The organism is Actinopolyspora mortivallis, from assembly GCF_003001495.1.
Classification (GTDB): Bacteria; Actinomycetota; Actinomycetes; order Mycobacteriales; family Pseudonocardiaceae; genus Actinopolyspora; species Actinopolyspora mortivallis_A.
Genome location: NZ_PVSR01000002.1, coordinates 1 through 230686, shown reverse-complemented (window position 1 = coordinate 230686; position 230686 = coordinate 1). Strand labels below are relative to the sequence as shown.

General features: G+C 68.6%; 198 protein-coding genes, 3 tRNA genes, 1 other RNA gene, 6 pseudogenes and 1 CRISPR repeat array (1 of these 209 cut by a window edge). Of the genes and pseudogenes, 137 read left to right on the top strand and 71 right to left on the bottom strand.

Annotated features, from left to right (window positions below):
* Together CEP50_RS03500 and CEP50_RS03495 are read left to right on the top strand one after the other, a co-directional pair.
* A protein-coding gene (locus CEP50_RS03500) for an L-fucose/L-arabinose isomerase family protein (RefSeq protein ID WP_106112452.1) crosses the window boundary here: on the top strand, positions 1 to 1131 show its 3' portion. The gene continues 285 nt to the left of window position 1, outside the view; the window shows 1131 of its 1416 coding nt (coding positions 286-1416); the start codon falls outside the window, past its left edge; the stop codon is at positions 1129 to 1131.
* Between the two features lie 45 nt (positions 1132 to 1176).
* Positions 1177 to 2667 (top strand): FGGY-family carbohydrate kinase, encoded by a 1491-nt coding sequence (locus CEP50_RS03495; RefSeq protein WP_106112451.1) that lies wholly within the window; start codon positions 1177 to 1179, stop codon positions 2665 to 2667.
* Positions 2668 to 2688: 21 nt separating this feature from the next.
* On the opposite strand, the gene CEP50_RS03490 is transcribed toward CEP50_RS03495, so the two are convergent.
* Positions 2689 to 3621, bottom strand: coding sequence for a DNA recombination protein RmuC (locus CEP50_RS03490; RefSeq protein WP_106112527.1), 933 nt, complete (start codon positions 3619 to 3621; stop codon positions 2689 to 2691).
* A gap of 186 nt (positions 3622 to 3807) precedes the next feature.
* Between CEP50_RS03490 and CEP50_RS03485 the strand changes: the two genes are divergently transcribed.
* The 3 genes from CEP50_RS03485 (at position 3808) to CEP50_RS03475 (ending at position 9423) form a co-directional block, all read left to right on the top strand.
* Positions 3808 to 4986, top strand: a complete 1179-nt coding sequence (locus CEP50_RS03485; protein WP_106112526.1) for an exonuclease SbcCD subunit D — start codon at positions 3808 to 3810, stop codon at positions 4984 to 4986.
* Positions 4983 to 7940, top strand: coding sequence for an AAA family ATPase (locus CEP50_RS03480; RefSeq protein ID WP_106112450.1), 2958 nt, complete (start codon positions 4983 to 4985; stop codon positions 7938 to 7940). Before CEP50_RS03485 ends, CEP50_RS03480 begins: the two co-directional genes overlap by 4 nt.
* A 136-nt stretch (positions 7941 to 8076) precedes the next feature.
* Positions 8077 to 9423 carry a DUF2252 domain-containing protein gene (locus CEP50_RS03475; RefSeq protein ID WP_106112449.1) on the top strand — a complete coding sequence of 449 codons (1347 nt, stop codon included), beginning with the start codon at positions 8077 to 8079 and terminating at the stop codon, positions 9421 to 9423.
* Between the two features lie 44 nt (positions 9424 to 9467).
* Here the strand turns inward: CEP50_RS03475 and CEP50_RS03470 are convergent, their stop codons facing one another.
* The 3 genes from CEP50_RS03470 to CEP50_RS03460 form a co-directional block, all read right to left on the bottom strand.
* Entirely contained in the window at positions 9468 to 9965 is a 498-nt protein-coding gene (locus CEP50_RS03470; protein ID WP_106112448.1) for a methylated-DNA--[protein]-cysteine S-methyltransferase, read from the bottom strand.
* Positions 9962 to 11488 carry an AlkA N-terminal domain-containing protein gene (locus CEP50_RS03465; protein WP_181188190.1) on the bottom strand — a complete coding sequence of 509 codons (1527 nt, stop codon included), beginning with the start codon at positions 11486 to 11488 and terminating at the stop codon, positions 9962 to 9964. Before CEP50_RS03465 ends, CEP50_RS03470 begins: the two co-directional genes overlap by 4 nt.
* Positions 11489 to 11633: 145 nt before the next feature.
* Positions 11634 to 11978, bottom strand: a complete 345-nt coding sequence (locus CEP50_RS03460; protein WP_106112446.1) for a hypothetical protein — start codon at positions 11976 to 11978, stop codon at positions 11634 to 11636.
* A gap of 294 nt (positions 11979 to 12272) precedes the next feature.
* Here CEP50_RS03460 and CEP50_RS20030 point away from each other — a divergent pair, with 294 nt between their 5' ends.
* The 13 genes from CEP50_RS20030 to CEP50_RS03395 all read left to right on the top strand — a co-directional run bounded on the left by CEP50_RS20030 (position 12273) and on the right by CEP50_RS03395 (position 29356).
* Positions 12273 to 12425 carry a hypothetical protein gene (locus CEP50_RS20030; RefSeq protein ID WP_181188189.1) on the top strand — a complete coding sequence of 51 codons (153 nt, stop codon included), beginning with the start codon at positions 12273 to 12275 and terminating at the stop codon, positions 12423 to 12425.
* A gap of 93 nt (positions 12426 to 12518) precedes the next feature.
* A complete protein-coding gene (gene ychF, locus CEP50_RS03455) occupies positions 12519 to 13598 on the top strand; it encodes a redox-regulated ATPase YchF (protein WP_106112445.1) in 1080 nt (359 codons plus the stop codon).
* A 1075-nt stretch (positions 13599 to 14673) separates the two neighbouring features.
* On the top strand, positions 14674 to 14946 hold the full coding sequence (locus CEP50_RS03450; RefSeq protein WP_106112444.1) for a hypothetical protein: 273 nt from the start codon (positions 14674 to 14676) through the stop codon (positions 14944 to 14946).
* A gap of 543 nt (positions 14947 to 15489) precedes the next feature.
* The gene (locus tag CEP50_RS03445) at positions 15490 to 16248 is read left to right on the top strand and encodes a hypothetical protein (RefSeq protein ID WP_106112443.1); all 759 of its coding nucleotides are present in this window, start codon (positions 15490 to 15492) and stop codon (positions 16246 to 16248) included.
* Between the two features lie 1454 nt (positions 16249 to 17702).
* Positions 17703 to 19124, top strand: coding sequence for a family 2B encapsulin nanocompartment shell protein (locus CEP50_RS03435; RefSeq protein WP_219905298.1), 1422 nt, complete (start codon positions 17703 to 17705; stop codon positions 19122 to 19124).
* Between the two features lie 3 nt (positions 19125 to 19127).
* Complete coding sequence (locus tag CEP50_RS03430) at positions 19128 to 21473, top strand: family 2 encapsulin nanocompartment cargo protein terpene cyclase (protein WP_106112442.1); 2346 nt, start codon at positions 19128 to 19130, stop codon at positions 21471 to 21473.
* Positions 21474 to 21523: 50 nt separating this feature from the next.
* Positions 21524 to 22936, top strand: coding sequence for a family 2B encapsulin nanocompartment shell protein (locus CEP50_RS03425; protein WP_106112441.1), 1413 nt, complete (start codon positions 21524 to 21526; stop codon positions 22934 to 22936).
* 13 nt (positions 22937 to 22949) lie between these two features.
* Positions 22950 to 23993 carry a family 2 encapsulin nanocompartment cargo protein polyprenyl transferase gene (locus CEP50_RS03420; protein WP_106112440.1) on the top strand — a complete coding sequence of 348 codons (1044 nt, stop codon included), beginning with the start codon at positions 22950 to 22952 and terminating at the stop codon, positions 23991 to 23993.
* A 161-nt stretch (positions 23994 to 24154) separates the two neighbouring features.
* Entirely contained in the window at positions 24155 to 24595 is a 441-nt protein-coding gene (locus CEP50_RS03415; protein WP_106112439.1) for a hypothetical protein, read from the top strand.
* A 173-nt stretch (positions 24596 to 24768) separates the two neighbouring features.
* Positions 24769 to 25635, top strand: coding sequence for an AraC family transcriptional regulator (locus CEP50_RS03410; RefSeq protein WP_106112438.1), 867 nt, complete (start codon positions 24769 to 24771; stop codon positions 25633 to 25635).
* Positions 25636 to 25788: 153 nt separating this feature from the next.
* Positions 25789 to 26292 carry a 2Fe-2S iron-sulfur cluster-binding protein gene (locus tag CEP50_RS03405; protein ID WP_106112437.1) on the top strand — a complete coding sequence of 168 codons (504 nt, stop codon included), beginning with the start codon at positions 25789 to 25791 and terminating at the stop codon, positions 26290 to 26292.
* Positions 26289 to 27281, top strand: coding sequence for an FAD binding domain-containing protein (locus tag CEP50_RS03400; RefSeq protein WP_106112436.1), 993 nt, complete (start codon positions 26289 to 26291; stop codon positions 27279 to 27281). Before CEP50_RS03405 ends, CEP50_RS03400 begins: the two co-directional genes overlap by 4 nt.
* Complete coding sequence (locus tag CEP50_RS03395; RefSeq protein ID WP_106112435.1) at positions 27278 to 29356, top strand: xanthine dehydrogenase family protein molybdopterin-binding subunit; 2079 nt, start codon at positions 27278 to 27280, stop codon at positions 29354 to 29356. Before CEP50_RS03400 ends, CEP50_RS03395 begins: the two co-directional genes overlap by 4 nt.
* Positions 29357 to 29434: 78 nt before the next feature.
* On the opposite strand, the gene CEP50_RS03390 is transcribed toward CEP50_RS03395, so the two are convergent.
* The 5 genes from CEP50_RS03390 to CEP50_RS03370 all read right to left on the bottom strand — a co-directional run bounded on the left by CEP50_RS03390 (position 29435) and on the right by CEP50_RS03370 (position 32229).
* Positions 29435 to 29701, bottom strand: coding sequence for a hypothetical protein (locus CEP50_RS03390; RefSeq protein ID WP_106112434.1), 267 nt, complete (start codon positions 29699 to 29701; stop codon positions 29435 to 29437).
* A 107-nt stretch (positions 29702 to 29808) separates the two neighbouring features.
* Positions 29809 to 30111, bottom strand: coding sequence for a hypothetical protein (locus tag CEP50_RS03385; RefSeq protein WP_146134729.1), 303 nt, complete (start codon positions 30109 to 30111; stop codon positions 29809 to 29811).
* A 385-nt stretch (positions 30112 to 30496) separates the two neighbouring features.
* Positions 30497 to 30829 carry a hypothetical protein gene (locus tag CEP50_RS03380; RefSeq protein ID WP_106112432.1) on the bottom strand — a complete coding sequence of 111 codons (333 nt, stop codon included), beginning with the start codon at positions 30827 to 30829 and terminating at the stop codon, positions 30497 to 30499.
* Complete coding sequence (locus CEP50_RS03375) at positions 30813 to 31052, bottom strand: DUF397 domain-containing protein (protein WP_106112431.1); 240 nt, start codon at positions 31050 to 31052, stop codon at positions 30813 to 30815. Before CEP50_RS03375 ends, CEP50_RS03380 begins: the two co-directional genes overlap by 17 nt.
* Positions 31053 to 31338: 286 nt before the next feature.
* Positions 31339 to 32229, bottom strand: a complete 891-nt coding sequence (locus CEP50_RS03370) for a helix-turn-helix domain-containing protein (RefSeq protein WP_106112430.1) — start codon at positions 32227 to 32229, stop codon at positions 31339 to 31341.
* Between the two features lie 228 nt (positions 32230 to 32457).
* On the opposite strand from CEP50_RS03370, the gene CEP50_RS03365 reads away from it, so the two are divergent.
* Positions 32458 to 33297 (top strand): SAM-dependent methyltransferase, encoded by an 840-nt coding sequence (locus CEP50_RS03365; protein WP_106112429.1) that lies wholly within the window; start codon positions 32458 to 32460, stop codon positions 33295 to 33297.
* Between the two features lie 56 nt (positions 33298 to 33353).
* Here CEP50_RS03365 and CEP50_RS03360 read toward each other — a convergent pair whose 3' ends face one another.
* The gene (locus CEP50_RS03360) at positions 33354 to 34547 is read right to left on the bottom strand and encodes an 8-amino-7-oxononanoate synthase (RefSeq protein WP_106112428.1); all 1194 of its coding nucleotides are present in this window, start codon (positions 34545 to 34547) and stop codon (positions 33354 to 33356) included.
* 121 nt (positions 34548 to 34668) lie between these two features.
* Here CEP50_RS03360 and CEP50_RS03355 point away from each other — a divergent pair, with 121 nt between their 5' ends.
* From CEP50_RS03355 to CEP50_RS03330, 6 genes are all read left to right on the top strand, one after another.
* A complete protein-coding gene (locus tag CEP50_RS03355) occupies positions 34669 to 35982 on the top strand; it encodes an adenosylmethionine--8-amino-7-oxononanoate transaminase (protein WP_106112427.1) in 1314 nt (437 codons plus the stop codon).
* A gap of 3 nt (positions 35983 to 35985) precedes the next feature.
* On the top strand, positions 35986 to 36684 hold the full coding sequence (gene bioD / locus CEP50_RS03350; protein ID WP_106112426.1) for a dethiobiotin synthase: 699 nt from the start codon (positions 35986 to 35988) through the stop codon (positions 36682 to 36684).
* 80 nt (positions 36685 to 36764) lie between these two features.
* Positions 36765 to 37733 (top strand): FAD-dependent oxidoreductase, encoded by a 969-nt coding sequence (locus CEP50_RS03345; RefSeq protein WP_181188188.1) that lies wholly within the window; start codon positions 36765 to 36767, stop codon positions 37731 to 37733.
* Between the two features lie 224 nt (positions 37734 to 37957).
* Positions 37958 to 39016: a thiamine ABC transporter substrate-binding protein gene (locus tag CEP50_RS03340; RefSeq protein ID WP_106112425.1), complete on the top strand. Its 1059-nt coding sequence runs from the start codon at positions 37958 to 37960 to the stop codon at positions 39014 to 39016.
* The gene (locus tag CEP50_RS03335; protein ID WP_181188187.1) at positions 39013 to 40662 is read left to right on the top strand and encodes an ABC transporter permease; all 1650 of its coding nucleotides are present in this window, start codon (positions 39013 to 39015) and stop codon (positions 40660 to 40662) included. Before CEP50_RS03340 ends, CEP50_RS03335 begins: the two co-directional genes overlap by 4 nt.
* Entirely contained in the window at positions 40662 to 41822 is a 1161-nt protein-coding gene (locus tag CEP50_RS03330) for an ABC transporter ATP-binding protein (RefSeq protein WP_106112424.1), read from the top strand. Before CEP50_RS03335 ends, CEP50_RS03330 begins: the two co-directional genes overlap by 1 nt.
* Here the strand turns inward: CEP50_RS03330 and CEP50_RS03325 are convergent.
* The 4 genes from CEP50_RS03325 to CEP50_RS03310 all read right to left on the bottom strand — a co-directional run bounded on the left by CEP50_RS03325 (position 41746) and on the right by CEP50_RS03310 (position 45346).
* Entirely contained in the window at positions 41746 to 42300 is a 555-nt protein-coding gene (locus tag CEP50_RS03325) for a DinB family protein (RefSeq protein WP_106112423.1), read from the bottom strand. The genes CEP50_RS03330 and CEP50_RS03325 overlap by 77 nt on opposite strands.
* Before the next feature lie 117 nt (positions 42301 to 42417).
* A complete protein-coding gene (locus CEP50_RS03320) occupies positions 42418 to 43278 on the bottom strand; it encodes an ABC transporter permease (protein ID WP_106112422.1) in 861 nt (286 codons plus the stop codon).
* On the bottom strand, positions 43275 to 44252 hold the full coding sequence (locus tag CEP50_RS03315) for an ABC transporter ATP-binding protein (RefSeq protein ID WP_106112421.1): 978 nt from the start codon (positions 44250 to 44252) through the stop codon (positions 43275 to 43277). Before CEP50_RS03315 ends, CEP50_RS03320 begins: the two co-directional genes overlap by 4 nt.
* On the bottom strand, positions 44252 to 45346 hold the full coding sequence (locus CEP50_RS03310; protein WP_106112420.1) for a LolA family protein: 1095 nt from the start codon (positions 45344 to 45346) through the stop codon (positions 44252 to 44254). Before CEP50_RS03310 ends, CEP50_RS03315 begins: the two co-directional genes overlap by 1 nt.
* A gap of 261 nt (positions 45347 to 45607) precedes the next feature.
* On the opposite strand from CEP50_RS03310, the gene CEP50_RS03305 reads away from it, so the two are divergent.
* From CEP50_RS03305 to dapC, 11 genes are all read left to right on the top strand, one after another.
* Entirely contained in the window at positions 45608 to 46315 is a 708-nt protein-coding gene (locus CEP50_RS03305; protein ID WP_106112419.1) for a response regulator transcription factor, read from the top strand.
* Positions 46312 to 47703 carry a sensor histidine kinase gene (locus CEP50_RS03300; protein WP_258174785.1) on the top strand — a complete coding sequence of 464 codons (1392 nt, stop codon included), beginning with the start codon at positions 46312 to 46314 and terminating at the stop codon, positions 47701 to 47703. Before CEP50_RS03305 ends, CEP50_RS03300 begins: the two co-directional genes overlap by 4 nt.
* Before the next feature lie 51 nt (positions 47704 to 47754).
* Positions 47755 to 48567: a (deoxy)nucleoside triphosphate pyrophosphohydrolase gene (locus tag CEP50_RS20280; RefSeq protein WP_219905297.1), complete on the top strand. Its 813-nt coding sequence runs from the start codon at positions 47755 to 47757 to the stop codon at positions 48565 to 48567.
* A gap of 163 nt (positions 48568 to 48730) precedes the next feature.
* Complete coding sequence (locus CEP50_RS03290) at positions 48731 to 49036, top strand: YciI family protein (RefSeq protein ID WP_019853204.1); 306 nt, start codon at positions 48731 to 48733, stop codon at positions 49034 to 49036.
* 533 nt (positions 49037 to 49569) lie between these two features.
* Entirely contained in the window at positions 49570 to 51477 is a 1908-nt protein-coding gene (gene typA, locus CEP50_RS03285; RefSeq protein ID WP_106112417.1) for a translational GTPase TypA, read from the top strand.
* A gap of 135 nt (positions 51478 to 51612) precedes the next feature.
* Positions 51613 to 53361: an ABC transporter family substrate-binding protein gene (locus CEP50_RS03280; protein ID WP_106112416.1), complete on the top strand. Its 1749-nt coding sequence runs from the start codon at positions 51613 to 51615 to the stop codon at positions 53359 to 53361.
* 109 nt (positions 53362 to 53470) lie between these two features.
* Complete coding sequence (locus CEP50_RS03275) at positions 53471 to 54682, top strand: threonine synthase (protein WP_181188186.1); 1212 nt, start codon at positions 53471 to 53473, stop codon at positions 54680 to 54682.
* A gap of 92 nt (positions 54683 to 54774) precedes the next feature.
* Positions 54775 to 55677, top strand: a complete 903-nt coding sequence (gene mshB / locus CEP50_RS03270) for an N-acetyl-1-D-myo-inositol-2-amino-2-deoxy-alpha-D-glucopyranoside deacetylase (protein ID WP_106112414.1) — start codon at positions 54775 to 54777, stop codon at positions 55675 to 55677.
* Positions 55674 to 56054 (top strand): hypothetical protein, encoded by a 381-nt coding sequence (locus CEP50_RS20025; protein WP_106112413.1) that lies wholly within the window; start codon positions 55674 to 55676, stop codon positions 56052 to 56054. The genes mshB and CEP50_RS20025 overlap by 4 nt, the downstream gene beginning before the upstream one ends.
* A 405-nt stretch (positions 56055 to 56459) precedes the next feature.
* Positions 56460 to 56780, top strand: coding sequence for a ferredoxin (fdxA, locus tag CEP50_RS03260; RefSeq protein WP_019853211.1), 321 nt, complete (start codon positions 56460 to 56462; stop codon positions 56778 to 56780).
* A gap of 68 nt (positions 56781 to 56848) precedes the next feature.
* Positions 56849 to 57925 carry a succinyldiaminopimelate transaminase gene (gene dapC, locus CEP50_RS03255; protein ID WP_106112521.1) on the top strand — a complete coding sequence of 359 codons (1077 nt, stop codon included), beginning with the start codon at positions 56849 to 56851 and terminating at the stop codon, positions 57923 to 57925.
* A 69-nt stretch (positions 57926 to 57994) separates the two neighbouring features.
* Here dapC and CEP50_RS03250 read toward each other — a convergent pair whose 3' ends face one another.
* Complete coding sequence (locus CEP50_RS03250; protein WP_106112412.1) at positions 57995 to 59005, bottom strand: CHAD domain-containing protein; 1011 nt, start codon at positions 59003 to 59005, stop codon at positions 57995 to 57997.
* Positions 59006 to 59128: 123 nt separating this feature from the next.
* Entirely contained in the window at positions 59129 to 60118 is a 990-nt protein-coding gene (dapD, locus tag CEP50_RS03245) for a 2,3,4,5-tetrahydropyridine-2,6-dicarboxylate N-succinyltransferase (protein ID WP_106112411.1), read from the bottom strand.
* A 70-nt stretch (positions 60119 to 60188) separates the two neighbouring features.
* Between dapD and dapE the strand changes: the two genes are divergently transcribed.
* Positions 60189 to 61298 carry a succinyl-diaminopimelate desuccinylase gene (gene dapE, locus CEP50_RS03240; RefSeq protein ID WP_106112410.1) on the top strand — a complete coding sequence of 370 codons (1110 nt, stop codon included), beginning with the start codon at positions 60189 to 60191 and terminating at the stop codon, positions 61296 to 61298.
* Positions 61299 to 61375: 77 nt separating this feature from the next.
* Here the strand turns inward: dapE and CEP50_RS03235 are convergent, their stop codons facing one another.
* Positions 61376 to 62326 (bottom strand): slipin family protein, encoded by a 951-nt coding sequence (locus CEP50_RS03235; protein ID WP_106112409.1) that lies wholly within the window; start codon positions 62324 to 62326, stop codon positions 61376 to 61378.
* A gap of 209 nt (positions 62327 to 62535) precedes the next feature.
* Here CEP50_RS03235 and CEP50_RS03230 point away from each other — a divergent pair, with 209 nt between their 5' ends.
* From CEP50_RS03230 to folP, 3 genes are all read left to right on the top strand, one after another.
* A complete protein-coding gene (locus CEP50_RS03230) occupies positions 62536 to 63363 on the top strand; it encodes an LOG family protein (protein ID WP_181188185.1) in 828 nt (275 codons plus the stop codon).
* A gap of 153 nt (positions 63364 to 63516) precedes the next feature.
* Positions 63517 to 64086 carry an LOG family protein gene (locus tag CEP50_RS03225; protein WP_106112408.1) on the top strand — a complete coding sequence of 190 codons (570 nt, stop codon included), beginning with the start codon at positions 63517 to 63519 and terminating at the stop codon, positions 64084 to 64086.
* 44 nt (positions 64087 to 64130) lie between these two features.
* On the top strand, positions 64131 to 65000 hold the full coding sequence (gene folP, locus CEP50_RS03220) for a dihydropteroate synthase (protein WP_106112407.1): 870 nt from the start codon (positions 64131 to 64133) through the stop codon (positions 64998 to 65000).
* Positions 65001 to 65010: 10 nt separating this feature from the next.
* Here the strand turns inward: folP and CEP50_RS03215 are convergent, their stop codons facing one another.
* Both CEP50_RS03215 and CEP50_RS03210 read right to left on the bottom strand, forming a co-directional pair.
* Positions 65011 to 65376 (bottom strand): hypothetical protein, encoded by a 366-nt coding sequence (locus CEP50_RS03215; RefSeq protein ID WP_258174780.1) that lies wholly within the window; start codon positions 65374 to 65376, stop codon positions 65011 to 65013.
* A gap of 2 nt (positions 65377 to 65378) precedes the next feature.
* Complete coding sequence (locus CEP50_RS03210; RefSeq protein WP_106112405.1) at positions 65379 to 67109, bottom strand: hypothetical protein; 1731 nt, start codon at positions 67107 to 67109, stop codon at positions 65379 to 65381.
* Between the two features lie 231 nt (positions 67110 to 67340).
* Between CEP50_RS03210 and CEP50_RS03205 the strand changes: the two genes are divergently transcribed.
* The 4 genes from CEP50_RS03205 to CEP50_RS03190 all read left to right on the top strand — a co-directional run bounded on the left by CEP50_RS03205 (position 67341) and on the right by CEP50_RS03190 (position 69272).
* Positions 67341 to 67673, top strand: a complete 333-nt coding sequence (locus CEP50_RS03205) for a PadR family transcriptional regulator (protein WP_026448824.1) — start codon at positions 67341 to 67343, stop codon at positions 67671 to 67673.
* Positions 67674 to 67796: 123 nt separating this feature from the next.
* Positions 67797 to 68159, top strand: a complete 363-nt coding sequence (locus tag CEP50_RS03200; RefSeq protein ID WP_106112404.1) for a DivIVA domain-containing protein — start codon at positions 67797 to 67799, stop codon at positions 68157 to 68159.
* Positions 68143 to 68706, top strand: a complete 564-nt coding sequence (locus CEP50_RS03195) for an SRPBCC family protein (protein ID WP_106112403.1) — start codon at positions 68143 to 68145, stop codon at positions 68704 to 68706. Before CEP50_RS03200 ends, CEP50_RS03195 begins: the two co-directional genes overlap by 17 nt.
* Positions 68703 to 69272: a DNA-3-methyladenine glycosylase I gene (locus tag CEP50_RS03190; protein ID WP_106112402.1), complete on the top strand. Its 570-nt coding sequence runs from the start codon at positions 68703 to 68705 to the stop codon at positions 69270 to 69272. Before CEP50_RS03195 ends, CEP50_RS03190 begins: the two co-directional genes overlap by 4 nt.
* A 24-nt stretch (positions 69273 to 69296) precedes the next feature.
* Here CEP50_RS03190 and CEP50_RS03185 read toward each other — a convergent pair whose 3' ends face one another.
* The gene (locus tag CEP50_RS03185; protein ID WP_019853226.1) at positions 69297 to 70085 is read right to left on the bottom strand and encodes an enoyl-CoA hydratase-related protein; all 789 of its coding nucleotides are present in this window, start codon (positions 70083 to 70085) and stop codon (positions 69297 to 69299) included.
* A gap of 441 nt (positions 70086 to 70526) precedes the next feature.
* Here CEP50_RS03185 and CEP50_RS03180 point away from each other — a divergent pair, with 441 nt between their 5' ends.
* Entirely contained in the window at positions 70527 to 70694 is a 168-nt protein-coding gene (locus CEP50_RS03180) for a DUF3117 domain-containing protein (protein WP_019853228.1), read from the top strand.
* A gap of 210 nt (positions 70695 to 70904) precedes the next feature.
* The gene (locus CEP50_RS03175; RefSeq protein WP_106112401.1) at positions 70905 to 72470 is read left to right on the top strand and encodes a leucyl aminopeptidase; all 1566 of its coding nucleotides are present in this window, start codon (positions 70905 to 70907) and stop codon (positions 72468 to 72470) included.
* A 60-nt stretch (positions 72471 to 72530) separates the two neighbouring features.
* On the opposite strand, the gene CEP50_RS03170 is transcribed toward CEP50_RS03175, so the two are convergent.
* From CEP50_RS03170 to sigE, 4 genes are all read right to left on the bottom strand, one after another.
* Positions 72531 to 72926, bottom strand: a complete 396-nt coding sequence (locus CEP50_RS03170; protein ID WP_106112400.1) for a sec-independent translocase — start codon at positions 72924 to 72926, stop codon at positions 72531 to 72533.
* Between the two features lie 87 nt (positions 72927 to 73013).
* Positions 73014 to 74621: a S1C family serine protease gene (locus tag CEP50_RS03165; RefSeq protein WP_106112399.1), complete on the bottom strand. Its 1608-nt coding sequence runs from the start codon at positions 74619 to 74621 to the stop codon at positions 73014 to 73016.
* A gap of 196 nt (positions 74622 to 74817) precedes the next feature.
* Positions 74818 to 75531: an anti-sigma factor family protein gene (locus CEP50_RS20730; RefSeq protein WP_308729357.1), complete on the bottom strand. Its 714-nt coding sequence runs from the start codon at positions 75529 to 75531 to the stop codon at positions 74818 to 74820.
* Positions 75528 to 76304 (bottom strand): RNA polymerase sigma factor SigE, encoded by a 777-nt coding sequence (gene sigE / locus CEP50_RS03155; RefSeq protein ID WP_374957081.1) that lies wholly within the window; start codon positions 76302 to 76304, stop codon positions 75528 to 75530. The genes CEP50_RS20730 and sigE overlap by 4 nt, the downstream gene beginning before the upstream one ends.
* A gap of 327 nt (positions 76305 to 76631) precedes the next feature.
* Between sigE and CEP50_RS03150 the strand changes: the two genes are divergently transcribed.
* Entirely contained in the window at positions 76632 to 77201 is a 570-nt protein-coding gene (locus tag CEP50_RS03150; protein ID WP_106112396.1) for an O-methyltransferase, read from the top strand.
* Between the two features lie 4 nt (positions 77202 to 77205).
* Here the strand turns inward: CEP50_RS03150 and CEP50_RS03145 are convergent, their stop codons facing one another.
* Positions 77206 to 78345 (bottom strand): Mrp/NBP35 family ATP-binding protein, encoded by a 1140-nt coding sequence (locus CEP50_RS03145; RefSeq protein ID WP_106112395.1) that lies wholly within the window; start codon positions 78343 to 78345, stop codon positions 77206 to 77208.
* Between the two features lie 407 nt (positions 78346 to 78752).
* On the opposite strand from CEP50_RS03145, the gene CEP50_RS03140 reads away from it, so the two are divergent.
* From CEP50_RS03140 to CEP50_RS03100, 9 genes are all read left to right on the top strand, one after another.
* Positions 78753 to 79709 carry an HpcH/HpaI aldolase/citrate lyase family protein gene (locus tag CEP50_RS03140; protein ID WP_106112519.1) on the top strand — a complete coding sequence of 319 codons (957 nt, stop codon included), beginning with the start codon at positions 78753 to 78755 and terminating at the stop codon, positions 79707 to 79709.
* A 187-nt stretch (positions 79710 to 79896) separates the two neighbouring features.
* Entirely contained in the window at positions 79897 to 80364 is a 468-nt protein-coding gene (locus CEP50_RS03135; RefSeq protein WP_106112394.1) for a hypothetical protein, read from the top strand.
* A 344-nt stretch (positions 80365 to 80708) separates the two neighbouring features.
* Positions 80709 to 81800, top strand: coding sequence for a phosphate ABC transporter substrate-binding protein PstS (gene pstS / locus CEP50_RS03130; RefSeq protein ID WP_106112393.1), 1092 nt, complete (start codon positions 80709 to 80711; stop codon positions 81798 to 81800).
* Positions 81801 to 81921: 121 nt separating this feature from the next.
* The gene (gene pstC / locus CEP50_RS03125) at positions 81922 to 82869 is read left to right on the top strand and encodes a phosphate ABC transporter permease subunit PstC (protein WP_181188184.1); all 948 of its coding nucleotides are present in this window, start codon (positions 81922 to 81924) and stop codon (positions 82867 to 82869) included.
* On the top strand, positions 82869 to 83960 hold the full coding sequence (pstA, locus tag CEP50_RS03120; RefSeq protein ID WP_181188183.1) for a phosphate ABC transporter permease PstA: 1092 nt from the start codon (positions 82869 to 82871) through the stop codon (positions 83958 to 83960). Before pstC ends, pstA begins: the two co-directional genes overlap by 1 nt.
* Positions 83961 to 83987: 27 nt before the next feature.
* On the top strand, positions 83988 to 84767 hold the full coding sequence (gene pstB / locus CEP50_RS03115) for a phosphate ABC transporter ATP-binding protein PstB (RefSeq protein ID WP_106112391.1): 780 nt from the start codon (positions 83988 to 83990) through the stop codon (positions 84765 to 84767).
* Positions 84768 to 84900: 133 nt separating this feature from the next.
* Positions 84901 to 88359: a patatin-like protein gene (locus CEP50_RS03110; RefSeq protein ID WP_258174777.1), complete on the top strand. Its 3459-nt coding sequence runs from the start codon at positions 84901 to 84903 to the stop codon at positions 88357 to 88359.
* Positions 88360 to 88443: 84 nt separating this feature from the next.
* The gene (locus CEP50_RS03105) at positions 88444 to 89505 is read left to right on the top strand and encodes a CPBP family intramembrane glutamic endopeptidase (protein ID WP_258174774.1); all 1062 of its coding nucleotides are present in this window, start codon (positions 88444 to 88446) and stop codon (positions 89503 to 89505) included.
* A 196-nt stretch (positions 89506 to 89701) separates the two neighbouring features.
* Positions 89702 to 90226 carry a general stress protein gene (locus CEP50_RS03100; RefSeq protein ID WP_106112388.1) on the top strand — a complete coding sequence of 175 codons (525 nt, stop codon included), beginning with the start codon at positions 89702 to 89704 and terminating at the stop codon, positions 90224 to 90226.
* A 73-nt stretch (positions 90227 to 90299) separates the two neighbouring features.
* Here CEP50_RS03100 and CEP50_RS03095 read toward each other — a convergent pair whose 3' ends face one another.
* From CEP50_RS03095 to CEP50_RS03085, 3 genes are all read right to left on the bottom strand, one after another.
* Positions 90300 to 90791: a CAP domain-containing protein gene (locus CEP50_RS03095; protein WP_106112387.1), complete on the bottom strand. Its 492-nt coding sequence runs from the start codon at positions 90789 to 90791 to the stop codon at positions 90300 to 90302.
* Between the two features lie 657 nt (positions 90792 to 91448).
* A complete protein-coding gene (gene corA / locus CEP50_RS03090; protein ID WP_106112386.1) occupies positions 91449 to 92537 on the bottom strand; it encodes a magnesium/cobalt transporter CorA in 1089 nt (362 codons plus the stop codon).
* Positions 92538 to 93033: 496 nt separating this feature from the next.
* Positions 93034 to 93456, bottom strand: coding sequence for an NUDIX domain-containing protein (locus CEP50_RS03085; RefSeq protein ID WP_181188182.1), 423 nt, complete (start codon positions 93454 to 93456; stop codon positions 93034 to 93036).
* A 146-nt stretch (positions 93457 to 93602) separates the two neighbouring features.
* Between CEP50_RS03085 and CEP50_RS20020 the strand changes: the two genes are divergently transcribed.
* From CEP50_RS20020 to CEP50_RS03065, 5 genes are all read left to right on the top strand, one after another.
* Entirely contained in the window at positions 93603 to 93764 is a 162-nt protein-coding gene (locus tag CEP50_RS20020; RefSeq protein ID WP_019853250.1) for a hypothetical protein, read from the top strand.
* Between the two features lie 157 nt (positions 93765 to 93921).
* Complete coding sequence (locus CEP50_RS03080) at positions 93922 to 94491, top strand: PH domain-containing protein (protein WP_019853251.1); 570 nt, start codon at positions 93922 to 93924, stop codon at positions 94489 to 94491.
* 61 nt (positions 94492 to 94552) lie between these two features.
* Entirely contained in the window at positions 94553 to 95422 is an 870-nt protein-coding gene (locus CEP50_RS03075; RefSeq protein ID WP_258174770.1) for a PHP domain-containing protein, read from the top strand.
* A gap of 80 nt (positions 95423 to 95502) precedes the next feature.
* On the top strand, positions 95503 to 96336 hold the full coding sequence (locus CEP50_RS03070; RefSeq protein ID WP_258174768.1) for a RecB family exonuclease: 834 nt from the start codon (positions 95503 to 95505) through the stop codon (positions 96334 to 96336).
* A gap of 36 nt (positions 96337 to 96372) precedes the next feature.
* Entirely contained in the window at positions 96373 to 96792 is a 420-nt protein-coding gene (locus tag CEP50_RS03065; RefSeq protein ID WP_258174766.1) for a hypothetical protein, read from the top strand.
* A 49-nt stretch (positions 96793 to 96841) separates the two neighbouring features.
* On the opposite strand, the gene CEP50_RS03060 is transcribed toward CEP50_RS03065, so the two are convergent.
* Together CEP50_RS03060 and CEP50_RS03055 are read right to left on the bottom strand one after the other, a co-directional pair.
* Entirely contained in the window at positions 96842 to 98056 is a 1215-nt protein-coding gene (locus CEP50_RS03060; RefSeq protein ID WP_258174764.1) for an Rv3212 family protein, read from the bottom strand.
* A 113-nt stretch (positions 98057 to 98169) separates the two neighbouring features.
* Complete coding sequence (locus CEP50_RS03055) at positions 98170 to 99816, bottom strand: DEAD/DEAH box helicase (protein ID WP_106112381.1); 1647 nt, start codon at positions 99814 to 99816, stop codon at positions 98170 to 98172.
* Positions 99817 to 100530: 714 nt separating this feature from the next.
* Between CEP50_RS03055 and CEP50_RS03050 the strand changes: the two genes are divergently transcribed.
* Together CEP50_RS03050 and CEP50_RS03045 are read left to right on the top strand one after the other, a co-directional pair.
* Positions 100531 to 101247: a ferritin-like fold-containing protein gene (locus CEP50_RS03050; protein ID WP_106112380.1), complete on the top strand. Its 717-nt coding sequence runs from the start codon at positions 100531 to 100533 to the stop codon at positions 101245 to 101247.
* Positions 101248 to 101371: 124 nt separating this feature from the next.
* Positions 101372 to 101599: a DUF3107 domain-containing protein gene (locus CEP50_RS03045; protein WP_106112379.1), complete on the top strand. Its 228-nt coding sequence runs from the start codon at positions 101372 to 101374 to the stop codon at positions 101597 to 101599.
* A 147-nt stretch (positions 101600 to 101746) separates the two neighbouring features.
* On the opposite strand, the gene CEP50_RS03040 is transcribed toward CEP50_RS03045, so the two are convergent.
* The gene (locus CEP50_RS03040) at positions 101747 to 102097 is read right to left on the bottom strand and encodes a DUF4873 domain-containing protein (RefSeq protein ID WP_106112378.1); all 351 of its coding nucleotides are present in this window, start codon (positions 102095 to 102097) and stop codon (positions 101747 to 101749) included.
* Positions 102098 to 102278: 181 nt separating this feature from the next.
* Positions 102279 to 103013 carry a TetR/AcrR family transcriptional regulator gene (locus tag CEP50_RS03035; protein ID WP_019853261.1) on the bottom strand — a complete coding sequence of 245 codons (735 nt, stop codon included), beginning with the start codon at positions 103011 to 103013 and terminating at the stop codon, positions 102279 to 102281.
* 74 nt (positions 103014 to 103087) lie between these two features.
* Between CEP50_RS03035 and CEP50_RS03030 the strand changes: the two genes are divergently transcribed.
* From CEP50_RS03030 to CEP50_RS03020, 3 genes are all read left to right on the top strand, one after another.
* The gene (locus CEP50_RS03030; RefSeq protein ID WP_106112377.1) at positions 103088 to 103987 is read left to right on the top strand and encodes an AurF N-oxygenase family protein; all 900 of its coding nucleotides are present in this window, start codon (positions 103088 to 103090) and stop codon (positions 103985 to 103987) included.
* Positions 103984 to 104922, top strand: a complete 939-nt coding sequence (locus CEP50_RS03025; RefSeq protein WP_106112376.1) for an alpha/beta fold hydrolase — start codon at positions 103984 to 103986, stop codon at positions 104920 to 104922. Before CEP50_RS03030 ends, CEP50_RS03025 begins: the two co-directional genes overlap by 4 nt.
* A gap of 207 nt (positions 104923 to 105129) precedes the next feature.
* Complete coding sequence (locus CEP50_RS03020) at positions 105130 to 105489, top strand: hypothetical protein (RefSeq protein ID WP_019853264.1); 360 nt, start codon at positions 105130 to 105132, stop codon at positions 105487 to 105489.
* Between the two features lie 192 nt (positions 105490 to 105681).
* Here the strand turns inward: CEP50_RS03020 and CEP50_RS03015 are convergent, their stop codons facing one another.
* Positions 105682 to 106317, bottom strand: coding sequence for a TetR/AcrR family transcriptional regulator (locus CEP50_RS03015; protein ID WP_106112375.1), 636 nt, complete (start codon positions 106315 to 106317; stop codon positions 105682 to 105684).
* Between the two features lie 300 nt (positions 106318 to 106617).
* Here CEP50_RS03015 and CEP50_RS03010 point away from each other — a divergent pair, with 300 nt between their 5' ends.
* From CEP50_RS03010 to CEP50_RS02995, 4 genes are all read left to right on the top strand, one after another.
* Positions 106618 to 107595 carry a DUF3152 domain-containing protein gene (locus CEP50_RS03010; RefSeq protein ID WP_106112374.1) on the top strand — a complete coding sequence of 326 codons (978 nt, stop codon included), beginning with the start codon at positions 106618 to 106620 and terminating at the stop codon, positions 107593 to 107595.
* A gap of 176 nt (positions 107596 to 107771) precedes the next feature.
* A complete protein-coding gene (gene moeZ / locus CEP50_RS03005; RefSeq protein ID WP_106112373.1) occupies positions 107772 to 108974 on the top strand; it encodes an adenylyltransferase/sulfurtransferase MoeZ in 1203 nt (400 codons plus the stop codon).
* A 163-nt stretch (positions 108975 to 109137) separates the two neighbouring features.
* Positions 109138 to 109944 carry a TIGR02569 family protein gene (locus CEP50_RS03000; protein WP_106112516.1) on the top strand — a complete coding sequence of 269 codons (807 nt, stop codon included), beginning with the start codon at positions 109138 to 109140 and terminating at the stop codon, positions 109942 to 109944.
* A 122-nt stretch (positions 109945 to 110066) separates the two neighbouring features.
* Positions 110067 to 110891 (top strand): uroporphyrinogen-III synthase, encoded by an 825-nt coding sequence (locus CEP50_RS02995; protein ID WP_106112372.1) that lies wholly within the window; start codon positions 110067 to 110069, stop codon positions 110889 to 110891.
* A gap of 28 nt (positions 110892 to 110919) precedes the next feature.
* Here CEP50_RS02995 and CEP50_RS02990 read toward each other — a convergent pair whose 3' ends face one another.
* Positions 110920 to 111213, bottom strand: a complete 294-nt coding sequence (locus tag CEP50_RS02990) for an MGMT family protein (RefSeq protein WP_106112515.1) — start codon at positions 111211 to 111213, stop codon at positions 110920 to 110922.
* A gap of 91 nt (positions 111214 to 111304) precedes the next feature.
* Between CEP50_RS02990 and CEP50_RS02985 the strand changes: the two genes are divergently transcribed.
* From CEP50_RS02985 to CEP50_RS02975, 3 genes are all read left to right on the top strand, one after another.
* Entirely contained in the window at positions 111305 to 114523 is a 3219-nt protein-coding gene (locus CEP50_RS02985) for an ATP-dependent helicase (RefSeq protein ID WP_106112371.1), read from the top strand.
* Positions 114520 to 117795, top strand: coding sequence for an ATP-dependent helicase (locus CEP50_RS02980; protein ID WP_106112370.1), 3276 nt, complete (start codon positions 114520 to 114522; stop codon positions 117793 to 117795). The genes CEP50_RS02985 and CEP50_RS02980 overlap by 4 nt, the downstream gene beginning before the upstream one ends.
* A gap of 149 nt (positions 117796 to 117944) precedes the next feature.
* Complete coding sequence (locus CEP50_RS02975) at positions 117945 to 118559, top strand: hypothetical protein (protein ID WP_106112369.1); 615 nt, start codon at positions 117945 to 117947, stop codon at positions 118557 to 118559.
* Between the two features lie 81 nt (positions 118560 to 118640).
* Here CEP50_RS02975 and CEP50_RS02970 read toward each other — a convergent pair whose 3' ends face one another.
* A complete protein-coding gene (locus CEP50_RS02970; RefSeq protein ID WP_106112368.1) occupies positions 118641 to 119210 on the bottom strand; it encodes a hypothetical protein in 570 nt (189 codons plus the stop codon).
* 385 nt (positions 119211 to 119595) lie between these two features.
* Between CEP50_RS02970 and CEP50_RS02965 the strand changes: the two genes are divergently transcribed.
* The 9 genes from CEP50_RS02965 to CEP50_RS02925 all read left to right on the top strand — a co-directional run bounded on the left by CEP50_RS02965 (position 119596) and on the right by CEP50_RS02925 (position 129524).
* Positions 119596 to 120582: a potassium channel family protein gene (locus tag CEP50_RS02965; RefSeq protein WP_374957084.1), complete on the top strand. Its 987-nt coding sequence runs from the start codon at positions 119596 to 119598 to the stop codon at positions 120580 to 120582.
* Between the two features lie 213 nt (positions 120583 to 120795).
* A complete protein-coding gene (locus tag CEP50_RS02960) occupies positions 120796 to 121050 on the top strand; it encodes a hypothetical protein (protein WP_106112513.1) in 255 nt (84 codons plus the stop codon).
* Between the two features lie 88 nt (positions 121051 to 121138).
* Positions 121139 to 121588, top strand: coding sequence for a hypothetical protein (locus CEP50_RS02955; RefSeq protein WP_106112367.1), 450 nt, complete (start codon positions 121139 to 121141; stop codon positions 121586 to 121588).
* A gap of 110 nt (positions 121589 to 121698) precedes the next feature.
* A complete protein-coding gene (locus CEP50_RS02950) occupies positions 121699 to 123021 on the top strand; it encodes a M16 family metallopeptidase (protein WP_106112512.1) in 1323 nt (440 codons plus the stop codon).
* Complete coding sequence (locus CEP50_RS02945; protein ID WP_106112366.1) at positions 123018 to 124385, top strand: M16 family metallopeptidase; 1368 nt, start codon at positions 123018 to 123020, stop codon at positions 124383 to 124385. Before CEP50_RS02950 ends, CEP50_RS02945 begins: the two co-directional genes overlap by 4 nt.
* Entirely contained in the window at positions 124382 to 125323 is a 942-nt protein-coding gene (gene nudC / locus CEP50_RS02940; RefSeq protein WP_181188181.1) for an NAD(+) diphosphatase, read from the top strand. The genes CEP50_RS02945 and nudC overlap by 4 nt, the downstream gene beginning before the upstream one ends.
* A gap of 82 nt (positions 125324 to 125405) precedes the next feature.
* A complete protein-coding gene (locus CEP50_RS02935; RefSeq protein ID WP_106112365.1) occupies positions 125406 to 127487 on the top strand; it encodes an ATP-dependent DNA helicase UvrD2 in 2082 nt (693 codons plus the stop codon).
* Between the two features lie 464 nt (positions 127488 to 127951).
* Positions 127952 to 128323, top strand: coding sequence for a WhiB family transcriptional regulator (locus CEP50_RS02930; protein ID WP_106112364.1), 372 nt, complete (start codon positions 127952 to 127954; stop codon positions 128321 to 128323).
* A gap of 334 nt (positions 128324 to 128657) precedes the next feature.
* Complete coding sequence (locus CEP50_RS02925) at positions 128658 to 129524, top strand: class I SAM-dependent methyltransferase (protein ID WP_106112363.1); 867 nt, start codon at positions 128658 to 128660, stop codon at positions 129522 to 129524.
* Between the two features lie 53 nt (positions 129525 to 129577).
* Here CEP50_RS02925 and CEP50_RS02920 read toward each other — a convergent pair whose 3' ends face one another.
* Both CEP50_RS02920 and CEP50_RS20015 read right to left on the bottom strand, forming a co-directional pair.
* Complete coding sequence (locus tag CEP50_RS02920) at positions 129578 to 130888, bottom strand: ABC1 kinase family protein (RefSeq protein ID WP_106112362.1); 1311 nt, start codon at positions 130886 to 130888, stop codon at positions 129578 to 129580.
* 253 nt (positions 130889 to 131141) lie between these two features.
* Positions 131142 to 131306, bottom strand: a complete 165-nt coding sequence (locus tag CEP50_RS20015; protein ID WP_169509039.1) for a DUF5679 domain-containing protein — start codon at positions 131304 to 131306, stop codon at positions 131142 to 131144.
* A 272-nt stretch (positions 131307 to 131578) separates the two neighbouring features.
* On the opposite strand from CEP50_RS20015, the gene CEP50_RS02910 reads away from it, so the two are divergent.
* On the top strand, positions 131579 to 132115 hold the full coding sequence (locus CEP50_RS02910; protein ID WP_181188180.1) for a M48 family metallopeptidase: 537 nt from the start codon (positions 131579 to 131581) through the stop codon (positions 132113 to 132115).
* A gap of 176 nt (positions 132116 to 132291) precedes the next feature.
* Here CEP50_RS02910 and CEP50_RS02905 read toward each other — a convergent pair whose 3' ends face one another.
* Complete coding sequence (locus CEP50_RS02905; RefSeq protein WP_106112510.1) at positions 132292 to 133764, bottom strand: zinc-dependent metalloprotease; 1473 nt, start codon at positions 133762 to 133764, stop codon at positions 132292 to 132294.
* Between the two features lie 317 nt (positions 133765 to 134081).
* Between CEP50_RS02905 and CEP50_RS02900 the strand changes: the two genes are divergently transcribed.
* Positions 134082 to 135107 carry a YlbL family protein gene (locus tag CEP50_RS02900; protein ID WP_106112359.1) on the top strand — a complete coding sequence of 342 codons (1026 nt, stop codon included), beginning with the start codon at positions 134082 to 134084 and terminating at the stop codon, positions 135105 to 135107.
* Between the two features lie 83 nt (positions 135108 to 135190).
* Here the strand turns inward: CEP50_RS02900 and CEP50_RS02895 are convergent, their stop codons facing one another.
* Positions 135191 to 135760: a PPA1309 family protein gene (locus CEP50_RS02895; RefSeq protein WP_106112358.1), complete on the bottom strand. Its 570-nt coding sequence runs from the start codon at positions 135758 to 135760 to the stop codon at positions 135191 to 135193.
* Positions 135761 to 135980: 220 nt separating this feature from the next.
* On the opposite strand from CEP50_RS02895, the gene CEP50_RS02890 reads away from it, so the two are divergent.
* From CEP50_RS02890 to CEP50_RS02880, 3 genes are all read left to right on the top strand, one after another.
* On the top strand, positions 135981 to 138932 hold the full coding sequence (locus CEP50_RS02890; protein ID WP_106112357.1) for a UPF0182 family protein: 2952 nt from the start codon (positions 135981 to 135983) through the stop codon (positions 138930 to 138932).
* 110 nt (positions 138933 to 139042) lie between these two features.
* A tRNA-Met gene (locus CEP50_RS02885) sits at positions 139043 to 139119 on the top strand.
* 198 nt (positions 139120 to 139317) lie between these two features.
* Positions 139318 to 139394, top strand: a tRNA-Met gene (locus CEP50_RS02880).
* A 156-nt stretch (positions 139395 to 139550) separates the two neighbouring features.
* Here the strand turns inward: CEP50_RS02880 and CEP50_RS02875 are convergent.
* Positions 139551 to 139763: a hypothetical protein gene (locus CEP50_RS02875; protein ID WP_106112356.1), complete on the bottom strand. Its 213-nt coding sequence runs from the start codon at positions 139761 to 139763 to the stop codon at positions 139551 to 139553.
* A 414-nt stretch (positions 139764 to 140177) separates the two neighbouring features.
* On the opposite strand from CEP50_RS02875, the gene CEP50_RS02870 reads away from it, so the two are divergent.
* The 6 genes from CEP50_RS02870 to ssrA all read left to right on the top strand — a co-directional run bounded on the left by CEP50_RS02870 (position 140178) and on the right by ssrA (position 144723).
* The gene (locus CEP50_RS02870) at positions 140178 to 140618 is read left to right on the top strand and encodes a helix-turn-helix transcriptional regulator (protein ID WP_019853293.1); all 441 of its coding nucleotides are present in this window, start codon (positions 140178 to 140180) and stop codon (positions 140616 to 140618) included.
* Between the two features lie 66 nt (positions 140619 to 140684).
* A complete protein-coding gene (gene prfB / locus CEP50_RS02865) occupies positions 140685 to 141803 on the top strand; it encodes a peptide chain release factor 2 (RefSeq protein WP_106112355.1) in 1119 nt (372 codons plus the stop codon).
* A 114-nt stretch (positions 141804 to 141917) separates the two neighbouring features.
* Positions 141918 to 142607: a cell division ATP-binding protein FtsE gene (gene ftsE / locus CEP50_RS02860; RefSeq protein ID WP_019853295.1), complete on the top strand. Its 690-nt coding sequence runs from the start codon at positions 141918 to 141920 to the stop codon at positions 142605 to 142607.
* Between the two features lie 80 nt (positions 142608 to 142687).
* A complete protein-coding gene (ftsX, locus tag CEP50_RS02855) occupies positions 142688 to 143590 on the top strand; it encodes a permease-like cell division protein FtsX (RefSeq protein ID WP_106112354.1) in 903 nt (300 codons plus the stop codon).
* 118 nt (positions 143591 to 143708) lie between these two features.
* A complete protein-coding gene (gene smpB, locus CEP50_RS02850) occupies positions 143709 to 144185 on the top strand; it encodes an SsrA-binding protein SmpB (RefSeq protein ID WP_106112509.1) in 477 nt (158 codons plus the stop codon).
* Positions 144186 to 144351: 166 nt separating this feature from the next.
* Positions 144352 to 144723: a transfer-messenger RNA gene (gene ssrA, locus CEP50_RS02845) on the top strand.
* Between the two features lie 460 nt (positions 144724 to 145183).
* Here the strand turns inward: ssrA and CEP50_RS20455 are convergent.
* Together CEP50_RS20455 and CEP50_RS20830 are read right to left on the bottom strand one after the other, a co-directional pair.
* The gene (locus tag CEP50_RS20455; RefSeq protein WP_374957080.1) at positions 145184 to 145825 is read right to left on the bottom strand and encodes a recombinase family protein; all 642 of its coding nucleotides are present in this window, start codon (positions 145823 to 145825) and stop codon (positions 145184 to 145186) included.
* Positions 145826 to 146166: 341 nt separating this feature from the next.
* Positions 146167 to 146217, bottom strand: a pseudogene (locus CEP50_RS20830) (hypothetical protein); the annotation flags it as partial.
* Between the two features lie 1006 nt (positions 146218 to 147223).
* Here CEP50_RS20830 and CEP50_RS20825 point away from each other — a divergent pair.
* Positions 147224 to 148023: pseudogene (locus tag CEP50_RS20825) on the top strand (IS5 family transposase).
* A 101-nt stretch (positions 148024 to 148124) separates the two neighbouring features.
* Positions 148125 to 148828: a CRISPR direct-repeat array (repeat unit 29 nt; unit sequence CGGAGCACCTCCACGTGCGTGGAGAGCAC).
* An 18-nt stretch (positions 148829 to 148846) separates the two neighbouring features.
* On the opposite strand, the gene cas2e reads toward CEP50_RS20825, so the two are convergent.
* The 8 genes from cas2e to cas3 form a co-directional block, all read right to left on the bottom strand.
* Positions 148847 to 149170, bottom strand: a complete 324-nt coding sequence (cas2e, locus tag CEP50_RS02825; RefSeq protein ID WP_106112351.1) for a type I-E CRISPR-associated endoribonuclease Cas2e — start codon at positions 149168 to 149170, stop codon at positions 148847 to 148849.
* A gap of 2 nt (positions 149171 to 149172) precedes the next feature.
* Positions 149173 to 150153 (bottom strand): type I-E CRISPR-associated endonuclease Cas1e, encoded by a 981-nt coding sequence (gene cas1e, locus CEP50_RS02820; protein WP_106112350.1) that lies wholly within the window; start codon positions 150151 to 150153, stop codon positions 149173 to 149175.
* Positions 150154 to 150162: 9 nt separating this feature from the next.
* Positions 150163 to 150819 (bottom strand): type I-E CRISPR-associated protein Cas6/Cse3/CasE, encoded by a 657-nt coding sequence (gene cas6e, locus CEP50_RS02815; protein WP_106112349.1) that lies wholly within the window; start codon positions 150817 to 150819, stop codon positions 150163 to 150165.
* Position 150820: 1 nt separating this feature from the next.
* Positions 150821 to 151570 carry a type I-E CRISPR-associated protein Cas5/CasD gene (gene cas5e, locus CEP50_RS02810; protein ID WP_106112348.1) on the bottom strand — a complete coding sequence of 250 codons (750 nt, stop codon included), beginning with the start codon at positions 151568 to 151570 and terminating at the stop codon, positions 150821 to 150823.
* Positions 151567 to 152748, bottom strand: a complete 1182-nt coding sequence (gene cas7e / locus CEP50_RS02805) for a type I-E CRISPR-associated protein Cas7/Cse4/CasC (RefSeq protein WP_106112347.1) — start codon at positions 152746 to 152748, stop codon at positions 151567 to 151569. The genes cas5e and cas7e overlap by 4 nt, the downstream gene beginning before the upstream one ends.
* Complete coding sequence (casB, locus tag CEP50_RS02800; RefSeq protein WP_106112346.1) at positions 152745 to 153434, bottom strand: type I-E CRISPR-associated protein Cse2/CasB; 690 nt, start codon at positions 153432 to 153434, stop codon at positions 152745 to 152747. Before casB ends, cas7e begins: the two co-directional genes overlap by 4 nt.
* Positions 153427 to 155031 (bottom strand): type I-E CRISPR-associated protein Cse1/CasA, encoded by a 1605-nt coding sequence (gene casA / locus CEP50_RS02795; RefSeq protein WP_106112345.1) that lies wholly within the window; start codon positions 155029 to 155031, stop codon positions 153427 to 153429. The genes casB and casA overlap by 8 nt, the downstream gene beginning before the upstream one ends.
* A 463-nt stretch (positions 155032 to 155494) precedes the next feature.
* Positions 155495 to 158242, bottom strand: coding sequence for a CRISPR-associated helicase Cas3' (gene cas3, locus CEP50_RS02790; RefSeq protein ID WP_219905291.1), 2748 nt, complete (start codon positions 158240 to 158242; stop codon positions 155495 to 155497).
* 883 nt (positions 158243 to 159125) lie between these two features.
* Between cas3 and cas2 the strand changes: the two are divergent.
* From cas2 to CEP50_RS02740, 9 genes and pseudogenes are all read left to right on the top strand, one after another.
* Positions 159126 to 159333 (top strand): annotated as a pseudogene (gene cas2 / locus CEP50_RS20820) (CRISPR-associated endonuclease Cas2); the annotation flags it as partial.
* Between the two features lie 1632 nt (positions 159334 to 160965).
* Entirely contained in the window at positions 160966 to 161913 is a 948-nt protein-coding gene (locus CEP50_RS02775; protein ID WP_106112507.1) for a DUF5996 family protein, read from the top strand.
* Positions 161914 to 162093: 180 nt separating this feature from the next.
* Entirely contained in the window at positions 162094 to 163110 is a 1017-nt protein-coding gene (locus CEP50_RS02770; RefSeq protein WP_106112343.1) for a cation diffusion facilitator family transporter, read from the top strand.
* Positions 163111 to 163334: 224 nt separating this feature from the next.
* The gene (gene nhaA / locus CEP50_RS02765) at positions 163335 to 164597 is read left to right on the top strand and encodes a Na+/H+ antiporter NhaA (protein ID WP_106112342.1); all 1263 of its coding nucleotides are present in this window, start codon (positions 163335 to 163337) and stop codon (positions 164595 to 164597) included.
* 100 nt (positions 164598 to 164697) lie between these two features.
* Positions 164698 to 165804, top strand: a complete 1107-nt coding sequence (locus CEP50_RS02760; RefSeq protein ID WP_106112506.1) for an acyltransferase family protein — start codon at positions 164698 to 164700, stop codon at positions 165802 to 165804.
* Between the two features lie 52 nt (positions 165805 to 165856).
* The gene (locus tag CEP50_RS02755) at positions 165857 to 166702 is read left to right on the top strand and encodes a GNAT family N-acetyltransferase (RefSeq protein ID WP_106112341.1); all 846 of its coding nucleotides are present in this window, start codon (positions 165857 to 165859) and stop codon (positions 166700 to 166702) included.
* A 133-nt stretch (positions 166703 to 166835) separates the two neighbouring features.
* A complete protein-coding gene (locus CEP50_RS02750) occupies positions 166836 to 168119 on the top strand; it encodes an MFS transporter (RefSeq protein ID WP_106112340.1) in 1284 nt (427 codons plus the stop codon).
* A 75-nt stretch (positions 168120 to 168194) separates the two neighbouring features.
* Entirely contained in the window at positions 168195 to 168428 is a 234-nt protein-coding gene (locus tag CEP50_RS02745; RefSeq protein WP_106112505.1) for a DUF6158 family protein, read from the top strand.
* A gap of 233 nt (positions 168429 to 168661) precedes the next feature.
* A tRNA-Ala gene (locus CEP50_RS02740) sits at positions 168662 to 168734 on the top strand.
* Here the strand turns inward: CEP50_RS02740 and CEP50_RS02735 are convergent.
* Positions 168700 to 169047: a hypothetical protein gene (locus CEP50_RS02735; RefSeq protein ID WP_219905289.1), complete on the bottom strand. Its 348-nt coding sequence runs from the start codon at positions 169045 to 169047 to the stop codon at positions 168700 to 168702. The genes CEP50_RS02740 and CEP50_RS02735 overlap by 35 nt on opposite strands.
* Before the next feature lie 407 nt (positions 169048 to 169454).
* Here CEP50_RS02735 and CEP50_RS20815 point away from each other — a divergent pair.
* Both CEP50_RS20815 and CEP50_RS20450 read left to right on the top strand, forming a co-directional pair.
* Positions 169455 to 169676: pseudogene (locus CEP50_RS20815) on the top strand (PrgI family protein); the annotation flags it as partial.
* An 811-nt stretch (positions 169677 to 170487) separates the two neighbouring features.
* Positions 170488 to 171849, top strand: a pseudogene (locus CEP50_RS20450) (VirB4 family type IV secretion system protein); the annotation flags it as partial.
* A gap of 267 nt (positions 171850 to 172116) precedes the next feature.
* Here CEP50_RS20450 and CEP50_RS02720 read toward each other — a convergent pair.
* Entirely contained in the window at positions 172117 to 172713 is a 597-nt protein-coding gene (locus CEP50_RS02720) for a CGNR zinc finger domain-containing protein (protein ID WP_106112339.1), read from the bottom strand.
* Between the two features lie 96 nt (positions 172714 to 172809).
* Here CEP50_RS02720 and CEP50_RS02715 point away from each other — a divergent pair, with 96 nt between their 5' ends.
* A complete protein-coding gene (locus CEP50_RS02715; RefSeq protein WP_106112338.1) occupies positions 172810 to 173679 on the top strand; it encodes an alpha/beta fold hydrolase in 870 nt (289 codons plus the stop codon).
* A gap of 956 nt (positions 173680 to 174635) precedes the next feature.
* Positions 174636 to 175802 (top strand): MFS transporter, encoded by a 1167-nt coding sequence (locus CEP50_RS02710; RefSeq protein WP_219905287.1) that lies wholly within the window; start codon positions 174636 to 174638, stop codon positions 175800 to 175802.
* Between the two features lie 333 nt (positions 175803 to 176135).
* On the opposite strand, the gene CEP50_RS02705 is transcribed toward CEP50_RS02710, so the two are convergent.
* From CEP50_RS02705 to CEP50_RS02690, 4 genes are all read right to left on the bottom strand, one after another.
* The gene (locus CEP50_RS02705) at positions 176136 to 177134 is read right to left on the bottom strand and encodes a hypothetical protein (protein ID WP_106112337.1); all 999 of its coding nucleotides are present in this window, start codon (positions 177132 to 177134) and stop codon (positions 176136 to 176138) included.
* Between the two features lie 525 nt (positions 177135 to 177659).
* Positions 177660 to 178124 (bottom strand): DUF2637 domain-containing protein, encoded by a 465-nt coding sequence (locus CEP50_RS02700; protein WP_219905286.1) that lies wholly within the window; start codon positions 178122 to 178124, stop codon positions 177660 to 177662.
* 51 nt (positions 178125 to 178175) lie between these two features.
* Positions 178176 to 178550, bottom strand: a complete 375-nt coding sequence (locus tag CEP50_RS02695; RefSeq protein ID WP_374957083.1) for a helix-turn-helix domain containing protein — start codon at positions 178548 to 178550, stop codon at positions 178176 to 178178.
* A gap of 277 nt (positions 178551 to 178827) precedes the next feature.
* The gene (locus tag CEP50_RS02690; protein WP_106112335.1) at positions 178828 to 179358 is read right to left on the bottom strand and encodes a GMC oxidoreductase; all 531 of its coding nucleotides are present in this window, start codon (positions 179356 to 179358) and stop codon (positions 178828 to 178830) included.
* 139 nt (positions 179359 to 179497) lie between these two features.
* On the opposite strand from CEP50_RS02690, the pseudogene CEP50_RS02685 reads away from it, so the two are divergent.
* A pseudogene (locus CEP50_RS02685) lies at positions 179498 to 180070 on the top strand (MBL fold metallo-hydrolase); the annotation flags it as partial.
* A 117-nt stretch (positions 180071 to 180187) separates the two neighbouring features.
* Positions 180188 to 181561: a flavin monoamine oxidase family protein gene (locus tag CEP50_RS02680; RefSeq protein ID WP_106112334.1), complete on the top strand. Its 1374-nt coding sequence runs from the start codon at positions 180188 to 180190 to the stop codon at positions 181559 to 181561.
* 54 nt (positions 181562 to 181615) lie between these two features.
* Here CEP50_RS02680 and CEP50_RS02675 read toward each other — a convergent pair whose 3' ends face one another.
* Positions 181616 to 181906: a helix-turn-helix transcriptional regulator gene (locus tag CEP50_RS02675; RefSeq protein WP_106112333.1), complete on the bottom strand. Its 291-nt coding sequence runs from the start codon at positions 181904 to 181906 to the stop codon at positions 181616 to 181618.
* A gap of 16 nt (positions 181907 to 181922) precedes the next feature.
* Positions 181923 to 182468: an XRE family transcriptional regulator gene (locus CEP50_RS02670; protein WP_181188178.1), complete on the bottom strand. Its 546-nt coding sequence runs from the start codon at positions 182466 to 182468 to the stop codon at positions 181923 to 181925.
* 88 nt (positions 182469 to 182556) lie between these two features.
* Between CEP50_RS02670 and CEP50_RS02665 the strand changes: the two genes are divergently transcribed.
* The 4 genes from CEP50_RS02665 (at position 182557) to CEP50_RS02650 (ending at position 186638) form a co-directional block, all read left to right on the top strand.
* Entirely contained in the window at positions 182557 to 184080 is a 1524-nt protein-coding gene (locus CEP50_RS02665; protein WP_106112331.1) for an L-lactate permease, read from the top strand.
* Positions 184081 to 184325: 245 nt separating this feature from the next.
* Positions 184326 to 185330 carry a fatty acid desaturase family protein gene (locus CEP50_RS02660; protein WP_146134728.1) on the top strand — a complete coding sequence of 335 codons (1005 nt, stop codon included), beginning with the start codon at positions 184326 to 184328 and terminating at the stop codon, positions 185328 to 185330.
* Positions 185308 to 186027: a B3/B4 domain-containing protein gene (locus CEP50_RS02655; protein ID WP_374957082.1), complete on the top strand. Its 720-nt coding sequence runs from the start codon at positions 185308 to 185310 to the stop codon at positions 186025 to 186027. Before CEP50_RS02660 ends, CEP50_RS02655 begins: the two co-directional genes overlap by 23 nt.
* Positions 186024 to 186638 carry a LysE/ArgO family amino acid transporter gene (locus tag CEP50_RS02650; RefSeq protein ID WP_106112328.1) on the top strand — a complete coding sequence of 205 codons (615 nt, stop codon included), beginning with the start codon at positions 186024 to 186026 and terminating at the stop codon, positions 186636 to 186638. The genes CEP50_RS02655 and CEP50_RS02650 overlap by 4 nt, the downstream gene beginning before the upstream one ends.
* A gap of 121 nt (positions 186639 to 186759) precedes the next feature.
* Here the strand turns inward: CEP50_RS02650 and dapA are convergent, their stop codons facing one another.
* Positions 186760 to 187617: a 4-hydroxy-tetrahydrodipicolinate synthase gene (dapA, locus tag CEP50_RS02645; protein ID WP_106112503.1), complete on the bottom strand. Its 858-nt coding sequence runs from the start codon at positions 187615 to 187617 to the stop codon at positions 186760 to 186762.
* A 164-nt stretch (positions 187618 to 187781) separates the two neighbouring features.
* Entirely contained in the window at positions 187782 to 189941 is a 2160-nt protein-coding gene (locus CEP50_RS02640) for a HelD family protein (RefSeq protein ID WP_106112327.1), read from the bottom strand.
* A gap of 217 nt (positions 189942 to 190158) precedes the next feature.
* Here CEP50_RS02640 and CEP50_RS02635 point away from each other — a divergent pair, with 217 nt between their 5' ends.
* The 5 genes from CEP50_RS02635 to CEP50_RS02615 all read left to right on the top strand — a co-directional run bounded on the left by CEP50_RS02635 (position 190159) and on the right by CEP50_RS02615 (position 194758).
* Positions 190159 to 190428 (top strand): metal-sensitive transcriptional regulator, encoded by a 270-nt coding sequence (locus tag CEP50_RS02635; RefSeq protein ID WP_106112502.1) that lies wholly within the window; start codon positions 190159 to 190161, stop codon positions 190426 to 190428.
* Positions 190429 to 190648: 220 nt separating this feature from the next.
* The gene (locus tag CEP50_RS02630) at positions 190649 to 192076 is read left to right on the top strand and encodes an MBL fold metallo-hydrolase (protein WP_106112326.1); all 1428 of its coding nucleotides are present in this window, start codon (positions 190649 to 190651) and stop codon (positions 192074 to 192076) included.
* Between the two features lie 38 nt (positions 192077 to 192114).
* Positions 192115 to 192711, top strand: coding sequence for a rhodanese-like domain-containing protein (locus CEP50_RS02625; protein ID WP_106112325.1), 597 nt, complete (start codon positions 192115 to 192117; stop codon positions 192709 to 192711).
* A 78-nt stretch (positions 192712 to 192789) separates the two neighbouring features.
* On the top strand, positions 192790 to 193572 hold the full coding sequence (locus CEP50_RS02620; RefSeq protein ID WP_106112501.1) for a sulfite exporter TauE/SafE family protein: 783 nt from the start codon (positions 192790 to 192792) through the stop codon (positions 193570 to 193572).
* A 307-nt stretch (positions 193573 to 193879) separates the two neighbouring features.
* Positions 193880 to 194758, top strand: a complete 879-nt coding sequence (locus CEP50_RS02615) for an alpha/beta fold hydrolase (RefSeq protein ID WP_258174736.1) — start codon at positions 193880 to 193882, stop codon at positions 194756 to 194758.
* A 41-nt stretch (positions 194759 to 194799) separates the two neighbouring features.
* Here CEP50_RS02615 and CEP50_RS02610 read toward each other — a convergent pair whose 3' ends face one another.
* Positions 194800 to 195558, bottom strand: coding sequence for an AfsR/SARP family transcriptional regulator (locus CEP50_RS02610; RefSeq protein WP_106112323.1), 759 nt, complete (start codon positions 195556 to 195558; stop codon positions 194800 to 194802).
* Between the two features lie 499 nt (positions 195559 to 196057).
* Positions 196058 to 196831, bottom strand: coding sequence for a HisA/HisF-related TIM barrel protein (locus CEP50_RS02605; protein WP_106112322.1), 774 nt, complete (start codon positions 196829 to 196831; stop codon positions 196058 to 196060).
* 326 nt (positions 196832 to 197157) lie between these two features.
* Here CEP50_RS02605 and CEP50_RS02600 point away from each other — a divergent pair, with 326 nt between their 5' ends.
* From CEP50_RS02600 to CEP50_RS02555, 10 genes are all read left to right on the top strand, one after another.
* Positions 197158 to 197682 carry an alcohol dehydrogenase catalytic domain-containing protein gene (locus CEP50_RS02600; RefSeq protein ID WP_106112321.1) on the top strand — a complete coding sequence of 175 codons (525 nt, stop codon included), beginning with the start codon at positions 197158 to 197160 and terminating at the stop codon, positions 197680 to 197682.
* 569 nt (positions 197683 to 198251) lie between these two features.
* On the top strand, positions 198252 to 209123 hold the full coding sequence (locus tag CEP50_RS02595; protein WP_106112320.1) for a LamG-like jellyroll fold domain-containing protein: 10872 nt from the start codon (positions 198252 to 198254) through the stop codon (positions 209121 to 209123).
* Positions 209124 to 209141: 18 nt separating this feature from the next.
* On the top strand, positions 209142 to 209711 hold the full coding sequence (locus tag CEP50_RS02590) for an SMI1/KNR4 family protein (protein ID WP_146134727.1): 570 nt from the start codon (positions 209142 to 209144) through the stop codon (positions 209709 to 209711).
* A gap of 474 nt (positions 209712 to 210185) precedes the next feature.
* A complete protein-coding gene (locus CEP50_RS19755) occupies positions 210186 to 210377 on the top strand; it encodes a hypothetical protein (protein ID WP_146134726.1) in 192 nt (63 codons plus the stop codon).
* Positions 210378 to 210555: 178 nt separating this feature from the next.
* Positions 210556 to 211041: a hypothetical protein gene (locus CEP50_RS02585; protein WP_146134725.1), complete on the top strand. Its 486-nt coding sequence runs from the start codon at positions 210556 to 210558 to the stop codon at positions 211039 to 211041.
* A 536-nt stretch (positions 211042 to 211577) separates the two neighbouring features.
* Complete coding sequence (locus CEP50_RS02575) at positions 211578 to 212159, top strand: SMI1/KNR4 family protein (RefSeq protein WP_181188176.1); 582 nt, start codon at positions 211578 to 211580, stop codon at positions 212157 to 212159.
* A gap of 760 nt (positions 212160 to 212919) precedes the next feature.
* Positions 212920 to 213333 carry a hypothetical protein gene (locus tag CEP50_RS02570; RefSeq protein WP_146134724.1) on the top strand — a complete coding sequence of 138 codons (414 nt, stop codon included), beginning with the start codon at positions 212920 to 212922 and terminating at the stop codon, positions 213331 to 213333.
* Positions 213334 to 213630: 297 nt separating this feature from the next.
* Positions 213631 to 214167 (top strand): hypothetical protein, encoded by a 537-nt coding sequence (locus CEP50_RS19750; RefSeq protein WP_146134723.1) that lies wholly within the window; start codon positions 213631 to 213633, stop codon positions 214165 to 214167.
* 44 nt (positions 214168 to 214211) lie between these two features.
* A complete protein-coding gene (locus CEP50_RS02565; RefSeq protein ID WP_181188175.1) occupies positions 214212 to 214847 on the top strand; it encodes an SMI1/KNR4 family protein in 636 nt (211 codons plus the stop codon).
* A 288-nt stretch (positions 214848 to 215135) separates the two neighbouring features.
* Entirely contained in the window at positions 215136 to 216188 is a 1053-nt protein-coding gene (locus CEP50_RS02555; RefSeq protein WP_106112312.1) for an NAD(P)H-dependent flavin oxidoreductase, read from the top strand.
* 48 nt (positions 216189 to 216236) lie between these two features.
* Here CEP50_RS02555 and CEP50_RS02550 read toward each other — a convergent pair whose 3' ends face one another.
* Together CEP50_RS02550 and CEP50_RS02545 are read right to left on the bottom strand one after the other, a co-directional pair.
* Positions 216237 to 216425, bottom strand: a complete 189-nt coding sequence (locus CEP50_RS02550) for a DUF397 domain-containing protein (protein ID WP_106112311.1) — start codon at positions 216423 to 216425, stop codon at positions 216237 to 216239.
* Positions 216422 to 217351: a helix-turn-helix domain-containing protein gene (locus CEP50_RS02545; RefSeq protein ID WP_219905283.1), complete on the bottom strand. Its 930-nt coding sequence runs from the start codon at positions 217349 to 217351 to the stop codon at positions 216422 to 216424. The genes CEP50_RS02550 and CEP50_RS02545 overlap by 4 nt, the downstream gene beginning before the upstream one ends.
* Before the next feature lie 65 nt (positions 217352 to 217416).
* Between CEP50_RS02545 and CEP50_RS02540 the strand changes: the two genes are divergently transcribed.
* Genes CEP50_RS02540 through CEP50_RS02530 form a run of 3 tightly spaced genes read left to right on the top strand, consistent with a single transcriptional unit; the run spans position 217417 to position 218304 of the window.
* Positions 217417 to 217677, top strand: a complete 261-nt coding sequence (locus CEP50_RS02540) for a zinc finger protein (protein WP_106112309.1) — start codon at positions 217417 to 217419, stop codon at positions 217675 to 217677.
* A complete protein-coding gene (locus CEP50_RS02535) occupies positions 217667 to 217927 on the top strand; it encodes a hypothetical protein (RefSeq protein ID WP_106112308.1) in 261 nt (86 codons plus the stop codon). Before CEP50_RS02540 ends, CEP50_RS02535 begins: the two co-directional genes overlap by 11 nt.
* Positions 217924 to 218304: a hypothetical protein gene (locus CEP50_RS02530; RefSeq protein WP_146134722.1), complete on the top strand. Its 381-nt coding sequence runs from the start codon at positions 217924 to 217926 to the stop codon at positions 218302 to 218304. Before CEP50_RS02535 ends, CEP50_RS02530 begins: the two co-directional genes overlap by 4 nt.
* Before the next feature lie 82 nt (positions 218305 to 218386).
* On the opposite strand, the gene CEP50_RS02525 is transcribed toward CEP50_RS02530, so the two are convergent.
* Positions 218387 to 219679 carry an MFS transporter gene (locus CEP50_RS02525; RefSeq protein WP_106112306.1) on the bottom strand — a complete coding sequence of 431 codons (1293 nt, stop codon included), beginning with the start codon at positions 219677 to 219679 and terminating at the stop codon, positions 218387 to 218389.
* Positions 219680 to 219914: 235 nt separating this feature from the next.
* Between CEP50_RS02525 and CEP50_RS02520 the strand changes: the two genes are divergently transcribed.
* Together CEP50_RS02520 and CEP50_RS02515 are read left to right on the top strand one after the other, a co-directional pair.
* Complete coding sequence (locus tag CEP50_RS02520) at positions 219915 to 220808, top strand: LysR family transcriptional regulator (protein ID WP_258174733.1); 894 nt, start codon at positions 219915 to 219917, stop codon at positions 220806 to 220808.
* Between the two features lie 56 nt (positions 220809 to 220864).
* Complete coding sequence (locus CEP50_RS02515; protein ID WP_181188174.1) at positions 220865 to 221119, top strand: hypothetical protein; 255 nt, start codon at positions 220865 to 220867, stop codon at positions 221117 to 221119.
* A gap of 174 nt (positions 221120 to 221293) precedes the next feature.
* Here CEP50_RS02515 and CEP50_RS02510 read toward each other — a convergent pair whose 3' ends face one another.
* The 3 genes from CEP50_RS02510 to CEP50_RS02500 all read right to left on the bottom strand — a co-directional run bounded on the left by CEP50_RS02510 (position 221294) and on the right by CEP50_RS02500 (position 224684).
* Positions 221294 to 221647, bottom strand: a complete 354-nt coding sequence (locus CEP50_RS02510; protein WP_106112304.1) for a hypothetical protein — start codon at positions 221645 to 221647, stop codon at positions 221294 to 221296.
* A 136-nt stretch (positions 221648 to 221783) separates the two neighbouring features.
* Positions 221784 to 222443, bottom strand: coding sequence for a hypothetical protein (locus CEP50_RS02505; protein ID WP_106112303.1), 660 nt, complete (start codon positions 222441 to 222443; stop codon positions 221784 to 221786).
* A gap of 48 nt (positions 222444 to 222491) precedes the next feature.
* Entirely contained in the window at positions 222492 to 224684 is a 2193-nt protein-coding gene (locus CEP50_RS02500) for a glycoside hydrolase domain-containing protein (protein ID WP_106112302.1), read from the bottom strand.
* 752 nt (positions 224685 to 225436) lie between these two features.
* On the opposite strand from CEP50_RS02500, the gene CEP50_RS02495 reads away from it, so the two are divergent.
* Entirely contained in the window at positions 225437 to 225892 is a 456-nt protein-coding gene (locus tag CEP50_RS02495) for a hypothetical protein (protein WP_106112301.1), read from the top strand.
* Between the two features lie 22 nt (positions 225893 to 225914).
* Here the strand turns inward: CEP50_RS02495 and CEP50_RS02490 are convergent, their stop codons facing one another.
* The 3 genes from CEP50_RS02490 to CEP50_RS02480 all read right to left on the bottom strand — a co-directional run bounded on the left by CEP50_RS02490 (position 225915) and on the right by CEP50_RS02480 (position 228890).
* Complete coding sequence (locus CEP50_RS02490) at positions 225915 to 227282, bottom strand: GNAT family N-acetyltransferase (protein ID WP_106112300.1); 1368 nt, start codon at positions 227280 to 227282, stop codon at positions 225915 to 225917.
* Between the two features lie 169 nt (positions 227283 to 227451).
* Positions 227452 to 227661 (bottom strand): DUF2188 domain-containing protein, encoded by a 210-nt coding sequence (locus tag CEP50_RS02485; protein WP_019853356.1) that lies wholly within the window; start codon positions 227659 to 227661, stop codon positions 227452 to 227454.
* Between the two features lie 236 nt (positions 227662 to 227897).
* Positions 227898 to 228890: an aldo/keto reductase gene (locus tag CEP50_RS02480; protein WP_106112299.1), complete on the bottom strand. Its 993-nt coding sequence runs from the start codon at positions 228888 to 228890 to the stop codon at positions 227898 to 227900.
* Positions 228891 to 229110: 220 nt separating this feature from the next.
* Between CEP50_RS02480 and CEP50_RS02475 the strand changes: the two genes are divergently transcribed.
* From CEP50_RS02475 to CEP50_RS02465, 3 genes are all read left to right on the top strand, one after another.
* Positions 229111 to 229293, top strand: coding sequence for a hypothetical protein (locus CEP50_RS02475; protein ID WP_019853358.1), 183 nt, complete (start codon positions 229111 to 229113; stop codon positions 229291 to 229293).
* Between the two features lie 128 nt (positions 229294 to 229421).
* Positions 229422 to 229766, top strand: coding sequence for a thioesterase (locus CEP50_RS02470; protein ID WP_106112500.1), 345 nt, complete (start codon positions 229422 to 229424; stop codon positions 229764 to 229766).
* A gap of 52 nt (positions 229767 to 229818) precedes the next feature.
* Positions 229819 to 230613 (top strand): hypothetical protein, encoded by a 795-nt coding sequence (locus CEP50_RS02465; RefSeq protein ID WP_106112297.1) that lies wholly within the window; start codon positions 229819 to 229821, stop codon positions 230611 to 230613.
* Positions 230614 to 230686: the final 73 nt, after the last annotated feature.

Below are 230686 nucleotides of genomic sequence, written 5' to 3'. Positions count from 1 at the left end.
CTGGTGGCCAGCACCGACCCCACCGAACCGGGCCTGGTGGGGATGCTGGCGGCCGGAGGGGCGCTCGACCAGGTGGGACGTGGGCACCACCGACTCTGGGGTGAACCGGGCGACGCGGAGCTGGCGGCCGACATCGGGGCGCTGGCCACCGCCGCCTCGGCCGTGGCGGGACTGCGGGGATGCACGTTCGGCCGTTTCGGTGGCCGCCCCATGGGCATGAACACGGCGGTGGCCAACACCGACCAGTGGCAGCGGCTGTTCGGGGTGGACGTGGAGGAGATCGACCAGTACGAGCTGGTGCTGCGGGCGCGGCACGCCGAGCAGGGGGAGGTGGACACGGCGCGTGAGTGGCTGGAGCGCCACGCGGGCGCGGTCCACTACGACGGGGACAAGCTCACCCCGGAACTGCTCGAACGTCAGATCCGCTCCTACCTGGCGGTGCGGGAGATCATCGCCGAGCGGGGCCTGGACTTCTCGGGGATCAAGGCCCAGCCGGAGCTGACCGAGAACTTCGCCACCATGGACGTCACCGAGGCCCTGCTCAACGACCCCTACGACTGGAACGGGCCGAAGCGTCCGCACGTCTGCGCCACCGAGGCCGACATGGACGGGGCGCTGACCATGAAACTGTTCGGACACGTCTCCGGCACGCCGGTGCTGTTCGCCGACGTGCGGCACTACCATCCCGAGCGTGACCTCTGGGACCTGTGCAACTCGGGCCAGCACGCCACCTGGTTCGCGGCGCGCAGCGACGACCCCGCCGTGAACCTGGCCAAGGTCGAGCTGTTCCCCGAGGTGTTCTTCTTCCCCGCGGGCGGAGCCTCGGTGCGGCACGTGGCCGCCCCCGGCACGATGACCCTGGGCAGGCTCACCCGCAGCGACGGGAACTACCGGATGCAGTTGGTGCTCGGCGAGTTCGTGGAGCCGGACGCGGAGACCACCGAGGAACTGATGCGGCTGTCCACACCGGAGTGGCCGCACGCCTTCGCCAGACTCGACGTCACGGCCGAGACCTTCCTGTCCCGGTTCGGGGCGAACCACATCCACGCGGTTCCCGGTGACCACCGGGCGGAGCTGCGGGCGGTGGCCGAACAGCTCGACATCGAACTGGAGGAGTGGACCCGTGGGTGAGCGCCGAGCGGGCCACGCACTGACCGCCAGGGACGGAGAACGCGGATGGCCGACGTGACGCTGCTGGGCATCGACATCGGCACCTCCGGCTCGAAGGGGGTGCTGACCACCGCCACCGGCAAGGTGCTCGCCCGGGCCGAGCGCGGGCACGCCACGCGGTACCCCCGGCCGGGGTGGGTGGAGCACGACCCGGAGGAGATCTGGTGGAACGACTTCACCGGCCTGGTCGGCGAGCTGCTGACCGCCGCCGAGGGGCGGACCCTGGCCGGGCTCGGCCTCAGCGGTATCGGACCGGTGCTGGTGCCCGCCGACGAGCGGGGTTCTCCGCTGCGTCCGGCGATCCTGTACGGGGTCGACACCAGGGCCACCGCCGAGATCGCCGAGCTGGAGGAGGAGCTCGGCGCTACGGAGATCCTGCGGCACGGGGGCTCCGCGCTGAGCAGCCAGGCGGTCGGGCCGAAGATCCGTTGGCTGGCCAAGCACGAACCCGAGGTGTACCGGAACACGTCCACACTGCTGATGTGCGGTTCCTACCTGGTGCACCGGCTCACCGGCCACTACGTGCTCGACCACCATTCGGCCAGCCAGTGTGATCCGATCTACGACCTGCGTGGCCGCCGTTGGTTTCCCGAGTGGGCCGAACGGGTGGCCCCCGGGATCGAGCTGCCCGAACTCGCCTGGCCCACCGAGGTGGTGGGACACGTCGGTCGGCAGGCGGCGGCCGAGACCGGGTTGCCCGAGGGGTTGCCGGTCACGGCGGGAACCGTGGACGCCTGGGCCGAGGCAGCCAGCGTCGGCGTGCGGGAGCCGGGTGATCTGATGCTGATGTACGGCACCACGATGTTCTTCGTGCAGGTGGTGCGCGAGCCGCTGGCCCACCCGGCACTGTGGAGCACCCGGGGTGCCTACCCGGACACCTACACGCTGGCGGCCGGAATGGCCACCTCGGGGGCGGTGACCGACTGGATGCGGGGACTGTTCGGCGGCGAGTTCGGTGAACTGCTGCGGGCCGCCGCCGAGGTTCCGCCGGGAAGCCGGGGGCTGTTGCTGCTGCCCTACTTCGCGGGGGAACGCACACCGGTGTTCGACCCGGACGCGCGGGGGACGGTGTGTGGGTTGACCACCGCGCACGGACGTGGCGAGTTGTACCGGGCCGCGTTGGAGGGCATCGCCTACGGGGTGCGGCACAACCTCGAGGTCATGGCCGACTCCGGGGCAGCGGCCGAACGACTGGTCGCGGTGGGCGGCGGCACCACCGGTGGGCTGTGGACCCGCATCGTCTCCGACGTGACCGGCAGGCCGCAGTCGATCCCCGCGGAGACGGTCGGGGCCTGCTACGGCGACGCCCTGCTGGCCGGGGTGGCCACGAACACGGCGGTGGACCCGCGGAACTGGAACCCGGTGGTCGACACGGTCGAACCCGACGAGGCTGCCACCGCCCGCTACGCCGAGTTCTACCGGCACTACCGGAAGCTGTACGAGAACACGATGGACACCGCGCACTTCCTGGCCGAGCAGCAGCGCCGCGTCGGGTGACGGCGGGAGCGGACCGAGATCCTAGTTGCCTTCGGCTCCGTCGACCGCGATGGACTCCGTGTCCCGCTTCACCCGGTCGGTCTCGGTCGCGTCGGAGAGTTCCACCAGCGGCTGGACCGCCCCGCGGAAGTTCTCCAGCGCGTCCAGTTCCCTGCGCCGCGCCGAGACGAAGCGTTGCAGGTGTGTGCTGGACAGGTTGACGGCCTCCACCGCCGAACCGGCCGCCCGTTGGGCGCGCACCGCCTGGGCACGGACCTGCTCGATGTCCTCGCTCAGGGCGTGTTCCGTGGCGGCGAACACGGCGGCCGAGGCGATCACGGCGAAACCGGTGGGTCCACAGAGGAAGATCCTCCGTTCCAGCAGCCACGACAGCAGGTTCGGATCCGTGTCCAGGGCCGCCACCACGGCCGCGTCGGAGGGCACGAACATGACCGTCCCGTACACGGCGTCGGCCCACCGCCGGTAGTCCTTGCTGGCCAGTTCGTTCGCCCGGGCACGGATGTTCTTGGCGTGCACCCGCAACGCCTCGTTGCGCTCCTCGGGGTCGTCGGTTTCCACCGCCTCGGTCCACACCGCCAGGCTGGCTTTCGCGTCCACCGGAACACGGCGGCCTCCGCCCACCGTGAGCACCAGGTCGGGACGTGCGGCCCCTCCACCGGCTATGTCGGTCTGCTGGGTGAAGTGGATGCCCTCCCGCAGACCCAGGGCGGTGGCGGTGCGCACCAGCGCCTGTTCGCCGAGTTCGCCGCGTCCCTGCGTCGAGGAGAACGTGATCTCGTAGCGGCGCAGGGCCTCCTGGTGCTGGGCGCTGCGGGAACGTTCGGCCTCCAGCATCCGGAGGGCGTCGTCGGCGCGGCGCGCGTTGTCGGTGTAGAGCCGCCACAGCATCGCCAGCGCCCCGGCCAGCACCAGCACGGCCACGCCGAGCACGACTCCGAGAAATCCCGTTCCCACGAGCACTCCTTCCGGCTTTCGCCGATGGTGGTTGTCGATCCTTCCGCCCGATTCTCGGTGTCGAGAACGTTTCGGGACGGTGTTCCGTCGATCGTGCCCGACGGTTTCGCCCTGTGGGGTGAGTTCCGCGGGGTGCGTTCCACCGGGGTCTCCGGACTGCCGGGATCGGTCGATAACGTTTCCGCCATGCGCCTGCTGCACACCTCCGACTGGCACATCGGCCGGACCTTCCACGGGCACGACCTGCTGGAGGAGCAGTGGCGGGTGCTTTCCGAGGTGGCCGAGCTGGTCCGTTCCGAAGGGGTGGACGTGGTCGTGGTCGCCGGGGACCTCTACGATCGCTCGGTGCCCTCCGGCGAGGCGGTCCAGCTGTGCGTGGACGTGCTGGAGCGCATCCGGAAAGCGGGGGCGCGGCTGGTGGTCACCCCGGGAAACCACGACTCGCCGCAGCGTGTCGGGGCGTTCGCCGAGTTCGCCGCGGCGGGCGGGCTGCACCTGCACACCAGGACCTCGCGGCTGCACGAGCCCACGGTGCTCACCGACGAGCACGGGCCGGTGGCCTTCTACGGGCTGCCCTACCTGGAACCGGATCCGGCGCGGCAGGTGCTGCGCGGCACCCCGGCCCCCGGCGCTACCGAGGAGGACATAGCACGGGGGCACGAGGCCGTGCTGCGGGAGGCGATGAACCGGGTGCGCGGCGAGCTGGCCACCCGCCCGGGCACGAGGTCGGTGGTGCTGGCCCACGCGTTCGTCTCCGGGGCGGAGAGCAGTGACTCGGAACGCGACATCACCGTGGGCGGGGTGGATCGGGTTCCCGCCCACGTGTTCGAGGGGGTGGACTACGTGGCCCTGGGGCACCTGCACGGCCCGCAGCGCGTGTCCGAACGGGTGCGTTACTCGGGCAGTCCACTGGCCTACTCGTTCTCCGAGGCACGGCAACGCAAGTCGGTGTGGCTGGTCGACCTGGACGAACAAGGGCTGGGGGCGGTGCGCCGCCACGAGCTTCCCGTGCCCCGGGAACTGGCCACCCTGGAGGGAGAGTTGGACAACCTGCTCCAGGACCGGCAGTACGAGCCGTTCGTGGACTGCTACGTCTCCGCCGTGGTCACCGACGAGTCCCGGCCGTTGGACGGGATGCGCAGACTGCGGAGGCGCTTCCCCTACGCGGTGCACATGGAGTGGCGCCCCGCGGAGGGAAGGGCCCGGGCGCCGCTGCGCTACTCGGAGGCGGTGCGCGGACGGGACGAACGGCGGATCGTGCGGGACTTCGTGACCAACTGCCGGGGGACGGAACCGTCCGAGTCGGAGTGCGCACTGCTGGACCGCGCCCTGGACGAGGTGGGGGCCTCGGAGGTGCGGCGGTGAGACTGCACCGGCTGGAGCTGTCGGCCTTCGGCCCGTTCCGGGACCGGCAGGTGGTCGACTTCGACGAACTCGGCGCGGACGGGCTGTTCCTGCTGCACGGGGACACCGGCGCGGGCAAGACCACCGTGCTGGACGCGATCGTGTTCGCCCTCTACGGCGAGGTCCCCGGGGCGCGCAACCAGGCCAAGGCGCTGCGCTGCGACACGGCCGAGCCCGGGGCGCGGACCTGGGTGGCTCTGGAGCTGAGCGTGCGGGGACACCGGCTGCGGCTGGAACGCAACCCCGAGTACCGCAGGCTGAAGAAGGACGGCTCCGGCCACACCGACGTGCAGCACAGTGTCTCACTGTCCTGGCTGTCCCAGCCCCCCGAGGGGGAACCCCGGGAGGGGTTGACCCGCGCGCGGGAGGTGGGCCAGACCGTGCGGCGCCTGCTGGGGATGAGCGCCGAACAGTTCTGCCACGTGGCCCTGCTGCCCCAGGGCGACTTCGCCAGGTTCCTGCGGGCCGACGCCGGGCAGCGCGCCGACCTGCTGGAGCAGCTGTTCGGTACGGGCCGCTACTCCGAGGTGGAACGCTGGTTCAAGGAGACCCGGCAGCTGCGTGGTGGGGAGCTGGAACGTGTCCGGGCCGAGGCCGACCGGCTGGTGGCGCGGATCACCCAGGTGGCGGGCGGGGAACCGGACGTCGGTGAGGACCGGGTGCGGTGGCTGGACGACCTCGAGAAGGACCTCGTCCGACGCGGGGAGAACGCCCGCGCCGAGCACCGGCGGCTGGACCGGGAGCGGGAGCGGGCCGAGCGGACCCTGACGGCACGGCGGGAACTCGCGGACAAGGTGGACAGAGTCCGCAGGGCCACCGCCGAGCTCACCGAACTCTCCGGACAGGAGGAGACCGTCCGGCGGTGCGAGGCCGAACTCGACGCGGCCCGCCGTGCTGTGGCGGTGGTCAACGCCGACCGGGAGTGGGAGACTGGTCTCCGGCGTCTGCGGGAGTGCGAACGACTGCTGCGCCAGGCCCGCACCGAGTGCCCCGACGTCGACGCCACGCGGGAGGCCGAGCCCGCGGAGACGCTGCGCGCACGGGCCGTGGAGCTGCGGGAGGAGGCGGCCGTGCTCGCCGAGCGGGAGGCCGAGGCCGAACAGCAGCACCACGACCAGCGCCGGGTCGCCGAGCTGGAGGAGGAGATCGCCGCCGACTCCGCCGCGGACGCGGAACTGGCCGAGCGCCAGCGCCAGCTGCCCGAGGAGATCGAACGGGCCCGTGCCCGCTCGCAGGAGGCGGAACAGGCCCCGCAAAGGCTGGAGACGCTCACCGCGCGGTGTGCTGAGCTGGAGGAAGCACTGCGGGTGGCGCGGGAGCTTCCCGAGGCGGACGCGCGGTGCGCCGAGGCCCGGCTGCGGGCCCAGCGGGCTGTGGACGAGCACCAGACCGCGCGGCAACACCTCCAGGACGTGCGGGAACGCCGACTCGCCGGTATGGCGGCCGAGCTGGCCGGGGACCTGTGCGAGGGCACGGCCTGTCCCGTGTGCGGGGCCACCCGACACCCGGATCCGGCCGACCCGGCGGAGCAGTCGGTCGGGGCCGAGGACGAGCGGCGGGCCCGCGAGGCCGAGGCGCTCGCCCAGCGCCGCCGCGACGAGGAACGCGCGGCGCTGGAGGAGGCCGAGCGGGAGTGCGCGCGGCTGCGTGAACAGCTGGCCGACAGGACGGAGGCCCCGCTGCGCGAGGAGTACGAGCGGGCCAGCGCCGAACGGGCCGAACTGGAGGAGTTGGTCGAGCAGCGCCACACCCGCGCCGAACGTCTCGCGGAGCTGGAGGCCGACGTCGAGCGGGTGAACGGCGACCGCGTCGAACTCGCCAACCGGATCAGCGCCAACCGGTCCGCGCGGGACTCGCTGCTCGCCACGATCGAACAACGGCGACAACGGTTGCGGGCGGCGCGGGGCGAGTTCGACACGGTCGCGGCGCGGCGGAACAGCCTGATCGACCGGGCCGAACACCTCGACCGGGTCGCCACGGCCGGCGACGAGCACGAGCGGGCCCTGGAGTGGGAGGCCGAACAGCGGCGGGCCCGCGAGCGGGTGGCCGTCGAGAACGGCTTCGCCACCGCCGAGGAGGCCCTGGGGGCGGCACGCGAGCAGCGGCGGATCGACGAGGTGGACGAGTGGCTGGCGAGGGTGCGGCGCCGGGAGGCCGCGGCCAGGGCCACGTTGGACGAACTCGCCGGGGTGGACCCCGAGGCCGAGGTGGACGTGGAGGGGGCCGCCGCGGAGGCCGAACGGGCGCGGCTGCGGGCCGAGGAGGCGGGCACCGTGGCCGCCGACCTGGAACGCCGCGCCGCCGAGATCGCCGAGCTCGGTGGTGAACTGCGCCGGGTCCACGCCCGGCTCGAACCGGTCGAGGCGGAGTTCGCCGAGCTGGACGCGTTGACCGACGTGGTCAACGGGCAGGGGCAGAACGCGCGCCGCATGACCCTGCGTTCCTACGTGCTCGCGGCCCGGTTGGAGCAGGTCGCCGAGGCGGCCACCGTGCGACTGCGGCACATGAGCGACGGTCGTTACTCCTTCGAGCACTCCGACGAGCAGGGCCCGCACGGCAAGCGGGGCGGGCTGGACCTGCGGGTGCGCGACGACTACTCGGGGCGCAGCCGCTCGACGAGGACCCTCTCCGGGGGAGAGACCTTCCTGGCCTCGTTGTCCCTGGCGCTGGGACTGGCGGACGTGGTCGGTGCCGAGGCCGGGGGAGCGATGTTGGACACGTTGTTCATCGACGAGGGTTTCGGAACCCTCGACGGGGATACACTCGATCTGGTGATGGACGCGTTGGACGAACTCCGCGCCGGGGGCCGGGTGGTGGGCCTGGTCTCGCACGTGGACGAGCTGCGGCAGCGCATCCCGGTGCGGCTGCGGGTGCGCAAGTCCCGCAGCGGTTCGTCGTTGGGGATCGAGTCCTGAGCACGGTCGGTCGGCAGCCGGAAGGCCCCGTGCACGCGGCAGCGCCCCGGTTTCCCGCCCGTGCCGCGGTGAACGCCGCTCGCGCACAGGAAACGAACGACGCGGACCCCGGTGGTGGGGTCGGAAAGGTCGAGACATGTCCGAGCTGTCCGCCATGCTGGAGATCCACGATCCGGACGCCCGTCGTCGGCGCATCGTCGACACCCTCGTCGAGACGTTCTCGGATCTGATGCGGAACAAACCGGCGGCCTTCCGCACCAAGTTCCGCAAGATGGCGGCTTCCCCCTTCGCCTTCTACCGGGGAACGGCGTGCCTGTTCTACTCCGACGTGGCCCGGATGAGCGACCCGTGGGCGGACGAACGCACCGGGCGGGTGTGGATCCAGGGCGACCTGCACGCGGAGAACTTCGGCACCTACATGGACGGCGAAGGCGTGCTCGTCTTCGACGTCAACGACTTCGACGAGGCCTACCTGGGCCACTTCACCTGGGACCTGCAACGCTTCGCCGCCAGTCTCGCGCTGATCGGCTGGAGCAAGGCGCTGCCGGACGACGACATCGAGAGCTTCGTCACCGGGGCCACGCGTTCCTACATCGACCAGGTGCGTCGTTTCGTCGAGGGCGGCAACGACGCGGCGTTCTCCCTGAACCTGCGCACCACCGACGGCCCGATCCGCGAGGTGCTGCGGCAGGCGCGGCTGCGCAGCAGGTCGGGCCTGCTGGACCGGGAGACCGAGACCGAGGGGTTCGACCGCCGTTTCCGCGACGGCCCCGGCGTGCGCAGGCTCCCCGAGCAGGAGTACGAACGCGTCCTCGACGCCTACCGGCGCTATCTCACCACCATCCCGCAGGACAAGAAGATGAGCGAGATCGCCTACGGGGTCAAGGACATCGTGGGCCGCAGCGGTTTCGGGATCGGCAGTGCCGGGCTGCCCGCCTACAGCCTGCTGCTGGAGGGCGAGAACGAGGCGCTGGAGAACGACCTGATCCTGTCCATGAAGCAGGCCAACGTGGCCGCCCCCGCCGCCGTGGTCCCCGACGAGCGGATCCGGCAGTACTTCCGACACCACGGTGAGCGCACCGCCCTGTCCCAACGGGCGTTGCAGGCCCATGCCGACGCGCTGCTCGGCTACACCGACATCGACGGGGTGGGCTACGTGGTCTCCGAGGTCTCGCCCTACGTCTCCGACCTGGACTGGAGCGAGCTGACCGAGCCGGACGAGATCCGGCCCGTGGTGGACTACCTGGGGCGGGCCGTGGCCAAGATCCACTGTGTCTCCGACTCCGACTCCGACCAGACCCTGGTTCCGTTCCAGACCGAGAACGCGATCCTGAAGGTGCTGGACGGCCGCGAGGACGAGTTCGCCGAGTGGCTGTGCCGGTTCGCGATGGAGTACGCCGACGTGGTGCGCGACGACTACCGGCTGTTCGTGGACGCCTTCCGGCACGGCGAGATCGGCAACGTCTCCGCCACGCGCGCGTGAGTCGAAGGCCCCGTGCGTCCCGTGGTGGGCACGCACGGGGCGGGTCAGCGTCGTTCGTGGTCGAGCAGCCGTGCCTTGAGGTCGGTTCCCCAGCGGAAGCCGCCGAGCGAACCGTCCCCGCGCAGCACCCGGTGGCAGGGCACGAACAGGGCGGCGGCGTTGTTCGCGCAGGCCGCGGCGGCGGCCCGGGCGGCTCGGGGACTGCCGGCCAGTTCCGCGTAGCGCCCGTAGGTGACGGTGCTGCCCGCCGGGACGCGGCGCAGGATCTCCCAGGCGTGCTGGCGGAACGCTCCGGAGCGCTGGCGCACGGGAATCCCGTCGACCGCCTCCGGATCTCCCGCGTGGTAGCGGATCACGGCGCTGCTCACCTCGCCGAGGTCGGTGCTCCGCCGGAGCTCGGTGGGACGCAGCGGCGCCGCGACCAGCGGGAGCAGTTCCTCCACCCCGGCGGTCCAGCCGGAGGCCAGTACGGCTCCCTGGTGGTCGACGAGGACGGTGAACGGGCCGAAGTCGGTGTCGTGGGTGGTCCAGTGGGCGATCATGTCGTTTTCCCTTCGCGAGGACGGTGTTCGTCGGATGGGGTCGCGGTGTCCGGGCGGGGGGCGTCCGGTGCGCTCGTCTCCGTGGATTCGGCGATCCCGCGCAGGTGTTCGGCGGCGTAGGAGCGCCACGGGGACCAGGCGTGGGCGTGCCGCTCCAGGCGGTCCGCCTCCGTCGGCAGCCCCGACCGCCTCGCCCCGCGCAGCACCGCGTCGGTGAGGACGAGGGTGTCGGGTTCCCCGAGCACCCGGGTACTGATCCGTTCGGCCGTGCGGGCGGTGAGGCCGGGAACGCTCCGCAGCTCGGCACGCAGTTCCGTGCCCTCACGCCCTGGATGGAGGCGCAGCTGTCCCTCGGCGAGCCGTTCGGCCAGCTCGCGCACCGGCTCGTCCGCTGCCGTGGGGAACAGGTGGGCCGCCTGCTCGACCAGCTGCCGGGGGGTGGGGAACAGCCGGGCCGTGCCGCCCTCCGCCGTGGCCACCGTTTCGCCGAGTTCGGCGGCCCACCAGCCCGCCCGCAGCCGGGCCTGCCGGGGGGACAGTTGTTGACGCAGTACCGCGCGCAGCGCTGTTTCCGCCCCGTCGACGCTGCCCAGCATCCGTGTTCCGGGGGCGCCCGCCACGGCCTCCGCCAGGAACGGGTCGCGGCCGAGGGTCTCGTCCACGGCCACCGGATCGCAGTCCAGGTCCAGCAGACGTCGTAGCCTGTTCACCGCGCTGCCGAGGTCCCGCAGGTCGGTCAGGTGCAGCGTGGCGGCGACGTGAGCGGGGGCCGGGGTCAGTTCGACGGTGCCGGTGCCGTGGGGCAGCCGCAGGGTGCGGCCGTAGTGGCCGGTCGAGCCCCACTCCACTCCGGGCACGGCTCGTGCGGTGAGCCGCCGCAGTGTCCCGGGGCCGTCGAAGGGCACGCGTGCGGGCAGCCGCAGCCGCAGCGTTCCGGCGGGAAGACCCGCAGTGGAGGGGCGTCTCGTCGCGCGGCGCAGCTCGGTGGGCGTGGCGGCGAAGACCTCGCGGACGGTGTCGTTGAACTGCCGCAGGCTGGCGAAACCGGCGGCGTGGGCGATGTCGCCGAAGGCGAGTCCGGTCCGTTCGATCAACAGCCGCGCGGTGTGGGCCCGGTGCGCGCGGGCCAGGGCGAGCGGCCCTGCCCCCAGCTCCTCGGTGAGCACCCGGTTGAGGTGTCTGGGGGAGTAGCCGAGTCGGGCGGCGAGTCCCCCCACCCCTTCCCGGTCCACGGTGCCGTCGTCGATCAGGCGCACGGCCCTGCCGGCCAGGTCGGCCCGCAGGTTCCACTCGGGCGAGCCGGGTACGGCGTCGGGCAGGCAGCGCTTGCAGGCCCGGTATCCGGCCTGCTGGGCGGCTGCCGTGGTGGGGAAGAACGCGATGTTGTCGGTTTTGGGGGTGCGCGCCGGGCACGAGGGGAGGCAGTAGATGCCGGTGCTGCGCACGGCGGTGACGAAGCAGCCGTCGAACCGGGGGTCGCGGGAGGCGACGGCCCGGTACGCCTGTTCGGTGGTGACCAGCACGTCTCCGATCCTCCCACTGCCGGTGGGGGAGCACTGGCGGAAATCGGACACGGTGGTGCCGGGGTGGGACCGTCCTCGGGGCGGGACCGAGGACGGCGTGCTTCACGAATGGGTGGTCGGTGGTCGCGGGGTCGTTCTCACCGGATCAGCACAGGATGATCCGGTCCAGATAGGGGCTGATTCCTCGGGAGACGTTCTTGCGTGTCTGACCCGGGCGAATGGAGAAGCACCTGCTGTCGGCGCCCCGGGCCATGATGAGTTTGATCCGGTAGTAGCGCTTGCACTCGTTGGTGACCCAGACCGTGGTGTACACCTTTCCCTTGTCCTGGCGGTCCGTGATGCACTTGGGGGCGGTGGTCTCCTTCGCGGAGACGGCCGTTTCGGCGGAGTGCGCGGACGGTGCGGCCGTGGCAGCGGGGAGGGCACCCAGCGCTGTGATCCCGGAGAGGGCGAGCGCGGCCAGCGCGGCGGAGAAACGGGGAGTGGACACGGGAACCTCCTGGAATGCTCGGGTGATCGTGATGCGCCGACGGATTCCCGTCGGGTGGAGCGGAACTTCCGGGATGATTCTGTTCCGTTCTTTCCTCCGTGGGGAGAGTGATTTCCGGAAATCACCCGAAGGGGAATGACCGGAATTGCTTTCGCGGGAAAACACTGTCCGCGCGGGTGAATCAGCGGCGACTCGCTTGACGGGGGCGAAAACGCCGTCCCCGGCGGGGTTCGGGAGTTCTTCCGGGGCCGCGCCGGACTGCGAACCGGGCCGGAAGGTCGTACCGTTTCGACCATGACGAGGGGGATGTACGTCAGACGCGTGGTGGGGGCCGCCGCGGCGGCCGTGGCGCTGCTGCTCGGTGCGGCCTGCGACGACACCGGCGGCGGGGGCGAGCAGCAGGAGCAGGAACAGGAGGACGGCGAGCAGGACGACGGGGGCTACTGAGCTCCGCCGGGGTTCCGCGTGTGACCGACGGTCACCGGTGTTGGCCCGACCGTCTGACCGTGATCGTGGGCGGGCTCCTAGACTTGGGCAGCTGTGAGCCTCACTCTCGGAATCGTCGGCCTGCCCAACGTGGGCAAGTCCACCCTGTTCAACGCGCTGACCCGCAACGAAGCCGTCGCGGCGAACTACCCGTTCGCCACCATCGAACCCAACGTCGGTGTGGTCCCGCTGCCGGACCAGCGGTTGGACAAGCTCGCCGAGATGTTCGAGTCCGCCCGCACCGTGCCGGCCACGGTCTCGTTCGTGGACATCGCCGGCATCGTGCAGGGGGCCTCGGAGGGGCAGGGGCTGGGCAACCAGTTCCTGGCCAACATCCGGGAGGCGGACGCGATCTGCCAGGTCATCCGCGTGTTCGACGACTCGAACGTGGTTCACGTCGACGGGCAGGTGAACCCGTCCAGTGACATCGAGACGATCAACACCGAGCTGATCCTCGCCGACCTGCAAACCCTGGAGAAGGCGCTGCCCCGGTTGGAGAAGGAGGCGCGCACCAAGAAGGAGCGCAGGCCCGCCGTGGAGGCCGTGCAGGCGGCCAAGGAGGTCCTGGAGGAGGGGCGCACCCTGTTCTCCGCCGGCAAGGGGCGGGAGGTTCCCGAGCTGGCCGAGCTGAACCTGCTGACCACCAAGCCCTTCCTGTACGTGTTCAACTGCGACGAGGGCGTGCTCGCGGACAAGGACCGGCTCGCCGAACTGCGCGAGCTGGTCGCCCCGGGCGACGCGGTGTTCCTGGACGCCAAGGTCGAGTCGGAGCTGGTGGAGCTCGACGAGGAGTCGGCCCGGGAGCTGCTGGAGTCGGTGGGTCAGGAGGAGCCGGGGCTGAATGCCCTGGCCAGGGCCGGTTTCCACACCCTCGGTTTGCAGACCTTCCTCACCGCCGGGCCGAAGGAGGCCCGTGCCTGGACGATCCGGCAGGGCGCGACCGCGCCGGAGGCGGCCGGGGCCATCCACACCGACTTCCAGCGCGGCTTCATCAAGGCCGAGATCATCTCGTACGAGGAGCTGGTGGAGGCGGGCTCGATGAACGCCGCCCGCTCGGCGGGCAAGGTCCGCCTCGAAGGCAAGGAGTACGTGATGCAGGACGGCGACGTGGTCGAGTTCCGCTTCAATGTGTAGCGGGTGACATACCACCACGTCGCTGACCTGGCAAACAGGCAGGTCAGGAGGGGTCCGACTCTTCGGGGTCGGGCTCCTTGGTGCTCCTGTGGGACGACTTCATGGGGCATCTATATCCTCCTCTTATTCGAACACAGGTGCCGTGTTCTACTGACTTGAACTCGTCGACTCGACCAGGGGACTTGGTTTGCCCCGCCGTCGTACAGCTCCCTCTCACAGCGTTCTGGCCCGTCCCGCGAAGGGCAGCCTGACCGGAAGACGGCTCCGCTCGGTTACGGAATGCTGGCGACGGTCTGTGTCTACATGGGGGTCCTGTCCATGGTGGACGAACCTGTATCCGAGGAGTCCGCGAGCGCGACCACCTCGGCTCCGGACACCTTCACCCCTGATCAGGCGGACAGCGACACCAGGGCACGCCCCGTCCCCGGCGTCTACAGCAAGGATGAGCAGGACGGCTACGTCCCCACGTATTTCGACGGCGAGGGTGGCATTGCCGGCGTGCCGGTGACAGAGGAACAGCGTCAGGCGGTCATCGAAGAGGCCATACGGCGCGGGATGAGTGCGAAGAGGGCCTACGCCTTGGCGTACGGCGATGGATGTTCCGAGCCGCCCACCAAGACGAAGGAGATGGGAAAGAGGGCGAAGAGAGTCCCTGAATTCAGCGCTGCTGGGGAAGCGCGCCCCTTGTATCGAGAGGTCGCCCCAAACATGCGGCACGACGACGATCGCGTGGCCGATGGGGAGACGGCGAAGATGAGAGGGCACACCCACAACGCGCCGGCCGGGCCGAAGACAACGGGGGCGAAGGCGGGCATATTGGGGATACGCGCTCAGCGCAGGGCGACGACGTGGAGGCGGAGACGCTCAAGGACGAGGGCGACGAGAGGAAGTTCTACGATTTCGTCCCGGGCACATAGGGGAGAAGCTCCCCGAGCCGGTCCGGGAGAGCATTCGGCACCTGCTTCCGTTCCGGTCGTTCCTCTCGAACATCAGCCACCCCGGGACCGCGCCCGGATTCACGGTCTCGCCTCCGGGCAAGATGACCGACACAGTCACGGTTACGGGACGATCTCAGGTGAGCGCGAGCGCAGAAGTCACGGTCCAAGTCGAGATGCCCACAGAGCCAGTGAAGGGCAACTCGCACAGCACCGTCGCCGTCACCGTGAAGGCCCCTCGGAACGATGAGGTGCCCCGTCCCCGGACGTCGACACCCGTGGAAGACGCTGACGACGTGCCGCATGTCGCGGTGAGCGAGACGGTTGATGCCGTTCTTTCCTCCGAGGGCCAGGATGCCTCGGAGGACGAGGACGACGGCGAAAATCGGGCGAGCAAACCTTCATCACTATGAGAGAACCCTCCTCCCCGGCCTCCTCTGGCGGCGGCTCGGGGAGGAGGCGTCCGCCAGTCGGGGACAGGCCATCCCAAGCGCTCGTCCTGGCTGGGAGACACTCAAACAACTCCTGCACCGCCTGAATTCCTGCACCGCCTGCGCGGCAATGTGGTGGAGAGGTGGCCGGGCCGACCGTATGGCGATCGAGCACCGCCAGGGCTTCGCGCAGTGGGGTCGGGCGGCTGGGGTGCAGCTCCGGAACGTCAAGTCGGCCTGGAAAGGCATGATGCGTAAGGCCTGCGTAGAGTCTGCGTAGGGCCGTCTCCCCGACCGGCGGTGCTCCTTTCAGATGAATCGCCGGATCAACTGGCTGCGTATGCCGCCCGGTTAGGTCACCCTGAGGGAAGTCAGGCATCCGCGTGCACCGTTCATCCCGGCTCCCCGTATCCGTGTCAACGCGCATCCGCTGCGTGGTGACGTTCCCTCACGCCGGCCGCCGTCGGTTGTGGTCGGCACTACCGACCATCCCCCTTCTCCGCTCTCTCTCAGGGAGGAAGCATCATGGCCACTATCACCGTTTCCGCGGCCAGAGGCCGCCGTCGTCTCGCGCTGTTCGCCGCGGCCCTGCTGACCGGGACCGGCGCCGCGTCGCTGGCGCTGGCCACCCCGGCCCAGGCCGCCGTGTGTACCGTCAACGGTGTCCCGCAAACCGACGTCAACGGCACCGTCAACGGTACCTCCGGAAACGACACCATCACCTGCGTGTTCCTGTCCGCAGGGGAAACCATCAACGGCCTCGCCGGCAACGACGAAATCAGAGTTCTCCAGTCCTATGGCGGCACGGTGGAAGGCGGCGACGGCGACGACACTGTCACTGTCGGAAGCCCCCCGCTTCCGGGCTGGACGGGCGTGGTCCGGGGCGGCCCCGGCAACGACTACCTCTACTCAGCGTATGGACTGGATGGCTTTACGCCCCTCGGGCCGGCGCGCCTCGAAGGCGGTGACGGTGACGACATCATCACCACCCCCGAGGCCATACGCGGTGGCAAGGTCCTGGGTGGTGGCGGCGACGACACCGTCAACGTGGACGAGATCCAGGACAGGGCCTCGGATGTGAGTGGAGGGGAGGGCAGTGACACCGTGCGCGTCCTTCGGCTCTCCGCGGGGACGGTGCACGGCGACGCCGGAGACGACCTCGTCGAGGGCATATCCCCGGGCGCGGCGGTGACCGTCAGAGACGGTGGCTTCGTCCATGGGGGCGCCGGAACCGACACCTGCCGTACCAGCCCCACCAGGGCGAACGACTGCGAAAACCACTGACTCACCGGCTGGGTGGACGCCCCGGACATGGCCCACGGCCGGGGACCCGGAACCGGGGCCGTGCGATCCAGCCCGGCCCGACAGGTACAGCGCGACCGCGGCGGCTCTGAATCGAAGCGCCCCGACCGCCCGAGACGGTGGAATCGAACGAGTCGGGGCCGATTGAGGGACGGACGGACACTTCCCGCGTCTCAGCCGATGGGTTTGGTGAGTTGCTGGATGTAGTGCCGAATGTGAGGCGGCATCTTCTCCAGTAGAGCATCCAGAGGAACGAGACGGAGTGCCTGACCCTCGCCGAGGGTCAGGTCACTCTCCTCATGTCTTCCACGTGATCCTCCGGTCAGTGAGGGGCGGCGCCCGGCGGTCCCACCGTGGCGCCGTGGTCATGCCTGGGGACGCTGTGCCGGGCGTCCGAGCTGCCAGACCTCCAAGCCCGCCGCGAGCCATGCTGCCGAGTCGACGGCGTTGCGCACAACGTGTAGGCCGCGCAGCCGGGATCCGGCGGGACACGTTGGACTCCCCGTGTCAGGGACCCCGTCCGAGTCCTCTCACCTCCGCTGGGGGGCACGAGCCTCGCCGGATCGACCGGAGTCAGTGACCGCGTTCGGTCCCGCTGTCGTCGCGTGCGGCCAAGGACGTGGGCGCGCGGTGGCGGGGTGGAAAGCCCGGCCGCCACGATGCTCGCGCCCGCGAGCAGAACCTCCCCCGACGAGGTGGCCGATTGCCCAGGGGTGCCGAGACTCCGTACAACGCGGCGAGCACGCCGACCGAGCCGTACCCGAATCCCCGCTCGCGCAGGAACAGAGCGAGGCGAGCGGTCCCGTTCCCTCCGGCAGGCGTCCGACGACATTGCTCGACAGCAGCCTTTTGACGGAGGACTCTCGGAACAGGTCGACGTAGGGACGCACTCGGTCTTCCTCCTGACCCGGTCAAGTGCCGGGAAAGTTCCAGAGATTCGACGTGGAATGGTTTTCCGGTGTCTTTCCGTTTTCCCGTCGTGCGGAATGATCCCGACTCTTTTCGCGCTCACTGTGAAACTGATGATCCGGGCGAGCGGGGCCGACGAACTCGCTGCCCGCTCGCACGAAGAGACGAGTCGTCCCGTGAGGTCTCACGCGACGGCGCTTCCGCTGGCGGGCGAGAGCGGGTACCGCTCTGTCGACACGAGACGGAATGTGACTTCCGACACGACAGTGGCATGTTGTGGTGCTCCTTCCGCGCCAGTCACTGTCCGAACACGACTTGTGCTACTCCACATTGGTCAATTAGCTTGTCCGACCGGGTGACGGTTGATCACCTGATCGGTCGATCAACCATGGTCGCCCTCCGAGCTGATCACGATCACGTTCGAGGCCGTACTGGGGCGAGTTCACTGGGGCGAGTTCCAAACGCGGGTGACCGACTGGTCTGACTGCGCGGGCAGGAATGTGTGACACGCGGCGAATTGGTGGTGTGTGGTGACGAGTACGGAGTCGGTTCCCGGTCCGCTGAACGGTGACGAGCAGTCGCCGTTGAGCCTGGGCACGGCGGCGGCGCGGAATCTGTCGACGACGACGAAGACCCCGCCGCAGATGCAGTCGATCACCTCGCGGTGGTTGCTGCGCCTGCTGCCGTGGGTGCAGGCCTCGGGCGGGGCCTACCGGGTGAACCGACGGTTGACCTACCAGCTGGGCGACGGGCTGGTGACGTTCTCCAACACCGGTGCGACGGTGCGGGTGATCCCCGGCGAGCTGCGGGAGCTGCCCGCACTGCGCGGCTTCGACGACACCACGGTGCTGGAGGGTCTGGCCGAGCGTTTCGTGCAGCGCGAGTACGCGGCGGGCGAGGTGATCGTCGAGGAGGGCAGCCCGTCCGAGGAGATCGTGCTCATCGCGCACGGCAAGGTGAACAAACTGGGCACCGGCCCCTACGGGGACCAAGCGGTACTGGGAGTGCTGGCCGGAGGGCAGCATTTCGGCGGCCACGTGCTGGCCGAGGACGGCGGCACCTGGGAGTTCACCGCCAAGGCCGTGACGCCGTGCACGGTGTTGACCCTGCCGCGTCAGTCCGCCCGCGAGGTGGTGGACCGCTCCGAGACGCTGCGTGCCCACCTGGAGCGGGTCCAGGCCGCACAGCGGGGCGCGCACAACGACGACGGCGAGGCCGCCGTCTCCGTGGCCTCCGGCCACGCCGGTGAACCGGAACTGCCGGGCACGTTCGTCGACTACGAGCTCAAGCCCCGCGAGTACGAGCTCAGCGTGGCCCAGACGGTGCTGCGGGTGCACACCCGGGTCGCCGACCTGTACAACGAGCCGATGGACCAGGTGGAGCAGCAGCTGCGGCTGACCATCCAGGAACTGCGCGAGGAGCAGGAGAAGGAGCTGGTCACCAACCGCGAGTTCGGGCTGCTGCACAACGCCGACCTGCGCCAGCGCATCCACACCCGCACCGGTCCGCCCACCCCGGACGACATGGACGAGCTGCTGTCGCTGGTCTGGAAGGACCCCGGTTTCTTCCTGGCCCACCCGAGGGCCATCGCCGCGTTCGGTCGCGAGTGCAGCCGTCGCGGCTTGTACCCGTCCAGCGTGGAGATCGGTGGACACCACGTGCCCGCCTGGCGCGGTGTGCCGCTGTTCCCCTGCAACAAGCTGCCGATGAGCAGCCAGCGCACCACCTCGATCATGCTGATGCGTACCGGTGAGGCCAACCAGGGCGTGGTCGGGCTGCACCAGACCGGGCTGCCCGACGAGTACGAGCCGGGCCTGTCGGTGCGGTTCATGGGCATCAACGAGAAGGCGTTGATCTCGTACCTGGTGTCCACCTACTACTCCGCCGCGGTGCTCGTGCCGGACGCGCTGGCGGTGCTGGACGACGTCGAGACCGGCAGGGAAGACTGACCCGTGGCCGGCCAACCGTTCGAGCTTCCGGAGTTCTACCTGCCCTGGCCCGCCCGGCTGAACTCGCATCTGCAGCGGACGCGCGAGCACTCCACGGAGTGGGCCCGTCGGATGGAGATGGTCACCCCGGGAGGGGTGCCGGGCAGCAGCGGGGAGTTCGCCTGGGACGAGTCCACCTTCGACTCGGCCGACTACCCGCTGCTGTGCGCCTACACCCACCCGGACGCCACCGCGACCGACCTGGACCTGATCACCGACTGGTACGTGTGGGTGTTCTACTTCGACGACCACTTCCTGGAGCACTACAAACACACCGGCGACCTCGCCGGGGCCCGGCGGTACCTGGCCGGGCTGTCGGCGTTCATGCCGACCGGGCCGAGCGAGCACGTCCCGGAGCCGAGGAACCCGGTGGAGTGGGGACTGGTCGACCTGTGGTCCCGCACGGCCCCGAGCATGTCGGCCGACTGGCAGCGCAGGTTCGCCGAGGCCACCCGCAACCTGCTCGAGGACTGCGTGTGGGAGCTGACCAACATCACCCAGGGGCAGGTGCCCAACCCGGTCGACTACGTCGAGATGCGCCGCAAGGTCGGCGGGGCACCCTGGTCGGCCGGGCTCGTCGAACTCGCCGCCCGGGCCGAGATCCCGGCGCGGATCGCCGCGAGCCGACCGATGCGGGTGCTCACCGACACCTTCGCCGACGGGGTGCACCTGCGCAACGACCTGTTCTCCTACCAACGCGAGACCCAGCAGGAGGGTGAGCTCAACAACGGGGTGCTGGTCATGGAGACCTTCTTCTCCACCAGCACGCAGCAGGCCGCCGAACTGACCAACGATCTGCTGACCTCCCGTCTGGAGCAGTTCGACAACACGGCCCTGACCGAGGTGCCCGCGCTGTGCGACGAGCACGGCCTCGACCCGGACGAACGGGCCAGGGTGCTGGCCTACGTCAAGGGGTTGCAGGACTGGCAGGCCGGTGGCCACGAGTGGCACACCCAGTCCAGTCGGTACATGAACGAGCACGTCACCGCGACGTCCGGCGCCCCCGTCCTGCACGGCCCCACCGGCCTGGGGACCTCGGCGGCCCGGGCGTTCTCCCGGCTGCGTCCCGGCCTCCGGCGCCGGACGCGGCAGCAGTCCCACCGGCCGTTCCAGGAGGTGGGGCACCTGACGCTGCCGGAGTTCTTCATGCCCTATCCCGTGCGGATGAGCCCGCACGTGGACACCGCCCGCGAGCACGGTGTCGACTGGGCACGGCGGATGGGCATGTTCGACTCCGTGCCCGGGGTGGAACTCGGCGGGGTGTGGGACGAGCGCCGGTTCGTCGGTTTCGACTTCGCCCACTGCGCGGCGATGATCCACGCCGACGCGAACCCGGAGGCACTCGACCTCTCCTCGGACTGGCTGGCCTGGGGCACCTACGGCGACGACTACTTCCCCGCCGTGTTCGGTGCCTCCCGCGACCTCGCGGCGGCCAAGGTCTGCAACGACCGGCTGTCGGCGTTCATGCCCCTGCACGGGGAGTCCACTCCGGAGGCGACCAACCCGATCGAACGGGGCCTGGCCGACCTGTGGCGACGCACCGCCGGGCCCATGGGCACCGAGGCGCGGCGCCAGTTCCGCACCGCCGTGGAGGAGATGACCGCCAGCTGGCTGTGGGAACTGGCCAACCAGATCCAGCACCGGGTGCCGGACCCGGTCGACTATCTGGAGATGCGGCGCAAGACGTTCGGCTCGGACATGACGATGAGCCTGTCCCGGCTGGCCCATCTCGACACGGTGCCCGCCGAGGTGTACCGCAGCACGGTGGTCCGGGAGATGGAAACCGCCGCGCAGGACTACGCGTGCCTGACCAACGACCTGTTCTCCTACCAGAAGGAGATCCAGTTCGAGGGCGAGGTCCACAACCTCGTGCTGGTCACCCAGTACTTCCTCGACGTCGACCGGTGGCGGGCCCGCGACGTCGTGGCGGAGGTGATGACCGCCCGGATGCGGCAGTTCCGACAGATCCTCAGCGAGCGCCTGCCCCGGATGTTCGACGAGTTCGGTCTCGACGACTCCGCCCGCCGGGTGCTCCTCGACCACGCCGAGTCCCTCAAGGACTGGATGTCGGGGATCCTGGAGTGGCACCGCAAGTGCGTGCGCTACACCGAGGCCGAACTGCGACGCCACCACACACCGTGGGCCGCCGGGGCGGGAACACCACCCTCCCCGTCCGCTCTCGGGGCCGCGCTGCCGGAGGGAGCGCTCACGCCGCGCCGGCGCCTGGCCGGACCCACCGGCCTGGGTACGGCGGCCCGGATCGCCGCGCCGACGGAGGCCACGGGCCGTGGCCCGCGCGGGACCGGGTGAACCGGCGGCGGCTGCCTCCTTTCCGACCCCACACGCGACGAGTGAGACACATGACCGAGATCGCACCGAACGCGGCGGCCACCCCGGAACCCGACGGCCGGGACCGGCTCAGCCTGGACACGGCCGCGGCCCGCAACCTGGCCACCACCACGAAAACCCCACCGCAGATGCGCTCGATCAGTCCACGGTGGCTGCTGCGCATGCTGCCGTGGGTCGAGACCACCAGCGGCTCCTACCGGGTCAACCGACGGTTGACCTACCAGCTCGGCGACGGACGCCTGACGTTCTCCAACACCGGCGACCGGGTTCGCGTGCTGCCCCCGGAGTTGCGCGAGATCCCGTGTCTGTGGGAGCTCGACGACGAGACGGTGCTCGCGGCGCTGGCCGAACGGTTCACCCAGCACCACTACGCCCCGGGCGAGAACATCACCACCGTGGGCGCGCCCTCCGAGGAGCTGGTGCTGCTGGCCCACGGCAAGGTCAACACCCGCATCCCCGGCCCCTACGGGGAAGAAACCTCGCGGGACGTGCTCGCCGACGGGGACTACCTCGGTGAACACGTCCTCACCGGCGGACGGGACACCTGGCCCGTCACGGCCACCGCGCTGACGCCGTGCATCGTGCTGACCCTACCCCGCGGCGCCGTGGAGGAGCTCACCGAGCGCTCCGAGGTGCTGCGCACCCACCTCGACCGGGTGCGCGAACACACCCCACCCGCGCACAACAAGCACGGCGAAGCAGCCATGTGGCTGGCCTCCGGCCACGACGGCGAACCCGAGCTTCCCGGCACGTTCGCCGACTACGAGCTCACCCCCCGCGAGTACGAGCTCAGCGTGGCCCAGACGGTGCTGCGGGTGCACACCCGGGTCAGTGACCTGTACAACCAGCCGATGAACCAGCTCGACCAACAGCTGCGGCTCACGGTCGAGGAACTGCGGGAGCGGCAGGAGGCGGACCTGGTCACCAACCGCGAGTTCGGGCTGCTGCACAACGCCGACCTGCGCCAGCGCATCCAGACCACCGGCGGTCCGCCCACCCCGGGTGATCTCGACGAGCTGCTGTCCCGGCGCCGCAAGTCCGAGTTCTTCCTCGCCCACCCCCGGACCATCGCCGCGTTCGGCCGCGAGTGCAGCCGCAGGGGCGTCTACCCGGACAGCGTCGAGGTGCACGGCACCCGCATGACCGCCTGGCGCGGCGTTCCCCTGCTGCCCTGCGACAAGATCCCCGTCAGCGACACCGGAACCAGCTCGGTGCTGGTGCTGCGCACCGGGGAGAAGCACCAGGGGGTGGTCGGGTTGCACCAGACCGGCATCCCCGACGAGTACGCCCCCGCTCTCAACGTGCGGTTCATGGGCGTCAACAGCCAGGCCGTCACGTCGTACCTGGTCAGCGCGTACTACTCCGCTGCCGTGCTCACTCCCGACGCGCTCGGCGTGTTGGAGAACGTCGAGATCGCCCGGTGAAAGGAACGCTCCCATGGCCACCCCCGAGGTGTTCCCGCAAGCCGCCCCGGCCCGGCGGGCCTACCAGGCCCTGAACGAGGCGCGCGACCGGGTCGACCCGGCGCTGCGCTCGGCCGTCGACGCGCTGCCCGAGGACATGCGCCACATCGCCCGGTACCAGTTCGGCTGGATCGACGAACACGGTGGGGTCAGCGAGACCTCCGGCGGCAAGGCACTGCGCCCCGCCCTGGTTCTGCTGGCCGCCGAGGCCGTCGGTGGCACCGCCGAGCAGGCCCTGCCCGCGGCGGTCGCCGTCGAACTCGTGCACAACTTCTCGCTGATCCACGACGACGTCATCGACACCGACGCCACCCGCCGCCACCGCCCCACGGCCTGGAGCGTGTTCGGGGCCAGCGCGGCGATCCTGGCCGGTGACTCCCTGCTCTCGCTGGCCTCCGGAGTGATCGCCGACAGTGAGCACCCGGCCGCCCTGTCCGGCATCCGCCTGCTCAACACCACCGTTCAGGAACTCGTGCAGGGGCAGGTCACGGATCTGGCCTTCGAGCAGCGCGATGACGTCGACGTCGCCGAGTGCCAACGCATGGCCGAGGCCAAGACCGCCGCGCTGCTGGCGAGCGCCTGTGAACTCGGGGCCCGGTTCGCCGGCGCCGACCCACGGCGAACCGAACACCTGCGCCGCTTCGGCCACGACCTCGGGCTGGCCTTCCAGCACGTCGACGACCTGCTCGGCATCTGGGGCGACCCCGACACCACCGGCAAGCCCGCCTACTCCGACCTGTACGCCCGCAAGAAGACCCTGCCCGTGGTGTTCGCGCTGAACTCGGAGACCCCCGCAGGGCGGCGACTCGCCGCGCACTACCACCACCCCCCGAACGCGGAAACCGACCTGACCGCCACCGCCGAGCTCGTCGACAACGCGGGAGGGCGCGCCTGGAGTCACACCCAGGCCGACCGGCTGCTCACCAGCGCCCTGGACCATCTCGACGCGGCCGGCCCCACCGCCCGGGCCGAGGAACTGACCGCACTCGCCCACCTCGTCACCCAGCGTGACCACTAGGCCTCCCCGGCCGGAGGCGAGGGCCGGAGCCGGGGGAGTCGGTCGGGTGGGGTGGTGGCGGGGAACAAGGGGCGCGTTCGGACGGGCACTCCCGCCCACATCGTGCCGGAATCGTGCGAATCGCCCCACGATATCCGAAGTGGTCGATACGGTCGGCCCGTATGTTGTTCGCCCTTCTGGTGTACTCGCCCCTGGTGACGGTGGCCGCTCTGCTGTTCGTGCTGATCCGTCTCGCGGTCTCGCGCGCGGAACTGCTGCGGCGGCCCGCCGCGCTGTGCTCGTACGTGGCCGTGCTCCTCGGCGGCGCCGCCCACCTGGTGTTCACCCGGGGGCTCACCCACATTCCCATCATGTACGGCATTTCGAAGTGCAGGGAGTCCCGTCCGGAGTGGATGAGCGAGCAGGTTCGGATACTGCGGTACGACCCGCGAACCTTCCCTCCGGAAGCCAACTGCGTCTGGGACAACGGAACGACCTCGGACCTGGTTCCGGCCTACGTCACGCCGACCGTGTACGCGCTCCTACTGCCCGCCGTGGGGTGCGCGCTCGTGGCGCTGTACTTCCGACTGCGGCGGAGCACTGTTCACGGTTCCCGCCGCTGACACTCTGCTGACCCTTCGTGCCGTCTTCTCCGTCTCACCGCCGCCAGCCTTGCCAATTTTAGGCAAAATTGGCCGCCCCTGTCGTGCGGGCCGCCCCCCGACCGAAACGGGCACGAACTGTCGGGCGGACGTGGTGGCGAAACCCTAGTTTCGGGTGCGGAAGGGAGGCCACCGTGCTCGACCGGCTCAACGAGGCCATGGACCACCTCGAACGGCACATCGCCGCCGAGGTCGACATCGACGTGCTGGCCAGGATCGCCCGCACCTCACCACACCACTTCCGCCGGATGTTCTCCGCGCTGGCCGGGATGCCGCTGTCGGAGTACGTGCGCAGGCGCAGGCTGACCCTGGCAGCCGGTGAGGTGCTGGCCGGGCGGCGCGGCCTGCTCGACATCGCCGTCACCTACGGCTACGGATCCAACGAGGCCTTCGCGCGGGCCTTCCGCGCGATGCACGGTGTCGGCCCGGCCGAGGCACGACGGTCCGGAACGGCGCTGACCTCCCAACCACGGATGACGTTTCACCTCACCGTCGAAGGGAGCACACCGATGGAGTACCGGATCGTCGACAAGCCGGAGTTCCGGCTGCTCGGCTACCGCACCGAGGTGCCGATCGTGCACGAGGGGCACAACCAGGCCATCGCCGAGTTCGTCGCGAGTGTCGGTGTCGAACGGCTGGCACGGCTGAAGCCGCTGTCGGACCAGGAACCGCGCGGCGTCGTCTCCGCTGTGGAACCGCTCGACGCCTCGTCCCGCGCCGAGGGCAGCCTGGTCGACTACATGCAGGGGGTGGTGTCCTCGGCTCCCGCCCCCGAAGGGGTGACGGAGCGCGTCGTGCCCGCCGGGAAGTGGGCCGTGTTCCACACGGTGGGCCGAGCCCCCGAGGCCGCGCAGTATCTGTGGCGGGACGTGTTCACCCAGTGGTTCCCGTCCAACCCCTACCGCAGCGTCGCCGGACCGGAGATCCTGCGCACGGAGTTCTCCGCGGACGAGACCGACACCTCCTGCGAACTCTGGCTGCCCGTGGAGCACGACGCCTAGCGCAGCACCGGCGCGGCTCCTCGACCTCACGCGGGTTCCGGGGAGCCGCGTAGGGTCGCCCGAATTCGTGGTGGTGGGCGTCACGGCGGTCTCCGTAGGATGATCACCGGACGCTTGCTTACCCACCACGAAGCGAGGAAAGGCGCCCGTCGAATGGACGCGGAGATAGCACTGCGGGTGGACGGGCAGCGGCGAACGCTGTCGGTGGACACCCGAACCACCCTGTTGGACGCACTGCGCGAGAGACTGGGGGTGATCTCGCCGAAGAAGGGCTGCGACCACGGCCAGTGCGGTGCCTGCACCGTGCTGCTCGACGGCCGTCGGGTCACCAGCTGCCTGACGCTGGCCGTCGCCCACGACGAGGCGGAGGTGACCACGGCCGAAGGACTGGCCGAAGGGGACCGTCCGCACCCGGTGCAGCAGGCCTTCCTGGAGCACGACGGATTCCAGTGCGGTTACTGCACGCCGGGGCAGGTCTGCTCGGCGGTCGGGATGCTCGACGAGGTCAAGGCCGGCTGGCCCAGCCACGTCACGGAGAACCTCGAGGAGGAACCCGACCTCGACGAGGAGGAGATCCGGGAACGGATGAGCGGCAACCTCTGCCGCTGCGGCGCCTACACCAACATCGTCTCAGCCATCCGAGAGGCCGCGGAGTGAAACCCTTCGACTACGAACGTGCGGACGACACCGACGGTGCGATCGCCACCGTCAGCGACGACCCCACAGCGACGTACCTCGGCGGCGGGACCAACCTCGTCGACCACATGAAACTGGGGGTGGCCGAGCCCGGCAAGCTCGTCGACATCACCAAGCTGCCCTACGACTTCGTCGAGACACTGCCGGACGGTCGGGTCTCCGTCGGCGCCACCGTCCGCAACAGCGAACTGGCCGCCTCCCACGTGATCCGGCAGAGCTATCCGATGCTGGCCCAGGCCCTGCTGGCCGGGGCCTCCGGGCAGCTGCGCAACCTGGCCACCACCGGCGGCAACCTGGTGCAGCGCACCCGCTGCGCCTACTTCCAGGACCCCGGCACGCCGTGCAACAAACGCGAACCCGGATCCGGCTGCTCCGCCCTGGAGGGCTGGAACCGCCACCACGCGATCCTCGGTGCCTCCGAGCACTGCGTGGCCACCCACCCCTCCGACATGGCGGTCGCACTGGCCGCGCTCGACGCCACCGTGGTGGTGCGCGGCAGCGAGGGGCAACGCCGGATCCCGGTCACCGAGCTGCACCGGCTTCCCGGTGACGAGCCCGAACGCGACACCGTGCTCGAACACGGCGAGCTGATCACCTCCGTGGAACTGCCCGCGCCCTCGGACAGCGCCCGTTCCGCCTACCGCAAGGTCCGGGAACGGGCCTCCTACGCCTTCGCCCTGGTCTCCGTGGCCGCGGTCGTGGAGGTGGACGAGGGCACCGTCCGCGACGCCCGCATCGCCCTGGGCGGGGTGGCGCACAAACCCTGGCGGGCCGAGGCCGCCGAGCGGGAACTGCGCGGAGCCCCCGCCACCGAGGAGAACTTCCGGCGGGCGGCCGAGGCGGAACTGGAGCAGGCCGAGGCCCTGCGGGACAACGCCTTCAAGATCCCCATGACCCGCAACACCCTGTGCGCGGTGCTGCGCGAGCTCACCAGGGAGGACAGAGCATGACCGACGTGCTGACCGAGGACCCCGGGCGGGCCCCACAGCGCCTCGACGGTCCGGACAAGGTGGCGGGAACGGCGCGCTACGCCTTCGAACAACCCGTGGACGGCCCGCGCTATCTGCACCTGGTGCAGGCCGGGATAGCCCGGGGACGCGTGACCGGCACCGACACCAGCGCGGCGGAGGCACTGCCCGGGGTGCACACCGTGCTGACCCACGAGAACGCGGAGAAAGTGAACGCGGGCGGGGAACTCGCCGTGTTGCAGTCCCCGGAGGTCGCCTTCCGCGGCCAGGTGATCGGGGCGGTGCTGGCCGAGACCCCGGAGATCGCGGCCCACGCGGCCGGTCTCGTGGAGGTCACCTACGAACGCCACCCCCACGAGGCCACGTTCGGCGCCGACGACCACCGGGCCCAGTCGCCGGACACCTCCTCCCCGATGGTCACCGAGGACCTGGACCAGGGGGACGTGGACGCGGCGCTGGAGGCCGCCGAGTACACGGTGGACGTCACCTACGCCACCCCTCCGGAACACAACAACCCGATGGAGCCGCACGCCACCGTGGCGGTGTGGGAGCAGGGGGAACTCACCCTCTACGACTCCAACCAGGGGCCGTACGTGGTGCGGGACGTGCTGGCCCCGATCTTCGGTCTCGACCCGGAACGGGTGCACGTGGTCTCACCCCACGTGGGTGGGGGTTTCGGTTCCAAGGGGATGCCCCACGCGCACGTGGTGGCCACGGTCATGGCCGCGCGGCTGACCCCCGGCAGGCCGGTCAAGTGCGCGCTGACCCGGGCACAGATGTTCCCGCTGGTGGGCTACCGCCCGCCGGGCTTCCAGCGGATCAGGCTGGGGGCCGACGCCACGGGGCGCCTGGTCGCCACCGAGCACTCCGCGCTCGAACAGAGCTCGCGGCTGGCGGAGTACGCCGAGCAGAGCGCCGGGGCCTCCCGCGACATGTACGTCTCGCCGAACCGCCGGATCACCAACCGGGTGGTGGCGCTGGACGTGCCCGTGCCCACCTGGATGCGGGCTCCGGGGGAGGCCGGCGGGATGTACGCGCTGGAGAGCGCGGTGGACGAGATGGCCCAGGCCTGCGGCATGGACCCGATCGAGTTCCGCGTGCACAACGAGCCCGACACCGCCCCCACCTCGGGGCGGCCGTTCTCCAGCCGCAATCTGGTCACCTGCCTGCGCCGGGGGGCCGAGCGGTTCGGCTGGGCCGAGCGCGACCCCAGGCCGGGGGTCCGGCGTGAGGGCGACTGGCTGGTCGGAACCGGGGTGGCCGCGGCGAGCTTCCCCAGTTTCACCATCCCCGGTTCGGTGGCCACCGTCGGCTACGCCGACGGGTACTACCGGGTGGAGATCGCGGCCTCCGACATCGGCACCGGGGCCCGCACCGCGTTGACCCAGATCGCGGCCGAGGCCCTGGAGGTCCCGCTGTCGGCCGTGCGGCTGCACCTGGGCAGCACCGCCCAGCCCAAGGCCAGCCTCGCCGGGGGCTCCTCGGGGACGGCCTCGTGGGGGACGGCGATCGTCCAGGCGGCGCGGGCCTTCCGCGCCGAACACGGCGAGCATCCCCCGGAGGGGGCCGAGACCACCACGAAGTCCGAGCCCGACCCGGAGGCGGGCACGTACGCGATGAACGCCTACGGCGCCCAGTTCGCCGAGGTCCGGGTGCACGCCGACACCGGCGAGGTGCGGGTGCCGCGCCTGCTCGGCGTCTTCGCCGCCGGGCGCGTCGTCAACGCCCGGACCGCTCGTTCGCAGTTCGCGGGCGGGATGACCATGGGGCTGTCCATGGCCCTGCACGAGCACGGCGTGGTCGACGAGCGGTTCGGCCACGTGGTCAACAACGACTTCGCCGGCTACCACATAGCCGCCCACGCGGACGTGGGGTCGGTGGAGGTGGACTGGATCGACGAGCACGATCCGCACGTCAACCCGATGGGGACCAAGGGCATCGGCGAGGTGGGCATCGTCGGTGTGGCCGCCGCCATCGGCAACGCCGCCCACCACGCCACCGGCGTCCGGGTCCGTGAGCTGCCGCTCACCCCGGAGAAGTTCCTGACCGGCAGGTGAGCGGTGGGCGGGGGCCACCGGGGTGGGCCCACCCCGGTGGCCCCCGTCGTACGCCTGTGTGGCCGGGACCGGAAGCGGTCAGCGTTTTCTCGGCCGGGAGTCCCGGGAGACGGGTTTGTTCCCCCAGGTGCGGTACCAGCGCCAGTTGATCGTGGCGTCGACCAGCAGCACCACCACGCCCAGGGCCACCAGCCCCAACCCCACCGGCAGCGAGACCTCCAGGGTGGTGAACACCGCCACCAGCAACAGCGGGATCACCATGATCCAGCAGAAGGGGTCGATGCTGCCGAAGAACGAGGGGTTGGGGCGGGAACTCCCCTGGTCACGCGCCACCGGGATGCTCACTTTCCGTCGATGCCTGGTCCGGGAGGGATTATCGGGCACGCGGTGGCCTCCCGACGTGCGGGGTTGGCTCCGGCGGTCCCGGAAGTCCCGGACACGGGCGCCGTCCCTTACCGGCGGTCGTGGGAGGAGCGGGAAGTCCTTCCGCGGAACGTGGTGCCGTCCGGGAAACCGAACACCCAGTTCTCGGGGCCGAACCGCCAGCGCCGTGGTGTGAGCCGCCAGTGCGGGGAGACCGTCTGTGCTCGGGACATCTCCGTCATCCGGCGGAGCGCGGTGAACCCCGCCGCCCAGAGCACGAGGAAGCAGGGCAGGGCCACGCTCAGGGGAACGTCGAACTGGTTCAGCGCCGCCACCGCCAGGTTCGGTGCCGCCAACGCGGTGACGAACAGCGTCCTGCGTCGCCGGGACATCGCACTCCATCCCGGGGCGAGTGTCGGTCTGTCGGGCCGAGGTCCGTGCTCACGGTGGGAGTGCTCCGGGCCCGCGTGCTCGGGAGGGCGCTCTTCCGCCATGTGTCCGCCTTCTCGTGGGAGTCGGTGCGGACAACGGTAGTCGGGCACGGGCCCGTGATCAGTGACCTCGCTCACCGTGCGGGCGTTCGCCGGGAACGGGAACCCGGGGGACGGGTGCCGTACCGGGGTGGACGGCGTGGTGGGGAGAGAACTGACGGGTCGTGGGAGGCGGCCCGATCGTCACCGGCTCCCACGCCGCGAGGGGCCGTCCGTGGTGCCCCGGGCGCGGAAACGGCGGTACCCGTCCCACCGGGTCGGGAGGTAGAGTGACGGTCGGCCCCGCTCAGCTTCCCGCGGCGACCAACAGTGATCCGGGAGTGTGGTCGTCGGGGAGTGCGAGCAGGCGGTCGATCACCTCGTAGACGGTGCCGCTGGTTCGCCACCGGATCGTGCTCGGCCGGTAGATGTTCTCCTCCGAGCTGGGCATCCTGGTGGCGACCACGTGGTCCTCCGACTCCAGCTGGATCACGTCGATGACGTTGTCGTGCCCGCGGACTCCGACGATCGCCTCGGGTTCTCCCGCGGCGTCGGAGGACTGTACGAACTGGAAACCACGCGCGACGAGCCGCAGTAAGCGCGCCTCGTAGCCACCTTCGGCGTCACCGGAGGAAGTCATCGAACTCACCGTCCTTGGCTCCTGCCACGAACGCGGCCATCTCGGCGCGGGTGTAGAGGAGGGCGGGGCCCTGGGGGTCACGTGAGTTGCGTACGGCGACCTCGCCCTCGTCGAGGGCGGCGACCTCCACGCAGTTGCCGATCGCTCCGCTGTGCCTGCTCCTGCGCCACTGCGCGTCGGACAGCAGCGCCGCCGAGGTGCTGGTGCGAAGTTCTCCGTGCATAAGGCCACCTTTCCGGTCTCTGTGCATGTGCACGTGCATGTGATCTTGCCAAGGGGGTGGGGTGTTGACAATGCACGTGCACGTGCATCTGCACAAATCCACCCGATCGTGCGAGTTTGTTTCCTTATCGTTCGTTCGGCGTTCACGCAGCGAGGTGATCGCGCCGTCACGAACCATCCACGACCGGGGGAAGAAGAAGTTTCCGAGCACGCCGCGTTCCGAGTCGGGACGCTCGTACCGACTCCCGGGGCTCCGGAGCGGGAGACGACCGATCCCGGCGGGGAACTCACCCGATGCTCTCCCGCACCTCCCGCAGCATCCTCCGGGAGTTCTCCGGCGTCTCCGCGTCCACGGTCAACCGGTCGAAGACCCTGCCGTACTTCTCGATCTCGGTCGGTTTGTCCAGGTGCAACGCCCCGGCCAGGTGTTCCACGTACACCAGGTTCGGCAGCTCCGGCTCGGCGAAGCGCAGCATGGTGAACGAGCCCTCCGCCGCGTACCCGCTGAGCCGGTAGGGCACCACCTGCAGGATGATCGTGGAACGTTTGGTCATCTCCAGCAGGTGGTCGAGCTGCGCCCGCATCACCTCCAGCCCTCCGATCGGCCTGTGCAGCACGGACTCGTCGATGACCGCCCAGAGTCGGGGCGCGTCCGGGGTGTTGAGCAGTTTCTGCCGTCGCATCCGCAGCGCCACCCGCCGGTGCACCTGTTCGTCGGCGAGTTCGGGCCTGCCGCGACTGGCGATGGCCCTGGCGTAGTCCTCGGTCTGTAACAGCCCCGGAACGAACTGGAGCTCGAAGGTCTGGATCCGGGAGGCGGACTCCTCCAGACCCACGTAGTCCTGGAACCAGTCGGGCATGAGATCGCTGTAGCGGTTCCACCAGCCGGGTTGGTTGGACTCGCGTACCATGTCCAGGAAGGGCTGCTGGTGCTGTGGCTCGACACCATAGCGATTCAACAAGTCGACCACGTCGCGTTCCTTGACGCTGACCTTGGCCAGCTCGATACGGCTGATCTTCGACTCGGAACCGCGTATGGACTCGGCGGCCTCGGCCCTGGTGATGTCGGCCGCCTCCCGCAGACGACGCAACTGGGTTCCGAGCACGATCCTGCGCGCGGTCGGTTTCGGGCCCTCCTCGACCCCGTCGTGCTGGTCGCCGGAATCGACAGTGCTCATCCTCGTTCTCGTCCCCTCGATGTGGACAGCCGGGCCGTGTGCTCACGGAGCGGACCCGGCGGCCCCGTACGTGTCCGGTGTTCGTCTCCCGCGTTCGGCCGATCCGAATCCCGCTGAACGGTTTCGTGAGGTTACCTCCCTGTGCTTGTATTTACCGAACGAGTCCGTCCTCCCACGGCGCGTGCTCGATTCTTCCGCAGAAGTCCGCCGGGATCACGTGAGGTTGTGATGACCGAAGTCAGCCACTTGCAGGAAAGCGCCACCCCGATCCACCTCGACACGAACAAGGCGAGCGTCGCCAGGGTCTACGACGCCTTCCTGGGCGGCAAGGACAACTACGAGATCGACAGGCAGGTGTTCGAGGACGTCAAACGTGTCGCTCCGGAGGCGGCCGACCTCGCCTGGGACAACCGCGAGTTCCTCATCCGTGTCACCCGCTTCGTGGCGGGACAGACCGGGGTGCGGCAGTTCCTGGACTGCGGATCCGGATTACCGACGGCGGAGAACACCCACCAGGTGGCCCAGCGGATCGCCCCGGATTCCACGGTGGTCTACGTGGACAACGATCCGGTGGTGCTGGCCCACGGGCGCGCCTTGTTGGAGGAGAACGAGCAGACCCACTTCAGCGCGGCCGACATCTTCGACCCCCGTGAACTGCTCTCCGACCCGGTGGTCAACCGCTATCTGGACTTCTCCGAACCGATCGCGTTCTTCCAGCTCGGCACCCTGCACCACCACGTGGAGGGGGCGGACCCCGCCGAGATCATGGAGGAGTTCGTGCGGGCGCTGCCCTCCGGCTCCCTGGTGGCCGTGAGTCACTTCTTCGACCCGGAGGACGACGGCTACTACAGCGAGCTGGCCCGCCGCATGGAGCAGGTCTTCCTGCACAGTCCCATGGGCTCCGGAGCCTTCCGCACCCGGGCGCAGATCGAGGCCATGTTCCCCGGACTGGAGATGATCGACCCGGGCGTGGTGCTGTGCTGCGACTGGTGGCCCGACGGTCCCCGGCTGCGCAAGCAGCCCGAGGTCTCGAACTGCATCGTCGGAGGGGTGGGACGCAAACCCTGAGCACACCGGGACTCTCCGCGAGCGGGGGCGCGGGCCGTCGACCTCGCGGGGTGGACTCACCCGCCCGACAGGGCTGCGAAGTCCGGTGCCGTCTCGGCGATCACGTGTGCCACCCGCCGAACCTCGTCGTCCTCCAGGTCCGCCCGTGCCGTCAGTCGCAGCCGGGAGTCCGCGTCGGGAACCGACGGGGGACGGAAGCAGCCCACCCGCACCCCGCGTTCGAGACACCGGCCCGCCCAGGCGACCGCTGCCTCCGGGGCACCGACGGGAACCCCCAGCACCGCGGCCCCCGGTTCTCCGACGCCGATCCCGTGGTCGAGCAGTTCCTCACGCAGCTGCCGCGTCACGGCCCGCACCCGTGCGGGCAGGTGTGACTGTCCGCGCAGCAACCGGATCCCGGCCAGGGCCGCCGCCGCGGCGGCGGGAGCCAACGCCGTGTCGAAGACGAAGGGACGAGCCGTCTGGGCGATGTGCTCGACGACCCGACGCGGCCCCAGCACGGCTCCCCCCTGCGCCCCCAGCGCTTTGGACAGGGTCACGGTGGCCACGGCGTCGGCGGGTGCCCCCATCCCGAACGCGGAGAACGCCCCGGCCCCCTCACCCAGCACGCCGAGCCCGTGGGCGTCGTCGACCAGCAACCCGCTGCCGTGCTCACGGCAGACCGTCAGCAGCCGGTCCAGCGCGGCCACGTCACCGTCCACGGAGAACACCGACTCGGTCAGCACCACCGCCGGGCGTGGGCTCTCCCGCAGCACGGCGCGCACCGCCTCCGGGTCGGAGTGCGCGACCACCCGCACCTCGGCCCGGCAGAGCCGGCAGCCGTCGATGAGGGAGGCGTGGTTGTTCCGGTCGGAGACGATCAGGGAACTCTCGTCGGTCAGTGCCGTGACCAGAGCCAGGTTGGCGGCGTAGCCGGAGGAGAACACCAGAGCGGCCTCCGTGCCGTACCAGGCCGCCAGCTCCTCCTCCAGGGTGGCGTGCAGCTCGGTGGTGCCGGTGACCAGCCGGGAGCCGGTGGAACCCGCTCCCCAGGTCCGCACCGCCTCGGCAGCTGCCTCGGTGACGGCCGGGTGCCGGGACAGTCCGAGGTAGTCGTTGCCGGCCAGGTCGAGCACGTCCTCAGTGGCCGCACGCGGCCGCAGGACCCGGTGCAGTCCGTTCTGTCGTCGCAGGCTGTCCCGGTGTTCGACCCAGTCGAAGACGGTCTCCGGACGCGGGGGGCTGGGGGCGGGTGGTTTCTCCGGCGTCATGGATCCATGCTGAGTGGATCCACCCGCGCGGCGGCAGTGTTCGACACGCACAACCGCACCGGCCTCGTTTTGTCCGCGCCGCGACTGTGGCCGTGAACCGGCAGGGGAGGATCATCCCGACGTGTTCTCCCTCGACGCCCCCCTGACCCCGCGCGAACTGTCCCAACTGGACCGTGAGCGGGTCTGGCATCCCTACACCACCTCCCCCACCGACTCCGAACACCCGGTGGTCGACTCGGCCGAGGGGGTCCGGCTGCGGTTGGCCGAACCGGTGCACGGGGTCGACGAGCTCATCGACGGCATGTCCTCGTGGTGGGCCGCCATTCACGGCTACGCCCACCCCGAACTGGACGCGGCCGCCCACGCGCAGGTGGACCGGATGAGCCACGTGATGTTCGGCGGACTCACCCACGAGAACGCCGTGCGACTGGCCGCGACGCTCACCGAGATAACCCCGGAGTCGCTGGACCACGTGTTCCTGGCCGACTCGGGCTCGGTCTCGGTGGAGGTCGCGCTCAAGATGTGCCTGCAGTACTGGCGCGGGCTCGGCAGACCCGAGAAACGGCGGGTGCTCACCTGGCGTGGTGGCTACCACGGCGACACCTGGCACCCGATGAGCGTGTGCGACCCGGAGGGCGGTATGCACCACCTGTGGCGGGGCGCGCTGCCCGAGCAGGTGTTCGCCGAGGCACCGCCGGCGGGCTTCTCCGCCGAGGCCGACGCGGACTACCTGGAACACCTGGAAGGGCTGCTGCGACGGCACTCCGGGGAACTGGCCGCGATCATCGTCGAGCCGGTGGTGCAGGGGGCCGGGGGGATGCGTTTCCACTCCCCGGAGTACCCGCGCAGGCTGCGGGAACTGGCCGACAGGCATGGGGTGCTGCTCGTCTTCGACGAGATAGCCACCGGCTTCGGGCGCACCGGCGAGCTGTTCGCCGCCGACCACGCCGGCGTGGCCCCCGACGTGCTGTGCCTGGGCAAGGCACTCACCGGCGGCTACCTCACCATGGCGGCCACCGTGGCCTCCGGCCGGGTGGCCGAGGGCATAGCCGGCGGCGAGGTTCCCGTGCTCGCCCACGGGCCCACGTTCATGGGGAACCCGCTGGCCGCGGCGGTGGCCCGTGCCTCGCTGCGGGTGCTGCTGCGGGACGACTGGCGGGCGCGGGTGCGCCGGATCGAGTCGGGACTGGCGAGCGGGCTGGCTCCCGCCGCCGAACTGCCGGGGGTGCGGGACGTGCGGGTTCTCGGAGCGATCGGGGTGATCCAGCTCGACCGTCCGGTGGACACGGCCGCTGCCGCCGCCGCGGCCGTGGAGCGCGGCGTCTGGCTGCGCCCCTTTCGGGACCTGATCTACACGATGCCGCCCTACGTCATCGCCGACGAGGACCTCGCGCGCGTGACGGAGGCGGCCGTCGCCGCGGCACGGGTGGGGTGAGTCATGGCCGCCGCTGCGCTGTTCGTCACCGGCACCGGCACCGACGTCGGCAAGACCGTGGTCACCGCCGCCGTGGCGGCTCTGGCGGCGCGGCCGGTCGCTGTGGTCAAACCGATCCAGACCGGCACCGACGAGCACGAGGGGGACACCGCCGAACTCGCGCGGCTGGTGCCCGATGTGGACACCTTCGAGTTCGCGCGCTACCCCGAGCCGCTGGCCCCCGCCACCGCGGCGCGCCGGGCCGGAACCCCACCGCCCACTCCGGACAGTGTCTCCCGGCGGGTGGCGGACCTGTCCGCCGAGTACGCCACCGTGCTGGTCGAAGGGGCCGGGGGAGTGCTGGTTCCCTTCGACGAGCACGGCAACACCCTGCTGGACGTGGCCGCGCGGTTGTCCGCGCCGGTACTCGTGGTCTGCTCACCCGGCTTGGGGACGTTGAACGTCACCGCGCTGACGGTGCGGGAGGTGCTGCGCCGGGGACTGCGCTGCCCCGGCACGGTGTTCGGGAGCTGGCCGCACGAGCCGGGCACGGTGGAGAACTGCAACACCACCGACCTGCCGTGGGTGACCGGTGTCCCCCTGCTGGGGGCGGTCGAGGAGGGGGCGGGCGCCTGCTCCCACGAGGAGTTCCTCGCCCGGGCTCGACACTGGCTGGCTCCCGAGCTGGGAGGGGGCCGTCCGGTCACCGCGCCGCCCGGCTGAGCACGGCGGTGTTCGGACGGGCGCGGCGGGGCCCGTCGGACGGGTGGGATTTTTCGGGTGGGATTGCTACCGTCGGCTCGGTGAGTGATCGGTCGCGTTCCGTGCTGGTGCTTGGGGCGGGAGTGCAGGGTCTGAGCACCGGTGTCGTGCTGGCCGAGTCGGGATGCCGGGTGCGCATCAGAACCGCCGAGCACCCGCAGGAGACGACCTCGGCTGTGGCCGGAGCGATCTGGGGCCCGACCTCACTGCACCCGGTGGAGCGGGCGAGACGTTGGGCGGCCCGGACCCACGCCGTCTTCCTCGACCTGGCCGCGCACCCGGAGACCGGAGTGCACTCGACACTGGGGACGGTGGCGAGCCGGACCGGTTTCCCCGAGTCCCCACCGGGTTCGCTGGGACTGCTCGACGGTGTCCGCCCCTGCGGGGCCGGGGAGTTGCCCTCCGGGTTCGCGGTGGGCCTGCGGGCCACCGTTCCGCTGGTGGACATGCCGCGCTACCTGGAGTACCTGACCAACCGCTTCCTGGAGGCGGGCGGGGAGCTGGTGCTCGGGCCGGTCTCCGGTCTGGCCGAGGCGGCCGAGGAGAGCCCGCTGGTGGTGAACTGCACCGGGGTGGCGGCGCGGGAACTGGTGGGCGACCCGGGGGTGCGCCCGGTTTCCGGTCATCACGTGGTCGTGGACAACCCCGGTATCGAGGAGTACTTCGTCGAGCTCGGTGACACCGGCGAGTGGGCGAGCTACATGCCGCACGGACAGCGGCTCGTGCTCGGCGGGACCGCCGTGGAACACGACTGGAGCCGAACCCCGGACTCCCGGGCCGCCGAGGGGATTCTGCGTCGGTGCGGCGCGATCCAGCCGCTGCTGCACGACGTGCGGATACGCGGCACGATCGTCGGTCTGCGGCCGACCAGCGACGCGGTGCGGCTGCACACCGAGCACTTCGCGGGGGCCCGCGTGGTGCACAACTACGGGCACGGGGGCAGCGGGGTGATGGTCTCCTGGGGTTGTGCCCAGGAGGTGGCGGAGCTGGTGCTGGCGGAGGCGCGGTGACCCGCTCCGGGCGGTCTCGGTGCCCGGAGCTGCGCCGGGGCACAGCCTGCCGGGGGAGCACGGTGGTCGAGTACACTGACCAGCCGCCACGGGAGTCCAGCGCGCTGGGCTGAGAGGAGGGCACGGGGTCCTCGACCGTCCACCTGAACCGGGTCACGCCGGCGCAGGGAGGCACGTGATCGGCTCGGCGTCACGCTGCTCGTGGTGTGGCTTCGGGAGGATCATTGAAACGACACACCGCACGTTGGACGCGTGCCGCGGTGGCGCTGGCCGCAGTGCTCTCGGTCGCGGGCTGCTCGCTCATCGGAACCGGCGGTGGTTCCGCGGACTCCGGAACCGTGACCCTGGTCACCCACGACTCCTTCGCCATCAGCGACGAGGCCCGCAGGAGTTTCGAACGCGAGTCCGGCTACGAGCTGCGCGTCAGGAAGACCGGCGACGCGGGCGCGCTGACCAACGAGCTCGTGCTGACCAAGGACGCCCCGATCGGCGACGTCGCCTTCGGGGTGGACTCCACGTTCTACTCGCGGGCACTCGACGCGGACGTGTTCGTCCCCTACCGCCCGGAGGGCTCCGCCTCCATCCCGGTGAAGTACGCGGTGGCCGACACCAGACTGACCCCGATCGACGCCGGGGACGTGTGCGTCAACATCGACAAACGCTGGTTCGCCGAGCACGACGTGGAACCACCCCGGAACCTGCGGGACCTGACCGAACCCCGCTACCGGGGCCTGTTCGCCGTGCCCAGCCCGGAGACCTCCTCACCGGGGCTGGCGTTCCTGCTGAACACCGTGGCCACCTTCGGCCCCGACCAGGGGTGGAAGAACTACTGGCGCCGGTTGGTCGACAACGAGGTCCGGGTCTCGTCGAGTTGGCAGGAAGCCTACAACCAGGATTTCTCCGGCTCGTCCGGCTCCGGGCAGCGGCCGATCGTGCTGTCCTACGCCTCCTCGCCCGCCGCCGAGGTGGACGACCAGGGGCGGCCGCGCACCGAGGCCCTGCTGGACACCTGCTACCGGCAGGTGGAGTACGCGGGGGTGCTGCGGGGAGCCGAGCATCCGAAGGCCGCGCGCGAGCTGATGGACTTCCTGCTCTCCTGGACCTTCCAGAGCCAGGTTCCCGAGCAGATGTACGTCTACCCGGCCGTGCTCGGGGTGGAGCTTCCCGAGAACTGGCAGCGGGTGGCACCCCGGCCGGAGGACTCCACCGAACTGGACCCGCGGCGGGTGGAGGACAACCGCGCCGAGTGGATCAGCCAGTGGCGTGAGCTGACCCGGGGATGACGGTGGATCTCTCCCCCCGGGTCTCCTCGCCGGCCGGGAGGCGGGGCGTCGGCACCGACAACGGGGCTCTCCTGCGCCGAGTGGGTTGGTCGGCCTGTGCCCTGCTGGTGCTCGGGTTCCTCGGTGTCTTCTTCGCCTGGCCGGTGCTGGCCATCCTGCACCGGGGACTGTCCACCCCGGAGCCCGGGCTGCTGGCCGAACCGCAGACCTGGAGGCTGGTCGCCTTCACCGTGGGGCAGGCGGCGGCCTCCACCGCCCTGGCGCTGGTGGCGGGCCTGCCGTTGGCCTTCCTGTTCGCGCGGGTGCGGATCCCGGGCAAGGTGCTGCTGCGCGCGCTGGTCACCGTGCCGTTCGTGCTGCCCACGCTGGTGGTGGGGATGGCGTTCCGGGCGCTGCTCGGCACGGACGAGCCGAACGCGTTCGCGATCGTGCTGGCCAACGCGTTCTTCAACGTGGCCGTGGTGGCCCGCACCGTGGGGGGACTGTGGGGACGTCTGGACCGCCGTGCCGAGGACGCCGCCCGCAGTCTGGGGGCGGGGCCGCTGCGGACCTTCCGCACCGTCACCCTCCCGGCGTTGCGTCCCGCCGTGTTCTCGGCCGTGGCAGTGGTGTTCCTGTTCTGTTCCACGAGTTTCGGGGTGGTGCTGGTGCTGGGGGCGGGCCGTTACCGCACCCTGGAGACCGAGATCTACCTGCGCACCGTCCGGCTGCTCGACCTGTCGGGCGCGGCGACGCTCTCGCTGGTGCAGCTGGCCGCCGTGCTCACCGCCCTGGCGGTCGCCGCGTTCGCCCGGCGTCGGGGCGGAGCCGCCGGGGTGAGCGGTTCGGAGGTTCCGACACGGCGACCCCGTGGTGTGGAGTGGGTGCCGGTGGCTGCGGCCGGGACTGTGTTGCTGGCGCTGGTGATGCCGATCGCGGCGCTGCTGGTGCGTTCGCTGCGGAGCAGGGACGGGTGGAGCCTGGACGGCTACCGTGCCCTGTCCGGAACCGGGCAGGGCGCTCTGGAGGTGTCCGGCTGGCAGGCCGCGTGGAACTCGGCGAACACGGCGTTCGACGCCACGTGGATGGCGTTGCTGCTGGGGCTGTTGGCCTGCGCGGTGCTGGTGACCTCGCGCAGACGTTGGGCGGCGGAACTGATGGACGCGGCCCTGATGCTGCCGCTGGGGGTCTCGGCGGTGACCGTGGGCTTCGGGTACCTGATCACGCTGCACCTGTTGCCGGGGGACCTGCGGACCTCACCGTTGTTGGTGCCGCTGGCCCAGGCCCTGGTGATCACCCCGCTGGTGATCCGGGTGGTCCTGCCGGTGTTGCGGTCGGTCGACGACCGGCTGCGGGCCGCCGCGGCCACACTCGGGGCCGGACCGCTGCGCACGCGGCGTGAGGTGGATCTGCCGCTGGCGGCGCGGGCGGTGGTCACGGCCGCCGGGTTCGGTTTCGTCGTGGCGCTCGGGGAGTTCGGGGCCACCGGGTTCCTGGCCCGCCCGGAGGCCCCGACCCTGCCCGTGGCCGTCAGCGAGCTGATCGCCCGGCCGGGAGAGCTCACCACGCAGATGGCCTACGCGGTCTGCGCCCTGCTGATGGTGGTCACGGTCGTGGCGGTGTTGGTGATCGAGACCCTGCGTACGGACTCACCGGGGGAGTTCTGATGAGTGTGGCGCGAGCCGGTGCCCTCCGGGGGACCGAACCGTCCGACACCGACGACGGGTTGCGGATGAACGCGGTGACGGTGCGCTACGGCAGCACGACCGTTTTGTCCGAAGTGGACTTGGAGGTGCCGCGCGGCGAGGTGCTGGCCGTGCTGGGGCCTTCCGGGTGCGGGAAGTCGACCCTGCTGCGCACCGTCGCCGGGCTGGAGAGCCTCGCCGCGGGGGAGGTCCGTTTCGACGGGCGGGACCTGTCCGGGGTGCCGGTGCACCGTCGCGGCTTCGGCATGGTCTTCCAGGACGGACAGCTGTTCGGGCACCGGGACGTGGCGGGCAACGTGGAGTTCGCGCTGCGGATGCGCGGCGTCGGCCGGAAGCGACGGCGCGCGGAGGTCGACCGGCTGCTGGATCTGGTGGGGCTGGCCGGCTACCAGCGCCGTCGGGTGCGGCAGCTCTCCGGCGGGCAGGCCCAACGGGTCGCGCTGGCCCGCGCGCTGGCTGCCGAGCCCCGGATGCTGTTGCTGGACGAGCCGTTGTCCGGCCTGGACCGGGCTCTGCGCGACAGGCTCACCGTGGACCTGGCCAGGCTGCTCTCCGCCGAGGACAGCCCCACGGCCGTGATGGTGACCCACGACCTCGACGAGGCCTTCGCCCTGGCCGACCGGGTGGCCGTGCTGCACGAGGGCCGGGTGTTGCAGACGGACGAGCCGCGTCGGCTGTGGCGCGCTCCGCGCAACGAACGGGTGGCGCGGTTCCTCGGGTGCACCACCTTCCTGGACGCGCACGTCACGGACGGTACGGCCTCCGGTCCGCTGGGCACGGTCCCGACGCCGGAGCAGCCGGACGGGCCGGTGCGGCTCGGGCTGCGTCCGGTCGGCGTGCGGGCCAGGACGGGACGGTGCCCGGGCGCGGCGGAGACCACCGGCAGGGTGGTGGAGCGGATGCACCGGCACGACCACGTGCGGCTGCTCGTCGACGCCGGAGAGGGGAGGGTGAACCGGGTCGAGGCCATCGCCGAGGGGGCGGAGATCCCGGAGCCGGGCGAGGACGTCACCCTGCGCCTCGACCCGGTCGGTGTGGCGGTGCTCAGCGGGGATCCGCGGCAGCGGCGAACTCGGACAGCAGCGAGTCCGCCCTCCGACCGTCCAGGGACTCCCGAATGATGTCGGCGTGTCCGGCGTGCCGGGCGGTTTCCTCGATCAGATGCAACAGCACCCAGCGTGTGGTGAACGGCTCAAGATCGGTACGGTCCCGCATCTCCGGGGGCAGCGGGAGCTCGGCGTCGAGGTCGGCCACCTCGGCGACCGTGCGCTCGGTCTCGGCGGTGACCTCGGCGTAGGCGGCGAGGTTCCCGGCCAGCGACTCGTCCTGTTCCAGGGTGAACTCCCCCTCGAAGTCGGTGATGGGCCACAGGCCGGGGAGTTCCCGCCCGCCGATCTGGACGGTGACCCAGCGCCGCTCGACGCGCAGCACGTGTTTGACCAGCACGGTGATGCTCAGCCCGCTGGCGGTGGGACGTTGCGCGGCACGCTGTTCGTCCAGTCCGTGCGCGGCGGCGCGCAGGGCGTTGCGCTGGTGTTCGAGGAAGGCCAGCAGTCCGTCGCGGTCATCGGTGACGCGGCGGGGGAGCAGTGGTGTCACGGTGCGACTCCCGATTCGGCGACCGCCGCCTCCGGTGCGGCGGTGTTCGCGGTGAGCCTGCCACCGACCCCCGACACGCACCCGGCCGGCGGGCCGCGTGGTGTCGGGGGACAACGCTCAGGTGTCCTTGGTGGCCATCCGAGCCGTGGCGGCGGAGAACCCGATGAGGATGTAGCAGCAGGCCCGCCACAGGCCGGTGAGCAGGTCCTGCGAACGGATCGGGTCGCTGAGCACGTCGCTGATCGAGTACCAGTCCGTGGTGAGCATCACCGGTTTCAGCCACTCCAGGTTCGGAAAGGCCTCCAGCACCCCGAAGACGATCAATCCCCCGACCGTGACGGCCATGACCAGCAGCGGATGCTCGGTGGCCGCGGAGACGGCCAGGGCCACCGCGCCCACGGCGGCCATCTGTACCGCGCACCATCCCGCGGCCAGGGCCACCCTCCCCAGGGCGGGGCCGAGCGGCAGGGTGGTTCCGGACAGGGTCACCAGCCCGTCTCCGCCCACCACGGTCAGCCCGGTCAGCACCCCGCTGAGGGTGATCACCCCGACGGCGAGCACGACCATGCTCGCCACGCCGATCGCCTTCACCGTCACCAGCCGCACCCGCCCCACCGGGGCGAGCAGCAGCCCGCGCAGCGTGCCGTGGGCGGACTCCCCGGCCAGCGCGTCGGCGGCCACCATGGCGGTGACCAGCGGAAGCAGCAGGTTCTGCGTCATCATCAGGCTGAACACGGGAAGGACCAGCCCGTTGCCCGCCATGGCGGCGAACAGCGGCGGACCGGAACCGGCCGAGCCGGTCAGGGTCAGCACCGTCCCGATGAGCACGGGCAGCATCGCCAGCCCGAACAGCGCCAGCAGGTTGCGTGGCCTGCGCAGCACCCACCCCAGTTCGGACCGCACGATCCTCCAGAAGGGGGCGGGCCCGTTCCGGCGCACACCGGAGGGCAGTTCGACGCGCGATATCGTCCCGTTCACGTTTCCCCCTCGGTGAGTCGGGCGAAGATGTCCTCCAGACCGGCGCGTTCCCGTCGGGCCTCGTGGACCTCCACCCCGGCACGGACCAGCGCCGCGATCACCTCCGGCGCCCGGTTGTCGGACAGGTCGACACGCAGGTCCCCGTTCTCCTCCCCCACGGGGACGCCCGCCTCCCGCAACGCGCGCAGACCTTCCTCGGTGTCGGCGACCGTCACGAGCAGGCTGGGTCCCGTCGACTCCAGCAGCGTGTCCAGCGCCCCCTGGGCGATCAGCGTGCCCTCGCGCAGCACCGCGGCGTGGGTGCAGGTGTTCTCCACCTCGGACAGCAGGTGGGAGGACAGGATCACCGTGGTCCCGTCGGCGTGCAGGTCGGCGATGACCCGGCGGATCTCCCTGGTGCCCGCCGGGTCCAGGCCGTTGGTGGGTTCGTCGAGCACCACGAGTTCCCGGGGAACCAGCAGCGCCGCGGCCAGCCCGAGGCGCTGTTTCATGCCCAGCGAGTAGGAGCGGTACCTGCGCTCGGCGGCCTCGGCGAGCCCGACCCGTTCCAACGCCTGCTCCACGGCGGTGTCCGTGTCGGAGCCGAACAGCCCGGGTTCGACGGCGGCGCACCGTTGCAGGTTGCGTCTGCCGGACAGGAAGGGGTGGAAACCGGGGCCCTCCACCAGAGCCCCCACCAGGGGGAGGGCGCGTCCGGTGTGCTCGGGGATCCGGTGTCCGAGCAGTTCCACGGAACCGGAGGTGGGTTCGGTCAGGCCGAGCAGCATCCGGATGGTGGTCGTCTTGCCCGAGCCGTTCGGCCCGAGCATCCCCAGCACCGCCCCCCTGGGCACGGTCAGGTCCACATCGGACACGGCGACCGTGCGTCCGTAGGTCTTGCGCAGCGATCTGGTGCGCAGCGCCGGTTCCGCGTCCCGCGCGGAGGCGGGGGCCTCGTGGACCCCCGCCCGAGCCGTGTCGACGGCTTCGCTCATCACGAGTTCCTCAGTGCCTCGGTCAGTACCTGCCGGGGGACGGCCCCGGCGGCCACGCGCCCGTCGGAGGTGATCACGGCCGTTCCGGCGGCGGTGTCCACCACCCTGCCGTGGCCCCACGAGCCGCTGATCGGTTCGCCGACCGTGTCGAGGATGCCACGCGGGTTCTCGGGGGAGCCGGCGCGCTCGCGCTCCGTCGTGCCCTCCTGCCGCGTCGCCTGTTGGGGAAGCTCGCTCACCACGACCGTGTCCCAGCCGTCCCCGACGATCCGGGGCGTGGAGTCAGCCCGCTGCCGGTGCTCCCCGTCCGGGTGATCGCCCTCTTCGGGGTCGGCCGTGCGCACCCGCGCGTCCTCCGGCGGGGTGAACTGGAACAGTTCGGGGTCCTGACGGCCGAAGTCGAGCCGGGAGAAGCCCGCGCTCAGCGCCGGTTCCCCGGACCCGTTGGTGTTGACCTCCACCCGCAGGGGGAGGCTGTGCTCGGCGCCCACCGCGACACGGACCTCGCGCAGTTTGGTGCGTTCGCCGGGATCGGGGGTGAGCACCAGCTCGTAGGCGTCCTCGCCCGCCACCTTCGTGGTCCCGTCGACGGTGACCTCGCTGCTGTCCCGCAGTTTCCCGACCAGCTCGCGGGCGAGTTCGGAGGGGTTCCCGGCCGGGGCGTCGTCCCCTCGCGTCCCCGCGTCGTGCTCGCCGGTGTGGTGTTTGACGACGGTCCTCTCCGCCGAGGTCCACTTCCACACCGTGTTGCCGTCGTCGACCACGGTGACCTCGCCCTGGGAGGTGGGAACCGACATCCGGTACCCCTGGTTCCCGTCGGACCACACCCGCAGGGACTTCTGACCGCCGGAGAGGAACTCTCCCGCCTCCTCCGTGCCGGGCAGGGCGGGCAGGCCGAGCCGGTTGTGCACCGTCACCGTGCCCGCCATCGCCGGGGCCCGCCCGGACTCCAGCACGGAGGCGACCAGTTCCTGGGGGCTGGTGGCGGGCAGGCGCGGATTCTGCGCGCCCGCGGGTAAGGCCAGTGAGGTCAGCCCGAGGGCTCCGGCCGCGATCCCGGCCGAAGCCGTCAGCGCGATGCTCCTGCGTCTCATCCGTCTTCCCTTCGGTTCTGCGGTTCCGCCCCTGTCGGGCGTCGTACGCGACGACAGGTCCGGGTGCCGGCGGGACCTCCGGACGGTGTTCGTGCCGGACGTCCCCGCACCGACATCCTCGCGGACGTCACCTCTCAGGTTGCACCCGCCGGACTGAGATCGCGCTGAGAGCGAGTGGATGGCCCTGTGCACAGGACAGGTGAGTCGCGGTCTCAGGGTCACTGGGGGCTCTCCCCGATGTGGTCGGCCCCGAGGACGGGCATGCTGGGGACCGTGAACGAGGACGGTGCGGTGACCCGGGTGCTGGTGGTCGACGACGAGGCCGGAATGCGTTCGGCGCTGTGTCGCGGTCTGTCGGCGGAGGGGATGGAGGTCACCGGTTGCGCGGAGGGCACCGAGGCGCTGCGGCTCGGCTCCACCGGCGCTTTCGACGTGATCCTGCTGGACGTGCTGCTTCCCGGGCTGTCCGGCTACCGGGTCCTGGAGCTGCTGCGGGAGCGTGGCGTGGGCACCCCGGTGTTGATGGTCTCGGCCAAGGACGGCGAGTTCGACCAGGCCGACGGGTTCGACCTGGGAGCCGACGGCTACGTGGTGAAACCGTTCTCCTTCGTGGTGCTGGCCGCCCAGGTGCGTGCGCTGGCCCGCCGGGGCGGGACCGCCACGGAGTCGGACGTGCTCACGCTGGGGGACCTGGAGATCGACCGTTCCGGACGTCGGGTCCGGTGGGCGGGCCGGCCGGTGGCCCTGTCCCCGAGGGAGTACAGGCTGCTGGTGGCACTGGCGGCGCGGCCCGGGACGGTGCTGACCAAGGAGGAGCTGCTGAGCGAGGTCTGGGGCGGTGCCCAGGACGTCACCCGCAACGTGGTGGAGGTCTACATCGGTTACCTCCGGCGGAAGTTCGACGCGGTCGGGGCGGGGGAGGTGGTGCGTACGGTGCGCGGGCACGGCTACACGGTGGAGCGGCCGTGAGCCCGGCGCGTCGCCGGTGGCGCCCTGCGGTGCGGACGGTGCGGAACTGGTGGAACCGACGCACCGTGCAGACCCGCGTCACCCTCGTGGCCGCGCTGGCCGCCCTGGTCGGTGTGACCGTGCTGGTGGTCATCAGCGGGACGCTGCTGGGGTGGCTGTCCCTGGAGTCGATCGACACCAGACTGCGTACCGAGGCCCGGCGGGCCGCCTCCGCGTTGTCCACGGGCACCGCTGCCCGGGAGGTGGCCACACCCGGTGGTGTTCGGGTGCTGGACACCGCCGGGGAGCCCGTGGACGGACTGGGACCCACCGGGCTGCGCCCCTGGGAGATCAACACGTTGAAGACCGGCGAGGGGGTCACCGGCCGGGGTGCTCCCGACGGGGACGCCTCCCGGGTCCGCTGGCGGGGGACGGTGGTGCCCGACCCGTCGGGCAGGCCGCTGCTCGTGCTGGCGCGCAGCGAGCTGGCCGTCTACCACGACGTGCGCTCGACGGCGGATCGCGTGTTGGTGCCGGGAGCGCTGTGCGGTGTGCTGTTCGTCGCGGTGGCCACCTGGGCCGCGGTGCGGGCCGCCCTGCGCCCGGTGCGCCGGATGCGGCTGGCCGCCGCGGAACTGCCGGTGGGCCAGCGGCTGCCGGTGCCGGAGGCCGATGACGAACTGCGCGGGCTCGCCCTGGCCACCAACGAGATGCTGGACCGGCGGGACGCCGACACCGAGCGGTTGCGCCGTTTCACCGGAGACGCCGCCCACGAGCTGCGCAACCCGGTCGGTGCGATCCGCACCCAGGCCGAGGTGGCGGTGCTGCACCCCGACCCGGAGCTGGCCCAGCAGACCCTGCGTGAGATCTCCGAGGAAGCCCTGCGGCTGTCCGAGCTGGTGGACGGGTTGCTCGCGGTGGCCCGTGCCGAGGCGGGGGCCGGTTCGGAGGGGGAACCGGTGGACCTGGTCGCGGCGGCGCGCTCGGCCGTGGAACGGGCCCGTTCCGGGCAGGAGCGGGTCCGCATCGGGTTGGTCACTCCGTTCCCCACGGCCCCGGTGCTGGCGACTCCCTCCGAGGTGTCCACCGTGCTGGACAACCTGCTGGCCAACGCGACGCGCTTCGCGCGGGCACTGGTTCGGGTGAGCGTGTTGCCCGCGGCGGACGTGGTGCGGGTGGTGGTCGACGACGACGGCCCCGGCATCCCCCCGGAACACCGGGAGAAGGTGTTCGACCGGTTCCACCGGGTGGACCCTTCCCGGGCCGGTGAGCACGGCGGTGCCGGGCTGGGACTGGCCCTGGTGGCCGGAACGGTCCGGGGACGGGGTGGGGCGGTGCGTGCCGACTCCGCACCCGAGGGAGGGGCCCGCATCGAGGTGCGCTGGCCCCCGGCGGGCTCGGCCGAGTGAACCGCCGCCCCGTCTCCGGGGATCCGGCCGGGGCGGGCACGATGGTGGTTCGTGACGGATCACGGTGTTCGTGTGGCGGCCGCTCCGCGTACGGCGGCCGCCGCGGTGCGGCACACCCGCACCGTGTTGGAGGTCTTCCGGGGGCGTCCCGTGACGGCGGTGGGGGAGTTGCTGGTCGTCGGGGACCGGTTGGTCCTGCAGGACCTTCCCCGCTACGCGCCGGGGCGACAGCTCTCGGTCCGGGCGGCCGACGAGACGGGGTTGTCCCTGGCGGTGGTGGGGGCACCGGAGGAAGCCGAGGAACTCGGGGTCGTGGTGGGGCCGGACTCCTCGGGGGCCGAGGTGACCGTGCGCTGTCGGGAAGGGGAGGGCACCTCCCCGTTCCGGCGGCGGTGCGGGGCGTACCTGGAGCGGGTCGGGGCCCTGGCCGTGGCGTGGGCGGACCGTCCCCGGGTGGTGGGCGCGGCCGTCGTGGAGGAGGGGATGCTGCTCGCCCAGCAGCGGTGCTGTCCGGCCCGGCACGCCGGACGGTGGGAACTGCCCGGTGGCCGCGTGGAACCGGGCGAGGACGAGGCGGCGGCCGTGGTGCGGGAGTGCCGCGAGGAACTGGGCGTCGACGTGCGGGTCGCGGGGAGGTTCGGCACCGACGTGCCGATCCCGGGTGAACCGGGGATGCTGCTGCGCGGCTACCTGGCCACCCTGGCGGACCCCAGCGCCGTTCCGTGGCCGGTGGAGCACCGCGCGGTGCGCTGGCTCGGTGCCGAGGGGTTGACCGAGGTGGACTGGTTGGCCACGGATCGCTTGCTGCTCGACGCGATGCGTGGGGTGGTGGAGGAGGACCGGCGCCGGGCCCTGTCGGAGTGATCCCCGTGGTGCCGGAACGCGTGCGGGTTTTCCGGACATTTCGCGAAAAAGGGTCGCGATCATTTTTCGTATTTGTCGGAAAAGCGTTCCCCCGTTGCTCGGATGGTGTGGTCTGTGGCTCCATCGGCTCGTCACGGATCTTCGGCGGGGATATCATCGAAGAATGTACGTGGTTCTGGTTCATTACACCGCACCTCTGGCAGAGGTGGACGCGTTGCTGGCCGATCACTCCGACTGGTTGGCGCATCATCAGGACTCCGGCGAGTTCATCGCCTCCGGCCGGCGGCACCCCCGCACCGGAGGGGTGATCATCGCGCGTTCGATGTCCCGGGGGCAGTTGGACGCGGTGCTGGCCACCGACCCCTTCGTCGTGCACAGGGTGGCCAAGCACGAGGTGATCGAGTTCCAGGCGCTGCGGACCATTCCGGAGCTGGCCGATTACGCGGATCACCTGACTCCGGCGGAGTGAGGAACGGGTCGCTCCGGTGGGTGGCTTCGGGATCCGGAGTCCCGCTCCGGAGTTATCCGAAAATATTTCGAGAATTGGCCGTTTCCGACGGTGGCGGTTCGGGGTTCCCGCGGAAGACCTCCGGACCGTCGCCGTTTTTTCACCTTTCATCCGATTCACGGCGTGTCCGGTGATCCTTTCCCGGGTGAGCTTCCGGACGGGAACACGGAATAGCGCGTTTTGCCCCGGTGTTGCACGCCGGTGAGGAGTCCCGGCCGACGAGCCCGTTCCGGACGGGTGACGGCATCCCGGACAGGACGGGCGGCACACGGAGGTCTCCGGCGTGGTGGCGAGCCACACGACACCGCGCGGGAGACGGTGCACTACCCTGGTGAGGGATATCCGGCCGTCGGAGATGGGCACGCCGGGCGTGCCACGCACGTGTTCGATTCCCACGGCGGCCGCGGCCCACCGGTTCCAGCCGCACGAATCACGGGCCGCTCCTCGAACGACGCCGTTTTGCACCCGACCCGTACGAAGCCAGGAGTTCCCGCGTGTCCGCCACCAGTGTCGCCAGCCCGAACCAGCGCACCCGCACCGATCTGCGCAACATCGCCCTCGTCGCGCACGTCGATCACGGCAAGACCACCCTGGTGGATGCCATGCTCCGGCAGTCCGGAGCGTTCTCCGAGCGCACCGAGCCCGTCGACCGCGTGATGGACTCCAACGACCTGGAGCGGGAAAAGGGCATCACGATCCTGTCCAAGAACACGGCGATTCACCGGATGACCGAACAGGGCCCGGTCACCATCAACGTCGTCGACACCCCGGGCCACGCCGACTTCGGCGGTGAGGTCGAACGCGGGCTGTCCATGGTCGACGGCGTGATGCTGCTGGTCGACGCCAGCGAGGGGCCACTGCCGCAGACCAGGTTCGTGCTGCGCAAGACGCTGGCCGCCGAACTGCCGGTGATCCTGGTGGTGAACAAGGTCGACCGCCCCGACTCCCGGGTGGCCGAGGTCGTCGAGGAGACCCACGAGCTGCTGCTCGAACTGGCCGCCGACGTCGGTGCCGACGAGTCGGTGCTGGACATCCCCGTCATCTACGCCTCGGCCCGGGACGGGCGCTGCTCCCTCGAAGCCCCGGAGACGGGCGAGGTCCCGCAGAGCGACCTGACCCCGCTGTTCGACACTCTGCTCGAGCACGTCCCCGCCCCGGAGGGTGATCCGCAGGCCCCGTTGCGTGCCCTGGTCACCAACCTCGACGCCTCCTCCTTCCTGGGACGCATCGGCCTGTGCCGGATCCACGCCGGACAACTCCGCAAGGGACAGACCGTGGGACTGTGCCGGGAGGACGGCAGCGTGGAGAAGGTGCGGCTGACCGAGCTGATGGTCACCGAGAACCTGGACAGGGTCAACGCCGAGTCGGCCTCGGCGGGGGACCTGGTGGCCGTCGCCGGGATCCCCGACATCAATATCGGGGACACCATCGCCGACCCGGAGAACCCGGAACCGCTGCCCCGCATCACCGTGGACGCCCCGGCGATCTCGCTGACCATCGGGACCAACACCTCCCCCACGGCGGGACGCAACGGTGGGAGCAAGGTCACCGCCCGCCTGGTCAAGAACCGGCTGGACGCCGAACTCGTCGGCAACGTCAGCCTCCGGGTGGTCGACACCGAACGTCCGGACACCTGGGAGGTCCAGGGACGTGGGGAACTGGCCCTGGCCGTGCTGGTGGAGACCATGCGCCGGGAGGGCTTCGAACTCACCGTGGGCAAGCCGGAGGTGGTCACCAAGACCGTCGACGGCAAGCTGTGCGAGCCGTTCGAACGGCTCTGGCTGGACATTCCCGAGGAGCACCTGGGGGCCGTGACCCAGTTGCTGGCCTCCCGTAAGGGACGGATGGAGACCATGGACGGGCACGGCACCGGGCGGATCAAACTGGAGTACGTGATCCCTGCCCGGGGACTGATCGGTTTCCGCACCGAGTTCCTCACCGAGACCAGGGGCGCCGGTATCGCCAACCACGTCTTCGAGGACTACGCACCCTGGGCGGGGGAGATCCGCAGCCGCAACAGCGGCTCGCTGGTGGCCGACCGTGCCGGACAGGTGACCACCTACGCGCTGATGCAGCTGTCCGACAGGGGAACCTTCTTCGTCGAACCCGGTGACGAGGTCTACGAGGGCATGGTCGTGGGGGAGAACCCGCGCGCCGAGGACCTCGATCTCAACATCACCAAGGAGAAGAAGCTGACCAACATGCGTTCGGCCGGGGCCGAGGAGCTCGAACGGCTCGCCCGCCCCCGCAAACTCGGTCTGGAGGAGGCCCTGGAGTTCTGCTCCGCCGACGAGTGCGTGGAGGTCGGGCCGAAGGCCCTGCGGGTGCGCAAGGTGACCCTGGACGGCGTCCAGCGCGGCAGGCAGCGTTCCCGCGCCAAGTCGCGGGACGCGCAGAGCTGACCCGCCGGGGCGGTGAGGCTGGTCCGGGAGGGCGACCCGGGTGTGGGATGGTCGTGGGGATTCACTGCCGTTTCCGGCCCCGCGGTCGCTTCGCCCGGGGTGTGCGGCCGGATCCGCAACGGAGGTTCGACCAGCGTGTACCGAAGCCGGTTTCGTCCGTTCCCCGCCGCGGCACTGGTGCTGGTGTTTCTGAGCGTGCTGACCGGGTGCACGAACGCGCCACCGCCGCCGGTGGTCAGTTCGACCACTCCGCGGCCGAGCTCCGAACCCCCCACCGAGCCGCCCCAGCCCCGGGTGGTCGTGGCGGGGGTCGAGAAACTCGAAGGTGGCTTCAACCCGCACGCGCTGGCGGACCAGTCGCAGCTCACCGACGCGTTGTCCGAACTCATGCTGCCTTCGGTGTTCGTGCCCGGCCCCGACGGGGAACAGGTGCTCAACACCACGCTGATGAAGTCGGCCGAGGTGGTGCCGGACACCGACAGGTTCACCGTGCGCTACCGCATCCGCACCGACGCGGGGTGGTCGGACGGGGCGCCGATAGCCGCCGAGGACTTCGTGTACCTCTGGGAACAGATGCGTTCCCAGGACGGGGTGGTCAACCCGGTCGGCTACCGCATGATCTCCGACGTGCGCTCCCAGCAGGGCGGCAAGACCGTGCTGGTCACCTTCGACCGTCCCTATCCGGGGTGGAAGTCGTTGTTCGACCACCTGTTGCCCGCCCATCTGGTCAAGGACGCCCCCGGCGGGTGGGAGGACACTCTCGACGACGGCTATCCCGCCTCGGGCGGTCCGTTCGCGATACGCCAGTTCGACCTGGACCGGGGCCAGATCGTGCTGATGCGCAACGAGCGTTACTGGGCGGAGCCGGCCAAGTCGGACCGTATCGTGGTGCGTGCCGCCGATCGGCAGGCGAACCTGAACGCGCTGAGCAGTGGAAACGTGCAGCTGGGGATGTTCGACCCGGACGCGGAGACCATGCGTGCCCTGCGGGGGCTGGGTGAGGACGTCCGGTTGATCACGCTGCCCCGGCCGCTCGTCAGCACCCTGTTCCTGCGGCGCAGCAGCCCGCAGCTCAACGACGTCCGGGTCCGCCGTGCCGTGCTCGCCGCACTGGACCGCAACGCCCTGGTGAGCACGGGAACCGGTGGGGGGCCGGATGAGGAGCGGCGCGCCCACGCGCAGGTGCTGGCCCCCTCCCAGCCCGGATACTCCGCCACCGAACCCGCGGGCGAGTTCTCCGACTCACCGGACCCGCAGCGGGTCCGGAAGCTGCTCCGCGAGGCGGGCTACGAGCACACCGACGGAAGCTGGGTGCGGGACGGGACCCCGCTGAATCTCGTGATCGCCGCGCAGTTCGAGGAGGACTCCTACGAGGCCGTGGCCAACGCCGCGGCCGACCAGCTCGCCGCCCAGGACATCGGGGCCACGGTGATCACCCCTGAAGGGGACGAGCTCTACCGCACGATGCTGCCCACGGATCCGGGGCGCATGGACCCTCCCGAGTCAGCGGGGATCGACCTGGCCGTGGCGCCGCGTCCGGTGAGCGCCGACCCCGCCTCCACCCTGGCCGCCCAGTGGGGATGCCCCTCGGTCGATCCGGACACGGGGAGTACGGCCACGTTCGGTCCCACCGGCTTCTGCGACCGGATGCTGCAACCCACCATCGAGGCGGTCACGACGGGACGGATCCCCTTCGCCCGGGCGTCCGGGCGCGTCGAGCCCGTGGTGTGGTCCAGTGCGCTGGCCTTGCCGCTCTACCAGGAGACCCGGGTGTTGGCCGTCCGTCGCGAGCTGCGCGGGGTCGAGGACGGTCCCGGTTTCGCCACCCCGTTCAGCACGGTGGGAGAGTGGATCGGAGCCCCGGGGGAGAGCTACGACTGGTGATCCAGCGGCCACCCGCCGTGTCGCGGCGGCCGGAAAACGATGGCGTCCGGTGTGGGAAGTGGTGCATCGTTGTGCGGACACCACACCGGTCCGGAAGGGAGCCCCGCCCATGTCGTCCACAGTGACCGAATCGGATGAGCCCGGGCTCGGCACCGGCGGGTACACGTGGCCGCGTGGGCTGCGCTGCGTCCGTTGTGGGGCCCGCACCGAACCGCGTTACGACACGGAGGGCTGTCTCGACTGCCGTGATCGGGGGATTCCCTCGGCGCTGCTGGCCGAGTACGACCTGTCCGGTCTGGACGGTTCCTCGCTGCGACGTCGGTGGGGAGCGCGCCGGGAGGGGATGTGGTCCTACCGCGAGCTGCTGCCCATCCCTCCCGAACACGTGGTCACCATGCGGGAGGGGGCGACTCCCCTGGTCGAGCTGCCCGGCGAGGGGACACACCGGTCCGAGCGGGTGTTGGTCAAGGACGAGCGCCGCAACCCCACCGGCAGTTTCAAGGACCGTTTCTACAGCACGGCGGTCTCCTGGGCCGCCTGGTACGGCCACGGGACGGTGGCGCTGGCCTCCAGCGGCAACGCCGGGGTCTCGGCGGCCGCCTACGGAGCGCTGGCCGGGCTGGAGTGCGTGGTGGTCGCCACCCCGGACATCGGGGAGGTCTGGCGCGGGCTCGTCGAGCTGCACGGAGGGAGGATGCTGTTCGCCTCCGACGCGGCCGAGCGGTGGGAGATCCTGCGCGGCCGGGCCGAGGAGCAGGGGTGGGCGGTACTGACGAACACCTCGGCGGTTCCGGTGAGCAGCCTGTGGGTCGGGATCGAGGGCTACAAGACCATGGCCTACGAGATCGTCGAGGACCTCGGCACCGCCCCCGAGGCGGTGACCGTGCCGGTCTCCCGCGGCGACGGCTTCGCCGGACTGTGGGCGGGGTTCCGCGAACTGCACGAGCTCGGCGTGATCGACCGGCTGCCCCGCATGATTGCCGCGGAGCGCTATCCCTCGTTGTCGGTGGCGCTGCGGGACGGGCTGGAGCTTCCGCCGGAGCAGGAGGTCGACCCGGACAGTCTGGCCGTCTCCATCGGCAACCCGCAGGCGACGGTGATGTCCTTGCGGGTGCTGCGCGAGTCGGGGGGCACCGCCGTGGTCTGCTCGGAGGAGGAGCTCCGGTCGGCCACCGCACGGCTGGGTGCCTCCGGGATCGCGGCCGAACTCAGCTCGGCCGCCTCCCTGGTGGCCGCCCGAAGGCTGCGTCGGAACGGCACGGGGGACGTGGTGGCCCTGTTGACCTCGCGCGCCTCGCACCAACCCGCCGCGTTCCGCTGAGCCTCCGCGCTGTCTCGACCCCGACGGGGTCGTGCCGTTCCCGTCGGATGGGAGGAGGCACGGACCCGACGGGGCGGTCCTAGGCTGGGAGCGTGACGTTGACGACCGCACCGCGTCTACTGCTGGTACACGCGCATCCGGACGACGAGACCCTCTGGACCGGCGGCACCATCGCCCGCTACGCGGCCGCCGGCGTGCAGGTGACCCTGGTCACCTGCACGCTCGGCGAGGAGGGGGAGGTCATCCCCCCGGAACTGCGCGGGCTCGACTCCGCCGGGGCCGACCAGCTCGGCGGCTACCGTGTCGGGGAGCTGAACGCGGCCTGCGCCGCCCTCGGGATTTCCGACCAGCGTTTCCTCGGGGGCATGGGGCGTTGGCGTGACTCGGGGATGGCCTGGCAGCGATACGGCAGGACCGCCGGGGCCACCGCCGACACCCACCCCAGGGCCCTGGTGGCGGACGAGCCCGGCCGGCAGGCCGCGCTGCTGGAGGAGATCCTGCGTGAGGTGCGTCCCCAGGTGGTGGTCACCTACGACTCGGACGGGGGATACGGGCATCCGGACCACGTCCGCGCCCACGAGATCACCCTCGCGGCCGCCGAACGGGTCCCCGGGGTGGAGAGGGTGTTCTACGCCGCTCCCGCCGCCTCCGCCGTACGGGAGGGGCTGCGGAAACTGGCCGCCGTCGAGGGCGTGCCGTTCACCCTGCCCGGTGAGGACGATCTGCCCACCGTGGACGACGCGACCGTGGACACGGTGATCGACATCACTCCCGTGCTGGAGGCCAAGCTCGACGCCCTGCGCGCACACCGCACCCAGGTGAGCCTCTGGACCGACGAGAGTTCCGGCGCCGCGGCCTACGCGCTGTCCAACGGCATCGGCCAACCGGTGCTGGGCGGCGAGTACTACGTGCTCGGCAGCGGCTCGGGCACACCCCGCACCGACCTGTTCGAGGGGCTCGACGTCGCGGGCGGGGCTCCGCTGGAGCGGCGATGAGCGGGCTACTGAGGTGGGCCGACCGGGCGACGCTGGCGGTGCTGGTGCTGGACGCGGTGCTGCTGGCGGTGCTCGAACTGTTCTTCCTGCCCTCCTACCTGGGCAGTGTGCAGTTTCCCGTGACCGTGGCGGTGGCCGTGGTCACCAACCCGGTGCTGGTCGCGCTCGCGGCGCGGTTCTCCACCGGCGGACTGGCGGCCGCCGCCCCGCTGGTGGCGTGGTTCGCAACCGTCTTCGTGCTGGGCACACTCGGACCGGGCGGGGACATGCTGTTGCCCGCCGAGGACTGGCGGAGCTATCTGCTCATCGGCGGCGGAACCCTCCCGGCCGCGGCGATGCTGGGGATCGTGCGCGGCAGGCGCTCGTACCCGGGATGAGCACGGGCTCTCCGGGGGAGAGTGTGGCGAACGGCACGTCCGTGGTGACGGGGTCGCTCCGGCTCGGGCCCGCGGTTACCGGCGGAGCCGTCCCTGGAGGGTGCGGCCCCGGCCCCATGGGTTCTAGCATCGCCGGTCACCTGGGAGAACGTTCCGTCCCGTGCCGGAGTCACCCCCTTGGTGGGCTGCCGGTCGATCCGCCGGGCGGGATGTCAACCCGGTGGGCGATTCCGCCGAGGTCCGGCGGAAGGTGCCGTTTACCTCCGCACCCACGGCCGCGTACCCTCGATCACGCTCCCGTGCTGTGGAACCGACTGTGTGCGCGGGGCGCCTCCGAGGGATACTGGGCGGCAGCCGCGCGGATCCGGCGCGGGAGGAGAAAACGTACCGAGCAGGAGAGCTACCGTGACCTACGTGATCGCCGAGCCCTGCGTCGACGTGCTCGACAAGGGATGCATCGAGGAGTGCCCCGTCGACTGCATCTACGAGGGCGGGCGGATGCTCTACATTCATCCGGACGAGTGCGTCGACTGCGGGGCCTGTGAACCGGTTTGCCCGGTCGAAGCCATCTACTACGAGGACGACGTGCCCGAGGAGTGGGCCGCCTACACGCAGGCCAATGTGGACTTCTTCGAGGATCTCGGTTCGCCGGGCGGGGCCGCCAAGGTCGGCAAGGTGAACAAGGACGTCGAGCCCATCGCCAGCCTCCCCCCGCAGGGCGAATGAGTCCCGAGGGTTCGTCGGAGAGTACGGCGAACACCGGTGGCAGGACGCGCGGATCCCGCCACCGGGGGATGCCGCGGTTCCCGTGGGACTCGCTGGCGACGGCCGGGGAGACGGCCCGTGCGCACCCGGACGGGATCGTCAACCTGTCGGTGGGCACGCCCGTCGACCCGGTCCCGGACGTGGTGCGCGCGGCGCTCCGCGCCGCCGACGACTCCCCCGGGTACCCGGCCACGCACGGCACCCCGGAGCTCCGTGCCGCCGCCGCGGCGGCCCTGGCGCGGCGTCACGGGGTGCACGGTGTCGCTCCGGAGGACGTGCTGCCCACCATCGGCTCCAAGGAGTTCGTGGCCTGGTTGCCGAGCCTGTTGGGCACCCGCCCGGGTGACACGGTGGTGATCCCGGAGCTGGCCTATCCCACCTACGAGGCGGGAGCCCGCCTGGCCGGGGCCGAGATCGTCCGGACGGAGGCCACGCACTCCCTGGGACCCGCCGGTCCTGCCGTGCTGTGGCTGAACTCCCCCTCCAACCCGACGGGCAGGGTCCTTCCGGCCGAGCACCTGCGCAAGGTCGTGGACTGGGCCAGGGAACGCGGAACCGTGGTGGTCTCCGACGAGTGCTATCTGGCCCTGGGCTGGGAGGCCGAACCGGTCTCGGTGCTCGACCCGGAGGTGTGCGGCGGCTCCTTCGAGGGACTGCTCGCGGTGCACTCGCTGTCCAAGACCTCGAACTTCGCGGGCTACCGGGGTGGGTTCGTCACCGGCGACCCCGAGCTCGTGGGGGAGCTGCTGGAACTGCGCAAGCACGCGGGCATGATCGTCCCGCGCCCGGTGCAGGACGCCATGACCGCCGCCCTCTCCGACGACGAACACCTGCGTGAACAGCGTGCGCGCTACGCGGCCAGGCGCGAACGGCTGCGCCCCGCGCTGGAGGAGGCGGGTTTCCGGGTGGACCACTCGGTCGCCGGTCTCTACCTGTGGGCGAGCCGCGAGGAGGACGCCTGGCAGACGGTGCGGTGGTTGGCCGAGCGCGGGATCCTGGTGGCCCCCGGCACGTTCTACGGCCCCGAGGGGCAGCGGCACGTGCGGATCGCGCTGACCGCCTCCGACGAACGGATCGAGGCCGCCGTACGGCGCCTGCGGGAGTGAAAGCGTCCCCGGGACCGCGCCGCGAGGAGGCCGACTCCGAGGTCTCGGGGTACCGGAACGGCGGGTCGGTCACTGCCGACGGGCGTGTTCGGACCACGCGGTGGTCGTGTCCACCAGCTCACGCCAGCGTTCCGGCCACCTCGCCCGCAGCCGCTCCCGCCGGAGGCGGCACCGCCGCACCACTTCCTCGGCGAGCAGCACGGACTCGGGGTCGAGCCGGCGGGGTCGCCCCGGGCCGGTTCCCTCCTCGACCAGACGGTGCATCCACTGTTCGGTGACCACCGCGTCCTGGTGCTGCCCGAGCACGTCCTGCAACCGCTCGGCGGCGGCCGCCACCCGTCGAGGGGCCTCCTCCTCCAGCACCGGCACGGCCAGTTCGGCGCAGTAGCGCAGCCGTTTGACGGCGATGCGCAGCCCGTGCAACCGGGAGTCCTCCGGTGCGGCCGGCATGTCCCGACCCTTCTCGTGCACCGCGCGCAGCTGTTCGCCCAGTTTCCGCCGCAGGACCCGCACCCCCGGCTCCGCGGCACCGGTCGCCGGGACCCCGTCCCGCACGGCCGTGGCGAGCGAGACGAGCAGTGCCCGGTAGCGCTCCGTGCGCAGGGTCTCCAGCAGCTCGGAACGGGCGTGCTCGCGGTGTTCACCCAGCGCGGCGCGAAGCTGTTCCAGTGCCGGGCTCCGGGCCTGCTCCTGTTCCGGGACCAGGCGGTCCAGCTCGGCCAGCTGCACGTCCAAGTCCCGCACCGGCCCGAGACTCCGGCCGAGCCAGCCGAGCTCGGCACGCAACCCGGAACACCACGCGCGGTCGAGCGAGTCCCGGCCGGTGCGGAGCACCGCGCGCATCCGCCGAACGGCCACCCGGGCCCGGTGCAGGTCCTCGGGGTCCCGCCCCCGGAGGATCCCCGCCTCGCGCGCGGCCAGCAGGCGGGTCCACCGGTCCAGCGCGGCCCGAACGTGCTCGGCGAACGGCTGGTCCCCGCTCGCCCGTACCGGCTCGGTGGGCAGCCCGGATCCGGTGAGGAGGGTAGCGGCGTCCCTCCACTCCGGCGGGCCGCCGTTTCGAGCGCCGGGCGAGGACACACGGTGAGGATAGCTCGCCCGGCGGGACTTCCGCCGCCCCCGACGGGACGTTCTCGGCGCCACCCGGGAGAACCACGGAGGGGCACCGCGCAGGGCGTGCTGGCGTGGCGCCCCCGGGGAGGCTCAGTCGTTGGCGTGCAGCGCCGCGTTCAACTCGACCTTGCCGCCGGTGCGCCCGACGGCCTCCACCGCTCCGGTGGTGGAGTTGCGGCGGAACAGCAGTCCCTCGGACCCGGAGAGCTCGGCCGCCTTGGTGAGGGTGCCGTCCTCCAGGGTGACCTTGGTGCCCGCCGTGAGGTAGAGGCCGGCCTCCACGACGCAGTCGTCCCCGAGGGAGATGCCGCACCCGGCGTTGGCGCCGATCAGGCAGCGTTCCCCGACGGAGATCACCTCACGACCCCCGCCGGACAGTGTGCCCATGATCGAGGCTCCGCCGCCGACGTCCGAACCGTCGCCGACGACCACACCCGCCGAGACACGCCCCTCCACCATGGAGGCCCCCAGCGTGCCCGCGTTGAAGTTGACGAAGCCCTCGTGCATGACCGTGGTGCCGCTGGCCAGGTGCGCGCCGAGCCGGACCCGGTCGGCGTCGCCGATGCGCACCCCGGACGGGATCACGTAGTCGACCATGCGGGGGAACTTGTCGATGCTGTAGACCGTGACCTCCCCGCGCGCCCGCAGGCGCAGCCTGGTGGACTCGAACCCCTCCACCGGGCACGGGCCGTGGTTGGTCCACACGGCGTTGGACAGCAGACCGAACACCCCGTCCAGGTTCTGGCCGTGGGGTCGCACCATGCGGTGGGACAGCAGGTGCAGCCGCAGGTACACGTCGTGGGTGTCGGCGGGGGCGTCGGCGAGCCGGGTGATACCGGTGCGTACCGCGACGACCTCGACGCCGCGGGCCTCGTCGCGCCCGAGCAGTTCCGCCCCGGTCGCCCCCAGCGCCTCGGTAGCCTCCTCGGAGGTCAGCCGCCTGCTGCCGACCTGTTCCGGCTCCCCGAGACGGATCGTGGGAAACCAGGTGTCGAGCACGGTCCCGTCGTCGGTGACGGTCGCGATTCCCACACCGTGGGCACCGGTGTGCTGCGGATCGGGAGTGGTTGGGCTGCTCATGGTGCAAACGGTAGTCGGAACCCGTCCACCCTCCCCCAGGGGGTGGCGGCCCGACGGAGGATGTCGGCGGATGCCGGCACGGAGTATCGTCCCCGCCGTGACGCCGCGATTGGATCTCACCGCCGACCCAGTGGAACTCACGGCCGCCCTGGTCGACATCCCCAGTGTCTCCGGTTCCGAGGAGCGCCTCGCCGACGCCGTGGAGCGGGCGTTGCGGGAGCAGGCCGGTGGGCTGGAGATCGTCCGCAGCGGCAACGCCGTGCTGGCGCGCACCAACCTGGGCAGGGACTCCCGTGTCGTCCTGGCGGGACACCTCGACACGGTTCCGGTCAACGACAACCTCCCGCTGAGCCGCACCGGCGGCGGGGAGGACGAGGTGCTGCACGGCTGCGGAACCGTGGACATGAAAGGCGGCGACGCGGTGATGCTGCACCTGGCGGCCACCCTGGAGGAGCCCCGCCACGACCTGACGTTCGTGTTCTACGACTGCGAGGAGGTCTCGGCCGACCGCAACGGCCTCAACCGCATCGAACGCGACCTGCCCGACTGGATGGACGGCGGGCTGGCCGTGGTGTGCGAGCCCTCCGACGCCTCCGTGCAGGCGGGCTGCCAGGGCACCCTGCGGGTGGAGGTGCGCACCGAGGGGAGGCGGGCCCACTCCGCGCGCGCCTGGATGGGCTCGAACGCGATCCACGCCGCCGAGCCGATCCTGCGCCGTCTGTCCGAGTACGAGCCGCGCAGTCCCGACGTGGACGGTCTGCGCTTCCACGAGGGGTTGCAGGCCGTGGGGATCAGCGGCGGGGTGGCGGGAAACGTCGTGCCCGACGAGTGCGTGGTCACGGTCAACCACCGTTTCGCCCCGGACACCTCGCTGGAGGAGGCGCAGCGGCGGGTACGCGAGATCTTCCACGACTTCGAGGTGACCGTGGTGGACGCGGCCCGGTCCGCACATCCGGGGCTGAGCCAGCCGGCCACGGCCGAACTCGTCGAGGCCTCGGGTGGGGAGCCGGTGGCGAAGCTGGGGTGGACCGACGTGGCCCGGTTCGCCGCCAGGGGGATGCCCGCGGTCAACTTCGGCCCCGGTTCGCCGACGCTGGCCCACACCAAGGAGGAGCACGTGGCGGCGAGCCAGATCCGCCACTGCGCCGGGGTGCTGCGCCGCGCGCTGGGATCAGGCTGAGGCGAGCCCCGGAGGTTCTTCCACGGTCGCTCCGGCGGGGCCGTTCCGACGGGAGTCGGGCGAAACCGTCCCGGCCGTCAGCTCGGGCTCATCCGCAGCTCCTCCTCGTCTTCCTCGGTGGTGCGCTGCTCGGGTGTCCGCGGGGCGAGGGCCTCCCGCAGCCGTTCGGCGATCTCGGCCCGGCTCTGCTCGCCCGTGGGGGACTCGGAACGCTGCCGCGCGGACGGTTCCGCCTCGCCAGGCCCGTTCGTGGTGGACTCGGACGAGGCGCCTTCCCCGCCGCCCGTCTGCTGGACGAAACGCAGCAGCTCCACCGGGAAGGGCAGCACCAGCGTGGAGTTCCTCTCCGCGGCCACCTCCACGACCGTCTCCAACAGCCGCAGCTGCAACGCGGCCGGGGCGTCGGACATCACCGAGGCCGCCTCGGAGAGTTTGCGGGAGGCCTGGTACTCGCCGTCGGCGGAGATGATCCGCGAACGGCGTTCCCGCTCGGCCTCGGCCTGCCGCGCTATCGAGCGCTTCATCGCTTCGGGCAGCGAGACGTCCTTGATCTCCACCCGGTCGATGTGCACTCCCCAGTTGAGGGCGGGGTTGTCGATCATCACCTCCAGGCCCTGGTTGAGCTTCTCCCGGTCGGACAGCAGGTCGTCGAGGTCGCTCTTGCCGATGATGGAACGCAGTGAGGCCTGGGCCACCTGCCCCATGGCGAACAGGTAGTCCTCCACGTTGATGACCGCCCGGGTGGGGTCGGTGACGTTGAAGTAGACGACGGCGTCCACGCGGACGGTGACGTTGTCCCTGGTGATGCCCTCCTGGGCGGGCACCGGCATGGTGACGATCTGCATGTTCACCTTCCGCAGCCGGTCGACGCCGGGCACGATCGCCGTCAGGCCCGGTGTCCTGATCCGGTGCTGAAGGCGCCCGAAACGCAGGACGACGCCGCGTTCGTACTGTCTGATGACCCGAACGCTCGCGGCCGTGCCCACCGCCGCGAACAGCAGAACCGCGACGAGTATGTCGATGATCATGTCGACCTCCGGACACGGGGTTCCGGCTGGACGACCGCGCGGAGACCGCACGGCGGTCCCTCGTACGTGCGGTCGTGCCAGGAATGCTACTCCGAAAGCACGCCTCGTGGTGCCGCCGCGCGGGAAGCCACCCGCGCATCACCCCGGCGACCGCTCCCCGTGACGGGGACGTCGCCCCGGGCTCACGCCGGATGCCTAGGCTCTGGGGCATGAGTATCGACGGACGGCAGCAGGGCCCGGACGGTGACCGGACCGACCCGAACGTTCTCCCCGCGGAGGGCCTCGCGGACGAGCACCCCGACGAGCGGAGACAGGGACCGGTGGTGCTGCGCCGTTCCCGCATGGGGGAGTCCAGCACCACGGACCAGCGGCTGCTCGACTCCCGGGGGCCGACCGACTGGGTGCACACCGACCCGTGGCGGGTGCTGCGGATCCAGGCGGAGTTCGTGGAGGGCTTCGGGGCGTTGGCCGAGGTCCCCCACGCCACCACCGTGTTCGGTTCCGCCCGCACACCCCGGGATCACGAGGAGTACTCCCAGGGGATGCGGTTGGGATCCGCGTTGGCCGGTACCGGCTGCGCCGTGATCACCGGAGGTGGCCCCGGGACCATGGAGGCGGTCAACCGGGGAGCCTCCGAGGCCGGGGGACTCTCCATCGGGCTGGGCATCGAGCTGCCCTTCGAACAGGGACTGAACCCCTGGGTGGACCTGGGTGTGAACTTCCGCTACTTCTTCACCCGCAAGACGATGTTCGTCAAGTACGCCCAGGCTTTCGTCTGCCTGCCCGGCGGCTTCGGCACCATGGACGAGCTGTTCGAGTCGCTGACCCTGGTGCAGACCAAGAAGGTGACCAAGTTCCCGGTGGTGATGTTCGGCCGCTCCTACTGGCAGGGGCTCTACGACTGGATCAGGGACACCATGCACGCCAGTGGCAAGATAGGTGATCAGGAACTCGGGCTGCTGCACCTCACCGACGACGTGGACGACGCGGTGCGGGTCGTCCAGGAGGCCTACGCCGCGTGGGACGCCACGCACTAGCCGAAGGGACCGGTATCCGGTCCGTCCGTCCCCGTGGAGCGTCACCGGCGGGCCGTGCCCGCAGACCGCCGCGCGTCGGTGGTTCCGCCGCCCGGGACATCCCGCCCGGCCGTTCCCGCCGGGCCGTGGTCGACGAGCACTGAAGGAGGTTCCGTGACGGAGCAGGAGAGGACGTCGCCGGGGGAAGGACGAGTGACGGTGTGCGTCTACTGCGCCTCCCGGCCGGTGCCCGAGCGCTACGTACGCCTGGCCGGTGAGGTGGGTGGTGAACTGGCCGCGCGTGGATGGCAACTGGTCTCCGGCGGAGGCCGGGTGTCCATGATGGGAGAGGTCGCCCGCCGGGCCCGTGCGGGCGGGGCCCGCACGGTGGGGGTCATCCCCCGCGACCTCGTCGAACGGGAGGTGGCCGACACCGAGGTGGACGAACTGCTCGTGGTGGACACGATGCGGGAGCGCAAGGGGCTGATGGACGCCCACGCCACCGCCTTCCTCGCCTTACCCGGTGGGATCGGTACCTGTGAGGAGCTGTTCGAGATCTGGACCTCCCGCTATCTGGGGATGCACACCAAACCGGTGGTGCTGCTCGACCCGGACGGGCACTACGGCGGGCTGCTCGACTGGCTGCGGGGACTGGTCGAGGCCGGGTTCGCCTCCCCCGAGTCCCTGCGTGCGCTGATAGTGGCCTCCGACGTCGCCACCGCCCTGGACGCCTGCGCCGCGTGACGAGACGGCCCCGGCGGGAGCTGCCGTTGTGTCAGGATGGTGGCGTGCAGCCTCTCCGCTTCGGCGACAAACGCATGGCCGAGGACCGTCCCCTGGTCATGGCCATCATCAACCGCACCCGTGACTCGTTCTTCGACGGCGGACGTACCTTCGAGCGGAGCCCGGCCAGCCGGGCGGTGGAGCAGGCCGTGTCCGAGGGGGCCGACATCGTCGACATCGGCGGGGTGCGCGCCGGAGCAGAGGGGGAGCGGGTCGACGCGGACGAGGAGATCCGCCGCGTGGCTCCCTTCGTCGCCGAACTGCGGGCCAGGTACCCGCGGCTGGTCATCAGCGTGGACACCTGGCGGCACGAGGTGGCGAGGGAGGTCTGCGAGCGGGGCGCCGACCTCATCAACGACAGCTGGGCCGGGGCCGACCCGAGGCTGGCCGAGGTGGCCGCCGAGTTCGGAGCCGGGGTGGTGTGCTCCCACACCGGCGGTCTGCCGCCGCGTACCGACCCGCACCGGGTGCGCTACTCCGACGTGGTCGCGGAGGTGAGCCAGGAGCTGGTTCACCGGGCCGAACGCATGAGGGAACTGGGCGTACCCGCCGAGAGCATCCTGATCGACCCCACCCACGACTTCGGGAAGAACACCTGGCACGGGCTGGAGCTGCTGCGCCGGGTGGACGAGCTGGTCGCCACCGGCTGGCCGGTGCTGATGGCGTTGTCCAACAAGGACTTCGTCGGCGAGACGCTCGGTGTCGGGGTGCACGAACGACTGGAGGGAACCCTGGCCGCCACGGCGGTGAGCGCCCGGGCCGGGGCCAGGGTGTTCCGTGCCCACCACGTGGCCCAGACCCGGCGCGTGCTCGACATGGTCGCCAGCATCTCCGGGACCAGACCTCCGGCCGAGGTGCTGCGCGCCCTGGCCTGAACCGCGACGTTCAGAACAGGCTGCTGACCAGGCCCGCGATGGAGGCCACCGATCCCGTGTGCCCGAGGGTGTCCAGCAGTGGCCGTAGCCTGGACCAGCGTTTCCGCACGCTGTCGGAGTCGGGGGTGTGCTGCCGCAGCAGTTCCTCCAGTTCGGTGGCCTGGTCGTGGGCCCGGGCGCTGTCCACGTCGGTTCTGCTGTGCTGTTCCAGCAGCCCCACCAGTTCCGCGACCAGCCGGCGCAGCTCCTCCAGCTCACCTCCGCCGGAGTCGCCGACGAACACCTGGTCGACCCGGGCGGTGCCGCCGGCGGCGAAGTTCTGGGCGCCGGTGAAGCTGGCCCCGCTGAAGTCGAATCCGGACTTCCGTTCGTTCATGGTCACTCCCTGGTTGTTCGTCCGGGGGGACGGGGCAGGACGGCGGCCTGGGCGGTGCCCTGGTCACCGAAGTTCTGGGCTCCCAGGAACTGGGCGTTGTGGAAGCTGTTGCTGGTGTTGTTGATGACCTGGGTGGTGTGCTGCTCCAGGTCCTCGGTGTGAAAGCCCCGTTCGGAGAGGTGGTTGCGCACCGCGGAGAGCGTGCGTTCCTCCAGCAGGGTGATGTGGCGCTGTCCGTCCAGGTCCTGGAACTCGTTGGCGCACTCCTCGCCCGCGGCGGTCTCCCGGATGCTGCGTACCTCACCGTGGACGGGTCGGAGTCGTTCCCGGGGCAGCAGGCCGCCCAGGGTCCGCCAGCGCCAGGCGATGCTTCCGAGCAGCTGGAGGAGTTCGAGCAGCGCGGCGGGGAAGGCGTCGCCGAAGGTGCTCGCCACGGAGCCGTGCAGCCTGTAGTCGGGGGAGATCGGGAAGAGGCAGTAGGCGTTCCACTCCAGGTAGAGCGTGCGGTTGTCGCAGCCGATGTTGAACAGGGTCGTGACGGACAGTTCGGTGTCCCAGCTCGGTACGCTGCTCTGCTGGAAGTGCCTCGCCCATTCGGTGTTCTCGTCGATGAGCAGGTCCATCGTCTCGGTGTCCACCGAGCTCACACCGGGCTCGTTTCCCTCCGGAAGCAGTGCCCGGGCGACGGGGGAGAACCGGTTGCGGTGCAGCTGGGTGGTGTTGACCACCACGACCGGGTTCACGGTCAGTTCCCGCAGTCTCCGACCGGGGACGAGCCGGTCGGAGTCCAGCATCGAGTGGAGCTCCTCGGTGACGGCGCTGTAGAGCTCCTTGGGCCGCAGCGCGGGAGGTTCGGTGTCCCGGTCCTTGGCGCGCAACACCAGGGGGAAGGTCCAGGCGTTGAGTCGGCGCCCGTAGCCGGGGAAGGCGTGCCAGCCCACGTGGGGCAGGACCGTGTTCCCGTCGCTTCGCCGGGCGACCGCGTTCAACAGGTCCACGTGGTGGCGGGTGACCGCCGTGGTCAGCATTGTGGCCACCGTGCTCACCAGAAGCCTGGACGGTGCCGCGACCGCGGCCCCCACCGAGGCGATCAGGTAACGAGTCACCCACTTGTCCAGCAACAGCACCACGAGGATCACCGCGAAGGTCAGCAGGAACAGCAGCACCGGCACCAGCGGCAGGTACGACCACGCCGAGGTCGACTCCCCCCGGGGTTCTTCCGGGGAGTAGCCGCCGGAGGCCAGGGAGGCGAACCAGTTCTGGGTGCGGACGTAGAGGACGGCGTAGGGAAACCATCCCACGAAGAAGGCCACCGTGGTGACCAACCCCACCGTGTTGATCTCCTCCTCGTCGGTGCGGGGACCGCTTCTCGTCGCCCCCGCCGTGTTCCTGCCGAAGGTCAGCGACCAGAACAGCCACACCGTGGCCCAAGCGACCAGGAAGAACAGGCTGTAGGGCAGGGAGAACACCCCGGCCAGCGCGAGCAGTCCGAGAACCAGGAAGTCGCGGAGGTGTCGTCGGCGACGGGCGACCAGGGCCTGGGTGAGCACGCGGACGGCGTCGACGCCCTGGGGAGGGGGCAGCGCTTCGTGGGGTGTGTGCAGGTAGTTGGCGATGATCCGGTCGGCCAGCTCGGGCTTGAGGTGCACGGCGGCCACCAGGTGACGGTCCGTCTCGCTGGGAGAACGGGTTCCGGGCCCGTGCTGCCGGGGTTCCTGGACGCTCGGTCGCATGATGGTTCCGGGGTCGGGGGGTTGTTCACGGTCGCCCGCCGATCATGCTGTTCCGCGCTCCGTGGTGGGGCGGAATCGGCGAGATTCACCCGGAACGAGCAGTGCCGCCGTTCCGCGTGCCGCAGCGGGCGTCCCGGACTTCCGGGACGGTCTCGGCGGAACACCAGGGACCTAAGTCTCTTGTGTCAAAGACGGTGACAGCTCTCGTGGCGGAACGTAGAGTTGCTACTCGTGAAAGCTGATGTCCTTCGTGGTCACTTGGACGGACTGCTGCTGGCCACCCTGGATGGCAGAAGACTGCACGGCTACGCGATCATCGAGGCATTGCAGCGGCGCAGCGGAGGGGCGGTGTCCCTGCCGACCGGAACCGTCTATCCGGCGTTGCGCAGGCTGGAGAAGTCGGGCCACGTCCGCAGCGAGTGGAGCACGGTCGGCGGGAGGCAGCGGCGCACCTACAGCCTCACCCCTTCGGGCAAACGTGCTCTGGAGGAGGAACGGCGGGCGTGGCGGGAGTTCACCGCCGCCATCGAAGGGGTGCTCGGCACCACCGCCGCGGCCGTGTGAGCGGGCGGTGCGGACACGCTCCACCGGTCGGGGGCCGGCCGGCACCGCCCGGTCGGAGGCTCCGGTGCGCGGGACGGTGTGCGGTGCGCGCCCGGAGCGCCGCACGTGCCAGGATCTGGTGCTGTGGCAAGTGCGCTGATCTACGTCGTGGTCGTGATCGCGGTGGCCGCGGTGGTGTATCTGCTGGCCGCGCTGGTCTTCGGCCGTGGCGAGGAACTGGAGCCGTTGCGTCCCGGTACCACCCCCACTCGGCTGCCTCCCTCACCGTTGACGGGCAACGACGTGCGTTCGTTGCGTTTCCAGACGGTCTTTCGCGGGTACAAGTGCTCCGAAGTGGACTGGGTTCTCGAACGGATGGCCGAGGAGCTGGACGACAACCGGCGGCGGTTGGCCCTGTTGGAACGCGAGCTGCGGGCCCGGCCCGAGCGGCGGGAACCGGGAAACGGCTCGGAAGGGGGCGAGGACCGGAATGGGACACGGGAGTAGCGAGGACCAACCCCCCGACGGTGCGGGGGACGGGCCGTGGAGGAAGGCCTGCCGGTCGTTCCCGGCGCACGGGCGCGCCCGGAGCGTGCTCGGCACGACCGTGGGGGAGGTGCGTTCCCGGGTGAGCGTGCCGTGCTCCCCGCACACCGTCTGGGAGACGGCCACCGACTGGGCCGGTCAACAACGGTGGATGCTCGGCACGTTCGTGCGGGTCACCGGAGGGGACGGGCAAGGGCCCGGGTCGGAGCTCATGGCGTTCACCGGTTTCGGTGACATCGGGGTGGTGGACACCATGCGGATCACACAGTGGCAGCCCCCGGTGTGCTGTGTGGTGCGGCACGAGGGAAAACTGATCCGGGGTAGCGGGGGGTTCACGGTCGTCGGTGACGAGACCGGAACCGGCTTCGAGTGGTGGGAGCGTTTCGAGCTGCCCGCCGTGCTCCTGCCGTTGTGGTGGCTGCTGAAGCCGCTCGTCGTGTGGGGGCTCGACCGCTCGTTGCGGCGGTTCCGGGACCGCTGCGTGCTCGTCGGGAGGGCGGAGGCATGAGGGCGGTGCTCGGTGCGGACGGTCGGGGACGGTGCCCGTGGGGCGCGGAACCCGCCGACTACCGCGCTTACCACGACGAGGAGTGGGGGCATCCGGTGCACGGCTGCCGGGCCCTGTTCGAACGGCTGTGCCTGGAATCCTTCCAGGCCGGTCTTTCCTGGTTGACCATCCTGCGCAAACGCCCGGCCTTCCGGCAGGCCTTCGCGGGATTCGAACCGGAGCGGGTCGCGCGGTTCGGTCCCCGGCAGCGGGAACGGCTGCTGGCCGACCGTTCGATCGTCCGCAACGGCACCAAGATCGACGCGGTGGTCACGAACGCGCGCGCCGTGTTGGAACTGGACACTCCGCTGGACGAACTGCTGTGGTCGTTCGCTCCCCGGCGGGACGCGCGTCCGCGTCCCGCCACCGCGGACGAGGTCCCCGCGAGCACGCCGGAGTCCGCCGCCATGGCGGCGGAACTGCGCCGACGCGGTTTCCGGTTCGTCGGTCCCGTCACCTGCTACGCGTTGATGCAGGCCACCGGGATGGTCGACGACCATCTCAGTGGCTGCTGGCGGGCGGGGTGACCCCGACGACCTCCCTGAGCCGGGTCAGGTACCGGTGAACTCGGGGTTGCGCTTGGCGACGAAGGCGGAGACGGCTTCGTGGTGGTCGTGGGTCCCGCCGCACTGGTTCTGTGCCCCGGCTTCCACGGCGAGTGCCTCGTCGAGCCCTTCGGAGGCGGCGGCCAGCATCGTCTCCTTGATGCGGGCGTAGGCGCTGGTGGGGCCGGAGGCCAGTCGTTCGGCGAGTTCGGTGGCGGCCGTCGCCGCCTGCCCGGAGGGGACCACACGGTTGACCATGCCGATGCGCAGCGCCTCCTGCGCCTCCACCGGCTCACCGAGCAGGAAGAGTTCCATGGCCCGCCCGTAGCCGATCAGCCGCGGCAGGGTCCAGGAGGCACCGGAGTCGGTGGACAGTCCCACACCGGCGAAGGACATCACGAACTTGGCGTCCTCGGCGGCCACTCGCAGGTCGCAGGCGTAGGACAGGGAGGCCCCCGCTCCGGCGGCGACGCCGTTGACGGCGGCGATGATCGGTTTGGGCAGGGTGGTCACCGCGCGGATCAGCGGGTTGTAGTGCTCCTCGACGGTGCGCAGCGGTGTCGGGTCGGAGGCTTCCAGCTGGGCCACGTGCTCCTTGAGGTCCTGACCGGCGCAGAAGGCCTTACCGGCCCCGGTGAGCACCACGGCACGCACCGAGTCGGTGGTGGCGGCCTCCCGCAACGCCTCGATCAGTCGTTGTTTGAGTTCGACCGTGAGTGAGTTGTAGGCGTCCGGCCTGTTCAGCGTGATTCCGCGCACGCCGTTCGCGTCCTCGATCGACAGTACCTCGGTCACGGAACTCCCTTCGTCCGGCGGAACGATCCGACCGTTCGCCGTGTCGGGTGAGGCGGGCCACGTTCGTGGGAGACGTGCTCTCCACGATAGACCCTCTCGTCGGGTGGGCTGGGCTGAGCGTGCCAGCCGAGGGGATGCTTGTCGAAAGTCTCCCCGGGACGATGGGGGAGAGGTGAGCGTGTTCACGAAGAACTCGACCGAGGGATGGTTCGTTGTGCGTGTGCGCCGGAACGTTCCCACGGAGTGCACTCACCGTGTCGGCGCGCTTGCTCAGCGGAGGAAAGGTGGAGTGAGAATCACCCGACGGCGGGATTCGACCAGCGCAGAACGGACGGAAGTTGATCGGTTCGGTTTCGCTGGTGCGTCCGGATGGGGGAGAATGTACGACAAAGGCTGGTCTGGTGACCAGTCGGTGGGATGAGTTCACGGAGGGAGCACGCTATGGCGGCCATGAAGCCCCGGACCGGTGACGGTCCCCTCGAGGTGACCAAGGAGGGACGCGGAGTCGTGATGCGCATCCCGCTCGAGGGTGGTGGGCGTCTCGTCGTCGAGATGACGATGGAAGAGGCCACGAATCTGAGTGAGGCCCTGAACTCGGTCACCGGTTGAGGCCGCCGCGAGGTGATCGACGGGCACCCCGGCCCGACGCGACGAGCGGACCCCGGCATCCTCGGACGGTGCCGGGGTTACGGTTCACGGGGCGGCGCGTCCGCGTGGGTCCCTCGTTCGTGAACGGGTCCGCGGTTGTCCCCACCGGGATCCCGGGACGGCTCGGGGCCCGCACACCAGCCGAACTGAAGCGAGCAGGAAGGTGCCGTAGTGTCCGGTTCCGCAACTCCGACGTCGAACGCAGACGCGATCCTCCCCGTGATTCCGAGCGCCCTGGTCGAAGTCGACGTCGTCGCACGATGGCGTGACGGGTTGCCCGCCGCCGTGCCGGTCCCCGACGGCGACGGTGAACCGGAACTGGGTTCCTGCCTGGAGACCTTCGGAGTGGACGCGGCGGTGCTGCGCGCGCTCGACGTGAGTTCCGAGGTCGGGCAGGTGCGCACGGTACCGCTCTCCGGCGGGCGTTTCGGGTGGGCGATCGGCAGTGGCGACGGCACCCCGGGACGGTGGCGCACGGTGGGCGCCGCACTGGCCAGAACCGCCCGGTCCCGGCTGGAGGACTCCGACGAGGGAGGCAACACCCCCGAGGACCTCGGTGAGGCGCTGGACGTGGAGTACCTCCAGTTCCGGCTGCCCGCCGACGCCGACGAGGAGGTCGTGAGCGGGCTGACCCTGGGGGTGACCCTCGGCGACTACCGCTTCCGGGTGACACAGCGGGCCGCGCCGCCCCGGCTGCGCAAGGTGCTGCTCGTCGCCGAGACGGAGGAGAGCGCCCAGCGGCTGCGCCCGGTCGCGCGGAAGGCACGCGAATGGGCCTCGGCCACCGCGCTGGCCCGCGACCTGGCCAACACCCCCTCCAACATCAAGGACCCCGCCTGGTTGGCCACCACCGCCGCGAAGACGGCCGAACACGTCCCCGGACTGCGGGCCACGGTCCGCGAGGAGAAGTGGCTGGCCGACCACGGCTTCGGCGGGGTTCTCGCGGTCGGAGGCGGCTCCTCCCGTCCTCCGCGCCTGCTGGAACTGCACTGGGACGGCGGGGACAGCGACGCGCCCCACCTGCTGTTCGTCGGCAAGGGCATCACCTTCGACACCGGGGGGATCTCCCTGAAACCCGCCGAGGGCATGGAGATGATGCGCACCGACATGGCCGGGGGCGGAGCCGTGATCGGTGCCATGTCCTCCATCGCCCGACTGGGGTTGCCGCTGCGGGTGACGGCGCTGGTGCCGATGGCCGAGAACCACGTCTCCGGCTCGGCCTACCGCCCCGGCGACGTGGTCCGGCACTACGACGGGACCACCACCGAGGTGGCCAACACCGACGCGGAGGGTCGCATGGTGATGGCCGACGCCCTCGGGTACGCGGTGCGGGAACACCGTCCGGACATGCTGGTGGACGTCGCGACCCTCACCGGAGCCATGAAGGTGGCGCTGGGGTTGCGTACCGGCGGCGTGTTCAGCAGCGAGCAGTCCCTGGCCGAGCGGGTGCGGCAGGCCGGGGAACGCGTCGGCGAGAGCTGGTGGCCCATGCCGCTGCCCGAGGACCACGTCGCCGACGTCCGCGGGACGAACGCCGACGTCCGCCAGGCCCCCGAGGGGCCGGGGGCCGTGATGGCCGCCCTGTTCCTGCGCGAGTTCACCGGGGGACTTCCCTGGGCCCACCTGGACATCGCCGGCCCCGCCCGAGCGGAGAAGAACTACGACGAGGTGGTGGCCGGAGCCACCGGTTTCGCCGCGCGCACCCTCGTCCAACTGGCCGAGGGACTGGCCGACTGAGCGGCGCGCGGTGGCGGCCCGGGCCGCCACCGCGCGAAGTGCGCGCGGCGCCGCTGTTCGTCAGGTGGCGTCCGAGTCGAACGGAGGGCGTTCCCCGTTCTCCAGCGGACGGTGGTCCCGCGAGCGGGCGGAGGGGGGGCGACCGGGGGACGGGGAACGACCGCCGCCGTTGAGGTCCTCCAGCGGGTTCTCCCCGTCGAACAGGTGCTTGCGCACCGCACGTCGCGGATCGAAGTTGCGTACCTCGCGCAGGTCCTGCAGGGGCTTGCGCAGATCGTCGAACTCGGGGCCCAGCTCCGAACGGATCTGCTCCCGAGCCCCCGTCGCGTAGTCACGGACCTGGCGGATCGTCCTGCCGAGCCAGGCCGCCGCGGAAGGCAGCCGCTCGGGTCCGAGGATGAACAGACCGGCGACGATGAGAACGAGAATCTCACCCCAGCCGATGGTATCGAACACCTCGACTCCTTCCGGGGGCGACGTCCTTACCCGGGAGCGGCACCCTCGTCCGGTGCCGTCCCCGGTCAGCGTATACGAGTTCGCCCGTCAGTGGAGAGTGACGTCCAGGACGAGTTCGCGACCCCGGCGTACGACGGTGACGGGAATCCGCTCGCCGACCTCGTGGTCGTTCACGGCGACCTCCAGCTCGTCGGCTCCCCCGACCTCGCGGTCGCCGACCTCGATGATCACGTCCCCCTCGGAGATCCCGGCCCGCTGGGCGGCGCTTCCTTCGCGCACGTTCTGCACCTGGGCCCCGTCCGCCGTTCCGTCGGTGACGGACTTGACGTCCACACCGAGCTCGGGATGCCGGACCTCACCGGTCCGGATGAGCTGCTGGGCGATCCGGCGGACCTCGTCGATCGGGATGGCGAAGCCGAGACCGATCGAACCGCCCTCACCACCCGCGCCGAGCGTTCGGATGGCGGTGTTGATCCCCACGACCGCACCGTTCTCGTCCACCAGCGCCCCTCCGGAGTTGCCGGGGTTCACGGCCGCGTCGGTCTGGATCGCGTCGATCACCGCGTTCGTGTCGGTGTCCTCCCCGGCCAACCGCACCGGACGGTGGACGGAACTGATGATGCCGCTGGTGACGGTGCTCTCCAGTCCCAACGGAGAGCCGATGGCCATGACCCTGTCGCCCACCCGGAGGTCCTCGGAGGAGCCGAGCTGGGCGACGGTGGGATTGGCCACCTCGACCTTGAGCACCGCCAGGTCGGTGCCGGGATCACGCCCCACGATCCGTGCGGGGACACGGCTGCCGTCGGAGAAGACCGTGGAGACCTCGGCGTCGGGGGTGTCGGCGGCCATCGACACCACGTGGTTGTTGGTGACCACATAGCCGTTGCCGTCTATCACCACCCCCGAACCGGTGCCGCCCTGGGAGCCCACCCGGACCTCGACGGAGACGACGGCGGGAACCACCCGGGAAGCCACTCCGGCCACGGACCCGGCCGGGCGGTCGTTGTTCGGTTCGACGGCGGCCAACGTCACGTCGGGATCGGTCAGTGGATTGCCCTCCTCCGCCGTCAGGCGTCCCAGGAATCCTCCGGCGGCCCCGATGAGCAGCGCCACGATTCCGAGGGCGGCCAGCGAGCGGGGGCGTACCCGGCGGCCGAACAGTACTTCCCTGGCGCTGAGCAGCGGGGCGTGTTCCGCCCGGGAGCGTTCGGTGCCGTGCGGTTCGGTGAGCGCCGGACTCCCCAGCACGGCCCCGGTGGTGGGGTCCCGCCACGGGTCCTGCTCGTCCCCCTCCCAGAACACCGGCTCCTCCTCGGGGGTGTCACCGGCGGGCGCGGAGTCGGCGGGGGAGCGCTGCAACGACTCGGAAACCCCCGGAGGGCGTCCGAAGGCCTTGGCGAGTGATTCCGGTGTGGGAGGAGCCTGCTCCACCCGTGGGGCTGGTCCGGGAGGGGCGTGGCGGTCGAAGCTGCCGCTCACTCCCGCGGGTCTGCCGAACACGGCGGCTTCGGCGGGATCGACCTCCGGAGTCCGGAGGGGCGGGCCGTCCGGTCGAGCGCCCCGCACCGGTGCGGTGTCCGAGCCGGAGGTGTCCCGGTCGGACCGAGGGGCGTGGTCGGTGTTCGCAGCGGGCGTATCCGTGTTCGGATCCCGTGGTGTTCCCTGCTCCGCGGATGTCCTCGGCTGCTCGTTCATTGCTCCCCGGCTGTGTGCACGTGTCGGTTCGGCCGATACTTCCGTGAGTGCATCACACGAAGAGGACTTCGTGCCCGCCGGCACCTGAATCAGTGCCCGGTTCGCCCGTCACGTCGCCGTTCCGGGGCGGTGGGCTCTGGTCGGCCCGGGGACTCCACCCCGACGAGGAGGGGGCGTCAGCGGCGTGCGGTCCTTCTCAGCGGGCTTCGGCCGAGGTGGGCAGGGGCTCCTCCTGTCGCGCGGACTCGGAGGGGAGGCCGGTGCTGGTGGGGGTGACGGAGGCGGTGTCGTCATGGGCGGAGGGGGGATCGGTGGGGATACTGGCCTCCTCCACGGATCCTCCCCGGGGGGCCTGGTCCGGCACGGTGGTCACCGGCCCGCGTGTTCCGTCAGCGGGGGTGTGCATGAACGCGAGCGCCCCCAGCACGAGCCCGGAGAACACCACCCCGGCGCCCTGTTTGGCCCGTCGTCCTCCGAGACGCGAGTGCTGGTTCCCGGTGGTGAGAGGGGTGTGCTGGGAGGCCTCCGGGCTCCCGCGCCCCTCACCCAGCGGTGTGATGGTTCCTCCGAGTGGGGAGGAGCCCGTCCGTTCACCCGGTCTGTTCGTGGTGACCAGCCGTCCGTCCTCGCTCAGGGCGAGGTTGTCCGGCTGCTCGGGCAGTTCCGCGGTGCTCGGGATCGACCGGAGGGAACGCAGCAGCTGCGGGGAGATCGACGGGGCGGCGGCGGTGCGCACGGCGGAACGGGCCTGACGCTGGGACTCCGCCTCGGCGGCACAGCTCGGGCACGTGGCGAGATGGGCGGCGGCGCGGTCGCAGGCGCCGGGGCTCAGTTCACCGTCCACGAAGGCGACCAACGCGTCCAGTGCCAGATGCTGTTCCGACATTCCCCGACCTCGAAGACCGGTCATGCGGTTTCCTCCCGAGCGAGCTCCCGTCGAGCTTCCAGAGCCGATTTGAGCAGCTGGCGACCCCGGTGGATACGGCTGCGTACCGTTCCGAGCTTGACGTCGAGTGTAGCGCCGATTTCCTCGTAGGAGAGACCTTCGACGTCGCACAGCACGATGGCCGCCCGGAACTCGGGGGGAAGTTCCTCCAGCGCGGCCTGCAGGTCCGGGTCCAGGTGCGTCTCCTGGTAGACCTGTTCCGGGCTCGGCCCGCTGCCGGGGATGCGGTCGGTGTCCTCCGGCAGGCCCTCCATCCGCACCCTGGAACGACGCCGGGCCATGTCCAGGAAGAGGTTGGTGGTGATGCGGTGCAGCCACCCCTCGAACGTGCCGGGACGGTACGAGGCCAGGGAGCGGAACACCCGGATGAAGGTCTCCTGGGTCAGGTCCTCGGCGTCGTGCTTGTTCCCGGAGAGCCGGAAGGCCAGCCGGTACACCCGGTCGGCGTGCTCCCGGACCACCTCCTCCCAGGAGGGAGGCACCCAGGAGGACCCGGTGGCTTCGGAGGGAGACGTGACCCTCGGCTCCTCGGCCGTGGTCACCCCCGCCGAGCGGACGCTTCCCTGTGCGTCCGCGCCGGTGGCGGCGGTGCGCGGCGAAACCGAGTCGGGGGCTGCCGTGTGTGTGGCCATGTGACGAGAAGGCACCTCCTGCGGGCGGCTTGCGCCCCGTAGAACGATCGCTTCGCTCGATTTGTTCCCGCTCCGGGTGGGAGCCGGGACCGGATCACCGGGCATGACGCGTCCACTGTCCCCACCGAGGGTGAACTGACCGTGATAGGAGCCTGAGAACCTTCTGAGAACTCCGACGCCCCGAGCCTTACCGGGCGGACGCCGCCCGAGGCGGCCCCGGCGGGGGAGCGTTACGGATGCTCCGGAGCGTGGCGCGAGGTGTTTCGAAATCGTTGTGACCCACCTCGCCGGTCGGGGGGCGGTGCGACGCTAACCTGTTCAACCGTGCAACCCGAAATTTCCTCCCCCGTGCCGGGGGGCGGTGCCACCCCGTCGCCCCGGAACACCGTCGGGGGCAAGTCCGGTCGTGTTCGAACCCCAGGGCGTGGCCCCGTGGAGCTGGTCGACAGCGGTCACGGCACGGAGCGGAGCGAGACCGAGCGGTTCGGCTCCTCCGAGGCGGTGTTGCGCTTTCTGGCCTCGGTGCTCCGGGCCAAGTCCGTGGTCGCGGTCGACGGTTCCGCCTCCAGCGCGCTGGCCCTCTGCGGGGGGATGATCCCGGAGGGCACCCTGACCTGCATCACCCTGGACACCGGAGTGCAGCGCGCCATCCGGGGTGCCGTGGCCGAGGCAGACCTCCCCACCCACCGGCTGCGCATGATCACCGAGCTGGGCTCGGAGGTGCTGCCCAAGCTGGCCGAGGGAACCTACGACCTGGTGCACATCGTCTCCGGGGGCTGCGACTCGGCCGCGCTGCTCGACAAGGCGGCACCGCTGCTGCGACCGGGAGGGACCCTGGTACTGGAGGGCGCGTTCGAACGTTCCGGCGAGCACGGGTGTCTCGGGAGCCAGGAGGGTCCGCGCATGTCGCGTGAGGTGCTGCACGCCATCCACGCGGACCCCTCGCTGGTTCCGGTGGCGCTGCCGATCGACAGCGGCCTGCTCGCCGTGGCCCGCGACTGATCCCTCAGGCCGGGGAGACCGAGAGCAGCTGGCCCGCCAGTCCGCGTGCGCGGGTGGAGAGTTTCCTGGCCACGTCGGACAGCACGGTGCTCGCCGGCGACTCCGGGTCCTCCAGCACCAGCGGCGAACCACTGTCACCGGCCTCGCGGAGCCTCGGGTCGAGCGGAACCTGTCCGAGCAGGGGAACCTCCGAACCGACCGAGCGGGTCAGGGAGTCCGAGACGAGCTGGCCTCCCCCGGAGCCGAAGACCTCGACCCGCTGCCCGTCGGGGAGTTCCATCCAGGACATGTTCTCCACCACCCCGGCGATGCGCTGGCGCGTCTGCATGGCGATCGCACCGGCGCGCTCGGCCACCTCCGCCGCGGCCTGCTGGGGTGTGGTGACCACGAGGATCTCCGCGTTGGGAATCAGCTGCGCGGTGGATAGGGCGACGTCACCGGTGCCCGGCGGCAGGTCCAGCAGCAGCACGTCGAGGTCGCCCCAGAACACGTCGGAGAGGAACTGCTGCAGGGCCCGGTGCAGCATCGGGCCGCGCCACACGACCGGGGTGTTGCCGGGGGTGAACATGCCGATGGAGATCAGCTTCACCCCGTGGGCCTGGGGTGGCATGATCATGTTCTCGACCTGGGTGGGCTTGCCCTCGGTGCCCAGCATGCGCGGCACCGAGTGCCCGTAGATGTCCGCGTCGACCACACCGACCGACAGGCCGCGTTCGGCCATGGAGACGGCCAGGTTCACCGTCACGCTGGACTTGCCGACGCCACCCTTGCCGGAGGCGACGCAGTAGACCCTGGTCAGCGAACCGGGTTCGGCGAAGGGGATGCGCGGCTCCTCGGAGTCGCCGCGCAGCTGCTTGCGGAGCTCGGTGCGCTGCTCGTCACTCATCACGTCGAGCTCGACGTCCACGGAGGAGACCCCGCTCACCTCGGAGACCGCGGAGCTGACCCGCTGGGTGATGGTCTCCCGCATGGGACAGCCCTGCACGGTCAGGTAGACACCGACCTTGACGTCCCCCTCGGAGCCGATGGTCACGTCCTTGACCATGCCGAGTTCGGTGATCGGCTTGTGGATCTCGGGGTCCTCCACCTTGGCGAGTGCCTGCCGCACCGCGTCCTCGGTGGGGGTGGGCTGCGTTGTGGTCACGGCTACGCGACACCGACCTTTCCTGAGCTGGTGTGCCACCACACATGTTACGGGCGAGTACGACGGGAGCACAGCCCGACCGGGTCCCCGTCCGCCCCGTGGTCCGGGACGGGCCCGAGGTGGTCCCGACGGGACCCGTACCGTACGCCGGGGTGCCTCGCACGGTATCCGCTCACCCGCCCGGCGGACGCCCTCCGGAGACGCGGGTCACCACCGCATTCCCGGTGGGTGGGCCGGTTCGGTGGGAGCGCGGCGGGCATCCGGGGGTTCCGGGGGGCGTGTCCACCACGTGGACTCCGCGGCTTCCGGTGCTCCGCTTCACCGGGGTCGCTCGCCGGTCCGGGGCATATACTCCCGCGCGGATCGCTTCCGCGACGGTTTTCGTCCCGCGAAAAGGAGTGCCCGAGGTGGTCGACACCCAACGCTGCCGCCGCAGTTGTCTCGCCGTGCCGGGTTCGGAGCCCAGAATGATCGACAAGGCCAGGGGACTGGAGGTCGACCAGTTCTTCCTGGACCTGGAGGACGCGGTCGCCCCGCTGGCCAAGGCGGAGGCCCGGCGGACCGTGGTCGCGGCGCTGAACGAGGGGGGATGGGGGGACAGGGTCCGCACCGTCCGCGTCAACGCCCTGGACACCGCCTGGACCTACCGGGACGTCGTGGACGTCGTGGAGGGCGCCGGACAGTCCCTGGACACCGTGATGCTGCCGAAGGTGTCCGGCCCCGACCAGGTCCGGTGGCTGGATCTGACCCTGGGTCAGCTGGAGCGGGCGCTCGGGCTGGCCGAGTCCTCGATCGGGATCGAGGTGCAGATCGAGGACGCCAAGGGGTTGGCCGACGTGGACGCGATAGCGGCCTCCTCGGCGCGACTGGAGGCGTTGATCTTCGGTCCGGCCGACTTCATGGCCTCGATCAACATGCCCTCCCTGGTGGTCGGGGAGCAGCCGCCCGGATACGACGTGGGGGACGCCTACCACTACGTGCTCATGCGGATGCTGACCGCGGCGCGTGCCCACGGTCTGCAGGCGGTGGACGGGCCGTACCTCCAGATCGGCGACACCGAGGGGCTGCGGCGGGTGGCGCGGCGTTCCGCCGCTCTGGGGCTGGACGGCAAGTGGGTGCTGCATCCTTCCCAGGTGGACACGGTCAACGAGGTCTTCTCGCCGAGTCAGCGCGACTACGACCGGGCGGAGAACGTTCTCGACGCCTACGCCTGGTACACCTCCGAGGAGGGCGGCAGGCGCGGTGCGGCCATGCTCGGGGACGAGATGATCGACGAGGCCTCCCGCAAGATGGCGTTGGTGGTGGCGGCGAAAGGACGCGCCGCCGGGCTGAGCCGCACCGAGCGCTGGCAGCCGCCGCGTTGACGGAGCGCGACCCGGCCGGAGGTCCGACGCTTGGACGCCCGCACCGCGCCCGCCGGTGACGGTTTCCGGGACGGTTTTTCGGTGCGGGTCACGCGGTGTTGGCCGTTCGTTCAATCCGACTGAGTAGCTTTCCGGCCCGTCGGGAGGGACACGGACGTGTTTCGTTCGCCGGGACCGGGAGAGCGCGGTGTTGGCCGAGTCGGATCGTGCTGTGGTGCTGGGCTGGGACGGGGTGCTCGTGTGCCGGGGCGGCGAGGGTGTGCGGCCCGTCGCCGGTGTGACCGAGGCGCTGCGGGGAGCCCGGCGGGCGGGGATTCCGGTGATCGTGCTGACCGAGCTCCCCGTCGGTGAGGTGGCCGCCGAGGCCCGCAGGTTGGACATCGTCGACGGTCTGGCCGTGGTGATCGCCGACGCGGTGGACCAGACGGCGGAGCTGCGGAGGCTGGCGCGGGAGTACCCTCGGCTGGCCCGGGTGGGCGGCACGGAGGAGGAGATCCGGTGCGCCCGGTGCGCGGGGGTGCTGGCGTTCGGTTTCTCGGGGGCGGGGGGCAGTGGCCCCCGCCTGCGGGCCGCCGGGGCGGAGGCCGTTTTCTCCCGAATGGACCGCGCGTTGGCGCTGCGGGTGACGGCGAGTCGGTTGTTCGCGACTTCCTGAATGATTTTCTCTTCTTGGAAGGGGATTTTCGTGCTCGGAAACCCTTCCGGGCGAGGCACGTTTCTTGTGATTACTGTGGGTGTTCGATCGGAATCGGTGTGTTCGTTCGTTTCCGATTTCCTCTCCCGTGGTTCGCGTGTCGGACGTGAGCACGTGATTCGCGACTTTTCCGTTGCGTGTCCCGTTCGCTGTCGCGCCGTGACGAATATTTTTCGTGGTTGTTTATTTCACTGTTGTTCATCTTCCTTGATTCGCCGCTTCACCTTTTCGGTTTAACGTCCTTACCGCCAGTGCAGAACTCGGCCGGTGACCTCCGGTCGCAGCAGCGTGAAAAGGGGCTACCTGTGCAGCACAGTACTGTCAGACGTGCTGCCGCCGGTACGGCGGCAGTGGCGCTGACCCTGGTTCTCGGAGCGTGCGGTGCCGCCAACGAGCAGAACTCGTCCGGTGACGGATCCGGACTGTCCGGAACCCTCGACGGTGCCGGCGCCAGCTCCCAGGAGGCCGCACAGCAGGCCTGGCGTGCGGCTTTCTCCGACAAGAACCCGGATCTGACGGTCAACTACGCGCCGATCGGATCCGGCGGTGGCCGGGAACGCTTCGTCTCCGGCGCCACCGACTTCGGGGGCACCGACGCGGCACTGGAGGGCGAGGAACTCTCCGGAGCCAAGGAGCGCTGCGGCGGTCTCGTCGAACTGCCGGTGTACGTCTCCCCGGTCGCCGTGGCCTTCAACCTCGACGGCGTCGACGAGCTGAAGCTGCGCCCCGCCACCATCGCCAAGATCTTCGACCAGAAGATCACCAAGTGGAACGACCCCGAGATCGCCGAGACGAACCCGGACGTCGAACTGCCGGACACCCAGATCACGCCGGTGAACCGCTCCGACGAGTCCGGGACCACGGAGAACTTCACCGACTACCTGTCCGCCGCGGCCCCCGAGGCGTGGCCGCACGAGGTCAGCGGCAACTGGCCGGTCCCCGGCGGGGAGGCCGCCAAGGGAACCTCCGGCGTCAAGAACGCCATCGACGCCGGCCAGGGAACCATCGGCTACCTCGACGCCAGCCAGGTGGGTGAGCTGGGCACGGTGGCCGTCGGAGTGGGCGAGGAGTTCGTCTCCTACTCCCCCGAGGCGGCGGCCAAGGTGCTCGAGGTCTCCGAGCGGAAGAAGAACCAGGGCGAGCACGTGTTCGCCTACGACCTGGCACGGGACACCCGGTCCTCCGGCACCTACCCCATCGTGCTGGTCTCCTACGGCATGGCCTGCACCGACTACGACGACTCCGAGACGGGGGAGCTGGTCCGTGCCTACTTCGAGTACATCCTGAGCGAGCAGGGCCAGCAGAAGGCGGCCGAGGCGGCCGGATCCGCCCCGATCTCCCAGGCGTTGCGACAGAAGCTGCGTCCGGCGGTGGAGGCCATCGGCTCGGGCAGCTGACCGATGACCACGTGCCCGGGCCGGAGCTCCGGCCCGGGCACGACAGTCACCAGAGAGATCGGTTCGAGGGTGGGCCACCGGCAGCGTCGCCGTCCCACCCGGAAACCCGGAGGGACCGTTCGTGACCAAGACAGGGCGGAACACCGTGGAAGGCCCCAGTACGTACAAACGTCCCGCGGACCGGATATTCCGGGGGATCACCACCGGAGCGGGTGTGCTGATCCTGCTGGTGCTGGCCGGAGTGGCGGTGTTCCTGTTGGCCGAGGCCTGGCCGGCCTTCACGGCACCGGACTCGGAGATCCCCGGCGAGGGAGGGCTCGTCGTCTACATCTGGCCGCTGGTGTTCGGCACCCTGCTGGCCGCGACGCTGGCCCTGGTGGTGGCCGCCCCCCTGGCCGTGTTGATCGCGCTGTTCATCACCCACTACGCACCACGCAGGATCGCCCAGTTCCTGGGATACGTGATCGACCTGCTCGCGGCCGTGCCGAGCATCATCTACGGGCTGTGGGGGTTCACGGTGCTGGCCCCGGCGACCCTGGCCCCCACCGGCTGGTTGGCGGACAACCTCGGTTTCGTTCCCCTGTTCGCGGGACCCGCCTCCACCACGGGACGCACCATGTTCACCACCGTGCTGGTGCTGGCCGTGATGATCCTGCCGATCATCACCGCCGTCATCCGCGAGGCCTTCCTGCAGACCCCCAAGCTGTACGAGGAGGCCTCGCTGGCGCTGGGGGCCACCCGACTGGAGATGATCAGGATGGCCGTGCTGCCCTTCGGCAGGTCCAGCATCCTGAGCGGCTCCATGCTCGGCCTCGGACGTGCGCTGGGCGAGACCATGGCCGTCGCGATCGTGCTCTCCGCCTCGGGCGGAGTCACGTTCAACCTGATCAGTTCCGGCAACCCCGCCACGATCGCGGCCAACATCGCGCTGGAGTTCCCCGAGTCCTCGGGCGTGGCCATCGACACCCTGATCGCGTCCGGCCTGGTGCTGTTCGCCATCACGCTGATCGTCAACATGATCGCCCGCGCGGTCATCAACCGTCGCACCGACCTTTCCGGAGCCAGTTGATGAGCACCCCTACCGAAACCCGGCCCGCTTCTGCGGACACGGAGCCACCGAGGGACAGGACACGCCTGGTTCGCGGCTCGCTGCCGCGCTGGGCTCCGTGGGCGACCCTGGGAGGGTCCGCCCTCCTTGCCGCCGTGCCGACGGCCGTGGCCACGGGCTTCTCCCTGATCTTCTTCGCCTTCTGCCTGGCCCTGTGCTACGTGGTCGGGATCTTCCTGTGGTCCCGCTCGGTCGAGGGCGCCCGCAAGGCGGCGGACCGCGCGTTCACCGCCGTGGTCACCTCGGCCTTCGCCCTCGCGCTGACCCCGCTGGTCTCGGTGGTGATCACCGTGGTCTCCAAGGGCGTCCAGCGGTTCGACACCGAGTTCTTCACCTACTCGATGCGCGGGGTGGTCGGTGCCGGCGGGGGCGCCTACCACGCGATCGTCGGCACCCTGGTCACGAGCGGGCTCGCGACGCTGATGTCGGTGCCGATCGGACTGTGCACCGCGATCTACCTGGTCGAGTACGGGCGCGGCAGGCTGGCCCGGGGCATCACGTTCTTCGTGGACGTGATGACCGGCATCCCCTCCATCGTGGCCGGACTGTTCGCCTATGCGCTGTTCACGCTCGTGTTCGGACCGGGCACGGTCAACGGTTTCTCCGGGGCGATCGCGCTGAGCGTGCTGATGATCCCCATCGTGGTGCGCTCCAGCGAGGAAATGATCAAGATCGTTCCCGACGATCTGCGCGAGGCGGCCTTCGCCCTGGGCACGCCGAAGTGGAAGGTCATCCTGCGGGTGGTGCTGCCCACCGCGGTCGCCGGCATCAGCACCGGGGTCACCCTGGCCGTGGCCCGCGTGGTCGGGGAGACCGCCCCGTTGCTCATCGCCGCCGGCACCACGGCCAGCACGAACTTCAACCCGTTCTCCGGGCAGATGGCCACCCTGTCGGTGTTCTCCTACTACGAGTACGCGAGCCCGGGAGTGCCGCCGGAACCCTACCTGGAGCGGGCCTGGACCGCCGCGCTGACGCTCATGGCCATCGTGATGGTGCTCAACCTGGTGGCGCGGTCGTTCTCCCTGCTGTTCGCCCCGAAAACCCGTAGCTGAACCCTCTGACCGGATCAGGAGCCGAGCATGGCCAAACACATCGAAGTCCGGGACCTCAACATCTACTACGGTTCCTTCCGGGCGGTGCGGGACGTGTCCATGACCATCCACCCGTGCGCCATCACCGCGCTGATCGGACCTTCCGGCTGTGGCAAGTCCACCTATCTGCGGGCTCTCAACCGTATGCACGAGCTGGTTCCCGCCGCCCGCGTGGAGGGGGAGGTCGTCATGGACGACCAGGACCTGTACGCGCCGGGAATGGACCCCGTCGAGGTGCGCAAACACGTGGGCATGGTCTTCCAGCGCCCCAACCCCTTCCCGACCATGTCCGTCTACGACAACGTCGCCGCGGGGCTGCGGCTGAACCACAGGCGGATGCGCAAGTCCGAGATGGACGACATCGTGGAGGAGTCCCTGCGAGGGGCGAACCTCTGGGAGGAGGTCAAGGACCGGCTGGACAAACCGGGTTCCGGGCTCTCCGGTGGGCAGCAGCAGCGTCTCTGCATCGCCAGGGCGATCGCGGTCAAACCCGACGTGCTGCTGATGGACGAGCCGTGCTCGGCCCTGGACCCGATATCGACCCACGCCATCGAGGACCTCATGGCCGGGCTCAAGGAGAACTACACGATCGTCATCGTCACCCACAACATGCAGCAGGCCGCCCGGGTCAGCAACTACACCGGTTTCTTCAACATCGGCGGCACCGGAGAGCCCGGGGAGCTCGTGGAGATCGACGAGACCCCGAAGATCTTCTCGACCCCCGCACACACCTCCACCGAGGAGTACATCTCCGGTCGCTTCGGATAGTTCGACCCGTCGCCGGTTCGCGTGACCGCACGGAGCGGAAGGCGACGTCGCCCGGTCGGCAGTTCCCGCATGCCGCTGCCGCGGGGTAGGTTGCACACACGACCGGGCAAGTCGACCGAGGGGCGAGTCCGAAGTGTCCAGCGACGAAGCGAGCGAACCCTCCCCAGTGCCCTCTCCCCACGGGCAGCTGCGACTGGCGCTGGCGCTGCGTGGCGGGGCCAGCATGGCCGTGTGGACCGGCGGCGCGGTGGCCGAGGTGGACCGGCTGCGCCGCTGGACACGTCCGGAACGGGACACCGACGAGGGGCAACGCCATCCCTGGGCGGAACTGGCCGAACTGGCCGGATACGACTCGGTGGAGGTGGACGTGCTCGCGGGAACCTCGGCGGGAGGACTCAACGCGACCCTGCTGTCGGCCTCCCTGGTGTACGGAATGCCCTTCGGCAGGATGCGTCGGGCGTGGGTACGACTGGCCGATCTGGAGGCGATGGCCCGTCCCGTCCCCCGACCGTGGCAGGCTCGTCCCCCGTCCCTGCTGGAGGGGGACGGGTACTTCCGGCGCGAACTGGCCGCCCTGCTCACCGAGGGGATCACCGACGGTTCCGCCGAGTCCCCCGCCTCCCGGGTGGAGCTGCTGCTCACGGCGACCCTGCTGGATCCGCTCACCGAACGACGCTTCGACGCCGCCGGAGTGGAGTTCGGCCAGGCGCGCCGTCGGGCCGTGTTCCGCTTCAGCCACCGGGGGCGGCCGGGCGACCCGCTCAGCGACTTCGGAGATCCCGAGCGTCCCCGGAACACGGCACGGTCGTTGGCCCAGGCGGCCCGCACCACCTCCTCGTTCCCCTTCGCCTTCGAACCGGCCGCCTTCCGGTCCGCGCCCTCCGCGGAACGGGGCGGGGGCTCCGACGGCGGGACGGCCCCGCCGAACATGTACGGGTTGTTCTCCGAGACCTCCACCGACCACGACGGGGTTTTCCGGGCCGTGGACGGCGGGGTGCTGGACAACATTCCGGTGACGGCCGCGCTCGACACGATCGAGCGTCTGGAGGCGCGCGGCCCCACGGAACGTAGGCTGCTCTACCTCAACCCCGAACCCGATCCTCCCGAGCCGTCGGAGCGCACGGCCGGATTCGCCCGGGCCGTGACCGCCACGGCCCTGCGGGCGAAACTGGGCCAGGAGAGCCTGCTCACCGACATCGAGGCGATCGAGGAGCACAACCACCGCGTCCGGCGGTCCTCCGGCAGACGGAACTCCGTGTTCGCCGAACTGGCCACGACGCCCCGGGCCGAGCGCTGGCAGTGGCTGAGCGCCCGGATCCAGGCGGTGCACACCGAGCACGCCGAACAGTTCGCCCGGATGCGCGCCGAAAGGGTGCACACGCTGCTGACCTCGCCCGAGGACGTCGCGACGCCCCCCTTGGCTGCTCCGCTGTCCGGTCAGGCCGTCGAGGAGTGGTCCGCCACCGCCTGCGGCGCGCTGCGCGAGCGCCTGGTGCGTCGGCACCGGCAGGCGGCGGTCCACCGTCCGGCCGAGTCCTTCGACGACGTGGAGGCCCTGCTGGCCGCCGTGGACGAGTGCCTGCGCTGGGTCCGTTGCCTCCAGGCGCGCTGCCCGTCCCGGGTGGAACGCTTCGGCCCCTCCAAGAGCGGGCTGTACCGGCTGCGCATGGTCGTGGAGACACTGCGGGGAAACCTCGACCGCTGTTGGCTCCACGCCGCCCGCGAGGAGCCCGTGTTCACCGCCACGGACCTGGACGAGTGGATCGAGCGGGTCCGGACCCGCGTCCATCGACTGCAACACTCCCTTCCCGCCCCCGTCGAGTCCGAACTGCGGCCCTTGCTGGACGGGGTCCTCGGAACGGAGGAGGGGGTGGACGCCCTCTTCCAGCGGCAGCTGTCCGAGTTCACCGAGGAACTCGCCTCCACTGTGGAGTCCTCCGCCGAGGGGGTGGCCGGTTCCGGAACGGACTCGCTCTCCGAGATGTGGGCCGTGCTGGACCGGATCGCTGCGCGGCTGCTCGGTGTCGTCGAGGAGGCGGACCTGCGTGAGCTGGACGGGGTGACACGTGCCCTGCTGGAAACGGCCTCCGACGGGGACACGGCGCGGCTGCTGCGGACGGTGGTGGTTCTCGGTGTTCCGCTGGGGGTGTCCGGCGACGAGGGAAAACAGGTCCTCCTCCACCGGGTGGCCGGGGACAGGCAGAGTCCGCTGCCGTTCGACTCCCTGCGGGATCCGACGGGCCGGATTCCCGTACCGGACAAGGTGCGGGGCTCGGGGATGGGCAACTTCGCCGCCTTCCTGTCGGCCAAGTGGCGGGCGAACGACTGGATGTGGGGACGACTCGACGCCGTGGGCGGGCTCGTGGACCTGCTCGTCGCTCCCGAGCGGTTGCTCCGTCAGGCCGACTCCCTCGGAGCGACCGGAGTGGGGGACAGGCTGCAGGCGATCCTCAGCCGCCCCACCGGTGCGGAACTCGGGGAGCTGGACGAGTCCACCGCCCGACAGTGGCGTGAGTTCCTCGCCCGGCGTTGGGCCGAACGTGCCGGTGCCGTGCGGGCGGAACTGGACGCCCTGTTCGCGAACCCGCACGAGGGACACGCCCTGAGCGAGACCAGAGCGGCCGTCACGGAGCGTCTGCAATGGACCGTGGTGGCCGAGGAACTGCCGTTCGTGGAGGCGGTGCGTTCCGGTGCCGATCCGTTCGCGGACGAGGTTCCCCCCACACGGGATCCGGGTCGGCTGGAAACCGCCGTACGGAACTACGACGTGGGCCGACAGCGCCGCGAGGATCTCGCCGAGGACCGGATGGCCTCGGTGGCTCTCCGCTTCACGCTGGTGGCGCACCGGGCCCTGCTTCCCCCGTGGAACGGGTTCCGCACCGCGCTCGCCGCGCTCGGTGCCACGGTGGCGAAACCGCTGATCCTGCTGGTCGCCTTCGGCATGGCCGCGCCCCGGCGGGCCGCCGTCTGCGTCGGTTCCGGGGCCGCCGCCGTGGCCCTGGGGGACTTCGGGAGGTCCGCCTCCGGGGCAGATGGCGAGGGGTTCTGGGACTGGATGCGGATCTACGAGACCTCCGCCGATCCGCCCGGTGTCCTCGGTGTGCTGGCCGTCCCGCTCGCGCTGCTCGCGGCCGTGCGGTGGGGGTGGCTGCGGATCCCGCGAGCCAGCGGGCGAGGGGCCCGCTGGCTGGGAGGGCTCACGGCCGGTGGGCTGCTTCTCGCGCTCGGTCCCTGGCTGCTCGGGTCCGGGGTACGGCTGGGGCCTCTCGGGGTGCTCATGGTGGCGGTGTGGATCACCTGGTACGGCGGGTTCGCCCTGCGCCGGGGCGGACGTGTCGCCGCCACGGTGCTCACCACGGTCGTGTTCGGAGCCGTGCTCGCGACGGCCGTGGCCGCCGGATGGTCCCCTTCGGACTGGCTGCTGTGGTCGGCTCTGGGCACCGTGGTGGGGCAGACTCTGCTGCTGAGCACGGTCGACGTGCTGCCTGCCCGACCTCGTCCCGAGGGCACGGGCCGGCGTGCTCCCTCGTCCGAGCCCACGGCCGGGTCCGAACGGGAGACCACGGAAGACTCCCGGGTCCCGACGGGATGAGCCGAACGCCACACGGTGCCGAGTGAGCCGGCTTCCGGACCCACTGGGTGGGTGTGTTCCGGCGGGTGGTTCTACGATTCCGGTGTGTCGGATCCGCACAGTCCCCCCGGGCCCGCTCCGGGCGCCCGCCCCGAACCGTCCACCTCCGTTCCGGGAAGCGGCGTGGTCTCCCCGGAGCCGGGAACACCGTTCGACATGCTCGCGCGCACCCCGGCGCACCGCTGGTGGCGGCCCGCCCTGACGGTGCCGGTCTTCGCGGTGACGGCGGCGGTCTCGATGGTGGTCGTGACGGTGCTGTTCGCGGGGACGGTGCTGGTCACGATGCCGGTTCGGGTCCTCGGCGTGATGGTGGAACCGGAGCTGGGGCCGCGGCACCTGCTGGATCCGCTGTGGGTGCTGTTCTTCGGCTTCGTGGTGCTGGTCGCCCTGCTGCCTCCGGCCGTGCTGGCCGCACGGTGGCCCCAGCGCAGAAGTCCCATGGGACTGTTCAGCGTAAGCGGAGCTCCCCGGACGCGCTGGTTCGGCGCCGTACTGTGGCGGGGGCTGCTCGTGTTCGGCGTGACCTTCGGGCTGGGACTGCTGCTGGGCGTGTTGGCGGGGGCTCCTCCCGGTGGGGACTTTCCGGGTTGGTGGGCGTACTCGTCGATCGTGCTGATCGCCGTGCTCGTGGTGCCGTTGCAGAGCGCCACCGAGGAGGTGGTCTTCCGGGGGTTGTTGCTGCAGACGGTGAACGCGTGGCTCCGCGTGCCGTGGCCGGGGATCGTGCTCTCCTCGTTGGTCTTCCTGTCCGGACACGGCTACACCGACCCGCTGGTGTGGGGCCAGCTGCTGCTGATGGCGGTGGTCATGTGCTGGCTCAGCATCCGCACCGGCGGTTTGGAGGCGGCGATCGCGCTGCACGTCAGCAACAACGCGCTGAGCCTGGTCGTGGGAGGACTGTACGGCGTTCCCGGCCTGGAACAGAGCGGCAACTACCCCCTCGTGCAGGTGCTGCCCCTGGCGGTGGCCGTGCTGGTGTACGCGTGGCTGGTCGACCGGGAGGCGGAGCGGAGACGAGTGGCTACCGTGGTCGGCGGCAGGGTACCGATCCATCCGCTCACTCTGCGACCCTGCCGGGCCTCACGGGCTGAAGCCCCGCCGTCCTGAGGGGTAAACTGGTTGCGACAGGACATTCGGCAGGTTTCGGGCCGAGCGATGGTGATGCCCCCGGTGACATGCTCGGCCGAGGCGGGCCACGACGGGGGTGGTGTCGACGGATCCCCATCGGGCCGTGCCGGGCCGGTGGTGCAGCGTGAACGACGTGTCTCGGCCGAGAACGTCGGTGGTAACGGAGGTGTCTACGGTGAGCAGCCCGTTCTACGGCGGTGCCCGGTCCAATCCGGGACTTCCCAGTCTGCCCACCCCGCCGAGTGGTTGGCCGGTCGGCTCCTACAGCACGTACGAGGAGGCGCAGCGCGCCGTCGATCACCTCGCGGACAACGACTTCCCCGTGCAGGAGGTGACCATCGTCGGGGTGGACCTGATGTTGGTCGAGCGGGTGACCGGAAGGCTCAGCTGGGCCCGGGTGCTCGGGGGCGGGGCCGCCTCGGGGGCCTGGTTCGGTCTGTTCGTCGGGCTGATCATGGGTATCTTCTCGGCCCAGGACGCCTGGTTGGGACCGGTGTTGGTGGGACTGGGCACCGGTGTCGTCTTCGGTCTCGTGTTCGCCGCGGTCACCTACGCCTCCACCAGGGGACGCCGGGACTTCTCCTCGTCGAGTCAGATCGTGGCGGGGCGCTACGACGTGTTGAGCCAGCCCGGTCACGCCGAACAGGCCCGGGACATGCTCGCCCGGCTCGCCATGGGAGGTCCGGCCCCGCAGCAGTGACGTCCCCGTGTCCGCGTGGAGGTGTCCGTCCGGAACGGGACCGACCCTTCGACTCGATGCTCCTCCGGTTCGGTCAGGGAATGCTGCGGCCGAACATCTGGGTCCAGTAGTGCTTCCACTCGCTGTCGGGGTTCGTGGAGTGTCCGACGCCGATGTCGGTGAACGCGCAGTTGAGAATGTTTCGGCGGTGTGCGGGGCTGTTGATCCACTGCTCGAAGGTCTTCTCGGCGGTGGTGTTGCCCGCCGCGACGTTCTCCCCCACGTACTGGGAGGGATAGCCCGCCGCGCGGGCACGGGTCGCGGCCCGGTGACCCCGGCTGCCGACGTGTCCGAGGTACCCGTTGTCGGCCATGTCGGCGCTGTGCAGGCGGGCGGTTCTGGCCAGCCGTGGATTCGGGTGGACCTTCGGGCATCCGGCCTGCTGCCGTGCCCGGTTGGTCAGTTCCACGATGCGGTGTGTCCGGTCGGTCGGTTCGTGGCGTTCCTGGGGGGCGGCGGGACCCTGGAACGGAAGCAGAGCGCTGATCAGGGTGGGAAGCAGAATCAGTCCCGGTTTCGTGTTCATACGCGTTCCTTCGTTCGTCCGTACACGACGTCCGGGAGTGTTTGTACCGCAGCCGGAAACAGAACCGTGCCGCGCGACCTCCACCGAGGGACGCGCGGCACGGGAAGAACACTCGTTCGGGGGGAAACCGCCACTCAGATCTGATGGGCGATGATCAGGAACACCGCCAGGATCCATCCGTTGATCAGTGTGCACAGCACGGCGAGTTTGTTGGGCACGAGACGGGACATGCTTCCTCCAGGTAGGGCTCGAAACGTGTTGCTCGGATGCGTTGGACACGTTTGTTCGGGCGTGGATTCCGCAGCACGATGTGGCCCGTGTGCTCTCCCGGAGTCAGCGCGCCTGACCTGCGGCGCGGGTACTCACGGAAGCCACGTGCCACACCGCGCCGGGTTTTCGTTGATGCCTGGAGTCGCGGGAGGTCCGCCGCGGAAACAGCGGGTTCCGGTTCCGTCGTGCGACCGTCGCCGAGGCCCGTGCCGGAAGGCGGTCCAGGAGGATCCGCGGCCCCGGCGGTAGAGGCTTCCGCATTCTTCCCTCCCAACAACGCTCGTCGTCTCGGTGGTTTGTCCGACGGTTTCCGGAGGATCCGTCGACCCGGTTCTTCCGGCCCTGTCCGGAACATCGTTCCGGGGGCGCGCGATGTTACTTCCGCGATCACAACCAGTTGTTCCTGCGGAAGATCTTGAACAGGACGACGCAGGCGAACATCATCACCAGCAGCGTCACCGGATAGCCGAACGCCCATTCGGTCTCCGGCATTATCCGGAAATTCATGCCGTAGATCCCGGCGATCATGGTGGGGGTGGAGATGATCGCCACCCAGGCCGAGATCTTGCGCATGTCGGTGTTCTGTTGCAGGGTGATCTTCGCCAGCGTGGCGTCCACCAGGGTGGTCAGCAGCTCGTCGAAGGAGGCCACGCGTTCGGACACCGTGACGAGGTGGTCCTCCACGTCTCGGAAGTAGGAACGCACCTGGTCCGGGACGTGGGCCGTGTATCCTCCCGCGAGTCGTTGCAGGGGCTGGGAGAGCGGCATGACCGCCCTGCGCAGCTGCATGACCTCGCGTTTCATCAGGTAGATCTGTTCGGCGTCGATGCTGGTGCGCGGGGCGAACACCTCCGTCTCGATGGTGTCTATGTCGTCCTGCACGGACTCGGTGACCTCCAGGTAACTGTCGACCACGTGGTCGGCGATGCCGTGCACCACCGCGGAGGGACCCAGGGCCAGGTGTTCCGGGGACTGCTCCAGCTCGGTGCGCACCCTGGTCAGCTCCGCCTGACGTCCGTGTCGGACGGTGATCACGAAGTCCCGGCCGAGGAAGATCATGAGTTCGCCGCTCTCCACGATCTCGCTGTTGGTGGCCCTGGCCCGGTCCGGGACGTAGTGCACCGTCTTGAGCACCATGAACAGGGTGTCGTCGTAGCGTTCGAGTTTGGGGCGTTGGTGCGCGTGCACGGCGTCCTCGACGGCGAGCTCGTGGAGCCCGAAGGTCTCGGCCACGCCGTTGATCTGCCGCTGGTCCGGTTCGTGCAGTCCGATCCAGACGAAACCGTTGCGCCGGGAACGCACTTCGGACATCGCCTGCTCGTGCGTCCACTCCCCGGGCAGTCGCACGCCGTCCACGTACACGGCGCAGTCCACGACGGAGGTGGATCCCCGCGGGGAGGAGGACACGGAAGAACGACGCCGGTTCCCGGCGCGGGGCGACCTGTTGCGCAGGCCGAGCGTGGGAATGCTGAACACGATGACCTCCGGGGACGGGACGCGTCGTGCGAGGGGGCGTCACATGCGCATCCCGGCCGGATCGTCGGCGATCACCGGTCGACGGGCTCGTGGATCAGGGTCCCGGGTAGGGTCCACCGGTCTTCGCGCGGCTGATCACACCGGCGGGGATGCGGCCGATACTGCACGGCGAGGCACTGTCCGCGCCGCTGGCGCCTTCCGTGGAACTCGGCACGTACCCTCACCTCCAATCAGCTCGGCTGCGGGGCGGCGGCCCGTGTGGACCACTCGTCCATCCTACTCGTCCTGTCCCGGAGGTCGTGGGGTGGTGCTTCCCGACGGAGAATCCGGTCGTGTGGACTGTGTGACTATTGGTTCCTTCGGGTGAAATTCACGGGTGGCGCGGAGGTGGCACCGCCGAGGCGTGATCAGTGACATCCTTCGATGTCAACGACATGTAGGTGAATTTCTGTGTGCCATCACCCGAAAGGAGGGTTCATTTCTTCCGAACACGACGTCAGCGGGGGAGCTGTCCCCACTCGCGCAGCAGCTCGGGCAGCCCCTCGGTCAGCGCCCCGGAATCGGACAGTGTGGTGAATGTCGCACTGTCGGCCCATGTCGCCGCGTCGGCGTCGTCACCTGCGAGGAGTTCCTCCTCCGAGGTGTGGCAGGCGTAGTCCACTATGTGGTAGACGCCGTGTGATCCGGATCGCGTGATCCGGCCGACCGCCCCGCCCACCACCACGTGGAGCCCCGTTTCCTCGGCGACCTCGCGACGCAGTGCGGCGTGGTCGTCCTCACCGGGTTCGACCCGCCCTCCCGGCAGGGACCACATGCCCTGCCCAGGTTCGTTGGCTCTCCTGACCAACAACAGCCGTCCCCGTCGGTCGTGGATCACGGCGCCGACGCAGTGGATCACCGGAGCCTCGGACTCTCTCATGGACACACAGGGTAGTGATTCGGGCACCGGTGTCACGACACTGACCCGAGTGCGCTAAAAACCTGCCGTACAGGCACTGAGTGCGGTACAACGGATCAGCAGGTTCCAGCACCAGTACAGGTTCAGTCCAGACGGGGTGGGTAACAGTGAACATCAAGAAGATCCTCACATGGGCCGGGATCGCGTTCCTCCTGTTCTTTCTCATCTCGGCGCCGTCCCAGGCGAGTGAAGTGGTCAACGGGATTCTCGACAGCCTGCGTCAGGCGGCGGAGGCTGTGATCACCTTCATGCAGAACCTCTTCCAGTAGGTGGGAGCGCCTGCGTCCGTGGTCGTGATCCCGTCCTGATCGGACAGGTCCGGCCCGACCACGTCCGGCTCACCGAGGCGAGCCCGGTTCCGGGGCCGGTGTCGACACCGTCATCGGCCCCGCGAGAGCAAGACACCGAGCCACGAGGGTGGTTTCCATGTTCGCACCGCGAGATCCGGGTGAGTACCTGCTCGACACCGAACGGCGTGTGATTCGGGTTCGCAGACACTGGGCGTGCCTCGTGTGGGACATCTTCGAGGCGTCCGGCCTGCTGCTCGGGATCATGATGATCTCCGTGCTGCTCCCCGAGGGGAACTGGCTGCTGCAGAACATCCTCTGGTACGGAGGGTTGTTCGTCCTGCTGCGCTTCATCTACCAGGTGCTGGACTGGTACGTGGAGCGGATCGTGGTCACGGACAAGAGGTTCATGATCACCGAGGGGATCTTCACCACCTCCGTGCAGATGATGCCCGTCACCAAGGTCACCGACCTGACCTACTCGCGCAGTGTTCCGGGGAGGATGCTGGGCTACGGCACGCTGATCGTCGAGTCGGCCGGGCAGATCCAGGCCCTCAACCGGATCGAGTACCTGCCCAACCCGGAGGAGGTCTTCGACGCCATCTCCTCCCTGGTCTTCGGCGAGAAGAAGGCCCAGCAGGACCGTTTCTCGATGCTCAAGGCACGGCGTGCCGCCGTGGGGCGTGGCAAGACCAAGATAGCCGAATGAAGGCGAAGGCGTCCGCGGACACGGCTCCCGAGCAGCGGGAACATGAGTCACACTGTCGGGTGTGCGAATAGATCTGCATGTGCATTCCACCGAGTCCGACGGGACGGAGACCCCCACGGAACTCGTCCGGACGGCCGTCGACGCCGGTCTGGACGTCATCGCGTTGACCGACCACGACACCACCGCGGGCTGGGCGGAGGTCGAGCGGGCCGTGCGGGAACACGGTCACCGCTCCTTCCGGGTGGTCCCCGGTGCGGAGCTCTCCTGCAGCAGCGCCGACGGGCGTGGTGGCAGCACGACGGTCCACCTGCTCGCCTACCTCTTCGACCCCGCCTCGCGGGCGCTGGTGGAGGAGCAGGTCAGGCTGCGTTCCGAACGACGCGGGCGGCTGGAACAGATGGCCCGTCGCATGGCCGCCGACGGCTTCCCCGTGGACCCGGACGGGTTGATGGCGGCACTGCCACCGGACTCCCCCGGAGGACGTCCGCACCTGGCCAGGGCCCTCGTCGAGGGCGGCACCGTGGAAACGGTCACCGAGGCCTTCGACAGGTACCTGGGCACCGGCGGCCCCTACTACCTCCCGCGCACCGACACGCCGGTGGAGAAGGCCATCGAGATGATCACCGAGGCCGGAGGGGTCACGGTGCTGGCGCACCCCTTCGCCGCCTCCCGGGGCACCACCGTGACCGCGGAGGTCATCGCGGAACTGGCCGGTCACGGACTGCGTGGTGTGGAGGTCGACCACCCCGACCACGGTGAGCGGGCGCGACGCGAACTGCGGGGACTGGCCTCCGAACTGGGGCTCCTCGTCACCGGCGGAAGTGACTACCACGGCACGAACAAGAGCATCGAGATCGGTAGTCGGGGAGCCGATCCCGAGGTGTTGGACCGGCTCAACGCCGAGTGCGCGGGAAGCAAGATCATCGGCTGAGGCCGTCCCCGTTCCCGGCCGTTCCGGGCGTGGTGGCCGGGTCGACGGCGGAAGGCGCCGAACTGCGTAGTGTGGAACCCGTGCGGTTCCAGCTCGCCTTCGACGGTATGCCGGACGGGCCGGTGCGGGTGACCCCGGCCAGGCTCGCCGCGTGGTCGGCGTGCCCGCGCCGTTACCGTTTCGGCTATGTGGACCGGCCCCGCCCGCCCCGGGGGCCGGCCCTGCCCCACACCACCCTCGGGGCGGTCCTGCACAACGCGCTGCGTGCCTTCTACGAGGAACCACCCGAACGGCGTACCGGGGAACGGGTCCGCGAGCTGGTGCGCGGGCACTGGAGGGACGACGGCTTCGCCGACCGGCGGCACTCGGCGGAGTTCCTGGTCCGGGCCCAGGACTGGCTGTCCGAGTACGTGGAACGGGTGGCGGCGACCGCGAAACCGGTCGGTGTCGAAAAATGGGTCAGCGCCACCACGGGTAGGATCATCGTGCAGGGGCGTGTGGATCGCGTCGACGAGCGCGACGGTGAGTTCGTGATCGTCGACTACAAGGCGGGCAAACGGGCTCCGGACGGCGAGGAAGCGCGGAACTCCCTGGCCCTGGCGCTGTACGCACTGGCGTTGCGGGGCATGTCGCACGTGCGGTGTCGCCAGGTCGAGCTGCACCACCTGCGCACCGCCGAAGTGGTGCGGTGGCGGCACACCGCTGACTCCCTCGCGGAACACCGCGAGCGGGCCGAACGACTGGCCCGGCAGTCCCGGGAGGCGACCGCCGCCCTCGGGCGGGGAGACTCCCCGGACCGGGTTTTCCCGCCCCGCCCCGGCGGACAGTGCGCGGGGTGCGAGTTCCGGAGACACTGCCCGGAGGGGCAGCGTGCGGTTCCCGTGGTCGATCCCCGGGCCCTGCTGGGGGAGTGAAGCGTGCAACCGAGCGAGACCGGTGAGGACGGAGCAATGCGGGCATCATCCGCTCGACGTGCCGACGGAACGGCGGCGGAGGCCGGAGAGCACCTCGACGACGAGGAGACCCTCCCACTCGGTCCTCGTCCGCGGGAGACTCCCGCGGAGACCACGCGGCCGTCTCCCGGCGGGGAGGGAAGAATGGGCAGAGCACTTCGTGGACTGAGCGGTGGGCTGACCGCGGGGTTGCTGGTGCTCACCGTGGTGCTCTGCGGCGTACAGCTCTGGGGACTCGGACGGGGAAACATCGGTCCGGGCTGGACCACGCTGGCCGGACACGCCCTCGGGAGCGCGGTGGCCCTGTTCACGCAGCTCCGCGCCGACCGCTCCCACCGCCGGGCCCCGGTGGTGGGTTACTCCCTCGGGGCGCTCGGGGTCGTACTCGTGGTACTGGTCCAGTGGTGGTGGTCCTGACCGCGGGCCCGTGCCGTCTGTTCGCGGAGGAACCGCGACGGGCGGCGGTTCACCGGTAGGCGACGAGTTCGGGGCCCTGCTGCTCCAGGACCGTCCTTCCCACCACCGTGTCGAACACCGGACCGTCGTGGCCCCGTCGGTCCAGCGGGATGACCCGTGTTCTCTCGCCGGTGTCGGGTGAGTGCACCGCCAGCCCCGCCGGCACCGGAACCAACCGTTTCCCTCCCATGGCCGTCGCCGGGCCCACGGTGTCCCGAACCGTCCACAGCGGACGTAGGGTGCGTCGGTCGAGGGTGACGGTGTCCCTGCCGGTGTACCAGGACACGTCTCCGGCCCGCTGGGTCGCCTCGATCAGCACGTTGGCCCCGGAGTCCGGGGGCGGGCCGAGACGTACCCGGTGTTCCTCCAGGAGGGCACCGGACATGTCGTAGATCACCAGTCGTTGTTCACCGCGAAGCGCCACGGCGACCCGGTCCCGGTTCACCGCCACCACGCTGGCTCGGTCGCCGCGCAGCACGGTGCTCATCACCTCTTCGGGCTGCTCGTTGTCCTCGGGGTTGGCCTTGAGCACCGTCACCCTGTCCCGCCGTGTGCCGGGGCACTCCGCGATGACGCCGACCCGGCGGTCCCCCACGGCCAGCCCGGAGTACTCGCACTCCGGGCGGCGCAGGTTGTTGTCCGGGATCTTGACGTCGACGGGAACACCGTACTGCTGGGTCCGCACGAGATCGGAACGCCACGTCTCGAAGAGAGCCCGGCCGGTGGCCGTGACGTAGTTCCCGTCGGACAGCAGCCTGGTTGCCGGTCCCACGTCACTGTTGCGCTGCGGCTGGCGGGTGCCGTCGGAGCCGTTCAGGGAGGTCACGGCGCTGCAGTAGTCGCCCGTCCGGTGGACGGCTATCGCACGTCGCCACTCGGAACCGACGGTGCACAGCGGTCTGTCCCTGCGGTAACTCCAGTGGACCCTTCCGTCGACCGGGTCCCGTCCGGAGACCGTGCCGCCCTCGCCGGTGACCACGGCCGGACCGGCCACCACGGGACGGGGGGTGGCACTGCTCGGGGCGTGCCACACCCGTGCCAGCTCGTCGGGAACCCTCCGGGCCGGTTCCACGGGGGAGAGCGGTTCGTCCGCCGTCTCCAGCTCGGTCGCCCGGGCGGCGCTGAACCACCAGAGGGTGGTGCCGCCACAGAGCACGGCGACGGTCAGCACCAGCGCCGCGAGGATGTCGCCCTTCGTCCGCTGCTCCGGCCGTACCACTCTCACCCCGGTCGTCGCTCAGTCGCTCGTCGGAAGGATTCCCCACGAGCCTAGCCGCTGCCACCGGAGGTCCTGCGGTGCAGGCGTGGCCCCCGGTCGCGGAACGGTTCGCCGAGCGTTCACTGCCCGGCCGTGCTCGCCGTCTCCTCGGAGCGTTGCTCTCCGGCACCACCGCGGCGCCTGCGGGTCCTCCTGCGCCGTGTGGAGGCTCCGCCCTGGTCGTGCTGGCCGGAACCGGTGGTCGAGGGGGAGTGCTGGGTCTGCTCGACCGGCTTCCCGCCCCGGGTGCGCCGGCGTTTCCTGCGTCCGTTCGGCCTGCTGCCCGCGTCCTCGGTGTGGGAGGAGCGTCCACTCGGGCCGTCCCCACGGGAGTTCTTCTTGCGGGGCCGGTGCCGGCGTTCGCGCGAGGAGTCCGCGCCCTCCTCCCGCTCGCTTTCCAGGCCCGTGCGCTTGCGCCGGGACAGCGGCAGCCTGCCCCCGGCGTCGGCGGGGATGTCGAGGTCGCTGAACAGGTGCGCCGAGGTCGAGTAGGTTTCGACGGGCTCGTCCAGACCGAGGGAGAGTTCCTTGCTGATCACCTTCCAGCGGGTTTCCTCGTCCCAGTCGACCAGGGTGACCGCCACGCCGGTCCGCCCCGCCCGTCCGGTGCGCCCGATGCGGTGCACGTAGGTCTTCTCGTCCTCGGGGCACTGGAGGTTGATCACGTGGGTGACTCCTTCGACGTCGATGCCGCGTGCGGCGACGTCGGTGGCCACCAGTACGTCGATCTTGCCGGTGCGGAAGGCCCGCAGGGCCCGTTCGCGGGCGCTCTGGCCCAGGTCTCCGTGCACGGCTCCGGCGGCGAAGCCCCGCTCGGTCAGCTCGTCGGCGAGTTTCTGCGCCGAGCGTTTGGTGCGGCTGAAGATCATGGTCAGCCCGCGCCCGTTCGCCTGCAGCACACGGGCCAGCAGCTCGGGCTTGTCCATGGCGTGGGCCCGGTAGACGAACTGGTGGGTGCGTTCGTGCACCGCGCTCTCGTCGGCCTGCTCGGCGCGGATCTGCGTCGGATGGTTCAGGAAGTCCCGGGCGAGTTTGACGATCGCGTCCGGCATCGTCGCCGAGAACAGCATGGTCTGGCGCTGTTCGGGGACCATGCCGAGGATGCGCTCGATGTCCGGGAGGAACCCGAGGTCGAGCATCTCGTCGGCCTCGTCGAGCACCAGGGTGCTGAGTTTGCCGAGCACCAGGTGCCGCTGGTCGGCGAGGTCGAGCAGCCTGCCCGGAGTGCCGATCACCACGTCCACCCCGGCGCGCAGTCCCTCGATCTGGGGTTCGTACGGGCGTCCGCCGTAGACGGAGAGGATGCGCACCCCGAGGTACCGGGCCGCGTTCTCCAGGTCCTTGGTCACCTGTAGGCACAGTTCCCTGGTCGGCACCACGACCAGGGCCTGCGGGGTTCCGTCGCCGGGAAGGTTCATCCGCTGCAACAGCGGCACCCCGAACCCGAGGGTCTTGCCCATGCCGGTGCGTGCCTGCCCGATCAGGTCGAGACCCCGCAGCGCCAGCGGCAGGGTCATCTCCTGGATGGTGAAAGTGTGTTCGATCCCGGATTCCCGCAGGGCGCGGACGATCTCCTCGGAGGCTCCGAGCTCGGCGAAGGTGGGGGAGGAGCCGCCCTCCGCCGGGGACGCGCCGGTGGCGGTGTCCTGTCGCTGCCGGGTGCTCTGGTCGGTCTCCTCGACGCCGGTGTGGTCGGGACCGTGGTTGTCGTTGTTCGTCAGAATCATCGCCTCTTTTCTGATCGCGCGCACGACGTCGTGCTCGGGGCGGGGCCCGTGGCCGCGCGGCGATGTCGGTTTGTGCTCGCGTGCCGAAAGCGGGATCGGCGCGACGCGCGGCAGCGATCGGCCGAGTCCGCGTTCCACCGTCCTGCGGTGGCGCTCGATTCCGCTGTGCCGCGTCCGCTGCGACGAAGTCCGTTCGGTCGCGGCGTACTTCTCCGGGGAAGGGCGCCTCGTACCGCTCGTCCCCGTGAGACGGCGCTCGCTGTGGGAAGGTCCGAGGTGGCGACCGTTTCCCGTGCGTGGGCAACGACCGCGGGCGGCTTCCCCAACCGGGGAGGGAGGGTCCCGTCTCGTTTCGCCGGATGCTCCGGCCCGTTCCCCTTCCCCGGACCGTGGGTCCGGTGTGACCGGGAGGCCGAGCGCATCCGCCACGGGCACGTTAACTCCCGCCCGGTGGGCCTCGCACGCGAAACACCGCTCGCCGGGGACCGGTTCCCTCCGTCGGGGGAACGGCGCAGCGGGTACTTCTCCGACGCCAACAAACCTCCCTTGCGGGCAGCCTACCCGTGACCTCTCCGGTTGTGGGGTCCGGATGGCGAACACCACCCGGAGAAGGAGGGCCGAAGGCGTGGAGCTCGTGGTGCCGCTGCTCCGCCCGGTGGGCGGCCAGCGGCACGGAACGGCGTTCCCGGCGGTGGCTAGCGGTAGGCTCGCGGCATGACCGAGGCTGACCAGAGTGCCGCTGCTTCCGGAGTGCGGGACACCGCCGAGTCGGGCGAAGCACCTTCCTACCCCGGTTACGAGGACGGGGTCACGGACCTGCTCGCCGCGCTGGCCTACGGGGAGCTCTCCGCGTTCGACCGTCTGGCCGAGGACGCGCGCGCGGCGCCCACCCTCACCGGCAGGGCGGCTTTGGCGAGCATGGCCGCCGCCGAGATGGGGCATTTCCGGCTGTTGCAGGACAAGCTCTCCGAGCGCGGGGTCGCGGTGGAGGAGGCGATGCGGCCCTTCGTGACCCCCTTCGACACCTTCAACGCGGCGACCGCTCCGCACTCCTGGCTGGAGTCGTTGGTCAAGGCCTATGTGGGCGACGGTCTGGCGGCCGACTTCTACCGGGAGGTCGCCAACTGGTTGGATCCGGAAACCCGGGATCTCGTGCTCACCGTGCTCTCCGACACCGGGCACTCCGCCTTCGCCGAGCGCGAGGTCTCCGCCGCCTGTGCCGAGGACGAGTCGCTGCGCGACCGGCTGACCCTGTGGGGACGCAGGCTGCTGGGGGAGGCGGTCACCCAGGCCCAGTGGGTGGTGGCCGAACGCGACGCCCTGTCCGAGCTGATCATCCGTGGCTCCGGGGACCTGGCCGGGATCGGGGCCCTGATGCGCAAACTCCAGAACAACCAGAACAAGCGGATGGCGCGGTTGGGACTCGGATGAGCCCGTGGCGCCCTCGGAGGGCGTTCGTGCGCGGGCCGCGCTTCGGCCGTGCAGGCCCGGAACCCGGCGGGAGGATAGCCTGTAGCGCGGAGGCTTCACCCGGCGATATTCACGGAGGTAAGCGGTGGAGGTCAAGATAGGTGTCGCGGAGGGCAACCGCGAGCTCACGCTGAGCAGTTCCCAGAGTCAGGACGAGGTCGAGAAGCTGGTCGCGGACGCGCTGGCCGGGACCACCGGTCAGCTGCGGATCGACGACGAGAAGGGCAGGCGCTACATCGTGCCCGCCGGCAAGGTGGCCTACGTCGAGATCGGCGCTCCCGAGGTCCACCGCGTCGGGTTCGGGGTCGGCTGACCCGGGTGTCGTCCGCTCGGGCCCGGCGCGGGGACTGCCCGGACGGCGGGTCCGAAACGGCTCCCACGAGGTGGGGCCGCCGAAGGCCCCACCCACCACGGGGTTTCCTCGGCGGCTCCGGCCGAGGACGGCGGGCCGCCGCTGCCCTCAGGGGCTCTCGGGGGCGGCCGGCTCGGCGTCCAGGGGGAACGGCGGTCTTCCCAACCCGGTGACGCGGTACCTGTGCCACGGATCCGGGTCCGAGAGGGTGGCCACCGCATCCCCGTGAGGGGTGCGGAGCACGACCTCGGCCCTGCCTCCCGTCGTCAGTTCCTCCAGTTCCGGACTCGGTTCTACCCGCCCGTACCAGTGGAACCTTCCGTCTATGGGTTGGAAGTTCCCGCGCAGCACCACACCCACGTGCGCCTGGTGTTCGGCGGTGAAAACCACGGCCGGACCGTGGTAGTCGTGCTCCTCGTGCTCGTGCTCGTGCTCGGTGTTCGTGGTTCGTTCGTGCACGGTCTCGCCTCCCGATCTCCCGGACGGTGCTCGGTGTCGTGTGCCGGCTCGCGGGTCGTTCTCGAAGTTTGTGGGTACGGATCCGGTCGCGGGTCCCCGCGGTGCGGTTGCCCGGGGTGCCGCGCCCCGTGCGAAACCAGGGGCCCGGCACGGTGCCTCGGCGGCGTTCCCGACCGCGTCCTCAGCGGGGGCCTTCACCCTCGACGAGTTCGAGGTCGGGCGGGAACTCCAGTGGTTCGTCCGGGTCGAGCACGACCCCTCCGGAACGCAGGACCCCGTCGATGGCGAACCAGATGATCTTCGTCAGGTAGTCGGTGAGGTCGTCCCTGCTCATGGAGTGGCGCTCCAGCCACCAGTCGCCGCTGGCCTGGACCATGCCCACCAGCCCGTGACTCCAGGCCTCGACTCCGCCGGAGTCCAGGTCGAGGCTGCGCAGGTATTCGCCGAGCAGCCGGGACAACGAGTTGGCGATGATCGTCTTCTCCGTGCTGACCGGGTCGGTGTGCACGGGGCGGTCGGCGAAGTTGCGTCGCACCACGAAGCGGTACAGCTCCGGGTACTCCTCGATCACGCTCAGGTAGGTGCTCACGATCCGCCGGATCCGCTCGCGTGCGCTGCCGCCCTCCTCCAGAGCGGGTTTGATCCGCTCCATCAGCAGCTTGGTGCCCCATTCGCCCACCGCGAGGTAGAGGTCGCTCTTGTCGCTGAAGTGGCGGTAGAGCACCGGCTTGCTCACGCCGGCTTCGGCCGCGATGTCGTCCATGCCGACCTCGGCGCCGTAGGTGCCGATCGCGCGGACGGCCGCTTCGACGAACTCGGCCCTGCGTGCCTGCCGGTGGCCGCGCCAGCGTTCCCGTCGGGCGTCGGCGTTCTCCTGGTTGCGTATGGCCTTGACAGGTCGGGAGATGTGGCTCACGCTACTCAAGGTAGCTGTTACTTCTGGTAACACGCAACGCTCGGCACGGGTCCCCGGGAGGGTGATCACTGATCATGACTAGGACGGTCCAGGTCAATGACCGGGAGAAAACCGCTTCACGTCTGTTGAGGTCCTCGGCCAAGAACAGTTACGACCCCGAGGTCGACATCGACTGGCAGGCGCCGCTGGCCGAGGGCAAACCCTATCTGCCGCTGCACCGCAGCACCCTCTACGGCACTCCGCTGTGGGAGCGGCTCACCGAGGAGCAGCGCATCGAGCTGACCAAGCACGAGTTCGCCAGCATCGCCTCGAACGGTCTCTGGTTCGAGGTGCTGCTCATGCAGATGCTGCTCAAGGACTTCTACCACCGGGACCCGCGTACCCAGCACGCCCAGTACGCGCTGACCGAGGTCGCCGACGAGTGCAGGCACTCGACCATGTTCGCCAAGGCCTGCGACCGGATCGGAGCCCCCGCCTACGGGCCGTTCCGGATCCTGCACGAGGGCGGCCGGATCCTGCCCGCCACGCTGAAGGGCCCCTCGGCCTACGCCTCCATCCTCGTGGCGGAGGAGATCCTCGACCGGATACAGCGTGACCAGATGTTCGACGAACAGGTCCAGCCGCTGGTGCGCATGGTCAACCGCATCCACGTCATGGAGGAGGCCCGGCACGTCACCTTCGCCCGGGAGGAGGTGGTCCGCGGGATGCGGGAGTGCAACGCCGCGCAACGCGCCTACCACCAGTTCATGACCTCGCTGGTCGGGTACTGCATCGTCAAGGCGCTGATCAACCCGGACGTCTACAAGGCGGTGGGGCTGCGGCCCGCCACGGCCTACCGGACGGCCATGGAGAACCCCCACTGGTGGGAGACCATCCGATGGAGCGGTGAGAAGATCATGGCCTTCCTGGACGAAGTCGGACTGGTCGGCAAACCGGGGATGCCGTTGTGGCGGAAGGCGGGACTGATCCGATGAAGCTCGGACGACGGGAGGAAACCCTGTACACACTGACCACATCGGATGGTGTCGGACTCGCGGTGGAGGAGAGCGGATCGCCGGACGCCGCCGTGACGGTGGTCCTGATCCACGGCTGGACACTGACCAGGCACACGTGGGACCGGGTGGCCGAACGGCTGCCCGGCTCGGTCGACGGACCGGTGCGGATCGTGCGCTTCGACCACCGCGGGCACGGCGACTCGGACGCCGCCCCCAGCGGCACGGCGGAGATCGCGCGGTGCGCCGACGACCTGGCCGAGCTGATCACCGAACACGTGCCCACGGGGCCGATCGTGCTCGCCGGACACTCCATGGGCGGAATGACGATCATGGCCCTGGCCGAGCGCCACCCCCGACTGATGGCCGAGCGGGTGCACGGGGTGGCCCTGGTGGCGACCTCCAGCGGTGATCTCGTGGCCCCGGACCTCGGCCTGCCGAAGCCGGTCGCCTCCGTGTTCAACGCGGGCGAGCGCGCGCTGCGCTCGGCGTTGGCCCGTTCCACACGACGCAGGGTTGGCTCCCGCTCCGCCTGGATGCGTCCGGGACTGCGCTGGCTGTTGTTCGGCAGCGGTGCGGACAGGGCCGATGTGGCCGCCAGCGCCGAATGGGTGGCCCGCTGCCACCCGGCCAGTTTCGCCGGGTTCCGCGAGTCGCTGGCCGCCCACGAGCGCGCGCACGTGCTGGCGGAGTTCCCCCGGGTTCCCACTGTCGTGCTGGCCGGGCTGAGCGACCGACTGTGTCCCTTCCCCCACGCGCGGGTGATGTCCGAACGACTGCCCCACGCGGATCTCTTCGTCTACGCGGGAGCCGGGCACATGCTGCCGCTGGAGCGGGACGACGAGGTCACCGGCCGGATAGCCGATGTCACGCGCTCGGTGTTGGAGTCCCCCGTGGGCGGAACCGTCTCCGCCTGATCCCGTGGCGCCGTGGTGTGCTCCCGGTCTTTCGGAGGCTCCCGGGGCGTTCGTCCGGGTGAATCACGTGTCCGGTGCCGTTCGTGAGCCCGGCGAAGGCCGGTCGTTCGGTACCGTGGCCGATAGGCGGCACCGGACGGTTCGCCGGGTCGGCTCCGGTCGGGCGAACCGTCGGGGGAGCGGAACCATCCGGACGAAAGGACCTCCGTGGGACAGCACACCAACGGCATTCATCACCACGGCTATGTCGAGGACACTCCGCTGAACCAGGCCCTTCCCGCGCACGAGCGCCTGACCAAGCTCGACGCGGTGGAGATCCTGCACAGTCCCGACGAGGTGGCCCAGTGGCTGGCGAGCACGCTGCGGGCGGCGATGGGCAGGTCCGAGGAGGAGGTCTCCTTCGACGACGAGTGGGACCAGTGGGTCAAGTTCGCCCAGTCGGGGGAGACGATCACGACGGGACTGTCCCACGGTCCGACCATCAGCGCCGTCGTCGTTCCGGAGGCGGAGTGCCGGTGCACCTCCACCCCGTTGGTTCCGGTCGGGGGCAAGAAGCGCGGCCGCTGAGCCCGTCCCGCTGAGGGGGTTCGTCCCGCTGTCGAGCTGTCGACAGGGACGTCTTCGCTGGTTCACGAGGGGGAACCACCGAAAAGCACCCCGGTCGGGATGCTTTTCGGTCCGGAGACGGCGCCCACCGGCACCCGGATCGGATCCCGCCTCTCCCCGGGTTCCCCTCGTTGTGCGCGTGCTTCCGGCCCCTCAGCCGTGCTGGAGCGGGAAACCGGACAGTCCCTTCCACGCCAGGGTGGACATGAGGTGCACGGCCTCCTCCCGGGATATGGAGTTCTGCGTGTCCAACCAGTCCCGGGCGGTCACCTGGCTCAGCCCGACGAGCCCCACGGCGAGCAGCCGGGCCCGTTCGTGGTCCAGTCCCGCGTCGGCCGTGACCGCCTCGGCCACGGCGTCGATACAGCCGGAGGAAGCACGTTCCACGGCCTGTTCGACGGCTGGTTCCCCCCGCAGGTCCGACTCGAACACCAGTCGGAACGCCTGGTCCTCCCGGTCCACGAACTCGTAGAGCGCCCCCACGGCCGCCCGCACGCGCTGTTTGTTGTCGGGGTTGGACTCGATGGCCTCGCGCACCCGGTTGACCAGTTCGGTGCCGTGGGTCTCCAACAGAGCGAGGTACAGCTCCAGTTTTCCCGGAAAATGCTGGTAGAGCACGGGTTTGCTCACACCCGCCCGTTCGGCGATGTCGTCCATCGCCGCGGCGTGGTATCCGTTGGTCACGAACACTTCCTGAGCCGCGGAGAGCAGTTGCGCCCTTCGTTCGTCGCGCGGAAGCCGTACTCCGCGGTTGGGCTGGTCCGTGCTCTGCTGCGCGGTCTCGGTCATCTCAAAGCCTCCACCGAAAGATGCTGGTCCCGGTCTGTTGCGGGCCGGGCTACCCAACTTTACTTCCGGGTAAAGCTTGTGCGCTGTTCACCTGTTCACCCGGGCGGCGGTCTGTCCGCCGAGCGGGAGCGTCCGGAGGGCGAGGGGCGGGGCCGTCCGCGCCTTCCGACTACGTAGCGTGCCCGTCTTCGTCGATCACATCGCGTACTGTGGCAGGCTGGGAGAGAATGGGGCGTTCGGTTCGGGCGGAGCGGGCCCGGCCGGTGTGACGAGTCGACAGGACACTTCGAGGTGAACCGCGTGAGATCCGGGGACGGTGGCCGCCACCGGGGTGACGAGCCGCTGGCGGCCTCCTGGCACCCCCGTTCCGAGCGGGAGGACCGCGCGGGACGCGGCACCGGTGGCAGGCGCCGTGCCAGGAGGGTGCGGCGCTACGGGTGGGGGATCTACGCCATCCCCGCGCTGTTGGTGCTCACCGTGTTCGCCGTCGTGGGGGTGCCGAGGGACGCTCCCGGCGCGCGGAGCGGTTCGGTCGACGGCGCCGGGCAGACCTCCCGGAACGACACCGCCCCCGTGGTCACGGAGGGACCGAAGGGCGGCGAGTACGACTCCGAGCTGAAACCGCCCGAACTGCCCCCCGGAGCGCCGATCCCCCGCTCGGGATCGGGCACCTTCGAGGTGCTGCCCGGGGGGACCGAGCCGGTGGGCTCGGGGCGGCTGTACGACTACACCGTCGAGGTGGAGAGCGGCGTGCGCCTGCTGGAGGGCAACGACTCCTTCGCCAGGCTGGCCGAGCAGACCCTCAGCGACCCGCGCAGCTGGACCAACCCCGAGGCCGGGGGGATATCCCTGCGCAGGGTCGGGGCCAACGGTCCCGCCCCCGACTTCCGCGTCACCCTGGTCAGTCAGAACACCGCGCGCGAGGTGTGCGGTTACAGTGAGGGACTGCCCTACGACTCCTCCTGCCGGATCGAGGAACGCGTCTACATCAGCGCCGCCCGCTGGGTGCGGGGGGCCACCTCCTTCGACGGGGACATCGGCACCTACCGGCGCTATGTCGTCAATCACGAGGTCGGCCACTTTTTCGGCAACAAGCACGTGGGCTGCCCGGAACAGGGGCAACTCGCCCCGGTGATGATGCAGCAGACCTTCAGCCTGTCCAACGACGTGCTGCACCGGCTGAACGAGCGGGTTCCCCAGGGCACGGACATCCCGGCGAACGGGCTCGTGTGCAAACCCAACGCCTGGCCCTTCCCGCTGGGGGAGGCGGGGAAGTGACCCCTCGGGGCTGTCCCACCCCGTGGGAGTGTCTTGGGAGGTGGAAGACCATCGGCCAGGCTTGCGTTACACGATGCGATGGCGCGCGGTGGGCAGGCTGGGTGGCCCTACCGGCCGGCAAGCCGTGGCCGCCGAACGTCAACCGCACATCCAGGTAACGCAGGAGGAGCTGGGAGATGACCGGCAACACGTCCCCCCAGGGAGCGGCCGGTAACGGCACGGCGCTCCCGCCGCTGGTGGAGCCCGCCGCGGAACTGACCAAGGACGAGGTCGCGCGCTACAGCAGGCACCTGATCATCCCGGACGTCGGGATGGAGGGGCAGAAACGTCTGAAGAACGCCAGGGTGCTGGTCATCGGAGCGGGCGGGCTGGGCAGCCCGGCGCTGCTCTACCTGGCCGCCGCCGGTGTGGGCACGCTCGGCATCGTCGAGTTCGACGAGGTCGACGAGTCCAACCTGCACCGCCAGATCATCCACGGGCAGTCCGACCTCGGACGTTCCAAGGCCGAGTCCGCCCGCGACTCGATCGCCGAGGTCAACCCGTTCGTGCGGGTCAACCTGCACCAGACGCACCTGACCTCGGACAACGCGCTCGACATCTTCGCCGACTACGACCTGATCCTGGACGGCACGGACAACTTCGCGACGCGCTATCTGGTCAACGACGCCGCCGTGCTGCAGGGTAAGCCCTACGTGTGGGGCTCCATCTTCCGGTTCGAGGGCCAGGCGAGCGTCTTCTGGGACACCTACGGTCCGAACTACCGCGACCTGTACCCCGAGCCCCCGCCGCCGGGAATGGTGCCCTCGTGCGCCGAGGGCGGCGTGCTCGGCGTGCTCTGCGCCTCGATCGGCTCGATCATGGTCAACGAGGCGATCAAGCTCATCACCGGCATCGGTGAGACCCTGCTCGGCAGGTTGATGATCTACGACGCGCTGGAGATGAGCTACCGCACCGTCCGGATCCGCAAGGATCCGAACGCGGACAAGGTCACCGAACTCATCGACTACGAGAGCTTCTGCGGCGTGGTCTCCGACGACGCCCAGCAGGCCGCCGCCGACAGCACCATCACCCCGCAGGAGCTGAAGAGCAAGTTCGACTCGGGCGAGAAGTTCGAACTGATCGACGTCCGGGAGCCGCACGAGTACGACATCGTGCGCATCGAGGGGTCGAAGCTGATCCCCAAGGACCGGATCCTGTCCGGCGAGGCGCTGGCCGAACTGCCCCAGGACCGGCAGATCGTGCTGCACTGCAAGTCGGGAGGCCGTTCGGCCGAGGCGCTCTCGGCGCTGCACAAGGCCGGGTTCTCGGACGCGGTGCACCTCGGGGGCGGTGTGCTCGGCTGGGCGAACCAGGTGGACACGAGCCTGCCGACCTACTGAGCGGAACGGGGTCTCCCGGGCGGTGGGCACCTCCGCGCCGGGAGGCCGTGCCACCGCCGGGTGCACCCGGAACGGTGTCGGCGTGTCGTCTTGATCGCTTGAGTTCGTGTCGTCCCGGAGCGCCTCCGCCGGGATCGTTCGGGTGGCGGGTAGCGTCTGGCGCGTGAGTGCTACGGCCGAGCCACCTCCCACCCACGTGCGTGCCGCGTTCGGTGCCCGTGGGGAGGAGGTCGAACTTCTGGAGGGCGGACTCGCCTGGCGGTGCGGCGGGGACGAGGGTGTGCTGCTCAAGCTGGCGGCGAACACCGCTGAGGCCGCCTGGGTGGCCCGGGTGCTGGACACGCTCGCTCCCGAGGAGATGCGCTTGGCGCGTCCGTTGCGTTCCACCGACGGAAGGTGGGTGGTTTCCGGATGGTCGGCACGGCGGGACCTCGTCGGCCGTCCCGAACCCCGGCACGACGAGGTCGTCGCCATGTCCCTGCGGTTGCACTCCGCCACCGGCGGCTTGGAGAAGCCGCGTTTCCTGGACACCCGCCGGGACATCTACGCCCTCGCCGACCGCGTGGCCTGGGGCGAGGAGGACGTGGTGCTTCCCGAGGACAACGGCGGCAGGCTGTTCGACGTGCTGGCCGGTTCGCGCCGCCCCGTCACCCTGCGTTCCCAGGTGGTGCACGGCGACCTCTTCGGGAACGTGCTGTTCTCCGGAAACGCCCCTCCCGGCCTGATCGACTTCGTCCCGTTCTGGCGACCGGCGGAGTGGGCCGCGGCGGTCGTGGTGATCGACGCGCTGGCGTGGGGAGGATCGGATCCGGCCATTGTGGAGCGGTGGTCGCATCTGGCCGAATGGCCCCAGGTGCTGCTGCGGGCCCTGTTGTTCCGGCTGGCGCTGCACGCGCTGCACCCGCGTGCGGGGGAGAGCTCGCTGGCCGGTCTGGAGCACGCCTCGCAGACCGTGCTTGAACTGTTGTAGTGCGCCCTCCCGCCGGGGGAGACCTCCGGGGCTCTGCCCGCTGCGGGGCTGGCGGCGTCCCCACACGGTCTCGCGGTCACACTCGGGGCGGGTGCACTGCGTCGACCGACGGAGGGTGAACTGTGGGTGACACGGACGAACCGTTACGGGGCTACACGGTCGGGGTGACGGCCGAGCGCAAGGCCGAGGAACTGGCTTCGCTGCTGGAACGGCGGGGAGCCGGCGTGCTGCGCGCGCCCGCGATGCACACGATCCCGCTGCCGGCGGACGGGGAACTGGCCGAGTCCACCGCACGGGTGCTCGCGGCCGAGGTGGACTACGTGGTCGTGACCACCGGCATGGGGTTTCGCGGGTGGATGGAGGCCGCCGACGCCTCCGGTGACGGTGACGCGCTGCGCGCGCGGCTGTCGCGGGCCGCTCTGCTGGCCCGGGGGGCCAAGGCCCGGGGTGCCGTCCGCGGCGCCGGGCTCCGGGAGACCTGGAGTGCCCCCTCGGAGGAGACGCGGGAGGTGCTGGACTACCTGCTCGCCCGGGACCTGCGGGGCAGGCGCGTGGTCGTGCAGGTGCACGGTGAACCGATGCCGTGGTTCCGGCAACGTCTCGCCGAGGCGGGTGCCGAGGTGCTCGCCGTGACGGTCTACCGCTGGACCGACCCGTTGGAACCGGAGAAGCTGGACGGGCTCATCGACGAGGTGATCGCGGGGCGGGTGCACGCCCTGACGTTCACCAGCGCCCCCGCCGCGCGGAACCTGCTGGGGAGGGCCGAGCGCACCGGCCGTCTCGACCGGTTGCGTGCCGCCCTGCACGACGGTGTGCTGCTCGGGTGCGTGGGACCGGTCACGGCCGCGCCGCTGCGCGAGGCGGGACTGTCCTGTGTGCTGCCGGAGCGTGCGCGCAACACCTCGTTGGTGCGGACGCTGGCGGAGCGGTTGCCGTCCGCGTCCTGAGCGTGCTCGGACGCCTCCGGGGTGTCGTTCAGGGTGCCGGGGACCACCGGTGGCGGGCCATGTCCACCCGAGCACCGTCGGCGAGCACGCCCTCGGCCCGGAGTCGTTCCAGCTGGTGGTGACGCAGCTGTTCGGCCACCGTCCCGTCCGAACGCAACACTCTGTGCCAGGGGAGGTCCGCTCCGTCCTCGGCGAGGATCCGTCCGACCAGCCGGGCCGAACGAATCCCGGCGTGCCGGGCCACGTCGCCGTAGCCGAGCACCTTCCCCGGAGGGATCGAGGCCACCACGTCCCGCACTCGTTCCCAGGTCCGTTCGTCCACCGGCGAAGTCTCGCACACCGGGCGTGGCGCGGGCGACACGCCTGTCACCAGGTGTTCGGGGGACACCGGAGGGCATGATTCCATCGGAGGAGTGTCGACCTTCTCCGCCCCGTTCCTCGTACGTCCCGGTGAACGGACCCCGCCACGGCTTCACTGGTCCGAAGCGGAGCGTCGCGTCATCGACGAGGACACCGGCTTCCTGCGGGTGCTCGGAGGGCCCGGGACGGGAAAGACCACCCTGCTGGCCGAGGCGGTGGCAGCGCGGCTGATCGACGGCAGGGCCACGGCCGACGACACGTTGGTGCTGACGGCCAACCGGACGACGGCGGCGTTGATGCGCGGTGCCATCAACAACAGGCTGTCGGCGGGGGAGGCCACGATGAGCACGGGGCGTGCCCCGCTGGTGCGTACCGTGCACTCCTACGCCTTCGGGGTGCTGCGGCTGCGGGCCGTCCGGGAGGGCGAAGCGCCCCCGAGGCTATTGAACGGCCCCGAGCAGGACGCGTTCGTTCGAAGGCTGCTCGACGGGGACCTGGAGGACGGTGCCGAGTACTGGCCGGAGTCGCTGCGCTCCGCGCTGCACACCGACGGCTTCGTGGGCGAGCTGCGGGATCTGCTGATGCGTGCGGCCGAACGGGGGATCGGCCCGGAGGAGCTGAGGGAACTCGGGCGGCGGCACGACCGTCCGGAGTGGGTGGCCGCCGGCACCTTCGGGGTGCAGTACGAGCGGGTCACCCGACTGAGCAGTTCCTTCGGCGGGGCGGCGCCGCTGTTGGACGCGGCCGGACTGGTCTCCACCGCCCTGCGGGCGTTGGACTCCGACCCCGAGCTGCTGCGCGCGGAACGCTCCAGGGTGCGTCATCTGCTGGTCGACGACGCACAGAACCTGGACCCCCAGCAGTACCGGCTCTGCTGTCGGGTGGGTGGGACCGCCGAGGAGTTCCTGCTGTGCGGGGACCCCGACCAGGCCGTCTTCTCGTTCCGCGGGGCCGATCCGCGGTGTCTGACCGAAGCGGACTCCGGAGAGCGGACGGTGGTGCTCGACACCGGACGTCGTATGTCCGGACGGGTGTGGCGTGCGGTGCGCCGGCTGTCCGAACGACTCCCCGGGGGCGGTGAACAGCGCCGGGTCCGGGAAGGCCCTCCGGAGGGGACCGAGCCCGGGGCGGGTGAACCGGACGGTGCCGACGGTGGGCGCGGGAGCGTGCGGGTGCGCCTGCTGGCCTCGCAGGCCCAGCAGGCGAGTTGGATCGCGGACCGGCTGCGCCGGGCGCATCTGCTGCACGGGGTGGCCTGGTCGGACATGGCCGTGATCGTCAAGTCGACGGGGTTGTCCCTGCCCGTGCTGCGCAGGGCGTTGCTCGCCGCCGGGGTGCCGCTGGTGCTGACGGACGAGGAGGTGCCGCTGGCCCGGCGTTCGGCGGTGCGTCCCCTGTTGACGCTGTTGCGCTGCGCGACCCGTCCGGACGAGTTGGACTCGGAGACCGCCGAGTACCTGCTCGGTTCCCAGCTGGGCGGCGCGGATTCGCTCGCGCTGCGCCGCCTGCGTCGTGGTCTCCGGCGGCTGGAGCTGGCCGCGGGGCGGGACCGTCCGAGCGGCGAGGCCCTGGTCGAGGCGTTGTGGGACGTCGACAGGCTCACCGCGCTCGGGGAGGAGACGAGCGCTGCCGCCCTCCGGATCGCCGGGTTGCTGGACACGGCGGCGCGTTCCCACGAGCGGGGCGACAGCGTGGAGCAGGTGCTGTGGCGGGTCTGGAAGTCCAGCGGCCTGGAGTCGGAACTCGCGGAGCGTTCCCGCCGGGGCGGGGTCGGCGGTGCGCGGGCCGACCGGGACCTGGACGCCGTGGTGGCGCTGTTCGACGAGGCCGCGCGGTACGTGGACCTGCTTCCGGGAACGGATCCGGCCTCCTTCGCCCGGTACCTGGAGCAGCAGCACATCTCGGGGGACACGCTGGCTCCGCGCGCCCCCGACGGGGAGGCCGTTTCCGTGCTGACCGCGCACGCGGCAGTGGGACGTGAGTGGGAGGTCGTGGCCGTTCCCGACGTCCAGGAGGGGATCTGGCCCGATCTGCGGTTGCGGGGGTCGCTGCTCGGTGTCGAGCGGCTGGTGGACGTGCTGTCCGGGATGGAGGACCCCGACGTGCTCTCGGCCTCGGCTCCGCTGTTGGCCGAGGAACGACGACTGATGACGGTGGCCGCGAGCAGGGCGCGGAGCACGCTGCTGGTGACGGCGGTGCGCGGGGAGGAGGAGCAGCCGTCCAGGTTCCTGGACGAACTGGACGGTGCCGACGAGTTCCCGGAGCAGTCGCGTCCGCTGTCCCGTCCCGAACGGGGACTCAGCCTGCCCGAACTGGTGGGCGAGCTCAGGCGGGTGGTCACCGCGGCGGACACCTCGCGGCGACGACGTCGCCGCGCCGCCGAACAGCTGGCCAGGCTGGCCGCGGCCGGGGTTCCCGGCGCCCATCCGGACAGCTGGTACGGACTTGCCGAGCCCTCCACGTCGGACCCGCTGGTCTCCGAGGGCGGCGAGGTGCGGGTCAGCCCCTCCACGGTGGAGGTGCTGTCGACCTGTCCACTGCGGTGGATGATCGAGCGCCACGGAGGTCGGGACGCGGCCGAGCTGGCTTCGGTGGCCGGGACCGTCGTGCACGCGCTCGTGCAGGCCGCCGCCGAGGGAGCCGACCGAACCCGCCTGGAGGCGGCCCTGGAGCGGGCGTGGGAGTCCGTGGACGCGGGGGCACCGTGGTACTCGCGCCGGGAGCGGGAGCGGGTGCGCGGGATGCTGGAGTCCTTCCTCCGGTGGCTGCACTCCTCCCGTTCCGAACTCGAACAGGTCGCCGTGGAGCGGGAGCTGGACCTTCGGGTGCCCGCCCGTGAGGGAGGGCCGTGGCTGCGGTTGCGCGGCAGGGTGGACCGTCTGGAGTCCGACGGGGACGGCAGACCCGTGGTGGTGGACGTGAAAACCTCCAAGGAACCGGTGACCAGGGAACAGGCCCGGAACCATCCCCAGCTGGCGGTGTACCAGCTGGCCGCGGCGTTGGGAGCGTTCGGCGAGGGGGACGAGGTCCGTCCGGGCGGTGCCCGGCTGGTCTACGTGGCCAAACCCGAGGCCCGCGGCGGGGCGGCGACCGAGCGGGTGCAGGAGGCTCTCGACGAGGAGTCGGTCCGGGTGTGGCTCGACGTGGTCCACGAGGCCGCGGCCGCCAGCACCGGCCCCGGGTTCCTCGCGGTGGAGAACGCCGACTGCCCGCGTTGCCCGGCCCGCACCAGCTGCCCCGCGCACTCCTCCGGAAGGCAGGTCGGACAGTGATCACACCACAACGCCTCGCCCAGGCGCTCGGACTGCCCGAGCCCACGCGGGAGCAGGCCGAGGTCGTCGGAGCCCCGGCGGAACCGGCGCTGGTGATCGCCGGGGCCGGGGCGGGGAAGACGGAGACGATGGCGGCGCGGGTGGTCTGGCTGGTGGCCAACGGGCTGGTCACCCCGGAGCGGGTGCTCGGGCTGACGTTCACCCGCAAGGCGGCCCGCCAGCTGTCCGACCGGGTGCGCGCCCGGTTGCGGAGGCTGGCCGGTTCGGGGCTGCTGGAGGAGGTGGATCCCTCGGGGACCCTGCGCGCGCGGGTACTCGCCGAGGAGCCCACCGTGCTGACCTATCACGCCTACGCGGGTCGGCTGGTGGCCGAACACGGCCTGCGCGTGCCGGTGGAGCCGGGAGCGCGGCTGCTGCCGGAGACGGCTTCGTGGCAGCTGGCCCACCGTGTCGTGTCGGGGTGGACGGCCGATCTGGACACCGACAAGGTCCCCGCGACGGTGACCGAGCACGTGCTCTCGTTGGCGGGGGAACTGGCCGAGCACCTGGTCGAGCCGGGGTGGGTGCACGAGCACGCCGAACGGGTGGCGACGTTGGTGAAGAACGCCCCTCCGGAGAAGCGCCAGCCCGCCAAACTCCCCCAGCAGTTGCAGAGGGTGGTGGCCGCCCAACGGCTGCGCGCCGCACTGCTTCCCCTGGTCGAGGCCTACACCGCGCGGAAACGTGAGAACGCGGCCATGGACTTCGCCGACCAGATGTCGCTGGCCGCCCGGCTGGCGCGGGAGCACCCCGAGGTGGTCGACGGGGAGCGGTCCCGTTTCGGGGCGGTGCTGTTGGACGAGTACCAGGACACGGGCCATGCCCAGCGTGTGCTGCTGCGGGCGCTGTTCGGCTCCGCCGAGCGGGCTCCGCTGCCGGTGACGGCCGTGGGGGACCCGGCTCAGGCGATCTACGGCTGGCGGGGTGCCAGCGCCGCGAACCTGCCCCGCTTCGCCACGGACTTCCCCCGCGCCGAGGGCGGGCGGGCCGTCGCCGCGCGGCGCTACGGGCTGCTCACCAGTTTCCGCAATCCCTCGGGGGTGCTCGCCCTGGCCAACACCGTCGCGGAGCCGTTGCGGGACGGTGGAGTGGAGGTCGAGCGGCTGCGTGCCCGGCCGGACGCTCCCGAGGCCGACGTGCGCCTCGCCCTGCTGGAGGACGTGCGTGCCGAGCGGACCTGGGTGGCCGAGCGGATGGCCCACCGCTGGCACGCCGTCGTGGAGGCCGAGGGGAGGCCGCCGACGGCGGCCGTGCTGGTGCGGCGGCGTGCGGACATGACTCCCGTGGCGGAGGCGCTGCGCGAGCGGGGACTGCCCGTGGAGGTGGTCGGGCTCGGCGGGCTGCTGGACGAACCGGAGGTCCGGGATCTGGTCAGCGCGTTGCGCGTGCTGGTGGACCCCCTGGCCGGCAGCGCGGCGATGCGGCTGCTCACCGGCTCCCGGTGGCGTCTCGGAGCCGCTGACCTGGCCGCCCTGTCCGCCCGGGCCTCCGAACTCGGAACCACCGGCGGTGACCAGGCCCCGGAGGAGGTGGAGGACGCGTTGTCCGCCTCGCTGCCCGGGGAGCAGTCCGAGCAGGCGGGGCTGGTCGACGCGATCGACGATCCCGGTGACCGGCACCGTTACTCCGAGGAGGGCTACCGCCGGATCCGCAGGCTCGGAGGGGAACTGGCCGCGTTGCGGCGGCGTTTGGACCAGCCGCTGCCCGAGCTGGTGGCCGACGTGGAGCGCACCCTGCTGCTGGACATCGAGAGCATGGCCCGGCCCGACGGGGTGGGCAGGGCCCATCTGGACGCGCTGTCCGAGGTGGTCACGGAGTTCGCCACCACCAGCCCGACGGCCACGCTGTCCGCGCTGCTGGACTACCTGTCCACCGCCGAACACGCCGAGGACGGCCTCGAACCCGGGGAGGTGGAGGTCTCCGAGGACAGGGTGCAGGTGCTCACGGTGCACGCCGCCAAGGGGCTGGAGTGGCGACTGGTGGCGGTCCCTCACCTGGTGACGGGGGTGTTCCCGGGCAGGAGGAAGTCCTCCTGCTGGCTGCGCTCCGCCCCGGAGCTGCCCCCGGACCTGCGCGGGGACGGTCCCGACCTGCCGCGTCTGGATCTCGAGCGGCTGGAGGGAGCCGGTCGCAAGCAGGTGCAGCGGGAGCTGGACGAGCACGACGACGAGTTCGAGCGGCGGCGTCTGGCCGAGGAGCGCCGGCTCTGCTACGTGGCGCTCACCCGTGCCGAACACACCCTGCTGGTTTCCGGCCACCGCTGGGGCGAGAGCGGGAACAGCCCCAAGGCACCCTCCTCCTTCCTGGAGGAGATCGCCGAGGTGCTGCGGCAGCCCGACTTCGTCGGGGTGCTCGAACACTGGGCCCCGGAGCCGGACGAGGGGGCGGAGAATCCGCTGGGCCGGCGGCAGCACAGCGTGCGTTGGCCCGCCGACCCGCTGGGGGAGCGCAGGCCGGCCGTGTCCGAGGGGGCCGAGCTGGTGCGGGCGGCCCTGGAGGAAAGCGGGGAGCTCGTCGACCCCGCGGAGGCCGAGCCCGACGAGGAGCTCGACGAGGAGGTGCGCCGCTGGAGCCGGGACGTGGACGTGCTGCTGGCCGAACGCGACGGAGCCCGGCACGAGGAGCGGGTGCGGCTGCCCGACCAGCTCTCGGTGAGCCAGCTCGTCGACCTGGCCGAGGACCCCGAGCGTTTCGCGCGTGAGCTGCGTCGTCCCATGCCGAGCCCACCCAATCCGGTCGCGCGTCGGGGCACCGCCTTCCACGCGTGGCTGGAGCGGCGGTTCACCTCGGAGGCGTTGTTCGAGTTGGACGAGCTGCCCGGGGCCTCCGACGAGACGGCGACGTGGGACGAGCGGTTCGAACAGCTGCGCGAGGCCTTCCTCGCCGGGGAGTGGGCCGATCGGACGCCGTACCGCACCGAGGTTCCCTTCGAGACCCGGATCGCGGGGGTCGTGGTGCGCGGCAGGATGGACGCGGTCTTCTCCGACGCGGACGGGGGGTGGACGGTGGTCGACTGGAAGACGGGGGCGGTTCCGGACGAGCGGCGCATGTCCGCCACGACGGTGCAGCTGGCCGCCTACCGGCTGGCCTGGTCCGAGATGTCCGGGACGCCCTTGGAGCGGGTGCGGGCCGCGGTGCACTACGTGCGGCACAACCGGACGTTGCACCCCACGGACCCGTTGGACGCCGAGGGGCTGCGCAAGCTGATTCTCTCGGTCCCCTCGGAGGAGTAGGCCCGTGGTCGAGCTCCCCGGAACCGGGCGGGGAGTTGCCGGGCAGGGCCGGGTGTCGTCCCGTCGTGGGCGGGGAGGTAACGCCGAAAACCACACGTTCGTGTGGTGTAGCTTGTATTCGGGTGTGTCCACACAGGAACATGCCCGCGATGTCGCAGATTACGGAAACCAAACTCGACGCCTCGTCACGAACCGAGGTGTCCGTGGACGAGGACGTGCTCGCGCTGCGGTCGCCGCTCGTTCAGGTGCGGCGGGACGAACAGGGCTCGTGGTTCTTCGAGGGACCCGGTGGGGGCTCGGACTCCACGGTGCGGACGGTGCTCGGTGCCGTGGTGAACGCCTGGCCCCACGTGGCCGCCCTGGGGGACCTGGAGCCGGGCAGGTCGGCGATCTGGTCCTGGCACGACCACGGTTGGACCAGTGAGTTCGAGTGCACCTGCGGTGAGTGCGAACAGCCCGCTCCGGTGGATCTGGACCGCCGCAGCTGGCCCTCCGATCTGGACCCGGAAGCGCTGGTGAGCGTGGAGGAGACCGCCCTGTCCGGACAGGTCGTGCTCTCCGACATCCTGTACACCTCCGGAAGGATCGCGTTGCTCGGCGTCGGTGAGCAGAACCGTTCGAGCGAGGAGATGACCTCGGTGGCCATGGCCAACGTCATCCGGCGCTGGCCGCACACCATGCGCGCCCTGAGGTCGGTGCGGTCCGGCTATCTGCTGAGGTGGAACCCGGAGAGCCTGAACTGGCACGAGTACGAGACGGTCTGACCGCCGCCCCGGAGCCTCCGGTTCGGGGGGAGGCCGCTCCGTCGTCCCGGGCACCCGTGCGGCGCGGGGCGGCCGCCGCGCTCAGTCGGAACGGGCGGCCGTGTTGCCGTCCACGACCACGCCCGCGTTGCCGGTGTTCTCCGGGTGGTGCCGCAGCAGCCGTTCGTAGAGCAGCTCCCACAGCCATCTCTCGAACAGGGACGTGCCGAACTCGGTTCTGCGGTCCTCCGGGGCGAGAACCAGTTCGGCGGGCCCTCCCCGGTGTGCGGTGACCGCTCCGATGCCGTAGTAGTCCAGCTCGGTCAACGCCCACGGGCGATAGGGGTGGTTGCCGGGAAGCACCGCCGCGCACGGGGCCACCGTGATCAGAGTTCCGCACGCCCGCGGGGCCTTCCGCGCCTTCGAGACGCGGACCAGCAGGCCGACCAGTTCCACGGCGGGCACGGGCACCCGGTCGTGGGTGTCCTCCTCGGCCCAGGAACGGATCCGTGCCGGATCGGACTCGGGCGGCCATCCGTGTGCGGTGCGCCACTGGTGCACGTCGAAGAGCAGTCGGGTCACGGCGGTGAACCTGGAGCCGAGGACCTCCAGGTCGGAGACGAGATGCCCGTTCCAGCCGAGGGCGCGAGCCGCGTGCTCAAGCTGCTGCACCGAGGAATGGTAAGCAGAACAGCTCACGATCAAACAACTCCGCACGCGTTCGACAGCCAAAGTGTTACCGAGCGGTGTCCCGGCATATGCCGGACGGGCCCGCCGCTCCAGGGTAGCCCACGAACACCTCGCCGGGCGGTTCGTGTCCGAGCGTGTCGCGACGACGGACCGTGCGGCAGGACAGGCGCCGTGGTGTGAGCGCGGCCCGCCAACGGGCGGGTACGGAGTCCGGGCCGCGTCGGGAACGTTACGGTGCTCGCCTGTGGACAAGCACGTTCGCCGAACCACCCGCTTCGGACGTTCCCTGCCCGGACTCCGCACGGGTTCGACCCTGACCGACAGGCTCACGGACCAGCCGGATCACGCGCTGGTCGGGGTGGTGCGGATGCCCACGACGGCCGTGGGGCCGGTGCGGTCGATCATCCGCAGGATCATCGGTGCCTGTCTCGCGCTCGCGATCACCGTGCTGCTGGTCTACCTGGACCGGGACGGCTACAGCGACACCGACGGAACGTTGACCGTGCTGGACGCCCTCTACTACGCCACCGTGTCGCTGTCGACCACCGGATACGGTGACATCGCCCCGGTGTCCACCTCGGCGCGGCTGGTGAACGTGCTGGTGATCACCCCGTTGCGGGTACTGTTTCTGATCGTGCTGGTGGGCACCACGCTGGAGGTGCTCACCGAGCGGTCCCGTCAGGCATGGAAGATCCAACGCTGGAGGTCCAGGGTGCGCGACCACGTGGTCGTCATCGGCTACGGAACCAAGGGCAGGTCGGCGGTGACGGCGCTGCTCGGTGACGGGCTGGAAGCCGGCAACATCGTCGTGGTGGACACCGATCCCACCGCGCTGGAGGCCGCCTCCTCCCTCGGGCTCGTCACCGTCAACGGTTCCGGTACCCGTTCGGACGTGCTCCGGGTGGCGGGGATCCCGCGCGCCCGGGCCGTGGTGGTCGCCCCACCCCGCGACGACACCGCCGTGCTGGTCACGCTCACCGCGCGGGAACTCGCCCCCAAGGCCCAGATCGTCGCGGCCGTGCGGGAGGCGGAGAACGTGCACCTGCTCCGCCAGTCCGGGGCCGACTCGGTGGTCATCTCCAGTGAGACCTCCGGGCGGCTGCTCGGGATGGCGACCTCGACCCCCTCGGTGGTGGAGATGTTCGAGGACCTGCTCAGTCCGGACCTCGGACTGGCCATCGCCGAGCGAGAGGTGGACCGGACCGAGGTCGGGGGGTCGCCGCGACACCTTTCCGACATCGTGCTGGGGCTGGTGCGGGACGGGCAGCTCCACCGTGTGGACGCCCCCGAGGCGGACGCCATCGAGGAGGGGGACCGGCTGTTGTACGTGAAGAAGGTGAGCGAGCCCTCCTGAACCGGGATCACCGGAGCTGACGTCCGACCGGAGCGGTCCCGGTGGTGCCGTGGCCGGGGCTCGGCGGCTTCCGGCATCCGTCCGGAGGACCGAGTGAACACCGTCGTGACCTTGGGGTCCACGCGGTGCCGTGCCGATGGGGGAGGAAAGGGCACACGGGCTCGGCGGACCGGTTCCGCCGGGCGGATCGCGAGATCGGACGAGGTGGCAACGGTGACCACGCACTCGGTGGAACGGACCCGTATTTTCTGGGTGACTCCGGAGGACGACGTCCGGCAGCACGCGACGCTGTGCGAGCCGCCCGAGGAGGGAGGCCCGGTGGAGGTGTTGGGAGGGCACCAGCCGGTGCACGCTCCCGCCAGGAAGGAACCCGGGCAGTACCAGATGTGGCACACCCGCCCGTTCTGCGAGCAGTGCTTCACCGCCTACCTGAACCTGCCGGTGGCCCCGCCGGAGGCCGCGGGCTGATCCGGCCCCCGCCGAGGGGCCTTCTCCGCCGTGCACGCCCCCGGGACTTCGCGGCGGCGACCCGCCGAGGGTCTGGGAGTATCACCCCGTGGGGCGAACGGGTGGTTCGACGTCGGTGCTGCTGGCACTGCTCGCTCTCGGGGTGCTCGGGGCCACGGCGCTCGTGTTCGTCCGGTGGCCGCTGGGCGAGTTCGGCGGTTTCTCCGGGGCGGGCCGGACGGTGCCGGCCACGGTGGTGCGCAGCGCCGACTGCGGGGACGACAACGCCCACGACCTGGTGCGGCTGCGGCTCGACGGGGCGGCGACCCGGGTGCCGTTCGACGGGTGCGGACATCCCGAGGGACAGCGACTGCGGGTGCGTGTTCCGGACCGCCCGGGTGGTGAGTTCCTCGCGCACCCGGCCGGAAGCAGCGCGGCCGAGCGGACCGACTCCGACTTCGAGCGGCGCCTGGGGTGGGTGCTCGGGGTGCTCGCCGCCGTCGCCGGCGGGGGTTATGTGCTGATGCTGGTGGACAGGAGCGGGCGTCTACCGGGTTGAGCAGCGCCGAGGCCGTGTGCCGGCGGCGACGAACCGTCGGAGCGCGGACACGCCGGGTGGTCGCGAGGGTGCTCACCGCGAGGGTGGAGGACGCACGTAGGCTGAAGGACATGGTCGAACCGCAACCGCATCGCCTCACCCTGCCCAACGGGCTGCGCGTGGTGCTGGCGCCGGATGCCGAACCCGGAGCGGACGCACCCGGCGGGCCCCCGGTGGTCGGTATCAGCGTGCACTACGACGTGGGATTCCGTTCCGAGCCGCAGGGACGGACAGGTTTCGCGCACCTGTTCGAGCATCTGATGTTCCAGGGCAGCGAGAGCCTGGAGAAGCTGGCCCATTTCCGCCACGTACAGGGCTCCGGCGGTATCTTCAACGGTTCGACGCACCAGGACTACACGGACTACTTCCAGGTGCTGCCGTCCAACGCCCTGGAACGCGGACTGTTCCTGGAGGCCGACCGGATGCGCGCCCCCAGGATCACCGAGGAGAACCTGCGCAACCAGGTGGACGTGGTCAAGGAGGAGATCCGGCTCAACGTGCTCAACCGCCCCTACGGCGGTTTCCCGTGGATCCTGTTGCCTCCGGTGCTGTACTCGACCTTCGCCAACGCGCACAACGGTTACGGGGACTTCACCGACCTCGAACAGGCGACGGTGGAGGACTGCGCCGCCTTCTTCGACACCTACTACGCGCCGGGCAACGCGGTGCTCACCGTCGCGGGTGACATCGACGTCGACCACGCCGCCGAACTGGTGCACAAGCACTTCGGTGACGTGCCCGCCCGGCCGGTCCCGGAACGCCCGTCCTTCGACGAGCCCTACCCGGAGACCCAGCAGTGGGGCCGTCACCGGGATCCGCACGCCCCGCTGCCCGCCGTGGCGCTGGGGCACCGTCTGCCCGATCCCGTCGAGGAGCTCGACAGCTATCTGGCCAACGTGGTGCTGGGCGAGATCCTCACCGACGGGGACGCCTCGCGACTGCAACAGCGGTTGGTCTACCGGGACTCGCTGGTCGTGGACATCCACGCCGGCGCCGGGCTCATGGGGGCCCCGCTGGACGCGCGGAACCCGGACACGTTCACCATCACGGCGGCACACAGCCCGGGGGTCTCCACCGAGCGCGTGATGGAGGCCATCGACTCCGAACTGGACCGCCTGGCCACCGAGGGGCCGACCTCCGAGGAGCTGTCCCGTGTCGCCGCGCGGTGGTCGGCCGAGCTCTACCGGGACCACGACCGCCTGATCTCGCGCACCCTGGACCTGGGAAGCACCGAGTTGCTGCACGGCAGGGCCGAGCTGGTCGGGGAACTGCCCGAGCGCGTCGGCGCGGTCACCGCCGAGGACGTGGCCGCCGCCGCGAAGGCGCTGCGTCCGGAGACCCGGGCCGTCCTCGAAATCGAACCGAGCAACGACTCCGAGGGAGGTGCGGCATGACCGGCGCGACCCACCGCAGTGCCGAAGAGATCGGACGTACCGAGCGGGGACCGAGGCCGCTGCCGGAGCTGGGAGAGCCGCGCCCGGGACGCCAGCCCGAGGTGGTGGACACCGTCCTGGACAACGGTCTGCGGGTGCTCGCGGCCAGGCACGGCTCGGTGCCCATGGTGGAACTGCGGCTGCGCATCCCCTTCGCCGGGGACGACCCGAGTCACCCCGCCCGTGCCGAGGTGCTCGCCGAGACACTGCTCACCGGAACCGAACGGCGCGACCGGGTCCGAATGGACACAGACCTGGCCGCCGTCGGCGGCACCCTGCAGGCCAGCGTGGACCCGGAACGGCTCAGCGTCACCGGTGACGCGCTCGCCAGCGGGATGGACACCCTGCTGGACGTGCTCAACGACGCGCTCACCGGGGCCACCTACCCCGAGCACGAGGTGAACGGGGAACGGGAGCGACTCGTCGAGCGGATCACCGTGGCCCGGTCGCAGCCCCGCGTGATCGCCAGGGAGGAGTTGCAGCGTCACCGCTACGGGGACCACCCGTTCGCCCGGGAGGTCCCCCAGGCCGCCGACGTGGCCGAGGTGACCACCGAGCAGGTGCGTGAGCTGCACCGGCGGGCGGTGTTGCCGCGCGGTTCCACGCTGGTGCTGGTCGGCGACGTGGACCCGCACGAGGCCGTGGACGCGGTGAGCAGGGCCTTCTCCGGCTGGCAGTCGACGGGAAGCGCCCGCGAGCTGCCGGAGCTGCCTCCGGTCGAGGGGGGAGACGTGCGGCTGGTGCACCGGGAGGGCGCGGTGCAGTCCCAGTTGCGTTTCTCCGCCCAGGCGGTCCCCCGTACCGACGAGCGTTACCCGGCCCTGCAGATCGCCAACCTGGTGTTCGGCGGGTACTTCTCCTCCCGGCTGGTCGAGAACATCCGCGAGGACAAGGGCTACACCTACGGGGCCCACTCGACGTTCGAGTTCACCCCCGGCAACGGGACGATCCTGGTCGACGCGGACACGGCCAGCGAGGTCACGGCCGCGGCACTGCTGGAGATCCGCTACGAGTTCGGCAGGCTGGCCCTGAACCCGCCGACGACCGCCGAGGTCGAGTCGGCGCGTCAGTACGCCATCGGCGGTCTGCTCACCTCCACCTCCTCGCAGGCGGGGCTGGCCTCCACCCTGATGAACCTGGCCGCGCTCGGCCTGGGACAGGAGTGGCTGGCGGCCCATCCGGACCGGCTGCGGGCGGTCACGGTGGACGAGGTGGCCGAGGCGGCCCGGTGGTACGTCCCGACCGCGTTCACCGGGGTCGTCGTCGGTGACGCCGACCAGCTCGGCGGGCAGCTCCGCGGGCTCGGTGGTGTGACGCTGCCGTGACGAGCCGTGCGGACCGGTCCGTGAGCGGACCCGTGGGTGGCGGGGGAGACTTCCAACTGGACAGTTCACCGCTGTTGTCCCGTTCCCCGGTCGAACTCGCGGACGCGCCGCGGGACGATCCCGCGGCCGCCGCGGAACTGTGGCGCCACGGCAGGGTGCTGCTGGTGGACGAACGGGGTCGGACACCCGCGGCTCCCTCCGGCGCGTTGCGGTGGTGGGAGCCCGCCGAACTCGGGAACCGCCCGGACGCGGTGCTGCTGGGTGTTCACGAGGGGATCGCGCGCTGGGCGGTGCGTACCCCCGCGCGCGACTCCGGTCCGGAGTGGAGGGATCTGCGCCTGCTCGGGGACTGGCTCGGTGACGCCGAGGCCGGGTTGCTCACCACGGCGGTGGGACTGCTGGCCTGGCACGACCGGGCGCGGTACTGCGCGGTGTGCGGCGCGGGCACCGAACGGGTCCGCAACGGCTGGGCCCGGCGCTGCGGAGGGTGTCTCCACGAGGAGTACCCGCGCACCGACCCTTCGATGATCTGCCTGGTCCACGACGGCGCCGACCGGGTGCTGCTCGCCCGGAAGGCGGGGTGGCCGGACGAGCGCTTCTCGGTGCTGGCGGGCTTCGTGGAGGTCGGCGAGTCCCTGGAGGGCTGTGTGCGTCGGGAGGTCCGCGAGGAGGTGGGGGTGCGGGTCTCGGGCATCCGGTACCTGGGCAGCCAGCCGTGGCCGTTCCCCCGGTCGCTGATGGTGGGTTTCGCCGCCGAGGCCGATCCGGACGAGCCGTTGCGTCCCGCCGACGGGGAGATCGCCGAGGCACACTGGGTGCACCGCGACCTGGTCCGGAAGGCCCTGGAGGAGTCCGGGCCGGTACACGGCATCCGATTACCCCCGGGGATCTCCATCGCGCATCGCATGCTGCGGGGCTGGGTACTGCGGCAGGGCTGAGAGCGTCCCCGGGCCGGCCGCCGGACACGCGCCCTCGGGGTGTGGCCCCGGTCAAGTCGACCTCTCTGCGAGGATGCGCGACATGACCGATCGGGCGCGACTGTTGGAGGGACTCGATCCGCAGCAGCGCGCGGCGGTGACCGCCCCGCGCGGTCCGGTGTGCGTGCTGGCCGGTGCCGGTACCGGCAAGACCCGGACGATCACGCACCGCATCGCCCATCTCGTGCAGCGGGGCCTCGTGGTCCCGCAGCAGGTGCTGGCCGTCACCTTCACCGCTCGTGCCGCCGGGGAGATGCGGACGAGGCTGCGCGGGCTGGGGGCCGACGGCGTGCAGGCCCAGACCTTCCACGCGGCGGCGTTCCGGCAACTGCGGTACTTCTGGCCCCGCGTGCTGGGGGAGGAACTGTGGTCCCTGGTCGAGCACAAGTTCCGTCTCGTGGCGCAGGCGGCCGGTCGGCTCGGCCTGTCCACCGACTCCGACGCCGTCCGGGACCTGGCTTCCGAGATCGAGTGGGCCAAGGCGAGCCTGCTCACTCCGGAGCGTTACCCGGACGCCGCCGCGCGGCGGGGGCGCGACTGCCCCGTTCCCACCGAGAGCTTCGTGCGGCTCTTCGAGGGCTACGAGCGGGCCAAGAACGCCGCGAAGGTGCTCGACTTCGACGACCTGCTGTTGCACACCGCCGCGATGTTGGAGGACTCCCCGGAGGTCGCCGAGGAGTTCCGGGCTCGGTATCGCACTTTCGTGGTCGACGAGTACCAGGACGTCACCCCGTTGCAGCAGCGCGTGCTGGACGTGTGGTTGGGCGGACGGGACGACCTCACCGTGGTCGGCGACGCCAACCAGACCATCTACTCCTTCGCCGGGGCCGAGCCGCGGTGGTTGACCGAGTTCCCCAGCAGGTACCCGAAGGCCGAGGTCGTCCGTCTGGAACGGGACTACCGCTCCACTCCCCAGGTTGTCGGTCTCGCGAACAGGGTCATCGCCGCGGGCGGGGCGGCCGACACCTCGACCGGGCTCACCCTGGTCGGACAGCGTCCGGACGGGCCTGCGCCCGGCTTCGAGGAGTACGACAACGAGGCGGCCGAGGCGGCGGGTCTCGCCCGGGCGGTGGCCCGGCTGGCGGGCGAGGGGGTGCCGCTGTCCGAGATGGCCGTGCTCTACCGGATCAACGCCCAGTCCGAGGTCTACGAGCAGGCACTGGCCGAGGCCGAGATCCCCTACCAGATCCGGGGCGGCGAGCGTTTCTTCGCCCGTACCGAGGTGCGGCGGGCGATGTCGGCGTTGCGTGCGGCGGCGAACGGTGCCCGGCGTGAGGACACGGAGCTGCCGAGCAGGGTGCGTGAGGTGCTGGCCGAGGTGGGGCTGACCGGGACCGCCCCCACAGGGGGGACCGCGCGGGAGCGGTGGCAGTCGCTGAACGCGCTCGCCGAGCTGGCGGACGAGCTCTTCGCGACCGAGCCGGAGGCCGATCTGCCGCGTTATGTGGCCGAACTGGACACGCGGGCCGCCGCCCAGCACCCCCCGACCATGGAGGGGGTCACGCTGGCCTCGTTGCACGCGGCCAAGGGGCTGGAGTGGGACGCGGTGTTCCTGGTCGGTCTGGTGGAGGGGGCGCTTCCGATCCAGCACGCCCAGGGGGACGAGAGCTCCGTGGCCGAGGAGCGGCGTCTGTTCTACGTCGGGGTGACCCGGGCCAGACGGCACCTGCGGATGTCCTGGGCGCTGTCCCGGGGGAAGGGGGGTGGCCGCAGACGCAGACCCAGCAGGTTCCTGGCCGGTCTGGCTTCCGGGGCGGCGGGGAACGCGCGGCGCGGGGACCGCGCGGGTGCCGGAACGCGACGTCGTTCGGCGGCGGCGCGGTGCCGTCTCTGCTCGGCGGAGCTGACCTCGGAGGCCGAGATGCGGACCGGGCGTTGCGCGGACTGTCCCTCGGACGCGGACGAGGAACTGTTGACGAGACTGCGCAGCTGGCGCAGGGAGCGGGCCAGGCAGCTGCGGGTTCCCGCCTACGTGGTGTTCCCGGATTCGACCCTGCTGGCGATCGCGGAGCGGCGTCCGACCGACACCGAGGCGCTGGCGGGCATATCCGGGGTGGGTGCCACCAAGCTGGAGAGGTTCGGTGCCGACGTGCTGTCGTTGGTCAACGGGTCGGGGAAGCGGTGAGTCGTTCCGTGTGGAATCTTTTCGCTGGTCATGCTGATGTGAAAAATCGGTTGCGCGGTGTGGGTTCCGCGGAATAATCTCCGTCGGGACAGGCCGGTGCGGCCCTTTCGCATCCGGCGCGGACTCGGGAAAGGTGGTGGCTCGCGATGTCGAGGATGGGTGCTCGCGTGTCGTCGGGCTGCCACGTCGTTGTGACATCCCTCGCGTGGATGTGTGGCAAGGGCGGCGTGCTCGGTGCGAAACGACACGTCCGTCGTGCTGCCCAGCAATGGATGTCCCACGGATGGTCCGTGCCGGAACGAAGTGGTTGAGCTGCCTGTCGAGCAGCCTCGTTCTTTCGGCCGCGGACCCCGGTGGGGTCCGCGGCTTTTTTTGATGCGTTCCCACGAGGAGTAATTCTGTCCATAGTGGATTCACATGTGAACGGGGAAGAGAACGGATCCGAAGACTCAGGAGGAGAATCCATGCCGACCGGCGGTGCCCCGGTGGTGGCCGGGGACGAGACCGGCAGCCCCAAGGAGACCGTTTCCGCCCTGCTCGGTGCCGTACCCAGCACCGACGAGTACCTGCCCTGCCGAAGGGATCCGGACCTGTGGTTCGCCGAGAAACCGTCCGACCTGGAGAGGGCCAAGCGGTTGTGCGGTGACTGCCCGATCAGGGCCGAGTGCTTGGCCGGAGCGCTTTCCCGTGGGGAGCCCTGGGGAGTCTGGGGCGGCGAGATCGTCGAACAGGGAACGGTGGTCAGTCGGAAGCGGCCGCGTGGCAGGCCGCGTAAGCATCCGAGAACCGACGCCTCCGTGGGTAGGAATGCCACCAGCGCCGAAAAGGTGGCTTGATACCTCCGAACGGGTGAATTTTGCGGAACGAGTGGAGGAGAAGCAGGAATGTTTCCCGAGGAGATGGCCCGAATACGGGCCGCCGAATTACGTGCGGAAGCCGAACGGGAACGGTCGGCACCCGACCTACCCGCCGTCCGTTCCCGTGCCGGGCGCACCTTTTCCACCGCGTGTCGGGTGATGGCCCGGAAACGCCTCCGGCGCTGACCGGGGGACCTCCGGAGCGGGACCGGAAAGAACGCGCGAGTCGGTCCGTGGACACGGGGGAACGGACCGCGTTCGGCAGAACGTCGTCGGGAGCGGACGGAACGGCCGGCGGAGTAGGCTTGCCGCCATGCACGGCCATTCCTATGACGACATCGACTGGGACACACAACTACGACAACTGAGGGAAAACGACGAACTGACCGCCGCCGAGATCGGGCGGCTCGCGGCGGCTCTGGTTTCACAGGGGGAACACTGCCGGTCGGTGGTCGACATCGGTTCCGGAGCGGGAGGAGCGGCGGCTGCCTTCGCCTCCGCTCTCCCCAGCGGAGAGCTCACCCTGGTGGACTCCGCACCGGAACTGCTGGCCGAGGCGCACCGTCACGCGAGCGAGGCGGCCGGCGACCGGGTGCGGGTGCGCAGCGTGCGGGCCGACGTGGCCGCGGACGACCTCTCCTCCGTGGTCGACCAGGCGGACCTGGTGTACGCCTCCCTGGTGGTCCACCACCTGCCGGACCAGCTCGCCGGACTGCGCAGACTGTCCGAACTGGTACGCCCCGGAGGGCGACTGGTGATCGTGGAAACGGGCCTGTGGCCCCGTGTGCTTCCCTGGGACGTGGGGGTCGGACAGCCCGGTCTGGAGGACCGTCTGCTGGCGGCCCGGCAGGCGGAGTTCCGCGAGATGCGGGAGGGGATGCCGGACTCCGCCCGGCTGCCCATGGGCTGGACCTCGGCGCTGACGGAGATCGGCCTGCGCGACGTCACCTCGTGGAGCTACCTGGTGGACTGGCCCGCCCCGGCCACCGGCCACGTGCTCAACGTGGTGCTGCGTCGACTGGAGTCACTGCGCACGGCGGCCTGGACCGGGTGCTCGGCCGCCGACTTCGACGCGCTCGAACAACTGCTGGACGAACAGGGGCCGCACTACGCCGGCAACCGTGACGACCTCTACTACCTCTCCGCGGACACCGTCTGCGTGGGAACCAGGCCGGCCTGACCTGTCACTCGTCTCGGGCCGGCCCCGCCACGAGGTCTCCCTCGGGGAAGGGATCACTCCAGGAAGCCCGGCTGCCAGGTGGCGACGATCTCCCTGGCGGCGACCTCGGCGTCGAGTTGGCAGAGGATTCCGGTGGCCCCCAGGGTCACCCGGTGGATCAGCAGGTAGTCCGGGGGAAGATTCAGCGACCGTCCGGTTCGGAAGTCGGGACTGCGCAGGTCACCCACGCGATCGGCCTGGTGCTGTAACCACGAACGGGTGAAGTGGAAGGTCTCGGTGCGGACCGGGTCGACGAACGGGCCGAGATAGGCCTGCACGTCCTCGGCCCGCAGGGTGGAATCGGTGTGCACGAACCGATCGGCCCGCAGCAGCTCCATGAGCTCCTCGGCCCGGTCCTCCAGGGCCAGCCGCACCATCCTCCCCAGTGTGCGGGGCAGCCCCTCCGGCAGGCGGGCCACGGCACCGAAGTCGATCACGGTCAGCCTTCCGTCCGGCAGCAGCCGGAAGTTGCCCGGGTGCGGATCGGCGTGCAGCAGTCCCACCCGGGCCGGGGACGAGAAGTGGAACTCGCTGAGCAGCCTGCCCGCGCGGTCGCGCTGTTCCCTGCTGCCGTGGTCGATGATGTCCGCGAAGGGCTCGCCCGTGACCCACTCGCTGACCATGACCTTGGGGGAACTCGCCACCACCCTGGGCACGTGCACCGACCCGTCGTCGGCGAAGGCCGCGGCGAAGGCCCGCTGGTGGTCGGCCTCCAGCCGGTAGTCGAGTTCCTCGACCATGCGGTCCTGAAGCTCGTTGAGCAGCGGTTTGACTTCCGCCCCGGGCAGCAGGGACTGGAACAGCCGGGAGAAACGCATCAGCTGACGCAGGTCGGCCCGCAGCGCCTCGTCGGCTCCCGGGTACTGGATCTTGACCGCGACCGGACGGCCGTCGTGCCAGCGCGCCCGGTGCACCTGGCCGATGCTCGCCGCCGCGGCCGGGGTCTCCTCGAACTCGGCGAAGCGCCGCCGCCAGTCACTGCCGAGCTGTTCGTCCAGTGTGCGCCGCACACTCGTCTCCGACATCGGCGGGGCCGTGGCCTGCAGTTTGGACAGTGCCTGGCGATACGGTTCGGCCAGTTCGTCGGGAACCGCCGCCTCGAACACGCTCAAAGCCTGGCCGAACTTCATCGCCCCGCCCTTGAGCTGTCCGAGCACCTCGAACAACTGCTCGGCGGTGCGGGCGGAGAAGTCCGCCTGGACCGTCGCCGCGTCCTGACCGGTGAGCCGCCTTCCCCACCCTGCGGCCATCCTTCCCGCGGCGTCCAGCGGCAGGCTGGCCAGTTTGGCGGTACGCTGCGCCGCTCGGCGGGGAACGTCGGTCACGGGAACTCCCTTCGGTCGGCAGGTGACGAGAGTGGCAAGCACCCTCGGACACACGCCTACGGGTTCACCGCCATGTTAGAGGTATTCGCACAACCGTGTACAAGATCGCCACGGGCGAATTCTCTTCTGTCGGTGCGAGGGGAGTCCGCCGCGTCGTACGGAGGTCTCGGCCGGCAGTGCCGACCTCACGGGTCTTCGCCGGCAGCCGTGCCCGATTTTTCCGGTTTTGAGGACGAGGGGCCGGCCGAAAGGGTCAGCGTTGGCCGTCCTGGGCCTTTCCGAGAATGCGTGTCATTTTCGTTCCGCACACCGGGCAGGTTCCCTTGGCCATTCTCCTGCCGTTGGTTTCGGAGATCTCACCGGTGAAGTCCCGTTTGGCACGGCATTTCACGCAGTATCCGTTGTAGGTCTCGGCCACGGTCGCCTCCTTCGAACCGGACTCCGGATCCCGGGCCACCGGTCGGTGTCGATCCGGACTACGCTGGGCAAAAGGTACCCGTGGGCGGGACGGCGTGCATGGGCGTGCCGTATCGCGAGTTCGTGTGAAACTGCGGGGCCGTCTCGGTCACTGCCGGTGTTGGTGCGAGGTGGTGGACCCCCGTCCCGGAACGAAACCCTCGGGAAATCGATCTGCGGCCGGGATCACAGCCCCGCTCCGTGAACGCGAAAGACTCGCTAAGCTCCCGGGGCGTGTCCGAGGAACCGCGGGTGGAGGTGCGCCGCAGCAAGCGCAGGCACCGAACGGTCAGTGCCTATCGCGACGGGGACCGGGTGGTCGTGCTGCTCCCCGCACGGATGAGCCGCAGCGAGGAGCGAAGCTGGGTCGAGGAGATGCTCAGCAGGCTCCGACGCAACGAGACCAGGAAGAAGTCCCCCGCCCGGAAGTCGGACGCCGCCCTGCTGAAGCGCTGCGGCGAACTCTCGGAACAGTACCTGGACGGACGGGCCGTTCCCCGGGGAATCCGGTGGGTGGCGCCCATGCGCACCAGATGGGCCTCCTGCACCCCCGGTGAGGGCACCATCCGCGTCAGCCGCAGGCTCCGGCAGGTTCCGGGCTGGGTGCTCGACTACGTGCTGGTGCACGAACTGACCCACCTGCTGGTACCCGGGCACGGGCCGGACTTCTGGGCCTGGGTGAACCGCTATCCGCGCACGGAGCGGGCCATCGGCTACCTGGAGGGGCTGGTCGCCGCCGGACAGCTCGAACTCGACGACGTCGAGTCGTGACAGGGGGCGGGACGGACCCGAGCCCGTCCCGAGGACCCCGCGTCACCGGTCGATCGGGGCCCACACCGGCCCCGGGCGGGGCCGGTGGTCGGACTCCACGGGAGCTGTCGGGTGGAACACGGACGGGCCCGTCGGGACCGCGGCCCGGACTCGGAGGAACCGGGCCGCTGGCGCGCTCAGCGGTCGTTGCCGGAGGAACCGGAGTCCTCCTCGTCACCACGGCCCGAGTCCTGCTCACCGGAAGCGGAGCCGTCACCCTGGCCGCTCTCCTCGGCCTCGGCACGCCGGATGGCCGCGATGGGGTCGTCGAGGTCCTCGTTGCCGCCGCCCCAGCGTTCGGCGAAGTCCAGCGGCTCGTCGAGATCGGAGGCGTCGGGCAACAGGTCGGGGTGGTCCCACACCCGGTCGCGGCTGGTGACCCCGTGCCGCTCGGTCAGGATCCGCCACAACGAGGCCGCCGCGCGCAGCCTGCGCGGACGTAGCTGCAACCCCACCAGCGTCGCGAAGGTCTGCTCCGCCGGACCGCCGCTGGCCCGCCTGCGCCGGATGGTCTCCCCCAGCGCCTCGGCACCGGGAAGCCGGTCCCCCACGGCATCGGCCACGACCACGTCCACCCAGCCCTCCACGAGCGCGAGCAGGTTCTCCAGTCGTCCGAGCGCGGCCTGCTGGCTCTCGGTCGTGCGGGGTTCGAGCATCCCGGAGTTCATCAGTTCCTGCATCGAACTCGGGTCGCTCGGGTCGACCTTGCTCGCCAGGTCCTCCAGCGAGGAGGTGTCGATCTGGATACCCCGGGCGTACTCCTCCACCGCGGCCAGCAGCTGCTGACGGAGCCAGGGGACGTGGCTGAACAGACGGTGGTGGGCGGCTTCCCGCGCCGCGAGGAAGACGGTGATCTCGCTGGCGGGACGGTCCAGTCCGGAGCCGAAGCTCTCGACGTTGGCGGGCAGCAGCGCGGCCGTTCCGTCCGGACCGAGGGGCAGTCCGACGTCGGTCGAGGTGAGCACCTCACCGGCCAGTTGCCCCAGTCCGTTCCCCAGCTGGGAACCGAAGGTCAGCCCGCCCATCTGGCCGAGCATGGACACGAGGGGGCCCGCGGCCTGCTTGGCCTCCTGCGGCAGCGCCTCCAACCACGCCTCGGAGACCCGCTGGGCGACCGGGTCGCACAGGCGCTGCCAGACGGGCAGGGTCTTGTTCACCCAGTCCCCCGGGGACCAGACCTGCACGGTGTGCGTGCCGGTCGGGAAGGAGGTGTTCGGGTCCAGCCAGAGCTCGGCCAGCCGGACTCCGTCCTCGACGGCGGTGGTCTGCTGCTGTGTCGGTCGTTCGTCGCTGCGCAGCTGCTGGTGCGCCAGTTGCTTGGCCAGGTCGTAGTTGACCGGTCCCGTGGTGCCGCTCGAGGACTGGCTGAGAGCCTGCCCGAGCTGGGTCAGCATCTGGCCGAGCGCGCCGATGTCGAAGTTCGGCGTACCACCCGAGCCCGGAATGCCCCCGGGACCGGGCATCCCGCCGAAGCCGGGGAAGAAACCCGCTCCTCCGGAGAATCCGGTGCCGCCCCCGGAGTTCTCGTCCGACGACCCGCCCTTGTCGCGGTCGTCGGGCTCCTCGTTGTTGGGATCCTGGGGGCCGAACCCGAAGGGCACATCACTCATGGTTCCAGCGTACGCGGAACCGGCGGTGGACTGTAGGAGCGCCGGGGCGTCCCCGCGCTCCGAGGTGGGCCCACCGGAGCCCCACCGGATCCGCGCGGAGTGGCCGGCAGCGGGGCGGACGCCGCGGCGCCGCTGTGCCCTGGTGCTCCCCGTTCCGTCATCCGGTGGAACGGAAAGCTGTTCGCTCTGCTCGAACAGCGGTACCTCGGATCCCCCTTTCGGGGAAGGACGGGGTGGAACGTACGGAACCGACATCCCGGGCGGGGCGGCAGGTCGCCCTCCGGAGCGGGGCGTGCCACCCCGTAGGGTGTCCGGTTGTGAGTCGCCGAAGCTGGACCCTGCTGACGAGTGCCTTCCTGGTCATGGTCTTCGGGCTGGTCGGAGCTTTCGTTCCCGTGCCCTACGTGGCACTGGGCCCCGGTCCGACCCACGACACCCTCGGAAGCTACGAGGGCAGGGAAGTGGTGCGCATCGAGGGCACCGAGACCTTCCCCACCGGAGGGCACCTGAACATGACCACCGTCTCGGTCACCGACCGGCTGTCCGTGTTCAACGCCCTGGGGTTCTGGATGAGCGGCAACCACGCGCTGGCCCCCCGCGAGTTGTACTTCCCCCCGGACAAGACCGAGGAGCAGGTGGAACGGACCAACACCCGTGCCTTCCGCAGCTCCCAGACCGCGGCGGAGACCGCGGCGCTGAGGCAGCTCGACTACCCCACGAAACTCGTGGCCGGACAGGTGTTGTCCGGATCCCCGGCCGACGGGGTCATCGCTCCGGGCGACGAACTCCTCTCCGCGCGGGGCGAGTCGCTCAGCGACCCCGACTCGCTGGTGCAGGCGCTCTCCGACACCGAGCCGGGACAGACGGTGAGCGTGGAGTTCCGCCACGAGGACGAGCCGCCGCAGCGGACCGAGTTCGAACTCGCCGACCACCCCGACAAGCCCGAGCGGGGTTTCCTCGGGATCCAGCCGACCCTGCGCCCGGACGTGGACTTCGACATCGACATCCGCCTGCCCGACGTGGGAGGCCCGTCGGCGGGACTGATGTTCTCCCTCGCCGTGGTCGACAAACTCACCCCCGGCGAGCTGAACGGGGGGAAGTTCGTGGCCGGCACCGGTGAGATCTCCCCCACCGGACAGGTGGGACGCATCGGCGGCATCGGGTTCAAGATGATCCGCGCCCACCAGGCGGGCGCCCGGTACTTCCTCACTCCCGCGGGCAACTGCGCCGCGGCCGAGTCCCAGGCCCCCGAGGGGCTGCGGCTCGTGAAGGTGAGCACCCTGGGGGACGCGGTCGAGGCGCTGGAGGACATCGCGGCGGGCGAGACCCCACCGGGCTGCTGACCACTCCCAACCGGGCCCCGCAGCCACCGAGGACGGGCGGGGCTCGCCCGGACCTCCGGCACGGGGCCCGGGGAGCGACGCCCTCAGTCCTCGAAGGTGGCGTGCAGGGCGTTGAGCAGGTTCGGAGCCAGCGCGCTGTCCTCCACCAGCTCGCCCTCCTCGGCGTCCGGGTCGCCGTCGAAACCCTCCGCGGTGGGATCGGTCGGCGAGTTCTGCCGTAGTCGCAGCACACAGGTCTGGGTGCCGCTGCGCAGCACGGCGGCCACCAGCCGTGCCTCGCGACGCTCGGGATGTTCGGCGGCCGTGGCCCGTGCCGCCGAGTCCTCGGCGGGCAGTTCCTGCTCCGCCTGGGGCGGCAGCACCAGGATCTCCTGCACCAGGGCACAGCCGAGCACCCGTTCCGGCCAGCTGATCCCGGCGAGTGCCTCGCTCAGGTCCTGGCCGGGCAGTTCGTCCTGGGCCACGGGGGTGAGCGGGGAGCTCTGGTTGAGCCGGTCGGCCAGGTTCGGTTCGGCTTCGAGCAGTTCCGCCGTGTCGACCAGCGCGAACATGCGGGCGGGCCGGTCCCAGCCCTCCGAGGCGGCGAACTGTTCGATCTCCCGCGTGACCGCGGGCAGCGCCGTGATCATTTCGTCGGTGATAGCGGAGGCCATTGGCCCATCCTCGCACCGTTTCCGGGATCCCCCGTACGGCAGGGGAGCGCCCTCCCGTCGGGCGGGCCGCCGAGGGGCGAGGGCGATGTCCGTTTCGGGCGAATTGATGGGTACCGTCCCCACACGGTGAACAAGGTCGTAGAGTTGACCGCACGGGAGTCCGGGACACGTCCCGTGGCCCGTTCCCGTTGACCGCGGATCGTCACCAGGAGAGTGCGCTGTGGCCACAAGGCCGGTAGGAGTACCCAAACTGTCCCGGCGCAGCCGGATCCTTCTGATCCTGGGCGCGGTGGTGCTGGTAGCGCTGATCGTCGGATCACGGCTGATCGGGACCTATGTCAATTGGCTGTGGTTCGGCGGTGTGGACTACCGGGGGATCTTCACCACGATCGTGCTGACCCGGATCACGCTGTTCGTCTGCGCGGGGGTTTTCCTCGGAGGCGTTCTGGCGCTGAACCTCTGGCTCGCCTACAGAACGCGTCCGGTGTTCGTGCCGCTCAGTGGCCAGGACGACCCACTGGCCCGCTACCGGACCGTGATCACCCAGCGCTCCAAGTGGTTCGGCATCGGGATCCCGGTCGCGGTGGGCGCGATCGGAGGACTGGCCGCCACCGGAGACTGGCGGATGGTGCAGCTGTTCCTGAACAGGCAGTCCTTCGGCACCGAGGACCCGGTGTTCGGCCACGACATCGGTCTCTACGTCTTCCAGCTGCCGTTCTTCCGGTGGCTGTTGGCCTGGGCGTTCATCGCGGTCACGCTGTCCTTCTTCGCGGCCCTGGCCACGCACTACGTCTTCGGCGGCATCAAGCTCGCGGGGCGTTCGGGGCAGATCTCGCAGGCGGCCCGGATCCAGCTGGCCGTGCTGGCCGGGATCTTCGTGCTGCTCAAGGCGGTCGACTTCTTCTTCGACCGCTGGGACCTGCTGTTGTCCCAGCGCAGTGACCTGTTCACCGGTGCCAGTTACACCGACCTCAACGCCGTGATGCCGGCCAAGGTCATCCTGCTGTGCATCTCGGTGATCTGCGCCCTGGCCTTCTTCGCGGTGATCTTCCTGCGCAACCTGCAGATTCCCGCGCTGGCCACGGTGCTGTTGGTGCTGTCCAGTCTCGTCATCGGGGCCCTGTGGCCGGCTCTGCTGCAGCAGTTCTCGGTGGAGCCGAACGCCAACGAGCGCGAGTCCACCTCGATCGAGCGGAACATGGCCGCCACCAAGCAGGCCTTCGGCATCACCGACGACAAGGTCAACGTCCAGGAGAACTTCGGCAGCGGCGAGGAGGTCACCCCCGAGGAGGTCGCCCAGGACACCGGAACGATCTCCAACGTGCGGTTGCTCGACCCGAGCCTGTTGTCCGAGACCTTCACCCAGCTGGAACAGCAGTTCAACTTCTACGGGTTCCCGAAGGAGTTGGACATCGACCGCTACCGCGACGAGAACGGGGAACTGCAGGACTACCTGGTGGCCGTGCGCGGCATCAACACCGACGGGCTCGCGGACAACCAGCGGTCCTGGATCAACCGGCACATGGTCTACACCCACGGCAACGGTTTCGTCACCGCCCCGGCCGACCGGGTGAACACCGTTCCGGGGGAGGGAGACGAAACCGGCGCCTACCCGGTCTTCTCCATGAGCGACGTGGCCAACGACGGCCAGGGCGAGATCCCGGTCGAGCAGCCCCGCGTCTACTACGGCGAGCTCAACCGCGACTACGCCATCGTCGGTGCCGAGCCGGGTGAGCAGCCGAAGGAGTACGACACGCAGAACTCCCGCTACACCTACCAGGGTGACGGCGGGGTCGCCATCGGAAACTGGTTCAACAGGGCCGTGTTCGCGGCGCACTACGGCGAGCGCAACATCCTGTTCAACCAGAACATCGGATCCAACTCGAAGATCATGTTCGACCGCAACCCGCGCGAGCGGGTGCAGAAGGTCGCCCCGTGGCTGAAACTGGACGGCGATCCCTACCCGGCCGTGGTCGACGGGCGGATCACCTGGATCGTGGACGGTTACACCACGCTGGACAACTACCCGTACTCCACGTTGACCTCCTTCGGCGGAGCCACCAGCGACTCCACCAGTGATCCCGCCCAGCCGAACCAGCAGATCAACTACATCCGCAACTCGGTCAAGGCCACCGTGGACGCCTACACCGGCGAGGTGACGCTGTACGAGTTCGGGGAGAAGGACCCGGTGCTGGAGGCGTGGAAGGGTGTCTTCCCCGGCGTGGTCAAGCCGAAGAGCGAGATCAGCGACGAACTGCGCCAGCACTTCCGTTACCCGGCCGACCTGTTCAAGGTCCAACGCCAGCTGCTGGCGCGGTACCACGTGGACAACCCGGGTGACTTCTACGCCACCCGTGGTTTCTGGGAGGTTCCCAACGACCCGAACGAGAGCCAACGCAGCGGTCCGGGTGAGAAGCAGCCCCCGTTCTACGTGATCGCGCAGGCCCCCACGCAGGACAAGCCGACCTTCCAGCTGACCAGCGCGATGACTCCGCTGGAACGGCAGAACCTCTCCGCGTGGATCTCGGCCTCCTCCGACCCGGAGAACTACGGTGAGCTGACGGTGCTGGAGCTGCCCACGGACAACCAGACGCTGGGTCCGGGCCAGGTACAGCGGAAGATGGAGTCCACTCCGAAGGTCACCGAGGACCGCACGTTGTTCGACAACCCCGGTGTGCGGGCGATGTTCGGCAACCTGCTGACCCTGCCGGTCAAGGGCGGGATGCTCTACGTGGAGCCGATCTACATCCGGCCGAACAGCGAGGACTCCTACCCGCAGCTCGCCCGGGTGCTGACCTCCTACGGCGACAGGGTCGGCTACGCCGACACGCTGCAGGAGTCGCTGGAGCAGATCTTCGGTGAGGGAGCGGGCAGGAATGCCCAGACCGCCGAGGACGAGGGCGACCAGCAGGGCGACGGTCAGCAGCAGGGCGGTGACCAGGACGGTCAGGACCAGCAGCAGGGCGACGGACAACAGGACGAGGGCCAGCAGGGCGGCGACCAGCAGGGTGGCCGGAGCCCCGAGGTCGATCAGGCCGTGCAGGAACTGCAGGCCGCTCTCGAACAGGTCCGTTCCGCCCAGCAGTCGGGGAACCTGGGTGAGCTCGGTTCGGCCTTCCAACGCCTGGAGGAGGCCATGAACCGCTACGAGCGGGTGACCGGCGGAAACTGATCCGCCACCGTGGGCGCGGGCTCGCCCCGCGCCCACGGTCGGCGGGTGCCCACCCCCCCTGTGGGTGGGGGTTCGGGGCGGTGCTACGGTATAACCACAACGAAAAACGACGCGGGGTGGAGCAGTTCGGTAGCTCGCTGGGCTCATAACCCAGAGGTCACAGGTTCGAATCCTGTCCCCGCTACCACGCTGTCCCCTCCAGGAGCCCTGGAGGGGATCTTCGTTACCGGACCCCGCCGCCGGAAGGCTCTCCGGGGTGTCCGTCGGACCGGGGCGTTCGGTCCCGGCTGGGTCGCTCCGGTCGAGGGGCGCCTCGGTCGGGTGCCCACCCCCCTGTGGGTGGGGGTTCGGGGCGGTGCTACGCTATAACCACAACGAAAAACGACGCGGGGTGGAGCAGTTCGGTAGCTCGCTGGGCTCATAACCCAGAGGTCACAGGTTCGAATCCTGTCCCCGCTACCAGGACGGGCCCCGGGAGCACTGCTCCCGGGGCCCGGTTTTCGTTCGACCGAGTCCGTGGTGTCCTGGCCGTACCGCGTCCAGGTCCTACCCGGCCCGACAGCGGGGAGGGACCGGGCCGGGAAATCCTTTTCCGGAACGTTCGGACGAAAGCGGAACTCAGCTGTCGGCCCACTTGCGTGCGCAGTTCGGAGAGCAGACCCGTCCGTCACTGCCTCCGCCACGCCATGACCGCATCTTGCGGCCACACACGATGCAGTTGTGCGGGGAGTCCACCTGGATCGGCATCAGCGATTTCGCCCGCTGGGTGACGCGGTTGGTCACCTTGCTCCGGCTCTCGGCGAGTTTGGTCCGCAACAGACTGCGATGCACGGTGCTACCTCCCTTTCCCGGCGGGTTGGTGGGCACGAACCCGTCCTGGTGTCCGGCCGCGCCTGGCGGGCGGCCACTGTGAAGGGTGCCCTTAATACAAGGATCTCCACAGTGTTCTGCCAAGAATTCCCTCTTTTGGGGGAGAAATCATCCCTGTTCGGCGGACGGTGAGTGTACGAACCGACTCTTTTCCGGAGGTGACCTCGCGGTGGAGACGAATCCTGTTCGACTTGTCTGTCCGATGCGACCTCGTGGATGCGCTGTGTGGTCGAAACGACCCCTTCCGACCCCGCCGTTCACGGACACGCCATACGGCCAATGTGGACACCATATGCGCATCGTGGCACCGTAGGGGCCGTGACCGACCTGAATGCAACTTCCGCGGCCTTGTTGGGGCTCCTTCACGAAGGGCCGATGACCGGTGGACAACTGGTGGCCGCAGCCACCGAACGGTTCAGCGGTTTCTTCAGTGTCACCAGGAGCCAGGTGTACCGGGAACTGCCCGCCTTGGCCGAGGCGGGAATGCTGCGTCTCGGGAAACAGGGCCCGCGCTCCAGTCAGCAGTACATCATCACGGCGGCCGGCAAACGGGCCTTCAAGTCGTGGCTGAACACCGAACCCGGCCCCGACAACGTGCGGAGTCCACTGCTGCTGCGGCTGCGCTACGCGGGCATGCTCACCTCCAAGCAGCGTGCCCATCTGGTAGCCTCGGCTCGCGAGCAGTACGTTGAGAAGCTCAACGAGGCCAAGAGCGCGGCCAAGGTGGCCGAGGACCCGTACGAGAAGGCCGCCGCCGATTTCTCGGTCGCGCACAACCGCGCGGTCATCAAGATGCTGGACGCCATTCCCGAGTGACCCGCGGGTTGGGGCGGGACCGGTCCACGTCGGCGGCCGTGAGCGTGTGAAGTAGGCTGGGTAACCGTGAACCCCGACGTCGCCGCCGAACTCAAGGACCTGTCCGAGACCCTGGAGGGCATCGAGCGTGTGATGGACCTCGATGCGTTGCGGGCCAGGATCGCCGAGCTGGAAGAGGAAGCGGCCCGGCCCGACCTGTGGGACGACGTCGAGTACGCCCAGCGGATCAACAGCCAGCTCGTCCACAAACAGAGCGACCTGCGCAAGATCACCGGACTGCGGCAGCGCCTCGAGGACCTGGAGGTGTTGTACCAGCTCGGGGAGGACGAGGACGACAAGGCCAGCGTCGCCGAGGCCGAGCAGGAACGCACCCAGCTCAAGCGGGACCTCGCCGACCTGGAGATCCGCACCCTGCTCTCCGGTGAGTACGACGAGCGTTCCGCCATGGTGACGATCCGCGCCGAGGCCGGCGGGGTCGACGCGGCGGACTTCGCCGAGATGCTCATGCGGATGTACCTGCGGTGGGCGGAGCGGCACGAGTACCCCGTGGAGGTCTACGACATCTCCTACGCGGAGGAGGCCGGGATCAAGTCGGCCACCTTCCGGGTGGACACCCCCTTCGCGTACGGGACGTTGTCCGTGGAGCAGGGCACGCACCGCTTGGTGCGCATCTCCCCCTTCGACAACCAGGGGCGCAGGCAGACCTCGTTCGCCGGTGTCGAGGTGCTGCCGGTGGTCGAGGAGACCGACCACGTGGAGGTCCCGGAGAAGGACATCCGGGTGGACGTGTTCCGCTCCTCCGGCCCGGGCGGCCAGAGCGTGAACACCACCGACTCGGCGGTACGGATCACCCACCAGCCGACCGGCATCGTGGTCTCCTGCCAGAACGAGAAGTCCCAGCTGCAGAACAAGGCCGCCGCCATGCGCGTGCTGCAGGCCAAGCTGCTGGCACGCAAGCGTGAGGAGGAACGTGCCGAGCTGGACGCGCTCCGGGACAGCAGCGGCTCGGGCTGGGGCAACCAGATCCGCTCCTACGTGCTGCACCCCTACCAGATGGTCAAGGACCTGCGCAGCGGCTACGAGATGGGCAATCCCGAGAGCGTGCTGGAGGGGCAGATCGACGGTCTGCTGGAGTCCGGGATCCGCTGGCGCAGGCAGCAGCAGGACCAGCAACAGCAGAGCTGACGTCTGCTCACTCGTGCCGGTGTCACCCGGTCACGGTGCAGCACCGCGGCGGCTCCGACTGCTGGTACGGGTGAGTGACACTTCCGCTGAGGGGTCCAGGTAAGCTCACCGACCGTGATCCGGCTCGAACACGTGTCAAAGACGTACAAGACGTTGGCGCGGCCCGCCCTCGACGACGTGTCGGTCTCCGTGGACAAGGGCGAGTTCGTGTTCCTCATCGGGCCGTCCGGGTCGGGGAAGTCGACCTTCCTCCAGCTGCTGCTCCGCGAGGAGGTCCCCACCCGCGGACGGGTCATCGTCGCCGACTGGAACGTGGCGAAGCTGCCGAGGAGACGCGTCCCGAAGCTGCGGCAGCGTGTGGGGTGCGTGTTCCAGGACTTCCGCCTGTTGAACAACAAGACCGTCTTCGAGAACGTCGCGTTCGCGCTCGAGGTCATCGGCAAGCCGCGGCACACCATCCGCAAGGTGGTCCCGGAGGTGCTGCAACTCGTCGGGCTCGACGGCAAGGCCGACCGGATGCCGGCGGAGCTCTCCGGTGGGGAGCAGCAGCGTGTGGCGATAGCCCGGGCCTTCGTCAACCGCCCGCTGGTGCTGATGTGCGACGAGCCCACGGGGAACCTGGATCCGGACACCAGTCAGGACATCATGCTCCTGTTGGAACGCATCAACCGCACCGGCACCACGCTGATCATGGCCACCCACGACCACTCGATCGTCGACTCCATGCGCAGACGGGTCGTCGAACTCAGTGAAGGCAGGGTCATCCGCGACGACGCCCGGGGCGTGTACGGCGTGGGCCGCTGAGGGCCCGTGGTCCGGTGACCGGCCCGCAAGCCTTTCCCGACTTCCTCCCACTCCCAGATCGCACCGAAAGCTGACTCAAGATGCGCGCGAGCTTCGTATCCACCGAGGTCGTCAACGGCCTTCGCCGCAACGTGTCGATGACGATCGCGATGATCCTGACCACGGCGATCTCGCTCACGCTGCTGGGCAGCGGCCTGGTCGTGGTCCGCAAGGTCGACCAGGCCCAGGACTCGCTGCGTCAGGCGGCCGACGTCGTGGTGTATCTGAACGACCAGGTCAGCGCCGAGGACTCCGCGTGCCAGCAACAGACCTGCTCCGGTCTGCGCGCGGAGTTGGAGCAGGCCTCCGGTGTGCGGTCGGTGAAGTACCTGAGCCGTCAGCAGGTGTACGAGCGGGCGATCGAGAAGTTCGACAACCGTCCGGAGCTGCGTGAGATCGCTCGTCCGGAGGCGCTGCCGGCGGCCATGTGGGTCGAGCTCGGTGACACGGTTGATCCGGCTGCCATCCAGCAGCAGTTCGGGGACAGTCCCGGTGTCGCCAACATCGACAACCAGTCCGACTTCGTGCGGAGCCTGGTCGGCAAGCTCAACGACGTCCGGGACGGGACCTTCCTGATCGCCGCGTTGCAGGCCTTCGCCGCCCTGCTGCTTATCTCGAACACTATTCAGCTTTCCGCGTTCAACCGGCGCACGGAAACGGGGATCATGCGCCTGGTGGGCGCCTCGCGCTGGTACACCCAGCTGCCCTTCCTGCTGGAGGCGATGGTCTCGGGCATCATCGGTTCCCTGGTGGCGGTGGGGCTGCTCGTGGTGATCAAGGAGGCCTTCCTCGACGGGCTCATGAAACCCCTGTCCGGCACGGGCCTGCTCACGCCGGTCAGCTACGCCGACATCGCCTTCGTCTCCCCGATCCTGGTGCTGGTCGCTGCGGTGGTCTCCGGGCTGACCGGGTACCTGACGCTGAGGTTGTACGTACGTATCTGACCTCGCGGGGGGCACCGGCGGGCGGGTCGGCAACGAGGCGGACACGGGCGGTCGGGTGTCGCCCGCCGGTACGGAACCGTGTCGTTTCCCCCGTCGCCCCGGCGCTATGCTCGGCGGTATGCCGAAGGAACGTGGCCACAGCCTGATCGCACGCAATCGCAAGGCGCGGCACGACTGGACGGTGCTGGACACCTACGAGGGCGGACTGGTGTTGACCGGCACCGAGGTGAAGAGTCTGCGTCAGGGGCGTGCTTCGCTGGTCGACGCGTTCGCCACGATCGACGACGGCGAGGTGTGGCTGCGGAACATGCACATCCCGGAGTACACCGAGGGGACCTGGACGAACCACGCTCCGCGCCGCTCCCGGAAGGTGCTGCTGCACCGGGACGAGATCGAGCGGTTGATGGGCAAGACCAAGGAGAGCGGGCTGAGTCTGGTGCCGCTCTCGTTGTACTTCTCGGACGGCAAGGCCAAGGTCGAACTGGCCCTGGCCCGGGGGAAGAAGGCGCACGACAAGCGCCGGGACATGGCCAAACGCGACGCCGAACGCGAGATGGCCCGTGCGATCGGGCAGTACCGCAAGGGGATGCGCTGAGGCGCTCGGAACAAACACCGCCCTCGGCGTGTTGACGGGGACGACGGTGCGTCCGCACGTTCCGAGTCCGGATCGTGACCGGATCCGGGAATGATCCCCGGCGTCCGGGACGTTACGATAGGAGAAGGCGTAGCAACGGACGCCGTGCTGTTGGACAACGGAACAAGGGGGTGAACGGTTTCGACTCTGGCCGTTGAGCCAAGGGAAGCGTGCCGGTGCAGGCGGGAGACCACCGAAAGCGTCGCCGTGAACCAACAAGCGCCGACAACAAGAGTCAGCGCGAGTTCGCTCTCGCTGCATGAGCGAGTAGCGACTCTGTCGGACCGGGTGCGTCTCCGACCCGGACCCCGGCATCAGCGAGGAGACTCACCGCTGAATCCGGTCGCGGGGTTCAGCGGGACATCCCACAGCGACTGGGCTTGTCACACCGGCTTGTCCGCGTGACCGGTGAAGCCGAGTAGAGACACAGCGGACTGCGCACGGAGAAGCCTTGGTGAGGCGACAGAGGACCCGGGTTCGAATCCCGGCACCTCCACCTTGGGTTTGAGAACCCTGATCTGAGTTGAGGCCCTGGAGGAGGGTCGCGACTCTGGACTTCGAGGAAGGGCCACCCGCTTCGCGGGTGGCCCTTTTGTTGTGGGCTTGCTGTCCCGTGACGGATGTGTGATGTTCGTCTCGGTCCGATTGTTGGGCGTGCTGGATGGCGTGGAGTTGCCCGAAGGGCTCGTGGAGGTCGTTGTCGATGTTTTCGTCTTCGACGTAGAGTGCATGGAAGACTGCTTGGTTGAGCATGCGTCGTTGCTGCTCGTCGCAGCGTCGATACAGCTTGTCAGGTTGTTCGAGTAGTTTGAGGCTGGTTTTGACGAGTTGGGAGCTGTCGGTGAGCTCGGCTCTGACGGACTCGAGGTGCCTGGTCAGGTGGCGTCGTTGGCGTCCGATGTCACGGAGCTTGGCTTTGACTTTGGTTTGTGACAGCGCTCCGTCGGCGGTGAGGCCGATCAAGTTTTCTTCCTGGGGGTCGAGTTCTTTGAGTTGGCTGGTGAGCTGCTGGTGCAGCAGCCGTGCCGTTTTCTCCTCTTCGTTGATGACGGTGTTGACCTGGGCGCGGATGCTGGCGATGAAGGATTGTGTGAAGCGGATCGTGGTATAAGTCGTTCGACGGCGGCTTCGACCCGGTCGACGTGGACGTGGGGTGCTTGGCAGGTGCCGTTTCGTTTGTTGTGGCAGAAGAAGTACAGGTACTCGCTGCCGTGTCCGTTCACGGTACGCTGATTGATCATCCGTTGGGTGATCCCTGCCCGTCGACAGCGTCCGAGGTACAGGGAGCCTTTGAGGTAGTGGTGGTGGACGCGGCGGCGTTCCTTGGCCCTGGCCCGAGAGTTCAGGCGGTCCTGAACACGGTCGAAGAGGTCTTCGTCGATCAGTGGTTCGTGTCGGCCTCGGATTTCTTCGCCCTTGTAGGTGACGTAGCCGAGGTAGTAGCGATCGCGCAACAGCTGGGAGGGCTTGTTGATCGAGACTTTCTTCGCTGGGTGCTTGGTGGTGGGGAGAGCGTGTAGGCTGCGGTCGTAGAGTTCGTTGACCAGCTCGTCGAGGGTGTAGTCGCCGGTGTCGTAGAGCTGGAAGGCGAGCTGAACCAACGGTGCCCGCTCGGGGTCGACGATGATGGTGCGGATGACGCGGCCTTCTGAGTGGTCGATGTGGTTGAGATAGCTGAGCTTGGCGCGGCCGATAGTTCCGCCGGTGCGGGCTTTTGACCCGTCTTGTTGGCGATGTCGACGCCGGACTGGCGGGATTGGTACTCGTTGAACGTCGCGAGGATGCCGTACATGAGCTTCCCGTCGGGGAGTCGTCGATTGACTCGTTCGCGGAGACGAGGGTGACACCGTGTTGGCGTAGGTCGGCCATGACGATCGTCGTCGTAGCGGTTCCGCGCCATGCGGGAGAGCTGGTAGACGATGATGTTGTAGTCGACATCGCCCTGGCCGCGGACACGTGCGAGCATTCGTTGGAATGCCTCACGCTTGGTCATCTCTGTGGCCGAGCGTCCGGGTTCGATGTACTCATCGACAACGGTCAGCCCAGGTCCCGTGCCTTGTGCAGGCACACCTTCCGCTGGGCTGGGATGGAGATGCCTTTCGGGATCGTAGTCTCTGTTGACCTGACCGGACGATGACACGCACAGATAGATCACCGTACGCGTACCTGACTCCCTGTCCTCTCCACAATGCTCGACAGGGAAAGTGGCATTCTGCAGCTCTTCGTCGGAGTCGGCGTATGCGTTACTCATGACATCTTTTCGGGATTCGTTATGGGCATAACTCTCGTTCGCCGGTTCGACAGAGACAAGTGGCATCGAACCGTTGGATGGATAATAGATAGATGGAATTGTCTCGGTCTTAGCTACTCGTCGAGACATCAGTCATGCTCGGGGTGACACACCCGCACGTTTGAGATGGTCTGTCAGTGTTCCTTCATTCCTCACCAGCAATATTTTGGTCAAGCTGGCGCAGGTGAGTCCCTCATATGTCGTGCGGTTTCTGTTGTGGATGACCGTGTTTAGGTATCCTTGGATGACCTGCTTGGCTCTCATGAGTGATTGTCTTCGACATAGCGGTGTGGGAAGGGCTTGGGAGGTCCCTCGTTTCCTCGTCCAGTGTGTTGGCGGTGAGGCTGGCTATCACCCGCGCGAGTTGATGAACACTGGTGGTTCATATCGAATGCCGCGGACGATTATGTTTGTGGTTTTACGGATGGTCTTTCGAACTGGCCTGTTTTTCGGGCTGGCAGTGATGTGGCTGGCCGAAGCAGGGGAACACTCTGGATCAGGTGAATTGTGATGGAGTATGTAGTCCACCAGGTCTGTGTCCTTCCTGTTTGGTTCTGCTGGCGTGGAGCCTGCTGGTTTCCTGCACCAGAGCTTTGCCGGTTGGCCTGGGGGATAGCGCCGGCCGTGTCTCGACGGAGGCCCCGAACGGGTGGAGTTAGAAGGTGTCTTGATAGGTGGTGATGTGCTGGCGCTGGCATGTTGATCATTCGTGGATGATCTGTCGCGTCGGTTGGTGCCGGATGAGTTGTGGGCGATCACAGCACCGTTGCTGCCGGAACATGGGGTCCGTCGGCGAGGGGCGGGCGCCGCAGGGCTGGTGACCGTGCGGTGCTCACGGCGATCGTGTTCGTGCTGACCAGCGGGTGTTCCTGGCGGCAGCTCCCGCCGTCGTTCTGGGTCAGCGTGCTGACCGCGCACCGACGGTTCCAGGAATGGATCCAAGTCGGAGTGTGGCGGCGGCTGTACCGGGCCATGCTCGACGAGATCGGTGCCGATGGCGAGCTCGATGGGCCCGAGTGATCGTGGACGGGGCCAGCGTTCGTGCGAAAAGGGGGATCCGCCACCGGGCCGAACCCGTTGACCGCGGTAAAACAGGATCGAAACTGCCATCCTGGCCGAGGCGAGCGGTCTACTGCTGTCGGTGGCGGTCTCTGGGGCCAACACCCACGGCATGAATGCCCTCACACCTCTCGTGCACACGATCCCGGAGGTGCGGTCGCCTCGCGGACCACGACGCCGCAGGCCGGCGAAGCTGCACGCGGACACGGGCTATGACTACGCGACCTATGCCGCTGGCTGCGCACCCGGAACATCGTGCCGTGCATCGCCCGTACCGACGTCGAATCCCATACCAAGCTCGGACGCTACCGCTGGCGTGTCGAACGTGGCTTCTCCTGGCTGTTCAACTATCGCCGCCTGACCGTCCGTTGGGAACGTACAGCCAGCAACTTTGCCGGATCCCTCACTCTCGCCGCAGCGCTGACCTGCTACAAGAACATCCCCAAATGAGAAACCCTCTTAACACACCTTCGAGACAGCGAAGCTGTGCGTTTCGCGGAATACCCAACCGTAAAAGCACAACGAAGCTCTTACGGCCCAATCACCGTGAACGAATCACCTCCACGTGCGTGGAGAGCACGGCGGGGGGGGGGTTGTCCTCTTCCTCGTATTCGACCGGAGCACCTCCACGTGCGTGGAGAGCACGATCAGCCCCGCGTGTCGGCGGGGGCTGCTAGCGGAGCACCTCCACGTGCGTGGAGAGCACTCACCACGCTCGTGCACCGCACACAGCGGCTACGGAGCACCTCCACGTGCGTGGAGAGCACACTCGCCGCTGACAGCAGCAATCGGGGAGGCGCGGAGCACCTCCACGTGCGTGGAGAGCACCAGCGGGGATGGCGTTTTTCGATTGGTCAGCCCGGAGCACCTCCACGTGCGTGGAGAGCACGGGGTGTGCGCTGTCGGCGCTGCCGACTGTGACGGAGCACCTCCACGTGCGTGGAGAGCACTGCCCGTCTACCCATAGGCGGTTATTTGTCTGCGGAGCACCTCCACGTGCGTGGAGAGCACGATCAGCCCCGCGTGTCGGCGGGGGCTGCTAGCGGAGCACCTCCACGTGCGTGGAGAGCACCTGGGCGACCGCCTCGGCCAGTGCGGTGTCGACGGAGCACCTCCACGTGCGTGGAGAGCACTGCCCGTCTACCCATAGGCGGTTATTTGTCTGCGGAGCACCTCCACGTGCGTGGAGAGCACGAACAGTTCGTCGAGCACCCCGAGCACGAACGCGGAGCACCTCCACGTGCGTGGAGAGCACCCTTCGTGAACTGGGATTTTAGAAGGGGAGTTGTTCGTTTTGAGCGTGGGGGTGGTGGATGGGATCGAGGGCGATGAGCTGGAGGCCGTCGTAGTCGATGATTCGGCGTCGTTGTTGGCCTGCGGTTTCTACGATGTAGCGTTGTTCGTTGTTGGCGGGGTAGACGCACACGGCTGTTCCTTCGTCGACTGCGGCGCTGACTTGGTGCCAGAGGTGGTCTCGTACTTTGGCGGAGATCGATCCGACGTAGAGTCCGGGGGCGGGTTCGGTGAGCCAGCGGCTGAGGGAACCGCGTACGTACTCGGGAACCGCGGTGGTGGAGATGACGACGAGGTTGGGCATGGTTATTCCAGCTTGTCAGCGTGGTTGATTCCGGCGTCGATCGCTCCGAGGTCGGGGTCCCAGAGGTGGACGAGTTCGGTTTCTTCGGGGTCGTTGTCGTCGTTGTTGGGCTCGACGGTGGGGTCGAGGAGTTGTTGGATGTCGGTGACGATTTGGGGGAGTAACCGGTAGAGGCGCAGGTTATTGCGGAGTCGTACACGAGCTTCGCGTTCGGGATTGGTGCTGTTGTTCAGGGCGAAGGCCAACGGGATGGTGTGGGTGGCTTTGTAGAGGTCGGCGATGTCGTAGACGAAGGAGTGCTGTTTGCCGCTGTGGATGAATCCCAGTGCTGGGGAGCATCCCAGTGCCAGGATGGCGCTGTGTACGGTGCCGTATAGGGCGGTATTGGCTGCGGAGAGTGCTTGGTTGATGGGGTTTTGGTCGCTCCAGTTGTGAGGGTCGTAGTCGCGGCGGAATCCGCGGAGTTTGTGTTGTTCGGCCAGTGAGTGGTAGAGGGTTTTCATCCGCTGGCCTTCCAGACCGCGGAGGCGGTGCAGGCTGGTTCCCTCGGGCACGGTGGTGCCGAAGCGGTGTGCGTACATGCGTGCGGCGACCGCGAGTCGGGCGTTCTCGTCGGCCCATGCTCGTACCTGGCATTCGAGCCATTCGGTGGTCAGGTTGGCCGAGTGACTTCCGGAATACATTCGTACTCCGCCGGAACCGGTCCAGAGCACGCTGGTGTTGTGGCGGGCGCAGGTGGCCATGGCGGCTTGGGTGGCTGAGGTGCCGGGGCCCAGTAGTACGCAGGACAACGCGGCCACGGGCAGTGCTATGCGGGTGGGGCCGGTGTCAGGATGTTCGATGTGGGCGCACACGCCGGTGTCGTCCTGGACCACGCGCACGTGTTCCAGGTAGAGAAAGGATAGGGAGTCGGCGACTTTGGGCAGCATCGCCACGGTGGGTTGGGTGAGCAGACGCCGAGGATCGGAGAGGGTTGTGTTCATTGTCGTTTCCTAAGCGGGTCCGAGGCTGAGTAGTCCGCATCCGTAGGTGCGGGCGCGTCCGATGCCGTCAAGTACGGTGGTGTGGAGTAGGTCGGGGTCGGTGACTATTCCGATTCCGTCGAAGCGGGTCACTCCATGGCGGATGGTGCGCTGTTTGTCGTGACGGTCCTTGGTCGGTGCTCCGAGGATATCGGGCAGGACCGTGCTGGTGACTTCCAGGGGATGCAGTCCTGCCTGGGTGGCTTTGCGTAGCCACCACAGTTCGGCTTCGGTGCCGTGGAGATTGGCGAGTTTTCCTTTTTTTTCTTCGGATGCGGAATTGCCGTGGCGTTTGGTGGCGTTGGCCGCGATGCGGTAGCGAACCCGCGCACCGGCGGTGAGCGCGTTCAGCATCGGGGTCAGCTCGCGCTGGTCCACGTCGGTGGCGAAGTCGTCGGCGAGTCTGTCCGAGTGGGGTGGTTGGTTGAGTTGTGCCAGGATGGTGATCCCATTGCTGTTTTCCTCGGCGCGCCAGAGGACGCCGGCTCGCTGGCGGGGGTTTTTGCCCAGATTGTCCGGAGCCAGCCGCATGAGCTCCTGGTGGATCGCGTGCCCGTTGAGCAGCCCGCCTGACCAGACTCGGCGGCATCGGGCGGCCAGGTGGAAGCGTATGAGGTGGCTGGACATCCTACTCCTTTCCGCGTAGATACTTCGTCAGCTTGGTGGGGTAGTCCCACAGCGATGTGACTCCGAGCTCGGGTGAGAGCTGGGTGGGAGTGATCCAGACTGGCCTGGGGCGGTAGACGCGATCGACGCGATCGAATGTGGTGGGCACGTCCTGGATCTCGGTGCGGATGTCTTCGGCGGGTCCTGTTTCGTGAACGAAGTCCACGGTCACGGGGGTTTCCTCGGAGGTGATACGTCGTGCCAGGGGAACGCTGTCGTGCAGCGCGGCCACGGGATCGTCCACGGGGATATCCAGCAGCAGCGGCTGGTCCGGTGGGCACGAGCGACGCCCCAGGAATGGTTGCCACCGTGGGCGGCGCAGCGCCTCCCGAACTGTGTCCAGGACCTCCTCGGGACCCTCGACCGCGACCACGAACACCGCGTCGGCCAGGTACTCACGCCATGTTTGCAGGGTTCCTTTCCCTTCTGGGCGGCCTTTGCCGTCAGCGGTGGGAATCTTCATTCCTTTGGGCAACCCGCCTCCGGCGGTGTGATAGTCGACGATGCGCACTCCGGGACGGTCGATGCGGACCGTGAAGCGCAGTTGGGTCAGGCCGTCCAGCGGTTCCCCTCTGGCGCGACCGTCGGCGCAGGCGAGCATGCCCAGCAGTCCGGAGCGGGTGGGAAAACCGGCGGTGTCGCGGGTGTCGAAGGTGCTGCGTTCCCCCCAGCTCTGCAGGGGGCCGGCAAGTCGGAGCAACAGTCCGCTCATGCGTGTTCTCCCGGGCAAGCCGTAGCGACCACGTCGTTGATCAGTTCGTCGAACGAGGTGCTGGGGAGGCCGAAATTCGGTCGTTGGGCGGGTTGTTCGGGTGAACTCTGGGTGGCGGGGGTGGCAGTGTGACCGGAGAAGAGAATGTGGTTGTCACCGAGCAGCGCGGCGAGGGCGCCGGCTTGGGTGTGCAGTCGAGAAACTGATCGCACGAGGTGGCCTTCTTCACCGGTGACAGGGGCTTCGAAGGCGCCGGCCAGTGACACCGGGCGGTCGTCGCGCACCACGATGTAGACCAGCTCCGGGGGAGTCCGCGCCGCGGTGGGGTTCTGTTTGCCGGTGGGAAGCTCGTGGACAAAGCCCCGTAGGAAAGCCGTCAGCAGTGTGCTGGTCAACTCGCGGTCCTGGTCAAGGTTGCCGAGTAGGTCGTCGAGGTTGACGTTGGCGTAGCGGTAGAAGGTTCCGGCGCTGAACATGCCCGTGTTCAGATGTGCGCTGCCGGTCAGTCCGAGATTGTGTTCCACATCGTCCACGGCGGTGAAAAAGTCGTATTCCACACGGGTGGGATGTGTGGTGAAAGCGTGTGCCATCTGCACAGCGCCATCTACATTGGCCCCAGGGAGTTCGGCGAGCATACGGCCGAACAAATTGATCGTGCCGCTGCGACGACTGAGTACCTCGTTGATCTGCTCGGAAGGCAGAACCGCGGTCATTTTGATCCGGGTTTTCACGTTTTGGGCCGCGTCCAGGACGTCGTCACGGTACTGATCGGCCAGCCGCGCCAGGTCATCGATGCCGCTTTCGGGAAGCAGCAGCAAGACGTTGGTGGTCAGCACCGTTTCTTCTTTATCGTTTTTGTCCTGCTGCAGGCTGATTCCTTTACCTGCCGACAGCGCGACTTGGATGCCGGCGAGTTCGGCTTCGTCCTTGTCCCAGCCGTAGTGTTTTTCGAGTCGTTCGGCGACTCCGATGACTACCCGCCGTGTGCGCACGGTGTCTTCGTCGAGATGGCGTTCGATGTGTTTGCGGATGGGGCGTTTCCAGCTCTGGCTGGAAATACGGGTGCGTTCCGCTCCGCCGAACTGGACGGTTTTGGGAGCGCCGAGATCGTCCCTGTTGGTGTTGGAGAACGGCAGCACGTGCAGAGCGTGGATGTCGACGTATTTGGCAGTGTTCATGCGGTCTCCTCGGTGTTGGTTGCGGAATCGGAGTTGTGGCGATGCAAGTTCCGGAAGAAGTCGCGTGCCCAGCGGTCTCTGACGCGTTGACGGTGGCGGTGCCATAGTGCGAGGTCCTCGACCAGATCCACCCAGTCCACCTCGATGCGCAGGGAGCGCAGATGCGAGATCAGGCGCGGGAGCTGACGGTGTAATTCCTCGGTGTTGGCCCGGCACAGCGCCTCAAGACGCTGTTCCATGGTCGTCTGTTTGGTGAGCCCGCTGGTGACCGAACGCGCGCAGCTGGCGCCGAGGGAAAGACTCTGTGAGGAAGAGCTGTTGTGTTCCTCTTTGCTGGGAGTTGTTTCGGAATCCTGCTCTTGCGTTGTCGTACTGTCTGTGTCGTCGTTGTCGGTATTGAGGTCCTGAGTCCGGGATCGTGCGGTTTGAGCGCACAGCATCGCGGCCACGGTCAGAAAAGCTCGTTCCACCTCCGGAGCTTCGTCCTCGTCAGCGGGCAGGAACACGGCGATTTCCCGGAGAGCGTGAAACGTGCGAGGATCGCCCGGGCGGTTGCCCAGGGCCGCGCGTACTTGGGCTCTCCGGCCCGGCACGGGAAGTACTTGCGTACGTAGGTGTTCGACCATGTTCGTCGCCTGTTTATGCCATCGGGTTCTCCGCCGAGGGCTGGTGTGTTGATCAGCCATGGTTGTTTTCCTTGTCCCAGCCGCGCCAGAGCAAAGCTCGGTGTTTTTCGATCACTTTTCTGTCATTCCAGGTGCGGGGAAAGTATTCGGTCATCTCCGAGTACGCCGACAGCCCGGCTCGGATGAATTGGTTGGCGATACTGGAGGTGGGGCGCTGAGGTGCCAGCACGATACTCCAGAACAGCTCCTCGGCCTGGCTCCAGTACCGGGCCATACCGGTGTGCAGCCACTCGACACCGTTGTCCCGGAGACGGTGATTGCTGCTTGTATTGCTTAGCTCCCACCAGGCACGGGACAGTGCGGTGCGCAGCGTGGATCCGGTTGTCTCGGCTTTTTCCAGGCTGCGACGCAACCGCTCCCACGGCTCCGGATCGATCGCGGGATTGGCCAGCGAGCGCCACGGCCGCAGCAGCACAGGGGTGGTCCCGGCGAAGTACTGACGATCTTTGGCCTGGGAGCGGTCCTGGTCGAATCCCAGGGCCGTGATCCGGATCGGCCATTCGCGTTCCGCGACCAGCGCGTCCAGGTTGTTCAGTACCTGGGGGCGCTTCGACTTGGGAGTGTCGGTGAGCAAACCTTCCAGATCACGCCATACCGCACGGTCCGCATCCGCCGGTGAGGGAAAAAGCTCCGTGTTCTTGCCGACATGATGGACCAGGAACGGGTCGGTGACCGGCCCGTGAGGGTGCTTCCTCGCCCACGTGATCCGGGCGTCTGTCACCGAGTCTCTCTGCGCGGAGGGAGACAGCAGCACAGCATGGTGGAAGCGACCGGCCAGCACACGGCCGATCCCCTCCGCTTTGGGAGGAACCCCGAGCTGATTCGGAAGCTCTTCCTCCCACGCGGCGGCGTCGCCCTCTGAACAGGGCAGAAACGGAACCCCCAGCACCAAGGTCTCGAACAGGTTCTCCCCTTTTGGGTGGTAGGAGACCGTGCCCCGCAGCGGGCCCCCTTTGGTGTGGGCCTCGTTGAGATCACCGACTTGGCGGGGCGTACACCGCCCCGGAGCGCCGAAATACAACCACGTCAACAGGGAAAAAACCGCCTCGGGAGCCGGTACCGGCTCGGGGGCGGCATCGCGAGTGTGGCTTTGCCACACGAATCCCTGTCCCGAGGCACGTGCCAGCACCAGTTTGTTCACTCCTGAACTGGTTGCCTCCCCTTTGGAGGATCGGCACTGCTCCAACAGCCGGGGGTCTTGAAGAAAGGGAACGGGGTCTTCCGCAGCGGAGTTGGCAAAAAGTTTGAAACGTCCCTCGTACGTGCGAAAATACCGCTCAACGGTGTCTATGTCGAAACGACCGTACTCCAAAAGATCGGCTTTGCGATCCTCCCACTCCTCGAAAGGGGTGAGATCCTCATCGTCGTCTTTGACGGTGTCCAGGCCGCTCACCCGCGCGGCGATGACATACAGCACCCGCAGAAATCCAGCCAGCGCCGGTGGTGGGGACACCTCGACATCCGCGATGGTGGAGGCATACACGAACAGTTCACGTAAGCTCAGCAGTTTGTCGTCGTCGAAGCCCTCCGGTCGTTGACCGGGAAGCCACCGCACTCGACAGAAACCGTCGGTAGCCAAGTCAAAACTTGGCGCCACCAGACAACTCCTCTCATAGGTATGTCATCGCCAGCGTTACGCTAAAGGTTGCTCTCCACGTACGTGGAGGTGGTCCGATGTCACCTGTATTGGGGGCAAATAGGGCAGTGTGCTCTCCACGAACGTGGAGGATCCAGGGGACGATCGCCCCTGTCCTTGTAGGACATCTTCAAAACAAGCTATGAGTGACCTGGATCGATTTGGTTGAGGCCCCAGGTCGCTCTCGCAGTGATGTTTGCCCGTCAGGTAGGCCTTTGTGGCCCCGTCTCATTGGACCATCGACAGGTGCACCGCCTGACACAACAGCACTCCGAAGACGATCAGGACAAACGCGCGGGTCGCTCGTGCTGCCAGGTCGCTACTAATCATGATCATGGTGATCAGTATAAGATGTCACCTGTATTGGGAAGAGATCCCCCTGTTTGGATGAGGGTGATGAAGTTGAGCAGCACAAACGTGCTTGTCAGCTCACCTCACGTAGACCGAGGTCGGGGTCAAGCACGAATGCCCGTTTGCCGACACGGGCTGGGTGGACCTGCCCGGAGGCATCGACGGGCTGGCGGAGGACAACGAGGTCCTGGACCGGCCACAGCTTGCGCCATGGTTCCGGGAGCCGGTGGCTCTCGTCACGGTCCCGTACCAGTGATCCGGGCACCGGGATCGTGTGCCGCATGATGGCGACGGCTTGGTCACGAGTGAGTCGGTCACCTTCTGGTGCTGGAAGTTCCGGGCCCGAGGGGCAGCCCAGGTGAAGGCGTTCGTCACTGTCGACGAACAGAGGCAGCACGCGCACCGAGTCGGCGTTGAAACGGGTGGTGGCCTGTTCTTCTTCCAATTCAAGCTTGGACAGATCGGCAAGCTGGGACAGGTGAGAGGGAATGGGAATATCCCGACGATCCGCGGACTGCTCCTCGACCATGACGGTGGCTTCATGGGCTATATCGGCCTCGGTGAATTCGGCGGTGAGTTCGTCCTCGCCGGAGAATTTGCCCGGATTGGCTCGGTCGACGAGAGTCTGGACGTCGTCGGGGATGGTGATGCCGCTGGACTCGTGCTCCTGAAGCAGGCGCTGGGCCCGGATGAGGCTGATCTCGGGGTAGATGTATTTCCACATCTCCGGGATATGGGAAAGTGCGTTTGCTGGGGGAGTCAGCACTACGGCCCGGCGCTGGCCACCTCGCTGGATGGAGGCCCAGTCCGGGCGGAGTTCGTCCAATGCGGGGTGACGCTGCAGGCGCCCGATCCTTTGCAGGATCAGTTCGAATGGTGCCAGATCGGTCAGAATGAGATCGAAATCCAGATCCAGGCTCTGTTCGATCACCTGCGTAGCGACCAAAATCTTCTTGTTCCGAAGATTTGAGGATACCTGTTTTTCGGAAGGATTGCCGAAATCCCGCATGATCTCGTTGGTGCGGGACTCACGTTCGTGGTCGGGAAAACGTGAGTGCAGCAGCTTGACGTCGATGTCGTGTTTACCTGCCCATGCTGTTAAATCCTGATACGTGCGCTGTGCCTGGTCCACGGTCGTGCAGATCACCGCGGCGCACCCGCCGTGCTCGGCCACCGGTTGGAGTTCCTCGGACAGTGCCGGCATTCTGTCGGGCTTAGTGTCCTGCGTGCTCGTCACCGGGCGCAGCGCTACCCCCACGGTGCGCCGGTGTTTGTCGGGGAAATGCACCGAGACCCGATGGGGAGGGGAGCCGCGTTCGACGTAGGTCCAGCCCGGGTAGGGAACCGAGCACGAGTCATCGAGGGGCTTACCCAGGTAGGCCTCGGTGAGATCACCGGCGACGTGCTGAGGAAGTGTCGCCGACATCAACACTACGGGCACACCCCAGTGACCCAGCCACGCCAGTAGGGTTTTCAGCAGCCCCAGCATATAGGGACTGAAAGCGTGGACTTCGTCGATGACCACTGTCTTGTTGGCCAGGGAGAACAATCGCAGACTGTTGTGCCGTACCGGCAGTACCGACAACAACGCCTGGTCGATTGTGCCGATACCGGCCGACGCCAACAGGGCTTTCTTGGCGCCCCGTAACCAATCGGAGAACCACACCCGGTTGCTCTCGTCGCTGCTGATGCCTTCCTCAAGACTGGCTTGGGCCAGCATTTCCTCAACCGGACTCAACCAGGCCATTCCATGCAGCAACGAGGTGCTCGTGTCGTATTGACTACGACGGAACAAATACCGGGCGATGCGGGTGAACGCCTGCTCCGAAGTGGCCATGGTAGGAAGAGCGAAATACAGTCCTGCGGTTCCCGCAGCCTCGCCGAGTATCCGGCTCGCGTGCAGTGTCGTCTCGGTTTTTCCGAAGCCCGTGGGGGCGGCGATCATCAACAAACCAGGGCCGCTGACTAGTTCGGGAAGCCGTGTGGCGATGCTGTCCTGCAACGTGTTGGGAGAGAACCCGGGAAACTCCTCACTGAAAGAACCCGGTTTGAGAGACAACCGGGACAGTCCAGCGTGCCGCACCCACCGGGGAATCTCCCGCAAAGAACCGGTGAAAAACTCACCCAGGGAGCTCGTGTCACCCCGCGATGGAACACTCGGCAGGCGTGTGAGGATGAAGCTGGTTTGACTGATCATCCAGTCAGCGAGGATGATCAGCCCGGTGGCCAGGACTGCGTCGCAAGGCCGCATCCTTCGTGCTGGCACTGGAGGGGTCAAGATCTCGTGGAATGCCCGCAGCAGCGCTTGCCGCTGCTGCTCCCACTGCTCCTCTCCCAGCCCCAGATACGGAAACAGCTTTGGCTGGGAGAGCTTCTGCCGTTCTATGTGGTGGTATCGCCCGTGATGTCCGCCCAGTATTTCTCCCACGAGAAGAGACAAACTGTGCCGTTTCGATCCGGGATAATCGAGCGTGTCCAAGGCGCTGGGCACCCAAAGATGTGAGGCATAGGCATGGCCGAACAGAGCGTCTTTCCCCTCCGATGAATATCCCGGTGGGATCTCTACTTGATTTTGAAAAGACGGAGTGATCTTTCCGATATCATGCAGCGCTGCCCACAACTGCAGGATCGCACACGCGTCCGGCTCGGAAACCCCCAAGCTCGTAGCCAACCGAGTGCGTATCCCCGCCGAGACGACATCCTGCCACAGAATCCGCACCGCTGCGGCCGTGTCCAACCCATGACAGGCGACCGGATAGCGGGCCCCACCCATGCCCCGCTCCTTACCCCACAGCAGCAGATCCACCAGATCTGAAGCCACGTGTCTGACACCCCCTGCTACCCAACAGAGGCCTTGTATGTCGTCAACTGCTGTAGGGTAACCACGACCACCGACACCATGAGAACGAAACGACAACAACCCAGCACCATGAGTACAGCAGCTTCCTCACCAGTACACAAAAACCGTCCAAGCTCCTTCTAAAACACCAGGTCGCGAAGGGGTGCTCTCCACGCACGTGGAGGTGGTCCGGGGGTTCTTCGGCGTGGGTGGCGGAGGGCTCGGTGCTCTCCACGCACGTGGAGGTGGTCCGGGCCGCTGCCAGAAGGAAGAGGAAGAGGAGCCGTGCTCTCCACGCACGTGGAGGTGGTCCGCCGAACTGGAGGCCGAGCTCAACCGGCTCGACGTGCTCTCCACGCACGTGGAGGTGGTCCCACGTCGGCAACCGCGCGGCCTGGATCGGTGTCGTGCTCTCCACGCACGTGGAGGTGATCCTCGCAACGGGCGGTCAAACGCCGCGCAGCCGAAGCTGACCTGAACACAACAGTGATCAGCCTGCTCAACAAACACCACATCAACGTGCGCTTCCTCGCCTCAGCTACTACGGCGACTAAGCCGGATCACTGCTGCCAGGGGACAGCGCCACCTCAAGCCAAACCGTACACTGTTACGCCTGAGCAATCGAGGCCAACTCAAAGCCCACACTTCGACACCGACACCCAACAGGCCATGCTCCGCGAAGCAGGCCGGAAACTGATCATCCAAACCGTCCGCGACGACCTGACCACCACGGGCAAATACCGCTGCCTGAACAGAATGCTCACCTACGATGAACTGGTCTACTTGAACACACTGGCGCTAACACGCCGATGTCTGGAAGGGCCAACACAGCCCTACAAACCATTCCGGGTGCGGATGGTAAACGATGTATACGATCCTGGTCTACGACACTCTCAGCGAACGCAACGCCCGAGTGCTGCGTACCTGTCGAAAACATATGCACCACATGCAACGTAGCGTTTTCGAAGGACAACTCAGCCAAAGCGCAGATGGTGCGACTACGCGCCGAACTCGAACAACACATCGACACCGGCTATGACCACATCCTCGTCTATACCTTCCCATCTGGTGCTTCGCCGCAGCGGCAAGCGTGGGGCGGCGCCGACGATCGCCCCAGGACATCCTCTAGCCGCTTCAACGGACCCGTGCCGGGTGATGTCATACTGCGGTCATGCCGCACACGGCAGGCATCTTGACACGTCAAAAAACCCGCTGCGCTGCGGTTTTATCCTGTGATCCTCATTGCCCCACGGGGGTAGCAACGTCTGCCGCGCTGCGGGATCAAGTCCTTGATCGTCAGTCTTCATCGCCTCTGGAGGGCTAGTAACGACGGACAGACCATCACCAATTCCGACCAGCGCCGCGTTTTCATCGTCGTCGTAAGGGGGGCGACGAAATTCTGTTGATCAGCTGTACCTGTTGATGGGAAACTGATGTTGTTGGCGGTGTTTATCGATTGTTTCGAATGCGGGCAGCGTTGTGTGGGTGGTCCTGGTGGTCATCCTTCCGTGTGGGGTCGTTCTCTGCTGTCTCATGGCCGGTGGATGGTGCTATCGGATGTGGTGGGCGAGGGATCGGTCACGATGGGAGCCGGTGCCGAGTTGTGGGGGAGTGTTTCGGCCGGGTTCGGGTTCGGGTGCGGATTTCAGTGTTCGGTGTTGAGCTGACAGGAGTTACCGTAACGGGATGTCGTTGTCATCGAGTTGCTTTTTCAGCGGCTAGTTCTTTCTTGTCGGTTTTGTGGCCAGGGGTTTTGTTCCAAACCGTGCAGGGCGGTGTGCACCGCCAGAGGCCTCCGGAGCATCCGACGGTGCGTGCCTATCCGGAGACCGTCGCAGGCTGTTCGCCCCTTTCCAGTACTGTGCCGTGTTGATCGGGACTGTTGCCGTTGTCGGCGCGGTGGCTGTTTGAGTGCCTAGTTGAGCGGTTCTATCGAGGCCAGCGGGGCCAGCGCGGTGGGCAGGCGGGGATGCTAACAGCGAAAGTGTTTAGCTCCGGGCTAGGAGTTGGTGCACATTAGGTCGCATCTGCCTGGGGATTGCGCGGCGTCGTGATCTCGTGCTCGCACAGTCGGCGGCGGACGGTCACGGTGTCGACTCCCATCCGCTGGCCGATGCGGGGCGGTGACCATCCTTGAGGGTACAGCTATGGTTTCGGTTGTCTGCCGGGAGAAAAGGCCGCGCCTGTGCATCGGAACGTCGTGGCGGTGCAGGATCCGGCAGACGGTGTTGCGGCCGATGCCAAATTGGTCGGCCAGTTCGTAGCTGGTGGAGCCCGACTGGTAAATCTCGATCAGTTTCCGGACTTCAGCCTCGGGCAAGTGACGTGCTCGAGCGGGCCGTTTCCGCTTCGGTGCCGGTTGGGTGGGCGCATCCATGTCCGGCAGCTTCTGCCGCAGTGCTTCTAGCTCTCTGAACTGGTCTTTCGGGTTGTAATAAGCTCCCCCAACCTCCACCGACGAACGCGGTACGAACCGCTTCGGGGCCGCTCCCGCCGACAGGCGGGAGCGGCCCCTTTTTCGTGGGAGGCCACGTCGACACCCCGACACCGGTGGGTCGTCGACCCCCCCGCGTGGAATGTGGACACCGCGCGCGGTGGCGTTCTCGGGGCGGGCAGGTGACGCTCGGAGGGGAAGAGGACCGCGCCGCTGCTGTGCGGTGTCGTTGCCGCGCGAGGGGCTCGCGCGTTCGGAACACGGAGGAGACATGGCTTCGGACCACGCCGTGTCGGTGGCGAACGAACCGTGGCCCGCCTTGGCCGTCGAGGACTGGAAGGACACGCGCGACACGCTGCACATGTGGACCCAGGTCGTCGGCAAGATCCGCCTGGCCCGGGCCCCCGTGGTCAACCATTGGTGGCAGGTGCCGCTGTACGTGTCACCGCGCGGACTCACCACCTCGGCGATCCCGCACGGGACGCGCGTGTTCGACATGGAGTTCGACTTCCTCGGACACCGGCTGCTCGTGCGCTCCAGTGACGGGGGGCGGCGCGAGATCGCGCTGGAGCCCAGGACCGTGGCCGGGTTCCACCACGAGGTTGCCGAGGCGCTCACCGAACTCGACCTGCCGGTCACGATCGTGCCCAGGCCGGTGGAGATCGAACACGCGGTTCCCTTCGCCGAGGACACCGAGCACGCCTCCTACGAACCCGAGCACGTCGAGAGGTTCTGGGGACAGCTGCTGGCCGCGAACCGGGTGATGAACGAGTACCGGTCCCGTTTCCTCGGCAAGTCCAGCCCGGTGCACTTCTTCTGGGGAGCCATGGACCTCGCCTGTACCCGGTTCTCCGGGCGCACGGCCCCGCCTCACCCGGGGGGTGTGCCGAACTGCCCGGACCGGGTGATGCTCGAGGGCTACTCGCACGAACTCACCAGCTGCGGTTTCTGGCCGGGCGGAAGTCGGGAGGGAACCTTCTACGCCTACGCGTACCCGGAACCGGAGGGATTCGCCCGCCACCCGGTGCGGCCGGAGGCCGCTTACTACGACACCTCGGTGCACGAGTTCCTGCTGCCCTACGAGGACGTACGGACCTCCCGGAACCCGGACGCCACGCTACTGGAGTTCCTGGAGAGCACGTACGAGGCCGCCGCGGAGAACGGGAACTGGGACCGTGCCGCGCTGGAGAGCTCCGAGCACCGGTCCACGCCTCGGTAGCGTCTCGCCCCGCCTCGTCCTCCGCGGACCCCCGTAGGGCGGCTCCCCGGCGGATGAGCGCCGCCCCTCCCCGCGGATCCGTTGTCGCCGCTGTCCTGCTGTTGCGACGTCGTCGCGGGCCCGTGTGGGCACCTACAATGCCGAGCGCTCGCAACACCGCGTGTGCTGGAGGGATCGGCCATGGGTGTGTTCGGTTCCCGACACGGTCACCGGCACCCGCACCGTTCTCGGCGGAGCACCGGATCGAGAGGGCTGCCGCGTTCGCTGGTGCACTCGTTCGTTCCGCACGAGCACGACGCGGCCGAGCGCGTCGACCGCGTGCTGGAGGACAGCAGGTCGGGCATCCGGGCACTGTGGATCTCACTGCTGGTGCTCGGTGCCACGGCGCTCGGGCAGGCCGCCGTGCTGTCCCTGGCCGGGTCGGTGGCGCTGCTCTCGGACACTCTGCACAACGCGGTGGACGCGTTGACCGCCGTTCCGCTGGGGCTGGCTTTCCTGCTGGACCGGCGCCCGGCCACGAAGCGGTTCCCCTACGGCTACGGTCGGGCCGAGGATCTGGCCGGGCTGGTCGTGGTGCTCGTCATGGTGGCCTCGGCGATGGTGGCCCTGGTCTCCTCGGTGGAGGCGTTGTTCGTCCCCCATTCCGTGGACAGTCCGCTGGTCGTGGCTGCGGCCGGTGGGGTGGGGTTCCTCGGCAACGAGGTGGCCGCGCGGGTGCGGATCCACACCGGAGGGAGGATCGGTTCCGCCGCCCTGGTGGCCGACGGGATGCACGCTCGCACCGATTCGTTGACGTCGTTGGGAGTGGTGCTCGCCGCAGGGGGAGCCGCGCTGGGGTGGTCGGCGCTCGACCCGCTGGTGGGCCTGGCGATCGCCGCGGCGATCGTGCTGGTGACGTACTCGGCCGCCGCGCGGGTGGTGGGCAGGTTGATGGACTCGGTCTCCCCCGAACTGGTGGACCGGGCGCACCGGGCGTTGTGGTCCCATCCCGAGGTGCGCGGCGTGGACGGGCTGCGACTGCGCTGGAGCGGGCACCGGTTGTACGCCGAGGTGACTCTCGGGGTGTCCGCCGGCAGCACCCTGGCCCGGGCCCACGAGGTGGCCCACGAGGCGGAGGAGAGGCTGCGTGCGGAACTTCCCCGGGTGTCCGGGGCGACGGTGCACGCACATCCTGCCGAGAGTCTCCACGTACGGTGACAGTTATCACTCTTACGAGGGAGTAGGGGTGTGGCGCGCGGTGATCCTTTCGTCGCCCGTGAGTCATCATTCCCGGACAGGGGGACACACGTGTGCGGCGCGGGAGTTCTTCCGTGTTCCGCTCGGCGGGGGGAGGTGGCGGAGGGATGATTAAAATCGGGCAAATGGTGTGCCGGGAAGGCTGGTCGGCGACGGGGACGTGATGATCCGAACAGGGGTTGTTGATGGCTGCTGACCGGCAACGCACACCGATACGTCGGCTGTTCGCCCCGACGCCGAGCCAGGAGAGCCGCACACTCGCCGACATTCTCCGCACGGAGACCGTCGGTGGGGTGCTCGTGCTCGTGGCCGCCGTCGTCGCGTTGCTCTGGGCGAACTCGCCGTGGGGGGACTCCTACACGGCGGTGTCCGAATACGTGCCGTGGCCCCAGGGGGACTTCCTCGGGCTGGATCTCGACCTCGCCCACTGGGCCTCAGACGGCCTGCTGGCCATCTTCTTCTTCGTGGTGGGCCTGGAGCTCAAACGGGAGTTCGTGGCCGGTGACCTGCGTAATCCGCGCAGGGCGGTGCTGCCCGTGGTGGCCGCGGTCTGCGGGATGATCGTTCCGGCCCTGTTCTACCTCGTCATCGCCGCCGGAGCCGGTGGCGACGCCCTGCGGGGGTGGGCCATCCCCACCGCGACCGACATCGCCTTCGCGCTGGCCGTGCTCGCCATCATCGGCAAGCACCTTCCGAGCGCGCTGCGGGCCTTCCTGCTGACGCTGGCCGTGGTGGACGACCTGCTCGCCATCACCGTGATCGCGGTGTTCTACACCGACGACTTCCACGCGGTGCCGCTGCTCGCGGCGATCCTGCCGGTGCTGGCCTTCGGGGCGCTCGTCCAGCTGCGCAGGTTCTGGTGGTGGGCACTGCTCCCACTGGGACTGATCACCTGGGTGCTTGTGCACGAGTCCGGGGTACACGCCACGATCGCCGGGGTGGTCCTCGGCTTCACCGTGCCCGTGTTCGGTCGTGGTGGGGAGCACTCCGGTCCGGCCGAGCACATGGAACACCGGTGGCGCCCCGTGTCGGCGGGGATCGCCGTTCCGGTTTTCGCGCTGTTCGCGGCTGGGGTGTCGCTCCGGGACGGCGGTATCGGGGCCGCGCTCGCCGACCCCGTGGTGCCCGCCGTGATGGCCGGTCTCGTGCTCGGCAAGGTGGTCGGCATCTTCGGGTCGACCTTCCTGATGGCCAAGTTCACCCGGGCGCAGCTCGACTCGGACCTGTCCTGGTGGGATCTTGTGGGGGTCGCCCTGCTGGCGGGCATCGGATTCACGGTCTCGCTGCTGATCGGTGAGCTCGCGTTCGGCACGTCCGGGGAGCGTGCCGAGTACGTCAAGGTAGCCGTGCTCATGGGATCGTTGCTCGCGGCGCTGTGCGCCTCGGTGGTGCTGGCACTGCGCAACCGCGCCCATCGCCGTGCCGGACACGAACGACGGGCCGGGTGACCGGACTCTCATTCGGTTTCCGTGCGTTAACGTGCTCCGCACCGGAGGCGATCGAACCGGGGCGTGAGTGGTGCAGTCGAGACAACGGGAGTGGATAGTCGTGGTAACCCCCAGCCAGGGGAGCCGTCGCAAGATCAGTTGGGATCTGGTTCGGGCGGGATGCGTCACGCTGGTGATGCTGTACCACTCGACCACGGTCAGCGTGGAGTTCCACCCCGAGATCGAACCGCGGACGTTCTACTTCCCCTACCAGGTCGGTGCCAGCCTGCTCCTGGCCATCTCGGCGTACTTCGCCTGCGTGACGATCGGGCGGGGGACCGTGTTCCGGTACTGGTGGGGACGCCTGGCGCGGCTGCTGCCCGCCTTCGTGGGCGGTTCCGTGATCATCTTTCTGCTCACCAGGGCCTACTACATCGAGGGCTGGTACTGGCCGACCACCCGTGACCTCGTCGAGCACCTGCTGATGCTGTGGCACTGGGCGCCGCAGCGGTTCGAGTTCATCGACGTCGCGCACTGGACCGTCCCGTTGCAGCTCATGGGGTTCACCGCCGCCGCGCTGCTGTACCGCAGCAGGTGGGGGCACGGCAACCGGATCGTGTGGGTGCTGTGGCTGGCCGTGCTGCTGCCGATACTGCAGTGGCCCATCCGGGTCTCGGACCCGGAGCCGCTGTACCGGATCCTGGTGGACGGTTTCGGGCTGCACCGCTGGCACATGTTCGTGGCCGGGGTGGCCATCTGGCTCTGGGCGATCAAACGGAGGCTCAGCGACGCGCACTTCGCGGTGTTGCTGGCGACCTGCATGTTCGCCCAGTGGCTGCACACCTTCGCCCCCAACGCCGAGGGCGTGCTCGTCCCGGACGTGGGATCCTCCGTGGGGGTCAGCCTCGGGCTGTGCGTGATCGCGTTCGTGGCGCGCGGACCCGACTGGGACGCGGTGGTTCCGCAGGCGCTGCGCAGGCCGATCCAGTGGTACGCCGGGATCTCCTACGGGGTCTACCTCATGCACCAGTCGCTCGGGCACATGGTGGTGCGACGGTTGCAGGACCTGGGAGCCCCCACCACCGTGCAGACCCTGGGGATGCTCGTCACCGGCGTACTGCTCGGCTGGATGCTCACCCGGATGGTGGAACAGCCCGCCTACCGGTACCTGATGGAGCTGCACGACCGTTTCCTGCCCGTACGCAAGCCCGCCGTCACCGCGGCCTGAGTCGCACCGGTCCGGAGGCGGGTGGGCTTTCGGGGGCTACGAGAATACGGGTGTGGACCCGCTGCACGATCCCGACGACGAGGAACTGCTCACCCCCGAACAGGCCCGGGAGGTGGCCACGCTGGTCGAACGTGCCCAACTGGCCTCCGGGGCGGTTCGGGACGGGCACGTCGGCAGGGTGGGCGTCGCCGACGTGGTGCTCAACACCACCAACCCGCTCGCGCTGGCCAACCGGGCCTGCGGACTGTGGGGAACCTCCGCCGAGGTGGCCACCACGCTGCTGCGCCTGGAACGCGTGTTCGCCGAGGCCGGCCGCCCGGAGGCGGTGGTACACGCCTCCCCCACCACGGTGGCCGACATCGAGGGCATCGCCGACGACTCGGGCTGGCACGCCGTCGCGGAGAACGTGGCCCTGCTGCACCCGCTCGGAGAGCGGTTGGCGCGAGGTCCGTCCGTGCCGGGTTGTCCGGTTCGCCCCGCCGAGGAGGGGGACCTGGACGCGGTGGCCGAGCTGCTGTCCGACGAACTGGACCTCTCCGCCGGTGCGGAGCGCAGGCTGCCGCGTGGACTGGCCCAACGGTTGGACGACCCGCGTTGTCTGCTCTACGTCGTCGACGATCCCGAGGCGCCGCGTCCGGCCGGTTTCGTGCTGGGTTTCCTGGAGAACCAGGTGGGGTTGGTCGAGCACGTCACGGTACGACCGGGCAGACGTGGCCGGGGGATGGGTGGTGCCCTCATGGCGGGTGTGGTGGAAACGGCGGTGCGGGCGGGGGTGCGGTTCGTGGTCACCCACGCCGAGGACGGAGGACGGGCGCAGCGCTTCGCGGAGGCGTGCGGTTTCGACACCGTCTACCCGGTGACGGTCTACACCCGGGGGGTGGAGGAGCTGTTCGACTGAACTCCGGGCGAGTGGCTCACCGGAGCGAGGCGGCCGGAGGGGAGGTCGTTGAATCGGCCACAGCGCCTCCCACGACAGTGGGAATATTTCACCCCCGCGTGGACTTGTGCCTTCCGGACGAGAAGGAGGCACAGTGCCGGAGAGTCAACCGACGACAGCCGAGTCCCCGGAGAGCCGTTCCGACAGCGGGCGGGGCTCGCTTTCCGAACTGCCCCGCGAGATCTGGGTGCTGATCACCGGAGGGTTCATCGTCGCGGTGGGGATGGGGATCGTCTCGCCCGCCCTGCCGACCTTCGCCACCAGCTTCGGGGTGGGGGTGACCGCGGCCGCCTTCATCGTGAGTTCCTTCGCGCTGATGCGGTTGGTGTTCGCCCCGGCGAGCGGTCGGATGGTCTCCTTCTTCGGGGAGCGGCCGATCTACGTGCTCGGCATCGTCATCGTCGGGGTGAGTTCGACCGCCTGTGCCTTCGCGCAGAACTACTGGCAGCTGCTGGTGTTCCGCGGACTGGGCGGAACCGGATCGACCATGTTCACCGTCTCCGCGCTGGCGCTGCTGGTGCGGCTGTCCCCGGCACATCTGCGGGGCAGGGCCTCGGGACTGTGGGCCACGAGCTTCCTGCTCGGCAGCATCTCGGGGCCGCTGTTCGGGGGAGTGCTGATAGGCATCTCGCTGCGGATGCCGTTTTTGATCTACGGTGTCGCCCTGTACCTGGCCGCGTTCGTCGGGTGGTTCATGCTGCGTGGTTCGTCGCTGGCCGATCCCCAGCAACGGTCGCAGGAGGACACCCTCCGGATCGGCACCGCCCTGCGGGACCGCAGCTATCTGGCCTGTCTGTTCGCGAACTTCAGCAAGGGCTGGACCGCCCAGGGGGTGCGCATCGCCCTGGTGCCGTTGTTCGTGGTGGAGGCGCTGCGGCTGCCGGACGCGATGACCGGTGTGGCGCTTTCCGTGTTCGCCGTGGGCAACGCGATCGTGCTGCTGCCGGCGGGGCGGCTGGCCGACTCACGGGGCCGCAAACCACTGGTGCTGGGTGGTCTGGCCGTGGCCGCCGTGGGCAGTGTCGCCCTGGGCCTCAGCGAGTCCGTGAGCTGGCTGTTGGCCTCCTCACTGCTCGGTGGTGTCGGCATGGGGCTGATGACCCCGGCGCAGAGTGCGGCCGTGGCCGACGTGGTCGGCCCCAAGACCAAGGGCGGGCCGGTGCTGGCGACGTTCCAGATGTCGGCCGATGTGGGGGCGATCCTCGGGCCGCTGGTGGCGGGGGTGCTGGCCGACGCGCTGTCGTTCACGGCCGCCTTCCTGCTCACGGGCAGCGTCGCCCTCGTGGCCCTGGTGATGTGGCTGGCGGCTCCCGAAACCCTCGGGCGCAACTCTCGGGACGAGACCGTCGCCCCCGCCGGGACGGTTCCCGCGGACTGAGCGGACTGAACGGTAGGGGTGTCGTTCTCCCGCCTCGTGGGTACCCCGGCGGAGACCTGGTGGGAGGAGGACGTGATGGAGACCGGCATCGAGGCCACCGAGCTGTCCGAGGAGGCGCTGCGCCGGGAGCTGCGCCATCTGCACGAGACGCGCAACGAGACCTTCCTGCACGGCGCGTCCGACGCCCTGGAGGAACACACCCGCAGGACGTTCGAACTGGAGCAGGAGTACCTGCGCAGGCACCCCGAACGGGAGGTGGATCCGCGTCGTACCCGACAGGGTGCCCGCCGGGAGCGTCACGGTGTCTGAGCCCGGCCGTTCCGCCACGCGATCCGGTTCACTTCCGTGCGGTCCGGTGGAACGGTGACCCCCGCGTCGCGAGCCCGGTGTGGCCTGTGCGTGGCAGCACGGGGAGAATTCGCCCTTGCGCAGGGAAAACATCACAAGGCACCCCCCGTGCGAAAGGGGGATCGTGGCTGTTGTAAAGTATAGACACAACGGACGGCGGGGCCGAGAGGAAACGCCGGACGGACAAGGAAAAAGGGGCTGTGGCGCAGTTGGTAGCGCACCTGACTGGCAGTCAGGGGGTCACGGGTTCGAGTCCCGTCAGCTCCACCGAATTAGTCATTGTGCGAACCGGTCCTTTTGAGGCCGCTTCCGCTGGTGATGCGGAAGCGGCTTCTTTGTTGTTTTGGGGCTGGGGGACGCGGAAGGCCGGGGCGAGCCGGTCTGGTCCGGTGATCTTGACCTGGGGTACCAAGGCTTCGATGAGGGCCTTGCGTTGGTTCGCGGTCCCGTCGGTGATGATCTCGTTGATGTGGTCGGCGACCTCGGTGAGCGTGGTCGTGTCGGGGGCGGTAGGCTGTTCGTCGAGCGCGGTCAGCGTGCGGGTGCGAAGCCCACACCGCGTCCCCGGAGCGGCGGACAAGGCAGGCAACTGAAGCTGCCCGCCGACGGTGAGTGGTCGGAAAACCGGCCTCATCTGGGCCGGGACGGGCAGTACCGGCTGCCGATCACTCCGCAGCGCGTGCGCCGCCCCACACCGGTTGCCTCTCCACCGAGCCCGCCCCGGCCGACCCGGCGAGGGCGGCAGTTGAAATTCCCCGCTGATGGCGAATGGCCTGAGCACAAACCCCGCCTGGGCCGGGATGGCCAGTACCGGTTGCCACTGAATGTGCGGCGCACACATAGACCGACCCAACCCAGTGAGCAGAGACCCGCACCGCCGCCGCGGCCGAAGCGCGGCCCACAACCACGGCAACAGCACCTGCTGCTGAATCTGCCCAAGGTCTCCCCGCCCCGCCCGAGCACCAGCCGTGACGGAGGTGAGTCGCAGTGAGCCAGCACAGTGTGCGCATCCCGGCCGATGTGGACCGGGAAGACACCCTCGTGGCCGGTTTGACCGCCCGCCAAGTGGCCGTCATGGCACTAACCGGACTCGTGCTCTACGGCGGCTGGATGGTTACCCGCACGTTCCTGCCGGTGATCGCTTACCTGATCATCGCGGTACCCATAGGAGCGAGCGTGGCCGTGCTGGTGGTGCTGCGCCGCGACGGCGTGACGTTGGACCGGCTGCTGGCCGTGCTGCGCCAGCGGCTCCAACCCCAGCGGCGAGTCGCGGCTGGCCACGCGCCGGCCACGGTCCCTGAGTGGCTGGCTGGTGTCACCGACGAGTCAGGCGAACCGGTGGCCGATGCGTTGGAACTGCCGGCCAGCGGGGTCGACGAGGCAGGGGTGGTCGATCTCGGCTCAGACGGGCTGGCGTTGATCGCCGCCTGCTCAACGGTGAACTTCTCGCTGCGCACGCCCGCCGAGCAACAGGCGCTGACGGCGGCCTTCGGCCGCTACCTGCACAGCCTCTTCGCGCCGGTGCAGATCCTGGTGCGTGCCCAGCGGCTGGACCTGTCCGGACAGATCGGGCAGCTACGCGAACGCGCGGCCAGCCTGCCGCATGCGGCGTTGGAGACCGCCGCGCTGGATCACGCCGATTACCTGGAACGTCTGGGCGATCAGACCGAACTGCTGCGCCGGCAGATCCTGCTGGTACTGCGCGAACCCGTGCGCAGCAGCACACAGCACACACTGGCCCGGCGACATGGCAGGCAGCCCGAGCCGACCGACGGGACACGGCGTGCGGCGGCCTCCCGACTACTGCGGCGCATGCACGAAGCCAGCGAACTGCTCTCCCCGGCCGGGATCGAGATCACCCCACTGGACGCGGCCCAGGCCACCGCCGTGCTCACCGCTGCCACGAACCCGGACAGCCCGCTGCCGCCCTCACCGGAGAGATGGCCGGCGCCGACGAGATCATCACCACCCCGGCCAGCTCGGACCGCGACGCCGAGGAAGGAGTCCTGTGATCGGGAAGATGATCGGGAAGAACTGTCGAAGCGCACCCGTGACGAGCGCGTTCGCCCCGGATGCGATCGAGGTGCACCCGCGCCATCTGCGGATCGGCGACGAGTGGGTGGCCAGCTTCGCCGTTACCGGCTACCCCAGAGAAGTCCACCCGGGGTGGCTGCAACCCCTGCTGACCCACCCGGCTCGGCTCGACGTGTCGGCCTACATCGAACCGATCGATCCGCAGGTGGCCGCCGAACGACTGAAAAAACAACTCGGACGGCTGGAATCCAACCGGCGACACACCGCCTCCCACGGACGCCTGCACGATCCCAAGGTGGAGGCGGCCACCGAAGACGCCCACGACCTCTCCGACCAACTCGCCCGTGGTGAGGGACGCCTGTTCCGCGTGGGCTTGTATCTGACCGTCCACGCGAACTCCCAGCAGGAACTCGTCGAGGAGGTCAGCGCGCTGCGCGCACTGACCGCGAGCCTGCTCATGGACGTCAAACCCACCACCTACCGGTCCCTACAAGGGTGGATCACCGCACTCCCCATGGGAATGGACCAGATCGGCATGACCCGCTCCTTCGACACCGCCGCTCTCTCAGCGGCCTTCCCCTTCACCAGCCCTGACCTACCACCCCCAGAGCCGACGTCCACAGCCACGGCGCGCGGGGTGCTGTACGGCTACAACCTCGGCTCCCAAGGCTTGGTGCACTGGGAGCGGTTCGCCTGCGAGAACTACAACGCCGTCATCCTCGGCCGCAGCGGAGTTGGCAAGAGCTACCTGGTCAAGCTCGAAACACTACGCAGCCTGTATCAGGGCACCGAGATCGCCATCATCGACCCCGAAGACGAATACGCCCGACTGGCCGGGGCCGTCGGCGGCACCTACTTCCCCCTCGGCAGCCAGGTAGTGCGGCTCCACCCCCTGGACTTGCCGATCCACACCCGGCCTGACGGGCGCCGCTCGGCACCCTCGGACGCACTCACCCACCGCAACCTGTTCGTCCACACTCTCCTTGCTGTCCTGTTCGGCGAACCGTTGAGTGCGGACGAACGTGCTGTCCTGGATCAGGTGGTCAGTGCCACCTACCGCGCCGCCGGCATCACCGAGAATGCCCGCACCTGGACACGCCAGGCGCCGCTGCTCGCCGACCTACGTCAAATGCTCAGCCAGTCTGACGACGCCACCGCCCGGGAGCTCGCCAGCCGGTTGCACCCGTTCACCCACGGCGCCTTCTTCGGTCTGTTCGACGGGCCGACCACGACCCCGCCCGAAGGGCACCTGCTCGTGTTCAGCCTGCGCGATCTCCCCGACGAACTGAAACCGGCGGGCACCCTGCTGACGCTCGACACAGTAAGGCCTCTAAGCATGCCGGCTCTTACCGAAACCATCAGCAAACTCCGCAGCACCCTCGGCGCCCTCCCAGACGGTGCGGTCCACACAGCACACCAACGGCTCGCCGAGGACACGTGACCAGGCAGCCTCCATCGAGGGGCTGAACCGTACTCGACTAGGAGTCTTCGTGACAGCATCGGCCGTCGACGTGGAACGGGCCTATCTGAAAGAAGCCCTGCTCAGCGCGATCGTGGACAGCCGGTGACTCTGCCCAGCAACATTTCGCCGTCACCGGTGTCGGGGTGCCGTCGCTCATTGTTGCTGGTGACGTTGAGCTTTGGCGCGGTTGCCGCAGGTTGCCATGGAACACCAGCGTCGTCGGCGAGTGGGTGAGGAGTCGAGGAAGAGCCAGGAGCATCGACCGCAGACGCTGAGCTGAGTGCGTTGGTCGCTGGCCAACAGTCTCGCCGCAGCTAGGGCCAGCCGTCGTGCTAGGAGTCGCGTTCCGGCGGTGGTGATGTCGATGATCCACGCTGGGTGAGTGCGGAAGTGTTCGGATGGTTCGGCCTGGCGGTAGGCCGTTGCGATATCGGAGTGGACCCGCTGCCGGGCTTCGGTGTCGCATTCGGTGCCCTCGACGCCGGCAAGCAAGAAGGCGTGCAGGGCTTCTCGTTGTTCGCGCAGCTCGTTTAGGGCCTGTTCCGCTTCGAGGGGATTGCGGTCGGCTCGGGCTACCAATTGGTCTCGTTCGATCTGGTCGAGCATCCCGACAGTGTGCGCCCATTCGAGAGCGTCCACGAACTGGTTCAGGCGCTCGGTGTCGCGGGCCTTGGTGCGACCGCCGGCGGTGTTGACGAAGTCGAGTACGGGATCGCCGCCGACAAAGGACGTGTTGGGCCACATGGTCATCGTCTTCTCCTCGGGGTGGTGTCCGGGTTGACAGGGCGTGGCGTACACTTAATCCTAATGAACTAACCACACTAAGACGAAAAGAGGTTAGTTGCGATGGGAGCGTTCGAAGCTGCCGACTGGGATCTGGCCGGAACGTTCGACTTCCGGGGGCAGGAGGTCCGTTATGGGATCATGGGTACGGGTGAGCCGTTGGTTCTAGTGCACGGCACACCGTTTTCCTCGGTGATATGGCGGCGTATCGCGCCGCACCTCACGACTTACCGCCAGGTGTACTATTTCGACTTGCTCGGCTACGGTCGCTCCCACCAGCAGCACGGCCAGGACGTTTCCCTGGGGATACAAAACCAGCTGTTCACCGCCCTGCTCGACCACTGGGAACTCGAACGGCCCGACATCGTGGCCCACGATTTCGGGGGCACCACCGCTCTGCGCACACACTTGCTCGACGGGCGGGACTATCGCAGTCTGACGCTGATCGACCCAGTCGCGCTGAGCCCTCACGGCTCCGCGCTAGTGCAGATCGCCCGTCGCTACCCCGAGGCATTCATCGAGTTGCCCGGCTACATCCACGAAGCGATCTTGCGCGCCTACATCGCAGGTGCTGTGCACCGCACGCTTTCCGAGCAGGAGATGAATCGTTACCTTCAGCCGTGGATCGGAGAGGTGGGCCAACCTGCTTTCTACCGCCAAATCGCCCAGATGGACGACCGACACACCGACGAGATCCAAGACCGCTACACCGAGATCCGCTGCCCTGTGACGATTCTCTGGGGCGAGCACGATACCTGGGTTCCCATCGAGAAGGGACGTCGCCTTGCCGAGCGGATCCCACACGCGAGCTTCCAGATCGTGCCCGAGGCCAGTCACCTGCTCCCCGAAGACAGTCCCGAAGCCGTCCTCGCCACAATCCTCGACGTCATTAATCAACCGACCCGCACCACAGCGGATACGGCGGCTCAATAGCCCAACCATCTGCCTACGTCCTGATAAGTACGAGCCGCATCGCCCGTGCTTGCCAGACAATCATAAGCTTCTTCGGAATATCGGCAAATAATCCATCTTCTGAGCACTTTCGTCGAGTTCGAAGTCGATCTGTTCTGTGCATGCACGTCCACGAAAGCAAGATCATGGCACGGGATAAGGGCAAGCTGCGCGGTAAACAGCTCAAGCTCAGTTCCAAGTAACAGGCCGAACTACGGCAGATGCACGCCACTGGCGACTACGCGATCACTGACCTCGTAGAGCTGTTTCTCCATTTCCCGGTCGACCGTGTACAGCACGCTCCAACACAGTGGGGACTCATGACACGTTCCTTACCCGATATCCCGATTTGAGCCGATGCCAGTCCGTTAGTAAACCTCGGACACCGTGTGTCGATGCACGAGATAACGCAACACCGAGAGTCGAGCGGCGCCATGGTGTTCCACCGATTGATGTCATTGACCAGGTTGTGCAGCTCAATCGTAGCCATTACAAACAGATCACATTGTTTTACTCCGTTTGGAGGTTTCAACGATAGGTCGAAAGCATCCTGTGATTCCTCCATGAAAGGCAGGTCAGTAATGACGTTTTCGGTGGTGTTATACAGTAAATATGTTCTATATCACGGCAGTTAACAACTGTCGAATAAGTGTACATATGTACTAACCCTGATTTAGGGTACATGGTTTTTGATCGACAAAAGGGCCTGATTGGTTTGTACTTATTGTTGTCATTTTGCTACTGGGGGTAATAGCACCTGTCGAGTTATCGACGGCGGCACAGCCGAGTGCGGTGGATACGACGAAGATTGTGTTTTGTTGTCAAATCCAATGACAAGGAAGGACTTAATGGTCTCCAACTTCGAGACTGGACTCCAAAGTGCGGAGTCCGTCCGATCAGTCCGGCCACGTATCGCGCACCAGTGGTTGGGGGTGGCTGTGGCCGTTGCCGCCGTTGGATGGGGCGCGAACCAGTTCGCACCGCTGATCCTGATGTATCGCTCGACGCTGGGTGTCTCCGCCGCCACCACTGGAGCGACTTACGGGGTCTATGCAGCAGGATTGATCCCCGGCCTGCTTCTGGGCGGACCGGTCTCCGATCGGCTGGGACGGCGACGGGTGACGGTCTGGTCTCTACTGGTCTCGGCGGTGGCCAGCGCTGTGCTGGTCCTGGCCGAAGTGGGGGTGGTCTGGCTGTTCGTCGGACGATTGATCGCTGGGGTGGCCAGCGGTATTGCATTCAGCTCGGGAACCGCCTGGCTCAAGGAACTCTCGGTCATTGCAGGAGCCAAGGGCAACGGAGCTCGTCGCTCAACTGTGGCGATGACCAGTGGTTTCGCCGTCGGCCCGCTTGTAGCGGGGCTGCTTGCACAGTACGCGCCGGCCCCGATGATTGTTGCCTACCTACCACACATCGTGTTGACGTTGATCGCGGTGGCGCTGGTGGCTCGCGCTCCCGAAACGCGTGAGCCGAATCCGGACGTCCGGATTTGGCAATCCCTGCACCTTCACGAGGATTCGCGACGTCGTTTCCTAGGAGTCGTCGTTCCCGTCGCTCCATGGGTTTTCGGGACTTCATCAATTGCGCTTGCGTATCTGCCGGGACTAGTCCAGGACCGTCTTGGGGATACTGATTTGATCTTCAGCGCGGTGGTAACCACGATGACGATGCTCGCCGGTATCCTGGTGCAGCCGCTGGCTCGGCGCTTCGAAAAGCCCGGAACCTCCCGACTAGTCGTGACAGCCCTTGTGATCGTCACTGTCGGAATGATCGTGGGCGCCAGTGCCGCAGCGGCGGAGTCTCCGATACTGATCGTGATGGCCACGATCGTGCTCGGCGCAGGATATGGCTGCTGCCTGGTGTTCGGATTGAGCGAGCTCCAGGAGCTCGCCAGCTCGGATAACCTCGCCCGAGTCACCGCCTTATTCCAGGCTGTGGCCTATACCGGTTTCGCTACGCCCTATCTTCTCGCACTTGTCGAGTTTGTCCTGCCCATCCCGACTCTGCTCGTAGCGGTCGCTGTCCTGGCCATTCTTACGCTGGTTTCGATCGTGCTGCGCGAAAGGTCACTCCGCTCGCACAGTGATACTTCAAATCTCAGATAATCTTTCGAGGCGCTTGGTCCTCTCCCTCGCCGAGCGCTCCGGTTCGGTGTACTCGTTCACGATCGTCAGACCAAGCTGTTCGGCTTTACCGCGACACGCCTGCCGCGTCAGGGACATGGCCCACTATCGAAACGCCTAGTCGGTGATTCGTGACGTCACAGCAGTTTCAAACCGATTGGCTGCGACCGCTCGTGCGATGTCTTGCGTGCCTGGTCTCAGAGCGGGTGCCGAGAAGTCGCCAACTACGTGTTTGCCCGCGAGTGGGAACGTCAATGACGCAGAGCGATCAACACAATGAACGGAGGATAATGATCATGGAAACGGTGGCGGCCTCTAATCGTCGTAGCGCTGCGTCACAACGAAAGTCGTGTCGTGAAGTGCTTCTCCGGTGGGGGTCTTGGCCCATACGGCGAGTTGGTCCGCTTGTTGGCCACTGCGGTTCAGTAGTTCGACGATCTCGGTGGCGGTTGGCGGCTCTGACCGGACACAGCTAAGTATGAACTGCCCCGTTGCTGTGCTGTCTTCGTGCTCGGGATCGTCGAGGTCTTTGTCCCACTGGCAGATTTCAATCGTCCATGTGTCGCGTCCATAGAGGCCGTTGGGCATCGGAGCTTGCACATCGAGGAAGAAGCGATCCGGCGTGAACGGTTCGTATGAAATGGCCAAGTCTTGCGTGTGCAGAGCTGCGTCGTCGTTGGTGCACCGCGCGTGTGCCTCGACCAACACCCGAAGATCCTCGGCTCCTTCCTTGAGGCGTGTGCTTGTGGCGCCTGCTTCTAGGTGGTTCAGGCGGTCGCGATCGTCACTGCTGAGTCCGTCCATGCCGCCTTCGAACGCGATAAACGGGTACTCGGAATCCCACTCACGTCGGTTCTCGATTTCAGGTGGCGCTATGCTCTCCGAGTACTCGGCCAGCGCCTCACGAAGGTTACGTTCCTCTGTTTCCAGCTCCGCCGTGATCGCTGTCCGAACAGGTGTTGGCACAGCGGCGATAGCGTTGTCCAGGTCAGTGAGCGCTTCGTGCAGGCGCAACTTCACAAGCTCGTACCACAGGCTGTGCGCTCCGGTGAGCAGCTCGGCGCGGGCGCTCCGGTCGATCAGCGCGGCAAGGTGCTCACGCGGGTAGCGATCAATACGATCGCCTCGTGTATCCCACGCGCTGACGGGAATCGTGGCGCAGGCACAAATCCGATTGAGCGCATCGACGATCGGCGCTGCCAGAGCGGCGTCATCAATACTTGTGACAGTCGATGACATGACACCGGCCTGCCCGCGGAAGGTGGCCAGAATCTGGACCTTTCCGCGATTGGGATGCTGTGAGTAGATGGTCACGAGAGTGCCCTTTCGGTCAACGGTCCACGACGGGACATGTAGACAGCTACGGGGGTTCGGCGAACACAGTGGTGGCGAAGGCGCGTTCCAACGCTCCATGCCGCAAGAGAAGTCAGCGGTGGCTCGGGTCCGATCCCAAGCTCCTTGCCTAGCAGCAACCGTACAGCAGCGTGATCTTGGCGACAACCTCCTACCGATTGATCAATCGTCGATCTGACTACCATCCCGTCAACGTTTAGGCGACTACCTCTGCTGATCCCGACTGACTGCGACTTCGCATGACTCGCACAAGTATGCGGGCACGCCGCGAGCCGATCCGGAGTTCGCGCCGCAAACTGTCGGCCGAGGTCGGTCGCTGATACAGCTCTCAGTGCCGGGCATCCAAATGATGCGCTTCAGCAGCCAACGGATCCGTGTCCTCTTCGTTGCTCGTTGCTGAGGGCGCGTGACTGCTGTCGGCGCTGTGACCACCAACGTTGTTCGCCACCGTGCGCAGCGCTGGCATGTTCCCAGGCACTGGTGGGCTCAGCTCGCTGGAATCGAAGGGGCGCGCGAGAGCCCTGACCCGCTTGATTTGCTCTCCTCGGATTCGTGCGCGGTCGCGTTCGCCGTCTCCGCGTGGCGCCGCTTGAGTGCTTGGTTGAGCAGTTCAACCGACAGCAGCAGCGTCAGTGGTGGGCAGGCGGCCACGGCGATGGAGAAGGCGTTCAGCTGGGGTACGGAGGCGATGTTGGCGCACAGTGAGAGCCCGATGCCGAGGGCGAACGACAGCCATGCTTTCCGCCGCCCGGTTGCGCGATGACGGTGGCCGGTCTTCCAGAGTTCGATGGTGGCCATCGTCAACAGCCCGTCGACAATGAGCGGCCAAAGGACGGTGGTGGTCTCGTCCGCCCCGTACCGCAACGCGAACTCGCGGCCATCCGGAACGAGGCGTAGGCCGCACCGACAGCCACCATCGACCAGATCGAACCTGTGCCAGTTCCAGATCATTGCAGGCGCAGTGACCGGTCGAGACTGGAGATTGGTGGGGTCGCGTGCTGGTCATCGGGCGTCACCTGCCCGGGGCTGTCCCTGGGTGTCGCGGATCGGGACTCCGCGTTCGTGCAGGCGTTGGCGGACGGTGCCGGCGGCGACATCCATGCGTGCGGCGATCCGAGCCAGCGACCAGCCCTGGTTGTAGAGCCGGACGGCGTCGTCGATCTGTTCGGCGGACAGGCCGCGGCGGCGCATCGGGACACCGTGGCGATGCAGGATGGTGCTGACGGTGCGGCGCTCGATGCCGAATTGCTCGCCCAGTTCGTACACGGTGGCGCCGGCCTGGTAGCCCTCGATCAGTTGCTGCACTTGGTCGTCATCGAGCTGTCGAGTGGGCCCGTTGACGGGGCTGACCTGGATTTCTGGACCTTCGACCAGCACGTCGTGGTGGTTCGTATGCTTTAGCGTCAGCTCCACCGCGAAAGGCCGCACAGGGGTCCCTGTGCGGCCTTTGTGTTGCGATTGGGTCCTGGAAACGACCTCCGGACATGAGCAGACTGCCGCCGGTCGGGCTCATCCGGTGATCACCTCGCCGAGGATGCCGTGGGCGAGGAATCCCTTCCGGAGCTCGTGGGTGCCCTCGTGGTCTCGTCGATCGTGTTGTCGTGGCTGATCGCATCCCCCAGCGGCGTCCGCCGTGCGGGGATACGAGGTCCGGTCATCGCCCGGCCCTGATCAGGTCGGAGGCCTTTTCGCCGACCATCACGGTCGGGGCGTGCGTGTTGCCGTGCGGGATGGTCGGCAGGACCGAGGCGTCGGCGACCCGCAGGCCGGCGATGCCGTGCACACGCAGGGACGCGTCGACCACGCCGTCGGTCTCCGATCCGATCCGCGCTGTGCAGCTCGGATGGTAGGTGTGGTCGACACCGCGACGGATCTCCTGTTCGAGCTCCGTACGGGTTCGCGTCCCGGGGCCCGGGTGGATCTCCCCACCGACGAGGCCGCCCATCGCACTGCTGGCCACGACCTCGCGGGCCCGTTCGATACCGGTGATCATCGCCGCCATGTCGTCGGGATCGCCGAAGTAGTCGAAGCGGACCGCGGGTTTGCTCAGCGGGTCGCCGGAGGCCAGCCGCACGACTCCGGTGCTGCGGGAGCCGACCAGTGAGCAGCCGAGGGCGAGCGCCGCGCCGTCGTGGGTGGCGAAACCGCGGTCGCGGAAGTAGGCAGGGCCGCCGATGAACTGCATGTCGGGTGCTTCCAGCCCACCTCGGGTGTGCAAGAACGCCCCCGCCTCGCCGATGTTCGACGTCAGCAGACCGCGCCGGGAAGTCAGGTACCTGACCAGCTGAACGGGCGACTCGGCTTCGGCCAGCGTGCCCGTGGCCGAGGCGGACCGGACCCTGCGGGACCGTTTCCACGTCCACGGGTGTCCGGACGCGACCGCCTTCACCGACGGTGCCGTGTTCGACCTCGGCGGACGCACCGTGACCGTGGTGCACCTGCCCGGTCACACGGCGGGACACAGCGGTTTCCTGATCGAGCCGGACGGATTCCTGTTCGTCGGGGACATCGACCTGACCTCGTTCGGTCCGTACTACGGCGATGTCGGCAGCAGCCTCACCGACTTCGAGGCGTCCATCGAGCGGTGTCGGGAGATCGACGCCCGCTGGTACGGCACGTCGCACCAGAAGGGCGTGATCGAGGGGGCCGAGGAGTTCCGCAGACGGCTGGACGCCTACGCCGGGGTGGTGGCCAGAAGGGACGAGACGCTTCTGGAGCTGCTCGCCGTGCCGCGCACCGTCGAGGAGATCGTCGAGCACCGGTTGGTCTACCGTCCCCACGTCGAGGGTGCGCACGTGGCTCCGGTCGAGCGGAGAACGGCAACGCGGCATCTGGACCGTCTGATCAGTAACGGCCTGGTCGTGGAGGTCGAGCCGGGCGTGTTCGGCGCGAGGTAGCTACCCGCGGCGCTCGACTCCTCACGCTCCAGTGAAGCGGGGAAGCATGCGTGATAAACTCGATAACGAATCGAAATCGAGTTATATGGACCTACCAGAGCGGGAGTCGGGTGCGACATGGCTACAGCACACCAGGTGAACGAGGAGGACCACGAGAACGAGGAGGACCACGAGGTCGTCGTCATCGGTGCCGGCATGGCGGGACTGATGGCGGCGACGACCCTTGCCCGTGAGTCCGACGTCGTGGTGCTGGAGGCGGCGGATCGGCCCGGCGGGCGCGTCGAGACGGTACGGAAGGGCGACTACTGGATCAACGTCGGAACCCAGTTCGCCGAGGGAACCGGGCCGCTGATCGACGCGCTCCACCGGCACGGCATCGAGATGGGCTCGCTGGCCGGCAAGAGCGTGGGGCTGAACCTCAACGGGAAGCTGGTCGACACCTCCAGTCCGCTCGCGCTCATGTTCCGCAGCCGGATGGGTTTCATGGATCGGGTGGGCCTGGCGATGGTCGGGGCCCGCATCCTCTCGGCGGTTCCCTTCCTGGAGTCGAACAGCGGCATCGCGAGAAGGGTGCGTGCCAGGCTCGACAGGCGTCCCGCGTCGGACCTCCTGCGGGGGGTCCGCTCCCGACTGGCTCGCGACGTCCTCCGGTCGTGGTCGGGACAGTGGATGGGGTGCGAACCCGAGGAGACGGCCGCCAAACAGCTCGTGACCTCGGTCGGGATCGCCCTGACGGACCCGGCCAAGGTGCCGAACTTCGCCCTGCCGACCGGGGGCAACCAGACGTTGACCGACATCCTCGCCGCCGATCTCGGTGAACGCCTCCGGCTCAACTCGACCGTGCGGTCCGTGGAGCGGAGCGGAGACGGGGTCGTGGTGCACCACGTCGATGCGGACGGGCCGGCGCGGGTGCGTGCGAAACGGGCCGTTGTCGCGGTTCCCGGCGACGTCGCGGTGCGGATCCTTCCGGATCTGCCGCGGTCCCACCGTGAGGCCTTCGGGGACATCAGCTACGGCCGCTACGTGATCGTCGGCTTCTTCACCGAGGAGGAGGGGCCACAGCCCTGGGACGACTACTTCGGTGTCTCCACTCCGCAGCTCTCGTTCCAGGCGATGTTCAACCACGCCGCCGCTCTGCGCGGGGGCGGAGCGCGCAAGCCGGGGGGCGCGTTGGCGTGCTTCGCCGGGGGAGCCGCCGCCGACGGCTTGTTCGAGCTCTCCGACGAGGAGATCATCGCCCGGTTCAGCAGGGATCTGCTCTCGGTCTACCCTCAGCTCGAGGGCAAACTCGGGGAGAGGGTCGTGCGGCGCCACCACCGTGTTGTGCCGTTCTGGGGGCCCGGTGGGCGCGAATCCCTGCCGACGCTGCGGAATCCGGTCGGACCGATCCACCTGGCCGGTGACTACCAGCTCGACATGCCTTCGCTGGCCGACGCGGCGAGCTCGGGCGAGAACGCGGCGAAAGCGGTTCTCGCGAGCCTGGGGCGCTGACGCCGAAGACCTGCCGCACACGTCCACGTCAGGACGACCGACCCTCGTGGGTTCTCAGCAGTCGGGGCTTCGTCCTGCGTGGACCGCGGCGAGGAACTCCGGATCGTGCAGGTAGGACAAGGTGGTTTCGAGGTACGCCGCGAGTACGCGCTTGCCGGACCGGGTGAGCTCGTACACCTTGCGCTTCACGCCGGTTCCCGGCGCGGCGTGCTTGGTGTGCGTGACGAGGTTGAGTCCTTCGAGGCGGCGCAGGCTCCGGTGGACGGCGTTTCCTCCGGGGGTGCCGGGCCCTGAAACTTGGCACGCCGAGCTGAACCCCCCTCCGCCGGAAAGCGCCCTTCTCACTGCCGGGGCGTCCCGTCTAGTGGGGTGGGCGGAGGATGGTCAGCAGGAACCGCGTGGTCTCGTCGCCGGGGTTGCGCACCGTGTGGGGGCGGTCGGCGGGCAGCAGTGCGGTGTCCTCACCGGCGAGTTCGACCGTGGTGTGGCCGTTGGTGACGCTCAGCGTGCCGGTGAGCACGAGGAACGCCTCCCGGGTTCCGGGTTCGTGGGCGGGGAACGGCGCGAGTGCGGCCCGTGGTCCGAGGGTGTAGCGGACGAGTTCGGAGCCGTGCCCGAGTTCCAACAGTGCCTCGCGCAGCGCGCCGCTGTCCGGATCGACCATCCGGGGGGCGGTGCCGTCGCGGACGACGGTGACGGTCTCGGGCTGCGGCGAGGCCAGCTCGGTGAGCGGACGTTCGAGCGCTTCGGCGATCCGCAGGGCGTGATGCAGCCGGGGGCTGCCGTCACCACGTTCGATCTTGGACAGGGCGGCGCGGGACACGCCGCTGCGCGCGGCGAGTTCGTCCAGTGTGAGTCCGCGCGCCCGGCGCGTGTCACGTACCGCCTGCCCGAAGACGTTGTCCACCGTACGACCTCCCACTTCCGGATTGACAGCATGTGCTTCTCACAAAGTAGAGTAGTTTCTCGTAAAAGAGAAATACCCGGAGGTGGGCATGCTGACGGCGCTGGCGGCCGTGCCGCCTGCTGTCGCGCTGGGGCTGTTGCTGGCTCGGGTGCGTCCGGTGCTCGCGGCGGTGCTCGCGCTGACGAGCGCGGCGGTCGTGGCGGCCGCGGCGTTTCCCACCCCGGCGCGGGAGTGGGTACCCGCGCTGCGGGAGGTCCTTCCGACCGGTGCCGAGGTGGCGCTCATCCTGTTCGGGGGAGTGCTGCTGAACGAACTGACCGGCCTCGCCGGGGTGAACGAGCGTCTGGCCGAGTGGCTGATCTCGGCGTGCCGGCACCCCTCCCGCGCCGTGGTGCTGGTACTGCTCGGTGTGACCCCCTTCGCGGAGTCGGTGATGGGGTTCGGGGTCGGTGTGGTGGTCGCGGTTCCCCTGCTGCGGCGGGTGGGGCTGTCCCCCGCGCGGGCGTCCGTGGTCGGGTTGCTCGGGCTGGTCACGGTTCCCTGGGGTGCCCTTGGGCCGGGAACCCTGGTCGCTTCCCGGTTCACCGGGGTACCACTGCGAGAACTGGGTGTGCTCTCCGCGCTGCTGTCCCCGCCCGTGTTCCTGCTGGCCGGTGGTTGTGGACTGGTGCTGGCCGTGGGGGCGAGTCGGGCCCGTCGTGCCGTTCCGGAGCTGCTGACCGGCGTGGCAGTGCTCGGGGTGAGTGTGTGGGCGGTCAACGCCACCCTCGGCGTGCCCTTGGCGGGTGTGCTCGGCGGTCTCGCCACCGTCGGTGCGCTTCTCGTGGTGGCGCGGGTTCGGGACAGCCGGAGACTGTCGGTGACTCCGGAACTGGTGTGGGCGCTGCGTCCCTACGCGTGTCTGGTCGCCGGTTTGCTGGGAGTTCACGCCCTGGTGCTGGTGCCCGGTGTCGCCGGGACCGCGTGGTACGCGCTGGTGTCGAGCCCGGCCGTGTGGCTGTTGGTGACCTGTGCACTCTGCCCACCGCTGCTGGACCTCTCGCGCGGCGAGATGCGTATGGCGGTGCGCGGCGGGATGACGCGCTGGGTGCCGGTCGGTGTGACCACGGTCGTGTTCCTGCTGCTCGGCGCGTTGCTCACGGCCACCGGCATGAGTGCCGCGCTCGCCGAGGCGGCCACAGGGCTTGGTGGGGGATACCTCGTGCTCGCTCCCTTCGTCGGGGCTCTCGGGGGGATCCTCACCGGGTCCAACGCGGGAGCGAACGCCATGTTCGCGACCAGCCAGGCCGCGGCGGCACACTCGCTCGGCCTCCAGCCCGCCGCGCTCGTGGCTGTGCAGAACGTCTCCGCCTCTCTGGCCACCATGGCCTCGGCGCCGCGCGTGGCCCTGGCCGTGGGCCTCGCGCGGGACACCGGTCCCCCGACGAGAACCCCCGTGCGTCACCGCGCTCCTTCCCGTCCCGGGGACGAGGGCGACGGCACCGCCGTGTCCGCGCAGACCTCCCGGAACTCGTGTCCGGTGGACCAGGGGAGTGTGCTGCGGACCGTGCTCCTGGTCGACCTCGTGGTCCTGGCTTTCCTCGGCCTGCTGACCGTTTTGCTCCCGTGGTAGGAACCCGCCGCACCGGAGTGGGAACGACACGCTCTCCGACGTCCGTCCTCCGCCTGTCGTCCGAGTGGAGGATCCCGGAGCGCGAAACGTGTGCGGAAACGGGATCGTGCGGCGTTGTCGAGCGTTCCGAGGAGCGGTGAGCGGCGCGATCGTGTCCCTCGTTCGGAGGTTGTTCCGGCTTGTCGCCGCTACGTACCGTTCGTGCTCCGTCCACAAGTCAATAGGTGCTGTTGAGGAGAATTCGGGTGCATACCGTCGAGCAGAAGAGTATGGCCGCGGATACCCGGTACAAGAGGGGCTACACGCCGCCCGAATCAGCTCGTGCGGCGATCAGGCAGGCCCACCGAACCTCCCCGTGGATCAGCGCGTCGACGGCGGGACTCGACATCGCGGTCCTCGTGGCGAGCACGATCGGGTGCGGAATTCTCGGTTCGCGCGTTCCCCTCTGGGGGATTCCCTTTCTCGTCGTGGCCGGGGCGCTGGTCGTGGCCCGGTTCTGCCGGGCTCTGGAGAACCTCGTCCACGAGGGGTCGCACTTCAACTGGAGCAGGCACGACCGTCGGCTCAACGACGCGCTCGTCCTCGCCGCCGCCGTTCCGGTCGGGGCCGGTATCGGTGAGTACCGTCTGGGGCATCTGAGGCACCACGGGAAGTTCGGCACCTCGGCCGACCCCGACCTGGCCCGCTACGTCGAGTTGGACCTGGAGGGCGTCGAGCGGTCGAGCAGGACGGCCTACCTGCGGGGGCTCGTCACGCGTTTCGGCCGTTACCAGCTCGGTTGGGTGCGGGAGGTGGCCTCGGGGCCTTACGTGGTCGTGGCCCCGTTCTGCTGGGCCCTGCTGCTGATCGTGCTTCCCTCCGCCCTGTTGGGAGGGCTCGGCGCGGCCTCGCTGTCGGGTCTGATTTGGGCGCTCGGTTTTCTCGTCCTCCTGCCGTTCCTGCGCATGATCGCCGAGTCGAGTGAACACGTTTATTCGGACGCCGAGACGGTGTTCGACGCGACCATCAGCAATATCGGATTTCTCCAGCGATGGGTGCTTCATCCGCACAATGACGGCTACCACACCCTGCATCACATGTGGCCGGGAGTTCCTCATCACCGGATCGCTCGTCTGCACAGGTTTCTCGTGCGCAACGACCCCACCGGATACGGAAGCACGTTGCGGTACAGGACGGGCGTACGACAGAATCCGGTAAGATCATCCGGTGCGGGAGGACACGAAACACGTGAAAAAAATTCAACTATCTGACGACGTGGTGTCCGACCACCCCGATCTCGAAATCAGGGTGGTCGTCGTCAGCGGCCTGCGCAACACGGGCGCGTGGCCGGAGGTCGAAACCCGCCTCGCTGAGTTGGAGACGCGGGCGCGGGAGGGAATCCTGCAACCACTGAGCGAGCAGGACCCCAGACTCGCCTCGTGGCAACGGGCGTACCGGGCCTTCGGGACCAACCCGCGCCGTCAACGCCCCAGCGTCGACGCCCTCTGCCGCCGAATCGCCAAGAAGGGCCGGCTGCCACGCATCAATCCGGCCGTCGACGCCTACAACGCCGTCTCGGTCCGGCACGGCGTTCCCGCGGGTGCCTTCGACCTGGAACCGCTCGGCCCGTGCGTCACGCTCCGCAAGGCCGTGGCGGGGGACAAGTTCGTCCCCCTCGGCTCCCCCGAGGAGGTCGAGGAACCTTCCCCGGGAGAGGTCGTCTACGCCGACTCGGAAAGAGTCCTGACGCGCCACTGGAACCACCGCGACGCCCACCCCACCCGGGTGGACGAGAGCACGGAGTCCGCAGTGTTCATGCTGGAACGGGCCGACTCCTCCGTGCCGTCCTCCGCACTGCGGGAGGCCGTCGAGGAGCTGTGCGAACTCCTCGAACCGCACTGTTCGACCGTGGGCGAGCACGTCCTGAACGCACACGAACGCGACCTGGTTATCGAACGCGACACATGACTGTCCTGTTGAGCGGATTCGCGCTCGGTCTGGCACTGATCTTGCCCATCGGCGCCCAGAACGTCTTCGTGATCAACCAGGCCATCGCCGTGGGCGTCCCTCGGGTGTTCGTCGCGGTGGTGGCGGCGGGTGTCTGCGACACGATCCTGATACTCGCCGGCGCGTTCGGGGCCTCCACCCTGCTCGAAACGATCCCGGGACTGCGACCGGTCCTGCTGGTCGGCGGGTCGGTCTTCCTGGTGTTCCTGGCCGTCCAGTCGTTCCGGGCGCGGGAGTCGGAACTCCAGGACGTGGGTTCGCCGGTGAGCTCGGTGGGGGCCGTGGCCACGAAGACCGCGACGGTCTCGCTGCTGAACCCGCACGCCATCCTGGACACCGTGGGGGTGTTGGGCGCGGCGATCGCGGCCCAGGCAGCCGCGGAGCGCCCCCTGTTCGCCCTGGGCACGGTGAGTGCCTCGTGGGTGTGGTTCTGCGTGCTCGCCGTGGCGGGCGCGGCGGTGCGTCACGCGCTGACCCCCGGGCGGCGGGTGTGGGTGGAACGCGTGTCCGGGATGATCCTGCTGGCCTTCGCGGTCTTCCTGTTCTCGGAGTTCCTCACCGCCGTGCGGTAGGGAGACGCGAGCCCCGTCCGAAGCGGACCCGCGCCTGTCGTGTTCTCCACCGTTCGGGGAGCGTGCCGAGGGGGTCCCGTGGAGGCCGTGGGACGGCGCGGCCACGCCACCCGCGGTGGTGCTACCCGTCGAGCAGTCCCAGCCCGGTCAGCGCGGTACGCACCTGCGCCGTTTCCTCGGCGTCGGCCTCCACCAAAGGCAGCCGGGGGCGCCCGACCGGGTGGCCCAGCAGGTTCAGCGCCGCCTTCACCGGGATCGGGTTGGTGGTGGCCGCGAGCGCGGCGTAGAGGGGACGCAGCTCCTCGTCCAGCTCACCGCGGCGGGCCGGTTCCTCCACCATGCGCCGCATCCACGGGCCGACAAGGTGACTGGCGACCAGGATGCCGCCGCATCCGCCCATGTCGAGCGTGGCCGCGAAGACGTCGTCGTTGCCGGCGTACACGCCGAGACCGTCCACCGGGGCGAGGTTCGCGTTGTTGGCCTGTTTGACGTAGTCGACCCGTTCGATCTGGGCCAGTTCGGCCAGCATCTCGTTGGTCAGGTCGTAGCCGGTGCGCTTCGGCACGTTGTACAGCACCACCGGCCTGTCGGTGGCTCGGGAGATCTCGGAGTAGTGCCGGATCAGCCCTCTGCGGTTTGGCCGGTTGTAGTAGGGGTTCACCGACAGCACCGCGTCGGCGCCGAGTTCGGTGGCGCGTTCGGTCATGGCGCAGGCCTGCCTGGTGTTGTTCGAGCCCGTGGAGGCGATCACCGTGGACCCCGGTGGGCGTTCGGCACAGGCCAGCTCGATCAGCCGCAGGTGTTCCTCGTTGCTCAGGGTCGGGGACTCGCCCGTGGTCGCGCACACGACGACGCCGTCCGACCCCTGCTCGACCACGTGGTGGTGCAGTGCCGTGAACGCCGACTCGTCGACGGAGGCGTCAGCTCCGAAGGGGGTGACCATCGCGGTCAGGATCGCTCCGAGGGCGGTGTCCGACATGGTGCTTCCCTTCGGCGCTCCGGCGGCGTGTTCGGGCACAAGCCTGGGCCAGCAGGCTCCCGGAGGCAAGCGTGACCTTCCGGCGATTCCGCAAGGCCCCGGCACGAGGATCCGGGAGGCTCCGGTGTTCCGGCGACCGGGGGGAGGACCGCCCCGTCGCGGGCTCACCCCACCGGTGTCCGGGTGGTGTGCTCGTGGCCGTCCGGTGTTCCGGTGGTGTCCGCCGGGGTGTCGCTGCCGGAGTCCGCGGCGAACTCCAGGAAGCGCGAGAGTTTCCCCTGGTGGGTGAGGTGGAGTTCGTGCATGGCCCGGGTGCAGGCGATGTAGAGCATGCACCTGTCCATCTCGCCGGAGTAGTTCGTCTCGTCGACGTGCGGGACGATCACGGTGTCGAACTCCAGCCCCTTGGCGATGTGCGCCGAGGTGATGACGATACCGCTCGCGAACGCCGTGCTGTCGTAGTCGAGCAGGGTCAGCTCCACACCGGCCTCCGCGAGGGCGCGGTGGAGCTTTTCCGCCTGGGGAAGGGTCTTGCAGACGATGCCGAGGGAACGGTACTCGCTGTCGGCGTGTCGTGCGATGACGTCCAGGACGCGTGTCAGCTCGTGCTTCTCGTCCGCACAGGCGAGAACCCGAGGGGGAGGTCCGTGGCGTTCGATCGGGACGAGCCTGTCGTTGCGGGAGATGTTCTGGGCGAACTCGGTGATCTCGGTCGTGGAGCGGTAGCTCTTGCACAGTTCCAGGCAGTCGGCCTCCGGGAAGATGCTGTGGATGGTCGACAGCGAGGAGGAGCTGAACGGATTGACCGACTGGTTGGAGTCGCCCAGGATCGTCATGGTGCAGGAGAACAGCTCGCGCAGCACCGCGTACTGCACGGGGATGTAGTCCTGCATCTCGTCGACCAGGAGATGACGGATGTGGCCGTACCTCTCCTGCCGGGCCGTTCTGATCATGGTGTAGATCAGGGGGAAGACGTCGGCGTACTCGATCTTCTTCCGGCCGAGGGGCTTGAACATCCTCCGCCGTTCCGGATCCCGGTAGAACGCCTTGTACAGCGCGAAGGCGTCCTTGTGGGGGAACATGGCGCGAACCTGCCTGCGGACGGAGGAGGCGTCGCCGGAGGTCCACTTGCCCCCTCTGTCGCGCACCCGCTGCTTGAGCAGGTAGACGGCGCGGTTGGCCAGGTGGTCGAGGCGGTCGAAGAGGGGCAGGTTCCGCGCCTCGGCGAAGGTGTCCGCGACCCATTCGGCCGAGAGGCGGTTGTACTTCTGCTTGATCTCCTGAGGGGTGAACTCCTCGTCCGCGCGTGAGGCGATCCACTCGTCGAGGCGGGTGACGAACTCGGGGGTGGCCTTGTAGCGCATGCGTTCGGCAGCGGCCTCGTCGACGTGGTCGATCAGCGTGACCACCTGCTCGCTGAACGTTTCGTAGTCGGTGACCTTGGCCAGGAACGAGCGGGCGATCCTGTCGACGTCGATCTCGGAGACCTGTTCCTCACCCAGTTCGGGGAGCACGTCGGCGATGTAGTCGCCGAACACCCGGTTGGGGGAGAGGATCATGACGTTGTCGGAGGAGAGGGTGTCCTTGAAGCGGTAGAGCAGGAACGCGATCCGGTGCAGGGCGATCGAGGTCTTGCCGGAACCGGCCACACCCTGCAGGATCAGCACCCGCGCCGTCTCGTTGCGGATCACGGCGTTCTGTTCCCGCTGGATGGTCGCCACGATGTTCTTCATCCGGTCGTCGGCGGACTGGCTCAGCTCCCGCTGCAAGACGTCGTCGCCGATGTTCAACGAGCTTTCGAGCATGTACTCTAGGCGCCCGTCGCGGATCCTGTACTGGCGTTTGCCCGTGATCTCGCCGTGGACGGTGCCCTCGGGGGACTCGTGGTGCGCCTGCCCCGACTCGAAGTCGTAGAAGAGGCTGGACACCGGTGCCCGCCAGTCGTGGATCAGGATCTCCTGGGTCTCGGGGTCCGAGAAGTTGTGCACGCCGATGTAGTGCGCGCCGGATCCCGCCTCACCTCTCGGGTGGAAGTCGACCCGGCCGAAGTAGGGGTTCTGTAACAGTCGTTCGACGCGTTGCCGCCTCCGCACCGTGTGCTCGCCCTGGGCCACGGACATGTCCACGTCGACGCGGAACTTGGCCTTCTCGGAGCTGTCCATGTCCCGCCAGTGCTCCCACAGGTGTTTCTTCTGGGCTTCGATGAAGCTGGCGGACTTCTCGACGGAGTCGGTGAGGCGCTCCAGTTCCGCGTTCAGCAGTCGCATCGTCTCGGCCAGATGCCGGTGCTCGTGCTCTTCCTCCGTGGTCCTCGTCTGCGTCACTGTTCGCTCCGTGGGGAGAAATCTACCGTTACGTCAGGGTAGAGCAGTCGGTCGGAGCCGCTGGTGACCGGTGCGTGGCCCACGGCTGACGGCCGGGAGTCTTCGCCCTCGACGTGCTCGTGGGTGATTCGTCGTACAGGTTCGGTGTGCCGTACCGTTTTCCGGAAATACCCAAGGGGGTATTCTGGTTCTATCTGGCAGAAGGGAGATGGTGATCATGGAGATGAGGCCGGAGCTGGTGGGCGACGCGCTGTCGCGGTTGCGGCGGGCTCAGGGGCAGTTGAGCGGCGTGATCGAGGCTGTGGAGGAAGGGCGCGACTGTGCCGAGGTGTTGACCCAGCTGGCTGCTGTTTCCCGTGCTTTGGACCGTGCCGGATTCAAGATCGTAGCCAGCGGGATGAGGTACTGCCAGCAGGCCCGCGAGGACGGTGAGGAACCGCCGATGACCGAGCAGGAGTTGGAGCGGCTGTTCCTCGCGCTCGCGTGACTCTCGGGCCGGTTCTTGCCGGAGGGTGATGTGTGACTGGCATATACCCCCTGGGGTATAAAGGAGTTGTCTGCGAAGGCGGTGGCCTCCGGATGCGGTTGCCGGGAGGGCGGAAGTTCCTTGGAAGCGCCGTAGGTCTCCGAGGTGTGAGCGGGTTCGACAGGGGAAACGCTGACGTGGAACGGCCTCGGCGGCGAATCTGAAACAGAGGTGAACGACCATGACGACAGGGAATGCGACGGAGCAGGAGCAGCGGCCGAGTGGTGACCTCGCGGTCGAGGTGATCGAGACCTCCTCGTTGGGCGACCGCAGCTACCTGGCCACCGACGGCGGGGTGGCCGTGGTGGTCGACCCGCAGCGGGACGTGGACCGGATGATCGCGGCCGCCGGGAGGCTGGGCGTGCGCATCGTCCTGGTGCTGGACACGCACGTGCACAACGACTACGTCTCCGGTGGACTGGAGCTGGCTCGGTTGACCGGTGCCGAGTACGGCCTGGCCGCCGCCGACGAGGTGCCGTTCGAGCACCGCCCGCTCTCCGACGGGGAGGTGGTGGAGCTCTCGCCGTTGATGCGGGTACGCGCGGTGGCCACCCCGGGACACACCTTCCACCACCTGTCCTACGTCCTGGAGGGGGAGTCCGGGCCGGTGGGTGTGTTCACCGGGGGGTCGTTGCTGTTCGGCACGACCGGCCGCACCGACCTGCTGGGCGAACAGCACAGCCGACAGCTGGCCAGCCACCAGCACGCCTCCGTACGGAAACTGGTGGAGCTCCTGCCCGACGGGGCACGGGTCTGGCCCACCCACGGTTTCGGCAGTTTCTGTTCGGCGGCCCCGGTCTCGGGCGACTCGGCCACGGTCGGGGAGCAGAAGCGGATCAATCCGGCGTTGACCCTGGCCGAGCGTGACTTCGTCGAGCAGACCCTGGCGGGGCTGGACGTCTACCCGGCGTACTACGCGCACATGGGCGTGCGCAACACCGCCGGCCCGGAGCCGATCGACCTGCGCGAACCGGCCAGGGCCGACCCCGAGGAGCTGCGGAGGCGTCTGGAGCACGGGGAGTGGGTGGTCGACCTGCGCTCCCGCAGGGCCTATGTGCTCTCCCACCTGGCCGGCACGGTCAGTCTCGGACTCGACGGACCGATGGTGACCTGGCTGGGATGGATGATCGACTGGGGAGCTCCCCTCACGCTGTTGGGTGAGTCCCGGGAGCAGGTCGGTGAGGCCCAGCGTGAGCTGAGCAGGATCGGCATCGACACGTTCGCCGCTGCGGCCGTGGGAAGTCCGGAGGAGCTGGCCGCCGACGTCGAGCAGGTGCGCGACACCCCGACCGCGACCTTCGCCGAGCTGGCCACGGCCCTGGCCGACGACCTCGACGGGCGGCCCGGCCCGGAGGTCGTGCTGGACGTGCGTACCAACAACGAGTTCGCCGCCTCCCACGTCACCGGGGCGGTGCACATTCCGCTCTACGAACTTCCCCGGCGTATTGACGAGATCCCGTCCGGGGCGGTGTGGGTGCACTGCGGCAGTGGCTATCGCGCGGCAGCGGCGGCTTCCTTGCTGGAATCGGCCGGGCGCGCGGTCGTGCTCGTCGACGACCTGTTCGGCAACGCCGCCGAGGCCGGTGTTCCGCTGACCGAAGCGAGCTGACCCCACAACCCGTAAACGACCACGGAGGTATCGCAAGAATGCCACGGACATTGCCCAAGAACGTCGACATCGCCCAGCTCCGTGAATTGCGCGGGATCGAACCGCGGATTCGGCTGATCGACGTGCGCGCCCCCGGGGAGTTCGCGTCCTCGCACATCCCGGGGTCCTACAACGTCCCCCTGGATCTGCTTCGGGAGTACCGCGAGGAGCTCACCGTTCAGCACGGCGATCCGGTGGTGCTCGTGTGCTCCTCGGGTGGCCGTGCCGAGCAGGCCCGCACCCTGCTGGAGAACGTCGGGCTGGACCGGATCAGCGTGCTGCGGGGCGGTATCACAGGTTGGGAGCAGCAGGGAGGTGAACTCGACCAGGGGCGCGGCACCTGGGACATGGAGCGGCAGGTGCGGCTGGTCGCCGGCCTGTTCGTACTCACCGGTGTGGTGGCCAGCCTCGCCTACGAACCGCTGAAGTGGATCGCGGGATTCGTCGGCGCGGGCCTGGTCTTCGCCGCTGTGAGCAACACCTGCGCCATGTCGCACGTGCTCGGTCTGCTGCCCCACAACCGCACCTCCGGCGCCGAAGGTCGAGCCCTGCTGGGGGGCCTCACCGGCGGAACGGACGCTGGAGCTCGGGGCTGAGGATCTGGCCTCGCGAGCGCACGTGCACGGCGTCGACGGCGGCGGTCGATGAGACCGTCACCGGGATAGGTGGTTTCGTTGTTGTTGGCAGCGGTGTTCGGCGTCGTGATCGGGTTGGCGCTGGGACTGCTGGGTGCTGGTGGTTCGATCCTCGCCGTTCCGGCGCTGGTCTACGGTGTCGGTCAGCCCTTGCAGACGGCGATCCCCACCTCGTTGGCCGTGGTCGCGCTCTCCTCACTGGGTGCTCTACTGCCGCGTGATCGGCGCGCTGTGGTGCGGTGGGCGGTCGCGCTGGTCTTCGGCGCGGCCGGGATCCCGGCCGCCTTCGGTGGTGCCGTGCTGGGCAAGCTCGTTCCTCAGCGCTGGTTGCTGCTGGCCTTCGCCGCGCTCATGCTCGTCGTCGCGGTGCGCATGTTGCGTGGCGGAGAAAACCACAGCGGTGCTTGCCGTACCCAGCAGGGAGGGATCAACTGGCGCACCTGTCTGCCCAAGTCCGTACTCGCCGGTGCCTCCGTCGGTGTGCTCACCGGGCTGTTCGGAGTCGGTGGCGGCTTCGTCATCGTCCCCGCTCTGACCCTGCTACTGGGTTTGGAAGCCCAACAGGCGGTCGCGACTTCGCTGGTGGTCGTCCTGATCAATTCGGTGGCGGGGTTCGCCGCGCACGCTGGCTCGGCCGGCAGCATCGATTACCGGGTGCTGCTGCTGTTCGCCGGCGCGGCACTGGTGGTCTCGGTTGTGGCGGCGCGGTGGGCCACGAGGCTGGACCCGGCCACCGTGCGCCGCTGGTTCTCGTTCGTCGTTCTCGGCGTCGCGGCCTTCGTGTCCGTGACCGCCCTCCTCGAACCCGCAGCACTGGGGTGACGTCGCCACGATGGCTTTCGAGTTCCGGGGAAAAGCGGGGAGAAGAGCGACCGTGTGTCGTCGTGATGTATGTCGCAGGTGTGGCAAGTCGACTTACACGGGGTTGGGTCGACACCTGGAGCAGGTGCTGGCAGGAGTGTCCGAATCCGAGTGATGTACCTGCGTACCGCGTGTGGTTGGCTTCCTTCGGAAGCTGCTCGCTTGCCGCTGACCGGCGTGCAAAGACAGTGGGGACACGTGTTCGGGTTGTTCCGGCCGGGTGAAAAGGAGTTGCCGGGGCTCTTTCGGGGTGCGCACACTCTTTCCCGTGGAGACGACGGTGCGGGTCGACGAGAACTGTCGGCTGTGGGTGCAGTCCCGGGGCGACGAACACGCCGTTCCGGTGTTGCTGGTCATGGGGGCGAACACGAGCGGGTTGGGCTGGCCCGAACGCTTCGTGGACGAGCTCGCCGAGCGGTACCGGGTCGTCCGTTACGACCACCGCGACACCGGGCGTTCCAGCCGGGTGTTCGACGAGCACCCCTACGCGATCCGGGATCTGGCCACCGACGCGGTGGCGGTGCTGGACGCGCTGGACATCGAGCGGGCGCACGTGGTCGGGATGTCCATGGGCGGGGTGCTGGTGCAGTTGTTGCTGCTCGACCACCCGCATCGACTCCGCAGCGCCACGCTCTTCGGCAGCGCCGCGCTGGGAGCCCAGCTCGCCGGAGGCTCGGAGGAGGGGGACGGACTTCCCGGTGTGGATCCCCGACTGCTGGCCATGTGGGAGCGGATCTTCGAGCAGCGGTCTCCGGAGGAGGAACTCGCCTGGCGGGTGGAGCACTGGCGGCTGCTCAACGGCGACGTGCTGGAGTTCGACCCGGACTGGTTCCGCGAGCTCGAACGGCGGATCATGGCTCACTCCGGTACCCACCGCGAGAGCTGGGCCCATGCCTCGGCGGATACCGGTGGGCTGGATCGCGGTGACGAGCTGATCGGAGTCACCACCCCCACCCTGGTGATCGAGGCCCCCGAGGACCCGGTCGCTCCGCCGCCGCACGCCGAGTACCTGGCCAGAGCCCTCGGTGGGGCCAAGCGCGTCGAGATCCCCGGGATGGGGCACGCGTTGGGCGAGCCGGTGCTCGGGCCGCTGGTTTCCACCATCCGGCGGCACGTGGAGGAGGTGGAGGCCGAGCGGCGGGGCTGATCCGCGCGCCGCTCGGGACGGGGCCGGGGAAAGTCTACCCCTTAACTGGTGTTCAGCGCCTCCTGCAGTGTTCGGTTCAGGTCTGTCGAGGGCTCTATGCCGAAGTCCTTGATCATGCAGGTGCGGACGCTGCGGAACAGGTCGGCGGCTTCGACTTTGCGGCCCTGTCGCCCGAGGGCCGTGATGAGCTGCTCGACGAATCGCTCGCGGTGCGGGTATCGGATGGTCAGTTCCCGCAGTTTCACGATGACGTACTCGTCGTGCCCGCATTCGAGATGGAGGTCGACGTACTTTTCCAGGTCGAGGACGTAGCGTTCCTCGATCTGCAGGGCGTGGGCACGCAGCCGTTGACTCAGCTCGCTGACTCCCGCCAGGGCGGGGCCCCGCCAGAGGTCGAAGGCGCGGTCCATCAGTTCGATCGCCTCTTCTGGATTCGAACGCCCGATCTGGTGAGCCTTCGTCAACAGTGAGTTGGCCACGTCGAGATCGAGCTCCTCCTTGTCCAGGTGGATGGAGTAGCCGGTCCGGTTGGTGGCGATGAGTTGGTACCCTGAGCGGTTCGTGCCCACTCGTTCCAGGTCACGCCGCAGCCGTGCCACGTGTGCTTCCAGCGCGTTGACATAACAGCTCGGCACTCTTTCCGGCCACAGTTCGTTGGCCAGCTGTTCGTGCGGTACGGTCTGGCCTCGGTTCACCAGCAGCAGCGCCAACAGCGTCCTGCGGAGCGTCCCGGGCACCTCGAAGCTCGCGCCCGAGGCGTCACAGAGGTACACCCCACCGAGAATGCGGAAGTGGATCACAGTACTCCCCCGTTCGGACTAATGAAGTCGGGACCACGAACCGTCGACAACCAGCTGTCGGTAGTTGGCCTGTAAGAATGCATGTCTTTCCACGTGTAAATGTCTTCGGAGCAAGAATTTTGCTGCATTGCCTTCCTTTCTGTTCGGCCGGTGAGTATTGGAGGATCGTCGAACTCGTCCCGAGGGCTCGTGAGGATTCTCCTGTCTCAAGAATACGTGATCCTTTGTTTTCTGAGTGAAAAATCATGAGCACGTCCACTGGTGGGTGTGATTCTCCTTTTGTCAAGGAGCGTCAAACATGAATATCTTCGCTTTCGGTTCGCCACCACTGTCGCGCTTGGAGAGTTCCCGGGTGCTCGGCGACGACGGTGTCGAGACCGTACGGCCGTGGGCGGACTCCCGTGTACGGGGGGAGGCACGGCCGATCCCGGTTCGTTCGGCGGATCGTGGCCTGCCGTACACACCGTCCGGTGTCCTCGGGGCCGAGTTACTGTATCGATTATACGGTTTCGCGCTGTTCACGGGCGAGCAGACGGCCCTGGATCTCGCCCAGAGGAACGTGTCCGTCGTGCAGCATCCTGTTGGCGAGCACGTACGTCGCGTTGCCTTCCGAAAGGCCGCGGCAGAGGTGGGTCACCGACCCGGCGCCGCCGGAGGCGATGACGGCAACACCCGTCCTCTCGGCCAACAGTCGGGTGAGGGCGTGGTCGTATCCCAGACCGGTGCCTTCACGGTCGACGCTGTTGGCCAGGATCATTCGGATCCCCAGCTCCACCAGATAGCGTCCGAACTCGGAAACCTCACGTCCGGTCGCCACCCGTCCGCCGTGGATATAGGCCTTCTTGCCCGTTATTTCGGTCCGTGAGTTGATGACGCCCATCATGTGGTTCTCCCCGACGGCCTTGGCCGTGTCGACGACGAGGTCGACGGATTCGACCACCCCGGTGCTGACCGAGATCGCCCGTGCTCCTTCTCCCACCAGTCGCGCCGCATCGGACGGGCTCCGCAGCCTTCCGTTGGCCATGGACACGAGCGCCTCGACGTTCCACTCGCGCAGTGTCCGCACCGTCGGAATGATGGAGTCGACGTTGCTCCAGTCGTCGGAGACGTCGAAGAACACCCGTCGGATCCCGATGTCGGCGTAGGCGCGAACGATTTCCGTGGGGTCCCACGGGTCGTTGAGTCCGGGGATCCGCGCCGGGGTCGTCGCCCTGCCGTTCTCGATGTCGACGCACGGAATCAGGAAGTCGGTCAGCTTGACGATGTCGTTCATGAGAATCACCTTCTCTACGGAAGAACCGGTCCGTGAGGGGTGTGCTCGTACACGGTCACTCGGGCGGATCCGATCACTTCGTTGTTGTCACTCCCGGTCGTGGAGTGATTCCGTTCACGAGGTATCAACCCGCGATGACACCGTGGTGACAATCCGCTGACACGTGGTTCCTGTCGGAGTCGGTGCTGGTTTCTGCCGTCGCGGGTCAGCACATTGTCAGCGCGCTGTCAGCAGAGCCTGCTAGGTTCCGAGGAATTGTTGGTCGCGACGGAACGCACCACGCGGATCCCGCGCGGGGTCCGGTCAACGGTTCGGAGGTTGATGGCGTGCGCGTGGTGGTGTTCCGTCGACACGGCCCGGCGGAGGACGTGCTCGAGGTCGTCGACGTGCCCGTGCCCGTGCTCGGTCCGCGGCAGGTGCGGATCCGACTGCGAGCCCGCCCTGTCGGCCCGGAGGACCTGCGTTACGTCGCGGGAACGCACCGACGTCCGGTCGAGATGTTTCCCGCCGTGCCGGGGTTCGGGGGGTGCGGGTTCGTCGACGCCGTGCGGGAGGAGGTCGCGCTGCGGTGCGGCACGCGGGTCGCGACCCCGGTGACGGGTACCTGGCAGGAGTACGTGGCCGTCGACGTCGCGGACCTGGTCGTGCTGACGGGCTCGGTGCCGGACTCGGTGGGCTGCCGCGTCGGAACCGGACTCGACCCGCTCTCCGCCTCGCCATCCTGGGAGGGTGAGGGGAGATCCCGACGGATCGGACGTGGTGTCGTCACGGAGTTCGACCTCTCGAACGTCCGGGAAGCCGTGCGCAGGGTGCGCCGGGGCAGTGGCGACGACCTCGTGCTGACGGGATGACACGTGCGGCGAGCACGTGAGCGCGTTGTGTCGGTGTTTTCCCCTTCCGGTCGAATTCTGCTCAGCCTTTTCCCTCGTCCGTCCGAATCGGACTGATTTCGTGCTCGGTGTCGAATGCGCTTTACGTGTTCGCACGGTCACTCGTGTAGGATGTGGGTCCTGTTGCGGAGAACACGTTCGCTCGTGGCGTGCGGTTGTTGACCTTCTTGTGCAACAGCGGTGACGGAAAAGTTGTCCTCTTTTTTTCGATGGTAGACGTTCCGTCGAAAAAGTGATGATCCACACTTTCTTTTCTTCTCGTCGGGAACGAAATGATTACGAACCCGATTCTCGACTTTCCTTTTCCGTCGGAAATGTGGATAGGTTTCTGCGGGCGTTTCGCGGGGTGGGAGCGTGGCTGTCCGCCTGGGCGGAACGCGTCGACCGTGCAGTTCGGACGCGCGGACAGTGACGACAGGAACCGAGCGGGAAATCCCCGGCGGTCTCCGGCCGGTCTGCCGAGCGTCCGGTCCCCGCGCCGTGCCCCAGCGGGTGCCGCGCGGGCGTCCCGTGGTTGGTGAGGAACGTCGATGACCCAGGACGAGCCGGACGGCCGTAGCTCGCTGTCGGCCCGGATCGGAGTGCTGCTGTTGGCCACGGCGGTGCTCACCGGTCTGGTGAACGTGCCGCCGTGGCTGCCCTCGGCCGCGGCCGAGGGCGAGATCCCTCAGCAGGAGCAGGGCACGGCCGCGGGCAGGTCCCATCGGGTGCCCGGTGAGGCCACCACCGAGTCCGACCCCGGTGGTCAGTCCCACAACGCCCCGCCCGCCGAGGGGCTGCCCTCGGAGGAACGCCCCCCGGCCCCGGAGCTCGAGCAGCAGCTTCCGGAGAGAACCCAGGTGCGGGTGGGGCGGCCGCCGTCCGCCTCGACCGAGGGGTTCGACCCGGAGACCAGCCGCGAGCTCAGAAGCCAGCGTTCCGCGAAGACCCAGACCTTCGCCAACGCCGACGGCACCAGAACACTGCGCGTCTACCAGAGCCGGAAGTTCGCCGAAACCTCCGACGGGGAACTGCGGCCGGTCGACCTGAGCCTGGAACGCGACGGGGACACCTGGCGCACCCGTAACGACTCGCAGACCACGATCTTCGCCGAGGCCGCCGACTCCTCCGAGATCGCTTCGCTGGGAATGCCCGACGGAACGACGCTGGGTTTCGGGGTTTCCCGGGCGGCGGAGGTGACCGCCGAGGTCTCGGACAACGCGGCCACCTACCCGGCGATCCGGCCCGAGTCCGACCTGGAACTGCGGGCCACACCGGTGGGGATCAAGGAGACCCTCGTGCTGCACTCGGCCGAGGCCCCCACCACCTGGGAGTTCCCCATGAACATCGGGGGACTGACTCCCCGGCTGCACGAGGGCGCGGTGCTGCTGGAGGATTCCTCCGGCGAGGTGCGCCACGTCATCCCGCCCGGCTACATGGTGGACTCCGACGTGCACCCCAGATCGGGGGAAGGCACCCGTTCCGACGGGGTGACCTACGAGCTCGCCGGAACCTCCGAGCAGCCGGTGCTGCGGGTCAGTCTGGACGAGCAGTGGCTGTCCGCACCGGAACGGGTCTTTCCGGTGAAGGTGGACCCGAGCGTGGTCGGCAAGGACGCCGACGGCACCACCTATGTCCAGTCGCCGTACACCAGCGACTACTCGGGTGAGCCGAACCTCAGCGTCGGCACCTACAACGGCGGGACCAACAAGGCTGCCGCCTTCCTGAAGTTCGACTCGGTCAGTTCCGAACTGGCGGGCAACTACGTCCTCGGCGCGCGGCTGCGGATGTTCGAGACCTGGTCGTACTCCTGCGACCCCAGACCGGTGACCGTGCATCCGATCACCGAACCCTGGTCGGTCAGCGGCAACAAGAGCTACCCCGGCCCGGCGGTCGGCGGGGAGATCGCCCGCAAGAGCTTCGCCTACGGCTACAACGACAGCTGCGGGTCACAGTGGGTGGACATCCCGCTGGGTGATGCGGGCCGGAAGCTGGTGCACGGCTGGACCCACGGCCAAGCCAACCACGGTCTCGCGGTCAAGGCCTCGGAGACCGACTCCCGGGGCTGGAAGAAGTTCGCCAGCGCCGCCTCGGCGAACCCGCCCTACCTGGAGATCACCTACACCCCCTACTGGGCCGAGTACGAGCTCGGCAGCATGAGCCCGGTGGTCACCACCACCGACGACGGTGCCATGCGGGTCACGGTGACCAACCGGGGCCGGGACACCTGGACACCGGACAACAGCTACAAACTCGGCTACCGCCTCTGGGACGGACAGGGCAACGAGCTCCCCGCCGGCTCCACCACGTGGACGGAGCTGCCGAGGAAGGTCGCTCCGGGTCAGAGCGCGACCTTCGAGGCGCGGATCAAGAGTCTGCCGCCGGGCGACTACACGCTGCGCTGGGACATGGACCACTACGGCACCACCCGGTTCTCCTGGGACGGGGTGCCGATGTCGGCACCGGTGAGGTTCACCGTGCCCAACCAGCCGCCGGTGGTGGACTCGATGTCGCCGCCGAGCGACTACAACGCGGCGGTGCTCACCCCCACCCTCGCCCTGAGCGGACACGACCAGGACGAGCACCCCGGGGACGGGCTCCGCTACCGTTTCAAGGTCTGCTCGGGACCCGGCCAGGGCTCGGGTGAGGACTGCTTCGGGTCCGGCTGGCAGGACTCGCCGGTGTGGTCGGTCCCGGAGGGCGAACTCACCTGGGGCGAGAACTACGTCTGGTACGGCCGCGTCGGCGACGGAGAGGTCAACAGCCCGTGGACCCAGGGCTCCTACCTGTCCACGCGGGTCGCCCAACCCCCCGTGACCAGCCATCTGTCCACCGGAGACGAGGTCGGCGGCAATGTGGACCCCGGGGTGGGCAACTTCGCCCAGGTCGAGACGGACGCGGAGGTGGCCGCCGTCGGCCCCGAGCTGGCGGTGAGGCGCTCCTACAACAGCCTCGACCCCCGAGGGGAACTCACCTTCGGGGCGGGCTGGTCCACGCGGTGGGACGCGCAGGTCGTTCCGGACGAGGACGGTTCCGGCAGCGTGGTGGTGACCTTCCCCTCGGGACAGCAGGCCCGGTACGGGCTGAAACCGGGCGGAGGCTACGCCACCCCGGCCGGACGCACGGCCACCCTGGTGCGCACCGACACCGACGGCTGGACGCTGCGCACCAAGAACGGTTTCCGCTACGAGTTCGACGCCGGCGGCCGACTCACCGGCGTGGTGGACGCGGCCGGACGGCAGCAGCGGCTGTCCTACACCTCCGGGCGGCTGAGCGAGGTCACCGACGTCACCTCGGGGCGCTCACTGAGGTTCACCTGGTCCGACGGGCACGTCACCGAGGTCACCACCGCTCCGGAACCCGAGCTGACCTGGTACTACCACTACGACGGTGACCGGCTCACCAGGGTGTGCGACCCGACGGGAGCCTGCGACAACTACACCTACACCGAGAGTTCGCACTACCGCGCGGTCACCCTGGACGCCAACCCGCGGGCCTACTGGCGGCTGTCCGAACAGTCCGGCGACGCCGTGCACAGCGAGGTGCCGGGCCACTGGGCCTCCAAGGAGGCGACCTCGGTCGACCTGACCCGGGGCCGTCCCGGCCCGGTGTCCGGCGCTTCGACCACCGCCTCCGGCTTCAACGGCAGCTCCAGCCACGTGCGGCTGCCGGACGACCTGGTCCGCAACTCGCAGTACCTGGCGGTCGAGCTGTGGTTCAGAACCAGCGGTTCCGACGGTGAGATGCTGTTCTCCACCGGCTACGACCGGCCCGGGGCCTCGGATCCCTCCGACGGGGCGATGCCGGTGCTGTACGTGGGCACCGACGGCAAGCTCTACGGGCACTTCTGGAACGGCAAGGTCGACGGCATCGCCAGCTCGGAGGCGGTCAACGACGGCCAGTGGCACCACGTGGTGCTGTCCGGCGCCCGGGACACGCAGACGCTGTACCTGGACGGTGCCGAGGTCGGCACCCAGAGCGGCCGGATCGCCAACATCGACCCGTACAACCAGGTCGGGGCCGGGTGGTTCAACGGGCGGGGCTGGCCCGCCGCTCCCTCCTCCACCTGGGACTACTTCGACGGCGACATCGCCGAGGTGGCGCTGTACCACCACCCGGTCGGCAGCAAGGTCGTGGCCGAGCACCACGCGGCACGCGCGGCCACCGACCAGCTGACCTCCATCCGCCGTCCGGGAGGCAGTTACGCGGCGGAGGTCTCCTACGACCCGGCCACCGCGCGGGTGACGGAGTACACCGACTCGGACGGGGGGACGTGGCAGGTGTCGAGCCCCACCTCCGAGGGAGACGGTTTCCGCTACGGGGAGACGGTCACCGACTCCCGCCCCGACGCGTTCTGGCGGCTGGACGAGTCCGAGGGGGCCGTGGCGGGCAGCGATCCCGCTCTGCGCCGCGCCGAGTACCACGCGACACGGCGCACGGCCGGGCCGTTCCCGGACAGCGGGGCCCGCTCCTTCGACGGCACGAGCAGCTACGTCCGGCTGCCGGACAACACGCTCACCGGCAGAAAGCGGCTGTCGGTGGAGATGTGGTTCCGCACCTCCAGCCAGGACGGTGGTGTGCTGTTCTCCACCGGAAACAACCGTCCCGGTGACGAGAACCCCTCCGGTGGGGCGATGCCGGTGCTGTACGTGGGCACCGACGGCAAACTGCACGGCCACTTCTGGAACAACGAGACCTCGGGGGCGGTGTCCTCGGCAGCGGTCAACGACGGCCAGTGGCACCACGTGCTGCTGTCCGGCAGCAGGAACACGCAGACGCTGTACCTGGACGGCAGCGCCGTCGACACGCTGAGCGGCGGGATCCGCAACATCGACCCGTACGGCTATGTCGGCACCGGACTGCTGAACGGCCTGGACTGGCCCGCCGCGCCCAGCGGTACCTGGGGCTACTTCGAGGGGGAGATCAGCAGGGTCGCCCTCTATCCCTACGGTGTCTCGGGCTCCGACGCGCGGCAGCACCACGAGGCCGGAAACGCCGCCGAGTACCGTTCCGCGCTGCGTGAGGAGAACGTCCACACGCTGTGGACCTTCGACGACCCGGCGGAGAGTACCCACGCCGACTCGGCGCACGCGCTGAGCGAGGCCTCCTACCACGGGGTCACCCGGAACGTGGAGCCGCCGATGCGCGGTTCTTCGGCCGGTGGGTTCGACGGAACCTCCTCCTACGTGCGACTGCCGAACAGCCAGGCCCGGGGACGCACTCGCCTGGCCGTGGAGATGTGGTTCCGCACCTCCAGCTCGGAGGGCGGGGTGCTCTACGCCACGGGCAACGACGTGCCCGGTGACGAGAACCCCTCCGGTGGGGCGATGCCGGTGCTGTACGTGGGCACCGACGGCAAGCTCTACGGGCACTTCTGGAACGAGAAGACCGAGGGCATCACCACCGACGGCGTCGTCAACGACGGGCAGTGGCACCACGTCGTGCTCTCCGGCGAGGGGGACGGCCAGAAGCTCTACCTGGACGGGGAGCTGGTCGGTTCGCAGCAGGGCACCCTGTACAACCTGGACCGCTTCGACTTCGTCGGCGTCGGACAGATGAAGGGCCGGTCCTGGCCGGCCGAGTCCGGTGAGGTCTGGAGCCACTTCGACGGCTCCATCGGAGAGGTGGCCTTCTACCACCGGCCCCTGGACAGCGCGAGCGTGGCCGACCACTACTCGGCGAAGAACGCGGCCACCGCCGTGCGCGTCACCGGACCGGCGGAGGGGGTGCGTACCTACACCTACGACCCGAACTCCGGCGGCCGGACCGTCTCGGTGACCAACGCGGACGGCGCGACCAAGGTGTTCGGCTACGACACCGGCGGTTTCGTCAACCGCATCACCGACGCCAACGGGAACACCACCCGGATCGTCAACGACGAGTACGGCAATCGGTTGTCCCGCACCGAATGCCGCACCTCGGGAACCGAGGCCTGCCACACCAGCTACCGCTCCTACTACCGCAACCCGGACGATCCGCTCGATCCGCGGAACAACCGGGTCACCGAGTTCCGTGACGCGCGTTCGGAGTCGGGTTCCGACGACCGGTACCTGACCACCTACTCCTACACGGCCGACGGCAAGCTGACCTCGACCTCCGAGCCGGGGAACACGGGTGGGGCCGAACGCACCACGACCAGGAGCTACACCACCGGGGACGAACCGGCCCCGGACGGGGGCACCCAGCCACCGGGGCTGCTGGCCTCGGAGACCGACCCGGCGGGCAACACCACCAGCTACACCTACACCAGTTCCGGTGATCTCGCCCGGGTCACCGACCCGGCGGGGCTGGTCACCGAGTACTCCTACGACGGGCTGGGGCGCAAGACCGCCGAAACCCAGATCTCGGACAGCGAGCCGGACGGGCTGACCACCACGTTCTCCTACGACGGGGCCTCCCGCCTGGTGGAGAAGGTCGGCCCCGCCACCGAGAACGCGGTCACCGGCGAGCGGCACCAGCGCCGGGTGCGGCACACCTACAACGGCGACGGCAGTGTCGCCGAGACCACCGTGGACGACGTGCTGGGCACCGATCCGGCCCGCACCACCGGCTACGCCTACGACAACCGGGGGCGTCTGCTGGAGGTGACCGATCCCGAGGGAGGTGTGACCCGCACCGAGTACGACGCCTTCGGCAAGGTGGTGCGGCGGCTCACCCCGGTGGGCACCGAGTACACCTACACCTACACGAAGGCGCGGCACCAGCTGGCCACCATCACGGTCAGCGACTTCACCGGCGACGGCTCCGAGCCGCACGACGTGGTTCTGGAGTCCCGCGCCTACGACCCGGCCGGCAGGCTGGCCCGGGTCACCGACGCGATGGGGCGCACCACCGCCTACACCTACTACGCCGACGACAAGGTGGCCACCAAACGGCTGCTGGACTACGAGGACCCCGAGACGGGCGAGACCCGGGATCTGCTGCTGCGCCGCTACGAGTACCTGGGCGACGGATCCGAGTCGTTGGTGGTACGCGGCGACGGGCGCTACAGCACCTCCACCGAGTACGACCCGGCCGGTCGCGCCGTCCGCAGCACCGACCGGGAGGGCGACCGGGTGCTGCGCTCCACGGAAACCTCCTACGACCCGGTCGGGAACCCGTTGGAGATCGTCGAGCGGAATCCGCGGGGCGAGATCACGCGGCACGCGGAGAACTCCTACGACCCGATGGGGCGGCGTGTCTCGCACACCGTCCACACGGGCGAGGAAACCCTGGTTTCCAAGAGCAACCGGGACCAGCGCGGCCTGGTGACCTCCACGGTGGACCCGCGCGGCACCGCGCAGGGCGCCGACCCGGCCGCGTTCACCACCGAGTACGAGTACGACGCGCTCGGCAGACGTGTCACCGTGACGGAACCGCCCGTCCAGGTGGAGTCGGAAGGCAATCCCGCCGAGCGGGCCAGGCCGGTCACCACCATCGGGTACAACACCTTCGGCGAGGTGGTGCGGCGGCGCGACCCGAACGGCAATGTCACCAGCCGCCGCTACGACAAGGCCGGACGACCGGTTTCGCTCACCCAACCGGACTACACCCCGCCGGGGGCGAGCGAGCCGATCACCGCCACCACGCGGATGTCCTATGACGCGGCGGGGCGGATGACCAGCCGCACCGACGCCCTGGGCAACACCACCGAGTTCGCCTACGACGAGCTGGGCAACCTGGTGCGGCGCACCCAGCCCGCCCGGCAGGGCGAGACCGAGGGTGGGGTGTGGAGCGCCACCTACGACCCGTTGGGGGAGCGGCTGTCGGTCACCGACGTGACCGGTGCCGAGCGGCACCACACCTACGACAAGCTCGGCAGGAGGATCACCTCCACGGTGGTGGAGCGCGTGCCGCAGCCGACCAGGAACCTGACCACCAGGTTCACCTACGACGAGCTGGGCAATCCCGCCTCGGTCACCACTCCCACCGGGTTGACCACCACCTACGAGCACGACGATCTCGGCAACCCGCTGAGCATGACCGACCCGGCGGGCAACACGACCACCACCGAGTACAACGCCCAGGGCAAGCCGGTCTCGGTCACCGAGCCGTCCGGGGTGACCACCACCTACGAGTACGACCTCGCGGGCCGGATGGTCTCCACCTCGGACCTGAACGCTTCCGGTGAGCAGGTCCGCACCAGGAGCTTCGGCTACGACCGGGCGGGCAACCTGGTCCGCAGCACCGACGCGCACGGGGCGAGCACCACCCGCTCCTTCGACGCGCTGAACCGGCTGCGCTCGGTCACCCGCCCGGTCTCCGAGGGTGAGGAGATCACCACCTCCTACGGCTACGACGCGGCGGGCAACGTCACCCGCGCCACCGACGGCAACGGCAACGCCACCGTGTTCACCGTCAACGCGTGGAACATGGCCGAGTCCACGATCGAACCGGCCACCGAGCGGTTCCCGGAGGCCGCCGACCGCACCTACACCACCGTCTACGACGCGCTGGGCCGGGTGAAGCGGGAGATCCAGCCGGGCGGGGTGACCGTCAGCAAGTCCTACGACGCGCTGGGCAACCTCGTCGGCGAGAGCGGCTCCGGTGCGGAGGGCTCCACCCCGGACCGCACGTTCGAGTACGACAGGGCCGGGCGGATGACCTCGGCCTCGGTGTCGGGCCACACCAACACCTTCTCCTACGACGACCGGGGCAACCTGGTCGCGACCTCGGGGCCGTCGGGGGAGTCGAGCTTCTCCTACGACGACGAGGGCAGGATCGAGTCCAGCACCACCGCCGCGGGCGAGACGGTGTTCGGCTACGACGCGGCGGGCAGGCTGGCCACGGCCCGGGATCCGTTGACCGGCATCACCGCCTCCTACGGCTACGACGAGGCCGGTCGACGCAGCAGCGTGGACTACGGCAGCCAGGGGATCCGCCGTGAGTACGGTTACGACGAGCTGGGCCGGTTGTCCTCGGACGTCTTCCGGGGCGCGGACGGTTCGGTCACCGCGGAGTTGTCCTACACCTACGACGTCGAGGACCGGCTGGTCACCCGGAAGAGCTCGACGCCTTCGGAGACGACGACCTCGCACTACACCTACGACGCGGCGGGCAGGATCACCTCCTGGGACAACGGTGCCGAGCTCACCGAGTACTCCTGGGACGACGCCGGGAACCTGGTCTCGGCCGGTGGCGAGCAGGCCGTGTTCGACGAGCGCAACCGGCTGCTGTCCCGGGGCGACACCGAGTTCGAGTACTCGCCGCGCGGGACGGTGACCGCCCGCACCACGGGCGGGACCACCACCGACGTGCGGTTCAACGCCTACGGGGAGATGACCGCCGACGGCGGCAAGTCCTACGAGTACGACGCGTTGAACCGGCTGGTCACCGCCGGGCAGCGTTCGCTGTCCTACGTGGGTGACTCGCTGATGGTGGCCTCGGACGGGCGAAGCGAGTACTCCTACACCCCGGACGGGGGAGCTCTCGGGGTCGCCGAGGGCGACTCGGCGGGGATCGCGGTGACCAACCAGCACACCGACCTGGTGGGCACGGTCTCGCCCGCCGACGGCTCGGTGAGCGGCTGGCGTTCCTTCTCGCCGTTCGGTGAGGTGAGCCGGCGGCAGGGCAGCCAGCCCGACCTGGGTTTCCAGGGGCAGTTCACCGACTCCGACAGCGGCAAGGTGAACATGGGTGCCCGCTGGTACCGGCCGAGTACCGGCACGTTCACCTCGCGGGACACGGCGGATCTGGATCCGACGAGCACCACCGACGCCAACCGGTACGCCTACGCCGGTGGTAACCCACTGACCAGGGTGGACCCGCAGGGTTACTTCTGGGGTGAGGTGTGGAACGCCGCGAAGGAGCTGTCCGGTTACAACGACGCCAAGCGGTGCCTCAACGGCTCCTGGGCGGGGTGTGCCTGGACGGCGGCGAACTTCACGCCGTTCGGCAAGATCGCCAAGGGGGTCAAGACCGCCTACAAGGGATACAAGACCTGGCGTCGGGGTAGAAAGGCCGGTAAGGCCGCCGATGACGTGCCGTCGCGCTCGAAGGTCTCCCGCGGAGGCGGGAAGAAGTCGAAGGGCGGCGGCAAGAAGTCCCGGACGCGCGGGAAGTCGGGCCGTGGTGTCGGTAAGAGCGTGGTGCGTACCGGTGGCCGCGCGGCCGTGGTCAACGCCGGTTCGTCCGTGGGCGGGACGGTCTCGCGGGCGGCGATCAACCGCGCTCGGCAGGCGGCCCGGGAGGCGGCGCGTCGCGCCGCACGGCGGCAACGGGTTCGGGACGACGCGTTGACGCGGCATTCGCGTCCGGATCCGTCGAAGACCATTTCGGACAGCGTGCGGCGTCGACTGGACGAGCTGGACACCCAGGATCCGGTGGATCTGGGGGTGCTGGCCGCCGACGCGGCTTCCGGGGACTCCTCCGGGGAGGAGTCGGCCGGGTTCGTGCCGGACGTGCTGGGGGCCGTGGGCGGACTGAGCCGACGCGGTGGCGCTTCCCGTCCGGGTTCCAAGACCGACCTGCCCGATGGTGGTTCGGCCCCGTTGCCGGGTTCGTCCGGTTCCGGGGGCAAGTGCACCCCGAACAGTTTCGTGCCGGGCACCGAGGTGGTGCTGGCCGATGGTTCGCGTGAGGTGATCGAGGAGGTCGAGCTCGGCGATCGGGTGTTGGCCACGGACCCGGAGACGGGGGAGACCGAGGCCAAGCGGGTGACGGCCACGATCACTGGTGAGGGGCAGAAGCGTCTGGTCGAGGTGACCGTGGATGTCGATGGTGACCGTGGCGGGGACACCGAGTCGGTCACGGCCACGGCTGAGCATCCGTTCTGGGTGCCGGACCGGGACGAGTGGGTCGATGCGGCCGACCTGAGGGCCGGGGATCGGGTGCGTACGGCCGAGGGTGAGCAGCTGCTGGTCACCGGGATCCGTACCTGGACGGCGCTGCAGCGGGTGCACAACCTCACCGTCGATGACTCCCACACCTACTACGTCGATCTCGACGGACGAGAAGCACTCGTCCACAACGTGAATCAACAGTGCTGGCCCGACGGTGGTCGGGTTCGGTACGGTGATCTCGACAGCGAGAACCGAGCTACCGGCATGACCGCACGAGTCAGCAAAGGGATGCTGCCCGACAGTGAGGGTTCCAAGGCTAATCAACGCATTAACCCCCCAGGATTTATTGACGGAAATCCGCGAAGAGATGGCGGTTACGGCCATGCCCGTGGTCATCTTCTGGCGAACAAACTTGGGGGAAGCGGGGATATTCCAGAAAATTTAACGACGCTATACCAAAGGCCTGTAAATAATTCTGTCATGCGGAGGTATGAGCGTCAGATTGGGAACGCGGTTCGGTCTGGTGTCGGGCCGGTGGTCTACAGAGTCAGACCTGTGTACAAGGGAAGCAATGGTATGCCGGAGGGTGTTACCATGATGGCTCGTGACGCGTCTGGGAATACGGTGCTTCCTCCTGTGACAGTACTCAATCGTCTTCCATGAAGAGTGAGGAGAACGCTGATGTTGTCGTGTGTTGGTCGTCTTAAGCGGTTGCTTCCTCCGCCGGAGGAGGCTGCCGGGGCTGTGGATTGGAACGTCGTGGAGGAGTCTCTGGGAGTGCGTCTGCCGAGTGACTACAAGGAGTTCGCGGAGGTGTATGGCGGAGGTACGATACTGGATTACTTCATCCTATGCCTGATGGTTCCTCCTCATGTTGAAGGTCTCATCGAGTGGTGGGAGGATGAGATGTGGGACTTGCGTCAGTTCCCGGATGAGGTGCCGCGGGGGTATGTGATTGATCAGGGGAGTGTGAATTTGCTTCCGTGGGCTCTCACGATCGATGGTGATTTTTGTTATCTGTGGATGGAGCCGAGGCAGGAGCCTGATCGGTGGTGGGTGGTCACGCGGACGCGGGATATGGACTGGAGTGTGTTCGAGGGCTCGATGGTGGAGTTTCTGGAGGAGGTTGTTGCGGGGCGGCGTCGGGAACTGTGGATGCCGCGTGATTTTCCGGGGGAGGAGCCGTGGTTCAAGACGACCGCGCAGTACCTCGCTGATACCGATCCGGGCCGAGCGGATTCCACGGATTAAAGGTAGTTTACGCGCTGGCGGATCGAATTGAGGAGGAGATGTGGTACGGATATACCGCCCGATGCCTCCTGAAGGATTCGAGTGGATCACTCCCGTGGATAAGGGCAGCTTGTCTTTGCTTACTTTTAATGGGGAGTCGCAGTCAGGGCTATGGTATCCACTCGAAATGGAGTATATTCATGAAGACGGCGATGAAATTTGCGATGCATATTCTGATTTTCCGTGGTATAGCGGAGATGTTTTAGTGCTGCGCGACCGCGCGTATTATTCGCTTTATTCTGAGTTGATTCGTTGTGGTGAGTTTCTAGAATTGAATTGCGGCCATGACGTATTATTTGCTTTTAATTGTACTAGGTTTTTTCGGGCTTAAATCGCGAAAAATCTGAGATAGATGTACATCCTTCTGGTTCCGTGATAGGGATACGGAAGTATTTTTTCGATTCTGATGCGGCGTCTTTTCCGTGTGTTTTCCGCTTGGAGCAGGATCCGCATGAAGTTCTTTTCAGTGAAGATTTTGTGAAGTTTGCAGCTGAAGTGGGACTTACTGGGATAGAGTTTCATGCTGTTTGGGACAGTGAATTAGGGTCTTTTGGTGATGTTTATCATGTTCGCCGTGAAGGATTGCTCGACGAAGATGTAGTGCTTTTTGATAAAAATATCCAATGAGGTTTATGTAGATGAGCTGAAGATGAGGGCGGCAATAAAAAGCAACGGCCTTTCCGGATGTTATGGAATTCGACCAAGAGCGTCATGTACTCAGGGAAAGACCGTTGCTTCTTGTATCTATCTCTGCTAATCATCGCACTTGCATAACCTTCATTATGCAGAGAGAAATTGGTTTGAGTTGTCTGTGGACTGGGAGGTTGAGATCGTTGAGTGCGGCGACATCGTCCAGGATGAGGATGATACTATTCCGCGGGTTGAAGCTGAGCGTCGGTGGAACCACTACGTGGAGTTGGCCGATTCCGTGACCGGTGACGAAGGTCCGGAGGGGGTTGCTGCGATCGTTTCTTCGTTGAGAGTCCAATACGATTACGGTGCTTATCAATCCGCGTATGGTGCTCTGGAGCGTTTTCCTCCTGCGGATCTCGGGAAAGGGATCATTTTGGCGGCCAACGAGCTCACTCGAATTCCGCATGATCAAAGCGGAGATGTGATTCTGACTTTGGTCAGGTCTCCCGCCGGTGCGGCGGAGGCTTTCAACGAGGTGATAAAGTCTTTTCCTGGGGATGTTCGGAACAGAATTCGTGATATTGTCGATTTTCACGAATCGGATGAATGGCTCGTTGAGGACGAGGACAAAGGCATCATCAAGGTGCCCCGCGAGTAAGGAGCGATCGATACTGGTCACCTCCCCTGTGACCGCGCATCTCGCCGAGATCCTGACGCCAAACCAGCGCGGGTGAGCGACCTTGAGTGACGAGGGCGGCCATTGGAGCCGGAGTTGACCTCGGATGCCGTGGCGACGGGAACGGAGGAGGACGGTGGGTATTCGTTGCCCGAAGCCGGTCACCTGCTCTCTGAGGACCTTCCCGAAGCCGTCGTTGCCGCCGTGCTCGACGTTCTCAATCACTCGAGCGCCATCACGACGGCTACGGACGGGGCTCTCCCGGTGGAGTAAGCGGTGGACGGTGTAGCGGTCCGGCACGGAGAGGGGGCCGAGGCTGGTGGGGACGGCGCGAGAGCCGCGGCAACGGCCGCAACCGCCCCCTTCGGCCCGGCGGCATCAGGTTCTGCCCAACCAGCATCGTGCTGGGATCCGTGGTTTCCCGGCCAGTATCCTTGGGGATGTCTGCGGGGCAACTTCGTCGATGGCGGTATCGTACGTCCAAGACAAGTGTTTCTGTTGGAAGAAATCCTGTAATGGTGAGTGATGGGGACCGCAACATGAGAAATCAGATGTCGTCGTGTGTTGGTCGTCTTAAGCGGTTGCTTCCTCCGCCGGAGGAGGCTGCCGGGGCGGTGGATTGGAACGTCGTGGAGGAGTCTCTGGGAGTGCGGCTGCCCAGTGACTACAAGGAGTTCATGGATACATATGGTGGAGGTACCATCGAGGATTTCCTGATTATCTATCGCTTCGCGGATAATATCGAGGGAACCTTGGAAATATGGCGTAATGAAATGTGGAGGGTACGTTATTTTTGGGATGAGGTTCCGGAATGGGTGATTTTGGAGGAAAAATGGGAGAATATTCTTCCTTGGGCGAATACGGTTGATGATGATGTGTGTTACTTGTTGATGGAGCCACGTGAGGATCCGGAACAGTGGTGTGTGGTGTCGCGAGATGAGGATATGGACTGGAGTGTGTTCGAGGGCTCGATGGTGGAGTTTCTGGAGGAGGTTGTTGCGGGGCGGCGTAGGGAGTCGTGGATGCCATATAATTTTCCGGGGGAGGAGCCGTGGTTCAAGACGACCGCGCAGTACCTCGCTGATACTGACCCTGGGTGAGGATTTGTCGGGTGTGATGGGAGGGAGCTCGGTGAGGTGGTTTGGTTCGTGTATGTAGGGTGCTTGTAGTGGGTGATTCGGGGCGGGGTGTGGTGTTTTTTCGTTGGGCCGGTGGTTGGCTGGGGGAGCTGCCGGTCATTGGTGAGAGGATGGATCGCCGGTTGGAGTCTCTGTCGATACTGATGATGTTCGGGGTGGTGTGGCAGAGTTGGTGATCGAGATGGGAGAACCGCCGCTCTGGGGAGGCGTGGCGAGTGGGTCGATGTGCGACCTGAGCTCGCGGAGCGGGTGTGCGGCTGAGGAGAGCCGCTGTTGAGCCGCTAGCTGTACCTTGGGGTTGTTGCGGTGCATCCCACAGTCTCACCGTCAACGATCCACCCACACCTACTATGTCGACCTCGACGGACGAGAACACTCGTCCACAACGACAACTGTGACTGGCCCCCATATGGTCAAAACAGCGCGGACGAGCATTACGATAAGCATGTTCTCGGGATGGATGAAGACGGGACCTTCACACGTACTTCCGACATGCCCGAGTACGATACCGAGGACTGTTTCGACAGGTATGTAGCGGACCCGATCTCATGTTCCCTGAGATCTGTCCGTCTGGAGCTCAGGAGGGTAAACGTGATAGAGATAATACATTGATCCGCTATGAGATGAGTGCAGGAAATATGGGGATGAAACGCGATGGTCAGATTGTTTCCTACTTTAGGTCATCTGGAGGGATCGATTATTTTCTTCGTCAGATGGATCGATGACTTGGGGAGCTGATGATTTTCGTGATGCTTTCGTGGGGATCGTTCAGCGTTCGGGGCGATGGCGGGATCTAGATCCTGATGCCTTGTTGGGACGATGGAACCGGTTTGTCGTGGATTGCGAGAATGGGTATCCATATGACATGGAGGACCACTTCGACGATTTGACATCGCGGGACTCTATTGAGAGAGCTTTAAATGATCCGGAGTTGCAGGATTTTTCAGATATGGTGGTGTTCCGCACCAGGGTAGAAATCCTAGACGCACGCTTGCGTCCGTTGCTGATTCCGGATGTGTTTCCCAAGATTGAGGAGAGAGCATGGTGGGCGCGTGGGTTGGTGCGCTACGCGCGACGGAAGCTGGTTTCTGAGCTGTGGGACATCTTGGGGATCGAGATCACTGAAATTGAGTAGGATACTCGGATCGTGGTTGTGATCCGATCGAAGTGACTTCTGGTGTCTCTTTTGGGGAGGTTGTTGGGGATACAAGGGTGCCTTGGGGGCAGGCCGGGTGCTTCTCCGTAGAGCTTCGCGTTCCCCGGATCGCCCCTTGCTCGGTGCCCGTTCGGGTGAGTGCGAGTGGGAGCGGGCCGGCACCCGTTCATCAGGATCAGGATGGAGGTACGGGATTCTTATGGTAATAAGTTTGTTGATGAGGATATTATCAATTCGAAGTGAATATTCGCTCAAAATTAGTTGTGTTGGTGAGTGATGTCGCAATACGCGGAACAGCTCGAAAGTATCGTAGAGTCTCCTCGTAGCCGTGCCGTCGAGGTGGATTGGGATTCCGTTGAATCGTCTTTGGTGGTTTCCCTTTCCGGGGATTATAAAGAATTTGTTGAAGTTTATGGGCCGGGGGAGAGCGATAATTTTATCGCTGTAATGGACCGTCGTCCTGTCGACGGTGTTTCCGGTATACTCGAAATCTGGAGGGAAGAGATCTATTCATTTTCTTCTCTGAAGGATGTAGTGCCGTTTCCTTCTTGGGTCTCCAATCCTGAGGATGTTCTGTCGCCCCGGGCGGAGACGTCAAACGACGATACATATTTTTGTCAGATGACTCCGTCGAATGATTCCGATCTGTGGAACGTCGTGCTGTGTGACGATGAACTCGATGGTCGGTATTATTTTCCTGGAAAAATGACACATTTTTTGGTGTCGGCTCAGTCCGGCGATATTGATTCGGACTTCTTTGTCAATTTGTCCCCCCTTGGCGAGTCTTGCTTCGTTCCTGGAGGGGCAGGATAGGTGCATGTGCTTCATGCGTGTTCGACCGGGGTAACATGCGGGTTGTGTCCTATGAAGCTGCTGATCCTCGGAACGCGTTGTTCTCGGGGGAGAGAATTCGCTCGTGTTCCGTGTACGAGGAGGGAACGCTGATGTTGTCGTGTGTTGGTCGTCTTAAGCGGTTGCTTCCTCCGCCTGAGGAGGCTGCCGGGGCTGTGGACTGGAACGTCGTGGAGGAGTCTCTGGGAGTGCGGTTGCCCAGTGACTACAAGGAGTTCACGGAGGTGTACGGCGGAGGTACGATACTGGACTACTTCATCCTATGCCTGATGGTTCCTAATGTTGGAGGGTCCATCGAGTGGTGGGAGGAGGAGATGTGGAACTTGCGTCACTTCCCGGATGAGATACCGCGGGGGTATGTGATTGATCAGGGGAGTGTGAATTTGCTTCCGTGGGCTCTCACGATCGATGGTGATTTTTGTTATCTGTGGATGGAGCCGAGGCAGGAGCCTGATCGGTGGTGGGTGGTCACGCGGACGCGGGATATGGACTGGAGTGTGTTCGAGGGCTCGATGGTGGAGTTTCTGGAGGAGGTTGTTGCGGGGCGGCGTCGGGAACTGTGGATGCCGCGTGATTTTCCGGGGGAGGAGCCGTGGTTCAAGACGACCGCGCAGTACCTCGCTGAGAGGCATCCAGAATGAGCGGATTCCACCGTGGGAAACGGAGACAGTGGGCAGGCATAGCGCGTACTCAGTCGCCGTCGCGGCCGGTAACCACGATTTCTCCGCTTCGATGCCCGCGCGGCACCGGGATGTCACGCCGGCTCGGTTGACGGCCGCTCCGAGTGGGCAGCTGTGCCGCATGTCATCCATGCTGTTGTTGCGCGCCCGCTGCGGCTTTGTGACCGTGGATCTTGCCGGGCCGGGCCACCGGGAGTGACTCGTCGCGGGCCGGAACACGATCATCCTCGACAACCAGGAGCGCACGCGGTGTTCGCCTTCTCCGAGCTGCGGATCCCTCTCGTCGCCGCCCCGATGGCGGGCGGCCCCTCCACTCCCGAACTGGTGGCCGCCGTGGCCGAGGTGGGCGGCACCGGTTTCCTGGCGGCGGGTTACAAGACCCCGGAAGCCCTGCGGGAGCAGATCGAACGGCTGCGCGCGACGACCCCGGTGTTCGGGGTGAACCTGTTCGTGCCCGGAACCCAGCAGGACCGGGCGGAGGAGGTCGCCGCCTACCGCGCGGAGCTGTCCGGTGAGGCCGAGCGCTACGCGGTCACCCTGCCGGGTACGGACCCGTCCGACCGGGACCGCTTCGAGGAGAAACTGGACCTGCTGGAGCGGGAACCGGTGCCGATCGTCTCCTTCACCTTCGGCCCGCCGTCAGCGGAGGTCGTGCGGCGGCTGCACGAGGTGGGCACGCACGTGGTGGCGACCGTGACCACGGTGGACGAGGCCGCCCGCGCTGAACGCGACGGTGCCGACACCCTCACGGTGCAGGGTTCCGACGCGGGCGGGCACCGCGCGAGTTTCCACGTCGACACCCCCGACGACGGGGTGAGCACCCTCGACCTGCTCACGCGGGTGCGGAAGACCACCGATCTGCCGCTGGTGGCGGCGGGCGGTATCACCGACGGTTCCGGCATCGCCGAGGCGCTGCGCGCCGGGGCTGTGGCGGTGCAGCTGGGCACCGCCTACCTGCGCTGCCCCGAGTCCGGGGCCTCCCAGCCCCACAAGGACGCGCTGGCCGACCCCCGGTTCACCGAGACCCGGGTGACCCGGGCGTTCTCCGGCAGGAACGCGCGCGGGCTGCGCAACCGGTTCATCGACGAGCACGACGCCACCGCCCCGGCCGCCTACCCCGAGGTCAACCAGCTCACCAAACCCCTGCGGGCCGCGGCGGTGGCCCAGGCCGACCAGGACGGGCTGGCGCTGTGGGCGGGCACCGGCTACCGCGCGGCCAGCGCGGAACCGGCGGCGCGGATCACCACCCGCCTCTGGGAGGAGGCCGGAAGTCCGGTGCCCGGCGAGTTCACCCGACACTGACCGCGCCCCCGGGCCCAGCGGGCACCGGGGACGCCGTCCCGGGAACCTTCAGTCGAAGCGGTTGGTTTTGAGGGCGGTGAGGAAGGCCGTCCACTGGGCTCGGGTGGTGGTGAGGTGGCCCGCGGCGCGGTTCTTGCTGTCGCGCACGGCCGCCCCGTCTGCTAACCGACCCACCTCGACGCAGTTGTCGGTGTTCGTGCTGCGGCTGGACTTGCGCCAGCTGTGCGGTGTTGTCACTGTGTGTTCTCCGTTCTGTTGATGACATCGCCGATGAGCTCTGTGGACTCCTCCGGACTCATGGAAACTTCGTCCACTCTGTCCAGCGCGTCCAGGTACGCTTGAACTTCATCGTTTTCGTGCAGGAACAAAGCCGAGACACGGTTTTCCAGATGGACTACAGGGGATCGGGTCCCATCAAACTCAGCCAATGAGAATGGGCCTTCGAGTCCCGGGTGCCAGCCGCATCGAGTGGGAATAACCCTCAGTTCGACGTTGTCGAGTTCCGCGTGCCCCAGCAGTGCTCGAAGCTGGTCGGCCATGATTTCGCTGTTTCCGATCAGCTGGTTGAGCACGCCTTCACCGATGAACGCACGCAGGTGGGCCGGGTTCTTGCGGACGATGGCGTCGTGACGTCCGATGCGCACGGCGACTCGGGTGTCGATCTCGGAAGCGGGAACTCCGCCTGTCGTCATGATCGCTCGTGCGTAGTCGGCCGTCTGCAACAGCCCCGGAATGAGCAGTGGTGACACGGTCGTGATCCGACTGGCCTCCCGCTCGATCTCCAGCAGTGTTGCCAGTTGGCGATGTTGCTCGGGCATCCCCACGGACAACCAGTGCGAACCGTCCGGGTCCCTGGCCAGTTCCGCCAGTTGTTCGCGTTGTTCGGCGGTGCCACCCACGGTGGCGAGGTAGGCGGTCACGTCCTCGGGCTTCGGTGCCCGCTGTCCTGTTTCCCACCGGGACACCGTCGCGTGTGACGTTTCGAGTCGGTCGGCCAGCTGCCGAAGACCCATTCCCGCCGCCTCACGTGCGGAACGAAGTTCGGCGCCGAGCGCTCGTGCCTTCGGGGTGGTACCAGCCATGCACCACAGCATAACCAGCTTTCCGTGGCGTCTGAAGATCGCCTGATCGGGGCATTGCGCCAGTATGGTGCCATCAAACAATCTGTCACAGAACCAAGCGCACCACTGGTACCAGTGGTGTTGTCGAGTGTGAGAGGTGATTGTTCATGCCGCATCCGTTCGTGTGGGTGCCGGGTGGTGGGGCTCGGCACGCGAGCAAGGACAGGGTGCCACCGCCCAGCGTGGAGTTTCCGGAGGGCACGGTGGTGTCCACCCTGTGCGGCGCGGAGGTTTCCGCCGAGGTGGACGAGGTGTCGTGGCTGTGGCGCACCTGCCGGGAGTGCGACGAGCGGACGCGGGAGATCGTCGGTCTGGAGCCGCTGTCCGAGATCGAGCGGCGGGTGGGGAGGTCGGACCGTGACCAGTGACCAGACGCGGTTGGCGCTGCTGCTCACGCACGAGCAGTGGATGGTGGACCAGGTGGCCTACGACCTGGCCGGAGGTCGGGCCACGGCGCGGCAGTGCGCCGAGACGGCCCGGCTGCTGGAGCGGGCCGCGCGACAGCTGCGGGAGCACGGCGCGGCGCTGTCCTTCGGCGGCGGCCTCACCGGCGGGGTCATCGACGCCGGAGTCATCGACACCGGCCTGCCAGGCGGGCGGGACGGTGATCCGTGGTGACGCCGAGTCCGAGCTGGATACTGGGCACCCTCGTGGTGCTGGCCGGGGCGGTGATCGTGGCCGAGATCCGCTCCCGACGCGGGACCTCCCCCCGTCACGCCGGAGGTTCCGGCCCGGCGGCGTGGCGGCTGGCCGCCGTGCGGTGGGAACCCCCCGCCCATCCCGACCCGCCGACGGTGGAGCTGATCCGCTGGCCGCTGTGCGACCCCGACCGACATCCCCGCCTGTTCGAACCCACCGTGCCGGAACCGGCGGCACCGAGCGTGCCCGGAACACCCGGCGGTGGCGGCCCCGATATCACCGTCGACGAGGAGCCTCCCGAGCTGGCACTGATGCGCCGCGTGCTCGCCGGACTGCACCGGCTGCACCGGAACTGACCGGCACGGCCGGGCGGGAGTCGCCGGTCGCCCCGCCGACGACTCCCCGACCCCGGAACACCCCGGGCGGGATCGGAGGCCCTCAGCCCGTGGCCACGGACTCGTCCGAGCCCGCCCGCTCCGGCACCGCGCCCTCGGGCGAGTCCTCGACGTGCCGCCCGGGACGGGCGGCGATGCCCACGGCCAGGGCGGCCAGCGCCCCGATCACACCGAACACGTAGAAACCCCACGGATAGGCGATACCGGCCGTGAGCAGCGCGCCCCCGATCAGCGGCCCGCTGATGGCACCGATCCGCCCGACACCGGTGGTCCAGCCGAGACCGGTCGCCCTGCTGTCCACCGGGTAGCTGCGCCCCACGAAAGCGTAGACCAGCACCTGGGCACTGAACACGAAGAACCCGGCGAGGAACACCGCCGTGTACAACCCGAAGGCGGGCAGCTTGACGCTGAGCAGCGCCAGCATCACCGCCGCCGCGCCGAACCAGGACACCGTGGAGCTCTTCACCCCGGCCCGGTCGGCCACGTTGCCCGCCACGACCAACCCGGCCACGGCACCCGCGTTGAGCGTCAACAACAGCTCCAGCGAGGTACCGAGCGGGTAGCCGGCGGTGCGCATGATCTCCGGCAACCAGGTGTTGAGCCCGTAGACCAGGATCAACCCCAGGAAGGAGGCCGTCCAGAAGGCCACCGTGGACGCCGCCATGCCGTCGCGGAACAGCAGGGAGATGCTCTCGCGGGCCGTGGCACCGCCGGACTGCCGCCGGGTGCGTTCCTCCCGCCTGCGGAACACCTCGGACTCCGGCAGGTAGCGCACCATCAGCGGCACCAGCACCAGAGCCGGAGCGGCCCCGGCGACGAACATCGCCTGCCAACCGAAACCCGGTATCAGCCCGATACCCAGCAGCGCGGTGAGCACCGCGCCGACGTGGTAGCCGGTCATGATCGTGGTGGTGGCGGTTCCGCTCCGGTTGCCGCGGGCGTACTCGGTGGACAGGGTGATCGCGGTGGGCAGGCACCCGCCGAGTCCCAGCCCCGCCAGGAAACGCAACAGCCCGAACACGAAGACGGACGGGGCCACCGCGCACAACAACGTGAACACCGAGAAGGTGGTCACCGCCACCAACAGCACCCGGCGGCGTCCGATGAGGTCGGTGATCACCCCGATGGTCAGCGCCCCCACCATCATCCCGATCAGGCCCACGGTGGAGACCACCGACGCGCTCGCCGGGTCGAGCCCCCACACCTCGTTCTCGAGCATGACCGGCAACACCGTTCCCAGCACCACGAGGTCGAAACCGTCGAGGAGCACCGCCGCCCAACACAGCGGCAGCACCCATCCGGCGCCCGCGCGGCCCGTCGTTCCAACACCCGACACAGCTCTCTCCTCGATGTGAACGTGGCTCGAAGTGGCCGACGGCCGCGCCGGTCCTCCACCGCCGACCGGGCGTGTTCCGCGCGGGGAGCACACCGGGTGGTCGCGGTTCGCCCGCGCTCGCGGCCGTCGGCCAGTCAGAGTGACTTTGATCCAGGTCATATGTCCAATACCATCTCGTGGCGGTACTCATATCCATGACGTATGACCCGGTGCTGCGCAGTGACAGGGACGGAACGTGGAACTACGCCATTTGCGCTACTTCGTGACCATCGCCGAGGAGCAGAGCCTCACCCGGGCCGCCGCCCGGCTGCACATGGCCCAACCACCGCTCAGCGCCCAGCTGCGCAAACTCGAAAGCGAGGTCGGCACCGCCCTGTTCCACCGCACCACCCGGGGAGCGCAACTCACCGAGGCGGGAAAGGTGCTGCTGGACGAGGCACGGCGCATCCTGCACGAGGTCGAGCAGGCCACGCGGATGGCCCGCGAGGTCGGCAGCGGGCTGGTCGGCAGACTCGCCCTCGGTTTCATCCCCTCGGCCTCCAACGCGGTGCTGCCGCCCATCCTGCGCCGGTTCAAGGCCGAGTACCCCGACGTCACCCTGCACCTGCAGGAGATGCGCCCCGACGAGATCGTCGAGCGGCTGCACGACCGCAGGATCGACGCCGGGCTGTTCTACCTGCCCTTCGAGGACCCCACCCTGCACGTGCGCCCGGTGGCCGAGGAGTCGCTCGTGCTGGCCGTGCCCTCGACCCACCCGCTGGCCGACCGGAGGCGGGTGGAGCTGTCCGACGTGGTCACCGAGCCGTTCATCCTGCCCGCGCGGCACGGCAGCATGCCCGGGCTGTACGCGATCGTGGTCGAGGCCTGCGAACGGGCCGGGTTCACCCCGCACGTGGTGCAACGCGACGTCTGGCTGATCCAGACCATCGTGGGACTGGTGGCCGGAGGCATGGGGGTCTCGGTGGTGCCCGCCTCGGTGCGCAGACTGCAACGCCCCGGTGTCGCCTTCCTCGCGCTGGACGACGTCACCGAACAGGCCCAGACCGCCATCGCCTGGCGCAGCGGCACCCCGCATCCCGTGCTGCGTTCCTTCCTGGACCTCGTCGTTCCCGGAGAGGCCCGACCCTGAGTCGGGAGACCGTGGACCTCCGCCGGGTGGAGCGGACTGCCTTCGAGGACGGCGAGATGCGGACGCAGGAACTCACCGAGGCAGTCAACCCGAATCGGAGCTCTGTCAGCAGGCTGGAGCGTTCCGGACTCACCGAACGCAGGATGTGCGAGTTCGACCGCCGGGGGATCTACACCGGCATCACCGAGCACGGGCTGGCGACCCTGCGGGAGGCCGTCCCCGTCTACGAGGAGGCGTTGGGCGAGGCACTGGCCCACGCCGAGCTCGACCCGCGGCTGGCACCGCTGCTGGCCGCGATCCGGCGGAGTTAGGAGGAGCCCGAGGAAACCGAAACCGCCTGATCCCCTCCGGGGGACGGTGACCGTCGGCGGCGGTTCGAGGGCAAGGGACTCCTGCTCTTTCGCGGGAACGGGAAGGTGCCGGGGGAGCGCGGCAGCTCCTCCCGGCACCGAAGACCCCGCGGCGGATCCGGTGCTATCCCGGAATCAACTGACGTTGCACTCCGACTCCCAGCTGATGCGGAGTGCCTTCACGGAGCCCTGGGTCCAACCGTCCTGGTTGGGCGGGATGCAGAACACGTCGCCGCCTCCGGTGAGGAAATAGACGACATCGTCGTTGCGCGTGTTCTTGAACAGGTAGTCGTCCTCGGTGATGTACTGCCAGCCGCTGGTCACGTCCTGGAACTGGCCCACCCGGTTCCCGGAGTCCGGGTCGTACAGACACACGTACGGGTAGGGGCAGGACAACGCCTGGGCGGGTGCGGCCGAGACGAGGGGAAGTCCCAGCAGGACGCTGAACGCGGCTGCCGCACAGCCGACGATCTTGTTGATACGACGCATCTTTTCTCCTCCTGTCGGGGATGTGGAACAGGTGATGTCCGGTTTTTCGGACGGGACGCCGCGGGGGCGGACCAGGGGAGTGCTCGCGTCCCGGTCGGTCCGTCGCGGACCGTCGGATCCCGGGGCGCGGAAGCGTTCACCGCAGCGTGCCGGCACCGGTGCCGGCACGCGCCTCCCGATGCCGGATCGTCGCTGCCAGGGCGGGTAGCCGTGGGTCACCGGGAGGGACGTCGATCGAGAACAGGGCCTCGTAGGGTCGGCTGTCGTCCCCACCCCAGCGGACGAGACCGTCGCACGCCTCGGTGATGTTTCGGACCGCCGCGAGCTGGTGGGGGAAGTACCCGCCCTCCGCCCCCGGCGGGTAGGAGCCCGGAAGGATCGCGACGGCGGTACCGGAAGCCTGGTTGCTCTCCGGCGTTGACGTCGGGACGGAGGACGGGGAACGCCAACCGATCACATCGCCTTCGGTGAGGGCACGGACTTCGTAGTGGAACCGGCGGATCACGTGCACCAGCACGGTGGCCACCGCCCCGACCCGCATCGACACCTCACAGCCGGTGCCGACCACCGGCTGGGTCCAGACCGGTCCGTCGGCGTCGACGGAGCTCACCAGCTCCCAGCCGTTCGCGCTGGTTCTTCGGCGCCTGTCCGAGTCCGCTGCGCCCTGTGCCGCCTCGGTGGCGGGACTGGCAGCGACGGTCGGTGCGAGGAGGGTGCTCGCGCCGAGCGCCGCCAGAACACCGGTTCCGGCGCCGGTGCGCTTCAACAGTCCGCGTCGTGATATCTCCTGTGTCATGCGGTCACCTTTCCCGCGCTGTTCGGATCCTGAAGTGAGTCGTGACGGTCAGGCGCGCTGTATGCTGTAGTACTTTTCGAACACCCGGTAGACGCCGAGCACGTCCTCGCCGTACTGTTCGGCCTTATCGCCGGTCCCGTTGTAGCGGGCCAGTATCTTCTGGGTGTCGGAGTCACTGGTCGTCAGCGTGGGACGGTCCAGGTCCTTCAGGTGAGCGCTGTAGAGCAGCACGTAGGCGGCGAACCTGATGTTGTACCGTTCGTCGGTACGAAGTCTGGTCCAGACGCCTTTGAGGTCCCTTTCCAGGGAGAACTTGCTGCCGTTGACGATTCCCGCGTCGACGCAGTAGTTCCACGCCTCGATGGCTGTCTTGCCGAATATCTGCCCGAGACCGGTGGAACTGTCATTTCTGACACCGTTGATGACGGCCTCGTCCGCGACTGGGTCCGAGGGATTCCACTGGCGGATCTCCCACAGGACGGGAGCCTGGACGAGCGCCTTGCGGATGTTGAGCGTCCGGGCCAGGCTGGTGAACAGTTCGTCGTGTTCGAGGACTTTGTTGAAGGATTCGGTGTTGCTGTTTCCTCCGAGAGTGAACCAATCGTCATCCCACCCCTCTCCGCCGGTCTCCGGAACCCCGATGGATTCCAGATAGGCTCTCATGTCCTTGAGCATGGCCGTCTTGTCGGCGAAGTCGAAGGGAACATCGGGCTTGCCCGAAGGGTAGCTCGGATCGAAGCTTCCTTCTCCTTCGTCCCGGCCGGAGGCGATGTTGTTGTCGATCTCGATCTCACTCGCGCCGGATCCGATCGTCACCGTGGCGATCTGGTCGAACGCCCAGTCCCGAGGCAGCGGATAGCCGAGATTTCCGGAAAACGCCGTGGACATTCCGGAGACGAAGCTCGCCGTGCTCAGTCCTTCCGCGGAGACCCGGGAACAGACGTTGCGAGGTCCGTAGATACCCACCTTGTACCCCGAGTTCCGCCGGATCACGTCGTTGACGCCGCGGAAGTGCGGAATGATGTTCGAGGTCACCTCGTGGTCCAGCACGTCGAAGTCGACCGCGAAGTAAATCCGGGCTCCTGCCCTGAACCCGTGGTGGCGCGCCCAGTAAACGGCCGAGTACGCGTCCTCCTCCCCGCGGGATCGGTTGAAGTGGGACGCTCCTCTCCCGTAGGTCTGGTATATGGGAAAGCAGCGCAGTCCGTACTGCGCGATGGTGCTCAGTTCACCGGGCTGGATCTGTTTCTCCGGCAACGAAGTCGTGCTGGGGTTGTACAGATAGCGTCCGACGTACTTGTATCCCGCGTCCTTCAGCGCCCGGGCCCGTTCGGGAGTGATCTCGGTGACACCGTCACAGGCCGAGCCCTTGCGGTCGGGGTCCCCGGTGGAAACGAGCAGTGAGGCCCACGTCCGGTAGTTTCCGATGCCGGTGACATCGAGTCTCACGAAGTACTGGAAGTTCCTGGTGATCTCCGTCTCGCGTGAGCCGAAGGTGTCCGTGAAAACCGCTCCGTCGCGTTGGTTGCAGATCAGCAGGGCGGTGAACAGGCGTACCCACGGTCCCGTGGATCCCGTACTCACCTCGTGCTTTTTGAGTTCGTCCCGCGTGGTCGGTCCGTACAGGCCGTCGACTTTCTCGTCGGGCAGGCCGCTCTCGTACTGAACCGCGACCATCATGGCTATCGCGGTGTCCCGCGTGTACCTGCCGTCGCAGGGGGAGATGAAGAACCCGGAGCGCCTGGTGTAGCGGCCGTTGAGCCACCGTTGGATCTCACGGACCCGGTCCGTTCCGCCGTTGACCGTGACGTAGGCGTCCATGTTGAGGACACCCTTGAACACCTTCGGCGTGACCGAGTCACCGGGGTAGACACCTCCCACCCCCATGTCGGACTTGATGTCGGTGACCGAGGACGAAACGCGATCGTTGAACTTCCCGTCGATTCCGCCGCCGTCGTAGCCCTTGCAGTACAGTCCGGACTGGAGGATGCGTATCACGTTCGCCGGCACCGTCACGCCCGCGTCGATACTGGGGTACTTCCGCTCCAGACTCGCGAGTGTTCCGGGATTGAAGTCATCGGAAAGGTGGGTCATGCCGAGCTCGTGCTGGAGCGCGCGCGTCAGCGCGTTCATGGTGTTCCACCCGGTGATTCCGTCCTCGGTGAGACGCGGAACCCCGGAGACCCCGCCGTAGGTTCGATTCACGAATCGTTGTGCTCTGCGGACCATTTCATCTGCCACAAGAAGTCTCCTCTCCTGGTGCTCTCGGCATGACGTCGCAGAAAATCCACGAAGAACCGTGCTGTCCGGAAGGGCGTGCTCCGGAAAGCGCGGAATGGCCGGTGTGACCGAACAGGAGTTCACGAAACAGAACCGCAGAATACCCGTCGTTCCGGGAATTCTGTCCTGAACTCGTGTCGTCGGAGGGGACGATGCCCGGTGAAAGACATTCTCACGCCGGTCGTCGCCGGCTGTTCCGGGGTTTCCGGGACGCCGTCCACATGCTCGCAGGAACGAACATCCTCCGAGTCACCTGTTCGAAGGCCCGGTGAACAATGTCTGCTCTGGATTGTGGTTCTGTCGCTGCTCCGTCGGGTGTACCGGTTTGGATGTCAATTCCGGTCCCTTGCGACGGCAAAAGGACCGCAGTGGTTCCCCCAGTCTGCTCGTTCCGGTGTCGACGTCGTGCTGATCTTAGCAAAAGGGCACTGGATTGCAATAGCTTTCATGTTTTTCGGTGTGGATCACACACTGTGGGATACGAGTTCTGCACAGTGCGTCGTTTCTCGTGATCCCGATCCGGAGCGAGGGGCGTCGTCCCGACCGAGGCCGTCGTTGTCGGAAGCGGACCCCCGGAGTTCCCGACCTCCGGCTGCCCGTGCCTTGCCGAAGAAACACCCACTCTCGGGTGGCGGGAGAGCCGTCGCTCGTGCGCTGCGTGCCGGGACCGGTCACGCTCGGAGCGTGTGCCGTGTGAAAGGGGCGTGCCGGTCATGAACGAGTGCGGCGGGGCCGGGCAGCCGTGGCGGGACGAGGACGAGGAACCGGTCGTGACGGCCGTGGGACGGATGACCGAGGCGTTGGAGAAGATCGAACGGGCCAGGGGAGCGCTCTACGAGTGGCACCAGCTCGTCGGAGCCGCCGACGCCGGACTGGGGAGTGCCATCCGACTACTGCGCTCCTGCGACCGTCCCGACCTCGCCGACCGGCTGGAGCGGGAACTGTTCGGCAGGAACGTGCTGCCCGGCAGGTGGACCTTCCAGACCCTGGAGGAGTTCGACGACGGGTACTGGTCCCGGTTCCGGGAGCTGGAATGCTGGCTGCGCACGGAACTGCTCGACGGGGCCAGACACGTCCACGAGGCCCGCATGAAGGCACGGGAGCGCAGCGAGGACGCGGCGGGAGCTCCCCTGCCCGGTTTCGAGAGCAGCCCGGAGGAGCTGCCCTGAACCACGGGCGGACGGAAGACGCTCAGTCACCCCCGACGAGAGGCAGGGCGCAGGGCTCCGCCTCCGGACCTCCGGCGGGCTCGCGCCCCGGCTCGAACACCCACGACCACTCGCCGGGTTCGTCCGTTCCCGCGTGCCGGAACCCCGCCGACCGCAGGGTACGGGTGATGGGTGTGTTGTCCAGCTGGGTCAGCGCCGTGACGGTCTCCAGCCCGCGCTGTCGAGCGTGTTCCAGCAGCGCGTCCCGCAGCACCGATCCGACCCCGTGTCCCTGCCAGTCGTCGCGGACCAACAGGGCGAGCTCGCCCTCGTCGGCGGTGTAGCCGAGGTTTCCCATGCCGATGACCTCGCCCGTGACGGAGAAGGCCAGCAGCGAGCTGCCGAGCTCCGGGGTGAGCAGCAGCCTCAGCCCCTGCTCCGTGGGGGTTCCCGCCCCGAAGTAGCGGCGGTGCATACCGGCCCCCGAACACCGCCCGTGCAGGGCACGCACCAGGTCGAGGTCGTACGTGTCGGCGGTGCGCAGCAGGACGGGGGTGCCGTGCTTCGTGCGCAGACTCCGCACGGGCCTGCCGAGCAAGCTCCGCCGGGTGCTCGCCAGCGTCATCAGGGCACCGGCCCTGGCGAACTCGGCGGGGGTGAACTCCCCGTGGCGGCGCCGTACCGTGAGCAGACCACCGTCGGGATCGGTCAGACGCATGACGGTCCCCTCGACCCCCTCGACCCCGGCCTCACCCGGATGGTGCGCGCTGCGCAACGTCACCTCTCCGAGCAGGGCACGCAGCGCGCGTTCCGGCTCGGCGGTGCCGGCCACGAGCTCGTTGGCCAGGCGCAGTGCCCGCGTGGGCACGTCGTCGAGTTCGCGCGGGTCGGTGCGTTCCGCGGTGACCCCGCCGGCACCGGCTCCCGCCACGGCGGCGACCAGCTCGGAGTGCGTGGTGGCCGCGGGCAGGTCCAGCAGGAACTCGTCGACCGCGGCGTCGGCGACCGGGTGCACCCGCACCGTCCTGATGTCGGCGTCCAACAGGGACAGCCCGCTCGCCACCGCGGCCAGCGCGCCGGGAGTGTCGTCCACCGAGGCCCGCACCCGCCACAGTTGCCGGGACGGGGCCAGCGCCGAGGCGACCGTGGTCGGCTCGGCGGGACGTGTTCCTCCCCTCCTCGGGGAAGGGTTCTCCCCGGCGTGCCGCACCGCCGCGCGGCACGCGCCGAGCAGCAGCAGGACACCTCCGACGGACACGAGGGCGGGGGTGAACACTCCCGCCGCGTCCCAGTAGGCCAGTGCCCGGTGAACCACACCGAGCAGGACGACGAGGACACCGATCCCGACCAGGGAGTCCGGTCGGAACCGGCGCGTCGGGTGCTGGCGGGGGACGAACTCCGAGTCGCTCATGGCGACATCCTGGGAGCGGGATGTTACCGGCGGAGCAAGGTCCGTTTAGCGGAGTGTTTCCGTCTCCCCCCAGCTCCCGGGGAAAGCTGTCGGGTGCGACGTCCGGTGCCACCGGGTGCCGCGCCGGCGGGGGCGGTCGGATCGGGGCACCGGACCTCGCACCACGACGTCAGGTCGGCTGCACGGTGCGACGGTCCCGAACCGAGCCGTCTATCCCGTGGATGAGGATCTCTCCTCCGTCGGAGTTCTCCAGCTGCCTGCGTGCCTCGTCGATCGCGTCCGCCTGGGTGTTGGTCTTCGACTGGGCGGAGTCGGTGGTCGCGTCGACCACTTTCCAGCCTCCTCCGCCGCCACCGGGAACGACGTGTCGCTGGGTCATGACTGCCTCTCCGGAAGGGGAAACGTTCTGTACCGGTGTACCCGCGTCGGAGCCCTTCCACACCCGCGGGCACCGGAACGAGCCGATCAACTTCCTCTGCCCCTCGTCAACACCACCGCCCGTCGGACCGGCGCGTGTCGGGCGTGGCGGCGGGACAGCACCGGAGGTTCCGGAGCACACTCGGAGACGGTGCCGCCCCGGTTCGGGGAGGGGCGGGGCGGCACCACGCGACCCGCTCACACGTAGACGCTGCGCATCCGCTGCTCGTCGTAGCGCTCGCCGGCGGCGACGCCGAGGGGAGCCACCCGCTCTATGGCGTCGAGGTCCTCCTCGGTGAGGGTGACCTCGGAGGCACCCACGTTCTCCTCCAGGTAGGGCCGCCGCTTGGTTCCCGGGATGGCCACGATGTCCTCGCCCTGGGCGAGGACCCAGGCGATGGCCAGTTGGGAGGCCGTGACCCCCTTGTTCGCGGCCAGCTCGTGCACCCGTTCGACCACGTCCAGGTTCCGGCGGAAGTTCTCCCCCTGGAAACGCGGGGCACCGCGCCGGTAGTCGTCGGGGTCCAGGTCCTCGACCGAGCGGATTCTGCCGGAGAGGAACCCCCGACCCAACGGCGAGTAGGCCACGAAGCCGATGCCGAGCTCGCGGCAGGTGGCCAGCACCCCGTTGTCCTCGGGATCCCTGCTGAACAGCGAGTACTCGGTCTGTACCGCCGTCACGGGGTGGGTGGAGTGAGCCCGACGGATGGAGGACGGCGCGGCCTCGGAGATCCCGAGGAAGCGCACCTTGCCCTCCCGCACCAGTTCGGACAGTGCTCCCCAGGTCTCCTCCACCGGAACGTCCGGGTCCACCCGGTGCTGGTAGTACAGGTCCACGTGGTCGACTCCCAGTCGGCGCAGGGAGCCGTCGATCGCAGCCCGCAGGTACTCGGGTCGCCCGTTGACCCTGCCCGCCAGGTTCCCGTTGTCGTCGACCTCGTTGCCGAACTTCGTGGCCAGCACCACCTCGTCCCTGCGGCCGGCCAGTGCGCGCCCCAGCAGCCTCTCGTTGCTCCACGGGCCGTACATGTCCGCCGTGTCGAAGAAGTCGACACCGAGGTCGAGGGCTCTGTGGACGGTGGCCACGGACTCCTCGTCGTCCCTGCCCGCGTAGGCGAAGCTCATCCCCATGCATCCGAGTCCCTGCTCGGTCACCTGCAGCCCTTGACTGCCCAGTCGGCGTTGCCGCATCCGAGACCTCCGTGTCGGTGTTTCTCGCTCGCTCGTCCAGACTACGCAGCCGTGGGGCGTCCTCCGCGAGCGTTTTTCCGCGACCGCCCGTGGGGGCGGGGCGGTGTGGTCTAGCCTTGTCGCACGATCGGTGCAGGCCCGGCATGGCCGCTCCCTCCACGGGGTGGATCGTGCGATGGTGGCCTGCGGTGTGCGGTCGTTCGAGACACGGAGGCCTGGCTTGGACCGCAGAAGTGTGCTCGTTCTGGTGGCGTGTGCCGTGCTCGCCGTGGGGTATCTGGTGGTGCGGGACCCGGTGGGCTCCGCCGGTCTCGTCCGCCAGGGGGCGACGATGCTGTTCGACAGCGTGGTGTTCGTCCTCCAGTCGCTGGTGACCTTCGTGCGTCACCTGTTCGCCGGGTGAGCGGCCCCCTTTCAGGGGCTTTCCCGAGAATTCCGGCGTGTTGTGGGTGACACGTGTTCTTCGTCACTTATACTTGTCCGTGCAGGGTTGTGATGTTCACGGGCCGGAACACGGAAGAGGTGGCGGAGATGTCCTCGACGGCCGAACTGGGGGACGTACTGCGTGCCCTCGCCCAGCTGCGCACCGGCGTGGACGAGCTCTACGCGCGTTACGGGGACACCCCCGTGGTGCGGCGTGTCGAGAACGACCTGCAACGGCTGGAGATCGACGTTTCCGAACTGTCGACGGTCGCCCCCGGCCCACCTCCCCAGCGCTCCCGCGGCGGCCGGGACACCGCCCGGGGTGGGGGCGCCGAGGGAAGGCCTCCCGGGGAGCAGGAGATCGTCGAGGTCCCGGACACCCCGTACGTCCCCTCCTGGTGGCGGGGAGTGGACGACGAGGGGGTGGGGGGCCAGTCGGCTCGCCAGGACTGAGCACGGACCAGCCATCGTCAGGACACCCGCGACCCCAGAGGTGGAGCAGAGCATGGCCGCTCCCACGACCACGTCCGGTCCGCGACGCACCCGCACCCTGCGCACCGATCGGTGGTGGTTGCCGCCCTTGGGGACGGCCCTGGGCCTGTCCGCCTTCGTGGTCTACGGGCTGGTGCGCACCTTCATGAACACCTGGTACTGGGTACCGGAGCAGCACTATCTCGCCCCGTTCTTCTCCCCCTGCCTCAGCGAGGCGTGCGTGCCGGGGGCCAGCCACCTCGGAACCCCCTTCCCCGACCTGGCGCCGTGGGTTCCCCCTCCGGTGTTCGTGCTGCCCTTCGTGCTCGGGTTCCGGCTGACCTGTTACTACTACCGCAAGGCCTACTACAGGGCGTTCTGGTTGTCCCCGCCCGCGTGCGCGGTGACCGAGCCGCACCGCCGGTACACCGGCGAGTCCCGTCTTCCGCTGCTCCTGCAGAACGCGCACCGCTACTTCTTCTACGCCGCCGTGCTGGTGGCGGCCGTGCTGACCTACGACACCGTGCTGGCCTTCCACGGTGTGAACGGCGGGGTGGGGGTCGGACTCGGCACACTGCTCATGGTCGTCAACGTGGTGCTGCTGTGGGGATACACGCTTTCGTGCCATTCCTGTCGGCACCTGGTGGGAGGACGGATCAACCACTTCTCCCGGCACCCGGTGCGCTACCGCCTGTGGACCTGGGTCAGTCGGCTCAACGGCAGGCACATGTCGCTGGCCTGGGCCTCGCTGTTCTCGGTGGCGCTGGTGGACCTGTACGTGATGCTCGTGGCCTCCGGGGCGTTCCCCGACCCCCGCTTGATCAACTGACCCGGATTTCCTCGGGAGGAGTCGGACAGTCATGGCCGAAACGGAACGGCACGACTACGACGTGGTCGTGGTC

Excerpts from the sequence above, each read along its gene's own strand:
- CEP50_RS02540 (WP_106112309.1), top strand. The coding sequence starts at position 217,417 with ATGCCGCATCCGTTCGTGTGGGTGCCGGGTGGTGGGGCTCGGCACGCG.
- CEP50_RS03445 (WP_106112443.1), top strand. The coding sequence starts at position 15,490 with ATGGCCACTATCACCGTTTCCGCGGCCAGAGGCCGCCGTCGTCTCGCG.
- dapA (WP_106112503.1), bottom strand. The coding sequence starts at position 187,617 with ATGTCGGACACCGCCCTCGGAGCGATCCTGACCGCGATGGTCACCCCC.
- CEP50_RS03405 (WP_106112437.1), top strand. The coding sequence starts at position 25,789 with ATGGACGCGGAGATAGCACTGCGGGTGGACGGGCAGCGGCGAACGCTG.
- CEP50_RS03290 (WP_019853204.1), top strand. The coding sequence starts at position 48,731 with ATGTACGTGGTTCTGGTTCATTACACCGCACCTCTGGCAGAGGTGGAC.
- CEP50_RS03195 (WP_106112403.1), top strand. The coding sequence starts at position 68,143 with ATGGGACACGGGAGTAGCGAGGACCAACCCCCCGACGGTGCGGGGGAC.
- CEP50_RS03095 (WP_106112387.1), bottom strand. The coding sequence starts at position 90,791 with ATGAACACGAAACCGGGACTGATTCTGCTTCCCACCCTGATCAGCGCT.
- CEP50_RS02870 (WP_019853293.1), top strand. The coding sequence starts at position 140,178 with ATGACCGGTGGACAACTGGTGGCCGCAGCCACCGAACGGTTCAGCGGT.
- CEP50_RS02720 (WP_106112339.1), bottom strand. The coding sequence starts at position 172,713 with ATGACCATGTGGCCCAACACGTCCTTTGTCGGCGGCGATCCCGTACTC.
- CEP50_RS02715 (WP_106112338.1), top strand. The coding sequence starts at position 172,810 with ATGGGAGCGTTCGAAGCTGCCGACTGGGATCTGGCCGGAACGTTCGAC.
- CEP50_RS02650 (WP_106112328.1), top strand. The coding sequence starts at position 186,024 with ATGACTGTCCTGTTGAGCGGATTCGCGCTCGGTCTGGCACTGATCTTG.
- dapD (WP_106112411.1), bottom strand. The coding sequence starts at position 60,118 with ATGAGCAGCCCAACCACTCCCGATCCGCAGCACACCGGTGCCCACGGT.
- CEP50_RS03370 (WP_106112430.1), bottom strand. The coding sequence starts at position 32,229 with ATGAGCACTGTCGATTCCGGCGACCAGCACGACGGGGTCGAGGAGGGC.
- CEP50_RS02895 (WP_106112358.1), bottom strand. The coding sequence starts at position 135,760 with ATGGCCTCCGCTATCACCGACGAAATGATCACGGCGCTGCCCGCGGTC.
- CEP50_RS03235 (WP_106112409.1), bottom strand. The coding sequence starts at position 62,326 with ATGATCATCGACATACTCGTCGCGGTTCTGCTGTTCGCGGCGGTGGGC.
- CEP50_RS03180 (WP_019853228.1), top strand. The coding sequence starts at position 70,527 with ATGGCGGCCATGAAGCCCCGGACCGGTGACGGTCCCCTCGAGGTGACC.
- CEP50_RS02930 (WP_106112364.1), top strand. The coding sequence starts at position 127,952 with ATGCCGACCGGCGGTGCCCCGGTGGTGGCCGGGGACGAGACCGGCAGC.
- dapC (WP_106112521.1), top strand. The coding sequence starts at position 56,849 with ATGCCGCGGTTCCCGTGGGACTCGCTGGCGACGGCCGGGGAGACGGCC.
- CEP50_RS03420 (WP_106112440.1), top strand. The coding sequence starts at position 22,950 with ATGGCCACCCCCGAGGTGTTCCCGCAAGCCGCCCCGGCCCGGCGGGCC.
- CEP50_RS02905 (WP_106112510.1), bottom strand. The coding sequence starts at position 133,764 with ATGAGTGATGTGCCCTTCGGGTTCGGCCCCCAGGATCCCAACAACGAG.
- CEP50_RS03080 (WP_019853251.1), top strand. The coding sequence starts at position 93,922 with ATGTTCGCACCGCGAGATCCGGGTGAGTACCTGCTCGACACCGAACGG.
- cas7e (WP_106112347.1), bottom strand. The coding sequence starts at position 152,748 with ATGAACACTGCCAAATACGTCGACATCCACGCTCTGCACGTGCTGCCG.
- CEP50_RS02770 (WP_106112343.1), top strand. The coding sequence starts at position 162,094 with ATGGGTGTGTTCGGTTCCCGACACGGTCACCGGCACCCGCACCGTTCT.
- cas6e (WP_106112349.1), bottom strand. The coding sequence starts at position 150,819 with ATGTCCAGCCACCTCATACGCTTCCACCTGGCCGCCCGATGCCGCCGA.
- CEP50_RS02510 (WP_106112304.1), bottom strand. The coding sequence starts at position 221,647 with ATGCGTCGTATCAACAAGATCGTCGGCTGTGCGGCAGCCGCGTTCAGC.
- CEP50_RS03190 (WP_106112402.1), top strand. The coding sequence starts at position 68,703 with ATGAGGGCGGTGCTCGGTGCGGACGGTCGGGGACGGTGCCCGTGGGGC.
- dapE (WP_106112410.1), top strand. The coding sequence starts at position 60,189 with ATGCCGGCACGGAGTATCGTCCCCGCCGTGACGCCGCGATTGGATCTC.
- CEP50_RS03365 (WP_106112429.1), top strand. The coding sequence starts at position 32,458 with ATGACCGAAGTCAGCCACTTGCAGGAAAGCGCCACCCCGATCCACCTC.
- CEP50_RS03230 (WP_181188185.1), top strand. The coding sequence starts at position 62,536 with ATGAGTATCGACGGACGGCAGCAGGGCCCGGACGGTGACCGGACCGAC.
- CEP50_RS03475 (WP_106112449.1), top strand. The coding sequence starts at position 8,077 with ATGTCCGAGCTGTCCGCCATGCTGGAGATCCACGATCCGGACGCCCGT.
- CEP50_RS03330 (WP_106112424.1), top strand. The coding sequence starts at position 40,662 with ATGAGTGTGGCGCGAGCCGGTGCCCTCCGGGGGACCGAACCGTCCGAC.
- CEP50_RS02775 (WP_106112507.1), top strand. The coding sequence starts at position 160,966 with ATGGCTTCGGACCACGCCGTGTCGGTGGCGAACGAACCGTGGCCCGCC.
- CEP50_RS03360 (WP_106112428.1), bottom strand. The coding sequence starts at position 34,547 with ATGACGCCGGAGAAACCACCCGCCCCCAGCCCCCCGCGTCCGGAGACC.
- sigE (WP_374957081.1), bottom strand. The coding sequence starts at position 76,304 with ATGCCCGGTGATCCGGTCCCGGCTCCCACCCGGAGCGGGAACAAATCG.
- CEP50_RS03335 (WP_181188187.1), top strand. The coding sequence starts at position 39,013 with ATGACGGTGGATCTCTCCCCCCGGGTCTCCTCGCCGGCCGGGAGGCGG.
- casB (WP_106112346.1), bottom strand. The coding sequence starts at position 153,434 with ATGGCTGATCAACACACCAGCCCTCGGCGGAGAACCCGATGGCATAAA.
- CEP50_RS02680 (WP_106112334.1), top strand. The coding sequence starts at position 180,188 with ATGGCTACAGCACACCAGGTGAACGAGGAGGACCACGAGAACGAGGAG.
- CEP50_RS02945 (WP_106112366.1), top strand. The coding sequence starts at position 123,018 with ATGACCGGCGCGACCCACCGCAGTGCCGAAGAGATCGGACGTACCGAG.
- CEP50_RS02485 (WP_019853356.1), bottom strand. The coding sequence starts at position 227,661 with ATGACCCAGCGACACGTCGTTCCCGGTGGCGGCGGAGGAGGCTGGAAA.
- CEP50_RS03425 (WP_106112441.1), top strand. The coding sequence starts at position 21,524 with ATGACCGAGATCGCACCGAACGCGGCGGCCACCCCGGAACCCGACGGC.
- CEP50_RS03395 (WP_106112435.1), top strand. The coding sequence starts at position 27,278 with ATGACCGACGTGCTGACCGAGGACCCCGGGCGGGCCCCACAGCGCCTC.
- CEP50_RS02630 (WP_106112326.1), top strand. The coding sequence starts at position 190,649 with ATGACGACAGGGAATGCGACGGAGCAGGAGCAGCGGCCGAGTGGTGAC.
- CEP50_RS02745 (WP_106112505.1), top strand. The coding sequence starts at position 168,195 with ATGGAGACCGGCATCGAGGCCACCGAGCTGTCCGAGGAGGCGCTGCGC.
- ftsX (WP_106112354.1), top strand. The coding sequence starts at position 142,688 with ATGCGCGCGAGCTTCGTATCCACCGAGGTCGTCAACGGCCTTCGCCGC.
- CEP50_RS02665 (WP_106112331.1), top strand. The coding sequence starts at position 182,557 with ATGCTGACGGCGCTGGCGGCCGTGCCGCCTGCTGTCGCGCTGGGGCTG.
- CEP50_RS02515 (WP_181188174.1), top strand. The coding sequence starts at position 220,865 with ATGCGGACGCAGGAACTCACCGAGGCAGTCAACCCGAATCGGAGCTCT.
- CEP50_RS02480 (WP_106112299.1), bottom strand. The coding sequence starts at position 228,890 with ATGCGGCAACGCCGACTGGGCAGTCAAGGGCTGCAGGTGACCGAGCAG.
- CEP50_RS03485 (WP_106112526.1), top strand. The coding sequence starts at position 3,808 with ATGCGCCTGCTGCACACCTCCGACTGGCACATCGGCCGGACCTTCCAC.
- pstB (WP_106112391.1), top strand. The coding sequence starts at position 83,988 with ATGGCCAAACACATCGAAGTCCGGGACCTCAACATCTACTACGGTTCC.
- CEP50_RS03305 (WP_106112419.1), top strand. The coding sequence starts at position 45,608 with ATGCTGGGGACCGTGAACGAGGACGGTGCGGTGACCCGGGTGCTGGTG.
- cas5e (WP_106112348.1), bottom strand. The coding sequence starts at position 151,570 with ATGAGCGGACTGTTGCTCCGACTTGCCGGCCCCCTGCAGAGCTGGGGG.
- CEP50_RS03310 (WP_106112420.1), bottom strand. The coding sequence starts at position 45,346 with ATGAGACGCAGGAGCATCGCGCTGACGGCTTCGGCCGGGATCGCGGCC.
- smpB (WP_106112509.1), top strand. The coding sequence starts at position 143,709 with ATGCCGAAGGAACGTGGCCACAGCCTGATCGCACGCAATCGCAAGGCG.
- CEP50_RS03495 (WP_106112451.1), top strand. The coding sequence starts at position 1,177 with ATGGCCGACGTGACGCTGCTGGGCATCGACATCGGCACCTCCGGCTCG.
- CEP50_RS20030 (WP_181188189.1), top strand. The coding sequence starts at position 12,273 with ATGACGAGGGGGATGTACGTCAGACGCGTGGTGGGGGCCGCCGCGGCG.
- CEP50_RS20025 (WP_106112413.1), top strand. The coding sequence starts at position 55,674 with ATGAGCGGGCTACTGAGGTGGGCCGACCGGGCGACGCTGGCGGTGCTG.
- CEP50_RS02700 (WP_219905286.1), bottom strand. The coding sequence starts at position 178,124 with ATGATCTGGAACTGGCACAGGTTCGATCTGGTCGATGGTGGCTGTCGG.
- CEP50_RS03165 (WP_106112399.1), bottom strand. The coding sequence starts at position 74,621 with ATGAACGAGCAGCCGAGGACATCCGCGGAGCAGGGAACACCACGGGAT.
- cas2e (WP_106112351.1), bottom strand. The coding sequence starts at position 149,170 with ATGCCCAACCTCGTCGTCATCTCCACCACCGCGGTTCCCGAGTACGTA.
- CEP50_RS02925 (WP_106112363.1), top strand. The coding sequence starts at position 128,658 with ATGCACGGCCATTCCTATGACGACATCGACTGGGACACACAACTACGA.
- CEP50_RS02965 (WP_374957084.1), top strand. The coding sequence starts at position 119,596 with ATGCCCACGACGGCCGTGGGGCCGGTGCGGTCGATCATCCGCAGGATC.
- nhaA (WP_106112342.1), top strand. The coding sequence starts at position 163,335 with ATGGCTGCTGACCGGCAACGCACACCGATACGTCGGCTGTTCGCCCCG.
- CEP50_RS02625 (WP_106112325.1), top strand. The coding sequence starts at position 192,115 with ATGCCACGGACATTGCCCAAGAACGTCGACATCGCCCAGCTCCGTGAA.
- CEP50_RS02605 (WP_106112322.1), bottom strand. The coding sequence starts at position 196,831 with ATGAACGACATCGTCAAGCTGACCGACTTCCTGATTCCGTGCGTCGAC.
- CEP50_RS03275 (WP_181188186.1), top strand. The coding sequence starts at position 53,471 with ATGTCGTCCACAGTGACCGAATCGGATGAGCCCGGGCTCGGCACCGGC.
- CEP50_RS03025 (WP_106112376.1), top strand. The coding sequence starts at position 103,984 with ATGAAGCTCGGACGACGGGAGGAAACCCTGTACACACTGACCACATCG.
- CEP50_RS03380 (WP_106112432.1), bottom strand. The coding sequence starts at position 30,829 with ATGACTTCCTCCGGTGACGCCGAAGGTGGCTACGAGGCGCGCTTACTG.
- CEP50_RS02950 (WP_106112512.1), top strand. The coding sequence starts at position 121,699 with ATGGTCGAACCGCAACCGCATCGCCTCACCCTGCCCAACGGGCTGCGC.
- CEP50_RS03050 (WP_106112380.1), top strand. The coding sequence starts at position 100,531 with ATGACCGAGGCTGACCAGAGTGCCGCTGCTTCCGGAGTGCGGGACACC.
- CEP50_RS02690 (WP_106112335.1), bottom strand. The coding sequence starts at position 179,358 with ATGCAGTTCATCGGCGGCCCTGCCTACTTCCGCGACCGCGGTTTCGCC.
- CEP50_RS03065 (WP_258174766.1), top strand. The coding sequence starts at position 96,373 with ATGCGGGCATCATCCGCTCGACGTGCCGACGGAACGGCGGCGGAGGCC.
- CEP50_RS20730 (WP_308729357.1), bottom strand. The coding sequence starts at position 75,531 with ATGACCGGTCTTCGAGGTCGGGGAATGTCGGAACAGCATCTGGCACTG.
- CEP50_RS02490 (WP_106112300.1), bottom strand. The coding sequence starts at position 227,282 with ATGAGCGACTCGGAGTTCGTCCCCCGCCAGCACCCGACGCGCCGGTTC.
- CEP50_RS03215 (WP_258174780.1), bottom strand. The coding sequence starts at position 65,376 with ATGAACGAACGGAAGTCCGGATTCGACTTCAGCGGGGCCAGCTTCACC.
- CEP50_RS19750 (WP_146134723.1), top strand. The coding sequence starts at position 213,631 with ATGTCGCAATACGCGGAACAGCTCGAAAGTATCGTAGAGTCTCCTCGT.
- CEP50_RS02590 (WP_146134727.1), top strand. The coding sequence starts at position 209,142 with ATGTTGTCGTGTGTTGGTCGTCTTAAGCGGTTGCTTCCTCCGCCGGAG.
- CEP50_RS02935 (WP_106112365.1), top strand. The coding sequence starts at position 125,406 with ATGACCGATCGGGCGCGACTGTTGGAGGGACTCGATCCGCAGCAGCGC.
- CEP50_RS03415 (WP_106112439.1), top strand. The coding sequence starts at position 24,155 with ATGTTGTTCGCCCTTCTGGTGTACTCGCCCCTGGTGACGGTGGCCGCT.
- CEP50_RS02465 (WP_106112297.1), top strand. The coding sequence starts at position 229,819 with ATGGCCGCTCCCACGACCACGTCCGGTCCGCGACGCACCCGCACCCTG.
- CEP50_RS02495 (WP_106112301.1), top strand. The coding sequence starts at position 225,437 with ATGAACGAGTGCGGCGGGGCCGGGCAGCCGTGGCGGGACGAGGACGAG.
- CEP50_RS02975 (WP_106112369.1), top strand. The coding sequence starts at position 117,945 with ATGTCGCAGATTACGGAAACCAAACTCGACGCCTCGTCACGAACCGAG.
- CEP50_RS03375 (WP_106112431.1), bottom strand. The coding sequence starts at position 31,052 with ATGCACGGAGAACTTCGCACCAGCACCTCGGCGGCGCTGCTGTCCGAC.
- CEP50_RS02595 (WP_106112320.1), top strand. The coding sequence starts at position 198,252 with ATGACCCAGGACGAGCCGGACGGCCGTAGCTCGCTGTCGGCCCGGATC.
- CEP50_RS02505 (WP_106112303.1), bottom strand. The coding sequence starts at position 222,443 with ATGACACAGGAGATATCACGACGCGGACTGTTGAAGCGCACCGGCGCC.
- bioD (WP_106112426.1), top strand. The coding sequence starts at position 35,986 with ATGGCCGCCGCTGCGCTGTTCGTCACCGGCACCGGCACCGACGTCGGC.
- CEP50_RS03085 (WP_181188182.1), bottom strand. The coding sequence starts at position 93,456 with ATGAGAGAGTCCGAGGCTCCGGTGATCCACTGCGTCGGCGCCGTGATC.
- pstA (WP_181188183.1), top strand. The coding sequence starts at position 82,869 with ATGAGCACCCCTACCGAAACCCGGCCCGCTTCTGCGGACACGGAGCCA.
- moeZ (WP_106112373.1), top strand. The coding sequence starts at position 107,772 with ATGACCGGCAACACGTCCCCCCAGGGAGCGGCCGGTAACGGCACGGCG.
- cas1e (WP_106112350.1), bottom strand. The coding sequence starts at position 150,153 with ATGAACACAACCCTCTCCGATCCTCGGCGTCTGCTCACCCAACCCACC.
- CEP50_RS03055 (WP_106112381.1), bottom strand. The coding sequence starts at position 99,816 with ATGATTCTGACGAACAACGACAACCACGGTCCCGACCACACCGGCGTC.
- CEP50_RS03030 (WP_106112377.1), top strand. The coding sequence starts at position 103,088 with ATGACTAGGACGGTCCAGGTCAATGACCGGGAGAAAACCGCTTCACGT.
- CEP50_RS03385 (WP_146134729.1), bottom strand. The coding sequence starts at position 30,111 with ATGTCCCGGCGACGCAGGACGCTGTTCGTCACCGCGTTGGCGGCACCG.
- CEP50_RS03315 (WP_106112421.1), bottom strand. The coding sequence starts at position 44,252 with ATGAGCGAAGCCGTCGACACGGCTCGGGCGGGGGTCCACGAGGCCCCC.
- CEP50_RS03015 (WP_106112375.1), bottom strand. The coding sequence starts at position 106,317 with ATGACCGAGACCGCGCAGCAGAGCACGGACCAGCCCAACCGCGGAGTA.
- CEP50_RS03210 (WP_106112405.1), bottom strand. The coding sequence starts at position 67,109 with ATGCGACCGAGCGTCCAGGAACCCCGGCAGCACGGGCCCGGAACCCGT.
- CEP50_RS02635 (WP_106112502.1), top strand. The coding sequence starts at position 190,159 with ATGGAGATGAGGCCGGAGCTGGTGGGCGACGCGCTGTCGCGGTTGCGG.
- CEP50_RS02470 (WP_106112500.1), top strand. The coding sequence starts at position 229,422 with ATGTCCTCGACGGCCGAACTGGGGGACGTACTGCGTGCCCTCGCCCAG.
- CEP50_RS02570 (WP_146134724.1), top strand. The coding sequence starts at position 212,920 with ATGACTTGGGGAGCTGATGATTTTCGTGATGCTTTCGTGGGGATCGTT.
- CEP50_RS03470 (WP_106112448.1), bottom strand. The coding sequence starts at position 9,965 with ATGATCGCCCACTGGACCACCCACGACACCGACTTCGGCCCGTTCACC.